Source organism: Sulfitobacter sp. AS92 (assembly GCF_038900015.1).
Classification (GTDB): domain Bacteria; phylum Pseudomonadota; class Alphaproteobacteria; order Rhodobacterales; family Rhodobacteraceae; genus Sulfitobacter.
Map to the genome: position 1 here is coordinate 55320 of NZ_JBBMQL010000002.1, position 230686 is coordinate 286005.

At 59.6% G+C, this 230686-nt stretch carries 217 protein-coding genes, 5 tRNA genes and 2 pseudogenes (2 of these 224 only partly in view); 125 read left to right on the plus strand and 99 right to left on the minus strand.

Annotated elements, in window-relative coordinates:
* The 12 genes from WNY61_RS03440 to WNY61_RS03495 all read left to right on the plus strand — a co-directional run.
* Positions 1-236, plus strand: the 3' portion of a protein-coding gene (locus WNY61_RS03440; RefSeq protein ID WP_342850058.1) for a hypothetical protein. Its footprint begins 127 nt before the window's first position; only the last 236 of its 363 coding nucleotides appear in the window; its start codon lies beyond the left edge, outside the window; the stop codon is at positions 234-236.
* Complete coding sequence (locus WNY61_RS03445) at positions 233-1921, plus strand: DEAD/DEAH box helicase (RefSeq protein ID WP_342850059.1); 1689 nt, start codon at positions 233-235, stop codon at positions 1919-1921. Before WNY61_RS03440 ends, WNY61_RS03445 begins: the two co-directional genes overlap by 4 nt.
* Positions 1922-2296: 375 nt before the next feature.
* A complete protein-coding gene (locus WNY61_RS03450; protein WP_342850060.1) occupies positions 2297-2539 on the plus strand; it encodes a hypothetical protein in 243 nt (80 codons plus the stop codon).
* 15 nt (positions 2540-2554) lie between these two features.
* Positions 2555-2824, plus strand: coding sequence for a hypothetical protein (locus tag WNY61_RS03455; RefSeq protein WP_342850061.1), 270 nt, complete (start codon positions 2555-2557; stop codon positions 2822-2824).
* A 2-nt stretch (positions 2825-2826) separates the two neighbouring features.
* Complete coding sequence (locus WNY61_RS03460) at positions 2827-4671, plus strand: ParB N-terminal domain-containing protein (RefSeq protein ID WP_342850062.1); 1845 nt, start codon at positions 2827-2829, stop codon at positions 4669-4671.
* Positions 4672-4768: 97 nt separating this feature from the next.
* Entirely contained in the window at positions 4769-5017 is a 249-nt protein-coding gene (locus WNY61_RS03465; RefSeq protein ID WP_342850063.1) for a hypothetical protein, read from the plus strand.
* Between the two features lie 55 nt (positions 5018-5072).
* A complete protein-coding gene (locus WNY61_RS03470) occupies positions 5073-5276 on the plus strand; it encodes a hypothetical protein (RefSeq protein WP_342850064.1) in 204 nt (67 codons plus the stop codon).
* Entirely contained in the window at positions 5273-5518 is a 246-nt protein-coding gene (locus tag WNY61_RS03475) for a hypothetical protein (protein ID WP_342850065.1), read from the plus strand. Before WNY61_RS03470 ends, WNY61_RS03475 begins: the two co-directional genes overlap by 4 nt.
* 217 nt (positions 5519-5735) lie before the next feature.
* Positions 5736-6800, plus strand: a complete 1065-nt coding sequence (locus WNY61_RS03480; protein ID WP_342850066.1) for a site-specific integrase — start codon at positions 5736-5738, stop codon at positions 6798-6800.
* Positions 6801-7057: 257 nt separating this feature from the next.
* Positions 7058-7756: a hypothetical protein gene (locus WNY61_RS03485; protein ID WP_342850067.1), complete on the plus strand. Its 699-nt coding sequence runs from the start codon at positions 7058-7060 to the stop codon at positions 7754-7756.
* Positions 7757-8974, plus strand: coding sequence for a HAMP domain-containing sensor histidine kinase (locus tag WNY61_RS03490; protein WP_342850068.1), 1218 nt, complete (start codon positions 7757-7759; stop codon positions 8972-8974).
* Positions 8975-9296: 322 nt separating this feature from the next.
* Positions 9297-11348, plus strand: a complete 2052-nt coding sequence (locus WNY61_RS03495) for an ATP-binding protein (protein WP_342850069.1) — start codon at positions 9297-9299, stop codon at positions 11346-11348.
* A gap of 50 nt (positions 11349-11398) precedes the next feature.
* On the opposite strand, the gene WNY61_RS03500 is transcribed toward WNY61_RS03495, so the two are convergent.
* The 4 genes from WNY61_RS03500 to zwf form a co-directional block, all read right to left on the minus strand.
* Positions 11399-13027, minus strand: coding sequence for a long-chain fatty acid--CoA ligase (locus tag WNY61_RS03500; protein ID WP_342850070.1), 1629 nt, complete (start codon positions 13025-13027; stop codon positions 11399-11401).
* A gap of 160 nt (positions 13028-13187) precedes the next feature.
* The gene (gene pgi, locus WNY61_RS03505) at positions 13188-14780 is read right to left on the minus strand and encodes a glucose-6-phosphate isomerase (RefSeq protein WP_342850071.1); all 1593 of its coding nucleotides are present in this window, start codon (positions 14778-14780) and stop codon (positions 13188-13190) included.
* The gene (gene pgl / locus WNY61_RS03510) at positions 14777-15448 is read right to left on the minus strand and encodes a 6-phosphogluconolactonase (protein WP_342850072.1); all 672 of its coding nucleotides are present in this window, start codon (positions 15446-15448) and stop codon (positions 14777-14779) included. The genes pgi and pgl overlap by 4 nt, the downstream gene beginning before the upstream one ends.
* Positions 15445-16908 (minus strand): glucose-6-phosphate dehydrogenase, encoded by a 1464-nt coding sequence (gene zwf, locus WNY61_RS03515; protein WP_342850073.1) that lies wholly within the window; start codon positions 16906-16908, stop codon positions 15445-15447. Before zwf ends, pgl begins: the two co-directional genes overlap by 4 nt.
* 160 nt (positions 16909-17068) lie before the next feature.
* On the opposite strand from zwf, the gene WNY61_RS03520 reads away from it, so the two are divergent.
* Entirely contained in the window at positions 17069-18016 is a 948-nt protein-coding gene (locus WNY61_RS03520) for a radical SAM protein (protein WP_342850074.1), read from the plus strand.
* A 17-nt stretch (positions 18017-18033) separates the two neighbouring features.
* Here WNY61_RS03520 and WNY61_RS03525 read toward each other — a convergent pair whose 3' ends face one another.
* Positions 18034-18303, minus strand: a complete 270-nt coding sequence (locus tag WNY61_RS03525) for an usg protein (RefSeq protein WP_007119558.1) — start codon at positions 18301-18303, stop codon at positions 18034-18036.
* Positions 18304-18493: 190 nt separating this feature from the next.
* Here WNY61_RS03525 and gyrA point away from each other — a divergent pair, with 190 nt between their 5' ends.
* On the plus strand, positions 18494-21244 hold the full coding sequence (gene gyrA / locus WNY61_RS03530; protein ID WP_342850075.1) for a DNA gyrase subunit A: 2751 nt from the start codon (positions 18494-18496) through the stop codon (positions 21242-21244).
* A 145-nt stretch (positions 21245-21389) separates the two neighbouring features.
* On the opposite strand, the gene WNY61_RS03535 is transcribed toward gyrA, so the two are convergent.
* The 4 genes from WNY61_RS03535 to WNY61_RS03550 all read right to left on the minus strand — a co-directional run bounded on the left by WNY61_RS03535 (position 21390) and on the right by WNY61_RS03550 (position 25550).
* Positions 21390-21722, minus strand: a complete 333-nt coding sequence (locus WNY61_RS03535; RefSeq protein WP_342850076.1) for a hypothetical protein — start codon at positions 21720-21722, stop codon at positions 21390-21392.
* Between the two features lie 178 nt (positions 21723-21900).
* Positions 21901-23382: a carboxypeptidase M32 gene (locus WNY61_RS03540; RefSeq protein WP_342850077.1), complete on the minus strand. Its 1482-nt coding sequence runs from the start codon at positions 23380-23382 to the stop codon at positions 21901-21903.
* 3 nt (positions 23383-23385) lie between these two features.
* Positions 23386-24531, minus strand: a complete 1146-nt coding sequence (gene ctaA / locus WNY61_RS03545; RefSeq protein WP_342850078.1) for a heme A synthase — start codon at positions 24529-24531, stop codon at positions 23386-23388.
* Positions 24532-24785: 254 nt separating this feature from the next.
* Positions 24786-25550, minus strand: a complete 765-nt coding sequence (locus WNY61_RS03550) for an RNA methyltransferase (protein WP_342850079.1) — start codon at positions 25548-25550, stop codon at positions 24786-24788.
* Between the two features lie 121 nt (positions 25551-25671).
* On the opposite strand from WNY61_RS03550, the gene WNY61_RS03555 reads away from it, so the two are divergent.
* Positions 25672-26295 (plus strand): thiamine phosphate synthase, encoded by a 624-nt coding sequence (locus WNY61_RS03555; RefSeq protein ID WP_342850080.1) that lies wholly within the window; start codon positions 25672-25674, stop codon positions 26293-26295.
* Positions 26296-26335: 40 nt separating this feature from the next.
* Here WNY61_RS03555 and WNY61_RS03560 read toward each other — a convergent pair whose 3' ends face one another.
* The gene (locus tag WNY61_RS03560) at positions 26336-27481 is read right to left on the minus strand and encodes a HupE/UreJ family protein (protein WP_342850081.1); all 1146 of its coding nucleotides are present in this window, start codon (positions 27479-27481) and stop codon (positions 26336-26338) included.
* On the opposite strand from WNY61_RS03560, the gene WNY61_RS03565 reads away from it, so the two are divergent.
* The 4 genes from WNY61_RS03565 to WNY61_RS03580 all read left to right on the plus strand — a co-directional run bounded on the left by WNY61_RS03565 (position 27480) and on the right by WNY61_RS03580 (position 30999).
* Complete coding sequence (locus WNY61_RS03565; RefSeq protein ID WP_342850082.1) at positions 27480-28307, plus strand: DUF4198 domain-containing protein; 828 nt, start codon at positions 27480-27482, stop codon at positions 28305-28307. The genes WNY61_RS03560 and WNY61_RS03565 overlap by 2 nt on opposite strands.
* Positions 28308-28349: 42 nt before the next feature.
* Positions 28350-29234: a PfkB family carbohydrate kinase gene (locus WNY61_RS03570; protein WP_342850083.1), complete on the plus strand. Its 885-nt coding sequence runs from the start codon at positions 28350-28352 to the stop codon at positions 29232-29234.
* Positions 29231-30163, plus strand: coding sequence for a pseudouridine-5'-phosphate glycosidase (locus WNY61_RS03575; RefSeq protein WP_342850084.1), 933 nt, complete (start codon positions 29231-29233; stop codon positions 30161-30163). Before WNY61_RS03570 ends, WNY61_RS03575 begins: the two co-directional genes overlap by 4 nt.
* Before the next feature lie 83 nt (positions 30164-30246).
* On the plus strand, positions 30247-30999 hold the full coding sequence (locus WNY61_RS03580; protein ID WP_342850085.1) for a DUF502 domain-containing protein: 753 nt from the start codon (positions 30247-30249) through the stop codon (positions 30997-30999).
* Here the strand turns inward: WNY61_RS03580 and WNY61_RS03585 are convergent.
* Positions 30979-32010: a patatin-like phospholipase family protein gene (locus WNY61_RS03585; RefSeq protein WP_342850086.1), complete on the minus strand. Its 1032-nt coding sequence runs from the start codon at positions 32008-32010 to the stop codon at positions 30979-30981. The genes WNY61_RS03580 and WNY61_RS03585 overlap by 21 nt on opposite strands.
* A gap of 8 nt (positions 32011-32018) precedes the next feature.
* The gene (locus WNY61_RS03590) at positions 32019-32804 is read right to left on the minus strand and encodes a 3-hydroxybutyrate dehydrogenase (protein WP_342850087.1); all 786 of its coding nucleotides are present in this window, start codon (positions 32802-32804) and stop codon (positions 32019-32021) included.
* A gap of 402 nt (positions 32805-33206) precedes the next feature.
* Here WNY61_RS03590 and WNY61_RS03595 point away from each other — a divergent pair, with 402 nt between their 5' ends.
* Positions 33207-34937 (plus strand): extracellular solute-binding protein, encoded by a 1731-nt coding sequence (locus tag WNY61_RS03595; protein WP_342850088.1) that lies wholly within the window; start codon positions 33207-33209, stop codon positions 34935-34937.
* On the opposite strand, the gene WNY61_RS03600 is transcribed toward WNY61_RS03595, so the two are convergent.
* Entirely contained in the window at positions 34926-35549 is a 624-nt protein-coding gene (locus tag WNY61_RS03600; RefSeq protein WP_007119543.1) for an XRE family transcriptional regulator, read from the minus strand. The two genes, WNY61_RS03595 and WNY61_RS03600, sit on opposite strands and share 12 nt — an antisense overlap.
* A gap of 104 nt (positions 35550-35653) precedes the next feature.
* Between WNY61_RS03600 and WNY61_RS03605 the strand changes: the two genes are divergently transcribed.
* Together WNY61_RS03605 and WNY61_RS03610 are read left to right on the plus strand one after the other, a co-directional pair.
* Positions 35654-36298: a DsbA family oxidoreductase gene (locus WNY61_RS03605; RefSeq protein WP_342850089.1), complete on the plus strand. Its 645-nt coding sequence runs from the start codon at positions 35654-35656 to the stop codon at positions 36296-36298.
* 145 nt (positions 36299-36443) lie between these two features.
* Entirely contained in the window at positions 36444-37649 is a 1206-nt protein-coding gene (locus WNY61_RS03610; RefSeq protein ID WP_342850572.1) for a multidrug effflux MFS transporter, read from the plus strand.
* A gap of 18 nt (positions 37650-37667) precedes the next feature.
* Here WNY61_RS03610 and mfd read toward each other — a convergent pair whose 3' ends face one another.
* The gene (mfd, locus tag WNY61_RS03615) at positions 37668-41138 is read right to left on the minus strand and encodes a transcription-repair coupling factor (protein WP_342850090.1); all 3471 of its coding nucleotides are present in this window, start codon (positions 41136-41138) and stop codon (positions 37668-37670) included.
* A gap of 31 nt (positions 41139-41169) precedes the next feature.
* On the minus strand, positions 41170-41697 hold the full coding sequence (locus tag WNY61_RS03620; protein ID WP_342850092.1) for a component of SufBCD complex: 528 nt from the start codon (positions 41695-41697) through the stop codon (positions 41170-41172).
* A 119-nt stretch (positions 41698-41816) separates the two neighbouring features.
* On the opposite strand from WNY61_RS03620, the gene hemB reads away from it, so the two are divergent.
* Entirely contained in the window at positions 41817-42821 is a 1005-nt protein-coding gene (gene hemB, locus WNY61_RS03625) for a porphobilinogen synthase (protein WP_342850093.1), read from the plus strand.
* Positions 42822-42948: 127 nt separating this feature from the next.
* Positions 42949-43515, plus strand: coding sequence for a YSC84-related protein (locus WNY61_RS03630; protein WP_342850094.1), 567 nt, complete (start codon positions 42949-42951; stop codon positions 43513-43515).
* Positions 43516-43591: 76 nt separating this feature from the next.
* Here the strand turns inward: WNY61_RS03630 and WNY61_RS03635 are convergent, their stop codons facing one another.
* Positions 43592-44464, minus strand: a complete 873-nt coding sequence (locus WNY61_RS03635) for an NAD(P)-dependent oxidoreductase (RefSeq protein WP_342850095.1) — start codon at positions 44462-44464, stop codon at positions 43592-43594.
* A gap of 96 nt (positions 44465-44560) precedes the next feature.
* Here WNY61_RS03635 and WNY61_RS03640 point away from each other — a divergent pair, with 96 nt between their 5' ends.
* Positions 44561-47026, plus strand: coding sequence for a penicillin acylase family protein (locus WNY61_RS03640; protein ID WP_342850096.1), 2466 nt, complete (start codon positions 44561-44563; stop codon positions 47024-47026).
* Positions 47023-47589, plus strand: a complete 567-nt coding sequence (locus tag WNY61_RS03645) for a pseudouridine synthase (RefSeq protein WP_342850097.1) — start codon at positions 47023-47025, stop codon at positions 47587-47589. Before WNY61_RS03640 ends, WNY61_RS03645 begins: the two co-directional genes overlap by 4 nt.
* Here the strand turns inward: WNY61_RS03645 and WNY61_RS03650 are convergent.
* The 5 genes from WNY61_RS03650 to trkA form a co-directional block, all read right to left on the minus strand.
* Positions 47586-47987, minus strand: a complete 402-nt coding sequence (locus tag WNY61_RS03650; RefSeq protein ID WP_342850098.1) for a DUF2177 family protein — start codon at positions 47985-47987, stop codon at positions 47586-47588. The two genes, WNY61_RS03645 and WNY61_RS03650, sit on opposite strands and share 4 nt — an antisense overlap.
* A gap of 98 nt (positions 47988-48085) precedes the next feature.
* Entirely contained in the window at positions 48086-49384 is a 1299-nt protein-coding gene (gene hflX, locus WNY61_RS03655; RefSeq protein WP_342850099.1) for a GTPase HflX, read from the minus strand.
* Positions 49381-49620: an RNA chaperone Hfq gene (hfq, locus tag WNY61_RS03660; protein WP_007119530.1), complete on the minus strand. Its 240-nt coding sequence runs from the start codon at positions 49618-49620 to the stop codon at positions 49381-49383. Before hfq ends, hflX begins: the two co-directional genes overlap by 4 nt.
* Before the next feature lie 130 nt (positions 49621-49750).
* Positions 49751-51319, minus strand: coding sequence for a potassium transporter TrkG (locus WNY61_RS03665; RefSeq protein ID WP_342850100.1), 1569 nt, complete (start codon positions 51317-51319; stop codon positions 49751-49753).
* A 15-nt stretch (positions 51320-51334) separates the two neighbouring features.
* A complete protein-coding gene (trkA, locus tag WNY61_RS03670; RefSeq protein ID WP_342850101.1) occupies positions 51335-52711 on the minus strand; it encodes a Trk system potassium transporter TrkA in 1377 nt (458 codons plus the stop codon).
* Positions 52712-52837: 126 nt separating this feature from the next.
* Between trkA and WNY61_RS03675 the strand changes: the two genes are divergently transcribed.
* Positions 52838-53332: a hypothetical protein gene (locus tag WNY61_RS03675; RefSeq protein ID WP_342850102.1), complete on the plus strand. Its 495-nt coding sequence runs from the start codon at positions 52838-52840 to the stop codon at positions 53330-53332.
* A 45-nt stretch (positions 53333-53377) separates the two neighbouring features.
* Here the strand turns inward: WNY61_RS03675 and WNY61_RS03680 are convergent, their stop codons facing one another.
* From WNY61_RS03680 to dusB, 5 genes are all read right to left on the minus strand, one after another.
* Entirely contained in the window at positions 53378-54790 is a 1413-nt protein-coding gene (locus WNY61_RS03680) for a sigma-54 dependent transcriptional regulator (RefSeq protein ID WP_342850103.1), read from the minus strand.
* Positions 54783-57038, minus strand: coding sequence for a PAS domain-containing sensor histidine kinase (locus WNY61_RS03685; protein ID WP_342850104.1), 2256 nt, complete (start codon positions 57036-57038; stop codon positions 54783-54785). The genes WNY61_RS03680 and WNY61_RS03685 overlap by 8 nt, the downstream gene beginning before the upstream one ends.
* Positions 57039-57133: 95 nt before the next feature.
* Positions 57134-58513, minus strand: coding sequence for a response regulator (locus tag WNY61_RS03690; RefSeq protein WP_342850106.1), 1380 nt, complete (start codon positions 58511-58513; stop codon positions 57134-57136).
* 1 nt (position 58514) lies between these two features.
* Entirely contained in the window at positions 58515-59600 is a 1086-nt protein-coding gene (locus WNY61_RS03695) for an ATP-binding protein (RefSeq protein ID WP_342850107.1), read from the minus strand.
* Positions 59597-60589 (minus strand): tRNA dihydrouridine synthase DusB, encoded by a 993-nt coding sequence (dusB, locus tag WNY61_RS03700; protein ID WP_342850108.1) that lies wholly within the window; start codon positions 60587-60589, stop codon positions 59597-59599. The genes WNY61_RS03695 and dusB overlap by 4 nt, the downstream gene beginning before the upstream one ends.
* A 184-nt stretch (positions 60590-60773) precedes the next feature.
* Between dusB and WNY61_RS03705 the strand changes: the two genes are divergently transcribed.
* The 3 genes from WNY61_RS03705 to WNY61_RS03715 are packed head-to-tail and all read left to right on the plus strand — an operon-like array spanning position 60774 to position 62866.
* On the plus strand, positions 60774-61904 hold the full coding sequence (locus WNY61_RS03705; protein ID WP_342850109.1) for a bifunctional 2-C-methyl-D-erythritol 4-phosphate cytidylyltransferase/2-C-methyl-D-erythritol 2,4-cyclodiphosphate synthase: 1131 nt from the start codon (positions 60774-60776) through the stop codon (positions 61902-61904).
* A complete protein-coding gene (locus tag WNY61_RS03710; protein ID WP_342850110.1) occupies positions 61901-62392 on the plus strand; it encodes a phosphatidylglycerophosphatase A in 492 nt (163 codons plus the stop codon). Before WNY61_RS03705 ends, WNY61_RS03710 begins: the two co-directional genes overlap by 4 nt.
* Positions 62393-62866, plus strand: a complete 474-nt coding sequence (locus WNY61_RS03715; protein WP_342850111.1) for a CinA family protein — start codon at positions 62393-62395, stop codon at positions 62864-62866.
* On the opposite strand, the gene WNY61_RS03720 is transcribed toward WNY61_RS03715, so the two are convergent.
* On the minus strand, positions 62863-63315 hold the full coding sequence (locus WNY61_RS03720; RefSeq protein ID WP_342850112.1) for a type II toxin-antitoxin system RatA family toxin: 453 nt from the start codon (positions 63313-63315) through the stop codon (positions 62863-62865). The two genes, WNY61_RS03715 and WNY61_RS03720, sit on opposite strands and share 4 nt — an antisense overlap.
* Before the next feature lie 68 nt (positions 63316-63383).
* Here WNY61_RS03720 and hpt point away from each other — a divergent pair, with 68 nt between their 5' ends.
* The 4 genes from hpt to WNY61_RS03740 all read left to right on the plus strand — a co-directional run bounded on the left by hpt (position 63384) and on the right by WNY61_RS03740 (position 65557).
* Positions 63384-63920 (plus strand): hypoxanthine phosphoribosyltransferase, encoded by a 537-nt coding sequence (hpt, locus tag WNY61_RS03725; protein WP_342850113.1) that lies wholly within the window; start codon positions 63384-63386, stop codon positions 63918-63920.
* On the plus strand, positions 63917-64093 hold the full coding sequence (locus tag WNY61_RS03730) for a hypothetical protein (RefSeq protein WP_342850114.1): 177 nt from the start codon (positions 63917-63919) through the stop codon (positions 64091-64093). The genes hpt and WNY61_RS03730 overlap by 4 nt, the downstream gene beginning before the upstream one ends.
* Before the next feature lie 93 nt (positions 64094-64186).
* Entirely contained in the window at positions 64187-64666 is a 480-nt protein-coding gene (locus tag WNY61_RS03735) for a cytochrome c (RefSeq protein WP_342850115.1), read from the plus strand.
* 3 nt (positions 64667-64669) lie between these two features.
* On the plus strand, positions 64670-65557 hold the full coding sequence (locus WNY61_RS03740) for a cytochrome c (RefSeq protein WP_342850116.1): 888 nt from the start codon (positions 64670-64672) through the stop codon (positions 65555-65557).
* Between the two features lie 23 nt (positions 65558-65580).
* On the opposite strand, the gene lipA is transcribed toward WNY61_RS03740, so the two are convergent.
* A complete protein-coding gene (gene lipA, locus WNY61_RS03745) occupies positions 65581-66534 on the minus strand; it encodes a lipoyl synthase (RefSeq protein ID WP_342850117.1) in 954 nt (317 codons plus the stop codon).
* Positions 66535-66776: 242 nt separating this feature from the next.
* Here lipA and WNY61_RS03750 point away from each other — a divergent pair, with 242 nt between their 5' ends.
* On the plus strand, positions 66777-67325 hold the full coding sequence (locus WNY61_RS03750) for a peroxiredoxin (RefSeq protein ID WP_342850118.1): 549 nt from the start codon (positions 66777-66779) through the stop codon (positions 67323-67325).
* Between the two features lie 58 nt (positions 67326-67383).
* Here the strand turns inward: WNY61_RS03750 and WNY61_RS03755 are convergent, their stop codons facing one another.
* Positions 67384-68301: a LysR substrate-binding domain-containing protein gene (locus WNY61_RS03755; RefSeq protein WP_342850119.1), complete on the minus strand. Its 918-nt coding sequence runs from the start codon at positions 68299-68301 to the stop codon at positions 67384-67386.
* 95 nt (positions 68302-68396) lie between these two features.
* Here WNY61_RS03755 and WNY61_RS03760 point away from each other — a divergent pair, with 95 nt between their 5' ends.
* Positions 68397-69893 (plus strand): catalase, encoded by a 1497-nt coding sequence (locus WNY61_RS03760; protein ID WP_342850120.1) that lies wholly within the window; start codon positions 68397-68399, stop codon positions 69891-69893.
* 40 nt (positions 69894-69933) lie between these two features.
* Here WNY61_RS03760 and WNY61_RS03765 read toward each other — a convergent pair whose 3' ends face one another.
* Positions 69934-70785, minus strand: a complete 852-nt coding sequence (locus WNY61_RS03765) for a DUF6456 domain-containing protein (RefSeq protein ID WP_342850121.1) — start codon at positions 70783-70785, stop codon at positions 69934-69936.
* A complete protein-coding gene (locus tag WNY61_RS03770) occupies positions 70785-71021 on the minus strand; it encodes a hypothetical protein (RefSeq protein ID WP_342850122.1) in 237 nt (78 codons plus the stop codon). The genes WNY61_RS03765 and WNY61_RS03770 overlap by 1 nt, the downstream gene beginning before the upstream one ends.
* A 278-nt stretch (positions 71022-71299) precedes the next feature.
* On the opposite strand from WNY61_RS03770, the gene WNY61_RS03775 reads away from it, so the two are divergent.
* Complete coding sequence (locus WNY61_RS03775) at positions 71300-71596, plus strand: DUF6477 family protein (RefSeq protein ID WP_342850123.1); 297 nt, start codon at positions 71300-71302, stop codon at positions 71594-71596.
* 37 nt (positions 71597-71633) lie between these two features.
* On the opposite strand, the gene WNY61_RS03780 is transcribed toward WNY61_RS03775, so the two are convergent.
* The gene (locus WNY61_RS03780; protein WP_342850124.1) at positions 71634-73172 is read right to left on the minus strand and encodes a trimethylamine methyltransferase family protein; all 1539 of its coding nucleotides are present in this window, start codon (positions 73170-73172) and stop codon (positions 71634-71636) included.
* A gap of 198 nt (positions 73173-73370) precedes the next feature.
* Here WNY61_RS03780 and guaA point away from each other — a divergent pair, with 198 nt between their 5' ends.
* The 10 genes from guaA (at position 73371) to WNY61_RS03830 (ending at position 82669) form a co-directional block, all read left to right on the plus strand.
* A complete protein-coding gene (guaA, locus tag WNY61_RS03785; protein WP_007120461.1) occupies positions 73371-74933 on the plus strand; it encodes a glutamine-hydrolyzing GMP synthase in 1563 nt (520 codons plus the stop codon).
* A 2-nt stretch (positions 74934-74935) separates the two neighbouring features.
* A complete protein-coding gene (locus WNY61_RS03790) occupies positions 74936-75214 on the plus strand; it encodes a putative quinol monooxygenase (RefSeq protein WP_342850125.1) in 279 nt (92 codons plus the stop codon).
* Complete coding sequence (locus WNY61_RS03795) at positions 75211-76080, plus strand: DMT family transporter (protein WP_342850126.1); 870 nt, start codon at positions 75211-75213, stop codon at positions 76078-76080. Before WNY61_RS03790 ends, WNY61_RS03795 begins: the two co-directional genes overlap by 4 nt.
* A 117-nt stretch (positions 76081-76197) precedes the next feature.
* Positions 76198-77286 carry an outer membrane protein transport protein gene (locus WNY61_RS03800; protein WP_342850127.1) on the plus strand — a complete coding sequence of 363 codons (1089 nt, stop codon included), beginning with the start codon at positions 76198-76200 and terminating at the stop codon, positions 77284-77286.
* A gap of 111 nt (positions 77287-77397) precedes the next feature.
* Complete coding sequence (locus tag WNY61_RS03805) at positions 77398-78330, plus strand: DMT family transporter (protein ID WP_342850128.1); 933 nt, start codon at positions 77398-77400, stop codon at positions 78328-78330.
* A 12-nt stretch (positions 78331-78342) separates the two neighbouring features.
* Positions 78343-79203 carry an ATPase gene (locus tag WNY61_RS03810; protein WP_342850129.1) on the plus strand — a complete coding sequence of 287 codons (861 nt, stop codon included), beginning with the start codon at positions 78343-78345 and terminating at the stop codon, positions 79201-79203.
* 56 nt (positions 79204-79259) lie between these two features.
* On the plus strand, positions 79260-80177 hold the full coding sequence (metA, locus tag WNY61_RS03815; protein WP_120351192.1) for a homoserine O-succinyltransferase: 918 nt from the start codon (positions 79260-79262) through the stop codon (positions 80175-80177).
* The gene (locus WNY61_RS03820) at positions 80167-81141 is read left to right on the plus strand and encodes an alpha/beta hydrolase (RefSeq protein ID WP_342850130.1); all 975 of its coding nucleotides are present in this window, start codon (positions 80167-80169) and stop codon (positions 81139-81141) included. Before metA ends, WNY61_RS03820 begins: the two co-directional genes overlap by 11 nt.
* Positions 81142-81189: 48 nt before the next feature.
* On the plus strand, positions 81190-82059 hold the full coding sequence (gene ppk2, locus WNY61_RS03825; protein WP_342850131.1) for a polyphosphate kinase 2: 870 nt from the start codon (positions 81190-81192) through the stop codon (positions 82057-82059).
* Complete coding sequence (locus WNY61_RS03830) at positions 82052-82669, plus strand: TetR/AcrR family transcriptional regulator (protein ID WP_342850132.1); 618 nt, start codon at positions 82052-82054, stop codon at positions 82667-82669. The genes ppk2 and WNY61_RS03830 overlap by 8 nt, the downstream gene beginning before the upstream one ends.
* A 14-nt stretch (positions 82670-82683) precedes the next feature.
* Here the strand turns inward: WNY61_RS03830 and WNY61_RS03835 are convergent, their stop codons facing one another.
* A complete protein-coding gene (locus WNY61_RS03835; protein WP_342850133.1) occupies positions 82684-83679 on the minus strand; it encodes an LLM class flavin-dependent oxidoreductase in 996 nt (331 codons plus the stop codon).
* A 238-nt stretch (positions 83680-83917) separates the two neighbouring features.
* Between WNY61_RS03835 and WNY61_RS03840 the strand changes: the two genes are divergently transcribed.
* Complete coding sequence (locus tag WNY61_RS03840) at positions 83918-84607, plus strand: hypothetical protein (RefSeq protein WP_342850134.1); 690 nt, start codon at positions 83918-83920, stop codon at positions 84605-84607.
* Between the two features lie 149 nt (positions 84608-84756).
* Here the strand turns inward: WNY61_RS03840 and rpsI are convergent, their stop codons facing one another.
* The 3 genes from rpsI to WNY61_RS03855 all read right to left on the minus strand — a co-directional run bounded on the left by rpsI (position 84757) and on the right by WNY61_RS03855 (position 87297).
* Positions 84757-85257, minus strand: a complete 501-nt coding sequence (gene rpsI, locus WNY61_RS03845; protein WP_040701529.1) for a 30S ribosomal protein S9 — start codon at positions 85255-85257, stop codon at positions 84757-84759.
* Between the two features lie 2 nt (positions 85258-85259).
* Positions 85260-85721, minus strand: coding sequence for a 50S ribosomal protein L13 (rplM, locus tag WNY61_RS03850; protein WP_007120448.1), 462 nt, complete (start codon positions 85719-85721; stop codon positions 85260-85262).
* A gap of 160 nt (positions 85722-85881) precedes the next feature.
* Entirely contained in the window at positions 85882-87297 is a 1416-nt protein-coding gene (locus WNY61_RS03855; RefSeq protein WP_342850135.1) for a PLP-dependent aminotransferase family protein, read from the minus strand.
* Between the two features lie 96 nt (positions 87298-87393).
* Here WNY61_RS03855 and WNY61_RS03860 point away from each other — a divergent pair, with 96 nt between their 5' ends.
* Positions 87394-87624 (plus strand): DUF1127 domain-containing protein, encoded by a 231-nt coding sequence (locus tag WNY61_RS03860; protein ID WP_342850136.1) that lies wholly within the window; start codon positions 87394-87396, stop codon positions 87622-87624.
* A gap of 241 nt (positions 87625-87865) precedes the next feature.
* Here the strand turns inward: WNY61_RS03860 and WNY61_RS03865 are convergent, their stop codons facing one another.
* Positions 87866-88291: a PaaI family thioesterase gene (locus tag WNY61_RS03865; protein WP_259985216.1), complete on the minus strand. Its 426-nt coding sequence runs from the start codon at positions 88289-88291 to the stop codon at positions 87866-87868.
* 58 nt (positions 88292-88349) lie between these two features.
* On the opposite strand from WNY61_RS03865, the gene WNY61_RS03870 reads away from it, so the two are divergent.
* The 4 genes from WNY61_RS03870 (at position 88350) to gluQRS (ending at position 92275) form a co-directional block, all read left to right on the plus strand.
* On the plus strand, positions 88350-89135 hold the full coding sequence (locus WNY61_RS03870; protein WP_342850137.1) for an enoyl-CoA hydratase: 786 nt from the start codon (positions 88350-88352) through the stop codon (positions 89133-89135).
* Between the two features lie 277 nt (positions 89136-89412).
* On the plus strand, positions 89413-90753 hold the full coding sequence (gene trmFO, locus WNY61_RS03875; RefSeq protein ID WP_342850138.1) for a methylenetetrahydrofolate--tRNA-(uracil(54)-C(5))-methyltransferase (FADH(2)-oxidizing) TrmFO: 1341 nt from the start codon (positions 89413-89415) through the stop codon (positions 90751-90753).
* Between the two features lie 53 nt (positions 90754-90806).
* On the plus strand, positions 90807-91421 hold the full coding sequence (locus WNY61_RS03880; RefSeq protein ID WP_342850139.1) for a methyltransferase domain-containing protein: 615 nt from the start codon (positions 90807-90809) through the stop codon (positions 91419-91421).
* Complete coding sequence (gene gluQRS / locus WNY61_RS03885) at positions 91418-92275, plus strand: tRNA glutamyl-Q(34) synthetase GluQRS (RefSeq protein ID WP_342850140.1); 858 nt, start codon at positions 91418-91420, stop codon at positions 92273-92275. The genes WNY61_RS03880 and gluQRS overlap by 4 nt, the downstream gene beginning before the upstream one ends.
* 9 nt (positions 92276-92284) lie before the next feature.
* On the opposite strand, the gene hisI is transcribed toward gluQRS, so the two are convergent.
* Positions 92285-92644 (minus strand): phosphoribosyl-AMP cyclohydrolase, encoded by a 360-nt coding sequence (hisI, locus tag WNY61_RS03890; RefSeq protein ID WP_342850141.1) that lies wholly within the window; start codon positions 92642-92644, stop codon positions 92285-92287.
* A 74-nt stretch (positions 92645-92718) separates the two neighbouring features.
* On the opposite strand from hisI, the gene WNY61_RS03895 reads away from it, so the two are divergent.
* Complete coding sequence (locus tag WNY61_RS03895) at positions 92719-93180, plus strand: iron-sulfur cluster assembly scaffold protein (RefSeq protein ID WP_342850142.1); 462 nt, start codon at positions 92719-92721, stop codon at positions 93178-93180.
* Between the two features lie 198 nt (positions 93181-93378).
* Here the strand turns inward: WNY61_RS03895 and WNY61_RS03900 are convergent, their stop codons facing one another.
* The 5 genes from WNY61_RS03900 to WNY61_RS03920 form a co-directional block, all read right to left on the minus strand.
* Positions 93379-93507 carry a hypothetical protein gene (locus WNY61_RS03900; protein WP_342850143.1) on the minus strand — a complete coding sequence of 43 codons (129 nt, stop codon included), beginning with the start codon at positions 93505-93507 and terminating at the stop codon, positions 93379-93381.
* Positions 93508-93606: 99 nt separating this feature from the next.
* The gene (gene recG / locus WNY61_RS03905; protein ID WP_342850144.1) at positions 93607-95697 is read right to left on the minus strand and encodes an ATP-dependent DNA helicase RecG; all 2091 of its coding nucleotides are present in this window, start codon (positions 95695-95697) and stop codon (positions 93607-93609) included.
* A complete protein-coding gene (gene ligA, locus WNY61_RS03910) occupies positions 95694-97814 on the minus strand; it encodes an NAD-dependent DNA ligase LigA (protein WP_342850145.1) in 2121 nt (706 codons plus the stop codon). Before ligA ends, recG begins: the two co-directional genes overlap by 4 nt.
* 85 nt (positions 97815-97899) lie before the next feature.
* Positions 97900-98607 carry a response regulator transcription factor gene (locus WNY61_RS03915; RefSeq protein WP_342850147.1) on the minus strand — a complete coding sequence of 236 codons (708 nt, stop codon included), beginning with the start codon at positions 98605-98607 and terminating at the stop codon, positions 97900-97902.
* A gap of 93 nt (positions 98608-98700) precedes the next feature.
* Positions 98701-98979, minus strand: a complete 279-nt coding sequence (locus tag WNY61_RS03920) for a DUF1153 domain-containing protein (protein WP_342850148.1) — start codon at positions 98977-98979, stop codon at positions 98701-98703.
* A gap of 120 nt (positions 98980-99099) precedes the next feature.
* On the opposite strand from WNY61_RS03920, the gene mnmA reads away from it, so the two are divergent.
* Positions 99100-100242, plus strand: a complete 1143-nt coding sequence (gene mnmA / locus WNY61_RS03925; protein ID WP_342850149.1) for a tRNA 2-thiouridine(34) synthase MnmA — start codon at positions 99100-99102, stop codon at positions 100240-100242.
* A 6-nt stretch (positions 100243-100248) separates the two neighbouring features.
* Here mnmA and lpxB read toward each other — a convergent pair whose 3' ends face one another.
* The 13 genes from lpxB to pyrH form a co-directional block, all read right to left on the minus strand.
* On the minus strand, positions 100249-101400 hold the full coding sequence (gene lpxB / locus WNY61_RS03930; protein ID WP_342850150.1) for a lipid-A-disaccharide synthase: 1152 nt from the start codon (positions 101398-101400) through the stop codon (positions 100249-100251).
* Positions 101397-102197, minus strand: a complete 801-nt coding sequence (gene lpxI, locus WNY61_RS03935; protein ID WP_342850152.1) for a UDP-2,3-diacylglucosamine diphosphatase LpxI — start codon at positions 102195-102197, stop codon at positions 101397-101399. Before lpxI ends, lpxB begins: the two co-directional genes overlap by 4 nt.
* Entirely contained in the window at positions 102194-102976 is a 783-nt protein-coding gene (gene lpxA, locus WNY61_RS03940) for an acyl-ACP--UDP-N-acetylglucosamine O-acyltransferase (RefSeq protein ID WP_342850153.1), read from the minus strand. The genes lpxI and lpxA overlap by 4 nt, the downstream gene beginning before the upstream one ends.
* Complete coding sequence (gene fabZ / locus WNY61_RS03945) at positions 102973-103443, minus strand: 3-hydroxyacyl-ACP dehydratase FabZ (RefSeq protein WP_007120429.1); 471 nt, start codon at positions 103441-103443, stop codon at positions 102973-102975. Before fabZ ends, lpxA begins: the two co-directional genes overlap by 4 nt.
* Positions 103444-103525: 82 nt before the next feature.
* Complete coding sequence (locus WNY61_RS03950; RefSeq protein ID WP_342850154.1) at positions 103526-104107, minus strand: OmpH family outer membrane protein; 582 nt, start codon at positions 104105-104107, stop codon at positions 103526-103528.
* Between the two features lie 4 nt (positions 104108-104111).
* Positions 104112-106445 (minus strand): outer membrane protein assembly factor BamA, encoded by a 2334-nt coding sequence (bamA, locus tag WNY61_RS03955; protein WP_342850155.1) that lies wholly within the window; start codon positions 106443-106445, stop codon positions 104112-104114.
* A gap of 195 nt (positions 106446-106640) precedes the next feature.
* Positions 106641-106766 carry a hypothetical protein gene (locus tag WNY61_RS03960; protein WP_259985197.1) on the minus strand — a complete coding sequence of 42 codons (126 nt, stop codon included), beginning with the start codon at positions 106764-106766 and terminating at the stop codon, positions 106641-106643.
* Between the two features lie 129 nt (positions 106767-106895).
* A complete protein-coding gene (gene rseP, locus WNY61_RS03965; protein WP_342850156.1) occupies positions 106896-108248 on the minus strand; it encodes an RIP metalloprotease RseP in 1353 nt (450 codons plus the stop codon).
* A 4-nt stretch (positions 108249-108252) separates the two neighbouring features.
* On the minus strand, positions 108253-109434 hold the full coding sequence (gene dxr, locus WNY61_RS03970) for a 1-deoxy-D-xylulose-5-phosphate reductoisomerase (RefSeq protein ID WP_342850157.1): 1182 nt from the start codon (positions 109432-109434) through the stop codon (positions 108253-108255).
* Between the two features lie 6 nt (positions 109435-109440).
* Positions 109441-110232 (minus strand): phosphatidate cytidylyltransferase, encoded by a 792-nt coding sequence (locus WNY61_RS03975; protein ID WP_342850158.1) that lies wholly within the window; start codon positions 110230-110232, stop codon positions 109441-109443.
* Positions 110233-110243: 11 nt separating this feature from the next.
* Complete coding sequence (uppS, locus tag WNY61_RS03980; RefSeq protein WP_342850159.1) at positions 110244-110981, minus strand: polyprenyl diphosphate synthase; 738 nt, start codon at positions 110979-110981, stop codon at positions 110244-110246.
* Between the two features lie 48 nt (positions 110982-111029).
* On the minus strand, positions 111030-111596 hold the full coding sequence (gene frr / locus WNY61_RS03985; protein WP_007120421.1) for a ribosome recycling factor: 567 nt from the start codon (positions 111594-111596) through the stop codon (positions 111030-111032).
* A gap of 171 nt (positions 111597-111767) precedes the next feature.
* Positions 111768-112493, minus strand: a complete 726-nt coding sequence (gene pyrH / locus WNY61_RS03990; RefSeq protein WP_120351215.1) for a UMP kinase — start codon at positions 112491-112493, stop codon at positions 111768-111770.
* A gap of 130 nt (positions 112494-112623) precedes the next feature.
* On the opposite strand from pyrH, the gene miaA reads away from it, so the two are divergent.
* From miaA to WNY61_RS04015, 5 genes are all read left to right on the plus strand, one after another.
* The gene (gene miaA / locus WNY61_RS03995) at positions 112624-113514 is read left to right on the plus strand and encodes a tRNA (adenosine(37)-N6)-dimethylallyltransferase MiaA (RefSeq protein ID WP_342850160.1); all 891 of its coding nucleotides are present in this window, start codon (positions 112624-112626) and stop codon (positions 113512-113514) included.
* 98 nt (positions 113515-113612) lie between these two features.
* Positions 113613-114389, plus strand: coding sequence for a helix-turn-helix transcriptional regulator (locus tag WNY61_RS04000; RefSeq protein WP_342850161.1), 777 nt, complete (start codon positions 113613-113615; stop codon positions 114387-114389).
* 310 nt (positions 114390-114699) lie between these two features.
* On the plus strand, positions 114700-115788 hold the full coding sequence (locus WNY61_RS04005; RefSeq protein WP_339638040.1) for an ABC transporter permease: 1089 nt from the start codon (positions 114700-114702) through the stop codon (positions 115786-115788).
* A gap of 12 nt (positions 115789-115800) precedes the next feature.
* Positions 115801-117267, plus strand: a complete 1467-nt coding sequence (locus tag WNY61_RS04010) for an ABC transporter permease (RefSeq protein ID WP_342850162.1) — start codon at positions 115801-115803, stop codon at positions 117265-117267.
* Between the two features lie 63 nt (positions 117268-117330).
* Positions 117331-119421 carry an ABC transporter ATP-binding protein gene (locus tag WNY61_RS04015; protein ID WP_342850163.1) on the plus strand — a complete coding sequence of 697 codons (2091 nt, stop codon included), beginning with the start codon at positions 117331-117333 and terminating at the stop codon, positions 119419-119421.
* Between the two features lie 99 nt (positions 119422-119520).
* Here the strand turns inward: WNY61_RS04015 and WNY61_RS04020 are convergent, their stop codons facing one another.
* Complete coding sequence (locus WNY61_RS04020) at positions 119521-120048, minus strand: hypothetical protein (RefSeq protein WP_342850164.1); 528 nt, start codon at positions 120046-120048, stop codon at positions 119521-119523.
* A gap of 169 nt (positions 120049-120217) precedes the next feature.
* Positions 120218-120763, minus strand: coding sequence for a lytic transglycosylase domain-containing protein (locus WNY61_RS04025; RefSeq protein ID WP_342850573.1), 546 nt, complete (start codon positions 120761-120763; stop codon positions 120218-120220).
* Between the two features lie 282 nt (positions 120764-121045).
* On the opposite strand from WNY61_RS04025, the gene ssb reads away from it, so the two are divergent.
* Complete coding sequence (ssb, locus tag WNY61_RS04030; protein WP_342850165.1) at positions 121046-121582, plus strand: single-stranded DNA-binding protein; 537 nt, start codon at positions 121046-121048, stop codon at positions 121580-121582.
* A 298-nt stretch (positions 121583-121880) separates the two neighbouring features.
* On the opposite strand, the gene aroB is transcribed toward ssb, so the two are convergent.
* Positions 121881-122996: a 3-dehydroquinate synthase gene (gene aroB / locus WNY61_RS04035; protein WP_342850166.1), complete on the minus strand. Its 1116-nt coding sequence runs from the start codon at positions 122994-122996 to the stop codon at positions 121881-121883.
* Positions 122989-123585, minus strand: coding sequence for a shikimate kinase (locus tag WNY61_RS04040; RefSeq protein ID WP_342850167.1), 597 nt, complete (start codon positions 123583-123585; stop codon positions 122989-122991). Before WNY61_RS04040 ends, aroB begins: the two co-directional genes overlap by 8 nt.
* A gap of 80 nt (positions 123586-123665) precedes the next feature.
* Here WNY61_RS04040 and WNY61_RS04045 point away from each other — a divergent pair, with 80 nt between their 5' ends.
* Genes WNY61_RS04045 through WNY61_RS04055 form a run of 3 tightly spaced genes read left to right on the plus strand, consistent with a single transcriptional unit; the run spans position 123666 to position 126447 of the window.
* Positions 123666-123815, plus strand: a complete 150-nt coding sequence (locus WNY61_RS04045; RefSeq protein ID WP_342850168.1) for a hypothetical protein — start codon at positions 123666-123668, stop codon at positions 123813-123815.
* 5 nt (positions 123816-123820) lie between these two features.
* On the plus strand, positions 123821-125467 hold the full coding sequence (locus WNY61_RS04050; RefSeq protein WP_342850170.1) for a hypothetical protein: 1647 nt from the start codon (positions 123821-123823) through the stop codon (positions 125465-125467).
* Positions 125464-126447, plus strand: coding sequence for a tyrosine recombinase (locus WNY61_RS04055; protein ID WP_342850172.1), 984 nt, complete (start codon positions 125464-125466; stop codon positions 126445-126447). The genes WNY61_RS04050 and WNY61_RS04055 overlap by 4 nt, the downstream gene beginning before the upstream one ends.
* Here WNY61_RS04055 and WNY61_RS04060 read toward each other — a convergent pair.
* Positions 126384-127214, minus strand: coding sequence for a metallophosphoesterase family protein (locus WNY61_RS04060; protein ID WP_342850173.1), 831 nt, complete (start codon positions 127212-127214; stop codon positions 126384-126386). The genes WNY61_RS04055 and WNY61_RS04060 overlap by 64 nt on opposite strands.
* Before the next feature lie 87 nt (positions 127215-127301).
* Between WNY61_RS04060 and WNY61_RS04065 the strand changes: the two genes are divergently transcribed.
* On the plus strand, positions 127302-128609 hold the full coding sequence (locus tag WNY61_RS04065) for an HlyC/CorC family transporter (protein ID WP_040701516.1): 1308 nt from the start codon (positions 127302-127304) through the stop codon (positions 128607-128609).
* Between the two features lie 7 nt (positions 128610-128616).
* Here WNY61_RS04065 and WNY61_RS04070 read toward each other — a convergent pair whose 3' ends face one another.
* A complete protein-coding gene (locus WNY61_RS04070; RefSeq protein WP_342850174.1) occupies positions 128617-129927 on the minus strand; it encodes a DUF2254 domain-containing protein in 1311 nt (436 codons plus the stop codon).
* A 143-nt stretch (positions 129928-130070) separates the two neighbouring features.
* On the opposite strand from WNY61_RS04070, the gene WNY61_RS04075 reads away from it, so the two are divergent.
* Complete coding sequence (locus WNY61_RS04075; protein WP_342850175.1) at positions 130071-130673, plus strand: nucleotidyltransferase family protein; 603 nt, start codon at positions 130071-130073, stop codon at positions 130671-130673.
* A 219-nt stretch (positions 130674-130892) separates the two neighbouring features.
* Here the strand turns inward: WNY61_RS04075 and WNY61_RS04080 are convergent, their stop codons facing one another.
* Positions 130893-133808: a Hint domain-containing protein gene (locus tag WNY61_RS04080; protein WP_342850176.1), complete on the minus strand. Its 2916-nt coding sequence runs from the start codon at positions 133806-133808 to the stop codon at positions 130893-130895.
* A gap of 1307 nt (positions 133809-135115) precedes the next feature.
* Between WNY61_RS04080 and WNY61_RS04085 the strand changes: the two genes are divergently transcribed.
* From WNY61_RS04085 to WNY61_RS04130, 10 genes are all read left to right on the plus strand, one after another.
* Complete coding sequence (locus tag WNY61_RS04085; protein ID WP_342850177.1) at positions 135116-135478, plus strand: DUF1127 domain-containing protein; 363 nt, start codon at positions 135116-135118, stop codon at positions 135476-135478.
* Positions 135479-135779: 301 nt separating this feature from the next.
* A complete protein-coding gene (locus WNY61_RS04090; RefSeq protein WP_342850178.1) occupies positions 135780-136748 on the plus strand; it encodes an ABC transporter substrate-binding protein in 969 nt (322 codons plus the stop codon).
* Between the two features lie 248 nt (positions 136749-136996).
* Entirely contained in the window at positions 136997-138022 is a 1026-nt protein-coding gene (locus WNY61_RS04095) for an ABC transporter permease subunit (protein WP_342850179.1), read from the plus strand.
* Between the two features lie 8 nt (positions 138023-138030).
* Positions 138031-139077 carry an ATP-binding cassette domain-containing protein gene (locus WNY61_RS04100; RefSeq protein WP_342850181.1) on the plus strand — a complete coding sequence of 349 codons (1047 nt, stop codon included), beginning with the start codon at positions 138031-138033 and terminating at the stop codon, positions 139075-139077.
* A gap of 240 nt (positions 139078-139317) precedes the next feature.
* Positions 139318-140193, plus strand: a complete 876-nt coding sequence (locus tag WNY61_RS04105) for an STAS domain-containing protein (protein WP_342850182.1) — start codon at positions 139318-139320, stop codon at positions 140191-140193.
* A gap of 1 nt (position 140194) precedes the next feature.
* Positions 140195-140548 carry an STAS domain-containing protein gene (locus tag WNY61_RS04110; protein WP_342850183.1) on the plus strand — a complete coding sequence of 118 codons (354 nt, stop codon included), beginning with the start codon at positions 140195-140197 and terminating at the stop codon, positions 140546-140548.
* Positions 140520-140960 (plus strand): ATP-binding protein, encoded by a 441-nt coding sequence (locus WNY61_RS04115; protein ID WP_342850184.1) that lies wholly within the window; start codon positions 140520-140522, stop codon positions 140958-140960. Before WNY61_RS04110 ends, WNY61_RS04115 begins: the two co-directional genes overlap by 29 nt.
* On the plus strand, positions 140957-141964 hold the full coding sequence (locus WNY61_RS04120) for a SpoIIE family protein phosphatase (protein WP_342850186.1): 1008 nt from the start codon (positions 140957-140959) through the stop codon (positions 141962-141964). The genes WNY61_RS04115 and WNY61_RS04120 overlap by 4 nt, the downstream gene beginning before the upstream one ends.
* Positions 141965-141972: 8 nt before the next feature.
* A complete protein-coding gene (locus WNY61_RS04125) occupies positions 141973-143100 on the plus strand; it encodes an ATP-binding protein (RefSeq protein WP_342850187.1) in 1128 nt (375 codons plus the stop codon).
* A gap of 171 nt (positions 143101-143271) precedes the next feature.
* The gene (locus tag WNY61_RS04130) at positions 143272-144711 is read left to right on the plus strand and encodes an aldehyde dehydrogenase family protein (RefSeq protein ID WP_342850188.1); all 1440 of its coding nucleotides are present in this window, start codon (positions 143272-143274) and stop codon (positions 144709-144711) included.
* Positions 144712-144783: 72 nt separating this feature from the next.
* Here the strand turns inward: WNY61_RS04130 and WNY61_RS04135 are convergent, their stop codons facing one another.
* The gene (locus WNY61_RS04135; protein ID WP_342850189.1) at positions 144784-145356 is read right to left on the minus strand and encodes a TetR/AcrR family transcriptional regulator; all 573 of its coding nucleotides are present in this window, start codon (positions 145354-145356) and stop codon (positions 144784-144786) included.
* 99 nt (positions 145357-145455) lie between these two features.
* Between WNY61_RS04135 and WNY61_RS04140 the strand changes: the two genes are divergently transcribed.
* Both WNY61_RS04140 and WNY61_RS04145 read left to right on the plus strand, forming a co-directional pair.
* On the plus strand, positions 145456-146022 hold the full coding sequence (locus WNY61_RS04140; protein ID WP_342850190.1) for a carboxymuconolactone decarboxylase family protein: 567 nt from the start codon (positions 145456-145458) through the stop codon (positions 146020-146022).
* A gap of 154 nt (positions 146023-146176) precedes the next feature.
* A complete protein-coding gene (locus tag WNY61_RS04145) occupies positions 146177-146623 on the plus strand; it encodes a hypothetical protein (RefSeq protein WP_342850191.1) in 447 nt (148 codons plus the stop codon).
* A 48-nt stretch (positions 146624-146671) separates the two neighbouring features.
* On the opposite strand, the gene WNY61_RS04150 is transcribed toward WNY61_RS04145, so the two are convergent.
* Positions 146672-147217 (minus strand): YaeQ family protein, encoded by a 546-nt coding sequence (locus tag WNY61_RS04150; protein ID WP_342850192.1) that lies wholly within the window; start codon positions 147215-147217, stop codon positions 146672-146674.
* Positions 147218-147598: 381 nt separating this feature from the next.
* On the opposite strand from WNY61_RS04150, the gene WNY61_RS04155 reads away from it, so the two are divergent.
* Positions 147599-148210 carry a HutD family protein gene (locus WNY61_RS04155; protein WP_342850193.1) on the plus strand — a complete coding sequence of 204 codons (612 nt, stop codon included), beginning with the start codon at positions 147599-147601 and terminating at the stop codon, positions 148208-148210.
* Here WNY61_RS04155 and WNY61_RS04160 read toward each other — a convergent pair.
* Positions 148171-149529 (minus strand): formimidoylglutamate deiminase, encoded by a 1359-nt coding sequence (locus tag WNY61_RS04160; protein ID WP_342850195.1) that lies wholly within the window; start codon positions 149527-149529, stop codon positions 148171-148173. The genes WNY61_RS04155 and WNY61_RS04160 overlap by 40 nt on opposite strands.
* Before the next feature lie 80 nt (positions 149530-149609).
* On the opposite strand from WNY61_RS04160, the gene hutI reads away from it, so the two are divergent.
* Genes hutI through hutU form a run of 4 tightly spaced genes read left to right on the plus strand, consistent with a single transcriptional unit; the run spans position 149610 to position 154838 of the window.
* Positions 149610-150830: an imidazolonepropionase gene (hutI, locus tag WNY61_RS04165; protein WP_342850196.1), complete on the plus strand. Its 1221-nt coding sequence runs from the start codon at positions 149610-149612 to the stop codon at positions 150828-150830.
* Positions 150827-152365 (plus strand): histidine ammonia-lyase, encoded by a 1539-nt coding sequence (gene hutH, locus WNY61_RS04170; protein ID WP_342850197.1) that lies wholly within the window; start codon positions 150827-150829, stop codon positions 152363-152365. Before hutI ends, hutH begins: the two co-directional genes overlap by 4 nt.
* Entirely contained in the window at positions 152362-153174 is an 813-nt protein-coding gene (gene hutG / locus WNY61_RS04175) for an N-formylglutamate deformylase (protein WP_342850198.1), read from the plus strand. Before hutH ends, hutG begins: the two co-directional genes overlap by 4 nt.
* Positions 153171-154838, plus strand: a complete 1668-nt coding sequence (gene hutU / locus WNY61_RS04180) for a urocanate hydratase (RefSeq protein ID WP_342850199.1) — start codon at positions 153171-153173, stop codon at positions 154836-154838. The genes hutG and hutU overlap by 4 nt, the downstream gene beginning before the upstream one ends.
* Before the next feature lie 44 nt (positions 154839-154882).
* Here hutU and WNY61_RS04185 read toward each other — a convergent pair whose 3' ends face one another.
* The 7 genes from WNY61_RS04185 to WNY61_RS04215 form a co-directional block, all read right to left on the minus strand.
* Positions 154883-155572: a UTRA domain-containing protein gene (locus WNY61_RS04185; RefSeq protein WP_342850200.1), complete on the minus strand. Its 690-nt coding sequence runs from the start codon at positions 155570-155572 to the stop codon at positions 154883-154885.
* A gap of 752 nt (positions 155573-156324) precedes the next feature.
* The gene (locus WNY61_RS04190) at positions 156325-158286 is read right to left on the minus strand and encodes a hydantoinase B/oxoprolinase family protein (protein ID WP_342850201.1); all 1962 of its coding nucleotides are present in this window, start codon (positions 158284-158286) and stop codon (positions 156325-156327) included.
* A gap of 3 nt (positions 158287-158289) precedes the next feature.
* Positions 158290-160317, minus strand: a complete 2028-nt coding sequence (locus WNY61_RS04195) for a hydantoinase/oxoprolinase family protein (RefSeq protein ID WP_342850202.1) — start codon at positions 160315-160317, stop codon at positions 158290-158292.
* Positions 160318-160418: 101 nt separating this feature from the next.
* Entirely contained in the window at positions 160419-161384 is a 966-nt protein-coding gene (locus WNY61_RS04200) for a helix-turn-helix domain-containing protein (RefSeq protein ID WP_342850203.1), read from the minus strand.
* Positions 161385-161498: 114 nt separating this feature from the next.
* Positions 161499-161816: a cupin domain-containing protein gene (locus WNY61_RS04205; protein ID WP_342850204.1), complete on the minus strand. Its 318-nt coding sequence runs from the start codon at positions 161814-161816 to the stop codon at positions 161499-161501.
* 125 nt (positions 161817-161941) lie between these two features.
* Positions 161942-162856 (minus strand): AEC family transporter, encoded by a 915-nt coding sequence (locus tag WNY61_RS04210; protein ID WP_342850206.1) that lies wholly within the window; start codon positions 162854-162856, stop codon positions 161942-161944.
* A 107-nt stretch (positions 162857-162963) separates the two neighbouring features.
* On the minus strand, positions 162964-163866 hold the full coding sequence (locus tag WNY61_RS04215) for a LysR family transcriptional regulator (RefSeq protein ID WP_342850207.1): 903 nt from the start codon (positions 163864-163866) through the stop codon (positions 162964-162966).
* 127 nt (positions 163867-163993) lie between these two features.
* On the opposite strand from WNY61_RS04215, the gene WNY61_RS04220 reads away from it, so the two are divergent.
* From WNY61_RS04220 to WNY61_RS04315, 20 genes and pseudogenes are all read left to right on the plus strand, one after another.
* Entirely contained in the window at positions 163994-164773 is a 780-nt protein-coding gene (locus WNY61_RS04220; RefSeq protein ID WP_342850208.1) for a 5-oxoprolinase subunit PxpA, read from the plus strand.
* Positions 164774-164799: 26 nt separating this feature from the next.
* The gene (locus WNY61_RS04225; RefSeq protein ID WP_342850209.1) at positions 164800-165036 is read left to right on the plus strand and encodes an acetyl-CoA carboxylase; all 237 of its coding nucleotides are present in this window, start codon (positions 164800-164802) and stop codon (positions 165034-165036) included.
* Between the two features lie 3 nt (positions 165037-165039).
* Positions 165040-166407 carry an acetyl-CoA carboxylase biotin carboxylase subunit gene (locus WNY61_RS04230; protein WP_342850211.1) on the plus strand — a complete coding sequence of 456 codons (1368 nt, stop codon included), beginning with the start codon at positions 165040-165042 and terminating at the stop codon, positions 166405-166407.
* A 16-nt stretch (positions 166408-166423) separates the two neighbouring features.
* Positions 166424-167299, plus strand: a complete 876-nt coding sequence (locus WNY61_RS04235) for a carboxyltransferase domain-containing protein (protein WP_342850213.1) — start codon at positions 166424-166426, stop codon at positions 167297-167299.
* Complete coding sequence (locus tag WNY61_RS04240) at positions 167289-168260, plus strand: biotin-dependent carboxyltransferase family protein (RefSeq protein ID WP_342850214.1); 972 nt, start codon at positions 167289-167291, stop codon at positions 168258-168260. The genes WNY61_RS04235 and WNY61_RS04240 overlap by 11 nt, the downstream gene beginning before the upstream one ends.
* Before the next feature lie 164 nt (positions 168261-168424).
* Entirely contained in the window at positions 168425-169660 is a 1236-nt protein-coding gene (locus tag WNY61_RS04245) for a signal peptide prediction (protein ID WP_342850215.1), read from the plus strand.
* Positions 169657-170640: a GntR family transcriptional regulator gene (locus tag WNY61_RS04250; protein WP_342850216.1), complete on the plus strand. Its 984-nt coding sequence runs from the start codon at positions 169657-169659 to the stop codon at positions 170638-170640. The genes WNY61_RS04245 and WNY61_RS04250 overlap by 4 nt, the downstream gene beginning before the upstream one ends.
* A gap of 236 nt (positions 170641-170876) precedes the next feature.
* Entirely contained in the window at positions 170877-171962 is a 1086-nt protein-coding gene (locus tag WNY61_RS04255) for an ABC transporter ATP-binding protein (RefSeq protein ID WP_342850217.1), read from the plus strand.
* Positions 171959-172825, plus strand: coding sequence for an ABC transporter permease (locus WNY61_RS04260; protein ID WP_342850218.1), 867 nt, complete (start codon positions 171959-171961; stop codon positions 172823-172825). The genes WNY61_RS04255 and WNY61_RS04260 overlap by 4 nt, the downstream gene beginning before the upstream one ends.
* Before the next feature lie 3 nt (positions 172826-172828).
* Positions 172829-173680, plus strand: coding sequence for an ABC transporter permease (locus WNY61_RS04265; RefSeq protein ID WP_342850219.1), 852 nt, complete (start codon positions 172829-172831; stop codon positions 173678-173680).
* The gene (locus tag WNY61_RS04270) at positions 173677-174393 is read left to right on the plus strand and encodes an SDR family oxidoreductase (protein ID WP_342850221.1); all 717 of its coding nucleotides are present in this window, start codon (positions 173677-173679) and stop codon (positions 174391-174393) included. The genes WNY61_RS04265 and WNY61_RS04270 overlap by 4 nt, the downstream gene beginning before the upstream one ends.
* A complete protein-coding gene (locus WNY61_RS04275) occupies positions 174390-175145 on the plus strand; it encodes an SDR family NAD(P)-dependent oxidoreductase (protein WP_342850222.1) in 756 nt (251 codons plus the stop codon). Before WNY61_RS04270 ends, WNY61_RS04275 begins: the two co-directional genes overlap by 4 nt.
* 67 nt (positions 175146-175212) lie before the next feature.
* The gene (locus WNY61_RS04280) at positions 175213-176436 is read left to right on the plus strand and encodes a twin-arginine translocation signal domain-containing protein (protein ID WP_342850223.1); all 1224 of its coding nucleotides are present in this window, start codon (positions 175213-175215) and stop codon (positions 176434-176436) included.
* Positions 176437-176508: 72 nt separating this feature from the next.
* Complete coding sequence (locus tag WNY61_RS04285; RefSeq protein ID WP_342850224.1) at positions 176509-177615, plus strand: ABC transporter ATP-binding protein; 1107 nt, start codon at positions 176509-176511, stop codon at positions 177613-177615.
* A 10-nt stretch (positions 177616-177625) separates the two neighbouring features.
* Entirely contained in the window at positions 177626-178978 is a 1353-nt protein-coding gene (locus WNY61_RS04290) for an amidase (protein WP_342850226.1), read from the plus strand.
* Between the two features lie 43 nt (positions 178979-179021).
* Complete coding sequence (locus WNY61_RS04295) at positions 179022-179924, plus strand: polysaccharide deacetylase (protein WP_342850227.1); 903 nt, start codon at positions 179022-179024, stop codon at positions 179922-179924.
* 57 nt (positions 179925-179981) lie between these two features.
* The gene (locus WNY61_RS04300; RefSeq protein WP_342850228.1) at positions 179982-180284 is read left to right on the plus strand and encodes a hypothetical protein; all 303 of its coding nucleotides are present in this window, start codon (positions 179982-179984) and stop codon (positions 180282-180284) included.
* A complete protein-coding gene (locus WNY61_RS04305; RefSeq protein ID WP_342850229.1) occupies positions 180281-181237 on the plus strand; it encodes a CobW family GTP-binding protein in 957 nt (318 codons plus the stop codon). The genes WNY61_RS04300 and WNY61_RS04305 overlap by 4 nt, the downstream gene beginning before the upstream one ends.
* A 352-nt stretch (positions 181238-181589) precedes the next feature.
* Positions 181590-181838, plus strand: a pseudogene (locus WNY61_RS04310) (transposase); the annotation flags it as partial.
* Between the two features lie 129 nt (positions 181839-181967).
* Positions 181968-183539, plus strand: a complete 1572-nt coding sequence (locus WNY61_RS04315) for a hypothetical protein (protein ID WP_342850230.1) — start codon at positions 181968-181970, stop codon at positions 183537-183539.
* A gap of 198 nt (positions 183540-183737) precedes the next feature.
* On the opposite strand, the gene WNY61_RS04320 is transcribed toward WNY61_RS04315, so the two are convergent.
* From WNY61_RS04320 to WNY61_RS04335, 4 genes and pseudogenes are all read right to left on the minus strand, one after another.
* Entirely contained in the window at positions 183738-184757 is a 1020-nt protein-coding gene (locus tag WNY61_RS04320) for a PHB depolymerase family esterase (RefSeq protein ID WP_342850231.1), read from the minus strand.
* A 129-nt stretch (positions 184758-184886) separates the two neighbouring features.
* A complete protein-coding gene (locus tag WNY61_RS04325; RefSeq protein WP_342850232.1) occupies positions 184887-185447 on the minus strand; it encodes a GNAT family N-acetyltransferase in 561 nt (186 codons plus the stop codon).
* Positions 185448-185839: 392 nt separating this feature from the next.
* Positions 185840-186598 (minus strand): annotated as a pseudogene (locus tag WNY61_RS04330) (IS5 family transposase).
* A gap of 292 nt (positions 186599-186890) precedes the next feature.
* Positions 186891-186974 (minus strand) — tRNA-Leu (locus WNY61_RS04335).
* A 123-nt stretch (positions 186975-187097) separates the two neighbouring features.
* On the opposite strand from WNY61_RS04335, the gene WNY61_RS04340 reads away from it, so the two are divergent.
* The 5 genes from WNY61_RS04340 to WNY61_RS04360 all read left to right on the plus strand — a co-directional run bounded on the left by WNY61_RS04340 (position 187098) and on the right by WNY61_RS04360 (position 191171).
* Positions 187098-187676, plus strand: coding sequence for a YqaA family protein (locus WNY61_RS04340; protein ID WP_342850233.1), 579 nt, complete (start codon positions 187098-187100; stop codon positions 187674-187676).
* Complete coding sequence (locus WNY61_RS04345; protein ID WP_342850234.1) at positions 187673-188140, plus strand: disulfide bond formation protein B; 468 nt, start codon at positions 187673-187675, stop codon at positions 188138-188140. Before WNY61_RS04340 ends, WNY61_RS04345 begins: the two co-directional genes overlap by 4 nt.
* Positions 188141-188273: 133 nt before the next feature.
* Entirely contained in the window at positions 188274-189197 is a 924-nt protein-coding gene (gene rocF / locus WNY61_RS04350) for an arginase (RefSeq protein WP_342850235.1), read from the plus strand.
* A complete protein-coding gene (locus tag WNY61_RS04355) occupies positions 189197-190108 on the plus strand; it encodes an arginine deiminase-related protein (RefSeq protein WP_342850574.1) in 912 nt (303 codons plus the stop codon). Before rocF ends, WNY61_RS04355 begins: the two co-directional genes overlap by 1 nt.
* Before the next feature lie 13 nt (positions 190109-190121).
* Positions 190122-191171, plus strand: a complete 1050-nt coding sequence (locus WNY61_RS04360) for an ornithine cyclodeaminase (protein WP_342850236.1) — start codon at positions 190122-190124, stop codon at positions 191169-191171.
* Between the two features lie 32 nt (positions 191172-191203).
* On the opposite strand, the gene WNY61_RS04365 is transcribed toward WNY61_RS04360, so the two are convergent.
* Positions 191204-192370, minus strand: a complete 1167-nt coding sequence (locus tag WNY61_RS04365) for an FAD-dependent monooxygenase (protein ID WP_342850237.1) — start codon at positions 192368-192370, stop codon at positions 191204-191206.
* A gap of 96 nt (positions 192371-192466) precedes the next feature.
* Complete coding sequence (gene dksA, locus WNY61_RS04370; RefSeq protein WP_093927218.1) at positions 192467-192889, minus strand: RNA polymerase-binding protein DksA; 423 nt, start codon at positions 192887-192889, stop codon at positions 192467-192469.
* Between the two features lie 167 nt (positions 192890-193056).
* Between dksA and WNY61_RS04375 the strand changes: the two genes are divergently transcribed.
* The 6 genes from WNY61_RS04375 to WNY61_RS04400 all read left to right on the plus strand — a co-directional run bounded on the left by WNY61_RS04375 (position 193057) and on the right by WNY61_RS04400 (position 198125).
* Positions 193057-193896 carry a MoxR family ATPase gene (locus tag WNY61_RS04375; protein WP_007120356.1) on the plus strand — a complete coding sequence of 280 codons (840 nt, stop codon included), beginning with the start codon at positions 193057-193059 and terminating at the stop codon, positions 193894-193896.
* Positions 193897-194104: 208 nt separating this feature from the next.
* Complete coding sequence (locus WNY61_RS04380) at positions 194105-195475, plus strand: DUF2927 domain-containing protein (RefSeq protein WP_342850239.1); 1371 nt, start codon at positions 194105-194107, stop codon at positions 195473-195475.
* Positions 195476-195502: 27 nt separating this feature from the next.
* Positions 195503-195673 carry a hypothetical protein gene (locus WNY61_RS04385; RefSeq protein ID WP_007120354.1) on the plus strand — a complete coding sequence of 57 codons (171 nt, stop codon included), beginning with the start codon at positions 195503-195505 and terminating at the stop codon, positions 195671-195673.
* The gene (locus WNY61_RS04390; protein WP_342850240.1) at positions 195673-196863 is read left to right on the plus strand and encodes a VWA domain-containing protein; all 1191 of its coding nucleotides are present in this window, start codon (positions 195673-195675) and stop codon (positions 196861-196863) included. The genes WNY61_RS04385 and WNY61_RS04390 overlap by 1 nt, the downstream gene beginning before the upstream one ends.
* 74 nt (positions 196864-196937) lie before the next feature.
* Positions 196938-197369: an OsmC family protein gene (locus WNY61_RS04395; protein ID WP_342850241.1), complete on the plus strand. Its 432-nt coding sequence runs from the start codon at positions 196938-196940 to the stop codon at positions 197367-197369.
* Positions 197370-197441: 72 nt separating this feature from the next.
* Positions 197442-198125: a M48 family metalloprotease gene (locus WNY61_RS04400; RefSeq protein ID WP_342850242.1), complete on the plus strand. Its 684-nt coding sequence runs from the start codon at positions 197442-197444 to the stop codon at positions 198123-198125.
* 3 nt (positions 198126-198128) lie between these two features.
* On the opposite strand, the gene WNY61_RS04405 is transcribed toward WNY61_RS04400, so the two are convergent.
* The 4 genes from WNY61_RS04405 to WNY61_RS04420 form a co-directional block, all read right to left on the minus strand.
* On the minus strand, positions 198129-198680 hold the full coding sequence (locus WNY61_RS04405) for a PIN domain-containing protein (protein WP_342850243.1): 552 nt from the start codon (positions 198678-198680) through the stop codon (positions 198129-198131).
* The gene (locus WNY61_RS04410; RefSeq protein ID WP_342850244.1) at positions 198680-199906 is read right to left on the minus strand and encodes a class I SAM-dependent rRNA methyltransferase; all 1227 of its coding nucleotides are present in this window, start codon (positions 199904-199906) and stop codon (positions 198680-198682) included. The genes WNY61_RS04405 and WNY61_RS04410 overlap by 1 nt, the downstream gene beginning before the upstream one ends.
* A 62-nt stretch (positions 199907-199968) precedes the next feature.
* On the minus strand, positions 199969-200241 hold the full coding sequence (locus WNY61_RS04415) for a hypothetical protein (protein WP_342850245.1): 273 nt from the start codon (positions 200239-200241) through the stop codon (positions 199969-199971).
* Positions 200238-203039, minus strand: coding sequence for a glutamine-synthetase adenylyltransferase (locus WNY61_RS04420; RefSeq protein ID WP_342850246.1), 2802 nt, complete (start codon positions 203037-203039; stop codon positions 200238-200240). Before WNY61_RS04420 ends, WNY61_RS04415 begins: the two co-directional genes overlap by 4 nt.
* Before the next feature lie 117 nt (positions 203040-203156).
* Between WNY61_RS04420 and WNY61_RS04425 the strand changes: the two genes are divergently transcribed.
* From WNY61_RS04425 to ilvN, 6 genes are all read left to right on the plus strand, one after another.
* A complete protein-coding gene (locus WNY61_RS04425; protein ID WP_342850247.1) occupies positions 203157-203630 on the plus strand; it encodes a YbaK/EbsC family protein in 474 nt (157 codons plus the stop codon).
* Positions 203631-203764: 134 nt separating this feature from the next.
* Positions 203765-204172: a DUF2852 domain-containing protein gene (locus WNY61_RS04430; RefSeq protein WP_342850248.1), complete on the plus strand. Its 408-nt coding sequence runs from the start codon at positions 203765-203767 to the stop codon at positions 204170-204172.
* 57 nt (positions 204173-204229) lie between these two features.
* Positions 204230-204667: an RDD family protein gene (locus tag WNY61_RS04435; RefSeq protein ID WP_342850249.1), complete on the plus strand. Its 438-nt coding sequence runs from the start codon at positions 204230-204232 to the stop codon at positions 204665-204667.
* A 72-nt stretch (positions 204668-204739) separates the two neighbouring features.
* A complete protein-coding gene (locus WNY61_RS04440; protein WP_342850250.1) occupies positions 204740-205558 on the plus strand; it encodes an arginyltransferase in 819 nt (272 codons plus the stop codon).
* Between the two features lie 389 nt (positions 205559-205947).
* Entirely contained in the window at positions 205948-207702 is a 1755-nt protein-coding gene (locus tag WNY61_RS04445) for an acetolactate synthase 3 large subunit (RefSeq protein WP_342850251.1), read from the plus strand.
* 71 nt (positions 207703-207773) lie between these two features.
* Positions 207774-208334, plus strand: coding sequence for an acetolactate synthase small subunit (gene ilvN / locus WNY61_RS04450; protein WP_007120341.1), 561 nt, complete (start codon positions 207774-207776; stop codon positions 208332-208334).
* 14 nt (positions 208335-208348) lie between these two features.
* On the opposite strand, the gene WNY61_RS04455 is transcribed toward ilvN, so the two are convergent.
* On the minus strand, positions 208349-208711 hold the full coding sequence (locus WNY61_RS04455) for a hypothetical protein (RefSeq protein WP_342850253.1): 363 nt from the start codon (positions 208709-208711) through the stop codon (positions 208349-208351).
* Between the two features lie 256 nt (positions 208712-208967).
* On the opposite strand from WNY61_RS04455, the gene WNY61_RS04460 reads away from it, so the two are divergent.
* A complete protein-coding gene (locus WNY61_RS04460; RefSeq protein WP_342850254.1) occupies positions 208968-209726 on the plus strand; it encodes a helix-turn-helix transcriptional regulator in 759 nt (252 codons plus the stop codon).
* Positions 209727-209732: 6 nt separating this feature from the next.
* Here WNY61_RS04460 and WNY61_RS04465 read toward each other — a convergent pair whose 3' ends face one another.
* The 5 genes from WNY61_RS04465 to WNY61_RS04485 form a co-directional block, all read right to left on the minus strand.
* Positions 209733-211142, minus strand: coding sequence for an amidase (locus WNY61_RS04465; protein WP_342850255.1), 1410 nt, complete (start codon positions 211140-211142; stop codon positions 209733-209735).
* Between the two features lie 47 nt (positions 211143-211189).
* Positions 211190-212314: a peptide chain release factor 2 gene (gene prfB, locus WNY61_RS04470; protein ID WP_342850256.1), complete on the minus strand. Its 1125-nt coding sequence runs from the start codon at positions 212312-212314 to the stop codon at positions 211190-211192.
* Between the two features lie 113 nt (positions 212315-212427).
* A complete protein-coding gene (locus tag WNY61_RS04475) occupies positions 212428-214992 on the minus strand; it encodes a penicillin-binding protein 1A (protein ID WP_342850257.1) in 2565 nt (854 codons plus the stop codon).
* Positions 214993-215121: 129 nt separating this feature from the next.
* Positions 215122-216342 carry an N-acetylmuramoyl-L-alanine amidase gene (locus WNY61_RS04480; RefSeq protein ID WP_342850575.1) on the minus strand — a complete coding sequence of 407 codons (1221 nt, stop codon included), beginning with the start codon at positions 216340-216342 and terminating at the stop codon, positions 215122-215124.
* Positions 216343-216400: 58 nt separating this feature from the next.
* Positions 216401-217543 carry an aminotransferase class I/II-fold pyridoxal phosphate-dependent enzyme gene (locus tag WNY61_RS04485; RefSeq protein ID WP_342850258.1) on the minus strand — a complete coding sequence of 381 codons (1143 nt, stop codon included), beginning with the start codon at positions 217541-217543 and terminating at the stop codon, positions 216401-216403.
* 96 nt (positions 217544-217639) lie between these two features.
* On the opposite strand from WNY61_RS04485, the gene WNY61_RS04490 reads away from it, so the two are divergent.
* Together WNY61_RS04490 and WNY61_RS04495 are read left to right on the plus strand one after the other, a co-directional pair.
* Positions 217640-218389: a DsbA family protein gene (locus WNY61_RS04490; RefSeq protein ID WP_342850259.1), complete on the plus strand. Its 750-nt coding sequence runs from the start codon at positions 217640-217642 to the stop codon at positions 218387-218389.
* Position 218390: 1 nt separating this feature from the next.
* The gene (locus tag WNY61_RS04495; RefSeq protein WP_342850260.1) at positions 218391-218876 is read left to right on the plus strand and encodes a disulfide bond formation protein DsbA; all 486 of its coding nucleotides are present in this window, start codon (positions 218391-218393) and stop codon (positions 218874-218876) included.
* A 35-nt stretch (positions 218877-218911) separates the two neighbouring features.
* On the opposite strand, the gene ispG is transcribed toward WNY61_RS04495, so the two are convergent.
* The 3 genes from ispG to hemA all read right to left on the minus strand — a co-directional run bounded on the left by ispG (position 218912) and on the right by hemA (position 222760).
* Positions 218912-220039 carry a flavodoxin-dependent (E)-4-hydroxy-3-methylbut-2-enyl-diphosphate synthase gene (gene ispG / locus WNY61_RS04500; protein WP_342850261.1) on the minus strand — a complete coding sequence of 376 codons (1128 nt, stop codon included), beginning with the start codon at positions 220037-220039 and terminating at the stop codon, positions 218912-218914.
* A gap of 86 nt (positions 220040-220125) precedes the next feature.
* Complete coding sequence (locus WNY61_RS04505) at positions 220126-221415, minus strand: RodZ domain-containing protein (RefSeq protein WP_342850262.1); 1290 nt, start codon at positions 221413-221415, stop codon at positions 220126-220128.
* A gap of 121 nt (positions 221416-221536) precedes the next feature.
* Positions 221537-222760, minus strand: a complete 1224-nt coding sequence (gene hemA / locus WNY61_RS04510) for a 5-aminolevulinate synthase (RefSeq protein ID WP_342850263.1) — start codon at positions 222758-222760, stop codon at positions 221537-221539.
* 222 nt (positions 222761-222982) lie between these two features.
* Here hemA and WNY61_RS04515 point away from each other — a divergent pair, with 222 nt between their 5' ends.
* Positions 222983-224059: a histidine kinase dimerization/phosphoacceptor domain -containing protein gene (locus WNY61_RS04515; protein ID WP_342850264.1), complete on the plus strand. Its 1077-nt coding sequence runs from the start codon at positions 222983-222985 to the stop codon at positions 224057-224059.
* Positions 224060-224140: 81 nt separating this feature from the next.
* A complete protein-coding gene (locus tag WNY61_RS04520) occupies positions 224141-225511 on the plus strand; it encodes a M20/M25/M40 family metallo-hydrolase (RefSeq protein WP_342850265.1) in 1371 nt (456 codons plus the stop codon).
* A gap of 126 nt (positions 225512-225637) precedes the next feature.
* On the opposite strand, the gene WNY61_RS04525 is transcribed toward WNY61_RS04520, so the two are convergent.
* The 7 genes from WNY61_RS04525 to WNY61_RS04555 form a co-directional block, all read right to left on the minus strand.
* Positions 225638-225714 (minus strand) — tRNA-Asp (locus WNY61_RS04525).
* Between the two features lie 151 nt (positions 225715-225865).
* Positions 225866-225942 (minus strand) — tRNA-Asp (locus WNY61_RS04530).
* A gap of 611 nt (positions 225943-226553) precedes the next feature.
* Positions 226554-226629: transfer RNA gene (locus WNY61_RS04535), tRNA-Val, on the minus strand.
* Between the two features lie 41 nt (positions 226630-226670).
* Positions 226671-227240, minus strand: coding sequence for a histidine phosphatase family protein (locus WNY61_RS04540; protein ID WP_342850266.1), 570 nt, complete (start codon positions 227238-227240; stop codon positions 226671-226673).
* A 196-nt stretch (positions 227241-227436) separates the two neighbouring features.
* Positions 227437-227511: transfer RNA gene (locus WNY61_RS04545), tRNA-Val, on the minus strand.
* A gap of 152 nt (positions 227512-227663) precedes the next feature.
* Positions 227664-230075: an endopeptidase La gene (gene lon / locus WNY61_RS04550; RefSeq protein WP_342850267.1), complete on the minus strand. Its 2412-nt coding sequence runs from the start codon at positions 230073-230075 to the stop codon at positions 227664-227666.
* Positions 230076-230308: 233 nt separating this feature from the next.
* Positions 230309-230686: the end of an alkene reductase gene (locus WNY61_RS04555; protein ID WP_342850268.1), read on the minus strand. It continues 717 nt past the right edge of the window; only the last 378 of its 1095 coding nucleotides appear in the window; its start codon lies beyond the right edge, outside the window; its stop codon occupies positions 230309-230311.

Consider the following 230686-nt stretch of genomic DNA (forward strand, 5'->3'; position numbering starts at 1 on the left):
ACGTGAATGAAGCGCGCATCACACCGTCTGAGCGGATCGACATACTGAGCGGAAAGGTCGGCGTTGAGGTCAAAGTCGGCCATCGGCGACGAGACATCTGGCGCCAATTGGAGCGCTACGCTGCCCTGCCCGAAATCGCAGCCTTGGTGTTGGCCACTGGGATAGCATTTCCCGATGTCTCTGAAGTTGGCGGCAAGCCCCTGATCATCGCTGATCTTTCGAAAGGATGGCTATGACCAACGGTCGCCTACACAGGGTCGAAACCGGGTGGGTCGTGACAGACCTTCAGCCCCACGTTTCTATTCGGTTCAAGGATGTCTTTAAAGGCATCCCCACCGGAACTGTTCCGCCGTTTCACCTAAAGGATCGGCCCGATATAGCCGCCGACCTCGACTGGTTTATGCAGCGCTTTCCGCTGGAAATGGATCAAGAGACGGAGTGCAGTCTTTCGACAGGCGTGCGCAATTACACGCAGGGACAATCCCAGATGGACGCGTTGCGTGATGTGGCCTACGTCGCCCCAGAGCGGCCCGGCTTTAAAGATGGCGAGGCTGCGATGCCTTACCAGCGCCGAGCCGCTGAAATGCTACGCGCCACAGGCCGGTTGCTGCTTCTGGATGATGTAGGTCTAGGTAAAACGGTATCAGCGCTTGCATCAATCTCCGACGGCTGGGGCCTCCCAGCCGCAGTCGTCGTGCAGCCCCACCTCTCAGCCCAATGGGTGATCGACTACATCCAGCGCTTCACTCATCTACGAGCTATTGAGGTAAAGGATCGCAAGGTTCGTGCTTTGCCACCCGCTGATATCTACGTTTTCCGCTACAGCAACATCAGTGCTTGGGTGGACATGTTTGACCCCTTGGGAATCAAGACCGTTATCTTCGATGAAATCCAAGAGCTGCGCCATGGGACTGCCACGGACAAAGGGCGGGCAGCAGCTGCCATCTGCAACGCGGTAAAAAACCGCATGGGGCTCACTGCTACGCCGATCTACAACTATGGCTCAGAAATCTTCAACTTGGTTGAGTGCATAGCACCCGGTGCGCTTGGGTCTTGGATGGAATTTCAGATCAACTGGTGCACCACGCATGGGGCCCATTGGATCGTTAAGGAACCAGAAGCGCTAGGGGCATACCTTCAAGAGGAGGGTATCGCCCTGCGTCGTACCCATGAGGACGCTGAAGTCGCGTCTACCCTGCCGCGACTTTCAAAGACAGTAATCGAGGTGGACTGGGATGACGGAGCAGTCACATCAGACCGTGACCTCCAACGCCTCCTAGCACACCGCGTCCTATCGGGCAGCTTCCATGATCGGGGTCAAGCCGCTCGTGAGCTGGACATGCTTATGCGACAGGAGACTGGTATCGCCAAGGCCCGCTCTGTTGCCGCCTACGTCCGCACGCTGGCCGAGGCTGGAGAAGCGGTTCTAGTGGGAGCATGGCACCGCGAGGTGTACCGTATTCTGAACGAACGCCTCGCCGACCTTAACCCAGTCATGTTCACCGGAAGCGAAAGTGCGGCGGCAAAGAAACAGTCTAAAGCGGCTTTCGTCAGCGGCGAAACTAATATCATGTTGATGTCGCTGCGGGCGGGGGCTGGATTAGATGGCCTTCAGCTTCGCGCAACGCACGTCGTCTACGCGGAGCTGGATTGGTCACCCCAAGTGCACACCCAGTTCACAGGTCGCCTACACCGGCGCGGCCAGCAGCACCCCGTCACAGCCCACTATCTGCACACGGATGGCGGGTCAGACCCCGCCATCATGTCCACGCTTGGCCTCAAGGCATCTCAAAGTCACGGCATCCTCAATCCGTTTGGCGGGATGGGCGCGGCCACCCCAGTCAATGAAGGCCGGATCAAAGAACTCGCGCGCCTCGTGTTGACGCAAGAAACCAAGCTCGCAGGAAGGGCGACACAATGATCTGGAGTAGAATTGAGATTGAAGAGTGGACGGTGGGATTGACCTTGTCTCACATTTTCACGCTGCACATCGGCCCATGGAAACTGTCGTGCGTACCACGCGGATCGCAACTCTACAGAGACTTCCAGCGCATCCGCGCATCCAAACCCAGCCAATATGGGAGGCACCATGAATAGAGCGATGCGAGGACTGCCGAAGAAAGAACAGGCCGCCCTCTTGGCGTGCGAGAGAAAGCGCCGCCGAAGCGGCGAATGGGGCCCATGGGAAACGCTTACCCTCATGCCAGGACAGGCCGGGAGCGGTTGGGCGGCCTTCATCACCACTGCCCACTGTAACAAGGTGTTTAGCGTCCTCGACCGACCGGCTGAGGGAGGCGTGAGGCATCTCGCCGTCAGCAGCCTTTCAGGCAAGCGCCTAACATGGCCAGAGATGCAGCGCATCAAGGATGAACTGGCTGGGCTCGATGCGACCGCGATCGAGGTCTACCCACCGCGCGATCATGTGATCGATGGGGCCGACATGTTCCACATTTGGGTGCTGCGCGGACGGCTTCCGTTCGGATTGCACCTCGACACCATCCCGCCCGCCGCAACTGAGTTGCGGGCGCAATCCATCTAACCGAGGAGGCCAGCCGTGTCTGATCCAGTGCACATCGACGATCGGTATTCCCACATTCAGAATGATGGTCCGAATTGGCGCATCCAGGACCGCGAGTTTGCTGGAGAAGAATTCGACATCCCCAAGCGCTTTGCTGCCACCCCGGGCATCGCGGTGAAGCTCTTGGAGCACATCACCGAAAAGCAGCAGCAGGCCATCGAGGCCGGATTTCGAAGCGGCCGAAAATTCATGCAGCACGATCTACGAAACCTTCTCGGCCTTAACCGCAACACCGCTGGAGAATGAACATGACCGACCAGACCCCGATGTCGACCACTCGCACCGCGCCACTGGATGAGCTCACGCTGCATGCCTTCAACCCTCGCCAGGTTCACGACCCCGAGGACATCGCTGCGCTCGCGATCTCGTTATCGTTGAACGGCCTGATGCAGAACCTCAACGCGCTGGAGGAGGACGGGAGACTGGGAGTCGTTGCTGGCGGTCGGCGACTGCGCGCCCTCGAGCATTTGCGCTCCCAAGGAAGCGATTTCGCGAACAGCGCCGATATCGATTTTTACGCGATACCGGTGCATGTGACTACTGATCCAGCATTGGCCCGCAGCTGGGCAGGCTCCGAAGGCGCGACGCAGCGCCCATTGCACCCTGCCGATGAAATACGTGCCTATGCCGCCATGGTAGACCACGGCAGCGATGCCGATCAGATCGCGGCCGCCTTTGGTCAGTCTAAAGCGCACGTGCAGCGCCGGCTAAAATTAGCAGGCCTGTCCCCGGCGACACTCGATGCCTTGCGGTCGGGATCAATCACCCTCGATGTCGCCCAGGTACTAACTGTCACCGGCGGCAATGAACGTGAGGCTGAAGCATTAAAGCTGGCCACAGACCACCGCTATTCAGCCGATCGGTTGCGACATCAGTTAATGGAAGGCAACCTGCCCTCCTCCGATCGCCGTGTGCGATATATTGGGCTGGACTTATACCGGGCTGAAGGCGGAACGCTGGATGAGGACCTCTTCAGTGATCAGTCGCGTCTGCACAATGTCGAGCTCGTGGATCGGCTATTCCAAATTAAACTCCAGAAAGCCGCGGAGGATCTTCAGGCGGCCGGAGGTTTTGCCCGCGTCATTCCGATCTTTGATACATGGGTAGGCTACCAGCACACCGAAGGCATGAGCCGGATATACCGGCATTCGGTCGAGCTGCCTGAAGCAGATGCCAAGCGGCATGCTGAGCTTTGCGAAATGGGCGAGACCCAGACCTTCACCGCGGAAGAGAAAGCGGAGTTTGACACCCTCGAACAACGAATGCTGGGCGACTACGACGATGAGGAGCGCGAAGCCGCAACCGTTTTTGCAATGGTAGATCGCAATGGCGAGTTGGAGGTCAGCTCAGCGTATCTACCCGCCAGCCGGGGCAATGGCTCAAGTGCGGGCTCAAATGACAATGAGGCAGAAAGGGTAGCTCCGAAACCACCTATTACCCAAAGCGGGATCGAGGACCTTCGGCGTATCGAACGGTTGGCATTGCAGGCGCGGATGATTTCTCAGCCGGAACTTGCGCTCGATCTTCTGGCATTTCAACTCTGGACCGAGATGCCAAGTTTTGCAGGGCCATTCAACATCCGCGCTGAAGAGCAGCTGAGCCTGCCTGAAGTGGCCAACAGCCTCACCGTCGATAAGCGGGTCACAGGCGAAGACGATGAACAGGCCTCAGCGTCCCACGAGAATTTCGACGAGGAGTTCGATGCCTTTATGGCTAAGGGCAAAAAGCACCGTAATCAGGTGCTGACCACCCTACTCGCCCGGACCATGAACGCACCATTTGCAAGCCCCGCCAACCGCGCACTGCTACGCAGGTTGGACATTACCCCGCGCAGCATTTGGACTCCAACGGCGGAAAGCCTTTTCAATGCCTGCCGATCAGAGGCCCTCGACAGCATTTGGCGTGAGCTCGTGGTGACCGATGAGCGGGAAGATCAGATGGACCGGTTCGCCAAGCTGAAGGTGGGCGAAAAACGCAAAGAACTGGAGAAGCTATTCAACGACGCCAGCACGCAGGAGGCCTTGGGTTTGAGCCGCGCCGAGGTTGCGGCGATCGACAGTTGGCTTCCAGACATCATGAAGAAGGGGCTGTAATGCACCTGATTGATCATGCATTCCATCTTGCCACACCCATGTTAACTGGAGTGCTGAAATCCGCAGCCCTCGCCGGCCTGTTGTGGAGGGCCGTCGCATGACGCAGGTTACCATCGGCAGCCCCAAACTGAAGTCGAACTACGAAGGCGTTCCGAAGAACCGTGTGCGCTTCAGAAATCCTAACACAAATGAATATCTTCATCTGTCCGGTTCCGGTCGGACCCAGGGCACTGATTATGCCTGGGTTGGTACCCGCGCTCAGGCGCGAGCCTTGCGCGATCGAGCGCTATCCGAGGACAAGCACTGGCCGTTCACCGCAGTGAAAGCGAACGGAGGTAATCAATGAGTTTCGCGCGCCCTTCGGCCACTAATTTCAAAATCGCTCTCGAAGGAGCACGATGATGGAAAACCTGTTGAACTTTGCATTGGTTGCGTTCTCAGCCAGCGGCCTCTTCGCCGGTTCCGGAGCGCTTTTTGCCTGCGGCCTGCGCATGTGGATCAACGCGAAGGACCGATACCGTCTGATTATGGACGCCTATGCCGCAGGCTTCGAAGATGGCGCCCAGCTTTTCCCAAGAGTCGCTGAAAGGAAGGGCCGCCAATGACTGAACCCCGCTTCGGCAAAGTAAAATACGCCACGATCCGTCGTGACTTTGACGAGCTGCGCTCAGCCATTCGCAAGCACAACAGCTTTGCGACAGAAGCGGCATGGGAAAAATGCGAGCGTTGGATGGAGGCGATTTCGCCCGCCGCGTTGCAGGCCTTTGATGAGCGCGAGGACGAGGACGCGCTAAACTCCAAACCGCAGGACGCTAGACCCGGCCAGAAAAGGTTTGGTCATGACTGAAGAAAAAGACCGGGCCATTCGTGCCGTCCCTACAGATGAGGAAATCTAAAATGCCTCAGCCACTACTCAAGCCGATAGAAGCCGCAAGCTATTTAGGGGTCTGCACAAAGACCTTGCAAGAATGCCGCCGTCACGGGCTAAAGTACGTGAAGGTCGCCAAGGGGGCGATCCGCTATCGCGCAGACGATTTGGAAGAGTACATCGAGGCCAAAACAGAATGCCATTCAGAACCAAAAAGACCCGCATCTATCAGTACGACATCGTCGTCAGGGGTGATCGCCTTCGAGGCTCTTGTGGGACGGAAGTCTATGAGGAAGCCAAAGCGATAGAGGCAGCCATCCGGGCTGACGCCAGGCGAAATGCTGCCCGGGGTACCGACTACACGCTGTCTGAAGCGCTAGGCACCTACATCAATGACAAGATCGTCGGCCTGCCCTCTGAAAGCACCACAAAAAGCCAAGCTCGCATCATTCTCTCGCACATGGACGGCAAGAAGCGCATCTCCAAGCTGACCGATGCCGACATCATCCAGTACGCCGCAAAGCATCGCGCCACTTGCGCCAATAGCACCGTGAACCGCCACCTGCAGATGCTGGGCCGCGCGATCCGGTACATGGGCAAGATCTACAAATGCGATGTTCCGCAGATCGATTTCAAAGTGGCCGAGACGAAAGAACCGCGGGAACGCGTGCGCGAGCTGACGACAGATGAACAGACCAGACTGTTCGCCGCCCTGCCCCAGGAGTTTCACCCGATGGTCGCTTTCGCGCTGATGACCGGCGCTCGTATCAGCACAATCACTGGCTTGCTATGGCGGGACGTAGACATGACTCACCGTGAGATCACGTTTCGCCTGAAGGGCGATGAGCTGATGATCTTCCCGATCAACGGCGAGCTAGCCGCATTGCTCTCTGCCCTCCCCAAATCAAACGTGATGGAGAGCCGTCGCTACGTGTTCACCCGTGTCGACGGCCACTCGGCCGAGCGGATCCAGATCGTCGCTAGCGGTGGTGTATTCGGGACCGTCTGGCGCAAGGCGCTGCTGGATGCCGAGATCGATAACTTCAGATTTCACGACCTACGGCACACCTTCGCGACCAGGATGCTGCGGAAAACGCAGAACATTAGCTTAGTCTCCAAGCTGCTGGGGCACACCAACATCGAAACGACCAGCCGCTATGCGCATGTTTTGACAAGTGATCTGCGGGATGCACTGGATGGGTTTTCGGTCATGCCATCAACTTGCTCCCTAGGGCCGCAATTAGGGAGGAATTTGCCCTAGTTCCCGTAGCTACAAGTCTATCCCGATGCGACGGACAATTTGATCAGTATACCCCATTGGAAAAAATTTCACGCAAGACAACCTAGCGCCTCCAATGGCTCAAATCGCTAGCCGCCCGACCAAAAACTTAAGAGTTCGCAACACCAAGCAAGTTGAAAGCCAAATGATCCAAAAGGGTTGCCAATGATGCTAAATGCACAGTATCCCTTCAGTAACAAGCAAAAACCCGCCCCTCACAAAAAGACGATGACATTGAGATGATAGAAGCAGTGCGCCGGATGGCATTAAATAGCTATAAAGTCTGCGGTGACATAGATGTTCGTACATACCATGGTTTTAAGCCGCCGATCCAGCAGAACAAGCGTCAGAAAGTCAAGATTGCTGTCATAGACGATCAGTCATTTGAGGCCGGTGCAAACCTTCGGAATTATGGCTACGACATCAAAGAAGTGGGCGACGTTAAGAAGCTGGACGAAATTGAGAGCTTTCCGATTATCTTATGTGACCTCATGAACGTAGGAATGTTCTTTGATACCGACGCTCAAGGTGCATCCTTAATAAAGGAAATACGTCGCAATTACCCGTCAAAGTATATAGCAGCCTATTCTGGCTCGAGCGCAACTTCCACCCAAGCGCAAAAAGCTAAGCAGCATGCAGATACCTTTATTAAGAAAGACTCCGAAATTGAGAGTTGGGTGGAAAAACTAGATAGCTTAATATCACATGCAACTGACCCAAAAACCGTCTGGTTGAGAACAAGAGCAGCTTTGATTGCCGAAGACGTCGACACCAGATCAATTTTGGTGCTTGAAGACGCCTATGTAAACTCAATTACCGCACAATCACCGAACTTAAATTTGCTTCGTCATGTAATCAATGAAGAACACTTCCCTGCTTCCGCAAAAACGATCATCCTCAACCTCGCTTCATCTGCAATATTCGCAGCGCTGTCCTAAATGATTGACCATGCTATTTTTCCGTGCATCCAGGGCTCTCCTGACCACTATGTTTTTTCTGACGGACAACTGTTTAAGCTTCCGACCGATCTAGGCGGGCTTGCGAAGATCAAAGCTTATGCAAAGCAGACAAGGCCAGGCTGGCATCCAATCGACTTTGGTTACTGGATGTTTGTTCACAAGAGTGAAGAAATCGGGCTGATACGCTTCCTCGCTATTTTACCGACGGGTTCGAACGCAAGGCGGACCGGCAGCTCCGCGCAGCCATTTTCCAAACCGGACTTTGAGAAGTATATTGAAAGCCTTGTGGAAGATGAGCAGAAGAATAGAGATCGTATACGAGACGAAATATCTCTTTTGATCCATGATCTAAGGAGGTTTTCCAATTCAATTTATCAGAATGCAGTAGCAACAAAAAAGGCCATTTTTGATGGCGACAGCGGCGAGGCTGCTACGAAAATAGACAACACTTTGGCTGCGCAGGCCATGCTAAGTATGCGGACCGACATTCTAGATCTTGCCGAAAGTAAGGACGTATTGCTGGAAGAAGACCGAGTCCCTATTTATCGCAAGTTTGACAAAGTTGTAAAAAGTTTCCAACCCGGTTGCAAATCTAGGAATATAGATCTTGCTATTACTGGATCGTCACACAGCCTAACCATTGGGCCTGACTGCGCGGAGATCATTGCATACATTGTTGTAGACAACGCACTCAAATATTCACCTTCAAACCATCAAATTTCGGTCTCTTTGCATGAGAGCGATGACACTATTCTAGCCACGATAACTTCGCTCGGCCCAATTATCGATAGAGATGAACTTGAAGCAATTTTTGAGAAGGGTTTCCGTAGCGTAGCGGCAAAGCGGCTTGAAAGTAATGGTACTGGCTTTGGTCTATTTCTGGCAAAATCACTTACTCGACGATTTAAGGGTTCGATTACTTGCGAGCAATTTGGGGAAGTTGTCACTACAAACCGGGGTGATTTCCGAGATACAAGATTCACTGTAACGTTTCCTATTTGGGAGAAACGCACAGAGCCAATTTATAACCATCAAGACCGAAAAGGACCGCCCACACCGCTTCAACCTATCTCAACCAGAAAGAAAAAAACACGTCCCCGCCACATCGCGAAGGCAGAAGACACTTCGCCCCTCCCGCGGAAAAAGAAGAGAAGATCCAGCAAGCGAAACAAGCGACCTCCGTCGGAACCGATATAAGTCATAATTGCAAGCGCAGCCCCAGAAAATCTCCCAGAATTGCTATTGAATCCCCTTTTTTCTTTAGGTTTGCAGGTTTCTTCCCAAGCTTTAGTTACGAGTTCGATTCTCGTTACCCGCTCCACGCCGATTTACAGCCCCAGCAATGGCGATGGGTCGGACCTCGCGAGGTCCGATGGCTTCCCTTAGGTCATCCGTATAAAAAGTCTACTGATGTCCGAATTTTGCCATGATTCCCTAGAAAGGTAGCGCTCAACAGGGAAGTAACTTACGCGCAGCTGGCCCAACGATGTTAGATGCGCCCGAGGCAAAGGATAAAAGCGTGGCAAACACGTTTCGGGACTACGCGACATCGAAGGCGTATATCATCGTCAATTTCATCGTGCTGTGCTGCGTCGCCGGAATCAGCTATTCGATTGTTAAACTCGATTACGAGCAACATATCGCAAGCATCCGTCAGGATGCGCGGCAAGCGCTGCATGAAGTCAGCAATCAGGTACAACATCAGTTCCAAGAAACCATATTAGTTACCAAGAACATCGAGAATATCTTGCTGTCCGGCGAGGCATTCAAAGACAAAAAAATCGAATTGTTGGTGAAAGAGTTACGCGGGCGTAATCCCGGCATTCAGGCTTTTGCCCTCGCCCCGGATTTGAAGATCACGCAAAGCTACCCCAAAGCCCCGAATGGCGAAATTATTGGGCTAGAATACAAGAATATTCCAGCCCAGTTGTCGGGTGTCGCCAATGCCTATCGACGCCAAAGCCCGACCATCGAAGGCCCGCTTGATCTGGTTCAAGGGGGTAAGGGCTACATCATGCACTATCCGGTGTTTGAACGCCCTATCGGCCTTGGCGCGCCGCACTTTTGGGGGGTGATGTCGATCGTGTTTCAGCCTGACCGGCTGTTTGAACCGCATCAAAACCCGCATCAGGCTGCTGACTACATCTACAGCCTCCAAGCCTTTCCGACCGGCATATTGCCCCCTGAGATTAAGCCCGAAGCAACAGACCCCGGCTCGCCGGTCCGCACGCGGTTTGAACTTTTGGGCAAGACATGGGAAGCCACCGCAAGCCCGGTCAACGGCCTGCCCCCCTATGCCCCGCAAAGTCCTTACCTCGTCGCCTTCGCGCTGGTTGCCACCATCGCGCTGATGGCAGGCCTTTGGGCGTTCCGCCGGGTGACGCTGAAAAAGCAGGAAGCGCACGCGCTTTTGGCTGAGGGCATCGGCTCGATCCAAGAAGGATTTATCGCCTTTGATGAAAAGGAGCGGCTGGTCACTGTGAACAGCAAATTCCTTGAGTACCATCCCGAGATTGCCGATCTTCTTGTCCCCGGCAAGACCATCGAAGAGCTATTGCGCCATTGGGTCGCGCGCCATCAGCACCCTGAAAACATCGAAGAACGCGAGAAATGGATCGCCAAGCGCCTCGCGCGGTTCCGCAACCCGACGGGCACCTTTAACCTAGAGGTTTCCGACAACTTCTGGCTTAAGGTGACTGAATCGCGCACACCGCACGGCTATACCGTTGGCATTTGGACCGATGTGACCACCGAAAAACGCGCGCTGGACGCGGCCAAAGCGGCAGATCGAGAAAAGACTGAGTTCCTCAACAACGTCAGCCACGAGCTACGCACACCGCTTACGGTAATTTCAGGCCGGGCGTCCTTTCTCCAGCATTCAGAAAAACTACCGCAGGCGCGGCGCATGCAGACCGCCCTGACCAACAGCCCGAATGCAACGCCAGACATTCGTTCAAGCGTTAATGAATTTCAGGATTTCGTCTCTGATCAGGCGGGCGGCATTGCGGGATCGTCAAAGCATATGCTGCGTCTCGTCGAAGACTTGCTCGATTGGACCAAGGTTGCGCGTGGCAAGATGGAATTGGACCTGCAAGAGATTGAGGCCAGCGACATCGCCCGATCCGTCGCCGATGATCTGCGTCCCGATGCCGAGGCAAAGGGGCTGACCCTCACCTACGACGACAACGGCACCGCCACAGCCAACGCCGACCCGGTTCGCCTGCGGCAGATCCTCTACAACCTGATTTCAAATGCGATCAAGTTCACCCGCAGCGGCAATATTCACCTTAAAATGCATCAAACCGCCGAAGAGATCACCTTTTCCGTGACCGATACAGGCTGCGGTATTTCCACAGAAAACATCAAACGGGTTTTCTTACGTTTCCAACAGGTTGACGGCTCCATGTCGCGAGAGAATGGCGGCCTGGGTTTAGGACTGGCGATTGCCGAACAACTGGCGACGCTGCACGGTGGCGGGCTTTCGCTTGAGAGCGAAGTCGATGTCGGCAGCACTTTCCGGCTCACCCTGCCGCGGCCTCTGGCGAACAGCGAGCTGCGCCGCTCGGCATAATCGACAGCCTAGAAAAAACGCCCCGGTCCGAAGACCGGGGCCGCTCTGCCTCAGCTTTCGCCTTGCAGTAGCACATCGCCAAATTGATCCCTGAGATCGCGCTTAAGGACTTTGCCCGTTGCATTGCGTGGCAGCGCCTCTGCAAAGATCACCCGGTCGGGCACCTGCCATTTTGCGACCTGATCCTCGAATACTTCGAGAATGTCGGCCTCGGACGGATCCGCCCCTTCGGCTTTGACCGCGATCAAAACCGGGCGCTCGTCCCATTTGGGATGGGTCGCGCCGATGACGGCGGCATCGGCCAAATCGGGATGGGCAATTGCGATATTTTCCAGCTCAACAGAGCTGATCCACTCGCCACCAGACTTGATGATGTCCTTCGCCCGGTCGCAGATGGTGACGTATCCGTCCTTGTCCATCGTCGCGATATCACCGGTATCGAACCAACCATCGCGCAGGGTGCTATCGCGGTCAGATCGGTAATAGGCGTCCAAAATCCAGTGCCCGCGTGTGACCAGCGCGCCTTGCGTTTTCCCGTCCTGCGGCAACGGGTTGCCCTTATCGTCCCAGATCTCAAGCTCTACGCCAAAGACCGGGCGGCCTTGGTTCTCACGCAGTTTGTGCTGCTGCGCCTCGGGCAGATCGCCATGTTTTGCCAGCGGTTTGTTCACCGTGCCGACAGGCGACATCTCGGTCATGCCCCATGCGTGGATCGTTTCAACACCATAATCTTCGCGGAAGGTTTTGATCATCGATGGCGGACAGGCCGAGCCACCCACGACGGTGCGTTCCAGGCTCGTCAGTTCGCTGCCCGACTTCTTGGCCGCCGCCAATAGCCCTTGCCAGATCGTCGGCACACCAAGCGCGAGGGACACTTTGTACTTGTCAATCAGCCCCACCAGCGAAGCGCCATCAAGGTTCGGCCCCGGCAGCACCATCCGCGCGCCGGTCATGGCGCTGGCATAGGGCGACCCCCAAGCATTGACATGGAACATCGGCACCACGGCCATCACGATATCCCGCGCGGAAATGGCGATACTGTCGGCCATGTTGATGCCGAAGGAGTGCAGCACGGTCGAGCGGTGGGAATAGAGCACACCCTTGGGGTTGCCCGTTGTGCCCGAGGTGTAGCACAGGCTCGACGCCGTATTCTCATCCAGATCTGGCCAGGCGAAACCCGCGTCACCTGACGCGACCAATTCATCATAAAACAACAGCCCCGGCAGCGCCTTAGCGGCTTCTGCGTCGGGGCCAGACATCAGCACGAGGTGCTTAAGGTGCTCCATCTTATCGCGGATCGCTGCGACCAGCGGCACAAAGGTCTTGTCGATGAACAACACCTCATCAGCAGCATGATTGAGGATATAGACCAGTTGATCGGGAAAGAGCCTTGGGTTGATCGTATGGCAGATGAACCCCGCGCCAGAAGTGCCGAAGTAGATTTCCAAATGCCGCCGATTGTTCCACGCGATTGTCCCGCAGCGCGCTTGAGGCGACAGCCCCAGACCCGTCAGTGCCGACCCCAAGCGCCGGGCGTTCTTGGCCACTTCTCCCCAGCTGGTTTCCTCAACCCCGCCGGTGGTAGAAACCGAGATGATCTCGCCTTCAGGATGATAGCGTTCGGCATGGGCAATCAGGCTCGAGATCAGCAGCGGCTGCGTCATCATCTGGCCAAGCATAATGGGATCCTCCAATCATTTCTCTTCAGACTGTCCAATGGGCGCAGCAGTTGCAAGCCTTCCCCACGGACAAGTGAGGATCGGCGCTGATGGACATGAAAACAGGCTGCGCGGGCGGCCTTTGCCTGCGCAGCCTATTGACCCAGTTTTAGTGAAAACCCTAGTCGCGGTGCTGATGAATATAGCCGATCAGACTGGCAGTAGAGCCATCCTTACCTTCGGCAGAGACCTCCCCCTCGATCAGCGGCTGCAGCGACTTGGCCAGTTCCTTGCCCAGCTCCACGCCCCATTGATCAAAAGAGTTAATGCCAAGGATGATACCTTCGACGAAAACGCGATGCTCATACAGTGCGATGATCTGGCCCAGAGTAAAGGGATCCAGCGTTTCATAGACCAGCGTGGTTGAGGGGCGATTGCCGGGAAAAACCCGGTGGCGCGCTTGGCGTTCAAGCTCATCGCCCGATAGCCCGGCATCGCGCATGATCGCCCGTGCCTCGTCCAAAGACCGCCCGCGCATCAACGCTTCGGACTGGGCAAGACAGTTAGCGATCAGCAAGTCGTGGTGATGCCGCAGGTCGGGCTCATGCCCCTTGGCTGCCACCAAAAACTCGCAAGGGATCACGCGGGTGCCTTGGTGGATCAACTGATAGAATGCATGCTGGCCGTTGGTGCCCGCGGCCCCCCAAACCACTGGCCCGGTGTGGCGCGGACTGTCAGAGCCGTCCATCTGCACACTCTTGCCGTTCGATTCCATCTCAAGCTGTTGCAGGTAGTCGGGCAGCATCTCAAGCCGTTGATCATAGGGCAACACGGCGCGGGTGGCATGGCCGCAGATCTGGTTGTGCCAAATTCCCACCAGCGCCAGAAGGATCGGCATGTTCTCAGCCGGATCGGCGGCACAAAAGTGGCGGTCCATCTCCTGCGCGCCGCGCAGGAAACTGTCGAAGGCCTTGGGGCCAATGGCGATCATCAGCGAAAGGCCAATCGGGCCCCAAACGGAATAGCGTCCGCCGACCCAATCCTCAAACCCAAAGACCTGCGCAGAGTCGATCCCAAACTCTGCGGTTTTATCCTCGGCGGTGCTGAGTGCTGCAAATTGCGTGGCCGGATCGCCGCCATGATCTTGCATCCACGCCCGCGCAGTGCGCGCATTGGTCATGGTTTCAATGGTGGTGAACGTCTTAGAGGCGACGATCACCAAAGTCGTCTTGGCATCCAAGCCGCGCAACGTATCCGCAATATGCGCGCCATCGACATTCGAGACGAAATGGCAACGCGGCCCATCGTGATAAGGTGTCAGAGCGCGCGCAGCCATCGCAGGGCCAAGGTCGGACCCGCCAATGCCAATATTGACCACATCGGTAATCGCGCTGTCCCTGATCTGATCCGCAAAGCTGCGCATCCGCGCCAGCGTGTCGCGGACCTGAGGCATGACATCCGCGCCTTCGACCTCAATCGGCCCGCCATCAAGATTGCGTAGGGCCGTATGCAGCACAGCGCGGCCTTCGGTCTCATTGATCGGCGCACCCGCAAACATCGCATCGCGGCGGCGGGGCACCTCTGCGGCGTCCACCAGACGCAGCAAAGCTGCACGGGTATCGGCGTCGATATTCGTTTTGGCATAGTCAAACAGCATGAACTGTGTGCGCAACGAGAAGTCTTCGGCGCGGTCGGGGGCGTCAAACAGCGCTGTAATCTTGCGATCTGCGGTCCCGCGTTGCTGTTCTTGAAGGTCTTGCCAAATGTTCATCATGCTGCCCAGTAAACTTCAGTTTCATCAAGCACCGCTGATATGGGTGCCTCCTCCGGTGAAAGCGTCTCCGCGCGCTCCAAAGCAGCGCGTTTCTCTTCGCCGAAGATAACGAGGTGTTTGTTCAATGCCCCATCCAACGCATGTGCCGGAAGGGTGACACGCGCAGTCGGCTGACCCTGAGGATAGACCGGACACAGAAGCGGCGCATCTGCGGCCAGCGCGTCATGCAGGCTTGGGTCGCCGGGAAAGAGCGAAGCGGTGTGCATGTCATCTCCCATCCCCAGCAGCATAACAGAGATCGGCATATGGGCGGCCAAACTGGGCGCCACAGCCTCTGCCCCCTCGCCCGGTGTCAGACCGGCGCGGAAGAACGGGATGAACCGCGCCGCGGCGGCGCGGTCGTTCAGCAGATGCTCCCGCACCAGCCGCGCGTTGGACAGCGGATCATTCTCATCAACCCAGCGTTCGTCGGTCAGCAACACGTCTACCCGGTCCCAATCAAGATCGGTCGCGCTGAGCATCTCAAAGATCGGCCCGGGGGTGGAGCCGCCGGGCACGGCAAAAGACACCCGGTCATTGCCCGAAAGCGCCGATTTCAATTTGCCCGCCAGCTTGTTGGCGACATTCATGACCAGCATTTCGCGGTCTGCATATTCGATGAAGTTCATGGGGATACCTTTCGCCATTCACGGCCATCGCGCCGCATCATTTCGCCTGCATCCGTCGGCCCGGTAGAGCCGCTATCATAGGGCTTTGGCACATCATTGCGCGCCTCCCAGCCTTGGATGATCGGATCGGTCCAAGCCCATGCGGCTTCAACCTCGTCGTCGCGCATGAACAATGTCTGGTTGCCCCGGATCACGTCCATGATCAGCCGCTCATAGGCATCGACCTGATCGCCACCATCAGGGCCAAGCGCTTCGGCAAATGTCATATCAAGCGGCACATCAACAAGACGCATGCCCCCCGGCCCCGGTTCCTTGATCGTCACGCCAAGGGTTATGCCCTCATTCGGTTGCAGCCGGATCGACAGTACATTGCGGTGACGGCCCGCGTCTTCGGCAAAGATCGAATGCGGCGTGTCTTTAAACACCACGGTGATCTCGCTTGACCGGGCGACCATGCGTTTGCCGGTGCGCAGATAGAAGGGCGTGCCATGCCAGCGCCAATTGCTGATATGCGCCTTCAGTGCCACAAAGCTTTCGGTGCGCGAACGCGGGTTCTCTACGGCATCGCGATAGCTGGGCGCCTTCTCCTCATTCCCCGCCTCGGCCTCATACTGACCACGGACAAGGTGATGCGGCAGCACGGGGTCAAGCGCGCGGATCACTTTGAGTTTCTCATCGCGCACCGCATCCGGGTCAAAGCGCGCTGGCGGCTCCATCGCGATCAGGCACAAAAGCTGCATCAGGTGATTTTGCACCATGTCCCGCATGGCACCGGATTTGTCGTAATATTCGCCACGCCCCCCGACACCCACCGTTTCGGCCACGGTGATCTGGATGTGATCGACGTATTGCCGGTTCCATAGCGGCTCAAACAGCATATTGCCAAAGCGCACCGCCATAAGGTTTTGCACCGTCTCTTTGCCAAGGTAGTGGTCGATGCGGTAAATCTGCTGTTCTTTGAAATAAGTCGCCAGCGTTGCGTTCAGCGCCCGCGCACTTTCCAGATCACGGCCAAAGGGCTTTTCTACGACAATGCGGCTGTCTTCGCCCGCCATGCCCCACTGCTGCAAACGCTCTGCCAAATCACCAAACAGGCTGGGCGCAACGGAGAAGTAGTAAACCTCAATCCGATCCTTCCCGGCCATTATCTCCTGCAGCTCGGCCCAGCCGGTCTCTCCCCGTGCATCAATCGCAATGTAATCAAGCTTGGCCAGAAATGCGTCAAGGTTGTCGCAAGCATCTTTGCCGCCAAACTCACTGATCGCTTCAGACACCATTTCGCGGTAGCCTGCGACGTCCATCTCTGTGCGCGCGGCGCCGATGATCCGGGCCTCTTCTGGCATCTGACCCGCGCAATAACGCCGGTAGAGGCCGGGCAAAATTTTGCGCCGAGCCAAGTCGCCCGTCCCACCAAAAATGACCAAATCAAAGGGGTCGACAGGAATAACGCGCGAAACCATCAATTAATCCTTGTCTGTGAGAGCTAGCAAAGTTAGCGCAAACATACTCATTTTCACCCAGTTCACAAGACTGTGCACCCCGCGCCTTGGACTTTTAGGCAGGGCCGCAATAGCTTACGACAACTGGACAGGAACAAACGGGATCACGCAAGGACCAATCATGAAAGATATCGCGCACGCAAACGAGGGCAAGTTCCAGAACCCGGCGGTGACCGCCAAGGGGGAACCGCGCGCCACCGTGGCTCTGCGCGGGGCAGAGACGCTTTGGTTCAACACCGGCACGCTGTGCAATATTGAATGTGTGAACTGCTACATCGCCTCCAGCCCGAAAAATGACGCGCTGGTCTATATCTCCGCTGATGAGGTGCGCGATTACCTTGACCAGATTGTTGAGCGTGACTGGCCGGTGCGTGAAATCGCGTTTACGGGCGGTGAGCCGTTCATGAACCCGCATATGGTTGAGATCACTGAAGCCTCTTTGATGCGCGGCTATGAGGTGTTGATCCTGACAAACGCTATGCGCCCGATCATGCGCAAATCCGTGCAAGACGGGTTGTTGCGCCTGCGCGATGCGTACCCCGGCAAGATGACTTTCCGCATCTCTGTCGACCACTACCGCCGTGATCTGCACGATGCGGAACGTGGTGAAGGGGCGTTTGATAAGACGCTGATTGGCATGGAATGGCTGCGCGACAACGGGTTTCGGATGGCCGTCGCGGGCCGCTCTATCTTCGCCGACAGCGATGCCGACAGCCGCGCGGGCTATGCCGCATTTTACGCCGAGCATGGCTTTGACATCGACGCGCATGACCCCGGTATGACGGTGCTCTTTCCAGAGATGGACGAAGCCGTCGAGGTGCCGGAGATTACCACCGCCTGCTGGGGCATTTTGGATATTTCGCCCGACGCGGTGATGTGTGCCTCATCACGTATGGTGGTCAAACGCAAAGGCGCTGCGAGGCCTGCTGTACTGGCCTGTACCTTGCTGCCCTATGACCCAGAGTTCGAACTTGGCACGACCTTGGCCGAAGCCGAGCGTGACGTGGCCCTGAACCATCCCCATTGTGCAAAGTTCTGCGTGCTGGGCGGGGCGAGCTGTTCTGCCTGACGCCCCTGCCCACTAGGTTAATGTAGCGTGAACTCACCAACTTGATTTTGCCACTCGCCTGGGCTGATCATCTTTCGGTGGGTAAAGCGCACCGAATGCAATGGGCCGTCTAACTCGGCTTGCCAGAACTCTACGAATTTAAATAGCCGCGGATGGTCTGGCGCGATGTCATACTCCTGCCAGATGTAGCTGTTGAGCACATGGGCGTAGTCGGGCATATGATAAAAGAACTCTGCCGTGGTCAGCCCATAGCCTTTCAGCATCATTTCGGTTTCACTGCGGGGCATATTGCGCCTCCTTTGCTGCCTCTGTATGCCAACTGTGCGCGGTGAGAATTACTTTTCAATGAAAACAGCATGTTGGCACTCAGCATGGAGTGCTGCCAGTGCGTTTTGGCCACAGCCATTGCACCTGATATGCCCCGTCTGCTATAGAAAACCCCAAGATATAGAACCATAAAAATGGTGGGCAAGACACGTGAACGATACGCCGGAAACTCCTGATAACGCAGACGAAAAGCCTATTTTCCACGGGCCGTCGGTGACAATCGAACACGAGATGCGCACGTCCTATTTGGACTATGCGATGTCGGTGATCGTCAGCCGGGCAATCCCCGATCTGCGCGACGGGCTAAAACCGGTGCACCGCCGCATCCTTTTTGCCATGCATGAGACGGGCAACACCCACGAAAAGTCCTATCGCAAATCTGCCCGCCCAGTGGGCGATGTTATGGGCCAGTATCACCCGCATGGTGACTCTGCGATCTATGACGCTTTGGTGCGTATGGCTCAGGATTTCTCCATGTCGCTGCCGCTGCTCGACGGTCAAGGCAACTTTGGCTCGATGGACGGCGATAACCCGGCGGCGATGCGCTATACCGAAGTGCGTATGGACAAGCCAGCCGCTTTTTTGCTGGCAGACATCGACAAAGACACCGTCGACTATCAAGATAACTATGACGGCAAGCAGAAAGAGCCGACGGTTCTGCCGGCGCGCTTCCCCAACATGCTGGTCAATGGCGCGGGCGGTATTGCCGTCGGCATGGCAACCAACATTCCGCCACATAACTTAGGCGAAGTCATCGATGCCTGCCTTGCGCTGATCGACGACCCTGACCTGACTTCTGAGCAGCTCATCGATTACGTCCCCGGCCCCGATTTCCCGACGGGCGGGATCATGCTCGGCCGTTCCGGCGCGCGCAAAGCCTATCTCGAGGGGCGCGGCAGTGTCGTGATCCGCGCCAAAACGCGGGTCGAAGAGATCCGCAAAGACCGCTGGGCCATTGTGATCGACGAGATCCCCTATCAGGTTAACAAAGCCTCGATGATCGAAAAGATCGCCGAGCAGGTCCGCGACAAAAAGATCGAAGGCATCTCCCACGTCCAGGACGAAAGCGACCGTAACGGCGTGCGCGTGGTGGTCGAGCTAAAACGCGACGCAACTGCCGAAGTCGTGATGAACCAACTTTACCGCTTTACGCCGATGCAAACCTATTTCGGTTGCAACATGCTGGCGCTCAACGGTGGCCGCCCTGAACAGCTCACCTTGCGCAAATTCCTCAGCTACTTCATCGACTTCCGCGAAGATGTTGTCGCCCGCCGCACCGCTTACCTGCTGCGCAAAGCCCGCGAGCGGAGCCATATCCTCTGTGGTCTGGCTGTGGCCGTCACCAACATCGACGAAGTTGTCGCCACCATCCGCTCCTCCGCCGATGCGGCTGAGGCGCGCGAAAAGCTGATGACGCGCCGTTGGCCTGCCGAAGACATCCTACCCTATATCGCGCTGATCGACGATCCGACCCACACAGCGAACGACGATGGCACCTATAACCTGTCCGAGGCACAGGCCCGCGCGATTCTGGAACTGCGTTTGCAGCGTTTGACCCAGATCGGCGTTAAGGAAGTCACTGATGAGCTGGAAGAGCTGGCGAGCAAGATCAAGGAATACCTTGAAATTCTCGGTTCTCGCGAACGTATCCTTGGCATCATCTCGGACGAGCTGCGCGAAGTGCGTGAACTTTTTGCCGTGCCGCGTCGTACCGAGATTGTCGACTGGTCCGGTGACATGGATGACGAAGACCTGATCGCCCGCGAAGATATGGTCGTGACCGTGACTTCTGGCGGCTACATCAAACGCACGCCCCTGGTCGACTTCCGCGCGCAGCGCCGTGGCGGCAAGGGTGTTTCGGGCATGCAGACGAAAGAAGAGGATGTCGTTACCAACCTTTTCGTCGCTAATACCCATACGCAGTTGTTGTTCTTCACCACCGACGGCATGGTCTATAAACTGAAGACATGGCGCCTGCCTCAAGGCGCACGGACTGCCAAGGGCAAGGCCATCGTTAACATCCTGCCCATCCCCACCGGCGTCTCTGTTGCTGCGATCATGCCAGTTGACCGGGATGAGAAGGACTGGGACGATCTGCAAGTGGTTTTCGCCACCTCCGCCGGCACTGTACGCCGCAACAAGCTGTCGGATTTCACCAACGTGAAGTCCAATGGCAAGATCGCCATGAAGTTCGAAGGTGAGCATGAAGGCACCACATTGATCAACGCCCGCATCGCGTCAAACGATGACGACGTGATGCTGGTTACCGACGCGGGCCGGGCCATCCGCTTCCCCGCCACCGACGTGCGGATTTTCAACTCGCGCAACTCGGTCGGCGTACGCGGTATCCGGTTGGGCGAAGGGGACAATCTAGTTTCGATGTCCGTGATCCGCCATTTCGAAGCAACCTCGGAAGAGCGTGTCGCTTACCTCAAACAGCGCCGCTTGATGGCCGGGTTGACGGATGACGACAGCACAGATGACGAGGAAGAACAGGTCCAAGCCGGACAGTTGAGCACCGAACGCTATGCAGAGATGTCGGCCGCCGAAGACCTGATCTTGACGATCACCGCCAAGGGCGCGGGTAAAGTTTCCTCTGCTCACGATTATCCTGTGCGCGGTCGAGGCGGCATGGGGGTCACAGCCTGGACGAAAGCCATGGCGCACGGTCCAATTGTTGCCTGTTTCCCAGTTGAGATGTCGGATCAGGTCATGCTGGCCACGTCAAAAGGCCAATCAATCCGCGTGCCAGTTGAAGGTATCTCTTTCCGATCACGTAGCGCCGGCGGGGTGAAGGTCTTTAGCACCGGCAAGAATGAAGAAGTCGTCAGCGTGGCTTGGATTGCCGATCAAGGGAACGAAGAGGATGACGCTGTCGAGGACGACGGCGCAGCCGAGTAATATGCTGACATCCCGCCCCGAAGTGAAAGCTTCGGGGCGATTTTCTTTCCAAGTCTACGTTTTTTCAATGTCTACGATCGAACAAGAAAAATCCCCCGCGCCAGAGGCACGGGGGATTTTCTGATCTTAACCTTATGTTAAGAAATTAGTTGGTAGTAGTAGTTGTCGAAGAGGACGAGGAGCCCGCTGCGATTGCAACCAGAACCAATGCTGCACCAGCTGCTGCTGCGCCGCCACCAAGGCCAGCACCGGCTGCAAAGAGGCCAGCACCATCTGCGCGTACGCAAACACGTGCAGTGTTGCCGTCAACTGTAACCGGGTTTGGCTTACAGTTGTAGATAACGCCGTTGGCGCCCTGAATCTGAAGCGAATACTCGGCATCGTCAGACGCGCCCAGCACAGCTGCTTGAGTCGTTGTTTGGGCGAAAGCAGCACCCGTGAGAGCGATAGTCGCCGCGACCGTTGCAAGAATTTTCATTGATTAGGTACTCCTATGATATCGTAAAAATCGAAACTCACCGCACCATCGCATATTATCTTTCCTAGCGCAAAGCCGAAATGTTAAAGCATAGTTAAGAATTGCAATGATGCCCGTTGTTTAAGCAACGCCGGCGAAGGCCAGTTGTTCCCTATTTATGAGCTTAAATTTTATGCGCTTAAATTCCATATAAATCGGTAAACTTATCTTCGAGATAGTTTAGCAAGGGTGCCTCATTCGGCGCTTTTCCGCAAGCCCGCGTAATTACCTCGCGGGGCTCATAAAGCCCTCCATGCTGTTGTACGTTTTCGCGGAGCCAGTTGGTTGCCGTGCTCGTGTCTCCTCGCGCGAGTGCATCGTCCAGATTCGGCACCGCGATACGCAGAGCTTCATTGAGGCATCCCGCGTAGACATTACCAAGACTATAGGTCGGAAAATACCCCAGCAGGCCGACTGACCAATGGACGTCCTGCAGCACACCGTTTGAAGGACGATCAACCGGGTACCCGAAATCGGCCTCAAACCGGTCATTCCACGCGGCTTCTAATCCATCGACTTGTAGATCGCCCGACATCAACGCCCGCTCAAGATCAAAGCGGAGCAACACGTGCAGGTTATATTGTAATTCATCGGCTTCGGTACGGATGAACCCGTCTGACACACGGTTAACGATTCTATAAAACGTCTCGGCATTCGCGACGCCAAAGTCTCCGTAAGCAGCGGTCATCTCTTTATAGAGCCAACCGGTGAAGGCGCGGCTGCGGCCAATCTGATTCTCATAGATGCGGCTTTGGCTTTCATGCACACCCATCGATACACCCCGGCCCAAGGGTGTCAGCAGATAGGCGCTATCGATCCCCTGTTCGTAGGCGGCATGGCCAACTTCGTGAACTGTCGAATAAAAGCAGTTAAACGGATCAAGTGCGTTGGTCCGCGTCGTAATCCGAACGTCCAACCCCGAACCGGAGGAAAACGGATGCACGGCCTTGTCTATCCGTCCCGTGGTAAGATCATAGCCAAAGCGCCGCGCCAGTTTGGCGGCGAGGGTCATCTGCGCGGCTTCGTCAAAGTGCCCCTCTAGCACCGGCGGCGCTTCGGCCTCACGCACGGCCGCGCGCAATTCAACCAATTTAGGGCGCAACGCGTCAAACATAGCGCTGAGATCAGTTGCCGTGGTGCCGGGCTCGTAATCCTCCAGCATTGCGTCATAGATGCCGATGCCCCGGCCTTCGGCCAGCGCGGCCCCCTCTTCACGTTTGAGAGAGATCACTTCTTTCAGGGTCGGGGCAAAGGCCGCGAAATCATCGGCGGCGCGGGCTTCGGCCCATGCGCCTTGAGCGGCTGAGGTGACACGCGCAATCCGTGCGGCCAGATCAGCAGGTACGCGAACGGTACGGTCGAAGTCCCGTTTGATATGACGCAGGTTGGCCTGCCCCACTTCATCCAAAGCGGACGGATCAATAGTGCCGAGCCAATCGGCAATGCGCGGATCGATGCGGCGGGCGTGCAGCACGCCTTCCATCGCCGCCATCTCCTCGCCCCGTTGCGGCGCAGCGCCCCGCGGCATGACCGTTTCTTGATCCCAGCCCAAGCGCCCCGCGACCTGCGCCAGCGCTTCGGTTTCGCGCTGGAAAGCCATCAAATTGTCATATGCAGTCATGTCTCAGCCTCTCAGCGATGTGGCGACGGGATAGGCGGCGAGGAAGCGCGCGCGCAGGATGAGCACCCAAAGCAGCACAGCCAGTGCTTGATGTGCCAGTGCCAGATGCACAGGGGCTGCATAGAGAACCGTCGTGATGCCCAGCACGACTTGCAACGCCAGCGTCGCCATCACCGCATTAAAGGCAAAGCGCGTGCGTGCATGGGCCGAACGGCGGCCGCGCAGCCAAACGACCACGCCAAAAGCGAAAAGCAGATAGCCCGCCATCCGGTGCATGAATTGCACAAGGCCGGGGTTCTCAAAGAAATTGCGCCAAGTCGGCGTGATGTCAAAAGCCTCCGGCGGGAAGAACTGGCCTTGCATCAGCGGCCAATCGACGAAGTAGCGACCGGCGTCGATGCCAGCAACAAGGGCGCCCAGCAGGATTTGGAGCGCTGCAAAATGCAAGAGCCCCGTGGCCAGACCGAACTGCTTGCTCTCCTTAGCGCGACGCGACTGGATCAAGTCGCGTTCGCTGCGGCCCAGCAGCAGCACATACCATGTGATGAAGCCAAGGATGACAAAGGCGAGGCCGAGATGGGTCGCCAATCGGTAAGAGGCCACATCCGTCACCCCCTGCCCGCTGGTGACGCCAGAAGCGACCATCCACCAACCAATCGCCCCCTGCGCGCCACCGAGCGCACCGATAAAGAGCAGGCGTTTGGTCCAACCCACCGGGATTTGTCGCCGGGCGAGGAAATAGAGGAATCCCAAGGCCCAGACGAGGCCGATGACCCGGCCAAGCTGCCGATGGCCCCATTCCCACCAATAGATGCTTTTGAAATCAGAGAGTTCCATCCAAGCGTTCTGGACCTGAAACTCGTCGATCTGCTTGTATTTGTCGAATTCCGACTGCCAGTTGGCCTCGTTCATTGGCGGCAAAGCCCCGGTCACGGGACGCCATTCAGTGATGCTAAGCCCGCTGTCAGTAAGGCGCGTAAGGCCGCCCACAGCAATCATAATAAAGACCAGCGCAAAAAGGATCATCAGCCAGATCCGGATCGGGCCACGGGCGCCGCCACGGCCTTTGTCGATGCCGCCGGTCTGCACCGGAGCACGGCTAGGTTGGTCGGTCCCGACCTCTTCGAAAAGTTTGCGTTTTTCCGCCATGGCGCGCCTCATTTTCCGTTTGGATGCAGTGGTATGCGATGGGCGGGGAAAGGTCTAGCGGGGTGGAGGCATAGCTGTTGAGGGCCATCGCCTGACCGAGGGGTGGCGACTTTAGGGTCGCGTCATGCCAATTTATGGTTCAGCCGTGACGCGATCTATGTAAGACGTTGTACCCATTTGCAAAATCTCCTCTCCGTGGGGCGGGCAAGCGATGACCCGGCGCCTGCGGCTTGTTTCCGGGCCAGGGGAAAACTTCAGCCCTTCTCTTTCCAACGGACCATTTGCCGCAGGACGCCATGCAGCATCTGCACATCCGCCCGCGTCAGCGGCATCCGCGACCACATATTGCGCAGGTTCAGCTTCATCGACGCCGTCTTATGCTCTGGATAGAAGAACCCCGCCTCTTCCAACCGATCCTCATAATGCCGCGCCAGATGGTCGACTTCGGCCCCTTTGGCCCAGTCCGTGCCCGCCATTTCGGTCACCTCATGGGTCACCTCACCCTGCGCGCGCATCCATTCGTAGGACATCAAGAGCACACATTGCGCGAGGTTCAGCGAGGCGAATTTCGGGTTCACCGGGACCGAGACGATGGCGTTGGCTTGCGCGATATCCTCATTCTCCAGCCCTGCCCGCTCCGGCCCAAAAAGCACCGCAACCCGTTGCCCTGCCGCGATCTTTTCCGCTGCCAGTTTCATGGCAGCTTCGGGGCTATAGACCGGCTTGGTCAAATCCCGCCCGCGCGCTGTGGTGGCAAAAGTGAAATCACAGTCGCCCAATGCGCTTGGCAGATCGGCAGAGTGCTGCGCCTCATCCAACAGCCGCCCCGCGCCCGAGGCCATCGCCACAGCAGACTGGCTTGGCCAGCCATCGCGCGGTGCCACGACCCGCATATGATCAAGGCCAAAATTCCACATCGCACGCGCAGCCGCGCCGATGTTCTCGCCCATTTGCGGACGTACGAGCACGATTGCCGGGATCGGCGCGGGAAGGACGGGAGATGATGGTGTCTGGGTCATGCGCGCCTCATAGCCCCTGCGCCGCACCACCGCAAGAAAGCCCGCGCCACACACGCATATCCGTTTTCTTTTGCAACGCCTTGCGCTACTCAGACCTTCAGACCCGAGCAAGGACAAGACCATGGACGCGCCAGAACAGCCGCAGATTTACCTTATCACCCCGCCCGAAGTTGAACTCAGCCGTTTTCCGGCGCAACTGGCCGCTGTGCTGGATGCGCATCCCGTGGCCTGCGTGCGGATGGCGCTTTCAACGCGAGACGAAGACCGCCTGTCGCGCGCGGGTGACGCCCTGCGCGAAGTGACCCATGCCCGCGATGTAGCACTAGTGATCTCGGATCATCTGCTGATGGTCGAACGCCTTGGTCTTGACGGGGTTCACCTCAGCGACGCCGCCCGCACTGTGCGCCATGCGCGCAAAGAATTGGGTGAGGACGCGATTGTCGGCAGCTATTGCGGCACCTCGCGGCACGAAGGCATGGCAGCAGGTGAAGCGGGCGCGGATTACGTCAGCTTTGGCCCAGTACAGTCCAGCGCGCTTGGCGATGGCAGCTTTGCCGAGGCCGAATTGTTTCAGTGGTGGTCCGAAGTGATCGAAGTGCCCATCGTTGCCGAAGGCGCGCTCGACATTGACATGATCCGCGCGCTTGCCCCGCGCACCGATTTCTTCGGCATCGGCGCCGAGATTTGGGATAAGGACGATCCGGTAGCAGAACTCGCCACCCTGATCGCCGCAATGCAGGGCTAAGCGGCCCTTAGGGCAGCCCGGTTAAGGGCTGCCCGCTCGCTTACAGAAACACCCGCTCAACGAACCAATAGGCCCCCACCGCCGCGATCATGCAGGAGGCGGGCACCGCAATGGCGCGGCGATACCAGTCGCGTTTCATCGCCCAGCCGACGAGCACAAAGGCGATGGCGATCACCGCAAGCTGGCCCAGTTCCACACCGATGTTAAAGCCGATGAGCGCGGGCACGAACTGCCCCGCGGGCAGGCCGAAATCCCCCAGCACCGAGGCAAAGCCAAGCCCGTGCAGCAGACCGAACCCAAAAATCACTAGCGGGCGCCAGCGGTTCAGACCTGAGTGAAAGATATTCTCAACCGCAACGTAGGTGATCGACGCCGCAATCAGCGGCTCGACGATCGCGCCGGGGACATTCACCCAGCCCATCGCCCCGAGCGCCAGCGTCACCGTATGCGCCAAGGTAAAGGCCGAGACCTGCCAGATCAGCGGTCTCAGGTGTGACGAGAGGAAGAATAGCCCTAAAACAAAGAGGATGTGATCCAGTCCTTTGGGCAGGATGTGGTCAAAGCCGACTGGAATATAGCTGACAAAAGCCTGCAACCCGCTTTGCGCATCGCCCCCGGAAAGAACGATCTCGGGGCTGGCTTCGCCGCCGGCCAAATAACCAGTATAAGGCTCTTCAACCCCCTGTTGGCGCAAGACCAACGCGCCTGCCCCCTCGGGCCATGTGATCTGCACGCGCGCGGCCCCATCAGGCACCTCTGCTTCCAGCCGCCAGATGCTATCGCGCGGCAGCTCTGCGTCGATCCCATTGGGTACGTCGACCGATACGCTCTCCAGCGCCACGGCCTCTCCGTCCACGCTCAGCAACGGAAGGCTGTTCCAGTCGGGCAAAAGCTCGGGCGCGCGGGCGGCGATACGCTCGGCTGGCAGGCTGCGCAGCGCGTCATAATCGCCTGCATTCTCGGCATTGTCGGTGTCTTCAATACTGTCGAGATCAATCCCCGCGAGCAGCGCTTCAAAGTTGATCTGAAGCTCCAATACCGCGCGGCCTTCGGTGACCGTCAGGTCCGCAATCGTGGGTTTGACCTCATGGGCCTGCACCGCAACGCCCATTGAAAAAAGGATCGCGCTTGACAAAAGCCATAGCAACGCCAGCTTGGATCTTAACCAAAAGAAAGTACTTCGCATGAAAATGTCCCAGTTGTCCGCTATTATTTTCAGTGTCTTACCGGTAGCACCGGCATTTGCCCATGAATACTGGCTGTCGCCTCTGAACTATCAAGTGGAAAGCGGCGAAAAGATCGCAGCGCATTTCCGCAATGGCGAAGAGTTTGTCGGCGCGACCTTTCCCTACCTACCCAATCGCCTCACGCGTTTTGAAGTCGTGATGGAGGGACAGGCCTATAACCTCTCCCCGCGTGCCGGAGATAACCCGGCCTTGCAGATCCCCGCGCCGGGCAAGGATGCGCTGGTCGTCGTGGTCGCCGAAACGACGCCCTCCAAAGTGACTTATGAGGAATGGGAGAAGTTCCTTTCCTTTGCAGAACACAAGGATTTCCCGGAAGCAGAGGCCGATCACACCGCCAATGGCTGGTCGCAGGAAAAAATCATTGAGACCTATACGCGCCACGTCAAAACATTGATCGCTACTGGCACAGGCACCGGGCAAGACGCAGCGACCGGCATGGCCACCGAATTTGTCGCCCTGACCAACCCCTATGACGCGAATTTTGACAACCAGATGAAGGTCCGGCTGCTTTATCAGGACGAACCGCGCGCCGATGCGCAGGTCGAAGTCTTTGACCGCGCGCCCGATGACAGTGTTACCATTTCACTGCACAGCACCGATGCGGCTGGCGAAGCGGTGATTCCAGTAACAGCCGGCCATGAATACCTTTTAGACGCAGTGGTGCTGCGTCCGGCGGCCGAAGCGAAGATTGGCGCAGGCTACACTCCCGATCAACCGGTATGGGAGACGCTCTGGGCGGCCTTGACGTTCAAAGTGCCGCAATAAGGCCGCTTGCGCGCGGGGAGGCTTGGCGGCTAGAAGCGCCGCATGACCAGAACACCTGACATCCTGTGCATCGGCTCCGTCCTGTGGGACGTGATTGGCCGCTCTGAAAACGCCATGCGCCAAGGCTCTGACATGCCGGGGCGCATCACCCGCCTGCCGGGCGGTGTGGCGTTGAACATCGGCATGGCGCTGGCGCGCTTTGGGCTGACCCCGGCGCTGCTGTCCGCCGTAGGGCGCGATGCGGAAGGCGACGAGTTGATCGCCGCTTGCACGCTGCGTGGGCTGAATACCGATTATGTCTACCGCTCTGATGATCTGCCGACCGACCGCTATATGGCCGTCGAAGGGTCTAACGGATTGATCGCGGCGATTGCCGATGCCCATTCGCTGGAGGCCGCAGGCGACAAGATTTTGCGCCCGTTGGAGGATGGCAGTCTGCCCGCGCCCTACAAAGGGGCCGTGGCGCTCGATGGGAACCTGACCGTCGAATTGCTCGCCCGCATGGCGCAAAGCCCGCTGTTGGCTGAGGCTGACCTGCGCGTCGCCCCCGCCTCACCCGGGAAGGCACTTCGCCTTAGCCCATTTTTGCAAGCCGGACGTGGCACGCTTTACGTCAACCTCGAAGAAGCCGGGCTGCTCTGTCAGGCGAGTTTTGACGATTCCCCCGCCGCCGCCCGCGCCCTGCTGGCCCGGGGCGCGCGCCGTGCCGTGGTGACAGATGGCGGCAACCCGGCCACCGTCGGCGAAGGCGATGATATCATCACGCTCACCCCGCCATCGGTCCATGTGGCCCGCGTGACGGGCGCAGGCGATACATTCATGGCGGCCCATGTGGCTGCCGAACTTGGCGGTGCCGTTGCGCAATCCGCCCTCAAGGCCGCGCTCGACGCCGCCGCCCTCTATGTTTCCGGAGAGACCAAGATATGACCACCGCGCCCAGCACCCTGCCCCTGACCTTTAGCGCCGAAGTGGCCAAGGCCCGCGCAAGCGGCGCACCTATCGTGGCGCTGGAAAGCACCATCATCACCCATGGCATGCCCTATCCGCAAAACCTCGAAGTGGCGCGGCAGGTCGAGCAGGATATACGTGACGCAGGCGCTGTCCCAGCAACCATCGCCGTGATCCGTGGCGCATTGCACATTGGTCTAGACGATGACCAGTTGAGCGATCTGGCGCAGGCCAAAGACGTTGCGAAACTGTCGCGTGCGGATATGGCCGTCTGCATCGCTTCGGGCGGCACAGGGGCGACCACCGTCGCCGCCACCATGATCGCCGCCAATCTTGCGGGCATCGAAGTCTTTGCCACAGGCGGCATTGGCGGCGTTCACAAAGGCGCGGAAGACAGCTTTGACATCTCCGCCGACCTGATGGAACTGTCGCAAACCCCCGTTACCGTGATCGCCGCGGGCGCCAAAGCCATTCTCGACGTGCCAAAAACGCTGGAAGTGCTCGAAACCCAAGGCGTGCCAGTCATCACCGTGGGCCAAGACAGCTTCCCCGCTTTCTGGAGCGCAGGCTCCGCGCTGCAATCGCCGCTGCGTCTGGATAACGCCGCCGCGATCGCCAAAGCCCACCGCACCCGCGCCGCCATGGGCCTGCCCGGCGGTCAGCTCGTTGCCAATCCGATCCCAGCGGACGAAGAGATCCCAGCCGCCGAACTCGCGCCGATCATCGCACAAGCGCAGTCCGAGGCCGATGCGCAGGGTGTCAGCGGCAAAGGTGTGACCCCCTTTCTGCTCCAGCGCATCTTTGAGTTGACCGAGGGCCGCTCGCTTACTGCCAATATCGCATTGGTGCGCAACAACGCCCGACTGGGGGCCAAGATTGCGGCAAACCTCGTCAACCTGCCGCGTTAAAGGGAAAAACACCGTCGAGCCATTGCCGGGCCGGGGCATACGCCTTAGCTATGTTGCGAATAACTCTTCGGAAAACGGCGCAGATGAACACACCTTTCGATCCCGACCCAACGCAGGTCCGGCGCAGCCTTGTCGCGAGGCTGCGGGCGTCCTTCTTGACCGGGTTGGTCGTGATCGCGCCCGTTGGGCTGACCATTTGGCTGATCTGGAGCGTCGTGGGCTGGATCGACGGCTTCGTGCTGCCACTGGTTCCTAAAGCCTATCACCCTGATCGCCTGATCCAAGACTTCCTTGGCCTCGACCCGTCGATGCAAATTAACATCCGCGGACTCGGTGTGGTGATCTTCTTGATCTTCACAATCATGGTCGGCTGGGCCGCCAAGGGGCTGATCGGCCGCTCGATGATCCGCTTTGCCGAAAGTCTGGTGGAGCGTACGCCCGTGGTGCGAACCATCTACTCCGGTATCAAACAAATTTCCGAGACGATCTTTGCCCAGTCCGAACGTAGTTTTGAGACAGCCTGTCTGATCGAATACCCTCGGCGCGGCATCTGGGCGCTTGGTTTCATCTCGACCGAGGCCAAGGGCGAAGTTTTGGCCCGCACCAATGCGAATGGCGAGATGCTTTCAGTTTTCCTGCCGACCACGCCCAACCCGACCTCGGGGTTCTTGCTGTTCGTCCCCCGTGCCGATGTGATCGAGCTCGATATGAGCGTAGAGGACGCGGCGAAGCTGGTGATCTCCGCCGGGCTGGTCTATCCGCCGCGCCCCGGTGCTGACTTGCCCGAGGCGTTGGCGTTGTCTGACCCCGAAAGCTCAGCTGAACATCGCAGGTAGATCGACGCTGCTGCGCTGGTTCAGGTCGTCAAAGTGATCTGTCAGGAACCTTTCCGCAGCCGCTACACCAGCCTCACGCAGTGCTTTGATGATCGCCGGGTTCGGCAGCATCTTGGTCGCCACCGAAAGCTGCGCCATCAGCGCGTCGTCGGCGATCATATGCATGTGAACCCGCTTCATCCGACCTTCGGGCAAAGTGCCATCCGCAATCAGACGCTGCACGAAATCAATCGCGCGCATCTCGCGTAACAGGCTGGAGTTAAAGCTGATTTCGTTGATCCGGTTCTGGATCTGTTGCGGTGTTGTTGGCAAGTCTTCGCGTTCTAACGGATTGATATTCACCACAACGACGTCTTCGGGCAAGTCATCGCGAAACAGCGGGAACAGCGCCGGATTGCCGGTATAGCCGCCGTCCCAAAACGCCTCGCGCCGGCCGGTCTGAGCATCGTCGATTTCAACGGCCTTAAAGACGGTCGGTAGACAGGCCGAGGCCAAAAGCGCATCGGGCCCAATCTCATCGCCTTCAAACACCCTGATCTTGCCATTGCGAACCCGCGTGGCACAAACAAAGAAGAACGGCGGTGTGTTCGCCCCCACCTTACCATAGTCAAAGCGCGCCACGACATCCTCAAGCGGATTTCGGTAGAATGGCCCATAGGCATAGGGCGAAATCATCCGTGTCAGAGAATCCGAAAACGCCACCGGCAGCGAGTATTCCATCGCTTGACTGAGCTTATCCAAACCAAACGGCGCCAGCCAATGCGAGAGCCGCAGATCAGAGATGCCCGAGACCTGCGTCCACAGCCAATCAAGGTTCTCCCTTGCGCCTTCGCGCCCGCCTGAGATCATGCCAGATTTCAGCGCAGCACCATTCAGCGCCCCGGCAGAGGTGCCAGAGATGCCGCAGATTTCCAGATCATCCTGCTGCAACAGCCGGTCCAACACCCCCCAAGTGAAAGCGCCATGCGCGCCGCCCCCTTGGAGGGCTAGGTTAATGCGTTTTTTGACCACCACAGCGCTTACAACGCCGTCCAGCCGCCATCGACGCTGATCGTCGTGCCGGTGATCTGGGCCGCCGCATCAGAGCACAGGAAAGTGGCTGTGCCGCCCATCTGCTCAACGGTTGCAAACTCGCGCGACGGCTGGCGTGTGAGCATGACCTGCTCAATAACCTCTTCGCGCGACATGTCGTATTCCTTCATCGTGTCGGGAATCTGTTTTTCGACAATCGGGGTCAGTACATAGCCGGGGCAGATCGCGTTGCAGGTAATCGGCTCCTTCGCCGTTTCCAGCGCCGTGGTCTTGCTAAGACCGACAATCCCATGTTTCGCGGCGATATAGGCGGATTTATAGGGCGAAGCCGTCAGACCGTGCGCCGAGGCGATGTTGATGACCCGGCCCCAGCCCGCTTTGCGCATCATCGGCAGCGCTACTGCGGTGGTGTGAAAGGCCGATGAGAGATTAATCGCAATGATCGCGTCCCATTTCTCGGCCGGGAAATCGGGGATTGGGGCCACATGCTGGATGCCTGCGTTGTTCACCAGAATATCGCAAGTCCCGGCTTCGGCGATCAAACGCCGACACTCATCCCCCTTGGACATATCGGCCTTGATGTACCGGGCCGTTACGTTGCATTCCTCCGCCATCTGCTGCGCCAGCGCGTGATCCGCTTCGTCGTCGGTAAATGAGTTCAACACGATATCGGCCCCGGCCCGCGCCAGTTCCCAGGCGATGCCCAGTCCGATTCCAGAATTCGATCCGGTGATGACGGCTGTTTTGCCGGACAGGTCGATGGTGAAAGCCATGGCGCGTCTCCTTGTTCATGCTGCGACTGCATCATGTACTGCGATCGGGCCAAAGGGAAAGGGTTTGCACGCGAAAGCGGCAAGCGAATAAACTGGAGAGGCTCCGGCCAAAAAAAAACGCCCGCACGAGGCGGGCGTAAGTTATTGAGGCAGGTTTCATACAGGCAAGAAACCTATCGAGCAGTGATCTCTGTATACGCCTTCTATGGTCACAATCCAAGCTAAAAGTTTGATAAGGCGGGAATCCGCGGGTATGGATTAACTCCAACAAAATAAGGGCAGAACGTGATTGTTTCAAAATTGAGCAGGGATTTTTTCTCGACAGCACGGGGCGTTGCGGCCCTTTCTTCACTGATTCTGCTCACGGGCACCGCTCTGGCGGCCCCTCAACATGGAATCAGTATGTACGGGGAACCTGATCTGCCCTCGGATTTCAGCGCCCTGCCCTATGTGAACGCCGACGCGCCCAAAGGCGGTGCGATCGTTTTGGGCAATACGGGGGGATTCGACAGCCTCAACCCCTTCGTGCGCAAAGGCACAGCACCTTGGCAGTTGCCGCATTTCACCCATGAGACCTTGATGGGGCGCTCATGGGATGAGCCATTTGCCCTCTACGGCCTGCTGGCCGAAACCATCGAGGTGCCCGACGACCGCTCATGGGTTGAGTTCACCCTGCGCGAAGAAGCGCGGTTCTCCGATGGCAGCCCGGTGACTGTTGAAGATGTCATTTTTTCTTTCGAGCTTTTGGGAAGTGAAGGTCACCCGCGCTACCACGGACTCCGCCAACAGATTGATACCATTGAGAAAACCGGCCCGCGCAGCCTGCGCATGACCTTTAACAGCGATAATCGTGAGCTTGCCCTGCTGGCCGGGATGCGCCCTATTCTCAGCAAAGCGCAATGGGAAGGTCAGGACTTCGCCAACGCCCCCTTGGCCGAGTTCCCGCTGGGCACCGGCCCCTATGTCATCAGCGACTATCAGGCAGGCCGCCACGTCACCCTAACACGCAACCCCGACTACTGGGGCGCTGATGTGCCATTCCGCCAAGGCACGCATAACTACGACGAAGTCAAAATCGACTTCTACGGCGATGCCAATGTGTTGTTCGAAGCGTTCAAGGCGGGCCAAATCTCAGCCGTGCGCGAATTCAATGCCGAGACCTGGGCCACGCAATACAACTTCCCCGCCATCGCGCGTGGCGAGGTGGTGAAATCCACCTTCCCACACAGCAAACCCTCGGGCATGACCGGCTTTGTCATGAACGCCCGCCGCGCGCCTTTTGACGATTGGCGGGTGCGCGACGCACTGATCTCGGCTTTTAACTTTGAGTATATAAACGAGACGCTCACAGGCGGCGCCCTGCCCCGGATTACTTCATATTTCTCGAACTCCGAGCTTGCCATGCGCCCCGGCCCCGCGACGGGCCGCGTCTTTGATCTGCTGGCCGACTACACCGACACACTGCCGCCGGGCACCGTGGATGGCTATACACTGCCCGTGGCCGACGGTTCGGTCCGCAACCGCTCGGGCATTCGTGCGGCGATGCAACAACTTGACGCGGCAGGCTATAAGGCCGAAGGCGGCATGATGCATCGCGCCGATGGCACGCCGCTGACCTTCACCATTCTTCTGTCCAAGGGCAGCCGTGAAAACCTAGCGATTGCAGAGCTTTACACGCAGTCGCTAAAGCGGCTTGGGATCACGGCGCAGATCGAAACGGTCGATGACGCGCAATTCGTAGCGCGGCAAAATGAATACGACTTCGACATGACCTTCTTCCGCCGCTCCCTTTCGCTCAGTCCCGGCACAGAGCAGCGCTTTTATTGGGGGTCAGAGGCCGCAGATCAACCCGGCACGCGCAACCTCATGGGGGTTCGTTCTCCCGCAGTAGATGCGATGATTGATCAGATGTTGCAGGCCCGCGAAAGCGCTGACTTTGTCGCTGCCACACGTGCGCTGGACCGTATCCTGACAGCGGGGCGCTATGTCATTCCCTTTTGGCAATTCGATGAGGGGCTGATCGCCCATGATGCGCGGATGGCCTATCCGGACGAAATTCCGCTCTACGGCGACGGGCCGAACTTCATGCCCGAAGTCTGGTGGTGGAAACCGGCAGAGACCTCAGACCAGTGAGGTCACCCAAAGGATCGTCGCATCCTCGTCGCTAAGCGACACCACATTATGCCCCATGGTAGCGTCGTAATAGGCGCTATCACCGCGGCGCATGTCGACGGGTTCGTAAAACTCGGTAAACAGGCGCACCATGCCGGTCAGCACATAGAGAAATTCTTCGCCGTCATGGCGCACCCAGCCGTCGAATTCTTCCATCCGGCGTGCGCGGATGCGGGCGCGGTAAGGCAGCATCTGCTTTTTGCGCAGCGCATCGGCCAGCAAGACATGTTCATAGGTGCCTGTGGCCTTGGCCGCGCCCTCTTCGGCGCGGGTGACGGCCATGCGGCCGGTAATCTTCTCACCGGCAGGTGGCGTGAACAGCTGCGGCACCGTGATCTCCAACCCCACCGCAAGCTTCTTCAGCGCGTCATAGGTCGGCGACATCAGCCCGTTTTCGATCTTGCTGAGCGTGGAGCGTGCCAGCCCGGCCTGCCGCGCAGCTTGTTCCAACGTCCAGTTTCGCGCTTTACGTAATTCGCGCACCCGTGCGCCAAGGTCGACCGGCGGCGCGGTCTCGCTCGCGCCGCTTTCGCGTGCGATTTGGATCATGGAACGGGGCGGCGTGTCTGTCATGGACCTGCTATAAACGCGCCCCCTAACGCTTGCAACGCCCGCCCGCCTTGCGATACGCGCCACAGCCCGCTATGCCCGACACGCAGCAATAGATGGGATGTATCATGGCCGAAGCGATCAAACTCGATATCATGTCAGACCCGATCTGTCCGTGGTGTTATATCGGCAAGGCGCATCTGGACCGCGCATTGCAGGATCATCCCAATCATCCTTTCGCCATCGAATGGCACCCGTTCCAGCTGAACCCCGACATGCCGCGCGAAGGCATGGATCGCCGTGCGTATCTCGAAGGCAAGTTTGGCGGCAAAGAAGGCGCAGTGAAAGCCTATGCGCCTGTGGTGGAACATGCTGAAAAAGCCGGGCTGAACATCAACTTCGAGGCAATGCAACGCACGCCGAACACGCTGGATGCCCATCGCTTGATCCATTGGGCTGGCATTGAAGGCCGCCAGACCGCTGCCGTTTCTGCGCTGTTCAAAGCCTATTTTGTAGATGCCCGCGACATCGGCGATGCCGAGGTGTTGGCCGACATCGCCGATGGTATCGAGATGGACGCCGCCGTTGTCACCCGTTTGCTGAAATCCGATGTTGATACGCAAGACATCCGCGACCGCGATGCGCACAGCCGGCAGATGGGCGTGAACTCGGTCCCGACTTTCATCATCGCCAATGCCCATGCCGTGCCCGGCGCGCAGCCGCCTGAGCTATGGGCGCAGGTCATTGCTGATCTGACCAAGCAGCAGGGCTAAACCGGGCGGCAATCATTGCCAAGTTAAGCGTTCTCGATTATCGAGAGCGCAACCACTAGTTATTCCCCAAAGCCCCCCGCGTTGACCTGTCCGCGAGGATCAACCGCCGGAGCGCCGTGTGACCACTGAAAACCCAAAATTCGCCATGGGTCGGATCGAATTCATCGGTCTGATCGCGATGATGTTCGCCACGATCGCCTTTTCCATCGACGCGATGCTGCCTGCCTTGCCAGAGATCGCTGCAGAACTTTCCCCAGAGCTCGCGCATCGGGCGCCGTTGATCCTGACGGCCTTCGTGCTGGGCATGGGTCTTGGCACCTTCTTTAGCGGGCCATTGTCCGACGCCTTTGGCCGCCGCAATGTGGTCTTCGGCGGTGCGGCGCTTTATTCGCTATCGGCCTTTTTGGCTTGGATGAGCAATTCGCTCGAAGTCATGCTGGTGGCGCGGGTCTTTCAAGGGCTCGGTGCCTCTGGCCCCCGCGTGGTGGCCGTGGCGATCATCCGCGACCTCTTTGAAGGGCGGGAGATGGCGCGAATTATGTCGATCGTGATGATGGTCTTTGCGCTGGTGCCAGCGCTCGCGCCGATGCTGGGCGCCGGGATCATCCTTACCGCCGGTTGGCGCACTATTTTCATCGCCTTTATGGTTTTCTCTATCATATCTGTGGTTTGGATGGGTCTGCGCCTGCCTGAAACCCTGCCGCGCGAAAACCGCCGTCCATTGCGGGCGCGACTTATCACTGCCGCTGTGCGCGAGTTGTTGACCCACCCTTCGGTGCGCCTGTCGATCATTGTGCAGTCTTTGGCCCTAGCGATGCTGTTTTCGATGCTGATGCTGGTCCAGCCGATCTATGACAGCGTCTATGGCCGGGGCGATAGCTTCCCACTGTGGTTTGGCGGCATTGCCGTGGTGGCGGCCAGCGCCAGCCTGATCAATGCGCTGCTGGTCGTGCGCTATGGCATGCGCCGGCTGGTGACCATCGCACTTGGCGTGCAGATCATCCTGTCGGGGGTGATGTATTTCGCAAACCTCGGCGCCCTGCCCGACCCTTACGGCTTTGCCGCCTTTGTGTTTTTCCAGACCTGCTTGTTTTTCCAGGCGGGCCTGACGCTGGGCAACCTCAACGCCATCGCAATGGAACCGATGGGCCATATTGCGGGCATGGCCGCGTCGGTCGTAGGGGCGATTTCTACCGTTTTGGCCGCCCTCATTGCCTCACCGGTTGGGCTGATGTTTGACGGCACCACCAAACCGCTGGCTTTGGCCATGCTTTGCATGGCGGTCGTGGCCTATGGTTTGATGCTTTACATGGGCCGGGTCGAAAACCGGCTTCCGGCGGCGGCGGAATAACCGCCGCCCCTTAGGGGTTTAGCCCTTGGCTTTGGCCTTCTTCGCAAGCTTTTCCTTGGCGATCACATGTTCGGCAAGATCACGCGCGATGGCAAAGGCGCCTTTGATCTTGTCCGCATCCGACTTCCAATCGCGGCGTACGACGATCTTGTTGTCTTTCACTTTGGCCAGCCCGCGCTGATCCTGAATGAACTGCACCAGCCCCTCCGGCGACGCGAATTTGTCATTGTGGAACTGGATCGTCGCGCCTTTGGGCCCGCCATCAAGTTTAGCGATCCCGGCGCGTTTGCACATCGCCTTGATCCGCACCACCAGCATCAGCGTGTTAACCTCTTTCGGCAGTTTCCCGAACCGGTCGATCAACTCCGCGGCAAAGCCTTCAAGCTCCACCTTGGTCGACAGCTCGCTGAGACGGCGGTAGAGACCCAAGCGCACATCCAGATCAGGCACATAATCCTCGGGGATCAGCACCGGCACGCCAAGGTTGATCTGCGGTGCCCATTGCTCATCGGCCTCGCTGAGGCCCTCCATCTCACCCGCCCGGATCTTGGCAATCGCCTCTTCCAGCATCGACTGGTACAGCTCAAACCCCACGTCGCGCATCTGGCCCGACTGCTCTTCGCCCAAGAGGTTGCCCGCCCCGCGAATATCAAGGTCCTGGGACGCCAGCGTAAAGCCCGCACCGAGCGTGTCGAGGCTGCCCAGCACCCGCAAACGTTTCTGGGCCGTATCCGTCAGCTTGGCGCGCGGCTTGGTCGTGAGGTACGCATAAGCGCGGGTTTTCGAGCGGCCAACGCGGCCCCGGATTTGATAAAGCTGCGCCAGACCGAACATATCGGCACGGTGCACGACCATCGTGTTGGCAGTCGGGATATCGAGCCCTGATTCGACAATCGTCGTCGCCAATAGAACGTCGAATTTGCCATCGTAGAAGGCGTTCATCCGATCATCCAACTCGCCCGGTGCCATCTGCCCGTGGGCGACCACATAGGAAAGCTCTGGCAACTGCGTCTGCAAGAAATCCTCGATCTCGCGCAGGTCGCTGAGACGGGGCACGACGTAGAAACTCTGCCCGCCCCGGTAATGCTCACGCAAAAGCGCCTCGCGGATCGTCACCGCGTCGAACTCGCTCACATAGGTGCGGATCGACAGACGGTCGACGGGCGGCGTGCCGATAACCGACAAATCGCGCACGCCGGTCAGCGACAACTGCAAGGTGCGCGGAATCGGAGTGGCGGTCAGGGTCAGCACATGGATGTCGGTCCGCAGGGACTTAAGCCGTTCCTTGTGGCTCACCCCGAAATGCTGTTCTTCGTCGATCACCAACAGACCAAGATCCTTGAACCGAATGCCCTTTGCCAGCAGCGCATGGGTGCCAATAACGATATCCACCGTGCCTTTGGCCATACCCTCGCGCGTCGCCGTCGCCTCCTTGGCCGAGACGAAACGGCTCAGTTGGCGCACCTCAATCGGAAAACCGCGGAAGCGTTCGGCAAAGCTTTTGTAGTGCTGCCGCGCCAGCAGCGTTGTCGGCGCAATCACCGCCACCTGCACGCCCGACATCGCCGCGACAAATGCCGCGCGCATAGCGACTTCGGTTTTGCCAAAGCCCACATCGCCGCAGATCAGACGGTCCATCGGGTTACCGCTGGTCAGGTCATCCACCACGTCGCCAATGGCGCGCAACTGGTCGTCGGTTTCGGTATAAGGGAAGCGGGCCGAGAATGCGTCCCACATGCCCGGAGGCGGGTCGAGCACCGGCGCTTTGCGCAGCGCGCGTTCGGCGGCAATGCGGATAAGCTTGTCGGCCATCTCGCGGATGCGCTCTTTGAGTTTAGCCTTTTTCGACTGCCACGCGCCACCGCCGAGCTTGTCCAAAAGCCCTTCATCATGGCCGTAACGCGACAGCAGTTCAATGTTCTCTACAGGCAGATAAAGCTTTGACTGTTCGGCATATTCCAGAACGAGGCATTCATGGGCAGCGCCTGCAGCGGTCACCACCTCCATGCCATGATAGCGCCCAATACCGTGGTCCACATGAACCACCAGATCGCCGGGGCTGAGGCTTTGCGCCTCGGTTAAGAAATTCTCGGCCCGGCGCTTGCGTTTCGGCGCGCGGATCAGCCGATCACCCAGCACATCCTGCTCAGAGATCACCGTCATACTCGGCGCTTCAAAGCCGTGCTCCAGCGCCCAGACAGCCAAATGAAGCCCGCGTTTGCCGATCCGCGTGGCATCTGTCACCGGGATTGCTTCGGCCAGACCTTCGTCTTCGATCAGCCCCGTCAGACGTTCCCGCGCGCCGTCAGAATAGCTGGCGATCAGGACCGGACCAACTTCAAGCTTTGCTTTAATATGAGACGCCAAAGCGCCGAAAAGGCTGATAGATTCCTGCTGACGCTCGGGGGCAAAGTTGCGCCCGATCCGTGCCCCTGCGTCTAAGACGCCCGGTCCTGTCGGCTGCGGCAATGGGTTGAATTGGATCACCCGACGCCCAACCAGCGCTGCTTCCCAAGCGTCATCGGTCAGATAGAGCCCTTCGGGCGGCGCAGGTTTATAGACGCTGTCCATCTTAGACCGCGTCTTCATCGCCAGTTGCCGCGTCTCATACTGGTCGGCAATCGTATCCCACCGCGTGAGGCGCATGGGCGTCAATTGATCGTCTAGCGTGATCGTGGCCTTGGGCAGGTAATCAAACAGCGTCTCTAAATTGTCGTGGAAGAACGCCAGCCAATGCTCCGCACCCTGATGTTTGCGCCCGGCGCTGATCGCTTCATACAGCGGATCATCGGTACCTGCCGCGCCAAATTCGATGCGGTAGTTCTGCCGGAAGCGGGTGATTGCCGCGTCGTCCAAAATCACTTCGCTGACCGGGGCCAGTTCGACCAGATCAAGCTTTTCCGTTGTCCGCTGCGTCGCCGGATCAAAGCGCCGCGCCCCGTCGAGCACATCGCCGAAAAGATCGAGCCGTACCGGGCCTAGGTCGCCCGGTGGGTAGATGTCGATGATGCCACCCCGCACGGCATAGTCGCCGGGTTCCATCACCGTGGGGCTTTGCACAAAACCCATCCGCACTAGAAAATGACGCAGGGCTTTTTCATCAATACGGCTACCAACCCGCGCCGCAAAAGCCGCATCGCGCAATGTGTCCCGCGCGGGGATACGCTGGCTCGCAGCATTCAGCGTCGTCAGCAGGACAAACTGATCCGGCATCCCATGCACCAGCGCCGCCAAAGTCGCCATGCGCTGCGCAGAGATATCAGCATTGGGCGATACGCGGTCATAGGGCAGGCAATCCCAACTTGGGAAGGTGAAGACCGGCATATCAGGCGCGTAAAACCGCAGGGCGGCCTGCATCGCGGCCATCCGCTTGTCATCGCGCGCCACATGGGCCACCGGCTGGCCGCCCTTGGCGATTTCATCAAGGATGGCGCGGGCATCAAAGCCTTCGGGAACGCCGGAGAGGGTGATATTGCGCGGATCGTTCATCGGGTCTCAATTGGGCCTGCGGCGTGGCCTGTCAACCCGCGAGCGGGCCAAGGTTTAGATTTTGATACATTCCCCAAAGCGCGGTCACAAAGATCGCGACCATGCCGATGATCTGAGTATAGAGCCGATGCCGCATCAGACGCCGCTGCAACACATCACCGCTGGACCCCTCAATACGGATCAGCCGCGCGGTCGATAGGCTCAGCAGCCCCACCAGCGACATGGGAAAGCCGAGCAGCAGCAAGGCCTGCGCAAATTCGATGTCATAGACAAAGCCCAAAAGCACCAAAGTGGTCAGCGCAAAGAACCCCAGCCCCAACAGCCAAAGCCCTGAAACTTGAGAGATATAGAGCAGCCGGTTCACATTGATCCGCACAATGTCTTCGAGATCGGCCTGCGCCTCCCCCCCGTGACGGCGGGCGCGCAACACCATGTCAAAGGGCACGCCCAGCACCCAATGGCTTGCCGTGGACCACATCACCGCCAGCGCGATCCAGAACCAAAGGTTCGAGAAAGAGCGCATGTCGATCATTTCGAAAAGGGTCTGGTACCAGTCCAAGGCGTGCTCGTCCGAAAATTAAGTTCGCATCTCTTAGCTGTCCGGTGCGGCAATTCATAGGGTTGAGGCGTTCAAAAATACATGGCAAGCCCGTGCCAAGCCATTCTGAGGTAAAATTGATGCAACCCGTCCAAGCCCCCTTCCCCGCCACGCGCCTGCGCCGCACCCGTGCCAATGCAGGCATTCGCGCGCTGGTGCGCGAGAATGACCTGCAACTGGGCGATCTGATCTGGCCGGTGTTCGTGCGCGAAGGTGAAGGCGTGGAAGAGCCGATCCCCTCCATGCCCGGTGTGATGCGCCGTTCTGTGGACAAGCTGGTCGAGGCGGTGCGCGAGGCGGCTGGGCTGGGCATCGGCGCGGTCTGCGTCTTTCCCTATACCGGCCCCGAAGACCGGACCGAAGACTGCGCCCGAGCGTGGGATCCGCAGAATGCCACCAACCGCGCAATCGCCGCAATCAAGCAAGCGCTGCCTGACATGGTGGTGATGACCGATGTGGCGCTGGACACCTATAATATCAACGGCCATGACGGTTTTGTCGAAGACGGCATCATCGTGAATGACCGCACGGTTGAGGCGCTGGTCAAAATGGCGCTGGCCCAAGCCGAAGCGGGGGCGGATATCATCGGCCCGTCGGACATGATGGATGGCCGCATCGGCGCGATCCGTGACGCCCTTGAAAAGGCTGGGCACCACGATGTCATGATCCTGAGCTATGCCGCCAAATACGCCAGTGCCTTCTACGGCCCGTTCCGCGATGCCGTGGGCGCATCCTCGGCACTCACGGGCGACAAGAAGACCTATCAGATGGACCCCGCCAACAGCGATGAAGCGCTGCGCCTAGTGGCGCGCGATCTGTCTGAGGGCGCGGATATGGTCATGGTAAAACCCGGCATGCCCTATTTAGATATCTGCCGCCGCGTGAAAGACGCCTTTGGCGCGCCGACCTTCGCCTATCAGGTATCAGGCGAATATAGCATGATCCGCGCTGCGGCAGATCAAGGCTGGGTCGATGGCGAACGGGTGATGATGGAGAGTCTTTTGGCCTTTAAACGTGCGGGCTGTGATGGGGTGTTGACCTACTTTGCCCCCGATGTTGCCCGGCTTTTGGCCAGAAACGCGTGACCTAGGGGCGTAAATCTGCGCAAAGGGTCCAATCAACATGACAAAGCGCATGATTATGCGTAATCTCACGCTCAAGCTGGGAAAACCGGCAGGCAGGCAAACGATCTCAAATATATAGGCAGAAAATATGAGCAATCGAACATATAATCGGCGCATCGTGACCTTGGGCGCCCTCTCGGCGCTTGGCGTGACGGCCGCATGCGGCAATGGCGTGGGCGGGCGTGGCAGCGCTATGATCGACGCGCGCGTCGACGCGACATTGGCCGAGATGTACCGCGGCTATCCTAACACGCGACAACTGGCCGAAAAGGCCAACGGCATGTTGGTCATGCCGCTGGTCACCGAAGCGGGTCTTGGCTTTGGCGGCGCATACGGGCGCGGCGCGCTGCGCGTGAACAATGTAACGGTGGATTACTATTCGGTAACCAAAGCCTCAGGCGGGTTGCAGATCGGTGCACAGCAATACGCGCATGTTCTGTTTTTCATGACCGAACCCGCGTTGCGCGATTTCCGCACCTCGCCCGGTTGGGCGGCTGGGGCCGGTCTGGAATATGTGATTTCCGACAAAGGTGACAGCGTGAGCGCCGATACCACCACCGTGATGGCCCCCGTTCTGGCAGCGGTCTTCGGCCGCGCAGGCCTGCGCATCGGTGCGACGCTGGAAGGCACGAAATACACGCGAATCATCCCCTAAATCGGGGCCGACCTATGGTTTTTGAAGGGCAGCGCCAGTCTTAGCCGGCGCTGCCCTTTTTCTTTTGCCGTGAGGCTTAGCCCATCGCGCGCAGGCGTTTGATCAGGCTCGACGTATCCCAACGCCCACCGCCCTGCTTTTGCACATCTTTGTAGAACTGATCGACCAGCGCCGTGACCGGCAGGCTCGCCCCCGTCTCATCCGCTGTGTCCAAACAAATGCCAAGATCCTTGCGCATCCAATCCACGGCAAACCCATGCTCAAACTCATCGTCCAGCATCGTCTCGTAGCGGTTCGCCATCTGCCAAGACCCCGCAGCGCCCTGACTGATCACCTCAACCACCGCGCGGCCATCAAGACCAGCCTTCTCGGCAAAATGCAGCGCTTCGGAAAGCCCCTGCACCAGACCGGCAATGGCGATCTGGTTGCACATCTTGGTCATTTGGCCCGCGCCGCTGTCGCCAATGCGGCGGCATATCTTGGAATAGACCTCCATGATCGGCAGCGCGCGGTCGAACGCACCTTTGTCGCCGCCACACATCACCGACAATTGGCCGTTTTCCGCTCCTGCCTGACCGCCTGAGATTGGCGCGTCGACAAAGCTGACCTGCGCGTCATTGGCAGCAGCATAAAGCTCGCGTGTGACCGCCGCCGAAACAGTGGTGTGATCAACAAAGATCGCCCCCGCCGTCATGGCACCAAAAGCGCCATCATCCCCCAGACAGACTGAGCGTAAATCATCGTCATTGCCCACGCAGGCCATGACAAAATCCGCATCCTTTGCCGCCTCGCGCGGGGTCTTGGCCATAGCACCGCCATAGGTTTTTACCCAGTCCTGCGCTTTACTTTCAGTACGGTTATAGACGGTCACATCGTGGCCGGCCTTTTGCAGGTGCCCCGCCATTGGGGCGCCCATGACGCCCAGTCCCAGAAACGCGAGCTTTGCCATGTGCTTTTCCTTATCATTCAGTTGCGTTATTGCCTGTGACTACACCTACCACCCTGCGCGCCCCGGTCAATCTGCGCGCCAGTCGAGGACTTTCCGATGGCATTGATGTTTCGCTGGCTTGTCCGATTGGCGGTGTTTCTCATCACACTGAGCGTCGTGGTGCTGCTGCTGGTCTATTGGTTCGCCGCACGCTCCCTGCCCGACTATGACGATACGGTTCAGGTGCGGGGCGTCAGAGCGCCTGTTGAGGTCGTGCGCGACAACGCCAATGTGCCGCATGTCTTTGGCGAGACGGACGAAGACGTCTTCTTTGGGCTTGGTTTTGCCCATGCACAGGACCGGTTGTGGCAACTCATCACTCTGCGTCGCACCGCGCAGGGACGGCTGTCAGAGGTCTTCGGCACCTCGACGATCACCACCGACAAACTGATGCGGCGCTATGACATCTACCGTCTCGCGACACGCTCAGCCGAGCAATTAGACCCCGAAACCGATGCCGCGCTGGAAGCCTATGCGGCGGGGATCAACGCCCGCCTCGACCAGATCAATACCGAAGCGCTTGGCCGTGGCGCGCCTGAGATGTGGCTCTTTAATGCCCCGATGGCCCCATGGCGCCCGGCGGATTCGTTGGCCATTGCAAAGCTTATGGGGCTGCAAATGTCTGGCCATCTTGAGGCTGAAGTACTGCGCGCCCGGGTGTCTTTGGCATTGACCGACGAAGACAGAGTGAAAGACATTCTGCCCGATGTGCCGGGCTCTGGCGTCGCAGCTCTGCCCGAATATGCATCCCTGTTCCCCGATGCCCGTCACTTTGCCTCTGCAACGCCCAATCCGGGCCATCCGCTTTCCCCCTTCAAACCGCAGGCTTTTGCCGGGGCGTCGAACGCCTGGGCGGCGGCGCCCTCGCGTTCAGCGGCGGGCGGCACACTTCTGGCCAATGATCCACATCTGGGCTTCAGTGCCCCGGCGATCTGGTATTTGGCCCGGCTGGAGCTTGAAACCGGCGGTGTCATCGGCGGCACCATCCCCGGCATGCCGGTGGTCCTGACAGGGCGCAGCGCCGCTCTGGGCTGGGGGCTGACCACCGCCTATGTCGACGACCAAGACGTCTATATCGAAGAGCTGAACCCCGACAACAGCGAGGAATATCGCACCCCGGATGGGTTCAAGAAATTCCGCAAACGCTCCTCAATCATCAACATCAAAGACGCCGACCCCGTTACGGTCACACTGCGCTGGACGGACAATGGCCCGGTGCTTCCCGGCAGCCACTACAACCTTGGCGAAATTACACCGGCGGGCCATGTGGCCTCTCTCGCCTCGACGCTGCTGCGCGACGACGACAACTCGCTCGCTGCCGCAATGAAGGTGATGCGAGCGAAATCAGTGCAGCAGGCCATCAATGCCGCGACCGACTATATCGCCCCCGCACAAAACCTCACACTGGTGGACCGTGACACGATCGCCATGAAAACCATCGGCGCCCTGCCGCGCCGCGATGCGCAGCATCAAAGCCAAGGACGCATGCCCAGCCCCGGCTGGATCGCCGAAAACCGCTGGGACGGCATGATGCCCTATACCGCCAACCCCGAGTTCATCGCCCCGGCGGGCGGCATCTTGGGCAACACCAACAACAAGACCGTCGACCGCCCCTTCCCCAACCACGTCTCCTTCGTCTGGGGCGACACGCAGCGAGTGCAACGCTGGCAACGCTTGATGCAGAACCGCGAGGTCCACACCCGCGACAGTTTCATCGAGGCACAGCTTGATACCGTCAGCCCCACCGCACGTGCTCTCTTGCCCCTAATCGGCGCCGAGCTGTGGTTCACCGGAGAGGCCGCCCCCGACGGCACGCCGGAGCGTCAACGCCAGCGCGCGCTCGACCTGCTGGCGGGCTGGTCAGGAGAGATGAACGAACATCTGCCCGAACCGCTGATCTATGCCGCATGGGTCCGCGCCTTGCAGGACCGTCTGATCCGCGATGAATTGGGCCCCTTGGCCGAGGACTTCACCCACGTTCAGCCGCTCTTTGTCGAACGTGCCTTCCGCGATGTGCAAGGCGCTTCAAAATGGTGCGACGTGCGCCAATCGGCCCCGGTTGAGACCTGCCATGATATGGCGCGACTGGCGCTCGATGACGCGCTTTTGTGGATCAATGAGACATGGGGCACGCAGCTTGAATCCCTCCGCTGGGGCGACGCGCATCAGGCGACACATGATCACCCGGTGTTGGGCGACGTGCCGCTGTTGCGCTATTTTGTGAACATCAGGCAATCGACCTCGGGCGGAGACAACACCCTGCAACGCGGGCTGACCCGCGGCACCGGGAAAGACCCGTTCTATAACGTCCATGGCGCAGGCTACCGCGGGGTTTACGACTTTGCCGATCCCGACAGTTCGGTTTTCGTGACCTCCACCGGGCAATCGGGGCATTTCCTGTCGCGCCATTATGACGACATGGCGCAACTCTGGCGGCGCGGTGAATATATCCCGATGTCGCTGGATGCCGAATTGGCCCGTGCTGCTGCCGTCGGTGTGACCCGTTTGGAGCCTGCACAATGACCGCCCGTGTGATCCTGCTAAACAAACCCTACGGCGTGCTGTCGCAATTCACCGACAAAGGCACTGAGGGTAGCAGCCGCCCGACCCTGTCGACCTATATCGACGAGAAGGGTTTTTACCCCGCAGGACGGCTGGATCGCGACAGCGAAGGATTACTGGTGCTGACCGACCACGGCCCGCTACAGGCCCGCATCGCGCATCCCAAGTACAAACGACCCAAGACCTATCTGGTACAGGTCGAAGGCACGCCGGACGCCGCGGCGCTAGAGGCGCTGCGCAAGGGTGTAGACTTGAAAGACGGCCTTACCATACCCGCCGAGGTGGATCAAATCGACGCGCCCGATACCCTCTGGCCGCGCGACCCGCCGGTGCGTTTTCGCAAGACGGTGCCGGACGCTTGGCTGCGCATCACCATCCGCGAGGGGCGCAACCGCCAAGTGCGGCGCATGACGGCGCATGTGGACCTGCCCACGCTTAGGCTGATCCGCGCCAGCGTAGGCGATTGGGAATTGGCCGGGCTGCAACCCGGCGCTTGGCGCTGGTCGACCGAAAACGGCCGTTAGGTCAGCGCCCGGGTGATCGCAACGCCAGCTGTTGCCGCCGTGCCAGTCAACAGCGACCCCCATGTAAAGTCTCGCGCCACCATGGCCCAAGTCCAATCTTTGAGCGTCGCCAAATTGGTGAACTCATAGGTGCCATAGCCCATCGCGCCGATCAGCAGCGCGTTGCCAAAGACCCAAAGTAGCGAATGGTCTTGCGCCATTGCAGGCCACGATACGAACCAGATCACGACGGCGACAAAGAAAGCATAGAAGATCAGCGCGGGGGCGACACGAAACTCGTCCAAAAGCCAATCGCCGATGTCACGCTCAAACACCGGTTTGATGAGGTAGGTCAAGCCGAGGTAATCGAGCCCGAGAAAGACAACCACGGTGGAAGCATAAAGAATGACGAGGGTCATGGCCGCGCTCCATAAAAGATCGCATCACCATATACGGCGCAGCGGACAAATTTCGATGCCAGTCGGGCAAAAAACTGCCCCGCCGTGCGCCACCGCTCTCAAACCTGCTGGAACTCAGCCTCTTGCCGCGCGGACCAACGGACGGTGATTTCAAACCCGTCTTCGGTCTGACGTTCACCTTCAACCACATCCTGCGCAAACAGCCATGCGCGTTTCTTGCCGTCGGAAAAGCCAAGGTCCAGCACTGCCTCGCGCACCGCACCTTGGAGCGCTTCGGCAATGGTCTCTTGCATCGCCTCTAGCCCCTCGCCCGTGATGGCCGAGATTGCCAGCACATCGTCGTTGCGGGCGGCGCGGGCGCGCATGGCATCGGCGCGGTCTTCGGGCAGCAGGTCGAGCTTGTTCCAAACCTCAAAGCTGCGGGTTTCTTTCGGCACGCCTAGGGATGCAAGGATATCGCGCACGTTCTGGGCCTGCTCTTCGGTCTCGGCGTGGGACACATCGCGCACGTGGCAGATGATATCGGCGGCCAGCACCTCTTCGAGCGTGGCGCGGAAGGAGGCGACAAGCTCGGTCGGCAGGTCAGAGATGAAGCCCACAGTATCGCTCAAAATGATCTCAGGCCCGTCCGGCAGCACAAGGCTGCGCATCGTCGGGTCTAGCGTGGCAAAAAGCATGTCTTTCGCCATGACCTCCGCCCCAGTCAAGCGGTTGAAAAGCGTGGATTTCCCGGCGTTGGTATAGCCCACAAGTGCGACGATCGGGAACGGCACTTTGGCCCGCGCGGCGCGGTGCAAAGCGCGGGTTTTCACGACCTTTTCCAACTGGCGGCGCAAGCGCACCAATTGGTCGTCAATGGCGCGGCGGTCAGCCTCGATCTGGGTCTCCCCCGGACCGCCGACAAAGCCCAAACCGCCCCGCTGACGCTCAAGGTGGGTCCAAGCCCGCACCAGACGTGTGCGCTGATAGTTCAATGCTGCCATTTCGACCTGCAACACACCTTCACGGGTGGCGGCTCGGTCGCTAAAAATTTCGAGAATCAGCCCGGTGCGGTCAAGCAGTTTGACGCCCCAAGCCTTCTCAAGGTTGCGCTGCTGGACAGGCGTGACGGGGCCGTCGACCAACACAAGCTCGACCTCGGCCGCCTTCATGCGCTGCTCAAGCTCTTCGATCTTGCCTTTGCCAAACAACATCCCGGCATGAACGGTGCGCAGGGGCACGACTTCGGATCCCACCACCTCAAGCTCTGGAAGAGCTTCGGCCAATGCCACAGCTTCGGCCAGCGCGGGCTCTGGCGCGCGCCGGTCGTTATCGGTTTTGATATCAGGATGCAGCACCCAAGCGCGTGTTACGCGGGGTCCGTCGCTGTTATCGATCTGAAAAGTTGGACGGCTCAAGAAGCGTCTTCGCCCTCATAAAGGCTGATCGGCTGGCTTGGCATAATGGTCGAAATCGCGTGTTTGTAGACCAGTTGCGATTGGCCATCACGGCGCAGCAGAACGCAAAAATTATCAAACCAGGTAATGACGCCTTGCAGCTTAACCCCATTGATCAGAAAAATGGTTACCGGGACCTTGGTCTTGCGGACGTGGTTTAGGAACGCATCCTGAAGGTTCTGTCTGTCTGACGCCATCGTAGTCTCGCCTTTTGTTCTTGCTGGCGTCCGCGTACCGGACCCCCCCGTTGCGTCAAGTATGGAGTGCGAAAGCGCGAGTTTCCAGCCCCAATATCAGAGGACTAGGTCGGTTCTGGGGCTAAACGTGTCAGGCGCGCCACAAATTTGGGGTCATCAGCGCAATAATCGCCAAAGTTTCGAGCCGCCCCAGTACCATTGCGCCGCTCAGAATGATTTTCGCGGCCAACCCCAGCTCAATCAGGCGAATGGGCGTGTCGGCGGCATGTTCGATCAGCGGCCCGGTGGTGGACAGGGTCGCGACAGACATAACCACGGCCGCATCAAAGGACGTACCGGTCAAGGTCAGCAGCAAGGTGACGCCAGCCAGCGACATGGCGAAAAGCATGAAGAAAATCCACGCGATGAACGCGCCGTTACTTTGCAGCCGCCGCCCCGCCGCACCGGCCCCGCTGACGGAGTTGGGATAGACCAGACGGTCCATCTCGCGCACGCCATTTTGATAGAGCGCAAAGACCCGCAGCAGTTTCACACCGCCCGCCGTGGTGGCCACCCCGCCGCCGATCAGGGCAAGCCCCATGAGCACCAGCCCCGGCGTGCGCAGGCCCGACCAGCTTTGCGCATCGGACCAATGCTCTGATACAAATCCGGTGGTCGTGAGGAAGGATAGCACAGTAAACAGTCCACCCCAAAGTGCTTGAAGCGCGCGGGCACCATCGACCTCAACCTCAACCTCAAACGCACCGATCCAGTGACGGGCGAAAAGCAGCAAAGGCACACCAATGACGACAAGAAGGCCAATGCGGAACTCAGGATCGGTCATCAGCCCGCCTTGGGTCGCCGTGACCGTATCCTTAGAAAAGGTAAGCCGCGACAGGGCAAAAAGCATAAACAGCATCATCACCGCCTCGCCTGAGACCCCAATCTGCGCATTATCGACCCCGCCGATAGGCGAAATGCCCGAAGTCGCCATCACCGACATCGCGTGACAAAGGGCCACCAAGGCCGTCTCTCCACCGATCACCAGCAAGAGCCAAAGCAGCAGTGTCAGCCCGGTGTAGATCGGTAGCAAAGCCTGTGTTGTCCGCAGCAGGCGTTGGCGCGGGGTGATCTTGCCCATCCGGGCGCCCATACGGTCATCGGGCCGACCGGGTTCGGCCTGTGCGGTCACCTCAAACCCGCCCAAGTGCAACGGTGCCAGAATCGCCGACGCCGTAACCCACATAAGCAAGCCGCCCATCCAGCCGACCTGCGCACGCCACAGATGCAGAGTGTCGCTCAGGCGTGCGGGGTTTTCGAACATCGTAGCGCCCGTGGTGGTCAGGGCGCTGACCATCTCGAAATAGACATTCACAAAGCGCGTGGTCGGCAGCGCCTCAAGGAAAGGCACTGCGAAAAAAACTGGCAAAAACACAAAGGCCGAGAGCAGCGACAAGAGCGGCCCAAGTGCGCCGTCCAAGGGCTTGCGCCCGGCATGGGCGATGGCGATGAGCGTAAAGGCCACAAGTCCCAACAGACCAGCATAGAGAAAAGCGCGGCTCGCCAGATGGTCATTCACCACCAGCCCGTGAATTGAGGGCAGGATCATCGAGACAGCAGAGACGCCGAACAATTGCAGGAACAGCGGAAGCTGCACGATCTCGCGGCGGATGCCAGTCGGGCGGTTGCCGGTGGGACGGATGCTGGTCGGTTGCGTCACACGGCGCTCCTGCGCTTAGAAAAAGTCGATCGAAACCTGCAAAAGCTGCTCCACCCGTGGTACGTCTTCGGCCAAAGCAAAGAGTGCTACCACATCGCCTTCGTCGATCCTTGTGCTGCCCAAGGGGCGGATCACCTTACCCTCTTTGCGCAGCATGCCGATCAACACGCCTTCGGGGAAGTCGATATCTGAAACTTTTTTGCCCGCGAGGGGGGAGGTCGACAGGACTTCGGCCTCAATCACCTCGGCCTCGGCATCGCCGATGGAATAGACCGCCCGCACCCGCCCATGACGGATATGGCGCAGGATCGAGCTGACCGTCGTGGCACGCGGGTTGATATAGGCGTCGATCCCAAGGTGGGTCATCAGCGGCACCAGCGTTGGGTCATTGATCAGCGCGATCACATAGGGGCAGCCTTCGGCCTTTGCGCGCACGCAAGACAGCATGTTGGTCTTATCGTCGTCCGTCACCGCAAGCATCGCGTCGGCGCGGCTGATCCCTGCTTCGGCAAGCAAGGCGGCATCAAGGCCATCCCCGTGCAGCACGATGGTCCGCTCTAACGCCTCGGCGGCGCGTTCGGCGGATTTGCGGTTTTTCTCGATCATCTTGGTGCGCACGCGCAGCGGCCCGGCCTCAAGGTGTTGGGCCACGGTCAACCCGACATTGCCGCCACCCACAAGAACAACACGCTCTTGCTTGGTGGTCTGTTTGCCGAAAATCTCCATCGTGCGAGCGATGTCGTCGTGATGCGAAAAGACATAGCAGTCATCGCCAACGAACAGCTGGTCTTTCGCCTCGGGCGCGAAAAGCGTGCCATCGCGGCGCACCCCCACGACCACGGCGCGCAGGGTAGAGAAGAGATCGGTCAACTGACGCAGCGGCGTGTTCACCACCGGGCAATCGCTGTCGATGGTAATGCCCAAAAGCTGCGCCTGCCCGTCCATGAAGATTTCGGTGTCAAAAGCCGCAGGTGCGCTGAGACGCTGGAGCGCTGCGGTGGCGACTTCTTTCTCTGGCGAGATCACCACATCGATCGGCATGTGATCGCGGCGGTAGAGGTCGGAATAAATGGCATCCAGATAGGACTGGCTGCGCAACCGCGCGATCTTGCGGTTGATGCCAAAGACCGAATGCGCCACCTGACAGGTCACCATATTGACCTCATCGGAATGGGTCGCGGCGATGATCATCTCGGCGTCCCGCGCGCCCGCACGGTCCAGCACATCGGGGTAGCTGGCAAAACCGGCGATGCCCTGCACATCCAGCGTGTCGGTGGCGCGGCGGATCAATTCTGCATTGCTGTCGACCACGGTCACATCGTTGCGCTCTCCGCTCAGGTGGCGGGCAATCTGCCAACCCACCTGCCCTGCACCGCAAATGATGATTTTCATGAAGGCTTCCTTACCCTGAGCAAAGATCGTGTGAGGGTTATCTTAGGTCGGTTAGAGGGCATGACAGATGGGTTGGCAAGGGTCAAATCAATTGTCATTCCCCTGCGACAGCGGCATGATGGCGCTATGAAACCGATATCGCTTCGCCCCTCTCGCGCCGCCTTTGCCCTGACGCTCATCGCCTTGGGAGCCGCTGCCTGCGCGCCGCTGAATACCTATTACAAACCGGGCGCGAGTGTCGCGCAGGTCAATCGCGCGACCACCGCTTGCGAGGTGCAGGCGCTGCGCGATGTGCCGATCTCTACCCAAGTGCGCCGCGAACCACCGCGCTATGTGCCCGAGCGGCGCCATTGTAATGCCGAAAATAAGTGCAGGGTTACGGGCGGCTTTTATGTCCCCGGTGAGCTGGTCACCTTTGATCCCAACGAGAACCTGCGCAACCGGGTTGAGGGGCAATGTATGGCCGATCAAGGCTTTGCCCCTGTGTCGATCCCCGCTTGCCCGAACAACATCGCCCGCGCCGCACCACCGCGCGCAACCACGACGCTGCCGGCCCTGAACTCCAATTCCTGCGTGATCCGCAACAAGAACGGGTCTTTCCAGATCGTCACGCGGGGCTAACTGGGGTCGCGAGGGGTGCCGCCCCTCGCGCCTGAGCCTTGCGGCTTAGCCCGCCGCTTCGACCTCTTCGTCCACATGTGCGATGCGCACACCTGCCTTGGCCGAGGTCACAACACCAAGCGATTTCAGCTTGCGGTGCAGGGCGCTCCGCTCCATCCCCACGAAATTCGCAGTGCGGCTGATGTTGCCGCCAAAACGGTTGATCTGGGTCAGCAGATATTCGCGTTCAAACGCCTCACGCGCTTCGCGCAGCGGCAGTGTTGCCAGTGCGCCCGAAAGCACCACACGCCCATCATCGCCGCCGTTCTCATCGTCGCCCGGCAATTCGCGCGCCTCAATCGGGCCAGTGCCATCGCCAAGGATCAACACACGCTCCACAAGGTTCTTGAGTTGCCGCACGTTGCCGGGCCAGACCATCGTCTGCATCAAGGCCACGGCATCTTCGGTCAGCGCCCGCTGCGGCAGACCTTGGGAGGCGTTGAACTCGGCGATGAAATGCTCGGCTAACAGCGGGATATCCTCGCGGCGTTCCTCAAGCGACGGCACGGCAATCGGCACCACGTTCAGACGGTGATACAGCTCTTGGCGGAAAGTATCGGCCTTGATCGCCTGATCAAGATCGCGATTTGTCGATGAGATCACCCGCAGATCGACGCGCACCTTGTCGGTCCCGCCAACGCGGTTGAACTGTTGATCCACCAGCACCCGCAGGATTTTCGATTGGGTGCCAAGGGGCATGTCTGCGACCTCGTCAAAGTAGATCACCCCGCCGTGCGCCTGTTCCAGCAGCCCCGGCTCGATCCCCCGGTCGGGGGTCTCGCGGCCAAAAAGCACCTCTTCCATCCGGTCCGGGGCCACCCCGGCACAATTGACGGTGATAAAGGGCGCAGAGGCCCGGGCGGAATGGGCGTGGATATAACGCGCGGCCACTTCCTTGCCCGATCCGGCGGGGCCGGTCAGCATCACGCGGCCATTGGATTTGGTCACCTTATCAAGCTGGCTTAACAAAGCGCGGTAGGGCGCGGAGGTGCCCAGCATCTCAGCCGACGCCACATCGCGCCGCTTAAGGTTTTGGTTTTCACGGCGCAGACGTGAGGTTTCCATCGCGCGGCGGATCACCACCAACAGCTGGTCAATGTTGAAGGGCTTTTCAATGAAGTCGTAAGCACCCTGTTTGATCGCCGCCACAGCAATCTCGATATTGCCATGGCCCGAGATGATGACCACCGGCACATCCGGGTTGTCGCGCTTGACGGTCTTGAGAATGTCGATCCCGTCCATCCGGCTGTCTTTGAGCCAAATGTCGAGAATGATCAGCGCCGGCGCTTCGGTGTTGATCTCGGCCATCGTCTCGTCTGAATTGCTCGCCAGTCGCGTGGCAAAGCCTTCGTCCTTAAGGATATCCGAGATCAACTCACGGATGTCGCGTTCGTCGTCTACAATTAGGATGTCACTCATCTGCCCTGTCCCCTTGATCTGTCATTGTGTCGATGGCCAGAGGCAGCGCGATGACTGCCATGGCCCCGTGATGGTCTTGCCCGTCAAACGCGGGCGCGGTTTCGAGTGTCAGGCTGCCGCCATGCTCCTCGATGATCTTTTTCACGATTGGCAGGCCCAGCCCGGTGCCTTCGCTGCGCGTGGTAACATAAGGCTCAAACAGCCGCGCGCGGTCTTCGGGCAGGCCGATGCCATTGTCGGCGATGGTCAGCCGCAAAAGCCGGGTGTCAGGCGCAAGCACGACGCGGATTTGCGGAACGTGCCCCTCTGGCGGGCCTTCTTTCTTAAGCGTTTCGATGGCTTCACCGGCGTTCTTGATCAGATTGGTCAGCGCCTGCGAAATCATCGTGCCGTCGATATTGGCCATGACCGGCTGTGTCGGCAGGTCAAGATTGATTGTCACGTCTTCCTGCCTATTTTGCTGTAAGAGCACTGCATCGCGCAGCAGTTGCCGAATGTCCTGACGGCTGGTCTCTGGCTCGGGCATCCGCGCGAATTTCGAGAATTCATCAACAATGCGCCGCAGGTCACCCGTCTGACGGATAATCACGCCAGTCATTTGCTCAAGCGCGTCGTCATCGCCCTCTGCCATTTTAGGGCCGAACTTGCGCCGAATACGCTCGGCGCTCAACTGGATGGGCGTCAGCGGGTTCTTGATCTCATGGGCGATCCGACGCGCCACGTCGCCCCAAGCGGCCATTCGCTGCGCACTGACCAAATCGGTCACATCATCGAAGGCCACCACATAGCCTTCCAGATCGCCATCCTTGGCACGCCGTGTCGCCATGCGGACCAACAGGTTTTCCAACGCCCCTTGCCGAGAGACTTTTACCTCGGCCTGCGCCACCTCATCTGTTGCGGTCTTCACGGTTTCAAACAGTGGTCCGAATTCGGGCACAGCAAGGGTCAACGGCAGGCTTTGCTGATCCTCAGACCAATCAAGCAACCGCATGGCGGAGCGGTTCACAAAGGTCACGCGCCCCTCGGGATCCAGCCCCACAACGCCGGAGGTGACGGAACTCAGCACGGAATCAAACAACCGGCGGCGGCGCTCAATCTGGTCGGTGTTTTCCAGCAGCGTCTCGCGCTGGCCCTTAAGTTGGCGTGTCATTTGGTTAAAGTAGCGGCCCAGCATGGCGATCTCGTCATCGCCATCCTCTTCGCGGACCTGCACGTTCAGATCCCCTGCCCCGACCTGCTGTGCGGCACCGGTAAGCCGACCAACAGGTCCGGAAAGCCGCTCGGCGAACCACAGGCCAAGCCAAACCGCGGCCAAGATCAGGATGACCGCAAAGCCAAGGTAAACCAGCGCGAATTCAAACAGCAGCCGTCCGCGTTCGGACTCAAGCTGTTGGTAGAGGCGCACCGTTTCCTTGGTCTCGTCCAGCAGCGACAAAATATCGCCATCCACCGCGCGGGACACATAGAGGAAACGGTCGACATAGGCGTCCATGGGCACCAAGGCCCGGAATTCATTGTTGGGCCAATCTTCGATGACAAGCAAACCTTGCTCGCTTGCTGCTTCGATCTGCTCTTCCGTGATTGGGTCAAAATCGAATAGGTAAGATCGATCTCCCCGCGCCCGGATCTGTGCAGTGCTGTCGACCAAGAACGCTTCGCGCAGGCCGCGTTGAATTTGCCGCTGGCCTTCGCCTAAAAGCTCACTATCGCTTAAGTTGATGCCCTGCGACCGCGCGCTGTCGATGCTGCGGGCAAGGGTCTGCGCGTCTGAGATTAGGTCCTCGCGCTGCTCGGCCTCATAGGCTTCTGCGGCCGCCAAGGAAGATCCAACCACGCTACTGACCCGGTCAGAAAACCACCCTTCAAGCCCGACATTCACCGTCAACCCTGCAAAGATTGCCACCGTCACGGTCGGGATCAGCGCCATCAAGGCAAAGACACCCGTCAGCCGCAGGTGAAGCCGTGAGCCCGCCGATTTGGCCCGGCGCGCCGAGATCAACCGCCCGACTTGAATAAGGACCAGCGCCGCAACCAGCAGCACATAGACGAGATCGGTAAGAAGAATGAGCCGCAGGTTGAGCGTATCCGCCCCCTGCCCCAAAGGCCCGAGTGCCAGATAGGTGGCCAGCGCCAAAACCGGCCCCAGCACAACAAGCCCAAAGGTGGACCAGTTGCGCAGCCGCTTAACGCGCCTGAGCCGCCCCAAACGCTCGAGCTTGAACCTACGTGCCCGGGTTGCCACCCCCATACCTCACCGATGTTGTGATGCATCGCTGCATCAACCGCCATATTTTGTGGTCCTGAACGGGGTAGTACCCCGATGGCCACTGTTATGTGGCTCTTTTACATCATCTTGCGGCCCCGTGTCACCTCAATATCGAGGTCGGTGATCTTCTTACGCAAAGTATTTCGGTTGATTCCCAACAAGGCGGCACATTTTGCTTGGTTACCCGCGGTTGCGGCCAGTGCGATTTCGATCATCGGCAGCTCAACCTCGCGCAAAATCCGCGCATAAAGTCCCGGAGGCGGCAACATCGAGCCGTGCAGATCAAAGTAGCGTTGCAGGTGACGCTCTACCGAGGCCCCGAGCCGTTCTGTGTCGGCCTCTGTTTGCATCGGGGCCGGGCCGGTCTGCGCGCCAAGCAGCAGCTCCGTCTCGCTGGCTGTAATCTCGGCCGCCTGACTGGCCAGTGCCAGTTGACGCATCGCATGTTCCAACTGGCGCACATTACCGGGCCATGGGAATTTCAGAAGTATCTGTGCGGCTTTGTCCGAAAGTTTGCGCGGCGACGCCGGGCCGGGATTGGCGCGGGCCAAAAAGTGGTCGGCCAAAAGCGGAATATCATCCACCCGGTCACGCAGCGCGGGCACTTCTAATGTAGCACCTGACAGACGGTAATAGAGGTCGCGGCGCAGTTTGCCGTCCTGCATGGCCGCATCAAGATCGTTTTGACTGGTCGCCATGAAGCGCGGCGCGTCCTCACCCGGGGCGTCCATCATGCGGACCAAACGGGCCTGAATTTCTTGCGGAAAATCAGCGATCTCGTCGATCATCAGCGTGCCACCGCGCACCCGCGCGAGCACCCGCGATGGGCCTTCGATATCAGATAGATCCGCATCCGTTACCGTCACAAACGGCAGGCTACGCCGGTCGGAGAAGTCATGAATGGCGCGTGCAATCAATGACTTACCGGAACCGCTTTCGCCCCAAATAAGCACAGGCAGGTCAGTGTTTATGACCCGCGCCACGGTCCGGTAAAGAGCCTGCATCACCGGGGTGCGTCCGATCATCGGCAGATCGTCGCGTTCGGCGTCGATGTCGGCGCTGTCATCAGCGCTTGGCTTCCGGCTCAGCGTCGCGCGCTGCTCAAGTGCGCGGGCCGTGCGTTTCATCAGGTCCGGCAAATCGAACGGCTTGGGCAGATAATCAAAGGCTTCGGCCTCTGCCGCCTTGATCGCCGTCATGATCGTGTTTTGTGCCGAAATGACAATTACTGGCAAACCGGGACGATCCTGCGCAATTTTCGGCAGCATTTCCAAACCGTTGCCATCGGGCATGATCACGTCAGAGATCACCGCGTCGCCCTTGCCTTCGCTCACCCAACGCATTAGCGTGGTCAGGCTCGAGGTGGCGTGCACCTTACAGCCTGCGCGGGTGAGCGCTTGGGTCAGAACGGTTCGGATTGTGCGGTCGTCATCGGCGACGAGGATGGTACCATCCATGTCAATTCTCCTTGATGGCCGCGGCACCAGCGCGCGGCAGCGAAATGCGGAATGCGGTTCGACCGGGGGCAGAACTGACAGAAATCCACCCCCCGTGGTCGGAAATAATCTTGCTTACTAAGGCGAGGCCCAGCCCGGTACCGTTCTCGCGGCCCGAGACAAAAGGATCAAAAACATCCGCGCGGATATGGTCAGGTAAGCCCGGGCCATCGTCGATCACCTCGATCTGCAAGGGCAGCGGTTGGCCGTCCCCATCGGCGCGGCGCAATTGGAAGCCATGTTCATAAAAACTGCGCAATCGGATCGTGCCACCCGCGTCGCCTGCGGCCTCAGACGCATTACGGATGAGATTCAAAAGCACCTGCAAAAGCTGGTCTTTGTCGCCAAGAGCGGGCGGCAATGAAGGGTCGTAATCCTCGCAAATCTTCATCTTCGCGCCGAAGCCCAAAAGCGCCGAGCGCCGTGCCCGGTCGAGCACGTCATGCAGGTTCACCGGCTTGCGCTCGGGCGGCATGAGATTGCCGAACTGCTCGACCTGCTCCAACAGCTTCACGATGCGGCGGCTTTCAGCGACGATTAGATCGGTCAACTCCAGATCATCCTGCGGCAGGTTCATCGACAAAAGCTGAGCCGCGCCGGTGATCCCGGCCAGTGGGTTCTTGATCTCATGAGCCAGCATCTCGGCCATGCCGATGGCGGATTTCGCGGCGGACTTCACGCTGTGATCCTGCGTGATGCGCCCGGCCAACTCTCGCGGTGTGATCATCAAGATCATCTGCTTGGCCCCGCCCACCAGCGGCGCGATTTGCAAGGCACATTGAAGCGGCGCACGCTGCATCGCCCCCACATCCACATCATTAACAAACAGCGGTGTTCCCTGCAGTCGCGCGCGGGCAAAAGCGGCCTCAAGCGGGTGATCCACTGCAATCAGACGCCAAATGGACTGACCGATCGTCGCACGCGCCGACGCATTCAGGAACCCTTCGGCAGAGGGGTTCAGATCATCAACCCGGTCGTCAGCACTGATGATGAAGGCAGGCACCGGCAGCGAGGTCCAGATTTGGCGCTCCGAAGTCTCGGTTCTCATGCTGCGACCGGGGTTTGCAGGGCTGGGGGATCATACTGCATCGCTTCGGCGATCAAATCGAAGGTGGCGTTCACCTCGCGCGCCGTCAGCAAGGCGCGGCGCAGGTCGGCGGGCGTGCCGCAATGGTCCATATACCAGCCCAAATGTTTTCGCGCGACCTTGGCACCCAGTTCGACCCCATAAAAACGCAGCATCTCGTCGTAATGCTCGGCCACCATCTGAGCCATCGCGGGCCCTTTGGGGATCACCGGCGCGGGGCGCCCGTGCAGGTCATGGGCAATTTGCGCCAGCAGCCAAGGTCGCCCTTGCGCGCCGCGCCCGACCATCACACCGTCGGCGCCCGACAGCCGCAGCGCCGTCCGCGCCTCGTCGCTGCCGATGATGTCACCATTGGCGATAACAGGAACATTAACCGTCTCTTTCACCGCTCGGATCGCCGACCAATCGGCGCGACCTTTGTAGAACTGACAGCGGGTGCGGCCATGGATGGTGATCATCTGCACGCCAGCGTCTTCGGCCCGTTTGGCGATTGGCGCCGCATTGAGCATATTGTCGTCCCAGCCGAGCCGGGTTTTGAGTGTCACCGGCACGTTGACCGCGCCGACAACCGCCTCAATCAGCCGCAGCGCGTGGTCTGGCGTCTTCATCAGCGCCGAGCCAGAGGCCCCTTGCGTCACCTTCTTGGCCGGGCAGCCCATGTTGATGTCGATGATCCGCGCGCCCATGGCCTCTACCATGCGGGCAGCCTCGGCCATCGGTTCAGCCTCGCGGCCAGCAAGCTGGACTGAGGTGCCGATGACATCCAGCCCCAGCTCCGCCTTCTCGCGGGTACCGGGGCGGCGGCTGAGCAATTCTTGGCTGGCGACCATCTCGGACACGACCAGTCCTGCCCCGAATCGCGCCACGAGGCTGCGATAGGGCAGATCGGTGATCCCGGCCATCGGGGCAAGGAATACCGGAGGATCGAATGTCAGGGGGTCGGCGGTCACATGCTTAATCCTTGTGCGGTCTCCTGCTGTGTAGCTCTGCCACGGCATGACCTCAATAAAACTAGCCTGAAAAGCAGCTATGCGCCAAGCGAATGCTTAATTTTTAAGCAACACCCCCAGATTGCACCCTGCCCGCGCTTTGCCTAGACAGGGCCATGTTCAATGACTTACCCGGAATGCCGTCATGAGTATCGCAGCCCTGATTGTCGCCGCCGGGCGTGGCAGCCGCGCAGGCGGTCCGCAGCCCAAGCAGTGGCAGGGGTTGGCAGGCGCACGGGTGATTGACCACACGCTCGCTGCCTTTCGCGCCCTGCCCCAGATCACCGAGATCGTGCTGGTGCTGCACGAAGATGACATGGATCAGGCCGAGGCTTTTACCGCGCAAGGCGTCACCGTCACCACCGGCGGGGCGGAGCGCGCGGCCTCTGTTCAGCGCGGTCTTGATGCGATTGGCCAAGCCGACAAGGTGCTGATCCATGACGCCGCGCGGCCCTGCGTTTCGGCTGAGACTATCCTTGGGGTGGTTGAGGCGCTCGATCACTACCAAGCCGCCGCCCCCGGATTGCCTGTCACCGACGCACTTTGGCAGGGCATAGACGGGCACGTCACGGGCACACAAGACCGCAGCACCTTGTTCGCCGCACAGACCCCGCAGGGATTTGATCTTGCCGCGATCTGCGCCGCCCACGCCAGCTACGGCGGCCAAGCGGCAGATGATGTCGAAGTCGCCCGCGCCGCGGGCCTGACCGTTGCCATCACCCAAGGCAGCGCCGATAACCTGAAAATCACCCGGCCCGAGGATTTCGCCCGTGCCGCCCGCATATTGGAGACCCGCATGGACATTCGCACCGGCAACGGATTTGACGTTCACGCCTTTGGCCCCGGAGATCACGTGACCCTCTGCGGCCTCGACATTCCGCATACCCACGGGCTGGTCGGCCATTCCGACGCCGATGTGGCGCTGCATACCATCACTGACGCGATCTATGGCGCGCTGGCACGCGGCGACATCGGCCAGCATTTCCCGCCGAGCGATCCGCAGTGGAAAGGCGCGCGGAGCGATATCTTCCTGCGCCATGCCGCACAGATGGCCCGCGATATGGGGTTTACGTTGACCCATGTCGATTGCACGTTGATCTGCGAAACGCCCAAGATTGGCCCCCATGTGCAACCGATGCGCGCCTCCATGGCCGAGATGTTGGGGATCGAGCTCGACCGCGTATCCGTCAAAGCGACGACGAGCGAGCGCCTCGGCTTTACGGGCCGTGGCGAAGGCATTGCCTGTATGGCCACAGCAACATTGGTGAAAACATGACCCCTGCTCATCTGATCGCGACGCTTCTGGGCGTTGGCCACATCCGCCCCGCGCCGGGCACTTGGGGCTCGCTTGTCGCCCTGCCCTATGCATGGCTCTTGCATGTGATGGGGGGCTTTCCGCTGCTTGCGGTCGGGATCCTCGTGGCGATCCCCTTGGGCTGGTGGGCGACCGCGCGCTATACGGCAGGCGGGCCGGATCATGATCCCGGTGAGGTGGTCATAGACGAATTGGTCGGCCAGTGGATCGCGCTTTTGCCGCTGTCCTATGCTGCTTGGTCCATGCAAATTCCGATCCTTGCCATGTGGCCCGGTTGGATCGCCGCCTTTGCCCTGTTCCGACTTTTCGACATCACCAAGCCACTGATCATTGGCTGGGCAGACCGTCAGGGCGGCCCATTCGGCGTGATGCTGGACGATATCTTTGCCGGCATCTTCGCCGCGCTTGGCGTCATGGCACTCGCGGCGCTTTACCACGGGGTGTTGTGAATGAGCGTCGCGGCGCAACTGCTAGAAAAGGCACGCGAAACCGGCGTAATGGTCGCCTGTGCGGAGAGTTGCACGGGCGGGATGGTGGCTGCCGCATTAACCGACTTGCCGGGGTCTTCGGCGCTGCTTGACCGGGGCTTTGTCACCTATACCAACGCTGCGAAAGTGGCGATGCTCGGGGTGTCAGAGGTCACGCTTGCACAATGGGGCGCGGTGTCTGAGCAGGTCGCTGAGGAGATGGCCACTGGCGCATTGGCGCATTCTGAAGCGCAGATCGCCGTGTCGATTACCGGCATCGCAGGACCGGGCGGGTCAGAGCATAAACCCGAAGGCCGCGTCTGCTTTGGCCTTGCCACAGCGGCGGGCGTTCAAACGGAAACGATTGAGTTCGGCGCACAGGGCCGCGGCACAGTGCGGCTTGCGGCCCGTGACCACGCGCTCGGCCTGTTGCTGCAGGGGTTCGCGGCGCTTTAGCCTTTAGGGCCGTAAAGCTCTTTCGCACGGTTCTCAAAGGCCCGCACGATCCGCTGCATCGCCTCGTTGAAGACCACGCCGATGACCTTTTGCAGGATCATGTTCTTGAACTCAAAATCGACAAAGAAATGCACCTGACAGCCTTCGAGGCTATCCTCAAAATGCCAGTTTGATTTCATGTACTTAAACGGCCCATCCAGGTATTCGGTGTCGATCTTCTTGGCCTCGGGCCAGAGCACAACCCGGCTGGTGAACCGCTCCCGAAACACCTTGAAGGAGATCACGAGATCGGCGTCCATTACACGGTGATCGCCGCGGTCCTCGTCGCTGCGAATGCGCGCAGCAGCGGTCCAAGGCAAAAATTCAGGATAACGGCCTACATCTGCAACCAGATCATACATCTGTTGCGCGCTATAGGGCAGTTGGCGGGTCTCAGAATGGGTGGGCATTGCGTTCCGTTGCGTAGCGAGGTACCCCCTATCTCACTGTTCGATCCCGCAGATTCAAGGGCAAAACCATGGCACAACGGCCTTACGTCATCGATGAAATGATCTCGGCCAAGGCCATCGCCGCCCGGATCGAAACCCTTTGCCGGGAGATACACGAAGAATTTGACGGCACGGACAAGCTGGTCGTCGTCGGCCTGCTGCGTGGCTCATTCGTGTTTATTGCCGATCTGGTGCGTGAGTTAGATCTGCCGATCGAAGTCGATTTTCTTGAGGCCTCCAGCTATGGCGACGGTATGGAGAGCAGCCGGGAAGTGCGCATTTTCAAAGACTTGCGCGGTGCGATCGAAGGGCGTGATGTGCTGGTTGTCGAAGACATCGTCGACACGGGCCACACGCTGCACCATGTCACCAATCTGCTGCGTTCACGCGAACCGGCCCGGTTGAAATCCATCGCCCTGCTCGACAAGCCGACCCGGCGCGAAGTCGACCTCAAGGCAGATTGGACCGGCTTTGAAATTCCCGATGAATTTGTTGTGGGCTATGGCATCGACTTTGCCCAACGCAATCGCAACCTGCCCTTCATCGGCAAAGTTCGCTTTACATGATGGACCCACGGTGGCTGTTGCGCATGTCCCACTGGGCGCGCAATCCACCGTCGACGAAACGGGTGATCGTGGTCTTCGCAATCATCGCGGCGGCCTTGGCCGTCGGCCTGATCGAATGGCTTGGCTACTGGCCTGACTGGGCCACGGCAGAGCGTATCCCCCGCCGGTTCTAAGCCGAACCGCGCCTGTTACCCCGCTGATCACGTTTTTGTTTTTTGTGACCCGCCTCTCCCATGTTACGCTGCGGCAAGAAAAGGGAGATGACTATGTATTTGACCAAAAGCATTACCGCCATCGGCGTCAGCGCCGCATTGATCGCCACCGCCGGCTTCGCAGCCAACCACAGCGACAAAGCCGCAAGTGAAGCGGTGAGCGCGCGTCACGCGCAGATGCAACTGATCGCCTATCACACCGGCATCTTGGGCGGGATGGCCAAGGGCGAGACGGAATATAACGCCGAAATGGCAACCGCCGCCGCCACCAACCTGCATGCCGCCGCAGGTTTTGAGCGGAGCACCCTTTGGCTTGAAGGCACCGAGCAAGGGGCCGTCGAAGGGTCCCGCGCCAAGGCCGAAATCTGGAGCGATTCTGAGGGGTTCAGCGACGCCTTCATGGCGCTGGAGACCGCCAGCGCGGATATGATCGAGGCCGCAGGCACCGATCTTGACGCTCTGAAAGCGGGCATGGGCGCTGTGGGCAAGGCCTGTGGCGCATGCCATGACGATTACCGCGGCCCCAAGAACTGATCCTTGCGACGTATAATTCCCGTACTGCTGGGCTGTGCCGTTCTCGGCGCGGCCCTTGGCTGGGTCGTTACCCGGCCCGATCCCCTTGAGCCGTCCTATGGCGCGGGGCTGACGCCTGATCCCGAGGCTGGCGCGCTCGTCTTTGCCGCCGGGGGCTGCGTGTCGTGCCATGCCGCCCCAGAGAGTGAGGGGGATGAGATGCTGGTTTTGGCCGGTGGCCTGCCCTTCCCCAGCGATTTCGGCACCTTCCACGCGCCCAATATTTCGCCCGATTCAGACCATGGCATCGGCGATTGGACCTTGCCAGAGTTCGCCCGCGCTGTGACGCGCGGCGTCTCGCCCGAAGGCCAGCACTACTACCCCGCCTTTCCCTATACGGCCTACCAACATCTCGCCCCGCAGGATGTGTTGAACCTCTTTGCCTATATTCAAACCCTGCCCGCCGCAGATGTTCCGAGCCTGCCGCATGAGGTGGGTTTTCCCTTCAACATCCGCCGGGGCCTCGGCGCGTGGAAGGTTATGTTCTTTAACGAAGATTTCGTGCTGGCCGATAAGTCAGACCCGCAGGTCGAACGTGGACGCTACCTTGTCGAAGGGCTGGCCCATTGCGGCGAATGCCACACGCCGCGCAATGGCTTGGGCGGGTTGGAGCAGGACGCTTGGCTAACCGGCGCGCCGAACCCTTCGGGCAAAGGGCGCATCCCAGGTATCACGCCTGCGCATCTGGATTGGTCGCAGGCCGATTTGGTGGAATACTTCACTTCCGGCTTCACGCCGGAATACGACAGCGCGGGCGGTGAAATGGCCGAGGTGGTTAGCAACCTTGCACAACTGCCCGAGAGCGACCGCGAAGCGATTGCCGCCTATCTTAAAGCCCTGCCCGGCGGGTAACGCCGGGCGCAGATATTGGTGCTTTACCCCAGCCCGAGCTTACGGTTCCGCGCCTCGCGCAGACGCGCGAAATCGTCACCCGCGTGGTAGCTCGACCGGGTCAGCGGTGTGGCTGAAACCATCAAGAATCCCTTGCCGTAAGCCGCCTTTTCAAAGGACGCAAACTCCTCAGGCGTGACAAAACGGTCCAACGCGTGGTGTTTTGGCGTCGGCTGCAGGTATTGTCCGATGGTCAAGAAGTCGATGTCGGCGGCGCGCATGTCTTCCATCACCTGAATGACCGATTGCCGATCTTCGCCCAAGCCCACCATGATACCCGATTTGGTGAACATTGACGGGTCCAGTTCCTTCACCCGCTGCAGCAGGCGGAGGGAGTGGAAATAACGCGCGCCGGGGCGCACCTCTGGATAGAGGCCCGGTACGGTTTCAAGGTTGTGGTTGAACACATCCGGCCGCGCTTCGACAACCTTTTCAAGGGCTTCGGGGCCGCAACGGATGAAATCCGGCGTGAGAATTTCGATTGTCGTGTCGGGGCTGCGGTGACGCACAGCGCGGATGGTCTGGGCAAAATGCTCGGCCCCGCCATCGTCGATGTCGTCGCGGTCGACCGAAGTAATAACGACGTGGTTCAGCCCCAGTTTGGCAACCGCATCGGCCACGCGGCCCGGCTCAAACACATCCAGATCCTCTGGCGGTTTACCCGTGGCGATGTTGCAGAAGGTACAGGCGCGGGTGCAGACCTCGCCCATGATCATCATGGTGGCGTGCCCTTGAGACCAGCATTCGCCTACATTGGGGCAGCCCGCCTCTTCGCAGACCGTGGTCAACTTGTTGTCACGCATGATGCGCGCGGTCTCGGCATAGCCCTTGCCGCCGGGCGCCTTGACCCTGATCCAGCTCGGTTTTTTCGGCTGGGCGTTGTCGGGCTTGCGCGCCTTTTCGGGGTGGCGCTGTTCGGGAATCTTCAGATCGCGCATCGGGGGCCTCTGATCATTGTGTCGCCGTTTGTTTATCATAGTCCTTGACCCGATGACCACCTACAGCATGCGCCCTCAGAACAAGGCAGCCATGCACCAGCGGCATCGGCCCATCGCCTTGATTTAGCGCGTTGTTTTCTAACCAGAAAGATACAATGCAGTTGCAGCATTGCGAATGTTGATCACGCTTCTTATATCGGCTACCAAGCCACAAAGATTCCAATTCGAGAAAGAGAGACGCGATGAAAAACGGTATTCAAGTTCCCAACGTCACCTTCAAAACGCGCGTGCGCGATGAAAGCATCGAAGGCAACAACCCCTTCCGCTGGGAAGACAAAACCAGCGAAGATTTCTTCAAAGGCAAGCGCGTTGTCCTGTTCTCGCTTCCCGGTGCTTTCACGCCGACATGCAGCACCTACCAACTGCCCGGCTTCGAAAATAACTTCGCCGCATTCCAAGAGCATGGCATCGACGGCATCTACTGCCTGTCGGTCAATGACAGCTTTGTCATGAACAAGTGGAAAGAGATGCAGGGCGTCCAGAACATCGACGTGATCCCAGATGGCTCGGGCGAATTTACCCGCCGCATGGGCATGTTGGTCGCCAAAGACAACCTTGGCTTCGGCGCACGCAGCTGGCGCTATGCCGCGATCGTCAACGACGGTCAGATCGAAGCTTGGTTCGAAGAGCCCGGCATCAGCGACAACCACGGCGATGATCCTTACGGCGTATCCAGCCCCGAAACCGTGCTGGAATACCTTGAAAACCAGAAGAAAACCGAAGCGGCCTAAGCCCCTTCCATGTGATCGGATCGGGCCGCTTGGCCCGGTCCCTTTGACCCGCTTGCGCCTAGTAATTTGCGCGCAGCCGTCCGGTCAGCCCTTCCCCCACCTCTTTCAGCGTTTCGGCCAGTTGCGCCGCCCAACCGCCCCCCGGCGTGCCCGCCCGACGCACGAGCCCAATTTGCCGCGCAGGCTCCGGTGCGCCGAAACGGTGCAGGCGCAGCCCCGGTGCAGCGTCAAGCTCGGTTCGGGCGGCGATTTCAGGCATCAGGGTCATGCCAAACCCCGCCTCCACAAGCCGCGACAGGGTGGCGAGCGACGATGCCCCCGTGTGGATGCCCGCCTGCGTGCGGTCGCGCTGGCAGACTTCTAGCGCTTGATCGGTTAAGCAGTGGCCATCCTCCAACAACATCAAAGGTGTACGCGCCAGATCGGTCGGATGGTTGACCATGGCCCCGGCCATACGCTCCGCCGATCCTGCGAGAAGAAAGCGGTCCTCGAACAGCGCTACCTCGGCCAAACCGGTTTCCCCAGTCGGCACCGCCATGACCGCCGCATCAAGCGCACCTGCGCGCAGATCGGTCAGAAGTTGATCGGTCTGCGCCTCGCGCACTTCGACCCGCAACGAGATGTCCTGCGCCCGGAGCGCTGCCAGCACCCCCGGCAGCAGATAAGGCGCAACGGTGGGGATAAGCCCAAGGTTCAGTGTGCCCGCCAGCCCCACCTGTTCACGGGCCGTCGCCTCCAGCAGTTTCGCGCGGCGCAGGATGTCATCAGCGCGGCTCAAAACCTCGCGGCCCAGAGGCGTCAGTACCGAAGCGCGGCTCTGCCGTTCAACCAGCCGCCCGCCAAGCGACTGTTCCAAACTGCGGATCTGCACTGAAAGGGCTGGTTGCGAGATGTTGCACGCCTCCGCCGCGCGGCCGAAGTTGCCCAATGTCGCCAGTGCACGGAAATATTCCAATTGTTTGAGCGTGAAGTTCATAATTATTTCCTATCGCAAATTTACAAAACTGCAATTGGAAATTATAGGAAACCTCCGCCATTCTCTCCCCAGACAATAACCGAGGGGAACCCAAGATGAGCAAGCGTCTCACCACCACCGCCGGCGCGCCGATGCCGACCAATGAAACCAGCAAAACCGCCGGCAGCCGCGGCCCGGTGCTGTTGGATGACTACCAACTGATCGAAAAACTGGCCCATCAGAACCGCGAGCGGATCCCCGAGCGGGCCGTTCACGCCAAGGGCTGGGGCGCCGAAGGCACCTTTACCGTGACCCATGACATCAGCGAATACAGCTGTGCGGCGATCTTCTCCGAAGTAGGCAAGACCTGCGAAATCCTCTCGCGCTGGTCCACCGTGGCAGGCGAATTGGGTGCCGCCGACAGTGAGCGTGACGTGCGCGGATTCTCTGTGAAATTCTACACCGAAGAAGGCAACTGGGACGTGGTTGGCAACAACACCCCGATCTTCTTTGTCCGCGATGCTTATAAATTCCCGGACTTCATCCGCACTCAGAAACGCCATCCGCGCACCAACTTGCGCTCGCCCGAGGCGATGTTCGATTTCTGGGCCGCACAGCCTGAGTCGGTGCATCAGGTCACCATCCTGATGTCGGACCGCGGCATTCCGGTGAACCCGATGCACATGCACGGCTACGGCAGCCACACCTATTCGATGTGGAACGCCAAGGGCGAGCGGCACTGGGTGAAGTTCCACTTCCGCTGCCAGCAGGAAATCCGCAATCGTTCGAACGAGGACGCGGAGAAGCTGATCGGGTCGACACGTGAGAACTTCCAAGAGGATCTGTTCAACGGCATCGAAGGCGGCGAATTCCCGAAATGGGAGCTGAACATCCAAGTCATGCCCGAGGCAGAGGCCGAAACCTGCGGCTTCAATCCCTTTGACCTGACCAAAGTCTGGCCGCATGCGGATTACCCGCTGATCCCGGTAGGTATGTTGGAGTTCAACCGCAACCCCGATAACTATTTCCAGAGCATCGAAAACGCCGCCTATTCGCCGTCGAACAAAATCCCCGGCATCGGCTTCTCGCCCGATAAGATGTTGCAAGCGCGGGTCTTTTCCTATGCCGATGCACACCGCTACCGTCTTGGCACGCATTACGAGGCTCTGCCCGTCAACGCCCCAAAGGCCGCGCCGATGCATCACTACCACAAGGACGGCTCCATGCGGTTCTTCCCGCAGCAAACCGGCCACCCGGATGCCTATTACGAGCCAAACCAATACGAGGAATCGGCCCGTCCCGATCCATCGGTGCAGGAACCACCGCTGCACATCTCGGGCGATGCAGATCGTTATGTCCAAGAGGAAACGGACGCCGATTACGTCCAGCCGCGCAAGCTTTACCTTGAGGTCTTCGACCAAGGGCAGCGTAACCGTCTGCACGCGAATATGGCCGGTGCCATGGCCCCCTGCTCGCAGCCTGTAAAGGAACGCTGGTACGCTGTGCTTGAGAAAGTGCACCCCGATTACGCCGCCGGTGTACGGGCCGCCTGTGAGAAAGACGCAGTGGCGATCTCGGTGACAGATGAGACACCAACGAAGGTCGCTGAGTAAAGCGATTGGGGCGGCAGGGCTATGACCTTGCCGCCCCTTTTTATCCGATCATTGGGCCACCCGGCCCTACGGTCTCATCGTAATGCCGTTTCAGTCGCATCAACGCGATGCGCAGAACGATCTTGCCTGACCGTGCCGACCACCCCAGCCGTTTTTCTGTGGTTTCAAGCCCTTCCAAATAGCAGCAGCAGCGCAAGACGACATCCGACAGCCCCGGGCCAAGGTCGGCCATCGCATCGGCCACCCGCTTGCGCGCCTCTGCTGCAGCCATCACACCTGACCCATCGCGGCGTCCCGTCGGCTTGGCCCCGGGGGTCAGGAAATGGTCCCAATTCTGGGTAACTTCCCCCCCAATCTGCGCCAGTTCAAAATCTTCGCGCAGCCGTTCGCCCGCATGCACCAGTCCCTCTTCCAAGAAGGGCGCGCCGGCTTTATCGCGCCGCCGGGCCAGCGCGGAAAGTGGGCTTTCTGACAGGCAATAGCGGCTACGGCGGGGGGCCGCGTGGGCATCCGCGCCCTCTTCTGTCCCGTGATCGCCGGGCATGCCCAAAAACGCGGTTTGGTCCTCGGCAAAGCCCTCGGCCCCGGCGCCTTGCGCGTCAATCATCCGCCGCAGTGCAGCGCGCCCCGCGCCGGTAATATGATAGCGCGTCACCCGCCCTGCGCTGCCCGGCGTGATCCAGTCTTTCAGCGCCATCGCCTGTGCCACGGCACTGTCCACCACGGCGGTCCGGGCCCCGGGGCCGGTATCCGTTTCGCGCACGACGACGGCCTTTTCCATACCTTCGGCCACGGCCAAGACCGCGCCGGTTTCATGCAAGCGACGAAGAGCACGCAGCGCTTCGGCAGCAAAAGTGTCTTCATCAAGAAGGGGGGCGGCGGGCTTGTTCATTATCGCTGTCTTTCCTGCTGGGGGGCCAGCAGTACAATCCAAGCCACGCGCACCGCGCCGAGCTTGCGCAGGGCTGCATCCACCAGCGGATCGTCGCGCCGGGTCTCGATACGGCGAATTTGTCGCATGATCGTTGAGGCATGACAGCCAGCTTGGCGTGCCAAAGCCCGGATCGGTGCGCCGGTCTCCGTATGTGCGAGGTAATGCAGGGCCCCATGCGGCACCCATCCCGGCATGACTGTCTGTTGGGTTTGGTGATGCGCCTTCAATTGACTGCCACTTCCATTTTGGCGGGTCCCCAAGCTGGAGAGTTATCCCCAGAGATATTCACAACCTATGGATGTTTTGGTTACCCGTTCGTTAAAATCATCGCGTTTGGCAATGATTGTTTCCAAAAGGTAAACGATGCCGGAATGCGCCGTGCGCCGGGAAAGCACACGACGCAACACCCGCAAAAGTAGTGACACACTTTCCGAGATGGGGTGATTCACCACCCGCTTACCGGAGAGTTGTGATGCAAGATCTACTGACAATGCTGCAAAAGCTTCACCGCCCGCGCCTTTTGATGCGGGCTGCGCGCATCGGGTCTGAGGACTATAGACGTGGCACCCATCTGCCCCGCATCTTGGGCTTTGGGGTGCTGCCACGTCACGGTGCTGCGCTGATCACGCTCGTTGAAATTGAGGCGGAGCTAAACACCCAGTGCAAAGCGGCAGATGCAAGCTATAGCCTGATCCGCCATGTTGATGTGTTGATCGCCATGATTGGCGAAGCGCGTTATCTTAAGGCTGCGCAAACCCCGAGCGTCTGAAAGCCAATGCGGGGGGACCGCCCCCCGCCTGAACGCCTTAAGTAAAGCTGTCGGGCTCCGCCGCTTTGCGCTCCGCGACAAAGGCATCTAGCGCCTCGCGAATGCCGAGGTCCAACGCCGGTTGCTGATAATCCGCCAGCATCTTTTCCACCCGTGCAGTGGCAAGCGCCTGCGTATCGCGCGCGCCTTCGTCCGACCATGTCTCGAAGGGTTTGTAGTCCAACAGGTCCGACTTCCAGAACGCCTCACGAAAGTTGTTCTGTGTATGGGCGCAGCCAAGGTAATGCCCCCCCGGCCCGACTTCGCGGATCGCGTCCATCGCCTGCGCATTCTCGTCAATCTCTATGCCCCGGGCAAGGTGATGCAGCGTGCCCAGTTGGTCAGCATCCATCACAAATTTCTCAAAGGAGGACACAAGCCCCCCTTCCAGCCAACCACAGGCATGCAGCATAAAGTTCACGCCCGACAAAAGCCCCATGTTCAGACTGTTCGAGGTCTCATAGGCCGCCTGCGCGTCGGGCAGTTTCGAGCCGTTGAACGACCCGGCACTGCGGTACGGCAGGTTCATGCGCCGCGCCAATTGCCCAGCGCCATAGGTGATATGCGCGGCCTCTGGCGTGCCAAATGTCGGCGCGCCACTGTTCATGTCGATGGAGGTCACAAAGGCCCCCATGATCACGGGTGCACCGGGGCGCACAAGCTGGCTATAAGCGATCCCTGCCAAAGTCTCGGCCAGCACTTGCGTGAGTGTTCCTGCTACACTCACTGGCGCCATAGCACCCCCCACAATGAAGGGCGAAATGATGCAGGCCTGATTGTTCTCGGCATAGACCTTAAGCGCACCCATCATCACATCGTCAAAGGTCATCGGCGAGTTGATGTTGATGAGCGAGGTCATCACCGTGTTTTCCTGCACGAAGTCCTTACCAAAAAGGATGTCGCACATATCGACACTGTCCTGCGCCCGCGACGGTTCGGTCACCGAGCCCATGAACGGTTTGTCACTGAGCGTCATATGCGCATGCAGCATATCAAGGTGGCGCTTGTTCACCGGGATGTCGGTCGGCTCGCATACCGTCCCCCCCGAGTGATGCAGCCATTTGGACATATAGCCCAGCTTCACGAATTTCTCGAAGTCCGCCATAGTGGCATAACGGCGTCCCCCGGCGGCATCACGGACGAAGGGCGGGCCATATACGGGAGCGAGCACCAGGCTCTTACCGCCGATAACCACATCACGGTCCCGGTTACGCGCCACTTGGGTAATCGTTGAAGGTGCGGTGCCACAAAGCTTGCGGGCCAACCCACGCGGAATGCGCACCCGCTCCCCCTGCACATCTGCCCCGGCGTCACGCCATAGCGCCAGCGCATCAGGATTATCGGGGAAGTTCACGCCGATCTCTTCGAGCACCGTGTCGGCGTTATGCTCAATGATCTGCAGCGCCTCTTCGGTCAGCACTTCGAAGTTCGGGATGTTGCGCTCAATATAGCGCGCTGTCTCGAAGGAAACCGCAGTGCGTGCCGCGCGCCGTGCTGCACCTCCGCCACCGCGTGCCCGTCGTGCTGATTCCGCCATTGCTCTGTCCTTCTCGCAAGTCTTGCTTGTGACTAACCCATTCCCAGCGCCCCCTTCGCGCGGATAACGCCCCTCCGCGGCAAAAAGCGACATCGGGTGCCGTCCCCGCGTCATTGCGGCGCAATAAACGCCTTGGGGCTGCCTCTTCGGCGCCCTTGAGGCTTGCCAGCACGCGCCCACGCGCCTAATCACACCCCCATGACAGATATCACCCATGACCGCCTTCTCATCATCGACTTCGGCAGCCAGGTTACGCAGCTTATCGCGCGCCGCCTGCGGGAGCTGAATGTCTTTTGCGAAATCCACCCGTTCAACGTTGTGGACGATGCTTTCCTTAAGGAATTCGCGCCTAAGGCGGTGATCCTGTCAGGCGGCCCGTCCTCTGTGTTTGCCGAAGGCGCGCCGATGCCGCCACAGGCTGTCTTTGAATTAGGCGTGCCGATCCTTGGCATCTGCTATGGCCAGCAGGTCATGATGCACTGTCTTGGCGGTCATGTAGAGCGTGGCCACGGCACCGCCGAGTTTGGCCGGGCCTTTGTCACCCCCACCGGGCAGCAGCTTGAACTGCTCGAAGGCTGGTTCGCCACCGACCGCGAGCAGGTCTGGATGAGCCACGGCGACCACGTCAGCAAGATCGCTCCGGGGTTTGAGGTCTACGGCACCTCCCCCAATGCGCCTTTTGCCATTACCGGCGACGTATCGCGCAACTTCTACGCGGTGCAGTTCCACCCAGAAGTTCACCACACCCCCAACGGCCCGCGCCTCTATGAGAACTTCGTGCGTCTTGCAGGCTTCAAGGGCGATTGGACGATGCGCGCCTACCGTGACGAGGCGATTGCCGCCATTCGTGAGCAGGTCGGCGACCAGAAGGTGATCTGTGGTCTTTCCGGTGGCGTCGACTCCTCCGTGGCCGCTGTACTGATCCACGAAGCCATCGGTGACCAACTGACCTGCGTCTTCGTTGACCACGGTCTGCTGCGCAAGGGTGAGGCCGAAGAGGTCGTCACCATGTTCCGTGACCATTACAACATGCCGCTGATCCATGCGGATGAGCAGGAACTGTTCCTTGGTGAACTCGACGGTGTCTCGGACCCCGAGACCAAGCGCAAGATCATCGGCAAGCTGTTCATCGACGTGTTCCAGAAACACGCGAAAGACGTGGGCGATGCGACCTTCTTAGCCCAAGGCACGCTCTACCCGGACGTGATCGAAAGCGTCAGCTTCTCCGGTGGCCCTTCGGTTACGATCAAAAGCCACCACAACGTCGGTGGCCTGCCCGAGAAGATGGGCCTCAAACTGGTCGAGCCGCTGCGCGAGTTGTTCAAGGACGAGGTGCGCGAGTTGGGTCGTGAGTTGGGCCTTCCGCCGTCGTTCATTGGTCGGCACCCCTTCCCCGGTCCGGGCCTGGCAATCCGCTGCCCCGGTGAGATCACCCGCGAGAAGCTGGCGATCCTGCGCGAAGCCGATGCCGTCTATATCGACCAGATCCGCCGCCACGGCCTCTATGACGAAATCTGGCAAGCCTTCGTAGCGATCCTGCCCGTGCGCACCGTGGGCGTGATGGGCGATGGCCGCACCTATGACTTCGCCTGCGCTCTGCGTGCGGTGACCTCTGTGGACGGCATGACAGCGGACTACTACCCCTTCACCCATGACTTCCTTGGTGAAACCGCCACGCGGATCATCAACGAAGTGCCGGGCATTAACCGCGTCACCTATGACATCACTTCGAAACCTCCGGGCACCATCGAGTGGGAATAAACATGAGGGTGGCCCTGACCGGCCACCTTCGCTGCGCCACCCCGGCCCAAGCGGACCGGGTGCGCGCGGGGCTTGACGCGCATCTGCGCCTCACCCGCGCCGAGCCGGGATGCTTGCGGTTCGACGTGACCCCCACCGATGATCCACTTGTCTGGCAAGTATCAGAGCTTTTCACCGACCGCGCCGCTTTTCAGGCCCATCAGGCCCGCGCTGCGACATCAGACTGGGCCACACTTACCGCCGGGATCACACGTGACTATCAGATCACGAGCCCTGCATGACCCCGACCTTCCGCGCCGCCCTTTGGATGACCGGTTCCATCGGCTCCTTCTCAACCATGGCGGTGGCGGGGCGTGAGCTTTCGGCGCGGTTCGATACGTTTGAGGTGATGCTCTACCGCAGTGTGATCGGCGTGATCATCGTCGTTACACTTGCCGGGGCCACCGGGGCATGGCGGCAGATCAACACCCGCGACTTTGGCACACAACTGCTGCGCAACCTCGCGCATTTCACCGGGCAAAACCTTTGGTTTCTTGCAGTTTCCCTGATCCCGCTCGCGCAGGTTTTCGCGCTAGAGTTCACCTCACCGCTTTGGGTCATCGTTCTGTCGATCTTCCTGCTCGGCGAACGGTTGACCGCCACGCGGGCGCTGGCGGCCGTTTTGGGGTTCATCGGCATATTGATCGTCGCACGCCCTGATATCGGCAACCTTAACACCGGCATTCTGGCCGCGGCGGGCTGTGCGGTCTTCTTTGCCCTAACCAATGTGCTGACCAAACGGCTGACGCGCACCCAAGGGATCACCACGATCCTGTTCTACCTCACCACGCTGCAACTTATTTTCGGCCTGATCTCTGCTGGCTACGACGGCGATATCGCTTTGCCTACAGCAGACACGGCACCCTTTGTGCTGCTTGTAGGTGCCTGCGGTCTGCTGGCCCATTACTGCCTGACCAACGCGCTTAGCCTTGCACCGGCAACCGTGGTGGTCCCGATTGACTTTGTCCGTCTCCCGGCCATCGCCGTGGTCGGTATGCTGCTCTATGGAGAGGTATTGGATGTCTGGGTGTTCATCGGTGCCGGTATTATCTTTGCGGGCAACTATCTGAACCTTATGTTCGAGACCCGCAAACCACACATTTGGTAATTTTGTCTCAGATTTCAGCCTGACCTTAGGTCAGGAATTGACGCAATTGGCAGCAATCCGCTTAGATCATCTCAACCTGCGCCGGGGAGGTTCGGTGCAGTACCTTGGGAGAGAAACATGAAATCACACTTCTTGGCAATTCCGGCGCTTCTGGCGTCGACCGCCGCCATTCATGCGGGCGGTATTGACCGCTCTGGTCAGTCCATCAACGCTCTGTTTGAAAGCGGGCGTTATGCGGAGTTCAGCTTTGGGCATATCTCGCCTGATACGAGCGGCACTTCGGTTGCTGCGCTCGGCAGTGCCAACTCAGGCAACGCGACCGAAGACTACATGCAGTTCGGTGCTGCCTATAAGGCCGACATCAACGACAAACTGTCCTATGCGATCATCTATGACCAGCCCTTTGGCGCGGACATCGATTATCCCACCGGCACCGGCTACTACGCCGCAGGCGCGCAGGCCGATCTTGACGCGCACGCTCTGACCGGCCTGCTGCGCTACCGGATGAACGACAACTTCAGCGTTCACGGCGGTCTGCGCGTGCAAACCATCGAAGCCACAGCGGCTGTCCCCTTCGTCGGCGGCTATACGGTTGATGGTGAGCGCGACACAGGCGTCGGTTATGTCGCTGGTGTCGCCTATGAACGCCCCGACATCGCCATGCGCGTGGCGCTCACTTATAACTCCAGCATCGACCATGACGTTGACACCACTGAGTTCGGCGCAGTCATGAGCACGACCGAAATCGAAACACCGCAGTCGGTGAACCTCGACTTCCAGACCGGCATCGCGGCTGACACGCTTCTGTTCGGTGGCATCCGCTGGGTTGATTGGTCGTCCTTCGATATTTCTCCGGCTGCCTATGCTGGCGCCACAGGCGGTGCATCTCTCGTGAGCTATGAGAACGATGTTTTCACCTACTCGCTGGGCGTGGGCCGTCGACTGAATGACAACTGGTCGGTCTCTGCCTCCGTCGGCTATGAGAAGTCTGAAGGCGGCTTTGCCTCGAACCTCGGCCCGACCGATGGCAACAAGAGCCTCGCACTGGCCGCCGTCTATACCCGCGACAATATGAAAATCACCACCGGCGTGCGCTACGTCAACATCGGTGACGCAGAGACGGCCATTCCGGGCTTTGCCCCCGCAGCAGAGTTTGAAGACAACGATGCCGTGGCCTTTGGTGTCAAAGTAGGTTTCACCTTCTAATCACCCCGGACATCCGCAGAAATTACGCCGCTCGATCCTGTCGGGCGGCGTTTTTCATGCTTGCGCATCTTTCGGGTCGTCCGAGCCGCGCCAAACGCCTAAACCCGCCCCATGATCACTCAAAAAACCATACCCCCGCGCGCCTGGATCGAAATGGGCTTTCTTGCCCTCCTCTGGGGGGCGTCTTTTGTCGCCGTGCGGGTTGCACTGGATGAGATTGGACCGCTCACCTCGGTCGCGCATCGGGTGTTCTGGGCGATGCTGGTGCTTTGGGCCGCAGTCGCCATCATGCGCCTGCCGTTGCCACGCGACCCGCGCATCTGGGCCGCTTTCCTTCTCATAGGACTTTTGAACAACGTAATCCCCTTCTCGCTCATGGCCTGGGGGCAGTTGCATATTCCCTCCGGACTGACCTCGATCCTCAACGCCGCCACGGCAATCTTTGGCGTACTGGCCGCCGCCATTTTTCTGGCGGATGAACGCATCACCCCACGCAAAGCGATTGGCGTCTGCCTCGGCTTTGCCGGGGTCAGCACCGCCATCGGGCTGGAAAACCTCACGAATTTCGACCTCGGCAGCCTTGCGCAGCTCGCCGTGCTGGGCGGGGCGATGTCCTATGCCATGGCGGGTGTCTGTGCGCGGAAATTCCTGCCGGGCCAGCCGCCGCAACTGGCTGCCGCCGGGATGCTAACCGGGGCCACGCTGATCATGCTGCCGCTGGCATGGGCCGTCGAAGGGCCGCTCACGCTGGACCTTGCCCCGGCGACGCTCATGGCCATTGCCTATTACGCGCTGGCTGCCACGGCGCTGGCCTATCTGCTCTATTATCGCGTGCTGGCCATGGCGGGCAGCAGCAACCTTATGCTGGTGACGCTGTTGGTTGCGCCCATGGCGATACTGCTGGGCGCATGGCTGCGCGATGAAACCCTACGCCCTGCCGCCTACACCGGCTTTGCCCTCTTGGCACTTGGACTTTTGGTGCTTGATGGCCGCATCTGGCGTCTTGTCAGACACTGGGGTAATCAGGGGAAACGAAGCACTTAACCTTGGTGATACATGCTCTACCCCACGGCTGACGACTGGCGCGCGGCGCCGCGCCGCAAAGTTCTGATCTTTGGCATGTCGGGTTTGGGCAAGACCCATCTGTCCAGCCTGCTGCGGACCAGCGGCGATTGGTTTCACTACTCCATCGATTACCGTATCGGCACTCGCTATCTGGGCGAACTGATCGCTGATAACGCCAAAGCCGAGGCGATGAAGGTGCCGTTCCTGCGTGATCTGCTGCTCAGCGATAGCATCTACATCGGCTCAAACATCACCTTCGACAATCTATCGCCCGTGGCCACGTGGCTCGGCAAACCCGGCGATCCGGCGCGCGGTGGGCTGCCCATGGCGGACTATGCAACGCGCCAAGAGGCGTTCCGCCGGGCCGAGATCAATGCGCTGCAAGACACCGCCTATTTCGCCAACCGCGCCGAAGCGCTCTACGGCTATCCGCACTTCATCTGTGACACCGGTGGCTCGATCTGCGAATGGGTCGATCCCGAAGACCCGAACGACCCGCTCTTGCAGCAATTGGCAGACGAATGCCTGCTGGTCTGGATCAAGGGCGATGAGGCCCATACCGAAGAACTGATCCGCCGTTTCGACAAAGCCCCCAAGCCGATGGCCTACCAGCCTGAATTCCTCGCGCGTGCGTGGGCCGACTATCTTGCGGAAAAGAATATCCGCGAAGACGCCGTGAACCCCGATGATTTCATCCGCTGGACCTATGCCGCCGCGCTGTCGCACCGCCAGCCGCGCTATGCTGCCATGTCGAAATGGGGCGTCACGATCACCCCTGCCGACATCGACACACTAAAAGCTCCCGAAGACTTTACCGATCTTATCGTCCGCCACCTACCCTCGGGCGGTTGAACCCACCACGCCCAAGATTACCTGACTGCTCTGGCTACCCCTGAAAGACCTGTCTCATGCCCATCAAGATCCCCTCCCGCCTGCCCGCCTTTGACGTTCTGCGCAACGAAGGGGTCATGGTGCTGGACGAGGAACTGGCGTCCCGACAGGACATTCGCCCGCTGCGCATCGCCCTGCTGAACCTGATGCCCAAGAAAATCCAGACAGAGAACCAGTTTGCCCGTCTGATCGGCGCGACGCCTCTTCAGATTGAACTCAGCCTCATCCGCATGTCAGACCACCAAGCCCGCAACACGGCAGCGGAACATATGGAAAGCTTTTACCGCCCCTTCGAGGAGATGAAAGCCGAGAAATTCGATGGGCTGATCATCACTGGCGCCCCGATTGAGCATCTTGAGTTTAACGAGGTGACCTATTGGGACGAGTTGGGCGAGGTGATGGAATGGACCCAGACCAACATCCACTCCACCTTTGGCGTCTGCTGGGGCGGCATGGCGATGATCAACCATTTCCACGGGGTTAAGAAACACATCCTGCCCGAGAAAGCCTTCGGCTGTTTCCGCCACCGCAACCTCGCGCCCGCCTCGCCCTATCTGCGCGGGTTTTCCGATGATTGCACCGTGCCCGTCTCGCGCTGGACCGAGATGCGCCAAGACGAAGTGAACACGCACGCGGGCCTTACCACGCTACTGGGCAGTGATGAAGTCGGCCCCTGCCTGATCGAAGACCCCGCGCACCGCGCGCTCTATGTCTTTAACCATTTCGAATACGACCGCGACACGCTGAAACAAGAGTATGACCGCGACGTTGAGAACGGCGTGCCGATCAACGTGCCTTGCAACTACTACCCCGAAGATGATCCTTCGCGCACCCCGGTGAACCGCTGGCGCAGCCACGCGCATCTGCTTTATGGCAATTGGATCAACGAGATATACCAAACCACCCCTTTCGACATGAATGAGATTGGCCATTAAACTGATGTTCGCGATCCTATTGGCGCTGGCACTGCTGGTGGCGCTCATTCAATGGCGCGCTGCGCGGCATGAGGCGCGTGCCGAAGCCAGCCATCCGCCTGTGGGTGACATCATTGATGTCGACGGACTGCCAGTCCATGCCAAAGTGATCGGCAGTGGGCCGGACCTTGTGCTGATCCATGGCGCGAGCGGCAATCTGCGCGATTTCACATTCGATTTTGCCGCCCGGCTCAGCGACCGCTACCGCGTCATCATGTTCGACCGCCCCGGCATGGGCTACACCGCCCGCCTGCCCGGCGCCCGCGGCGCGTGGAACCCGCGGGGTGAGTCGCCACAAGAGCAGGCCGCTTTGCTGCAAAAGGCTGCCGATAAACTGGGCGTCGAATCTCCCATCGTATTGGGCCATTCCTTTGGCGGCGCCGTGGCGCTGGCATGGGGGGTGCAGCGCCCAAAGGACACCGCCGCGCTGGTGCTGGTCTCAGCGGTATCAGAGCCTTGGCCGGGTGGACTAGGCTGGATCTATAACCTGAGCGCATCCCGCCTTGGCGGCGCACTCTTTATTCCCACCGTCACGGCCTTTGTCCCCGACAGTGTGGTGCAAAGCAGCATTGAATCCATCTTTGCCCCGCAGCCTGCGCCCGAAGGCTATGCCGATCACATTGGCACCGGGCTGACCCTGCGGCGCAGCGCCAGCCGCGCCAATGCCCAGCAAGTTCACCAACTGCGCCCACATGTGGTTGAAATGTCGGAACTTTACGACCGTCTGACCATGCCGGTCGAGATCATCCATGGCGACGCAGATACCATCGTCCCAATGCATATCCACGCCGAAGAACTGATCAACGACATCCCCAACGGTGCCCTGACCCGGCTGTCCGGCATGGGCCATATGCCCCAACACACCGCCCCGCAGGCGGTGGTGGATGCCATTGACCGCGCCGCCGCCCGTGCGGGTTTGCGTTAATCACCTTAACATCCCATACTGAAACAAGAACACCCGCAAGGAGCGCCCATGGACCTGCCCTTTGACGGCGCGATCAGCGCCTTTTTCGAGAATGACGCCCCCGAGGACATCCGCCAGTCGATTCAGCGGGCAGACAAGGACGACATCCTCTCGCCCAGCTACCCGCACGACGAGCGCCTGTCGCGCAAGAGCTATGAGCGGGACTATGAACGGCTCCAAATCGAAATGGTCAAACTGCAGTCTTGGGTGCGCGAGACCGGCCAGCGGGTGGTCATGGTCTTTGAAGGGCGCGATGCGGCGGGCAAAGGCGGCACGATCCGCCGCATGCGAGAGAACCTCAATCCGCGCGCAGCGCGCGTCGTGGCCCTGTCAAAACCCACCGAGACGGAACAGGGCGAGTGGTATTTCCAACGGTATATTAAACACTTGCCCACTGCGGGCGAGATGGTCTTCTATGACCGCTCTTGGTACAACCGCGGCGTTGTGGAAAAGGTCTTTGGCTTTTGCACCCCCGAACAGCGCGCGCATTTCTTTGAGCAGGTCACCCCGTTTGAACAGATGCTCGCCGAAGACGGCATCCACCTGATTAAATTCTGGCTGAACGTCGGACGTGCCGAGCAGTTGCGCCGCATGCTTTCGCGCGAATCCGATCCGTTGAAGCAGTGGAAACTCAGCCCCATTGACGTGAAAGGCCTCTCGAAATGGGAGGAGTACTCGACCGCCATCAGCGAGACCCTGTCGCGCAGCCATACACCCGAAACCCCTTGGACCGTAATCCGCTCTGACGACAAGCGCCGCGCGCGGCTGGCCGCAATGCGCTATCTGCTGAACCGCTTCGACTATCCCCAGAAAGACGCCAAGGCGATCGGCAAAATCGACGACGACATCTGCGGTGGGCCGGGCATCTGGGATGCCTAAACGCGGCTACCATCACGGCAACCTGCGCCAAGCCTTGATTGATGCAGCACTTGAGTTGATCGAGCAGCGCGGCCCCACGGGCTTCACCCTGTCCGAGGCCGCCAAACGCGCGGGCGTCACCCCTGCCGCCGTTTACCGCCACTTCGAAGGCCGCGAAGACCTGATCGCCGAGGCCGCGCATCAAGGCTATGATATCTTTGCCGAATTGATGGAGTTCGCCTATGAATCCGGCCAGCCTTCGGCCCTGAAAGCCTTCGAGGCCACGGGCCGCGCGTATCTGGCATTCGCGCGCAAATACCCCGGCCATTACATCGCGATGTTCGAATCCGGCATCTCGGTCAACCGTACGCCGGAACTGGCCCATGCCGCCAACCGCGCCAACGGCGTGCTGGAACGCGCGGCATCCGACCTCAGCCAGCATATCCCGGCAGACAAGCGCCCCCCAGCCTCCATGTTCTCGGCCCATATCTGGGCGATGAGCCACGGCGTGGTCGAACTTTTCGCCCGCAACTCGCCCGGTCGGGCGTCGCCCTTCCCAGCAGACGATCTGTTGGAAACCGGGATCGGGATTTACCTGCGCGGGCTGGGGTTGGTCAGGCCCGACGAGTGACGGGGCAGCGGCACTTAAGCCGCCACCTTCATGTCTTGCAACACATCCGCTGCAATCTCAAACGAACGCAACCGCGCCGCGTGATTGTGGATCTGCCCGGTCAGAATCAACTCATCCGGGCGGTGCTGTGCAATCAACGCCTCAAGCTGCCGCTTAACCGTATCGGGGCTGCCCACCGCCGAAATCCGCAGCGCTTGATCCACCCCCTGCCGCATCCCTGCGCCAATCTCGGCGTCGATGTCACGCACCGGGCGTGGCAGCTTGCCGGGGCGGCCTGTGCGCAGACGGGCGAAAGCCTGCTGCATGGTGGTGCGCAGATAGGCACCCTCTTCATCCGTGTCGGCGGCGAATACGTTCACCGCCAGCATGAAGCGCGGCACGGGGCAGGCTTCGGACGGCTTGAAATCCCGGCGGTAGATCGCGGTGGCCTCTTCCAGCGCGTCCGGCGCGAAATGCGAAGCATAAGCGTAAGGAAGCCCAAAATGCGCCGCCAGTTGTGCGCCGTATAGCGAAGAGCCGAGGATCCAGATCGGTACATGCGTCCCCTCGCCCGGATGCGCACGGACCGGCGAGCGCGGTTCGGCGTCGCCCAGATAGGACATCAATTCGGCCACATCATCAGGAAAATGATCGCCGCCGCCCATGCCACGCCGCATGGCCCTCATCACAGCTTGATCGCCGCCCGGCGCGCGGCCAAGGCCCAAATCAATCCGGTCGCCATGGATTGCGGCCAACGTGCCAAACTGCTCTGCAATCGCCAAGGGCGCGTGATTGGGCAGCATGACGCCACCCGCCCCCACGCGGATATGCTGCGTGTGATCCGCCACATGCCCCAGCAGAACCGAGGTCGCCGCGGAGGCGATGCCGGGCATGTTATGATGCTCTGCCATCCAGAACCGGTGGTAGCCCTTGGCTTCGGCCAGTTGCGCCAGCGCGACAGAATTGCGGATCGCCGTTGGTGTGTCTGACCCTTCAGGCACCGGGGCAAGGTCGAGAACTGAATACTGCATGTCTATCTCCTGTGTTGCGCTTGATATAGGCAGGCACCTCCCCGCCTGGAACCGCGAGGGCTGAGAAAAACCAAACACTTGGGCGAAATATCCGCCGATCACGATGTTATGTTCTAACGCATGCCAGATATGCGCGAACGGCGCTTGCAGCTCTCCCATCACGGGCATATCCGAAGGGCCTTCACAACCAGACCTCGCCAGTCGCAGACAAGCCACGGTCCAAAACTAGGCAAAAGCTATGAACATCAAACACCTTATCGGGTTCGGCCTCACCGCCGGGCTGCTCTCCTCCGCGGCCTATGCTCAGGACAATATTACAACCGGGTTCGACCCCGTCATCGAAGACCGCGGCGCTACCTCAATGGTTGGCTGGACCGCTGGTGTCTCTGCCGCCACGCGTTTCAATACCTCGGACGATTTTGACCACCTCGAGAACGAAGTCGAAGGCTTTGTTGAGCTAACTTACGGCGGCTTCCACACCGGCCTGAGCGCGACATCGCTTTACCAAGACCCCACAGACGACGCCGAATTCGAAGCGAACCTTGGCTATGGCGCAGACTTTGGTCAGGGCATGAGCTGGGATCTGAGCTATTCCTACATCTGGCTGGACGATTCCGAAAACCACAGCGAGGAAATCACCGCGACGCTGGGCTTCCCCATCGGTCGTGACGCCTCTGGTGCATTCGCAGTGATCATCGACCCCGACAATGGCGAAAGCGATCAAGAAGTGGCGTTTGAAGCGCCCCTGTCTGAGCGTTGGACCGCCGTTGGCCTGATCGGCAACAGCGACCGCGACGACAACATCTATGCCGAAGCCGGTGCCGTCTATGACTTTGGTGATGGCGTCAGCTTTGAAGCGCTCTACGAAGACACCAACGATGGTGACGGCGTGCTGGGCTTCACTGTGAGCTACGAAATCGGCGGCTAATCCCGCAAGGGATTACACATGATCCGAATCAGAGGCCGTTGCGGGAAACCGCAGCGGCCTTTTTCATGACCAGCGGTCAAACATGCCCAGCCCCCAACGAAAAAGGGCCACCCCGGAGGGCAGCCCTTTCGCAAACTTGATCGGAAAGCTTAACGCTTGGAGAACTGGAAGCTCCGGCGCGCTTTGGCCTTACCGTATTTCTTCCGCTCAACGACGCGGCTGTCACGGGTCAGGAAGCCTGCCGCTTTCAGCGCACCGCGCAGGGAGGGATCATAAAGCTGCAGCGCCTTGGAGACACCGTGCTTAACCGCGCCCGCTTGGCCGGACAGACCGCCGCCTTTGACCGTTGCGAACACGTCGAACTGGCCTTCGGTGTTGGTGATGCCGAAAGGCTGCGCCAGGATCAGCTGCTGCACGGGGCGCGCGAAGTATTCGTTCTGCGGCTTGCCGTTCACGATAACCTTGCCGGAACCGGGCTTGATCCAAACGCGGGCGACCGCGTCTTTACGTTTGCCGGTGGCATAGGCGCGGCCCAGTTCGTCACGAACCGGCTCACGAGGGGTCATTTCGGTTTCGGTGCCCTGCACGCCGCCGATGTTCTCGGTCACAGCGGCTTCGAGCCCTTCGAGTGTTTTGATTTCGTCAGCCATGCTCATGCACTCCGCGTGTTTTTCTTGTTCATGGACTTTACGTCCAGAACTTCGGGGCTCTGGGCCTCATGGGGGTGATCGCTACCTGCATAGACGCGCAGGTTGGTCATGATCTGGCGGCTCAGGCGGTTGCCGGGCAGCATACGCTTGACGGCTTGTGTCACCACACGCTCAGGATGCGCGCCTTCAAGGATTTGCTCCTTGGTGCGCGACTTGATCCCGCCGGGGTGGTTGGTGTGCCAGTAGAAGTTTTCTTCACGCTTCTTGCCCGTCATCTGCACCTTCTCGGCGTTGATGACGATCACGTTGTCGCCGCAATCCATATGCGGTGTGAAGGACGGCTTGTGCTTGCCGCGCAAGCGCGTGGCGATGATCGAGGCGAGACGGCCCAGCACGACGCCTTCGGCGTCGACGATGATCCATTTCTTGTCGATATCTGCCGGTGTCGCAGAAAAGGTTTTCATGGAAGAATTCCCGTTTGAGGTTGGTCGAACGAGGATTCCCCCGTCCGCTATCTGATGAGGGGGTTATAAACACCTGCTTGACCGGGTCAAGCGCAGCAATCATGGATTATCTTAATAAAAACAGCACCTTATTATTTAGGTATAATAATACCCCATGTTTCTACACGCTGATCTGCTCTGGCGGATTGTCCAAAAGACAGCGCAGCCGCTGCATCGCCGCCTCAAACGAGCGCAGGGAGACATGGGCATTCACCGCAATGCGCACCGCATGGGGCGCGCGGCCATCTCGCAGGGCAAACTCATCAGCAGACCGGATTTGCACGCCCTGCGCCTCTGCGGCGCGACAAAACCCCGCCGCCCGCCAGCCGGGGGGCAGGTGCAGCCACAAAAACGGCACATCGCGCGACCACTGCAATTCATGGCCACCCAGATGGTTCACCGCGACTTCTACATATTCACCCAACCGCTCGCGGATGTCGTTGCAGATCCCCTTCATCCGGGGATCGGTTAGCAGAATGCGCGTGGCCTCAGCCAAGGGGCGGGCAAGTCCGAAGTAGCCGTATTCCGCCACCCGCCGCAAATCCGCTGACCTGCCTTTCGGTGCCAGCGCAAACCCCACACGCAGCGCCGGCGTAAGCTCTTTCGAGATCGACGAGACATGCCAAACATGTTCCGGCCAAAGCGACCGATAGCTCGGCGCGCGGGCCGATCCCATGCGATAGCAATCGTCTTCCAATATCTCCAACCCGTGCCGCTTGGCGACCTCTAGCAATGCGCGCCGCCGTTCTAGACTGGTGTGGCTGCCGGTCGGGTTATGCACCTCAGGCGTGGTACAAAACACCTGCCCACCACTGTCGCGCGCGGCTTTGTCCAGCGCCTCGGGCAAGACGCCATCTTTGTCCATCGCCACGCCGACCACTTCTGCGCGCAACACCTCTGCTGCGCGGCGAAACCCAGCATAGGATAGGTCTTCAACCAGCATCACCGGCTTTGGCCCAGTCAGTATCGCCTGAAGCACCAATACAATCCCGCTCTGCCCGCCATGAGAGAGCACCACGTCTTGTTCGCTCAGCGGCCCGAGGGACAGATGCGAGAGCCAATCAACCGCCGCCTGCCGGACCGGCGCATAGGCATCGCGGGTCGGGTAGTTCATCAACTCTTCGCCCGGCACATCCGCCACCTGCCGCAAGGCACTGCGGATCACCGCCACCTGCCCCATATCCGGCAAACGCGGGCTAAAAAGGCTGACCGCATCGGTATCGGCAATCTCTAGCTCTTTGATCCAACTGTCTTGTTCGCGGTTCCAGACATCTTCGCGAATGGCCGCCTGTGGTGGCGCCACAAAAGTGCCCCGGCCCACCTCAGCCTCAAGCAGCCCTTCATCCGTGAGGATCGTATAGGCTCGGGCCACGGTGCCCGGCGTGATCCCCAACTGCCACGCCAACTCTCGCACAGGTGGCAATTTATCCCCAACGTCTAGGGCACCCGATTTGATCCCCTCGCGAATCGTGAGGGCGACGAGCTTGTATTTCGGCCCCTGCCCTTCGGCGAGTTTCGGCTGCCAAATTGTACCCATTACAATATTCCTGTGGTCAAATTGTATCGCGCTTTGTACCCTTATACTTGTAGACTTTCTACACTTTGTGTCAATACAATTTCAAGGAGTTCCCCCATGACACAGGCTCGCCCTATCAGCGCCGATGCAATGACATTGATGACATACCGCGCCCTGCCGGTCCCTGCGATGATCGCGCTGCGCTTTGCGGCGGTCGTGACCACATGGGCGACCCGCCGACGCACCCGCCTCGCGCTTGCAGCGCTAGAGCCGTGGGAGCTTGATGATGCGGGACTTACACCGGAACAAGCCTCAGCCGAGGCTTCCCGCGTGTTCTGGCAAGCGTGACTTCCCTGTGGCGCCAGCCAGACCTCTTCCTTGGGCCGGGTTTTTCCCGGCCCTTTTTTGTAGATAGCCACCAGGTCCGGAATCAAGCCGCAGGCGCCGGGCCATCGCCTGCCCGTCCCGGCGGGCTGGCGATTAGGTGAGGCTGGGCGGAAGTGTTAGAAGTCGCATAAGCGCTGCACCATAAAGTGGGACGGATCACCGTTGTGATCGCCACCCCACGGGCAGCCGATGGCCCTTAGCCCTACGCCTTCACCGGCGGAATCGCATAGGTCAGGCTCGCCCGCGCCACCGGCTTATCCGACCCTTCGGAATAGATCAGCACATCCGTCACCGACAATTGCCGCCCCAGCTTCAGCAGCTTAGCATGGGCAATCAAAGGCACATCCGCCAGCGGCTTGCGCATGAAATCAATCGAGCAATTCGTCGTCACCGCCAGCGCCTTGGGCCCGATCATTGCCAGCGTCACCAGATAGGCCGCCACATCCGCCAGTGCGAACATCGACGGGCCCGAGACCGTCCCGCCGGGCCGCAGATGGCGGCGGCTGGTCAGCAGACGCATGGTGATCTCGTTCTCGGCGACGTGATCCACGGCGAAATCATCCGCCACCTGATCGAACACCTCACGCATGAACGCCTCCAGCGCCTCTGCATCCATCACCACGGCCATACTTGTTCTCCCTGCTTTCCTCGGCGTAACGTTGGCGTGACCAGCTTGGGAGGGCAAGGTGACAATTCTTGACGTTACGGCACATGGGCCGATCACCCATCTGCGCATGAACGCGCCCGAACGGCTGAACGCCCTGTCAGACGAAATGTTGGCCGTCCTGCACCGCAAACTCGACGAACTGGCCGAAGACCGCCAAACACGGGTGATTATCCTGTCGGGCGCAGGAAAAGCCTTCTGCGCCGGCCACGATCTGCGCCAGATGACCGCCATGCGCCAGGCCGAGGACGGCGGAGCCGCCGCCTTCAAAGACCTCTTTGACCGCTGCGCCGCCCTGATGGCCCGCATCCAAAGCCTGCCGCAACCCGTCATCGCACAAGTCCATGGCATCGCCACCGCTGCAGGTTGCCAACTTGTCGCCACCTGCGACCTCGCCATCGCCAGCGAGGACACCCGTTTTGGCGTCAATGGCGTGAACATCGGCCTCTTTTGCTCTACCCCCATGGTCGCGCTGACCCGCAGCATTTCGCGCAAACAGGCGTTTGAGATGCTCACGACAGGCGAGTTCATCACCGCCCCCCGCGCCGCCGAACTGGGTCTGATCAACCGCGCAGTGCCAGCCGACCGACTGGCCGAAGTGACCAACGCGTTGGCCGAAAAAATCGCCAGCAAACTGGGCACCGCCGTCGCCCATGGCAAGGGTGCCTTCTACCAACAAATGCAGCTGCCCACCGACCAAGCCTATGCTTTCACCGGCGAGGTTATGGTGCGCAACATGCTTGAGGCCGACACCCGCGAAGGGATCGACGCCTTCGTGGAAAAACGCGCCCCCGACTGGCAACAGTGATTGTTTCCAAATCCGCGCAACTTTGTTGCCACGCTAGGGCTAGCAAATTGGGCAAAATCGGGGCACTGTTATATTAGGGTGCAGAAGCCCCGATGATTTTGGGTCGCCGCCGGCGGAAGGTCCCTCCAGGTCAGCCTCTCACTGACCGACCATTCCCGCAGCGGCGACCCCAAAACCATACCCCAGCAAAGCGGTCCATCTCGATATTTCAGCGCGCAACGGCCCGCATCCGCGCTTGCCTGTTGCGTGCGGCGCGGCCCTGCCCTACATCGCCCCCATGACAGATACATTGCACATCATCGGCGGCGGCATGGCCGGATCAGAGGCCGCCTGGCAGGCGGCAAACGCGGGCGTCAACGTGGTCATCCACGAAATGCGCCCCAAGGTCGAAACCTTCGCCCACCAAACCGGGCTTTTGGGTGAGATGGTCTGCTCCAACTCCTTCCGCTCGGATGATGACGAGCAAAACGCCGTGGGCCTGCTGCACTGGGAAATGCGCGCCGCGAATGGCTTGATCATGGCCTGCGCCGATAAAAACCGCCTACCCGCGGGCGGCGCTTTGGCCGTGGACCGCGACCCCTTCGCGCAGACTGTCACCGACACGCTTTTGGCGCATCCCAACATCACCGTGGAATATGGCGAGATCACCGAACTGCCGAAAGACGGCAAATGGATCATCGCCACTGGCCCGCTGACCTCAGGCGCGCTGGCCGAAGCCATCGCCGCCGAAACAGGTGCCGAAGCTCTCGCATTTTTCGATGCCATCGCGCCCATCGTCTATTTCGACAGTATCGACATGTCGCGGGCTTGGATGCAGTCGCGCTATGACAAAGGCGAAACCGAGGAAGAGCGCACCGCCTACCTCAACTGCCCAATGGACAAGCAGCAATACGACGACTTCATCGACGCACTGCTGGAGGCCGACAAAACCGAATTCCGTGAAGGCGAGACGGCGGGTTATTTCGACGGCTGCCTGCCCATCGAAGTCATGGCCGAACGCGGTCGTGAGACCCTGCGCCATGGCCCGATGAAGCCAGTTGGCCTGACCAATCCGCACCAGCCCGAAATCAAAGCCCACGCCGTTGTGCAGCTCCGCCGCGACAACAAGCTCGGCACGCTCTACAATATCGTCGGCTTCCAGACCAAGATGAAGTACGGCGCACAAACGGATGTTTTCAAACGCATTCCAGGCCTTGAAAATGCGCGTTTCGCCCGCCTTGGCGGCATCCACCGAAATTCTTTTATCAACTCGCCGACGCTGATTGACGATCAGATGCGCCTGCGCAGCCGCCCGAACATCCGCTTTGCCGGGCAGATCACTGGCGTCGAAGGCTATGTAGAAAGCGCCGCCATGGGGATGCTGGCAGGCCGTATGGCCGCGGCGGAGATCAAGGGCGGGAGCCTCCCCACCCCGCCAGACAGCACCGCCATGGGCGCGCTGGTCACTCACATCACGGGCGGCGCGGATGCCAAAACGTTCCAGCCGATGAATGTGAACTTCGGCCTCTTTCCGCCAGTTGAAGGGCTGAAATCTGGACGCCGTGGGCGCAAAGATCGCTACAAAGCCTATACCGACCGCGCAAAAGCGGATTGGCAGGATTGGCTTAATCAAAGTTAACACTGGCCGGGTTAACACTGGACCCTTCGTGCCATCCCCCATACTCTAGGGGGATGACACAACATTATTTCGACAAGGCCTATGCGGCACGCGACGCCGAGGTCATCCGCAGCCTCTACGACGAATGGGCAAGCAGCTACGACGACGACATTAAGGCGCAGGGCTATGCCACTCCCGAACGCGCCGCTGCGACCCTGGCTGAATTTCTACATGACAAAGACGCTCCGATTTTCGACATAGGTTGTGGTACCGGGTTGTCTGGTGCAGCGCTGAAACAAGTAGGTTTTACCACGATCGACGGCGGTGATGTATCTGCCGCGATGTTGGCTGTGGCGCACAAAAAAGACATTTACCGCAAGCTTTTAGAGCTCGAAGTTGATGCACCCCTTCCCTTCGCACCCGGCGCCTATGCGGCAATCACTGCGATCGGCGTGATCGGTCCGGGCGCCGCCCCGATTAGTTTATTCGACAGCTTGATGCACAGCTTAGGAAAACGCGGAAAGCTATTGTTTTCCCTTAATGAAAAGGCATTGGCAGACCGTGGCGCTTTGGGCATGATCCACGAATGGACCGACTGCGGCGCGGCAATCCTACTCCATGCAGAGGAAGGAGCCCACCTGCCCGGAATTGACCTGAAGTCCACAGTCTATCTGATTGAAAAGAATTGACTCTTACAACTAGGTTTGCCCCATCTCCAACCGGCCCTTTGCACCTTGGCCACGCCTATTCTGCGCTTTTGGCCTATAATTTGGCTCAAGCGGCGGGAGGCACCTTTCTTCTTCGTATTGAAGATATTGATCAATCTCGTGCCCGTCCTCAATGGGAAGCGCAGATTTATCAAGACCTTGCATGGCTCGGGCTCCAGTGGTCAACGCCAGTAATGCGCCAGTCGGATCGGATGGAGAGCTACCGAACCGCATTCGATGTGCTATGGGCCGACGGCCTGCTCTACGCGTGCACCTGCAACCGCCGCGACATCGCCGCCGCCACAACGGCCCCCCAAGAGGGCGCGGAACCGCCCGTCGGCCCCGACGGCCTCATCTATCCCGGAACCTGTCGTGATGCCGGTCACCCGCGCGAGGCCGGCGCATTGCGGCTAGATATGGCTAAGGCCTTGAGAAAGATTGCAGGTACACCGCTTAGATTTACCGAGAACGGGCACGGCCCGACGGGGGAAACCGGCGAGATCACCATCTCCCCCAACCAGCTCATTCGCTCCGTCGGTGACGTGGTCCTTGCCCGGCGGGACATGGGCACGTCCTACCATCTTTCGGTCGTGATTGATGACGCGGCGCAGGGCATCACGCTGGTCACCCGAGGGGCCGATCTCTTTGAAGCGACCTATATTCACATCGTGTTGCAAGCCCTGCTTGAGTTGCCAAAGCCCAGCTATCACCACCATCATTTGATCCGAGATGAAACTGGTAGAAGGCTCGCCAAACGTGACGACGCCCGTGCCATCGCGCTCTACCGGGAAAACGGCGCGACACCCGAAGATATCCGTTCTATGATAGGGCTTTAGCCACCGAGCTTAAACCATCGGCTTCATCAGTTCGACTTCTTCGCCGCCCTGAATGGAAGTGTAAAAGCAATTGCGCCGCCCTGTGTGACAGGCCGGACCGCTCTGCTGAACCAACACCAGCAGACAATCGCGGTCGCAATCAAGGCGCATCTCAACCAGCTTTTGCACATTACCGCTGGTCTCGCCCTTAACCCAGAAGGCCTGCCGCGAACGGCTCCAATAAGTGACTTTGCCAGTTTCCAATGTACGCGCGATGCTTTCGGCGCTCATCCACGCCAGCATCAACACCTCATGGGTCTGGGCATCCTGCGCGATTACCGGAATCAGACCGGCCTCATTAAATTGAAGGCTTGCAGGATCAAAAGTCATCGGGCACCTCGTGGAAATATTTGCATCTTTGTCTGCGGCGCTTATGTAGGGTTTCAGCACGAAAAGGAACAGCCATGTCGGATGAGACGGACCTCATCAAGCTCTACTCTGCGCGCATTTTAGCGCTTGCAGCAGAGATCCCACATCTGGGCCGCATGGAGGATGCGCAGGCCAGCGTCAAACGCCGCTCGCCCCTCTGCGGCTCTACTGTGACGGTGGATGTGCGCGTCGAGGATGGACATCTGGCTGAGATGAAGCAGGACGTAAAAGCCTGCGCCTTGGGTCAGGCTGCCGCCGCCGTTGTGGGCGCCGCCGCCCCCGGAGCTTCGCTCGCGCAGGTCACTACCGCCCGCGATCAACTGCGCGCTATGCTTAAAGGCGAAGGCCCCGTGCCAGACGCCCCGTTTGACGGGTTCGAAGTGCTGACCCCAGCTGCCGCTTATAAAAACCGCCATGCGTCCATTATGCTTAGCATCGAAGCACTGAATGAAGCGATGCAAAATGCCGAAGCCCCTGTTGAGGCACGCGAGCGCTAAGCCTGCTGGGCTTCTGAAGACACCTCTTTCCCCACAGCTCCCAAAAAAAACGCCGCACATCCTGATGGGGATGGCGGCGTCAGTAGGCGTTACTCATGTGGGACCCGCTTGGTCATAGTCCGACGCGGACAGGCAAATCGGTGCATCAAATTGGGACGGATGCAGCAGACAAAGCGGCATGAGAGCCTCAGGCAGAACTCAGATAAAGGCGGGCAAATGCAAACCGACAACCAGCATCACAATCAAAGCTGCGGCCCCTGCTGCATCTTGCAGCAATGTGGCCTGCGACCTTAAAGCGATCGTTTTCAACGTGGTGTAAGTAATCATCGTTACCTCCTCATCTTTGTTGCCTCTTTGTTCTCATTTTCAGGCCCACCTGTAAAGAACTTTATGAGAACATTCGCGAACAAAAATGGCTACCTGATGCTAACCTACTGAAATCAAACGGATCGCCTCATCTTGACGCATCAGCCATAGCAGCAGGCGAACAGCCTTGCCACGCGGCCCTTCAAGGGTCGGATCGTCCGTCAATAGCTTGCGGGCATCTGACTGCGCGACAGCCATCAGCCCCGCTTGGCGTTCCAAATCCGCCACGCGGAAACGTGGCACGCCCGACTGCGCGGTGCCAATGAGATCGCCAGTGCCGCGCATCTTTAGGTCGGTCTCGGCAATGACGAACCCGTCTTCCGATTCGCGTAACACCTCCAGCCGTTGACGGCCTGTCTCACTCAGCGGCGCTTGATACATCAGCAAACAGGTCGAGGCCCCCTCGCCCCGCCCGACACGCCCCCTGAGCTGGTGCAGCTGCGCAAGACCGAAAATCTCGGCCCTCTCTACCACCATGATCGTCGCATTGGGTACGTCCACCCCCACTTCGATCACCGTCGTCGCGACCAGCACCTTTGTTTCGCCGGTCTGAAAGGCGCGCATCGCCGCGTCTTTGTCAGCAGGTGGCATCTGGCCGTGCACCAACCCAACGACACCCTCGCCAAAGGCGGCGCGTAACCGCTTAAACCGATCCTCCGCTGCGGTTAAATCACTGACTTCGCTTTCTTCGACCAGTGGGCAAACCCAATAACACTGCCGCCCCTCGCTGATAGCGTGACGCATCCGTTCGATGACTTCGTCCATCCGCGAAGTCGAGACCAGCGCGGTGCGAATGGCCTGCCGTCCGGGCGGTTTTTCATCTAAGATTGAGACATCCATATCGCCATATTGCGCCAGCGCCAGACTGCGCGGAATTGGCGTTGCGGTCATGACCAGCACGTCGGCCAACCGGCCCTTGCGGCCCAATTCCAACCGCTGGCGCACACCAAAACGATGTTGCTCGTCGACCACCGCAAGGCGCAGATCAGCAAAACTCACATCTGCTTGAAATACCGCATGGGTGCCGACAAGAATTTGGATATCGCCGCGCTCGAGTGCCGCGAGTTTGGCGCGCCGTTCCGCCCCCTTGTCGCGCCCCGTAAGTATTTCTAGCACCACGCCAGCCTGTTCTGCCAGCGGTTGCAGCCCCATAAGGTGCTGCCGTGCAAGGATTTCTGTCGGGGCCATCAGCACCGCTTGGCCGCCCGCCTCTACCGCGCGCAGCAGCGCCATGAAGGCAACCAGCGTCTTGCCCGCACCGACATCGCCTTGCAAAAGCCGGTTCATCCGGGTCTCTTGTCCCATGTCGGCGGTGATCTCTTCGATCGCGCGGCGCTGCGCCCCGGTGGGGCTATAGGGCAACGATTTCAGCACCCGTTGCTCCAAACGACCGTCGCCATGACTCGCCCGGCCCTTTTTGCGCCGCTCTCTCTGCCGCGCGAGCGCCAAGGTCACTTGATGAGCGAGTAATTCATCATAGGCCAGCCGCTCGCGAGCAGGCGCCGTGGCGGTAAGGTCTTGGGCGGTTTGCGGATCATGCGCGGCCTCAGCGGCGGCCGCAAAATCAGGCCAATTGGCCTGTGCCACCTGCCCCGGATCGGCCCATTCGCCGACCACCGGCAGCCGTGCCAATGCGCCCCGCGTGGCCTTATACATCACTTTTTGCGTCAACCCGGCGGTCAGGGGATAAACCGGCTCGAAATCCGGAATGTCGCCCGCCTGATCTTCTGGCACAGCAAAATCGGGGTGGACCATCTGCGCCATCCCATCAAAAAACTCCACCCGGCCCGAGACGATCCGACGGCTGCCTTCGGGCAATTGCCGCTGCCAGTAGTCCCCGCGCGCGTGGAAATAAACCAGCTGAAAACTGGTCTGCGCGTCTTCAACCGTAATGCGGTAAGCGCCGCCCTTGGTGCGCGCTGGACGGTGCGCGCCAATTGTAACCGCCACCGTGATGGTCGCAGGCAAATGCGCGTCCTGCACGCTGTCGCGCAACCGGCGGTCAATGCCGGAATGCGGCAGGGTAAAGATCAGGTCGCGCGGCGCTTGGATGGCCAATTGGTTCAACAATTGCGAGGTTTTCGGCCCCACCCCTTCGAGCGTTTCCAGCCCCGCAAAAAGCGGGAAAAGCTGTTCCGGTCTGCCGCTCATTGCCCCTCAATCAAGGCAAGCCAGCCGTCCTCGTCCAAGGTTTCAATGCCCAAATCAGCGGCCTTCGTGGCCTTGGACCCCGCGCCCGGCCCGGCCACCAAAATGTCGGTTTTGGCACTGACCGACCCGGAAACCTTGGCCCCCAAACGCTCAGCACGCGCTTTGGCCTCGGCTCGGCTCATCTTTTCCAAGGTGCCGGTGAAAACAACGGTTTTGCCCGCCACTGGACTGCCCTCGGTATCGGGACGCTCTGTCGGGACGACGGTCAAATGCGCCACCAAACGGTCGATTGACGCGCGCTCGGCCTCCTGCGCGAAGGCCGAGACCAGCGATCCCGCCATAACGCTGCCGACACCATCGACCCCGATCAGATCGTCCCATGCGGGGCCTTCCAGCCCCCGTGCCTCGGCCATGGCTGTCTCAAAACTGTCCCAATCACCGTAATGCAGCGCGATAAGGTTTGACGCCGCATCCCCCACATGACGGATGCCAAGAGCAAAGATCAGCCGCGACATAGGAATTTTGCGCTTATCCTCAATGGCTTGGAATAGGTTATCCGCCGACTTTGGTCCCCAACCTTCGCGGTTTTTCAACTGTTGAACGCCGTTGCCGAAACGCTCTTTCAAGGTAAAGATATCCGCAGGTTCCGCGATCCACCCATCGTGGTAGAATTGCTCGACCTGTTTGGCACCCAACCCATCGATGTCAAATGCCCCGCGGGCGACAAAATGTTTCAGCTTTTCCACAGCCTGAGCCGGGCAAATCAGCCCGCCTGTGCAACGCCGCACTGCGTCTCCCGGCTCGCGGATTGCGTCAGAGCCGCATTCAGGACAGACGGAGGGAAAAACAAACGGTGCCGCATCCTTGGGGCGTTTCGACAGGTCCACATCCGCCACCTTGGGGATCACATCGCCCGCGCGGTAAATCTGGACCCAGTCGCCGACGCGGATGTCTTTGCCGCCGCGAATTTCGGCGCCTTTGCTGTCGAGCCCCTTGATGTAATCCTCGTTATGCAGCGTCGCGTTGGAAACGACGACTCCGCCCACAGTGACCGGCTGCAACCGCGCCACAGGGGAAAGCGCCCCGGTGCGGCCAACCTGAATGTCGATGCCTTCCAACCGAGTCCAGGCCAGTTCAGCGGCGAATTTATGGGCAATCGCCCACCGCGGCGTGGTGGAGCGAAAGCCGAGCCGTTCCTGCAGTGCCAGGTCATCAACCTTATAGACCACACCGTCGATATCATAGCCAAGCGTGGCACGCTGCGCTTCGATCTCTTCGTAATGGGCGACCATATCGCTCGGTCCGTCGCAAAGTGCCGTGAGAGGGTTGGTGACAAAGCCCAGTTTCGCCAGACGGTCGATGGCGCCCTTTTGCGTTTCGGCCAAAGGTGCCGACAGCGCGCCCCACGCGTAGGCGAAAAAACGCAGCGGACGCGCACGGGTGATTTCCGCATCCAACTGCCGCAGCGATCCCGCGGCCGCGTTGCGCGGATTGGCAAATGTTTTGCCGCCCCTTTCCGCCTGCCGCTCGTTCAACGCCGCGAAATCGGCGTGGCTCATATAGACTTCGCCGCGTACCTCTAGCAGATCAGGAGCCTCATCTATTTGATGCGGTATGTCTTGAATGGTGCGTGCATTGGCGGTGACATTTTCCCCCACCGCGCCATCGCCGCGGGTGGCCGCCTGAACAAGCAAGCCGTTGTCATAGCGCAACGAAAGGGACAGCCCGTCGATTTTGGGCTCCGCTGTATAGGCCAGCGGTGCATCGGCTCCAACCCCAAGGTATTTTCGTATCCGGGCGTCGAACTCGGTTACTTCCTCTGCATCAAAGGCGTTGGCTAGCGACAGCATCGACACGGCGTGGCGAACTTTACCAAACCCTTCTGCCGCCGGCGCGCCGACTTGTTCTGACGGGCTGTCGGCGCGTTTTAGGTCAGGAAAGCGGTTCTCTATTGCCGCGTTCCGGCGCTTGAGCGCGTCATATTCCGCATCCGAAATCTCGGGTGCATCCTCTGAGTGATAGGCCGTATTCGCCACATTCAGCAATCCTGCCAACCGGGCAAGTTCGGTCTCTGCCTGCGCCCTGTCTAGGGCCGCCACTTCGATCTGGGATGTCACGATCTGCCCCCGATATTGTCACCTGTCGCTTAGATAGGTGGCGATCCGGGGCAGGTCTAGCGGTTTTAGGACATGCAGTCGCCTGTCATGCGCTGGCCGCCAGACCCATCGTTGCAGGTTCAGGGTCGCGCAGCACATAGCCACGACCCCAGACCGTTTCGATATAACTTTCACCGCCTGTTGCCTGGCTCAGCTTTTTGCGCAACTTGCAGATGAAGACATCGATGATCTTCAACTCGGGTTCATCCATGCCGCCATAGAGGTGGTTCAGAAACATTTCCTTGGTCAGGGTCGTACCTTTGCGCAGGCTAAGCAGTTCCAGCATTTGATATTCTTTGCCAGTCAGATGCACAGGGCTATCATTCACACTGACAGTTTTCGCGTCTAGGTTAACAGCCACCTGTCCGGTCTCGATCACCGATTGCGCGTGCCCCTTAGAGCGGCGGATGATCGCATGGATACGGGCCACCAGTTCTTCGCGGTGAAACGGTTTCGTCAAATAGTCGTCAGCACCGAACCCAAACCCCCTGATCTTATTCTCTGTGTCATCTGCGCCAGAAAGGATCAGGATCGGGGTATCAATCCGCGCCAGCCGCAATTGGCGCAGCACGTCATGGCCGTTCATATCTGGCAGATCGAGATCGAGCAGAATTAAATCATAGTCATAAAGCTTTGCCAGATCGATCCCCTCTTCGCCGAGGTCGGTGGCGTAGACGTTGAGATTCGCATGGGTCAGCATCAGCTCGATGCTGCGCGAAGTGGTCGGGTCATCTTCAACTAACAATACACGCATTCGGTTTCTCCGGCTCAACTGGGACGATGGTCCAACCCTGAGCATAAAAGGTTAACTACCCGTTACCGATACTAAGTATGCTATCTTAACAACTTAAAGTTGTCTATATTTATATAAGGCGGTGGCCTTTAACGCCCCCTCTCCATGCTCCGTAACCGCTTGTAGCCACTCCATAAACTCATCCTCACTGATGCCATATCGCTCCAACGCTTCGGACTGGGTGATCAGCCCATAGACCACGCCGCGCACCACCGCGGCCTTACGTGACGCGACCCACCTTCGGGTATCGGCACTGGGCAGGTCGGCGCGGGACATCACACTGCCGTCAGCGAGGGTAACAGACCGTGGCCCATCGACTTTTTTCAGGTACATCACATCATCCGCCATTGTTCTGGCGCCCAATAACCCCCATGTGCCTTAACGCGGAGTGAAGCCTGCCCTTGTGACTAGGTAGGATTTTCCTATATTCGCGCACAAACTCCGGAGATACCCATGGCCCTTGATCAGACCCCGCCGCTCAATTCGCTTGGCTTTGCCAAAGCCCCCGCTGACACGCGGGTGGTTGTGGCGATGTCTGGCGGTGTGGACAGTTCGGTGGTTGCCGCCATGCTGGCTAATGAGGGGTATGACGTCGTCGGCGTGACCCTCCAGCTTTACGATCACGGTGCGGCACTGGCCAAAAAAGGTGCCTGCTGCGCGGGCGTCGACATTCAGGATGCGCGCCGTGTGGCCGAAGAAATGGGCTTCCCGCACTATGTGTTAGACTATGAAAACGTCTTCAAGGACGCGGTGATTGATGAGTTTGCCGACAGCTACCTTGGCGGCGCGACACCTGTGCCCTGCATTCGTTGTAACGAGCGGGTGAAGTTCAAGGATTTGTTGGAAACTGCCAAGGACCTTGAAGCCGATTGCATGGCCACGGGTCACTATATCCAGCGCAAAATGGGCACCAACGGGCCGGAACTGCATGCCGCTGCCGATGGCAACCGCGACCAAAGCTATTTTCTATTCTCCACCACCGAAGAACAACTCGACTACCTGCGCTTCCCACTGGGCCATCTGCCGAGCAAGGATGACACCCGCGCGCTGGCGGCGAAATACGGGCTGGTGGTGGCGGACAAACCCGACAGCCAAGACATCTGTTTCGTCCCCAATGGCGACTATGCCGCGGTGATCCGTAAACTGCGGCCCGAGGCTGCCGATCCGGGCAATATCGTTGATATCGAAGGCAATGTGCTGGCAAAACATGAGGGCGTGATCCACTACACCATCGGCCAGCGCCGGGGCTTGGGCATCGGCGGTCTGGCTGATCCGCTTTATGTGGTGAAGCTTGATGCCGATCGAAAAGAGGTCGTTGTCGGCCCGAAATCCATGCTCGCCACCCGCAAGATCCCGGTGCGTGAGATCAACTGGCTGGGAGATGAGCCCCTGACCTCGCGGTCAGAGTGGAACATCACCGTGCGCGTGCGCTCCACCCGTCCGCCACGCGACGCGATCCTGCGTCCGATCAGCGCGACCGAGGCAGAGGTTGAACTGCTGACCGCCGAGGAAGGCGTGTCACCGGGTCAGGCCTGTGTGTTCTATGATCCTGAAAGCACGCGCATCTTCGGCGGCGGCTGGATCCACCGGGGCTGATCCCGCCTACAGCCGGGCCAGCACCGCGCGCGCGGCCCGCAGGCCCGGTGCCTCGCCGCCCTGCCCCAAACGTTGCATCGTCAGCGCCATTGCGTCCTTCTGTGCGCCGGGCGCGCGCAGCACCTGCAAAACGCCCTCAGCAATCGGTCCAGGGCGGCAGTTGGCGCCGATAAATTCCGGCACCACGCGGGTTTCCGAGACAAGGTTGACCAGTGTCACAGTATCCACCCGCAGCATCCGCCCGATGATCTGGCGGCTGATCCAATTCATGTCATAGGCGATGACCATCGGCGTGTTCACCGCCGCAAGCTCCAGTGACACGGTGCCCGAGGCCGCCAGTGCCACATCCGCCGCGCGAAAGGCGGCGCGTTTGGTGGCGGTGAACTCTTCGGTCGTATGGTCGCGCGGATCGAGCACCAGCGGGTTGCCAGACCAATTGCGCGTCACCTGTTTGACCAAAGCCGCCACCGGACCTGCTGCAGGCACCACGACGCGCAAGGAAGGCTCCGCCTCGACCAGTCGCGCGACGACCTGCTGAAACACCGGCGCCAGCCGCGTGACCTCACCCCGGCGCGAGCCGGGCAAGGCCAGCAGCAACGGCGCGTCGGCGAGGCGATGTTCGGCGCGGAAAGCCGCAGCGGCCGCATCATCGGCGATCGGCTCGGCCACCACCGGGTGGCCGACAAAATCACAGGCCATGCCCGCCGCTTGCATATAGGGCGGCTCGAAGGGGAAAAGCGCCAGCACATGATCGACCGAACGGGCCATCTTCTCGGCCCGACCGGGACGCCATGCCCAGACGGTCGGGGCCACGTAATGCACTGTTCTGATGTTAGATTTCTCTTTCACCTTACGCGCCACGCGCAGCGAAAAATCGGGGCTGTCGATGGTGATGAGCACATCTGGCTTGGTCTCAACCACCGCCTGTGCCGTCTCATTGATCCGGGCCATCAGCGCGCGGTATTTGGGCAGGATTTCGGCCAACCCCATGACGCTGAGCTCGTCCATGTCGAACCGGCTTTTCAGCCCCTGCGCCATCATCATTGGCCCGCCGATGCCGTCGAAGGTCACTTCAGGACAAAGCTCTTTCAGCCCCGCCATCAGCGCGCCGCCCAACCGGTCGCCCGAAGGCTCGCCTGCCAGAATGAACACCTTCATGTCGCGTCTTCCTCTCGGACCCAGAGCACCAGACCAAGTTCATCAGCCAGTGCCACGCAGGCGTCACGCTCGAGCAGCATCACGCCGCCTGCCTTGACCACCACGCCCGCGAGTCCCGCCGCATGGGCGGCGCGCAGCGTGTCGGGGCCGATGGTGGGCAGATCAATCTCGCGGATTTGGCCGGTTTTCGGACCTTTGCAGAGCACCGCTCGCGCGCCGCTCACCATCTCTGGCAAGGTCGTCAGCAAATGATCCGTGCCGCCGATGGTCTCAACCCCAAACACCTGTTCGCGCCCGATGATGCAGGCCTGCCCGATGTCGAGCGTGGCCAAGCCATCCAGCACAGCCGCCCCGCGCGCGGCATCTCGGCGCATCTGCTCGTCTGGCAATTCGCGAGAGAGCACGCCACTGTCGGACAACAGGTCCGGCACCAGTTCATCAGCCCCGACAACACGCAGCCCGTGGTCTTCGAAAATCGTCTTGATCACCTCAAGCGCGCCATTGTCGCCCGCTGCCAGCGCCTGTTTGAACTGTGGCACCAAAGGCGCCGTACGCATATCCAGCTTCGCGGGATCGAGCGTGGGCCGGTCGATTGCGCCGCACAGACAAACCTCGCGGATGCCCACGCCCAAAAGATGCGCCAAAAGACTGCCAAGCGTCTCTAACCGGAACGTCAGGTCTGCCTTCAGCCCATCCGGCGCGCAGCCCTCATAGACGCAGACCAAAGGCGGCTCGGCCTGCGCTGCCGCCACCCGTGCGGGCAAGCCGCCGCGTCCGGCGATCAGCGCAAGGCTCATTTCGGCGTCAGGAAATGGCGGCCCGTGTCAGCCATGACAAAATCGACAATCTGCCGAACATAATCGCTTTGGGTTTCATCGCCCAAGCGCCGCGCCCGGTCCGAGAATGTCCCCTCGCCCTGCGCTAACATCTGGAAGGCTGCCCGCAGCGCCGTGATGTCGCTGCGCGCCACGCCTGCGCGCTTCAACCCAACAAGGTTCAACCCATCCAGATCACCGCGCGGTGCTTGCACAAGGCCGTAGGGGATCACGTCGTTGGTCACCATCGTCACCGCGCCGATAATCGCGCCCTGCCCGATGCGGACCCATTGATGGATGCCCGATAGACCGCCGATGATGACGTCATCCTCAAGCACACAATGACCCGCGACGGCGGCAGAGTTCACCACGATCACCCGGTTGCCCACGATGGCATCATGAGCGATGTGACAGCCCGCCATGAACAGCCCGTCGTCGCCCACACGCGTCACGCCGCCACCGCCTTCGGTGCCGCAGTTCATGGTGACATGCTCGCGGATGCGGTTGCGCGCACCGATCACCAGGCGGCTGGCCTCGCCCTTGAACTTCAAATCCTGCGGGATCTCACCAATGACGGCAAATGAGAAAATCACCGTGCCTGCGCCAACCTCGGTCTGGCCGGTGACGATGACATGGGATTTAAGCTCCACATCCGCCTTCAACACGACCTCAGGGCCGACAACGCAGAACGGGCCGATCTTGGCCGAAGGGTCGATCTGCGCCCCCTCTTCGATCACGGCACTGGGGTGGATATTGCTCATGCTGCGTCCTGTGGCAGGTCCATCATCGCCATGAACTCGGCCTCGGCAGCCATTTCGCCTTCAACGGTGGCAACACCGCTGAATTTCCAGATCTTCGCACCGGGCTTGCCGCGCAGGGTTTTCAGGTCCATCCGCAGCACATCGCCGGGGCCGACCTTGCGGCGGAACTTACATTTGTCGATCGACATGAAATAAATCAGCATGTTGCGGTCTTCCATGCCAAGCGCGGCACCGACCATGACGCCCGCCGTCTGGGCCATCGCCTCAACAATGGTGACGCCCGGCATGATTGGCGTGCCGGGGAAATGGCCCTGAAAATGTGGCTCGTTCATGGTAACGTTTTTGTAGCCGACAGCACTTTCCGTGCCGTTGATCTCTTCGACCTTGTCGACCAGCAAAAAGGGGTAGCGGTGCGGCAAAATGCGTTGGATCAATTGGATATCGGCGCGCAGCAGCTCTTCGGTCATGGACTGTCCTTTGTCTCAGAAGGTTGCTGAATGGCTACCAATTTGGACGGCTGGGGGCAAGCATCCCCGCGGGCCGCAGGGCTCAATCGGCCTCGGGCAGCCCGCTTCCGATTGTCTCATCCAACAGCGAAATGGCCTGATCTGTCACCTCAATCGCCGAGGAGGACACAAAGACCCGCCGCCGCTCAAGAATGACCGCCGCATCTGAATTGCGCATCAACTGCTCCAGCACCGGACCCGCGGCCGAGAGGAAACGGTCCCGTTCTAGTTCTAAAGTCTCACTTAACACGCGGTTTTTCGATGCTTGCTCTGCGCGGGTGCGCTGGACCTTTTCGTCAAAGGCATCGGCCAGCACGCGGAACGCTGACGGTGACATCTGGGCGCGCTTTTCGGTAAGCTCACGCTCCTCAGCTTCGAGCGCAGTCTCAATCTCGCGGTTTTCGTTGGCCAGTTGCTCACTTTGCGTTTCGATCTCACGGGTGACCCGCTCGCCAAAAGCGCTATCCCGAAAGAGACGTTCAGAATCAATGGTCAACACCGGGCTGATAACATCCTGCGTGGTGCTGGCCTCGCCCATCTGAAGTGCCGCTTCTGGGGTCTGCTGCGCATGGCCGGGGGTGACCCCGGCCAGCATCATCACAAAAGGGATGAACGCGCGCTGCATTTGCTTAGAACGTTGTCCGCAAAGTGACCTCAAAGCTTTGTTCTTTGTCAAAGCTCTCTTTCTTCAGCGCGTCAGAGACGTTGAACTGAAGCGGTCCCAGCGGTGTATCCCAGAAGAGGGATAGGCCGATCACATGGCGGAACGACCCACTTTCACCGACGATCGTGCCGCCGCTGGTGTCCACATCACTGAGGTCCCAAAGGTTGCCCACATCATAGAAGACGCCGCCGGTGATGCCATATTCCTCAGGCAGCCCCAGCGGGAATTCCGCCTCAAAACGGGCCACGGCGAAAAAGTTACCGCCGAGTGCATCGTCTACGTCATTGCTCTGGTCACGTGGGCCAATGCCGCCCGGCTCAAAGCCGCGCATGATCGACGGGCCAAGAATGAAACGATCCACGGAGCGGTTGGTGCCGCTGCCCCACGACAACGCACCACCTTCAAGCGTGGCCCGGAGGGTCACATCCTCGTTGAAGATAAGCTTCTCGCCGGTGACCTTCGCCGTGGTCTTGATGAACTCGTTGTCGCCGCCAAGACCGGCAAAGTCCTGCCCGAACTCGAACAAGACACCCTGCGTCGGGTCCAATCCGGTGCGGCGGGTGTCATAGGTATAGGTGTAGCCCACCGAAGACGAGAAAAGCGCGCCGGCGTCAATTTCGTTCGCGATCGTTGCGCTGTTGTCTTCGTCATCACGCTCCAGCATCTCGATGCCCTCAAGCGTGTAGCGCGTCGACAGACGGCCATTCTCGCTCACTGGGAAGGTCAGGCTGGGCTGAAACACCAAACGCTCGGTGTCATAGCTGGTGTAAGAGGAACTCGTCTCAGCATAGTCAAGCTTGAGGCCGAAGGACAAATCACGTCCAAGGAAGCGCGGCTCGACAAAGGTCACACCATAACGGGTGGCGTCCTCAGCGGTAGAGATCGACAGGCTCAGACGTTGACCCCGGCCAAGGAAGTTATCCTCCTGGAAGCTAACGGCCACGCCGAAACCGTCGTTGTTGGAAAAGGAGCCGCCAAAGTTCAGCGAGCCGGTAGGTTTCTCTTCGACATCCACATCGATCACGACCTGTTCAGGGCTAGAACCCTGACGCGCGTTGACCTCTGCCGTTTCAAAGTATTGCAGCGCGCGGATACGCTCTGCCGACTGGCGAATTTCGCGCGGATTGAAGGGGTCGCCCTCTACACTATCGAACTCGCGGCGAATGACCCGGTCAAGCGTGGTGGTGTTGCCTTCGATGTCAATTCGTTCAACGAAGACGCGCTCACCCCGGGTCAGCTTGTAGGTCACGTTCAACGACAGATCGCGGTCGTTGCGGTCGATCACCGGCTCGACGCGCAGGAAATCAACACCATCACGGATGGCTTGGCGCTCAATCCGGGCGACATCGGTTTCGATCAGGGTCGGCGAGTAAATCACACCGGGACGGATCTTGAGCAGGTCACGGTAGGCCGCAGCGTTCAGCCCCGGCACTTCGGATTCAAGCGACACTGCACCAAAACGGAACTGCTGCCCTTCGGTGATGTTATAGGCGACAAAGACGCCATCACGCTCTTCGGTCAGTTCAGCATTGACGGCTTCGGTGCGCATATCGACATAGCCGCGCGAAAGATAGAAATCGCGCAGCATTTGCTTGTCTGCCTCGACCCGACCCTCGACATAGGTGTCGCGCTTGACCAAGCGGCGGAACAGACCCGCCTGTTTGGTGCCCAGAACGCGACGCAGTCGGCTGTCGGAGTAGACGCGGTTCCCGACGAAGCTCAGGCGCTCGATCTCGACGTTGTCCCCTTCGAAGATTTCAAACACCAGATCGACACGATTCTGATCGCGGCGGATGATGCGCGGCTGCACACGGGCCGACAAACGGCCCTCGTTGCTATAGGCCTCAGCGATGGCGGCGGCGTCTTGTTCGGCTTGGCTGGGGTTAAACACCCGACGCTCGGTTGAGCCGATCAACTCTGCCAGCATCTCATCCTTGATGCGGCGGTTGCCTTCAAAGCTCACACGGTTCAGCGTTGGCAGTTCGACCACCGTGATGACCAGCGTGCCGCCCTGCGGCTCAATGGAAACGGATTCAAACAGGCCCGAGTTTTGTAGGTTTTGATAGGCATCATTCAATTGCCCGCCCGACACTGCCTGCCCCCGGCCGATCCCGGCCTGACGCAAAATCGCGCTATCGCCGATCCTCTCGTTGCCGTCGATGACCACAGTGTTGAACTGATACTGCTGCGCCATTGTTTGGCTGCCCGGCACCAGCCATGCAACGGACAGCATGACACATAGTGATGCGCCCCGCAGAGACTTGCCGACATTGCTGCGCTGCGCCCACTCGATGGGCATTCTGCCCTCGTTCCTCAGTCCCATTACACCGACCCGTTTTTTTACGACATTAATTGTCAACCTGACTACGCAGGTTAACGGGGTTTGTCAAAAGCAACGGAGGGAAAAATCTACCATATCATGCGGCAGGAAGTGCGAGCATGACAGCATACGCCAATAACGGGCAGAACGGCCCGCCTTGGCAGAGCATTAAGATCAGAGAGAAGCGACAAAGGCGCCGGCAGAGAGGGCGGCAGCAATGGCCGCCGCGAAAAACGCGCGGTCCCAGTTCAGGTCCAGCAGCAGGCTTAGGCCGCGGTATGATCCTTGAATCACATGCATCTTCGGTTCCTTCTCGTTGAGAAGAGATTTTACCCAAAGATTACGGCACGATTTTTGTTCAATTGTGGCGATTTGAAGGCAATTCGCCCTGCCCCCTTTGGGGCAAGGCGGTTGCATAGCGCGGCACGCTTACGGACAGAACAGATCGTTCCCAAGCGCAAAGAGCATCAAGGTCAGCACCAGCGTGATGCCAATGGTCATCAAGACCCGCAGCGCGCCATCGCTGGGCGGTTTGCCGGTCACGGCCTCATAGGCGTAAAACACCAGATGCCCGCCGTCCAAAGCCGGGATCGGGAATAGGTTCAGCAGCCCGACCGCCGTGCTCAGCACCGCGATGAAATAGATAAACGACTGCGCCCCTTGGCTTGCCATCGCGCCCGAGGTCTGGGCGATGCCCACCGGGCCGCTCAGGTTACAGGTGCTGATATTGCCAACGATCATCTCCCGCAGACCCGAGAGAGAGCCTGTGATGATCCGCCATGTGTTCTCCAGACCCACGCCAAGCGCCTCGCCTACGCCGGGCGTATCGGTGGCAGGCACAAAAGCCATACCACCGACAATGCCGATGCGCAGGTTTTGAACAAAGCTGCCATCGGGCTGCGGCTCATCCGTGGCCTTGGGGACAAGGGTGAACTCCAAAGTCTCTCCGTCGCGCCAAACGGTCAACTGCTGCGCTGCACCTTCAGAGGCTTCCACCACTTCTTTCAATTCGCCAAAAGCCACAATTTCTTGGCCATTGACGGCAGTGATGACATCGCCACCACGCAGGCCAGCCTCGTGGGCCGCCGATTGTGGCGCGACATTGCTGACCAGCGGCGGCAACAGATAAGGGCCGGGTACGGTCATTTCCGCATTATCGCGGGTGATATCATAGCTCAGCACCGGCTGCTGCGGCAGGTTCGTCAGAAAATTGCTATATCCTTCGCCCGCGGCCAATGACGGCACCGGCGTACCTTCGACTGCACGCAGCACATCGCCCGACTGCAGCTCAAAGGCTGCATTCGGCAGATCACGCAGCTCGCCTACCGTCAGCGGGTCACGCGCGGTGCCTGCGGTCATCGCCACGGCGAAGAAGATGATGATCGACAGGGCGAAATTGAATACCGGCCCTGCTGCCACGGTCAGCGCACGGGCATAAAGCGGCGCGCCATGCATCGTGTGGCGCAGTGCCTCTGGGTCTTCGGCCAGTGCCTGCATCGCGGTTTCATCCTTACCGGATGCGGCATTGGAATCGCCCGCAAATTTCACATAGCCGCCAAAGGGCAGCAGCGCGAACTGCCAGCGTGTGCCGCGCTTGTCCATGCGCGAAAACAGCACCGGGCCGAAGCCCAGACTGAAAACATCCGCCTTGATCCCGGTCCAGCGGCCCACGATGTAATGGCCGTATTCGTGGATCGCCACGATCACCGAAAGCGCCACGACAAAGGCCAATATCGTCCAGATCAGCCCGCCGAACTCCGGCAATAATCCCATGATGTCCAACGTGCTACCCTGCCCTTTTTTGAATTGCGGCCTTAGCAGCCTTACGTGCGAGATGGTCGGCTTTGCCCACCAGATCAAGTGTCATATCGTCGCTGCCCCGACCCAAAAACGCGTCAGAGGCGCGCGCGTCCAACACCTCTTCGACGATTTCGGCCATTTGGGTAAAGCGCAACTGCCCGGCGATGAAGCCATCCAGCGCAACCTCCTTGGCCGCATTAAAGACCGCGCCCATCAAGCCACCTGCTGCCATAACCTCCCGCGCCAGGCGCAGCGCGGGCCAGCGGGCGTCGTCAGGCGCGGTAAAATCGAACCGTCCGATCTTGGTCAGATCCAGCCGCTCCACCGGTAAAGGAGCCCGCTGCGGGTGGTGCAGCGCATAGCCGATCGCGTGGCGCATATCGGGCGGGCCGACATGGGCCATCAGCCCACCATCGCAAAATCCCACCAACGCATGAATCATCGACTGCGGATGCACCAGCACTTCGATAGCCTCTGGCGAGACGCCGAAAAACTCCCGCGTTTCAATGACTTCCATCGCTTTGTTAAACATCGAGGCCGAGTCGATGGTGATGCGCTGACCCATGTCCCAGTTGGGATGGTTCGAGGCTTGGTCAAGCGTCGCATTGCGCAAATCTTCAAGCGGCCAATCGCGAAACGCCCCGCCGCTGGCGGTGATGATGACGCGCTCGACAGAAGCCATATTCTCGCCCACCAGCGCTTGGAATACAGCGGAATGCTCGCTGTCGACCGGCAAGATCGTCGCGCCGTGACGCTGGGCCTCGCCCATGATCAGGGCCCCGGCGCTGACTAGCGATTCCTTGTTGGCCAGTGCCAGCGTGCCGCCTTGACGCAGCGCGGCTAGGCCGGGCGCAAGCCCCGCGGCACCGATGATGGCCGACATCGTCCAATCCGCCGGACGCGATGCTGCCTCGGTAATCGCCTCTGCCCCAGCGGCGGCTTCAATCCCGCTGCCGCTAAGCGCGTCGCGTAGATCACCCAACAGGTCTTCGCGGGCGGTCACGGCCACATCAGCGTTCAGCGCTTTCGCGTCCGCTGCCAGCTGTGCTACATTGCCCGCGCCGGTCAGCGCCACCACGTCATAGGCGTCAGGCGCGCGCCGGATCAGATCAATCGTGTTCTGACCGATGGACCCAGTGGCCCCCAGTATCGAAATTTTGCGTGGCATATCGGGTTAATTCAGGCCCGGAGGGAAGCCGATCAGCGGCCCGACGATTAGCAAGAATACAGCAGCGCCCAGCATCCCGTCGAAACGGTCCAGCAGACCGCCATGGCCGGGGATCAGGGCCGAGCTGTCTTTGACGCCCATCTTCCGCTTCATCCCCGATTCCGCCATATCGCCCATTTGCGAGGCCATCGACAGCGCGACCGAGATGCCAACGAGCTGGAACCCAAAGCCGGTGTTGAACGAAAAGATCAGCCCAACAACCGCCGCCCCGACCCAGCCAGCAGCGGTGCCGGACCATGTTTTCTTGGGGCTAACCTTGGGCCAGAATTTCGGCCCGCCGATGGCGCGACCGGCGAAATAGCCCACCACATCGGTGACCACGACCACCAGCACCAGCCACATCAGCCAGCCAAAGCCCATGTCATCGCGCAATTGGATCAGACCAAAGCCCGCTAGCAGGATCAGCGCGGTAAAACTCATGTATAACGTGCGGTTGGCGGTCAGGAGGGCAAAACCCAAAAGCGCGGGCGCCAGCAGAAGCGGCAGGCCAAAGCCCACCGGCAGATAGACAGACGCCAATACCGCCACGCCCGTTACCAGCCCAAGCTGCCAAGATTCAGCCTTTCCCGGCCCGCGCAGCATGCCGACCAATTCCCAGACCATCATGCCGCAGATCAAGGCCACCAGCAGATGAAACACCACACCGCCCAGCCAGATGCCCAGCAGACCAATCAGGATCATGGCACTAGCCGACAGCATCCGCGCCCGCAGGTCGGACCATTGTTCAGGTGATTTCATCGCAAGTCTCCTCAGGTCTTGACCGCACCGAACCGCCTGTCACGCCCGCCATAAGCGGCGCAAAGCCGGGCAAATTCCTCACGCGTAAAGTCCGGCCACAGCGTGTCGATAAACTCATATTCCGCATAGGCCGACTGCCACAGCAGAAAGTTCGAAATCCGCGCCTCGCCGCTGGTGCGGATCACCAGATCGGGGTCGGGCAGCACATGGGTATCGAGGTAGCGCGGCAGGGTCTCTTCGTCCACGCTATCGGGGTCAAGCTTGCCGCTGGCGACATCTTGGGCCAAGCGATGCGTGGCGCGGGCCACCTCATCGCGGCCGCCGTAATTCAGTGCAATCGTCAGATTGATGCGGGTGTTATGCGCGGTATGGGCCTCAAGCTCTCCCATCAGCTTGATGAGCTTGTCATCCAGCCGGTCGCGGTCCCCGATGAACCGAACGCGCGCGCCATATTCGCTGAGGCTGCGCATTTCCTTGGAAATATAGCGCCGAAACAGAGACATAAGCCCCGCCACTTCGACCTGCGTGCGCTTCCAATTCTCGGTCGAGAAGGCAAAGATCGTCAGATATTCCACCCCCACGTCGGGGCAGGCCTCAACGATTTCGCGCACCCGCTTGGCACCGGCGTGGTGGCCAAACAGCCGGGGCCGCCCGCGTTGGGTGGCCCAACGGCCATTGCCGTCCATGATGATCGCCACATGGCGTGGCCCGCCGGGAATTGTCTTGGGCTGAATTTCGGCGGTGCTCATGTCTCGACCTTTTCTTTCAAGTTCTATGTCCCTGCGCAAAAGCGCGGGTCAGACTTGCATGATTTCGGCCTGTTTCGTCTCAAGCTGGTCATCGATAAGGGTGATGAAACGGTTGGTCAGGTCCTGCACTTCGCCTTCCCAAATCTTCTGGTCATCTTCGGACATCGCGCCGTCGTTTTTGGCTTTCTTGATCTGATCCATCCCGTCGCGGCGGATGTTGCGGATCGAAACGCGGGCGTGCTCAGCATACTGGCCAGCAACCTTGGTCAACTGGGTGCGGCGCTCTTCGTTCAGCTCAGGGATCGGCAGCATGATGATGGTGCCGTTCAGCTGCGGGTTGATGCCCAGACCGCTTTCACGGATGGCTTTTTCAACCTTACCGACAAGACCTTTGTCCCAAACGTTGATCGTGACCATGCGCGGCTCTGGCACGTTGACGGTGCCCACCTGGTTCACCGGGGTCATCTGGCCGTAGGCCTCAACCATCACCGGCTCAAGCATAGAGGCCGAGCCGCGGCCTGTGCGCAGCGATGCGAACTCGGTCCGAAGCGACGCAATTGCGCCGTTCATCCGCCGTTCAAGATCATCGGTATCGAGCATAAATTCGTCTGACATGGCGAGGCCTGCTTGTTGTTTCCTTGCGTTACGGCTTTCTAACGGTGGCGCGGCGCTTTCACAACTGCCCATTACTTCGCCACCATGCGCCAACCGCGACCCCAAGAGAGCCGCGGCGGCCTTAAGCGGATCGTCCAGCCGTAGGACGATCACCTGCGGTGCATTTCGCGTTTAGCCGACGCGGGTATAGGTGCCCTGCCCGGCCAGAATGCCCTTGAACCCGCCGGGTTCATCCAATGAAAATACGATAATCGGCAGGTTGTTGTCGCGCGCCAGTGCGATGGCAGAGGCATCCATCACGCCAAGCCGCTTTTGCAGCACGTCGTCATAGCTCACCGTGTCATAGCGTTTTGCATCGTCGAATTTCGCCGGGTCTTTGTCGTAAACCCCATCGACCTTGGTGCCCTTAAAGATGGCCTCGCAAGACATCTCATTGGCGCGCAGGGTCGCGGCGGTGTCGGTGGTGAAATAGGGGTTGCCGGTGCCTGCGGCAAAGATGCAAACGCGCTTCTTCTCAAGGTGGCGCACAGCACGGCGGCGGATGTAAGGCTCGGCCACTTCGTTCATCGTGATGGCCGAAATCACCCGTGTATGGATGCCCAGCCCCTCAAGCGCGGACTGCATCGCCAGAGCGTTCATGACGGTGGCAAGCATGCCCATATAATCCGCCGTGGTCCGCTCCATGCCTTGGGCCGAGCCTTGCAGCCCGCGAAAGATATTGCCGCCGCCGATGACCATGCAGATCTCGACGCCGAGCGAATGTACGGTTTGCACTTCGCGGGCAATGCGTTCAACGGTTGGCGGATGCAGGCCATAGCCGAGGTCACCCATCAGCGCCTCCCCGGAAATCTTCAGCATCACGCGGTTAAAGGAGACTTGGGGGGTGTCTTGGGACATCGGGCACACCTTATTATTTCACCAACCGGGGGAGATTTGAGCCTTGCGGCGGTGAAGGGTTTTCATTTCGCGCCAAAATGTCGCAAATACGCCCAAGGTTCAATGCGAGACGTAAGGAAGACGCAAAGAAATGCCGGATATTCCCAAGGCCCAGATGGACGCGCTGCTGCAAGGGCTGCCGCCCGAGCGCCCGGTGCTCATCGCCGGGCCGACCGCCAGCGGTAAATCCGCCCTTGCGCTGGCCATCGCCGAGGCGCAGGGCGGTGTGATCGTCAACGCCGATGCCAGTCAGGTTTATAAGCCGTTGCGCATCATCAGCGCCCGCCCCTCGCCAGAGGAAGAAGCCCGTGCGCCGCATCTGCTTTATGGTCATTTGTCCGAGGATGCGCCCTATTCCACCGGCCATTGGCTGCGTGAGGTTGCCCCCCTGCTCAGCGGCGATCAACGTGTGATCATCACCGGCGGCACCGGGCTTTATTTCTCGGCTCTGACCCAAGGCTTGGCCGAGATACCGGAGACCCCGCCCGAGGTCCGCGCCCAAGGCGACGACATGGCGCTCGAAGACTTGCTGGCGCAGCTAGACCCTGAAACCGCCGCTGGCATCGACCAGCGCAACCGCGCGCGGGTGCAACGCGCCTGGGAGGTGTGGCAAGCGACTGGCCGCGGCCTGTCGGACTGGCAGCGCGATACCGGCGCGCCGCTTTTGCCGCTCGCGAACTGTCTGCCGATTGTCTTCGACGTGGAGCGCGATTGGCTCAACGCCCGCATCGCGCAGCGCTTTGATCTGATGCTCGAGCAAGGCGCACTGGAGGAGGTTGCCGACTTGCGCCCGCGCTACGACCCCTCCCTCCCCGCCCATCGCGCCATCGGCGTGCCGGAACTGATACGCCATCTGGAGGGGGAGTGGCCGCTTCACCGCGCCCGCGAAGCCGCCGTTGTGGCCACCCGCCGCTTTGCAAAACGTCAACGAACGTGGATGCGGAGCAAAATGGCCGACTGGCATCGGGTGACGCCTGAATAGTTTTTTGCCATTCCAAACACTTGCAATATCACGAACATCGAATAGCCTGACGTGTAAGAATGACCCTTCGGGTTCTAAATTCTTAACGAAAGGCCCGCGTGCAACAATCGCAGATACAGCTTCTCACGCTGGCCCAGCTTTCTGCCGGGCAAGACTGGCGGCTGACCCTCGCCCATGACCGCGACCACCATCTGCTGATCTGGATCACCCGTGGCCAAGGGCGGCTTTTGCTTGATGGACAGCGCCGTGGTCTTGGTCCGCACAACGCGCTTTGGATACCGGCACGGTCGCTCTTTGCGATGGAATTAGGCTATCAATGCGTGGGCCACGCGGTGCTGATCCCCGAAGACAGCACATTACATTTGCCCGATGTCCCGCGCCACTTGCGTATCCGCGAGGTGCAGGCGCAATCAGAACTGTCGGCTTTAATCGAGCAGGCACAGCGCGAGATGCAACAAGACCGCCCGCTGCAGCAAGATGCGGTAGAGGCACAGGCGGCACTGATGTCAGTCTGGCTGCGCCGTCAACTCATTCAAGATGAGCACGTCCTTCCCCGGCCCAAAGCAGGCATCAGGCTCAGCGCGCGGTTCTGCGCCTTGGTCGCTAGGCGCCACCCTAAGGGACGCAGCATGGCGGACCACGCAGCGGAACTGGGCGTCACCCCGACCCATCTGACCCGCGCCGTCAAAGCAGCCACGGGCAAGTCCGCTGCCGAGTTACTGAGCGAGCACAGTTGCCACGCCGCCCGGCGACTGCTGGGTGAGACCGATCAAACCGCCGCCCAGATCGCCGCATCACTGGGGTTTGGATCTGCCGCCTATTTCACCCGCTTTATGCAGCAACACAGCGGTCTGCCGCCCAGCAAACTGCGGTAAGAGCGCTGGTGATGTCGTTTTTAGACCCAAACCATGTCGCAAAAACTCGTCCCAGCTCCGCAGCGGAATGTTGACGCGCGGCCAATTTCTATGCCTCATGGCTGAACCGATCTGCCAAGGCGCGGCCAGAACAACGAATAAGCGCCGCTAAACAGGCCTTGCCCTGCGACCGGAGCGACATAGTTCAACATGGCGGCAAAGATCCGCCCAACACAGAACCGGCGCCGTCATGGCGCCGCACAAATTAAAAAGGCCAAAAAGGCCGCATCGTCGGGCCAAGTCACCGCCCGACCCTGCTACAGGGGACCACATGGGACTATTTATTTTGCGCCGGCTGGGTGTGATGTTGCTGACGGCATTGTGCCTGACGTTCATCGTATTCTGGCTGACCAATCTCTATCCGAACCTCGAAAAACTCGCCAAAACCCAAGGCAACTTCCGCATGTCGGACGAAGCCGTGACCAGCTACCTCGAAAGCCGCGGCTATCTGCAACCCACGGTCGACAAGTTCGGCGAATGGCTTGGCGTGTTGCCCGGCTGGGTAACGGAGGGCGAAAACCCGGATGAAACCTTTGGTCGCTGTTTTGCCGCTGGCACCCCGGTAGAGGACCGCCCCACCCGCTGCGGAATTCTGCAAGGCGATTGGGGTTTCTCCACCGTCTTCAAGGAACCCGTGGGCGCAACCGTCCTGACCCGTCTCGCACTGACGGGCAAACTGATGTTCTGGGTGTTGATGCTGATGGTCCCCTCGGCGCTGATCGTCGGCGTTTTGGCCGGGATGCGCGAAGGCAGCAAGCTGGACCGCTCGCTCTCGACCTTCTCCATCGCCACTACGGCGACGCCGGAATATGTCTCGGGGGTGATCTTCATCGCCGTGTTGGCCTCTTCGCGCTTTGGCCTGTCGCCGCTCTTGGCCGAATGGGGCTGGATCGATAGCAAGACGCTCTTTCTGGGCTCCGCGACCTCAGCCATGAAAGACGCCAACTTCTGGAACTTCTTCCTGCCGGTGCTGACGATCTCGCTCTATGGCATGGGCTATATCGCGCGGATGACGCGGGCTTCGATGACCGAGGTGATGACCGCGCAATACATCCGCACCGCGCGGCTAAAGGGGGTCAAGTTCTCGGAAATCGTGCTAAAACACGCGCTGCGCAATGCGCTGATCGCACCTTTTACGGTGATCATGCTGCAAATTCCGTGGCTGCTGAACGGTGTGGTGATCGTGGAGACCCTGTTCAACTATAAGGGCTTCGGCTGGCTTCTGGTACAGGCTGCGGCCAACAATGATATCGAACTGCTGCTCGCGGTCTCGGTCGTATCGGTCATCGTTGTCCTCGTGACGCAGCTGATCTCCGATATCGGCTACGTCTTCCTCAACCCGCGCATTCGCATTTCTTAAGGGAGCATGGACATGGAACAACTGACATGGACCGGGTCTCTTGCAGGGCTCAACATCGTTTTCTTCGGCCTTTGCGTTATGCTGGCCTTGGCTGTCGCGGCGCAGATCGTCGTTTCCTTCCTGCCTGCCAGTGACGCGCAGGAGATCAACCCCGATGGCACCGTCGCGCGACGTGGCGGGCTGGCGGGCGGGTTGAACCGCGCTGTCATCCTGCTTTTTGCGCTGCTGGTGCTGGTGCTGCTGATCTATATCATCGCCGGTGCCTTCATGGGGCCGCGCGCGGGTATCTTCGGCGGCATGTCACAGCAAATGCTGCCGGTCTGGATCGCGCTGATCCTGACCTTTGCCGTCTCTATCCACTTCAAACGCCGCCTCGGCCTCTACGGCAAACTCTTCGACAGCACCGTTGGCATGATCGGCTTTGCCATCGTGATGTTCTGGGTCTTTACCGGCATCTTCGGTGGCCTGTTTGACCTGCTGGTGACCCATGACAGCCTCAGCCAAACCTCGGGAATGAAGAACAAGCTGCCCGGCACCCCACTGCGCAGCCCCGACGAAGGCGAATACCCGTGGTTCCTTTTGGGCGGTGATAACCTTGCACGCGATGTCTTCTCGCGGTTGATCAAAGGCTCATGGGTTGTGGTGCAAATCGCGCCCTTAGCGACGCTCTTTGCCTTTATGGTGGGGATCACGCTGGGCCTGCCGGCGGGCTACTACGGCGGGCGGCTCGATACGCTCCTTAGCTTTCTGGCAAACCTGATCCTCGCCTTCCCGGTAATCTTGCTGTTCTACCTGTTGGTCACGCCCGAGATCGTGCTGACCGGCATCCCGAACTATATGGCCGTGTTCCTGTTTATCTTCCCGCTGATCTTCCTCGCGGTGCTGCTGAACTCACGCTATTACACGCAGCCGTCCTTCCGCACGCCGCTGTTGATCGTGGTGCTCGGTATTGTCGGCTGGCTGTACCTGTCGCTGGTGTCCACCGACGGCGCGATCGTGGCCACAGACACCTACCGCATCCCCGGCTTGCCGAGCATGATTGACCTCTTCGATATCGATGCCGGCGTGCTGGTGGTCTTTGTCTCGGTCGTCTTCGTGAACTCGCCCACGGTGTTCCGCATCGTGCGCGGCCTCGCGCTGGATATCAAGACGCGCGACTATGTGGCCGCCGCTCAGACCCGTGGCGAAGGCCCGTGGTACATCATGCTGTGGGAAATCCTGCCCAACGCGCGTGGTCCGCTGATCGTCGATTTCTGCCTGCGCATCGGCTATACCACGATCCTTCTGGGCACGCTGGGCTTCTTCGGCCTTGGGCTGGAAAGTGAAAGCCCGGATTGGGGCAGCACGATCAACGCAGGCCGCCGCCTACTGTCGCTTTATCCGCATGCGGCCATTGCACCTGCGCTGGCGCTGCTAAGCCTCGTGCTGGGCTTGAACCTGCTGGCTGACGGCCTGCGCGAAGAATCCTTGCGCGACTAAGAAACATCCTCCGGGGGGCGCGACCCTCCCGGACCCTTTTGATCCCCCGACTGGGAGAGACAAATGCCAAAAACTGATTACGACGGCCCAATTCTTGAGATCAACAACCTGTCGATTTCCTTTTTCACGCGGCTGCGAGAGATCCCCGCAGTGATGGATTTCTCCGTGGTCGTGCAACCGGGCGAAGCCGTGGGACTGGTGGGTGAAAGCGGCTGTGGCAAATCCACCGTCGCGCTGGGCGTGATGCAGGATCTGGGCCGTAATGGCCGCATCGTCGGCGGCTCGATCAAATTCAAAGGCCGCGATCTAAGCACGATGAGCGCCGAGGAACTGCGCGACATCCGTGGCAGTGAAATCGCCATGATCTATCAAGAGCCGATGGCGAGCCTGAATCCCGCCATGCGGATCGGCAAACAGCTGATGGAAGTGCCGATGATCCACGCGGGCATGAGCGAGAAAGAAGCCCATGCGCGTGCCTTGCAGGTGGTCACCGATGTCAAACTCCCCGACCCAGAACGCATACTGAAGGCTTATCCGCACCAGCTTTCCGGTGGGCAGCAGCAGCGCATCGTCATCGCTATGGCGCTGATGTCCGAACCCTCGCTTCTCATCCTTGATGAGCCGACCACCGCGCTCGATGTGACCGTCGAAGCGGCGGTTGTGGATCTGGTGAAGGATCTGGGCAAGAAGTACGGCACCTCGATGCTGTTCATCTCTCACAACCTTGGGCTGGTGCTGGAAACCTGCGACCGCATCTGCGTGATGTACTCTGGCGAAGCGGTGGAGAAAGGCTCCATCCACGATGTCTTCGACGAGATGCAGCACCCCTATACGCAGGCGCTGTTCCGATCCATCCCGCTGCCCGGCGCTGACAAGAACGCGCGCCCGCTCGTCGCCATCCCCGGCAACTTCCCCCTGCCCCATGAACGCCCGCCCGGTTGCAACTTCGGCCCCCGCTGCGATTATTTCCTGCCCGGCCGCTGCGATGCCGCGCCTATCCCGATGGAAAGCGTGCCCGGAAATGACCGGCACGAAACCCGCTGCATCCGCTTCCAAGAGATCGACTGGCAGGCACCGCTGGAACTGGCCGAGGTCAAGGAAAAGGGCGACGTGGGTGAAGTCGTCCTCAAAATGGACAAGCTAAAAAAATACTATCAGGTCGCGGCGAACGCCATGTTTGGCGGCGGCAATACCAAGGTGGTGAAAGCCAACGAATCCTTAAGTTTTGAGGCTCACGAGAGTGAGACGCTTGCCATCGTCGGTGAATCGGGCTGTGGCAAATCTACCTTCGCCAAGGTGTTGATGGGACTAGAGACGGCGACCGAAGGGCACATCTATCTCGACGGCAAAGACATCGGGGGCGTGCCCATCGACAAGCGCACCACCAAGAACGTCGCCGATGTGCAGATGGTGTTCCAAAACCCCTTCGACACGCTCAACCCTTCAATGACCGTCGGGCGGCAGATCATCCGGGCGCTGGAAATCTTCCGCATCGGTAAGAACGAGAAAGAGCGCAAGCAGCGCATGCTGGAACTGCTCGATCTGGTGAAACTGCCGCGTGAATTCGCGACCCGTATGCCGCGCCAACTTTCAGGAGGGCAGAAACAACGCGTCGGCATTGCCCGGGCCTTTGCCGGGGATGCGCGGATCGTCGTGGCGGATGAGCCGGTCTCGGCGCTCGATGTCTCGGTACAGGCGGCGGTGACGGACCTGTTAATGGAAATTCAGCGCGAACAGAAAACGACGCTACTGTTCATCAGCCACGACCTGTCGATCGTGCGCTATCTGTCGGACCGGGTGATGGTGATGTATCTGGGCCATGTGGTTGAACTTGGCACCACCGATCAGGTCTTCTCGCCCCCCTATCATCCCTATACCGAAGCGCTGCTGAGCGCCGTGCCAATTGCCGATACCAAGGTGAAGAAAAAGCATATCGTGCTTGAAGGTGACGTACCTTCCGCGATGAACCCGCCTCCCGGTTGCCCCTTCCAGACCCGTTGCCGTTGGAAATCCCAGGTGCCTGGCGATCTGTGCGAGCGTGAGGTGCCGCCGATGGTCACGATGGCCGATGGGCATCAGATCAAATGTCACCTCTCTGCCCAGCAATTCGCTGAAATGGAGCCGGTGATCGAGGTCGACACCGCGGCGGAGTAAACACAAAAAGACGCGGCTCTAAAGAACCGCGCCTTTTTACTCAGGCCGACATAGGGGGGGAACGGCCTGAGGTGGTGCCAGCGTTTGTACTACCCGGATTTATGGGTCGACAGGCGAGCCCGCTGTGTTCACATTTGCCAGACCTTCGGCCACGACATCGGCAAAGGTCGACACAAGCGCCACGTAAAATTCAGTCTCTGTCGGCTGCACGTTGACATAGCCTTCGGGTGCGATTTCATCACCGCTATAGGCCGAAATCATCACAGGAAAGCTCAGGCCGGCACTTTCGCCAGTTGGGCTTGTGATATCAACGACACCTTCCAACTGGTTGAATTCTTTGCTGTCGGGCAGCATGGTCGAACCATTAAGAGCAATCTTACGGATGTCGATTTTGATTTGTGGGTCCGCACCATCGCTGCTCAGTGGCACGCGCTGTGCGACTTCGGCGCGCAGGTCTTCTTCCAGGTCAGGATAGAAATCCATGCCGTTGCTCTCCGTGGAGGCGGCGACAGAGGATTCAACGTCGATCTTCGAGACCATGATCTTCTCGGCCGCAAAAGCAGAACCGCTCAGGGCGATTGCACTTACGCCAGCGGCAAGGGCGATCTTTTTCATATTCGTGAACATATTGTTCTCCTACGATCTTTTCCGTCTCTGCGGCGGGCCAATCCCGCTGCAAGAGGTTCTGATCAGAGAACACCACAAATGCCCCGGTGGTTCCCGAGGGTGTCGTCTATGGCGTGCCAAGATAGGCGCCATCCGGCTTAATAACCGTCAAACGCGCTTATCTTAAGGCCTAGCTGCCAGAGATCACTTTAACGTAATTTCGCGTTTCTTGATAGGGTGGCACGCCGCCGTATTTCTTCACAGCACCCGGACCGGCGTTGTAGGCGGCCAATGCAAGCTCCCAACTGCCAAAGGCACGGTACTGCATCTTCAGATAGCGCGCCCCACCTTCAAGGTTCTGTGCCGGGTCGGTCGGATCAACACGCAGCGCGCGTGCGGTTTGCGGCATCAACTGCGCCAGCCCCATTGCCCCCTTGTGCGACAAAGCTTTGGGGTTCCACCCGCTTTCCTGCTGAACCAGCCTCAAAAACAGATCAACCGGGATACCATGGCGCGTGGCCGCATCGCTGGCCGCGCCAAGGTAGGCGCCCTTGTAGGATCCGTTATACTTTGGCACGTCCCATTTCGTTGGGGTGACAACCTTGGGCGGTTGCAGACGAACAGAGGCCGAATACTGCTTGGACGCGCGGTTATCGAGGATGTTTTTTTGCGAGGCAAATAACCCCGCGCGGTTCTTGGAAGCGAACATATCAGCTGCGGCTGGCGCCGCGCCCATTGCGATCATCCCAACTGAGGCCAAACCTACCGCGGCCAAACTGGCCACAAGTCCTGTCTTTCGCATCTACCTGCCCCCTGCCGTTGCATCGGACGCAGTATACCTAAAACCGCGCCGTGCGCTAGACCCGCATCACCACCAGCTTGGCGGGGCACAAGGATGCGCGCGCAGATGGGAATGCCGGTGTCATCCGGCAGATAACCACGATATAAACAGCCGAATTGGGCGCGGTCGGATTCGCGCCCTGAGCAATGACACAGCAATGATAAACGAGGGGGCAAGATGGCCGGCTCAGTGAACAAAGTGATCCTAATCGGCAACCTCGGGCGCGACCCCGAGGTGCGGTCGTTCCAAAACGGCGGCAAAGTGTGCAACCTGCGCATCGCGACTTCCGAGACATGGAAAGACCGCAACACCGGTGAGCGCAAGGAAAAGACCGAATGGCATTCGGTGGCGATCTTCCAAGAAGGTCTGGTGCGCATCGCCGAGCAGTACCTCAAGAAGGGCTCCAAGGTTTATATTGAGGGCCAGTTGCAGACCCGCAAATGGCAGGACCAGTCCGGTGCAGACCGCTACAGCACCGAAGTTGTGTTGCAAGGCTTTGGCGGAACGCTGACCATGCTCGACGGTCCCGGCGGCGGCTCGGGCGGCGGTGGCGGTGGTGGCGGCTACGGTGGTGGCGGCGGTGGCAATGACTACGGCGGCGGCTATGACAGTGGCCCCTCCTCGCAAGGCGGCGGTGGCAACGACTACGGCGGCGGCAATGGTGGCGGCGGTGGCGGCGGCAGCCGTGACCTCGACGACGAAATCCCGTTCTAAGCCAACAAGCGCAGAACATTCGGCGGGGCGCTGTTGCGCCCTGCCCACCCTCTGCGGCCGCTGGCGTTATCCTCGCTTAACCTTGCCGCAATAGAACCCTCCCCATCGCGATACCCGCCGGGCAGTTATATGTTTGGCACTAGGATCAGAGGCTCCAGCTGGGGGCCATGTCGAGACGTTCAGACATGCAGGGTGACGCCTGTCTCACACATCCGATTTGGCGGCGCCGCCCTTTTTAAACGCCCCCGAAACCAAACAGATCAGACGATGGGAACCGCCGGGCCACGCCCGCTGCGGATCACAGTCGCGCGGCTAATGCGTCGCGCAGCAGGGTCAGCACGTCGGCATTGTCGACCTCAGCCCCGGCAAACGCCTGCCCGATGCCCCGCGCCAGAACAAAGCGCAACCGGCCATCGACCACCTTCTTGTCCTGCCCCATCAGCCGCAGCAATTCTTCGGCGTCCGGCAAATCACCGGGAATGTCGCGCAGGTCGGTCTTCATCCCCATCTGCGCCAGATGCGCACGCAACCGGCTTGGGTCTTCTTGCGGGCACAGCCCCAAACGCGCCGAGAGTTCAAAGGCCAGCGCACAGCCGATCGACACGCCTTCGCCATGCAGCAGACGATCAGAGTAGCCCGTCGCCGCTTCCAGCGCATGGCCGAACGTATGGCCAAGGTTTAACAGCGCGCGGTCGCCTTGCTCTGTCTCGTCGCGCTGAACAATGTCGGCCTTCATTTGCACTGAATGGCGCACCGCCTCGACCCGCGCAGCCATATCGCCTGCCGCCATTGCCGGGCCTTGCGCTTCGAGCCAATCAAAGAAAGCAGCGTCGCCCAGCAGCCCGTATTTGACCACTTCGCCATAGCCCGCCAGAAAATCGCGCTCGGGCATGGTGCCCAGCACCTCGGTATCTGCCAGCACAAGGCTCGGCTGGCGGAAAGCGCCGATCAGATTCTTGCCCTGTCGCGCATTGATGCCGGTCTTGCCGCCCACAGAGCTGTCGACCTGCGCCAGCAGCGACGTGGGGATCTGCACAAACCGCACCCCGCGGCGCAACACGGCGGCGGAAAAACCCACCAGATCGCCGATCACCCCGCCGCCAAAAGCCACGACGATATCGCCCCTCTCAACCTGCGCGTCCAACAGCCAGTCAACGCAGCGTTGCAGGTTTTCCCAATCCTTGGTGCCTTCGCCCGGCGCCAGTTCCAGCGCCGACATCTCAATGCCTTCGGCTGCCAGCCCGTCGCGCAGGGTCTCTAGATGCAGCGCAGCGACACGGCTTTCGGTGATGACCGCCACACGCTTGCGGCGCAGCAAGGGTGCGACGAGCGTACCGGCCTCTGCCAGCAGCCCCGGCCCGATGACCACATCATACTCGCGCCCCGGCAGGGCGACGGAAACCGTCTCACGCATCCAACTTCTCCAAAACGTCAGGTCGGGTCAGCAGCTTGTCGATCACCCGATTGGCCATCGCATCAATCGACAGACGCGGATCGCAGCGCACCGACAGGTCCGCAAGCCGGTAAAGCGGCACCCGGTCGCGATAAAGCGCGCCGAGCGTGGCCTTGGGGTCTGCCGTGCGCAACAGCGGACGGCTGTCTTTATAGCGCACCCGGTTCCACAACAGATCCAGATCCGCATCCAACCAAAGCGCCACACCGTAAGCCGCGATATTGTCGCGGTTCACCTCGGCCAGAAACGCGCCGCCCCCCGTGGAAAGGATGCAACGTTCCTCGGCCAGCAGCCGGGCGATCACCTCGGTCTCACGCTTGCGAAAGAACGGCTCACCATCACGGGTAAAAATTTCCGGCACACTGAGATTGGCGGCCGCCTCAATCTCAGCATCGCTGTCCAAGAAGGGCGCGCTGAGCTTGGCAGAGACCGCACGCCCCACCGCTGTCTTGCCCGCCCCCATCATGCCAACCAGCGCCACCGTCTTGTTCAGACGGTAACGGGGCGGCGTTTCTTCGCCATCGGTCATGCTGTGCTTAATTCCGCTCATTTTCCTTTGAATGACGTGATCTTGCCCAAAAGGCCATATATAGTTTGGCAAAATAGCAGAATTTCGGGCAGGCATGGTTCATGGGTAAACTTTTTAAGCTTTTGATATTTCTATTAATTGTCGGATTTATCGGGCTGGCGGGCTATGCCTATGTCGGTCCTTTCTTTGGTGTGGATTTTTCGCCTGAGCAAATCGAGACTCGCCAGCCTGTTACACTGACCGCGGATTGAACGGGGTGGCAACCGCCCGAACAAAACGCGGCTGGGCCGTCTGCGCTGCGTTGGTCTGCTCAGTCAGTGCCAGCGCCCTGCTTGCTGAATCCGCCGAAGACCGCGATCTGGGCCGCGATTCGCGCAAAGAACGCGCGGCAGAGCAATTGCCCCCCGCTGCCAATGACCAACCACTTTCGGTGATCGACTGGCTCGGCGCGCAATCCCCGCCCGAAAACCGCCCCAAACGCCCGCCAAACCCCGGCCGGGCAGAGGAGCCACCTATCGCCGAAACCGCCCTCGCGCCTAAGGTGCAGGTCACCCCGCTTGGCGATGGTGCGCCGCGCCGGATCGGGTTGGTGCCCGGATCGGTCACCGGGCTGCGCGGGGACATCTGGCTGGGCAGCGACACCGCCGCGCTGATTGACCGCATCCGCGACCTGCCTGACCTGCATCTACCTGCCGCCCAAGCGCTGCTTTACACCGTGCTTCTGGCCGAAGCGCAGGCCCCGCAGGGCGAGGCGCGCAATGGCGATGAACTGGCGCTGGCGCGTGGGCAAAAGCTGATGGAGCTGGGCGCGCTTGATCCGGCGCTGTCGCTGATTGAACAGGCCGGGGTCACCACCTCGACCGCGCATTTTGACCTCTGGATGCAGCTTTCCCTGCTGACCGGCACCGAACACCGCGTTTGCGAACGCCTTGTGAAAGCGCCGCATCTGACCCGCGACTATGGCACGCGCATCTTTTGCAACGCCCGCGCCGGCAATTGGGAGAACGCGGCCCTGACCTTTGGCTCGGCCCAGGCACTTGGCCTGTTGCCGCAAGAGCAGCTTGAACTCTTTGATCGTTTTCTGAACCCTGATTTCTACGAAGGCGCTGAACCGCTGCGTGTGCCGCGCCAGATGGACCCGATGACCTTCCGTCTATTTGAAACCATTGGGGAGCCGCTGCCCTCCAGCATCCTGCCCCGCGCCTATGCGGTGGCCGATCTTCGCGACATCGCCGGGTGGAAAGCCCAGCTTGAAGCCGCCGAACGGCTCACCCGCGCGGGCGCTTTGCCCGACAACCTTTTGCTGGGCCTTTATACCGACAGGCAGCCCGCCGCATCAGGGGGGATATGGGACCGTGTCGCCGCCTTACAGCGGTTTGAAACCGCCCTGCGCAGCAGCAGCGCCGAAGCGGTTGCCAAGACCTTGCCCCCTGCATGGGAAGCCATGCGCGAAGCCTCGTTGGAGGTTGCGTTCGCCACGCTCTTTGCCGAACCCCTGTCGACCATCCCGCTGGCGGGCCATGCCGCCACATTGGCGCGGGATATAGCGCTGCTTTCTCCGAACTACGAGGCCGCCGCCGCGCGGGTCATCGGCAAGACGCCCGAAGACGAATTACTGCGCGCGGTGGCGCGGGGCGACATCCCCGCGGGACCTGCCCCGGATGCCTCTTTGGCCGCCGCGGTCCATGATGCCTTTACCAACCCCGCTCCGCGTGCCGATCTGATGACGCTGGCGCGGGACAAAGAACTGGGCATGGCGATTTTACGCCTGCTCTCGCTCTTGCATGACGGGGCGAGTGGTGACACATCAGCGCTCCGCGACGCCCTAGCCACCCTGCGCGCCCTTGGGCTGGAAGACACCGCCCGCCGTGCCGCCTTGCAGATTGTTTTGCTTCAGCAATGATGATGTCCCACACCCAGACCTTCCACTGGATCTCTAGCTTTCTAGAGGCCGCTGCCGCCGAACAGGGCGCTGCCACCAACACGCAGCTTGCCTATGGCCGAGACCTCAAGGATTTCGACGCCTTTCTGGCGCGTCAAAACCACGATTTCCTCACGGCGAGCCGGGGCGAAGTTGAGGATTACCTCGTTTACTGCGATGCCCAAGGGCTCGCCAAATCCACCCGCGCGCGACGTCTGTCGGCGATCAAACAGCTCTACCGCTTTGCCTTTGAAGAGGGGCTGCGCGAGGATAACCCGGCGGTACAAATTGCCGGGCCGGGACAGGATAAACGCCTGCCAAAGATCCTGTCCGAAGAAGAGGTTGACCGGCTGCTGGATGCCGCTCGTAACTCAGGCCGGGCACTGGCCGATCAGCTGCGCAACACCTGCTTGATGGAGCTGCTTTACGCCACCGGCATGCGGGTCAGCGAATTGGTCAGCTTGCCGGTCAGCGCCGCGCGCGGCGACCCACGCCTGCTACTGATCTCGGGCAAGGGCGGACGGGAGCGGCTGGTGCCCCTGTCGGAACCCGCACGCGATGCACTGGCGGCGTGGCTGGTGATGCGCGACAAGGCGGATGAAGCGGCCCAAGCCAAAGGCAAACCGCCTGCGCGGCACCTCTTCCCCTCACGCGGGGTGATGGGCCATCTGACGCGGCATCGATTTTATCTGCTGATCAAGGAATTCGCCGTGACCGGCGGTGTGCCGCCAGAAAAGGTCACGCCGCACACGCTGCGTCATGCCTTTGCCACGCATCTACTGGCCAATGGGGCCGACCTACGCGCGATCCAGACCATGCTGGGCCACGCCGATGTCGCCACGACCGAGATCTACACCCATGTTCTGGAAGAGCGCCTGTCAGACCTCGTGCTGGAGCGTCACCCTCTGGCCAAGGACGGCACCCGCAAACCGGGCGGCAGCACGTCCTCCGATGGCCAATAACCGCTCTGCAGCGCGTGCGCATAGGCGCGCGGCAGACCGGCCCTCTTCATGTCTGCCACCGCCCCGGCCACGTCATAGCTGAGCCTTTGAAAGGTCACCTCGCCCCCGTCCAACACTGCGAACCGTGATTGCTGCCCCCCGTCATGGGGTGGCATGCCAATCACGCCCGCATTAATCCAGCGCCCGCGCTTGGTGTCACGGATAAAGGGCAATCCCGAATGTCCGGCAATGATGTGATCAACCGGGCCGACGACCTTCTCAAGCGCCTGCCACTCCTCCTCGAACACCGCCTCCGCACTCTCGGACCAGATGAACCGCGCCACATCGCGCACACCGCCATGGATCACGCCATAGCGTTCCCCCTGATGGCCGAAGGTGGCCACATCTGGCAGCGCCCCCATCCACGCCTTCGCATCCGCGTCCAACTGCTGTGCGGCATGGGCGTACCAAGCGCCCGACAGCATGTCGCAACTGCTGCCCGGTGCAAAACCACAGCCGCAGTCCTCGGCCCCGCTGGCCAACTGCAACTCGCAGTTCCCGGCCACCACGGCACAGCCAAGCGCACGGATCGCCGACACGCACTCGCGAGGCGCGCCGCAATAGGCCACAATGTCGCCTGTGCAGATCATCGCGCTGCCCTCGATGCCACGTGCCTTGGCAAAACGCGCCAGCGCCTCCACCGCCTGTAGGTTCGAGTACGGCCCGCCAAACAGCAGTATCGGGCCATCCAGCGTCCCAAGGTCCGCACTCTTGATTTCCGCCTGCATCACACCACCCTGCCCGTTGCGACCCTTGAATGACGCAGCCCCTGCGCCCATAACATTCGCAACACATAATGGATGGAAATAGACCTCATGGAAACGGGCCCCGCCCTTTTTGACACCGCTTTCTGGATCAGTACCGGAATTATCCTTTTTCTGCTCGTCTTGTCGGGCTTTTTCTCGGGCTCTGAAACGGCGCTGACCGCTGCCTCGCGTGGCAAACTGCGCGCACAGGCCGACAAAGGGTCGCGCGGCGCCACACGGGCGCTCAAGATCACCGAGGATAACGAGCGTCTGATCGGGTCGGTCCTTTTGGGCAATAACTTGGTCAACATCCTCGCCGCGTCTATGGCAACGGCGCTGTTTACCCGCATTTTCGGGGAAAGCGGCGTGGCCTTGGCAACGCTGGTGATGACGCTTTTGGTGTTGGTCTTCTCCGAAGTGCTGCCCAAGACCTATGCCATCACCAATGCTGAGACAGCCGCGGCACTTGTTTCGCGCCCCATCAGCGTCGTGGTGCTGCTGTTCTCGCCGATGGTCACGGCGGTGCGCTATTTCGTGCGCGGTGTGCTGCGGCTTTTTGGGGTGCAGATTGACCCCGACAGTAACATCCTTGCCGTGCGCGAAGAGATCGCCGGCGCGCTACAGCTAGGCCATTCCGAAGGGGTTGTCGAAAAAGAGGATCGCGACCGCATCTTGGGCGCGCTTGATCTGCGCGAACGCGCGGTCGAAGAGGTCATGCTGCACCGTTCGGGCATCGAGATGATCGACGCGGCATCTGATCCAACCGACATCATGGAAAAATGCCTCCAATCGAACCACACGCGTCTGCCCGTATTCCGCGATGATCCCGAAAACATCATCGGTGTGATCCACGCCAAAGACCTGTTGCGCGCCATGTATAAGCTGATCGGTGGCCCCAATGGCGACGCAGGCGCGCTGAAGGGGTTCAACGTGGCCGACGTGGTGATGAAACCCTATTTCGTGCCCGAAACCTCAACGCTGGACGAGCAGATGCGCCAATTCTTGCGCCGCCGCACGCATTTTGCGCTGGTGGTGGATGAATATGGATCATTGCAGGGTCTGATCACGCTCGAAGACATTCTCGAAGAGATCGTGGGTGAGATCACTGATGAATTCGACCCCGATGCGGATCACCCGTTAAAACAATCCGAAGACGGCCATCTGATGGTCGAGGGCGCGATGACGATCCGCGACCTGAACCGCGCCACCGATTGGTCGCTGCCCGATGATGAGGCCAATACTGTCGCCGGGTTGGTGATCCATGAGGCGCAGATGATCCCCACCGTGGGGCAGGTGTTCTCCTTCCACGGCTTCCGTTTTGAGGTCATGGACCGGGACGGCAATCGCATCACACAGTTGAAGATCCGCCCGCTTTAAGCGCCGCTTATTCTGGGGTCTCCACCGCCTCGCGCACTTCTTTGCGCGCGGCGGACCAAATGCGCGCCCGGTCCGGACCAAAGGGCACGTCTTCAAATGCGCGGCGCAGGTGGTTCTCTGCCGCGGCTCGCGCTGAGACGGCCAGACCGGGGTCAGGGTGATGCATCAACCCGCCCAGCACCTCCTGCAAGGCCATCTGCACTTCGACCACCGAACTGCCATCACGGGCCAGCGCACCAAATCCGTCTTCAATCAACGCATCAGAGGAGATCGGCGCGATATGCAGGTTTGGCAAATTAACCTTGCCGCCGGGCTTCGCCTCGTCCGAGTAATAGGACAGAATCCGCCCGATGCGGGTGATCACGTCGATCGCCGTGCCGCCGTCGTTGATCCCCGGCGACAGCGCCTTGGACGCAACCTCTCCCAGCACCCGCAGGCCAAAGCGCGGGTCTTGATCAAAGGTGCGCAGATCGCCCAGTTGCACGGTGTCAAAAACCTTTTGCTCAAGACTGTCCCAATCGTGGTCTTCGTCCTGCGGCGCGCCACAGCGTTTTACTTGTACAAGCGGTTCTCCGACAAAGATGAAGTCACCAATGCGCCGGGTAAGATAAATCTCAACCCCATGATCCCGTGCCTGCTGGTCCAACGCTTCGGGGTAGATATGTTTCAGATAGCCGCTTTCGGGTGCAAAGATTGGGCGCGCGTCATCAGGCGCGGGGCCGGTCAGAGGATGGCCGCCCATGCAGGGCGTTTTTAACCGCTCTTTGAACAGCGATGTGGTGACACTCTCAATTTGGCGGGTGGTGTCGATCAGGCTGCCAAAGCTTTGCAGATGCAGCACCCAGCGGATCAGAAAGATCACGATGATCGCCAGCACCATCACTGTCGTCAGGAACAGTACGAAAGACCGCTCATCGACATAGATGCCCAGCTCGCGCATGATGATCGCGACCAGCGCATAGACGTAGGCGCCGATGAATACCGCGAGCGTATTCTGCGTGGTCCGGTCTTGGATAATCAACCGATGCGCGCGCGGCGTGAACTGCGCAGAGGTGGCGCGGTAGACCGTAACCATGATGGTGATGGAAAAGATCGTCACTGCCAGCATGGCATCTGCGATGATCTGCAGCAATCGGTCCGCTGCTTCACCGGTCAGCCGTGTGGCGACCTCTTTGGGGACCAAAGGTTCAAAAAGCTGCGTCATGCCAAGGGCGACAAAGGCCAATAGCCCCATGATGACGACCCGCACCCATAGCTTGCGGGAATATTCACGGGCCTTGCGGAACAGGGTATGCGGGATCAGGTTTTTGATGTTCATGGCCCAAGGGTAGCACGAAAAAGCGCCGTGCCAACGGCAACTTAGCGGGAATTTTGGGTCTTGGGGCCGGTTCTTTTCTCTTTCGTGATGCACCGGGCCAGAAGGGTCTTATCCCCGCGCGCTTCCCCCGTTAGTCTGACTGTATGACACCAAGCCCCCTGCCCGTGATCCTTCTTGCTGCCGGTGCTTCGACCCGGATGCGAGGGCGTGACAAATTGATGGAAGACATCGGCGGCCAGCCCCTGCTGCGACATCAAGCGCGGCTGGCACAAAGCATCGGCCCCGTCACCGTCGCTCTGCCGCCCGCGCCGCACCCGCGCTACACAGCGATCAGTGGGCTGGACGTTACCGCCCTTCCCGTGCCGGGTGCCGCCGAGGGCATGGGCGCCAGCCTGCGCCGCGCTTTTGCAGCGCTGCCGCGGGGCACGGCGGCGGCGATGGTCATGTTGGCCGATATGCCAGAGTTGGAAGCCAGCGACCTTGCCACTCTTGCCGCCTCGGTTGACTTGAACAGCGACACTTTGATCTGGCGCGCAGCGACGGAGGACGGCACGCCGGGGCATCCGATCATTTTCGCTGCGGCCCTGTTTGATCAGCTGAGGCAGCTTAGCGGCGATGATGGTGGCCGCGCGGTGGTACGTGGCGCGGCAAGCCGGATGCAACTGGTGCCCCTGTCCGGCCAGCGCGCCCGGCTGGACCTCGACACGCCCGAAGACTGGGCCGCTTGGCGAGAGCAGCAGAGATAGCAAGCGCGCACCTTTCAACAGGCGCGGCTGAACCTTGACACGCCCGAGGATCGGGCCGCGCGGCGGGTGCAGCAGAGATAGCAAAACACGCATCGGCCAGTGGGCGGGCCTGAACCTCTGGGCCGCGTAGCGCAATCGCTCAAATCAGCCACGCACAAAAGAAAACGGGGCGGTCACCCGCCCCGTTTCTAAGCTGCATCGCTTCCCGCCCCCGCGGGTTTATTTTACCAGCAAGCTGGCTTCGTGCTTTTTCAGCGAACGGCGAGCGGCGGCATAGCCTTCGATACCGTCCTGTGTCGCAAGCTCGGGGAAGAGCTCGAGAATCTCGTTGCGTTGCTCTTCGCCGATACCGGCCAGTGACATGTCACCAGGCTGGAAGCTTTCGGTCCATGTGCCATCTGACAAGATCACCTCATGGCGGTCGAACATCACGTGGATGTAGGTGGTGCCAGAGACTTCGACCACTTCGATGCCGTCCATGCCAGTCAGGTGTTTCGCCGCGACCAGAACTTCACGCTCTTCAAAGTAGAGCGCCGTTTTCTCGTTGGCGACCAAGACGCGGTGGTTGGGGCTGACCATCATGTCACGTTCAGGCAGATCGTTGCCAAGCGCGCCTTTGCGGATCAGCACCGGCTTGAGATGGGCGGCCATTTCGAACTCGGCCCCGGTCATCTCACGTGCGCCGACCCAGCGGATTGTCTGGATGCCGTTGTCGCGGGTGATGACCCGGTCACCAACCTGAAGCTCCTCGACACGGATCTCGCCTTTTGGCGTGGCGATCTTGGTGCCCGGTGTGAAACAGGGGATAATGACGTTCTCGATCTCGACAAAGTTCAGACGCCCGGCATCGCTGCCATCTTCGTTGAAGTAATCAACAAAACCGTCTTCGCGGTCGTCAGAGGTATAGGTAACCTCTAGGCGGCCGCCCTCAGGCGCAGAGCCGCGCAGGTCAAGCGTGTCATAGTCTACGCCCGCACTGCCACCGTCGACATCATCGCCCGCATTCACATTGACGAAGGTATCCTGATCGGCACCGCCGTCCATGATATCAACACCAGCACCACCGTCGAGCAGATCATCGCCTTGGCCGCCTTGGAGCGTATCGTCGCCCTCGCCGCCCATCAGCGTATCGTTCTCGCCGCCGCCGTCGAGCACATCGTCGCCCGCGCCGCCTTCGAGATAGTCGTCGTCACGGTTGCCGCGCAGGGTGTCGTCGCCGGTGCCGCCATAGAGCATATCGTCGCCCTGACCGCCGGAGATGCTGTCGTCGCCTTGACCGCCAAGCAGTGTGTCGTTGCCGGTGTTGCCTTCGATGATATCATCGTCGATCTGACCGTCGATGTAATCGTTGCCCGATCCACCGCGCAACATGTCAGCGTCATCGGCACCATAGATCACGTCGTCGCCGGACCCACCATCAACCGTATCCATACCGTTGTTCGGGACACGGTCGGGGGTGAAGGGGTTCGACGGGTCCATATCATCGGGGATGTCGAGCACGTCGAGGCCCAGATCGGGGTCGTTGCCCGCATAGATCGTGTCATTGCCAGCGCCGCCGAGGATGCTGTCATTGCCTTCGCCGCCGACGATACGGTCATCGCCGTCGCCGCCATCAACGATGTCATCGTCGATGCCTGCGTTGATCACATCATCGCCGGTGCCGCCATAGATGGTGTCGCGGTCGTCGCCGGTGCTGATTGTGTCGTTGCCAGCGCCGCCATCGACATAGTCGCGGTCGTTTTCGGGATCGGCGTCGGGGTCAAAGCTCAGGCTGTCGCTGTCGCTTTCCGGGTAGCCCAGATCGGGTGCGATATCGCCGTTGCCGGTGGTGATCATATCGTCACCCTCGCCGCCATAGACTTCGTCAGAACCTGCGCCGCCTTCGACGATGTCATCGCCGTCGCCCGCAAGGATGGTGTCGTCGCCGTCGCCTGCGCGGACATAGTCGTCATCGCCTTCCGCACCGGGCAGCAGCGCGTCGTCGTTGTCGATCATGTCGCCATCGGGATCGCCGGTATAGCCGGTGTCGATCAGGTCTGCGCCCGCCGTGCCATCCACATAGCCGTCGCGGGTTGAACCGCCGTCACCCACAGAGACAGTCACAACACCTGTATCAGTCAGACCATCTGGATCGGACACAGTGTAGTTGATCGTCGCATCGCCGGTGAAGCCATCGTCGGCGGTGAAAGTGATGGTGCCATCGTCGTTGATGGTTACGGTGCCATCGTCGCTAGAGGCATCCGCAACGCTCAGCGTGTCGCCGTCAACATCGGTGTCGTTATCCAGAACCGGGATCACAACCGCATCGGTGCCGGTGGTGCTGGCCGTGTCGTTGTTTGCCACGGGTGCATCGTTCACCGGGTTCACAGTGACATTCACGGTGCCAGTGTCGGTGCCGCCATTTCCGTCATCCACAGTGTAGGTGATTGTGGTGTCGCCGTTGAAATCCGCGTCCGGTGTGAAGGTCAGCGTGCCATCGTCGTTGATAACGACCTCTCCGAACGGGCAGCTTGCCATGGTGACGGTCAGCGTGTCGCCATTTGCGTCTGTGTCATTGCCCAGCACGTCAACGGTGCCGGATGTGTCTTCATCGACCTCCAGCATATCGTCTTCTGCCACGGGCGCATCGTTGCCGCCGCCTTCTGGCTTGCCATCATCAAAGATAAGGTTGTCGATCGCGCCGGAGCCTTCGAAACGCACTTCAAAGCGCGATACACCTTGGACGTTGAACTGCACGAATTGCTCGCCGCCGTCGCCGGTGGGCCCGACAAAGTGGTTGTCGATCACATCGCCATTTTCGTCGTAGAAGATGACACGGGTGCCTTCGCCGCTGGTCTCTTCGATGTCCTTGAAGGTAATGCCCTTCATGCGCACCATGTCATCAAAGTCAAAGAACAGGCTGCCGCCGGTCGCATTATCGTCTGGATCGCTCTGGTCGCCATCTTCGGAAACGATCAACAGACCTTCAAGCGTGTCGGACGCCAAGTCTTCGTCGCCGCCTGTGGGGTGCGAGCTGTCAAAGATCATCGCCTGACCGGAACCGCCGCTGGCCGAAACCGTGACCCCCATAGCTGCGTATTCGTCGTCAACAATAGTGCCTGCGCTAAACGCGTTGAAATCAAGTGTTCTAATCATTGTGAAGTCTCCTGAGCGGTGTTGCACGCGGCGCGCAACGCGGCCGTCTTGGAAGTGAATGCAGTTTCAATCTGACGAATAGAGCGCCGAACGGCAGAGCGGCTAATTTGGGCATTTCTTGCCACGCAGAAGGCCAGTGGCAGGGCCTGTTGCTTAGGTATCATTTTGTCTCTCCCTCCGTTCACACGCGCCCCGCTGGCTGAAATCCAGATCAGACGGCACGCAGCTTGCTGCAACGAAGGGGAAAAGTCGGCACAAGGCCCATGACCGAGAAGAAGACCTTCCCAGTGACGATGTGTATACGGTCGCAATTTTCGCGGCGTACCCACATTTCCCGCATACTCGATGCGCTCAATGCGGCCGCCCCCGTGACCTACAGACTTCTTATGCCCCCCAGTTGGGCACCTATAGGAATAGCCAAGCTATACGATTGGACAAAGAGAAAAATGTTTGAAAATTGCCGGAACAATATGGAGTTTCGCCGCAATTCAGGTGGCTTAGCGGGTCCAAAGCCATCCATTGTTTCCCACAGGTTTTCGCACCAAACAGCGGATCGCCATAGTATTAAGGGAAATTAACAAGGCACAACGGCAACTCTATGAAAGCGCTTACTGAAACTGTTTCGCTATAAGAGACAGTCCTGCCGTAAAAACGCCCCAAGCGCGCCGCCTTGTTTTCGTCATTCTTTACGGTTGCTTGTTCTCAAGCTGGAACCAATGCCGTCAAAACCGGCGTAACTGGTGACGATAGCCTACATCGAACGCCTTATTCCCGCCGAATCAGTTTGCGCCGGGGATGGGCCTTGGCCACGCGCATAGAATGTGCTGCGCCTCTGCGAGAAGAATACTTGTTCAAGTGTATAGACCGGGCTTCCTTTAGCCAGCCATGCCAGCTTTCGTATCGCGTCCGATACGAATGAGAGACGCTTTGAGGCTTCGGCAACTTTAGAAAAGTCTGCCCGAGCCTGTTTGGATGTGTTGAGCACAAAACGCCGCCTTCCCCCCTCTCAAAACGACCCTTATTCAGTCGCAAACGACACGGTGCAGACGGGGCGCAAACCCCTGCCATAGTGTGCCTTGCGCCCCGCATCTGTGGCAGGTTGTCGCACCCCCGTTTCACCCTATTGCAATAGACGCTTGGGTGAACGAAATGCGCGGCATGTTGATGAATGCTGTTCATAAGAGGCGCCCGCGCAGATCGGGCAATTTGCTGAACCGCCGGTAACCCCGGTCGGACAGGCCGATCCGCCTGCCCGGACCATAGGGGTTCCAACTGACTTTCCGGATCACAGCTAAGATGAGACCCGCATGAGCGACCCGGCCCGGCCTTTTGGCACTGGCCGTCTTGTTTTGCGGATCCCTCGTTCCTCAAACCTTATTCTTATGGAGCATGCCATGCATTTCCGCCTGCTGAAAAACACCAACCAAATCGCCGGTATGCCGGGAACTGCCTTTGCCGGTGGGGCCATGGGTCAAGTGGCCGCCTCGGAAGGTCTGGCCCTTGTTGCCATGCTGCGCCGTGCGCTGCGCGATACCCTGCGCCGATGGGAGCGTAACCGCACCCTGTCGACCCTGAACGCCATGGACGACCGCCTGCTGCAAGACATCGGTCTGAGCCGCAAGGACATTCCCCAGCATATCCGCGACATGGAAAGTTTTTCCCGCCGTTGATCAGTCCAAATCGCGCCTCTGCTGAAAGCGGTGCGAATGGCCTTATAAATATAGCGCTTCGTTTATAGGTGCTGCATGCCTTTTCACCGCGCCCATCTTGGCGCGGTGCCCCGAACTTGCGCCTTGCGCCCGGCAATCGTGTTGCACTTGGGCGACCGACCTGTTCTTTTATCTCCAGCAAACCCGGCCATTCAAGCTGCCGCGTCCTTTGGCGTGACTGGCTTTTTCATGATGCAACGGGCTCAAAGATCAGCGGTGCGCGCCTGCGTTGCACTGTGGATGCAATAAAGGAGAAATCACTATGAAACGCTATTTGCTTGGCACGGTTTTCGCCGTCGCGACCCCCATGGCTGCCGCCGCACAGGACTGCGGCGAAGTCTCGATCGCGGAAATGAACTGGGCCTCGGCACAGATCGTCACCGCCGTCACCGAATTCCTGCTGGTTCAGGGCTACGGCTGCGACGTGACCACCGTGCCGTCTGACACCACGCCCGCCGTGACTTCGCTGTCGGAAAACAACGAGCCGGACATCGTGCCGGAAATGTGGACCAACTCTGCGGGTGATGCCTACAAGAAGCTGAAAGAGAACGGCAAGATTGTTGAGCTGACAAGCGTGCTTGATCCCGGTGGTGTCGAAGGCTGGTGGATCCCCACCTATTTGGCCGAAGCGCACCCTGAGCTGACAACCCTCGACGGCATTCTGGCAAACCCCGAACTGGTCGGCGGCATGTTCAACAACTGTCCCGATGGCTGGGGCTGCCGTTTGGTAAACGACAACCTCGCGCGCGCCTATGACCTCGAAGGCAACGGCATCGAAGTCTTCAACCACGGCTCGGGCGAGACTTTGTCGACGTCCATGGCTTCGGCCTATGAAAGCGAAGAACCATGGTTCGGCTACTACTGGGCCCCCACCACGCCGCTGGGCAAATTCGACATGACCAGCGTCGACATGGGCGCGTATGACGAAGCCGCGCATACCGCAAACCAGAACGCCGACAATCCCGATCCCAAGCCTTCGGCCTTCCCGACCGCGCCGGTTCTGACCGTGATGACCAAGGATTTCCACGACAACAATCCTGAGATTGCGAAATTCATCGGCAACGTCACTTTCAAGACCGACGAGATGAGCAAGCTGCTGGCTTGGCAGGGTGAAAGCAACGCCTCCAACGAGGAAGCGGCTGTTTACTTCTTGCAGAACAACAAAGACGTCTGGGCCGATTGGCTGAGCGACGACGCGCGCGGCAACCTGTCCAAGCTGCTTGAACAGTAAGACCGTATGACAGAATTTCGGGCGGGGACCTTTTTCAGGTTCCCGCCCGATTGTTTCAGAACCGGCGGCAAGACTTACGTCTTTTCACACCCACTGCGCGCGGGCTTCGACCGCGCTCCGCAGTTTCTTTGCAAGGACATAGGTGTAGATTTGCAGCCTCTCGTGAGGGCAGACAGTTCCATGCGCATCGCATGTTGAACGGCGCTCTCATCAAGTAAACGGCCTGATCCGGGCCGGGAAAGCGACAGATGGCAACTTACGACAACTTCTTTGACACGCTCGGCCTGCGCGGCTGGTGCGGCGACGACCAGGGCGGTGGGCTCAGCTCCATGGCCGACCTTATGGGGCAAGCAGGCGGCGACGCGGACACAACGCTTTGGGATACGCCCTTCCCTTCGCTTGATGCATTGCACGACAGCTGCGACGCGATCCCGCAATCGCGCGATCTGACCCAAGGGTTGGAGCAAGGGTTTCTTGCGATCAAAGACAGTTTGAAGGTCGTGGTCGATCCGATAACCCAACCGCTAAGCTGGGCCTTGGAAGACGCACTGTGGATCATGCAAGCGGTGCCGTGGTTCATCATGATCCCGCTCTTGATGCTGATCACCTATGCCGTGGGCCGTTCGCTCAAGCTGGTGGGTCTGGTGGCGCTGGTCTTTGGCTTTCTGGCATTTATCGACTTTTACGACCACACGATGCAGACGCTGGCGATTATTTTTGTCTGCGCCTTTATCTGTGTGCTTTTGGGCGTGCCCATCGGCATCGCCATGGCGCGCAGTGACCGGGTACAACGCAGCATGATCCCGGTGCTGGACATGCTTCAAACGCTACCGCCCTTCGTCTATCTGATCCCGCTGATCTTCTTGTTCTCGGTGACAGAGCCGAAACTCTACGGCATCGCGATCATCCTTTACGCCATCGTCCCGGTGGTGCGTCTAACTGACTTGGGCATTCGTCTGGTTGATCAAGACGTGATTGAGGCCGCTGACGCCTTTGGCATGACCAACCGCCAAAAGCTGTTCAAGGTGCAGATCCCACTGGCCCTGCCCAACATCATGGCCGGTGTGAACCAGACCATCATGATGAGCCTCGCCATGGTTGTCATCGCCTCGCTGGTCTCGGCCCCGGGTCTGGGTGTGCTTGTCCTGCGCGGTATCCGGAGCCTTGAATTGGGCGTCGGTCTTCTGTCGGGTCTGGGGATCGTCCTACTGGCGATCATCCTTGACCGGGTCACCAAAGCCGCGCTCGCGCGGATCAATGCATCGCAGAAGTGAGACCAGCCATGACAGACGATATCAAAATCTGCGTTCGCAACCTGTATAAAATCTTCGGCGACGACCCGCTGGGCGCGTTGGAGAAAGTGCGCGGCGGCATGAGCAAGACCGACCTTCAGGCCGAAACCGGCCATGTGCTCGGCCTCAATAACATCAATGTGGACATGCCTGCGGGCAAGACCACGGTGATCATGGGGCTGTCGGGGTCGGGCAAATCGACGCTGATCCGGCACCTCAACCGGCTCATTGACCCCACGGCGGGCGAAGTGATCATGAACGGTGAGAACATCCTCGACTATAACGAGCGGCGGCTGCGTGAGATGCGCAAGCACGAGATGTCGATGGTGTTTCAGAAGTTCGCGCTGTTGCCGCATCGGACCGTGCTGGAGAACGCCGGAATTTCTTGGGAGATCGAAGGCAAGACACGCACGAAATACGCCGCCGAGGCCACCAAATGGCTCGACCGCGTCGGGCTTGCGGGCCAAGGCGAGCAGTTCCCCGCCCAGCTTTCGGGCGGGATGCAGCAACGTGTGGGCATTGCGCGGGCGCTGACCTCGAACTCTGACGTGATGCTGATGGACGAGGCGTTTTCTGCGCTCGATCCATTGATCCGGACCGACATGCAGGACCTGCTGATCGAGTTGCAGGCGGAGTTGCACAAGACGGTAATCTTCATCACCCACGATCTGGATGAAGCGCTGAAGCTGGCGGACCATCTGGTGATCCTCAAAGACGGCTTCATCGTTCAACAGGGCGAGCCGCAGCACATCCTGCTGAACCCGAACGACCCCTATATCGAAGCCTTCGTCAGCGACATCAACCGCGCGCGGGTGCTGCGGGTCCGCTCGGTCATGGAGAAGACCGATGTGCCGCCGGCAGAGGTGGCGGGTGAGGTCGATTACGACGATACGCTGGAATCGATCATCGCCGTGTCAGAGGGCGACACGACAAACAACTACCGCGTTATGTGTGAGGGCCGTCAAGTCGGCGTGCTGCATATGCGCGATCTGGTGCGGGCGCTCGTGCCACGCCACCCCGGCGAGGCCGCAGAATAGCCCGGCAGCTGCCGAAAGACTGAAAAATATGGGGGGCAGCATCAGGCAAAAGCGCCGGTGCTGCCCTTTTTCCATAGGCTCCGCAGAAAACCCATCGCAAGAGCGCGCGCAAAAACAGCAGCTTATCAGCCGCTTCCCTTTGCAAAACGGCATGTTGCCGCCGATCAAATGCCTTGCATCCTATTGACACTTTGCCCCACGGTTGGCCTATGGGGCTTGAAATAAACACTGGGGTTCAAGATGCCGCAATCTGCTACGGCGAATATACTGACTGTTCTCGACACCGATTTTAAAGGGATCATCGAGGAGTGGCTGGGAACGCAGGTCAAAGAAGGCGTAAAGCGTTCTGACCTCTTCTCAGACGCCGAAAGCCGGAACCAGAACCGCGAACTGCTCAAGGCCTTTTCTAAAGGTGTGCGCGATGGCGTCACGGGCGAAGATTTCGACTTTGACGACAATCAGTGGGACGATCTTCGCGCCGTTCTGGCCGATGTAAGCCGCGAGCGGGTCAACCGCGGTGTGACCCCGACCGAGATGGCAACGTTCATTTTGGCGCTGAAAACCCCGCTTTTCAAACGGTTGGAATCGCTGCTGGACGTTGATCAAGGCGTGCTAATCCGCGATGTGATGCTGGTGACCCGTCTGGTCGATGCCTTCGCGATCTATACCAACGAAATCTTCATCGTCGAGCGTGAGCAGATCATTGATCGCCAGCGCCAAGAGATGCTGGAACTGTCGACCCCTGTGGTCGAACTTTGGGACCGCGTCCTGACGCTGCCGCTGATCGGCACACTGGATTCCGCCCGCGCCCAAGAGGTGATGGAGAATCTGCTTCAGACCATTCTTGAGCGTCAGGCCGAAGTGGTCATCATGGACATCACCGGCGTTGGCACAGTCGATACGCAGGTGGCACAACACCTCTTGCGCGCCGCCGCAGCCGTGCGTCTGATGGGCGCGGAATGTATCATCAGCGGTATCAGCCCGATGATTGCGCAGACCATGGTACAGCTTGGCATTGATGTCGGCACTGTTTCTACCCGGTCCAGCATCCGCACCGCCCTGTCGGACGCGCTGCTGACCGTAGGCTACGTGATCAAGAAGACTGAGGATCAATAAGGTGGCTGGTGTCACGTCGATCAATCTTGTCGAACATGCGCTCCTCGTTTCGATACAGGATGACATCACGGACACCGAGATCTTGGAGCTTCAAGACCGGTTGTCGACCAAAATATCCGAGAACCGCATCGACGGGGTGATCCTCGATATCTCAGCGCTTGAGATCGTGGACACTTTCGTAGGCCGTGTGATCGCGCAGCTGGCGGGGATATCCCGCCTGCTGGCGGCAGATACCTATGTTGTCGGCATGCGCCCCACCGTGGCGGTCACGCTGGTCGAGCTTGGCATGTATCTGCCAGAGATCCGCACCGCGTTAAGCCTGACACATGCCCTTGCCCAGCTACGACGCGTTTGACGAAAAGGACCTTGGGGCGCAGGTTCTTCTCTCTCAGTTCAAGTTAAACACCAGCGGCGATGCGGTGACAGTGCGCCAAGCCGTTGCGCGCTACATGAAAGAACACGGTGCCTCGGCGCTGACAGTGACCCGTTTTGCCACCGCGGTCAGTGAAATCGCACGCAATGCGATCGTTCATGCTGGCGGGGGCGAATTTTCCATCTATGTCGATCCGGGACGCAAGCAGCTAAGCGTGGTCTGTTGGGACAAGGGTCCGGGGATCGAAGACATAGAATTGGCACTGAGCGATGGATATACTTCGGGCGGCGGGCTTGGCCGTGGCTTGGGGGGTGCAAAGCGGCTGGCCAAGAAATTTGAAATCCGCACCGCCGTCGGCGGGGGCACCAGCGTGTTGATGAGTGTAAATCTATGAGACAATGGGTCGAAGTACAGGATCAAAGCGCCATCGCCGTGGTCCGCCGAGCGGCGCGCAGTCTGGCTGCGCGGCACGATTGGCCTAAGCTCAGGATCGATGAACTGGCCATTGTCGCCACTGAGGCCACGACCAATATCCTGCGCTACGCCGAACAGGGTCGGGTTTTGATCGACGCCCCGGCAGAGGGCAAGGGCGACGTTATCTTGATGATCTTTACCGATCGCGGCCCCGGCATCAGCGATATGGATCATATGTTCCAAGACGGCATGAGCAGCGGCGATTCCGCCGGGCTGGGCCTTGGGGCAATCCGCCGCCTGTCGAGCGCGTTTGATATCTTCAGCGGGCCTGAGGTTGGCACCACCATCGTGTGCAGCTTTGCCAAAGACACGCCGCGTCCGACCTACGGGGTTGAGGCCGTGGCGCTGCGGGTTTGCCACCCGAACGAAGATCAATGCGGCGACGACTATCTGTTGCGCCAGACGCCGAATGCCACTGACATCTTGCTTTGCGACGGGTTGGGCCACGGCCCCGAAGCCGCCGCCGCCTCGCTTGAAGTGACAGATGCCGTGTCGCAGTCGCGCAGCTTTAACAGCGAACCCGGCGCGGTCATGTATGAGGTAACAGAACAGCTAATTGGCAAGCGCGGCGCAGTTGCGGCCCTAGTGCATATCGCGCATCCACAGATGGAGCTGCGCTATGCCGCCTTGGGCAATATCGCGACCCTGCGGGTGCGTGACGGAGAGATCAAACGCCTGCCCGTTCGCGACGGGCGCATCGGCGCACGCGCCACCCGCGGCTATGAAGAGAGCTTTGATCTGGAGCCAAATGATCTGCTCATCCTGCACAGCGATGGCCTAAAAACCCTGCGGGACTGCTTTCTGCCGCAGGGCCTGCTTTGGAAATCTCCGCTTTTGATTGCTGGTTTTTTGCTCGACCGGGCCTTTCGTGGGCGTGATGATGCCTCAATCGCGGTGATCCGCGTTGCGCGGGATGCGGACTGATGAAAGCCATGAATCTCGCTTCAGTGAACCTCGACAAGAGCAGCGATATTGCGGCGCTGCGCCAGATTGCGCTGACCTTGACCGAAGCGATGCGCTTTACGTCTTTTGAGCGCACACGCACCGTGACCGCCGCCGTGGAACTGGGGCGCAATGCGATCGAGCACGGCCAGAAAGGCCGGGCGCGGTTTTCACTGACCGAGGTTAACGGCAAGCCCGCCCTTGGGCTGACGGTGATCGACCAGGGGCGCGGGATCGAGAAAGAAAAGCTCGATCCGTCGCGCGATATTGTGTCTGAGACGGGCATGGGGCTGGGTCTACGCGGCGTGCAGCGCATCGCGGCGCGCTTTGATGTGGACTCCGGACAAGAAGGCACGCGGGTCCATGCGGAGTTTTTGCTGCCAGAGCCGCAAGGCGCGGTCGAGCAAATCAAGGCGGACGCTTTGGCAGCGCTTGAGGCCTATAACGCCAAAGACCCCACCGCCGCGCTGACCGAGCAGAACCGCGAGCTCAGCGAAGGCATCGCCGACCGCGACCTTCTGATGCAAGAGCTCCACCACCGCACGGGCAACAACCTTGCGCTGATCGTGGCGCTGATCCGGATGAGCAAGACCCAAGCCAAAGCGGATGAGACGCGCCAAGTGCTGCGCGAGCTGGAAACCCGGGTCGGATCGCTTTCCAAAGCGCATGAGTTGATGCAACGCGCCACCGACAGCACCGACCTTGATCTGGCGGATATGTTGGATGAGGTCACCAAAAACGCCGAACGCGCCTTTACCGGAGAGCGCCAGAGCATCAGCATCAAGCTGATCTGTCCCAGCCTCAAGATGGACAACAAACTGGCGGTCGATATCGGGCTCATCGTTGGGGAGCTGATTACCAACGCCTATAAACACGCCTTTAAAGGGCGCGACAAAGGTGTGATCACTATTGAGGTAAGCCAAAAGGATGGCGAAGGGCTGACGCTTAAGGTCTATGATGACGGGGTTGGCCTGCCCGACGATGCCAAACGGCCCGAACGGTCAGACTCGCTGGGTTGGCGGATGATCCGCACGCTGACCTTCCAGCATGAAGCGACCCTAAAGGTCGAAGGCCAAGACGGGTTCTGTGTTGAGATCAAGTTCCCGGCGCAGGATTAATCCACCCGCGCGCCCGCGGTTTTTCACCGCCGGGCCTGTCTTTTTGATCAAAAACAACCTCTGAACTTTTCCAGCCCGCAAAATTGTCCTAGGCATATCGGGAGCCGGCGATTCCCGGACACATCTAGGCGGCAGCCGAGACGCCCGCCTGGCCAATAACGGAGACAGAGCATGATCGAAAAACGTGATTTTTATATCAACGGCAAATGGGTCGCACCCCTTGAGGGCAGCGAACATAAGGTCATTAACCCTTCGACCGAAGAGCCCTGCACCCTGATCTCGCTCGGCGGGGCCAAAGATGTCGACGCCGCCGTTGCCGCCGCCAAGGCCGCCCTGCCCGGCTGGATGGCCACTGCACCTGAAGAGCGCATCGCGCTGATGGAGAAACTGGCCGAGGTCTATAAATCCCGGACCGAGGATATGGCCCAAGCGATCAGCACCGAGATGGGCGCACCCATCGAGATGGCGCGCAGCTCGCAATGGGGTGCAGGTTACAGCCACCTTAAGAACTTCATCAAAGCCGCCAAAGATTTCAAATTCGTGAAGCCTCTGGGTGATCACGCGCCCAACGACCGTATCATCCACGAAGCGGTTGGCGTCGTGGCGATGATCACGCCGTGGAACTGGCCTATGAATCAAGTGATGCTGAAAGTGGGCGCTGCTGTCGCCGCTGGCTGCACCATGGTGCTGAAACCCTCTGAGGAAAGCCCGCTAAGCGCCGTGGTTTTCGCCGAGATGATGGATGAGGCTGGCTTCCCCGCCGGTGTCTTTAACCTTGTGAACGGTGATGGCATGACCGTTGGCACCGCGCTGACAGGTCATGAAGACGTGGATATGGTGAGCTTCACCGGCTCCACCCGCGCGGGCATTGCGATTTCCAAGAACGCGGCAGATACGCTGAAAAAGGTCCATCTGGAGCTTGGTGGCAAAGGCGCGAACCTTGTCTTCGCTGATGCAGACGACAAGGCGGTGAAACGCGGCGTGCTGCATATGATGAACAACACCGGCCAAAGCTGTAACGCCCCGAGCCGGATGATCGTCGAAGCAAGCGCCTATGACCAAGCGGTTGAGACCGCCGCCGAAGTCGCCAGCAAGGTCGAAGTTGGCCCCGCCAGCGAAGAAGGCCGCCACATCGGCCCGGTCGTGAACGAAGCACAATGGGGCAAGATCCAAGATCTGATCCAAAAAGGCATCGACGAAGGCGCCCGCCTTGTCGCCGGTGGCACCGGACGGCCCGAGCATCTGAACCGCGGCTTTTATGTCAAGCCCACGGTCTTTGCGGACGTGACCCCCGACATGACCATCGCGCGCGAGGAAATCTTTGGCCCGGTCCTGTCGATCATGAAGTTCGAAGACGAAGATCAGGCCATCGAGATGGCCAATGACACGGTCTACGGCCTGACGAACTACGTCCAATCTACCGACGGCGCGCGGCGTAACCGTCTGGCGGCCAAGCTGCGGTCGGGCATGGTTGAGATGAATGGCGAAAGCCGTGGCGCGGGCGCGCCCTTTGGCGGCATGAAACGCTCGGGCAATGGGCGCGAAGGCGGCGTCTGGGGCATCGAGGACTTCTGCGAAGTCAAAGCCGTTTCGGGCTGGTCCAACGATTGATCGCTTTTTAGCGTGACATGATGCGGCAGGGCTATTTGCGTGGCCCTGCCGTTTTTCGTTTTATGGCGCTTTTCAAAGCCGCGTCAGCCCCTCCGCGATTTCGCGCGCGATGGCATGGGCGTCGATCCCCTCCCGCTCAGCCGAGACACGCAGGCCCAGAAGATCGCTTTGATAGCGCCGGGCTAGCGACTTTGGATCGTGATCCGCCGCGATTTGCCCATCCCGCTGCATCTGCGCGAAAAGTGCCGCGAATTGCTCTTCCATACCCATAAGATGCGCGCTCGCCCGTTTCGCCAGCGGATGCCCATGCGCCTGAAGTTCCAGCAAAGTTTTGGACAGCATACAGGCTTTGGCGGGCGCGTCCTCTCGGCAGATGGCCAGTTCGGGATAGCGTTTCAGCGCCTCCATCGGGCCATGAGCCTGTACTAATTCCGCAAGGCGCTCGGCCCCACCTTCGGCATATTTATCCAAAGCGATCTCAAACAGCGCCTCTTTGGAGCCGAAGGCCGCGTAAAAGCTGCCGGGCTTCATCTTTAACACCGCTTCGAGATCTTTGAGCGACGTGCCCGCCCAGCCTTGCCGCCAAAACAGATCTCGCGCGCGGGCGATGAGTTCATTTCGGTCGTGGTTCGGTTTGCGGGGCATGAGATCACCAGATGTTGAACGATCGCTCAAATATATACTTGAGTGATCGCTCAAGAAACCCTAATTAACATCTATCAACGAATTACAAAGGCAAATCACATGACATTCCCTTCCCACGACCAAGACACCGCGCCCGAAGCTTCCAAACCGCTGCTGGCTGAATCGCAAAAAGCTTTTGGCCGTCTGCCCGGTCTTCACAAGGTGCTGGCTGAAAGCCCGCAGGCCTATGAAGGTTATCAGGTGCTGCATAAGCTCTTTACCGAAACCGATTTCGACGCCGAGGAGCTGACCGTTGTTTGGCAGTCGATCAATGTCGAGAACGAATGTCACTACTGCGTGCCTGCGCACACCGGCATCGCCAAGATGATGAAAGTCTCGGACGAGATCAGCGACGCGCTGCGCAATGAGACCGCGCTGCCGACGCCAAAACTCGAAGCATTGCGGACCTTTACCGTAAAAATGGTGCGCAGCCGCGGCAATGTGACCGAAGCCGAGATGAAGACGTTCTTTGACGCAGGTTACAGCCACCGTGCGGTGCTGGACGTGATCCTAGGGATCGCACAAAAGACCATTTCGAACTACGTCAACCACGTGGCCGAAACCCCCGTGGACGAAGTGTTCCAACCGCTGGCATGGAGCCGCGGCGACAACAAGCTCGACGTATAAAACCAAAGGCGCGCCCGTCTGCGGCGCGCCTTTTTCGCACTTGCGCGGGCGTAAATGCCCATTCTTCCCTTCCATGGCCGACAGATATCTGCCCCAAAGCCTGATCGGCGGCTGGGGTCCAAATGTGCTGTCTTGTTTTAAGAGAACCGTCCCCATGCCCCTCACTCAGACCCTTCGCACCCTCGCACTGGCAGGGCTTGCCGGTGAAATCGCTTTTGAGCTTTATGCTTGGCTGCTTTCCCCTCTCCTCTTTGGCGTAGCACTCGCTCCGGCGAACCTTGTCGTTGCGCTTGGAAAACTTATCGGGGTCACCCTGCCCTATTGGCTTGGGTTCGCGCTGCATATCTCCATTGGGATCGCAGGCTTCTCCGCCACTGTCTGGCTGATGCACCGTGTGACGCGGCTGGGGCTCGTGTTGTCGGGGGCGGTGTCGGGCCTTGCGCTTTGGTTCATTGCGCAGGGGCTGCTGGCGCCGCTGATCGGGCGCAGCTTTATGATGGACTTTGGCGCCTACACGCAGTCATCCTTTGTCGGGCATGTCGGGATGGCGATGGTGATCGGCTATGTCATCGCGGTGCTGCAACGCAGGCAAGCGATATAAATTATGCGCGGCAGATGGCGTAGCGCCCTGCCGCGCCCGTCGCCTGTATCAGGCGGCCGTTTTCCATCTGTCGAGCGTCAGGGTGACCAGCGCTTCTTCTAGGTTGACCGTCACCTCACCGTCCTGGATCATCACCTGAAGCTTCATCGCGCGGCCTGCAAGTTCGGCTAGCGCCTTTGTGTCACCTTCGGGCAGGTTCACCACTGCGAGATTGTCAAAGCGGGTGGTGCTGTTTTTGACTTTATCCCACCAGACCTCAGCCGTTCTGCCGCCGTAGGGGTAGACCAGAACCTTGGCCGCTTTGTTGCAGGACTGGCGCAAGATTTTTTCGCTGGGCAAGCCCAGGGTCACCCAAACGTCCAACTCGCCACTTAGGCTCTTTTGCCAGATGTCCGGTTCATCATCCGTGGACAGCCCCTTGGTCATTTCCAAATGCTCATGCGCGTTCAGGGCAAAGGCGACAAGGCGCACCATCAACCGCTCATCGGTTTCCGAAGGGTGTTTCGCGATGGTCAGCTTATGGGTCTCGTAATAGTGGCGGTCCATGTCAGAGACCGACAGCTCAACTTTGTAGATTGTGGCATTCTGCGCCATGATATGTCTCGATTTTACAGGGTTAAGCGCTGCCTACGCCCTCGGGCCGCCCGTGGAAAGCGGATAGAGCATAGCGCCCTGCCGAGAAGGTAAGATCGCGCACGCCTTAAGGCCGGGTGTGGAAGGTGTTGCCGCCTTTCGGCGTTGTTGATTTAGGAGGCGTCTGCTTAGCTTCCCCCGATTGAGATGCGACGTTAATCGCCGATTTTCAAAGCGGTAGCAGCAGCACCCCCCGCCACGTCATGTAAAATTCGAGCGGTTTTCCTGTGGCAACAGCGACGGCGGCACGGGTTCTCATCTGGATGGGAACCTATTTATGTATAGACTTATTATCATTTTGCGCATCAATCAGAGGCCAGATAAGCATTGATCGAGGATCGCATGTTTAGAGAGAGTAAATATTCCATGCAGGTTTTGAAATGTACCGAACTGACAGACCTTCCCTGGAAGAACGGCGGTGGGGTCACCCGGAACATCGCCAAGGGGCTGACAACAGATCAGGTGGCTTGGACCATCAGCCGTGCCGATGTCGCGCAGGACGGACCGTTTTCGGACTTTGCAGGAATGATACGAATTCTAACTGTAGTTTCGGGTGGCAAAATGGCATTGATAACCCCCGAAAAGCCGCTGGAAGCGACACTTTGGACCCCTATCCGCTTTGATGGTGGCTTGCCGGTTTCAGCGCAGTTGGACGACGGCCCGTTGACCGATCTGAATTTGATGTTCAACCCCACGCTCTGCGACGGTCAGGTTAAGGTATTGCGCGGCCCCATGGAAAAAATCATTCGCAGTCCTGCCCGCGGGCTGCGCGCCCTTCATGTGCTGGCGGGTACCCCGCGCATAAATTCAATCCCGCTAGCCATTGGCGACACCGCCTTTGTTGATGATGCTGATCAGACGTTATCAATGGCCAGCGCCGACGCTGCTTTGGAAATTTGCCTGACCTATCTGGATCAGACCGAGGCCATTAAGTTTTGCAGTGCCGTCCGATAGTTTGCGATAATTTCATCGCGTTTGATGTGTCGCCCGTCCCGTACCGCATGGCGTCCCGCGGACCAAACATCAGTCACAACATCGTCTTTCGCGGCAAACACCAGACCGTCCAATAGCTGGTCTTGGCGGAGGGCACATAAAGAGGGTGCTGTGCTGTCAATCGCAACCAGATCCGCCAGCGCGCCGACGGCGATTTCGCCTGCGCCGCGCCCCAATGCCTGCGCCCCACCCTTGGCCGCGCCCGCGTAAATTGTATCGCCAACAGAACCCTCCCCAACAACCAAAACATTGCGCGCAATGTCGCGCAGGCGTTGGGAGTATTCGAGCGTGCGTAATTCTTCGGTTAGAGAGATCAGCACGTTGGAATCCGATCCGACCCCAAATGCGCCCCCCGCAGTCAAGTAGGGGGGGCCATTGAACGGCCCGTCGCCCAAATTTGCTTCTGTGATGGGGCAAAGGCCCGCGACGGCACCGGATTTTGCCAAGCCTCGTGTCTCATCCGCGGTCATGTGGGTCGCATGGATCAGGCACCAGTCCAAGTTGATATCTGCGTTTTCCAGAAGCCATTCAACCGGCCTTGCGCCCAACCAGCTTTCTACGTCGGAAACTTCTTTGGGCTGCTCGGCGATGTGAATATGAATGGGGCCTTGGGTGTTGTGGGCGAGAACGGCCCTTAAATCATCCGGCGACGTCGCCCGGAGTGAATGGGGCGCAATCCCGAGGCCGCAGTCATCGGGCAAATGCCCAACATGCTGACGCGCCCGCGCGACCAAGTCATTGAACTGATCCACCGTATTGCCAAAACGTGCCTGCCCCGGTTGCAGCGCGGCCTGCCCGGCCCCGCCGTACGTATACAATACAGGAAGGTGGGTCAGGCCGATCCCCGTCGCGCAGGCCGCCGCTGCGATCCGCCCCGACAATTCGCCAAGATCATCATACGGCGTTCCGTCCGGCTGATGATGAAGATAGTGGAATTCGCCAACGCTGGCATACCCTGCTTCTTGCATCTCAAGGAACACAAATGCAGCAATCGCTTCGACATGTTCCGGCGTGAGATGGCTGGTGAACCGATACATCAGATCGCGCCATGTCCAAAAGCTGTCTTTGCCCGCCATACGGTACTCGGTCATGCCCGCCATGGCCCGCTGAAAGCTGTGGCTGTGCAGGTTCGCAACTGACGGCAGCAACGTATCAATACAGATATCAGACACCTGCGCAGCCTGTTCAGACGCGATGGCGGTGATCCGCCCGTCAATGACAGTAAGGCGGACATTTTGGGCCCATCCGGCCGCGAGTTTGGCTTGCTTTGCGAAAATCACTTGGCGACTCCTGATTTTTATGTATAGACATATTACATATCATCACATACTAGAAAAGCGAAATAATGAGCGATTGGTGAATGCAAATGCCCCAGAAAAGCACCGTCTTTGTTGATCTAAACGCCGCGACAATGGCTGATTGCGGCGCGCCCTACGGCCTGATTTCCAATGCCGCGATTGCAGTTATCGATGGGTTAATTGACTGGGTCGGCCCGGTCGCCGACCTGCCCGAGAGCTACAATTCCCTGCCGAAAACCAGCCTCGGTGGTCGCCTCGTTACCCCCGGTTTGATCGACTGCCACACTCATATTGTGCATGGCGGCGACCGCGCTGTTGAATTTGAGATGCGCTTGAATGGCGCCTCCTACGAAGAGGTCGCACGCGCCGGTGGTGGTATCGCATCCACCGTCAAAGCAACCCGTGCGGCGAGCGAAGAACAATTGCTGGCCGATGCCTTGCTGCGCGTCGATGTCCTGATTGCCGAGGGCGTGACTGCAATCGAGGTCAAATCCGGCTATGGCCTCGATACCGAGACTGAATTACGGATGCTGCGGGTTGCTCGCGCGATCATGGAAAACCGCCCGCTTATCGTCAAAACCACTTTCCTTGGGGCGCATGCGACACCTGCGGAATATGCTGGCCGCGATGATGCCTATATTGACGAGGTCTGCATTCCCACCCTACGCGCGGCCCATACCGAAGGGCTGGTCGATGCTGTTGATGGGTTCTGCGAAGGCATCGCATTCCAGCCCTCCCAGATTGCCCGCGTGTTCGATGTGGCACGCGGATTGGGCTTGCCGGTAAAACTACACGCCGAACAATTGTCCAATTTGGGCGGCGCGAAGTTGGCCGCGCAATATGGTGCACTTTCAGTCGATCATATCGAATATCTCGACCAGGACGGCGTGATCGCCTTGGCCAAAGCAGGCACCACTGCTGTCATCCTGCCCGGCGCGTTCTACACCCTGCGCGAAACCCAAGCCCCGCCGATAGACTTGCTGCGCAAACACGGTGTGCCGATGGCATTGGCCACGGATATCAACCCCGGTTCATCGCCGCTCAACTCCCTGCTGCTGACGTTGAACATGGGCTGCACCCTATTTCGCATGACGCCCGAAGAAGCGCTGCGCGGCGTTACCCAAAACGCTGCCCGCGCCCTGGGCCTGGACGACATGGGCACAATCGCAGCAGGTATGCGTGCCGACTTGGCTGTCTGGGACATCAAACACCCAGCCGAGTTGGCGTACCGCATCGGATTTAATCCCCTTCATTCTCGCATCTTTTCCGGAGGCATATCGTGACGACACTTACCCTCATTCCTGGCAATGTCACATTGGACGACCTGCACAGCATCTTTTGGAACCAAGATGCCGTACGCCTTGATCCGGCATGTCACCCCGCGATCGAACTGGCCCATTCGCGCATTGCGGCTGCGGTGGCCGGGACGGACGCGGTTTACGGTGTCAACACGGGCTTTGGCAAACTGGCCTCTGTCAAAATTGAAACCAAAGATACCGCGACACTTCAACGCAATCTGATCCTGTCCCATTGCTGTGGCGTTGGCCCCGCGATCCCGCGCGCCCATGCGCGGCTGTTGATGGCGCTGAAATTGCTCAGCCTCGGGCGCGGCGCGTCTGGCGTTCGGCTTGAAGTCGTAACGCTGCTTGAGCAGATGCTCGACAAAGGTGTTACTCCTGTGATCCCCGCCCAGGGTTCTGTGGGCGCGTCGGGTGATCTGGCCCCGCTGGCCCATATGGCCGCCGTTATGATGGGCCACGGCGAGGCAGAATTTGGCGGCACCGTCATGTCTGGTGCTGACGCGCTGAAGGCTGCTGGGCTTACGGCGGTAGAGCTTGGCCCCAAAGAGGGACTTGCCCTGATCAACGGCACGCAGTTTTCCACCGCGTTCGCCTTGGCCGGGTTGTTCGGCGCGTGGCGTGGCGCGCATTCCGCGCTGGTAACATCGGCTTTGTCGACGGATGCGATCATGGGCTCCACGGCTCCGTTACAGCCTGAGATCCACACATTGCGCGGCCATCGGGGCCAGATCGAAGCCGGGGAAACCATGCGCGCGCTGCTGGCAGGGTCCGAAATTCGCGACAGCCATATGGTGAATGATGCCCGCGTCCAAGACCCCTATTGCATCCGCTGCCAACCACAGGTCACGGGCGCTGCGATGGACGTGTTGCGCATGGCTGCGCGCACGCTGGAAATTGAGGCCAACGCCGCGACGGACAATCCACTGGTCCTGATCGACGCCGATGTTATCGTCTCGGGCGGCAATTTTCATGCCGAACCTGTTGGCTTTGCCGCTGATATGATCGCGCTGGCGATTGCCGAAATTGGGGCGATTGCGCAGCGCCGTGTGGCGCTGATCGTGGACCCTGTGCTGAGCTTCAACCTGCCACCGTTCCTGACGCCTAATCCCGGCCTGAACAGTGGATATATGATTGCCGAAGTCACCACCGCCGCATTGATGAGCGAGAACAAACACCTCGCCAATCCCTGCGTGACCGACAGCACACCGACATCTGCAAACCAAGAAGATCACGTATCCATGGCCGCCCACGGCGCGCGCCGTCTGGGCCCAATGATCGACAACCTAAACCGCATCTTGGGCGTTGAATTGCTGTGCGGCGCGCAGGGCATCGATTTCCGCGCGCCCCTGGCGACAAGCGAAATCTTGCAACGGGTCGTCGCGCGGGTCCGCCAAGACGTAGAGACGCTGGCCGACGATCGCTACCTCGCCCCCGATCTGGAACGGGCCGCCACGATGATCGCATCGGGTGAGATCACCCGCGCCGCAGACATCAAAATGCCGGAGCTGGCTCTATGAGCGCGCCAATAAACCCCGTTGAAATTCAGCAAGGCAGCGGCCCCATCGTCTTGGGCTTGCCCCACACAGGGACCTATGTGCCCGAGGATGTGCTGGCAGATTTAAACACAGGTGGGCGCGGCCTCGATGATACCGACTGGCACATTCACCTGCTCTATGACGGGCTTTTGCCAGGTCTGACCACCGTGCGGGCCACGTTCCACCGATACGTGGTGGATGCCAACCGTGACCCGTCTGGCGCCTCGCTTTACCCAGGCCAAAACACCACAGGGCTGGTGCCGCTGACCGATTTTGACGGCCAAGACATTTGGAAAACCAAGCCCACCGACGCCCAAATCGAAAGCCGCCGCGAGACATTTCACGCGCCCTACCATGCGGCCTTAATGGCGGAACTGGACCGTGTACGCAGCATCCACGGCGTCGCTATTTTGTATGATTGCCATTCTATCCGGTCCGACATCCCGTTCTTGTTTGATGGCACCCTGCCGGACTTCAACATTGGCACCAATTTGGGCACCACATGTGCCCCCGAAATTGAAACAACAACGCAGAATATTTGCGCCAATGCTGCTGGATATACCTCCACCACGAATGGCCGGTTCAAGGGCGGCTGGACAACGCGCCACTATGGCCGACCTGGCGACGGGGTTCATGCCATCCAAATGGAATTGGCTCAATCCACTTACCTACAAGATCAAGCGGCGCCCTGGGACTATGACATCGCCGGTGCCACGCGCCTTCGGGTGCACCTAACCGAAATCCTGACGAAGCTGGCCGAATTGGCCCCGACACTGAAAGGCACAATATGAGCGACCCGCGCAAAAATACCCGTGACGTGTTCCCCGCAACTGGAACTGAGCTTACCGCCAAAAGCTGGCTCACCGAAGCCCCGTTGCGGATGTTGATGAACAACCTGCACCCAGATGTGGCAGAAAACCCGCATGAATTGGTGGTTTATGGCGGCATCGGCCGTGCTGCACGCACGTGGAAAGATTACGACATGATCGTAAAATCCCTGCGCGAGTTGGAGGAAGACCAAACCCTGCTGGTGCAATCAGGCAAGCCTGTCGGCGTGTTCCAAACCCACAAGGACGCGCCGCGCGTTCTGATCGCGAACTCAAACCTTGTACCTCATTGGGCCAATTGGGATCACTTCAACGAGCTCGATAAAAAGGGTCTGGCGATGTACGGCCAGATGACCGCGGGCTCATGGATTTATATCGGGAGCCAAGGCATTGTTCAGGGGACCTACGAGACATTTGTTGAAGCGGGTCGGCAACATTATGGTGGTGATTTAACGGGCAAATGGGTTCTGACAGGCGGTTTGGGCGGCATGGGCGGCGCGCAACCCTTGGCCGCTGTTATGGCAGGCGCTTGTTGTTTGGCCGTCGAATGCAACCCAGACAGCATCGATTTTCGCCTACGCACCCGCTATGTGGACGAACGCGCCGACACGCTGGATGAAGCGCTGGAAATGATCGAACGCTGGACTGCCGCGGGCGAGGCGAAGTCCGTCGGCCTGCTGGGCAATGCAGCAGATGTTTTTGCCGAGATCGCCGCGCGCGGTGTGCGCCCCGACATGGTGACCGATCAGACTTCCGCCCACGATCCCATCAACGGCTACTTGCCTCAAGGCTGGACAATGGCCGAGTGGAAGCAGAAACGCGAAAGCGATCCTAAGGCTGTCGAAAAAGCCGCGCGGGCCTCTATGCGCGTCCATGTACAGGCGATGATTGACCTGCAAAAAATGGGCATTCCGACGTTTGATTACGGCAACAACATCCGCCAAGTCGCGCTGGACGAAGGATTGGAAGACGCCTTTGATTTCCCCGGCTTCGTACCCGCCTATATCCGTCCATTGTTCTGCCGGGGCATTGGCCCGTTCCGCTGGGCGGCCCTGTCAGGCGATCCCGAAGATATCTACAAAACCGACGCCAAAGTGAAAGAAATCTTGGCCGAGGACAAACATCTGCACAACTGGCTGGACATGGCAAAAGAGCGGATTGAATTTCAAGGCCTCCCCGCCCGCATCTGCTGGGTTGGCTTGGGCGTGCGCCATAAACTTGGCCTCGCGTTTAATGAGATGGTCCGAAATGGCGAATTGTCAGCGCCCATCGTGATTGGCCGCGATCACCTCGATTCAGGATCCGTTGCGTCGCCAAACCGCGAAACTGAGGCGATGAAAGACGGCTCTGATGCTGTGTCCGATTGGCCGCTTCTCAACGCGCTCTTGAATACCGCATCGGGGGCCACTTGGGTATCCCTGCATCATGGCGGCGGCGTCGGCATGGGCTTTTCGCAGCATTCGGGCATGGTGATTTGCTGTGACGGAACCGAGGACGCAGACCGCCGCATCGCACGCGTGCTGTGGAACGATCCCGCGACTGGCGTGATGCGGCACGCGGATGCCGGCTATGACGAGGCGCTCGATTGCGCCCGCGAGAACGGGTTGAACCTGCCTGGTATTCTTTGAAATTCAACGGGGGGGCTTAACACCGCGCCCCCGTCCCCCAAGAATTAATAACGGGTCGTAAGCCGGTATCCGGGGCGATACGACAACCGCACGTAGGTTACGGCGTCACCTTCCCACCATGTGGACCGTTCAACCGAAAACACCGGATCGCCAATCGAACAGGCCAGATAATCGGATAGCTTTTGATCCGCCAGTTCCGCCGAGAGGTTAATTTCTGCCTTTGAAAATGGTATCGTGGCGAGCAACCACTCGGTCGGACATTCAGTTGAAAAATCTGCGCCCGCGGCATCGGGCAAGGCTGTCAAATTTATCCAGCGATCCTCGTGTTCGTAGGGGACACCGTCAGAATAATGCATGCACACTAAATGCAGAGCGTTGGCATCTACTGGTAATTGCAAACGCGCCCGCAGCCAATCGGGTGCGACAGCAACCGTGCGGCTGACCAGTGAATAACGGTAGTCACCCCCTTTTTCCGTGATCTCGTCGCGAACAACAGAAATGTCAAAGCGGGCCTGACGCACGGGCGTCATACGCACACGCGTTCCTGCCTTGCGCCGACGTTCAATAATCCCGTCATCGGCCAGTTCGCGCATCGCGCGGTTTACAGTTGCGCGTGCGCAACCATAAGTCGTGGCCAGCTCAACTTCGTTTGGAATGAGATCACCCGGCGCCCATTCGCCCTTTGTGATTTTAGACAAAAGGTCGGACTTAACATCTTTGTAGGTGGATTTCATATACCGACCAATCATAAGGCTACGTGACTGTTCTTTGTTGATTTACATCAGTTTTATAAGCGCACCAAGCGAGCAAACCCGGCTGTTTTCAGCTCAGCTAAACGGTCCCTCAATGAGCCTACACAAACGCGATATATCAACATAAATCTAGACATAATAAAATCAATCAAGGGAAAAGTGGTGAATATAGATCCCACCCTGTCTAACGTGGTGAGCGCCTGCTGATTGCTTCTTTACCACTTTAGATTGTCACTATTTTCATCTTTGAAGCGGTCGGATTGCAGCCCGGTGACATTGCCACCGAGATGCTGGACCAAGTCGCCACCGAAGAAGGCTGGCGCTGTCTCGGGCGATTCCGATCTCTCGCGCGCCAGCCAACTCCCCACATCAAAGCCCAGCAGCGCGACCTCTCATCAATCAATAACCAAAGGTTAAAAGCCGGAGATCAGCATAAAACAGCCATAGATATCTAGATGGATTTTTACGGAAAACCTTGCGAAAACAAGGTGGTACCCAAGGCCGGACTCGAACCGGCACGCCTCGCGGCGGGGGGTTTTGAATAAAGTCGAAAATATGTAAAATCAGTAACTTATGATCCAACACTTCCATCGATCTGCGCTAATCTTAGACCGTTGTGTGAGTAAGGTTTTCCCGCCCAACTCCTTGGTCCTCCCCCGGCTGCCGGTGAGAGGTCAGCTGTTTTAGCGTAAGGTAAGCAAGGTCTGGCAGGGAAACCTGCCAGACCGTGTGCCTCAGGTCCAATGCGCGACGGAGCGCCGCTCAAAGCTTTCGCGGAATTGCTGCGTTGATTTGGGCATGAACTCTCCGCTGCCCCAATCGAGGATGACCGCGTATTGTCGCACTGCGTCCATCTCGTTAATTTCGCCTTCGCGGTACATGCGAGAGACATCCTCGGGGTCCATGCGCGCCCAGGCCACGCGGTTTTCGCGGATATGGGCACGGGCCTGTTCCGTCGCGCAGATGTCGACTTCGTAATCCAGCATATCGGCATCGTTAACTTTGATAACCACCCCGTAGTCGATCTTTGCCCGTTCGACAGAAACATATTCGTCGATCACATCTTGGCGTACCCGCTCTGGGTCGCGCTGCACCGGATCGCCGTATCCGCCGCCGCCTGCTGTGGGCCGGGTGAACTTGTCACCGCTTTTGATCTTGTAGTTGGAAAAGACCGAGCCCAGCCAATCCTGCTCCCCGGTGTCGGCGTGTTCGACCATCAGACCGTGCGGCATGGACGGTAGGCCGCCCTCGACGCCCCAGACCACCGCGCGTTCGCGGTCGCAGATATAAGACATCACGGTGTTATCTGCCTCCAGCAGCGTTGAGGCCTTAATGACCCCTGCGCCGCCGCGCCATTTACCGGGGCCGGGGCTGTCCTGCTTGATCTGGAATTCATCCGCCCGCGTCGGGTTTACACGCTCGTTACCCTCAGAAGGCTGCGACATTAGGCCGGTGCCGAAACAGGCGGTGGTGACGTCGCTGCCATCCTTGCCATTTCGCCCCCCCCAGCCGCCAGGGAGCCATTCGTAGAACATGTAGATCGGTTTATCGGGCTTGCGCAGGTCGTTGCCCCCGGCGAGCAGGTATTCAAGGTTAAAAGCACAGGCGATGGCGCGCTCTGGCATGATCTGCGACCACATCTCGAAAATCGCATTCATAATCTTTTCGAACGGCATCAAAAAGCCGGTCACCGCCACGGGCCATTCGGCGCTCACCACACTGTTTTTGGGCGCCTTGATCTCGACCATGCGGTAGAAACCGCTGTTGAGCGGCAGGTCGGGGAAAAAGGTCTTCATCCCCGCCACCACCGCCGAGAATGTCGCCCCATGTGCCGAATTATAGATCGACGAGATCGTTGGGTGGCTGCCCTCAAAATCATAGAGTATTTCATCACCCTTGATCGTCATCTTGATGTGGATCGGAATCATTCCTTCTCCCGCACCGGGATCGCGGTCGATATAGTCTACCGCCTCCCATGTGCCGTCGGGCAGGTCCGAAATGCGCTGGCGCACGGCGCGCTCGACATAGTCCTGCACCTCTTCCATGCCTTGGGTCACTTGATCGCGCCCGTATTTGCCCACAAGGCGCTGGAGTTCGCGTTCAGCGACCTGTGTGGCCTGTGCCTGCGAATGGATATCACCAATGATGGATGCCGGATCGCGTGTGTTGGCCGCGATCATATTGGCCACGTCGGCGCAAAATTTGCCCTTGCGGAACAGCCGGATTGGGGTGATCCGCACGGCCTCACCAAACATCTCGTGAGCCGAGACGTTGAACGATCCGGGGACCGAGCCGCCTAGGTCGGACCAATGCCCGTTGGACTGTGAAAAGCCGATCAGCGTTTCTTCGTCAAAAATGGGGCGGATCAAGCGCACGTCGCTGAAATGCGTCCCGCCTGCGTAGGGGTCGTTGATCGCATAGACATCGCCCGGGTACATATCGCCCTCGAAGGCGCGGATCACATCCTTGCAGGTGTAATGCAGCGTGCCCACATGCACGGCGATGTCCGAGTTGCCCTGCGCCACGCAGTTACCTTGGGCATCATGCAAACCGTTCGAGAAGTCACGGTTGTAGATCACGAAAGAATAACAGGTGCGCAGCATTTGCTCTGCCATCTGGTCAACAGAGGTGATGAAAGAGTTTTTCAGAACTTCGAAGGTGACCGGATCAAGGTCGGGTCTGGTTGGGGTGTTCATGGTTCAATCCTTCACGCGAATAAGAATGTTCATGTATTGATCGACCGACGCCACAGCCTTGGGCGGTATGACCACTGTGGAATCGACTTGCTCAACGATGGCAGGACCGCTGAACTCTGCCCCGGCCTTCATTTTGGCCCGGTCATAGACAGCCGCCTCGCAGGCCTTGCCCTTGAACCAGACGTCGCGCTTGCCGGTTGGTTCGGGGGTGTGCTTGACCACGTCAAACGATGGCAGTTCTGCTTTTTGCACCACGCCGGTGGCCTTAACCCCTACCCTGAATATGCTAACGGGCGATTCCTCGCGCCGGAAATTGTATTCCCGCTCATGCTCGGCGTGGAAACCGTTCACGAGGTACTCAGTGCTGGTAATTTTTGACGGCGCCGAAACCGCAAGGGACCGCCACTGGCCTTGATACATCATCTCAACCGTGCGCTGCAGAACCGTGTCATCGGGCGATACGCCTTCGTGGCGTAACCGCTCGACCGCCTCTTTTTCGATCCGAGCAAAGGCGGTTTCGAGGTCTTCTGGCGTCGTGCTGGCGGCATCGGCCATGAAACTGTCAGAGAAGTCATGTTGGATATCGACCAGCAAGCAGCCCATCGCTGAGGTGACACCGGGGTTCGGTGGCACAATGACAATCGGGATTGAAAGCTCGCGGGCGACCGCCGCACCATGCAGAGCCCCCGCCCCCCCAAAGGCAACCAAGGCGAAATCGCGCGGATCATGGCCGCGGCTGATCGACAGCAGGCGCACGGCATTGGCCATATTTGCATTCGCCACGTCGATGATCGCCTCTGCCGCTGCGTGCAATTCCATCCCAAAGGGTTCCGCCACCGTTTCGCGCACCGCTTTTTCGGCCAGTTCGGGGTCGAGCGTGATGTCACCACCCGCAAGGCTGTGGCCCAGACGGCCAAGGACGACATTGGCGTCGCTGTTTGTGGCGACCTCATTGCCGTTTGAATAACAGGCCGGTCCCGGATGCGCCCCGGCAGATTGCGGCCCGTTACGCAACGATCCTCCTTCGTCCTTCCACGCCAGCGATCCGCCGCCCGCGCCGATGGTCAGCACCTCGATGCTCGGAAAGCGGATCGGGTAGCCGTATTCGATGTACCAATCCTTGGTGACCGTGGATTCACCCCGGTAGGTCAGCGACACATCTGTGCTGGTGCCCCCCATGTCGAAACCGATGGAATTCTCATAGCCGCACAGGTTGCCGATAAACCGGCTCGCGATAGCCCCTGCCGCGATGCCGGACCCGGCCAGACGGGCGGCAAAATCCTTGACGCTCGCCGGTGTCATAACGCCGCCGCCGGTGTGCAGCAGTAGCAAGTCGCGTTTATAGCCGCCCTCCTTTAGCTTGTCGCTAAGGCGAGAGACGTAATCGACCACGACCGGCGAGACGACGGCGTTGACCATCGTGGTCGAGAATCGCTCATGCTCGAATATCTCCGGCATCACCTCGGAGGAAATTGAGATATGCACATCAGGCATCACTTCGCGAAGAATCTCGCGCATCCGAACCTCGTTCTCGCCGTTTATGTAGGAGTTGATGAAACAGACCGCGATTGCCTTTACGTCGCGCTTCTTCAGGATGGCTGCGACACGTCGCGCACCCTCTTCATCCAGCTCTCGAATGATCTTGCCGCCAGCGTCGATGCGTTCCTTGACGGTCAGCCGGTCGCGCCGGGGGATGTAGGGCTTGGCGACGTCCTTGTAGGTGTCCCAAAGGTCTTCTTTATTCGACCGCCGGATTTCAACCACGTCGCGAAAGCCCTCGGTGCAAACCATCGCGGCCCGCGGGAGTTTGCGGGTGATCAGCGCATTTGTGGCCACCGTCGTGCCATGCGAGAACATGGTGACATCCGCCAAGTCCACCTTCGCATCCGTCACACCTGTCATGATCGCGCGCATCGGATCGTCAGGAGTCGAAGGGGTCTTTTCGATCCGGATCTGGCCGGTGTCCTCGTCCATGATGCATACATCAGTAAAGGTCCCTCCGACGTCTACCGCCACTCTCGTCTTGGTCATCTGCTGTTCCTAACTTGTTGCATGCCTGTCGAATGGCCGACCGGCATTGTTCTGCGCCCCGAAGGCTCAGTCATTTGGTTTCGTGGCTATCTTGCTGTCTGTTATTCGGGGCGGTGCTCAGCCTCCGCCCGAGATTTCTTGCGGGTGTCTGACGGCGTGCAGCCAAATCGGCTGCGGTAGTGTTTGCAAAACTGCGCGTGGTCGTAGAAGCCCCATTTGTGGGCGATCTGTGCCATCGTCGAACTGTCATGGGCCATCTTGAGCGTCTCGTGACAGCGGGTCAGCCGCTTATCGCGGATATAGCCCGCAACCGAGCATTCGTTCTCGGCAAACAACCCTTGAAGGTACCGCAGGGAAATACCGCAAGACTCGGCCACAAGCAGCGGTGTGAGGGTCGGGTTTGCGAGGTTATCGCGGATGAATTGCTCTGCACGTTGCAAGTGCGCTGCGCGGATTGTGGAAACGGAACTGTCCAAGATGCGATCGTCGCTGCGCATCGAAAGGCACAGAAGGTCAAGCAGGTGCTGACCTGCCAACTCGCGCGCGGCGTCGTTGATGACCTCGATACTGTCGATGGTATTGCGCACCGCCCCGACAAAGAAGGACCCGACGCCCGATGTCGCGTCAAAGGTCAGCGCACTCAGGCGTTCAGTCGGCCCCAGCCGGGATTGCACGCTGGAGGTCGGGACTTTCAGCACCCAAAGCTTATTGCGCTGCGCATGTGAGAATTCATATGGCATGTCCCCCTGTTCCACCAAAAAGCTGCCAGGCACGCAGCGCGTCTGGCGTGACGCCTGTTCAAAGAGCACATCTCCCGCATGGGGGATCGTGATCAGCAGGCTGTTGTCCTTTTCTTCAGCAAAGTGGCTTTTGTGGCGGCGGTACATGACCCCGTCGCAATGCATCTCCGAAAGACCTAATATGCCCAGCCCCCACGATCTGAGCGAGCCGCTGAACGCTTGTGGATCGCGGCACTGTACCGACAACGGGAAATAGGTCTCAGAGATTGTCCGGGACCACATCGCGCTTTTGTCAGTCGCTACGTTATTGTCGGTCGAAACAAGCATCCTTTCCTCCCGTCCGGCGCTTTAGTTTGAAACGCGGACCTCTTTTCCTTGGTAAACTCTATCTAGAACCCGCGCGCAAAATAGGTGATTTGCGCACAAAAATTTGGATCGGCCCTAGCTGGCGGCGTCTTCAAGGAACTCAATCTCGATAAAGGCAAAGTCCCCGTCGTTTCCGTTCAGCACGTCATGTTCCACACCACGCTTGCGGAAATAGGGCACGCCGACCTTAAGCTCTGATTGACTGATGGCCCCGTCTGCGGTGCGGATATCCAGCACACCGTCCTGGACGGGCACGACCAGATAATCGTATTCGTGGCGGTGCCAGCCAGTGTTGTCACCGTGCCCGGAAAAGCTCCAACGCGTGACGCGAGTGCGATCGTTATCGATCAAAACGGTTGGAATCGCGGTGCCGTGTTTGGCTGTATTGCACATCTAGGCGCCCTCTCCTGATCGAAGACCGGCGCAACAGGCTGCGCTCCGTTTCCGGGATCATGCTAGCCATTCTCATGCGATCCGTCGAATGATTTGGCACAGCCATGCCAGTTGCCGCTGTAGTTTTAGCCGACGAGCGATATGACCAGAGGCAGTGTAATCGCTGAAAATGCTGTGCCGTATAGGACGGTGCGCGCAGAAAGAGGGACGCTAATCCCCTCGGCGCGTGCCATGACATAGACGTTCGCCGCCGGAGGCAAAGCGCCCATGATGATCGCGGTCGCGACCCAGATCGGGTCAAACCCAGAGACGACCATGAATGCCAGCGCCACCGCCAGAGGATGCACAATCAGCTTTACCCCAAGGCAGGCCCCGAGCCTTGCGCCCATTGCGCCACCACGATTGCGCGCCAGCGTGAGGCCCAGCGAAAACAGTGCCGCGGGGGCGGCGGCGTTCTGGAACCCGGTCAGGGGCGTGTCGAGGAAGGTCGGAAGCACCCAGCCCGTGCGCGCAAACACGAGCGCGGCCAGCGTGGCAAGGATAAACGGATGGGTTACGACCTTGCGCAGGGATTGAGCCAAACGGGCAAAGCCGCGCCGCCCTTCCCCGATCATGGCAGGCCAAATGGTAAAGATCAGCAGGACATCGGCGCAAAAGACAAAAGCCGCCGGGGCGCCCGCCGCAGGGCCGAGTACGGCAACGGTCAGCGCGGGTCCCATATAACCGATATTGGAATAGCTCGCCGCAAGGCCAAAGACCGCCGGATGGTCCTGCGTCTTGTTGCCGCGACCGATCAGCCAGCCGATCACAAACATCAGCCCGGTCATCGCCGTTGTCACCGCCAAAAAGCCCAAGAGGCTGGCCGCCCCAGGCGGTACCACCCGCACCGATTGAAACAAAAGCGCAGGGAGGGCGAGGTAGAAGATGAAGGCATCCAACCAGCGCTGTTGTTCCGCCCCGTGCCGAAGCAAAAGCTGGGCCACAACCCCGGCGAGTATGTAGATAAAGAAGGGTGCAATTAGGCCCAGACCGACGATCACAGCACGGCGCTCGTCAACCCAGACACACTATTGTCACATGCGTTGGTTCGGGAAATCATGGCGCAACTCTATGGGTAAAGTCTCTGGTCAGCACAAGGCTGTCGCATCTAAAACTGCAACTTTGGGGATAGGAAAGCAGAGGTGAAATATGACTTCAGCGCCTGTGTGGCGGGCTTGAGCGTCGTGGACCGATTAAGTGCTAGCCCGACGTCCATCGTCGGTATTTCCACATCTGTCGACACTGTTTCGATCCGCCGGCCTTCCAGCGACCAAGGCCGATACACCATATCCGACAGGATCGTGACCCCCTGACCGTTTGCCACCAGCGAGCGCACCGCCTCTACCGAAGAAGTGCGCAGCTTAACGCTGGGGTGCGCGTTGTTGCTGTTCCAGTATTTCATTGTCGAGTGAGCGGCTTCGTCCACGGTCAGCATGACGTAAGGCTCCTTGGCTATGCTATGCAGCGACACCGCCCCGCCCTCGCAAAATCGATGCCCCGCCGGGACCCAGAGCCGCCTTGGGGACTTAAGTAAGGTCAGCGTCTCAATCCCGTCGCGGTGTATGTTCGACGTCAACGCTACAGCCATGTCGATCTGGCTGCGCAGCAGTTGTTCCTCAATACTTTGCCGGTTCAATTCGACGATGCGAATGTCGATTTGGGGATAAAGCTGGGCCAAACGGCCCAAGTGAAAGGGCAAGAAATACCCTAGGACGGTATAGGTCGCGGCGATGGTCAAGCTGCCACTAATGTCGGAGGTGCCGCGATGGATCTGGTGGGCCGCGTCGACTTTCTCCAAAATGTCCCGCGCCACCGGCAGGAATTCCCGCCCTGCCTCTGTCAACTCCATGCCCTGAGCGCGGCGTTGAAACAGCGTAACGGCCAAAAGAGCCTCAAGATCACGGACCGACCCCGTAACCGCAGATTGTGATATTGAAAGCAATTTCGCCGCCCGACTGACTTGCCCGGTTTCTGCCGTTGCAACAAAATACTTTAAGTGTTTGAAATTCAAAGCTTACACCTCTGACCTACCGCATATATTCTTATCTGAATTCCTGATAATGCTTCAATGAAAAAAAGAAATATCAATTTTACATTAAACTGCCATCATTGGTTCAGACCAGTGAAGGGGTGAGATCATGAAAGAGGCCGTCGATCTAAATTGTGACATGGGCGAAGGATTTGGCCAGTGGGTGCTGGGCGAAGCGCCAGACGAAGAGATCATGCAGATCATCAGTTCCGCCAATATCGCCGCGGGCTTTCATGCGGGTGATCCCAACTCGATGGACCGTGTCGTCAAATTAGCCCAAGCGCATGGTGTCGGGCTGGGCGCACATCCAGGCTATGCGGATCTTCAGGGCTTCGGGCGGCGCTATATCAAGACCGACGCGGCAGAGCTGATCAACGACATCGTCTACCAGATCGGCGCGATCCGCGAATTCGGCCGCCGCCACGGCGCGCCTTTACAGCACGTCAAGCTTCACGGTGCCCTCTACATGGAAGCCGCCGGGAACGAGGAATTATCGCAGATGCTGGTCGATACGCTACAGGCCACCAGCCCCGATGCGCTGTTGTTCTGCATGAGCGTGTCCAAGACCTATGCCGCCGCCAAACGGGCGGGCCACCCTGTAATCCGCGAATTCTATGCGGACCGGGAATACGGCAATTCCGGCTCTATCGTCTTTACCCGGCAGGTCGGGCGGCCCGATCCACAACAGATCGCCGAGAAATGCGTCAAGGCCTGCAAGACGGGCATGGTCACCACGGTAGAGGGGGATGAGATCGAAATCCCCTTCGACTCGATCTGTTTTCATTCCGACACGCCCGGTGCGCTGGCCATGGGTCAAGCCATCCGCGCGGGCCTGCAAGAGGCAGGCATCCGTATCGCCACCGCCGCCGAAGTCGCGAAAACCCTTTGAATACATCACTTAAACAGGAGACCAACATGACACAGGTTCTTTCCCCCGTTCCCGGCACATTTTACACCCAGTCCGCCCCAGGCGAGCCGCTTTACAAGCAGTCCGGCGACGCGGTTGCCGCAGGAGACGTCGTCGGTCTCATCGAAGTCATGAAGACCTTCATCGACGTCAAGGCTGAGACCTCGGGCACCTTCAAAAGCTACCTCATTGACGACGGGGCGGCGATTGGCGCGGGCGCACCGCTGGCAGAAATCGAGGACTGATAGATGCCTATCAAACGCTTGCTGATCGCCAATCGAGGCGAAATCGCCGTGCGGATCATCCGCGCTGCCAAAGCAATGGGCATTCACACCATTCAGGCCCATTCCGAAGCCGATGCCGATATGCTGGCAGTCCGGCAGGCGGATGAAGCCGTCTGCATCGGCCCCGCGCAGGCCGCGCAATCCTATCTCAACATTGAGGCGGTGGTCGCAGCGGCCAAGGCAACCAGGGCGGATGCGGTTCACCCCGGCTACGGCTTCATGGCCGAGAACGCATCTTTCGTGCGCGCGCTGGAGGCCGCTGGCATCACCTTTGTCGGCCCCTCGGCGGACACCATTGACCGCATGGGCGACAAGGTGGCCGCAAGACAGGCTGCCGAGGCGGCGGGCGTCCCTGTCGTGCCCGGCTCGAAAGGACGGCTTGATACGGTGGATGATGCGGTGTCAGTCGCTGCCGATCTGGGGTATCCGGTGATGATCAAGGCCGCTGCCGGTGGTGGTGGCAAGGGCATTCGCATTGCCGATAACGAAGCGGATTTGCGCAAGATGGCCCCGCAGGCGCAGGCCGAAGCGAAGGCAGCATTTGGGGACGGCGGGCTCTACCTCGAACGCGCAATTCAGTCGCCCCGCCACATCGAAGTCCAGATCATGGGCGACGGCACCGACGCGGTCCATTATTTCGAGCGTGAATGCTCTATGCAGCGCCGCCGCCAGAAAGTCTGGGAAGAAGCCGGGGCCGCTTGCTTGGATGAGGCCACCCGCGCCCATCTGTGCGACACCGCAGTGTCGTTGGCCAAAGCAGTAAGCTACGTCGGCGCGGGGACATTGGAGTATCTCTACGACAGTGCCACCAAAGAATTCTTCTTTATCGAGATGAACACCCGCATTCAGGTCGAGCATCCGGTGACCGAAATGTTGACCGGGACCGATCTGGTCCAGGAAATGATCCATGTGGCAGGCGGTGGCAAACTGCGCCAGTCTCAAGAGGACATCACCCGCAGCGGCCATGCGATTGAAGTGCGGTTGAACGCCGAGGACCCGATGATGCAGTTCCTCCCCTTTCCGGGTCAGGTCACCAGCCTGCGCCTGCCCGAAGGCGAAGGGATCCGTTTCGATCACTTCCTCTACGAAGGCTATCAGGTGCCGCCGTTTTACGACTCTCTGCTGGGCAAGCTGATTGTCCATGCCAAGGATCGTGACGCCGCCATTGAGCTGATGATTACCGCGCTTGAGGGGCTGGAGATTGGCGGCTTGAAAACCACGAAACCGCTGCACCTTGCACTGGCGCATGACCCTTCGGTGCGGGCGGACGATTTCCATACGCAATGGCTCGAGCCTTGGCTGGCGGCGGGCAATCTCAAACCAACCCCCTAACCACAGGAGGCAAATCGTGAAAACACGCTATACCCACGGCGGCGACGAACACATCTACGTCGAGATGGACGATGAAATGTCGCTGGACGCGTTCTTTAAATCCCTTTCGATGAGTAATGCCGTCCGCGACGCCAAGATCGAGGGCGTCACGGAAATTTGTCCGGCAAACGCGTCTTTTCAGGTCCGTTTCGACCCTGATGTCATCGCGCCCGAAGCGATGATGAAAAAGGTGCAGGAGCTTGAGCACAAGGCCGAGGATGCCGAGAAGCGGTTAAAAACGCGGATCATCGAAATCCCGGTCTACTATCAAGATCCCTGGACTCACGAGACCCTCATGCGGTTCCGCGAGCGCCATCAAGACCCGTCAGGCACCGATCTTGACTATGCCGCGCGGATTAACGGGTTCAACAATGCCGAAGGCTTTATCGAAGCGCACCATTCGCAACCGTGGTTCGTGTCGATGGTGGGCTTCGTCGCAGGGCTGCCGTTCCTCTATCAACTGGTCGAGCGCGAGAAGCAGTTGCAAGTGCCGAAATACCTGCGCCCGCGCACGGACACGCCCAGGCAGACCGTCGGCTATGGTGGCTGTTTCTCTTGCGTCTATTCGGTACGGGGTGCAGGCGGTTACCAGATGTTTGGCGTCACGCCGATGCCAATCTTCGATCCCGAGCAGAAGCAAAGCTACCTGCGCGACTTCATGGTGTTCTTCAAACCGGGCGACATCGTGAAATGGAAGCCGATCGACCGGGAAGAATATGACCGCATTCTGGCCGAGGTGGAAGCCGATACCTATGTGCCGCGCATTGCTGAGGTCGATTTCGATCTTGAAGCCTTCAACGCGGATATGCCCGGCACCAACGCCAAACTGATGGAGGCGCTCAATGTCGCTTAAAGTCATTCAACCGGGCCTCTCGACCTCAATCCAGGATTTGGGCCGCCCGGGCTATTTCCACCTTGGCATTCCCATTGGTGGGGCGATGGACCGTTTCGCGCTGCGCGTCGCGAACATGTTGGTCGGCAACCCCGAAGGCGCCGCAGGGCTCGAAGTGGTGTTCATGGGGCCTGAGATCGTCTTTGAAAAGGACGCGCTCGTCGCTGTGACCGGCGCGGACCTGCCTGCAAAGGTGGACGGCGCGCCACAGGACGGCTGGACAGCCTTTGAGGTAAAGGCCGGTCAAACGCTGAAATTCGATTTCCTCAAATCCGGGGCGCGCGCCTACATCGCGATCAGCGGTGGGATCGATACCCCCCCTGCCCTCGGCAGCCGTTCGACCTATCCGATTGGCGCGCTTGGCGGCATCGAAGGCCGCAATGTGCAGGCCGGCGACGTGATCCCGCTGGGCGAAGCTGAGATGATCGAACCGGGTTTGAACGTACCAACGGACTTGCGCCGCCTGCCGGGCAACCCTGCCGAGCTCCGGGTGCTGCCCGGTCTGTACTGGCACCGCCTGACTTCTGCAGCACAGGAGGGGTTCTTTGACGACGACTGGAGCGTCGCACTTGAGGCGGACCGGATGGGATACCGTTTCAAGGGTGGCAAACCGCTTGAGTTTGTCGACCGCGAACAGCCTTTCGGTGCTGGGGCCGATCCTTCTAACATTGTCGACGGCTGCTATTCCTACGGCTCCATTCAGGTGCCGGGCGGGTTGGAGCCCATCGTCTTGCACCGCGATGCGGTTTCGGGGGGTGGCTATTTCACACTGGGGGCGATCATCTCGGCCGACATGGACCTGATCGGACAGTTGCAACCGCATACGCCGGTCAAGTTCCGCAAAGTGGGTATGGACGAAGCCCTGAAGGCGCGTACCGCCCGCAAAAAGATGCTTGCAGCGGTCCGCACCCACCTCGGCTAAGCCTGCACCAACCCATCGCCCCGGCGCCCTGCTTGTATCAGGCCGCCGGGGCGACACATTGATATGCTCCCTTGAATGCAAATCGCGTTTAAGTTCTGATGTTGCAGGCAAACATCCATGTCGGGGCGGTATCTTCCCCTATTGAAGGGAAAGCAGAGCCCACAATGTCCGCCGATCCAGCCCAGATGAATAAACTTGCCTCACCCCAACACCAAAAGCGACGTCTGCTGCGGGTACGGGGCACGGATGTGACTCTGCTGGAGGAAGTGCGCAAGATGGCCGTGGCGGACCTCGGCTTTGACATTGAGCACGAGTCTCTCGATTTTTTGACCTGTCAGCACCGCGCTGCGGTCGACCCGCAAGGCTACGACATTTACGAGCAGTGCTTTCACAACCTCGATATTGTCTGGTACTGGGGGGCGTTGCAGCCGATCCAGACCCACCGGATTAAGCAGTGGGACGACATCGGCGATCTCGCCAAGGCTGGCGGAATCAGCAAGTACACTTGGCAGGGCCATGGCGATGCCCCGGTACGCAAGCTCTATGTCCAGCCCGACGGCACGCTGGGTCAGCAACCTATGCCGACCATCAGCATGCTGCCAACTACGCATAACGTTGACAGCTTCGGATTTGACCGCCGCCTTTTCGGGGACGAAGGTCCGGAGGGGTCAAGCTGGGCTTGGCTTCTGGACCGACGCGCCCGCGGGCGGATCGCGCTAGTCGACGAGCCCGCAATCGGCATTTTCGACGCGGCTCTTGCGGCAGAGGCCAACGGTGATCTCACGTTCCAAGACATCGGCAACATGACGGTAGACGAGATCGACAGCCTCATGGCGCTGCTCGAAACCTTGCGACAACAGGGTTTTTTCGTCGGCAGTTGGCTGTCGCCCGATGAGGCCGAAGCGCTTATTCAAGCAGACCGCGTCTCGGTGCAGAGCATGTGGTCGCCCTCCTATGGTAACTTGGGGGAGATGGCTGGTGTTTTCCGCGAAAGCGTTCCGCGCGAGGGGTATCGGGCGTGGCATGGTGGTGCATCGCTCGCACGGCACCTCGAAGGCGCAAAATTGGACATGGCCTATGAGTATCTGAACTGGTGGCTGACCGGCCCGGCGGGAGCCCTGATGGCGCGGCAGGGGCACTACATGACGAACCCGAAAGGCGTACGGGAATATCTCAGCCCCGAGGAATGGGGCTATTGGTACGATGGAGATCCTGCCCGTTGCGATCTCAAAGGCCCGGACGGCAAGATCGTCGTACGCACCGGCCAGCGCCGCCCCGGCGGCGCCTACCGTGAGCGGGTCAGCCGGATTGCACTCTGGAACACAGTCATGGACGAATACAATTACGCCGCCCGCGCTTGGAAGCGTTTTATCAGGTCGTTGGGAAGCCCAACCCCATGAGCGCGAACCCCATCGCCCCCGGGCAAGAGCCGCTTTATGAAACCATCAGCAGCGTTTTGCGACACAACATCCGTTCCGGGCGCCTGCCGGACGGGTTTGTCCTGATTGAAGGGCCGATTGCCAAGTTGATGCAGACCAGTCGCGCGCCTGTGCAGGCCTCGTTGCGCATGCTTAATGCCGAAGGGCTAATCCACAGATTTCGCGGGCGCGGCTATTTGGTCGGCAACGGTAAAACCAACTCCACCCCGATCCGCAAACCACTCGAAGAGTTTGGCTTCGAAATTCCAAACGTCTCTCGCTCGGCCCTCGCGGTGCGTGGGACTTGGCAGAGGGTCTATGACAAGGTTGAGGCCGAAATCGCCGCCTGCCAGATTTTCGGCGAGTTCCGGGTGATTGAGACAGAGTTGGCCAACCACCTCGGCGTTAGCCGAACAGTGGCCCGGGACGTACTAAGCCGCCTTAATGAACGCGGGCTGATCCGCAAAGGAGCAACCTCGCATTGGCTCGCCGGGCCGCTGACAGCGAGAACACTGCGCGAAAAATTCGAGTTGCGCAGCATCATGGAGCCAGCCGCCCTGATACAGGCCGCCGACCACATCGACCACGCACAGATCGTGCAAGTCTGCGGACAGATCGAAAGCGGCAAGCTGAAGGACTCGGCAGAGCTTGAAGATGCGCTGATGCGACTTTGCCTTGGGCGCGCGCCCAACAGTGCGCTAGTGGAAATAATCAGCAACAATCGCCTGCTGCTCTCGGCGATGGACAAAGCGCTTAGCGATCTCGGTCTGCCGATAGATCCTGTCGCGTTGGACCAGTACCGAACCCTGTTTGAACTTATCGGATCTCGCCAGATGAGCGCTGCGACGGCGTACCTGAAGGAACACCTGCGCATTCTTTCGTTCAAGAGTCTCGCCCGCCTCAAAATTGTTGCTCTGATCCCGGAAAGCGAGTCGTTGCCGCCATATCTGACCCCCGTCTAAAAAAATGGATATCGGACCCGAAATTCATTTCTATATCGGAATAAAAGTCAATATTCCGCCACTATTTCTACTATAGGTAGCTTTTGAGGGCGATTCTTCCGAAAAGATGGCTCTTGCTATAAAATCCAATTAGCCATTTCATACTTTATACATTTTGCGAAGAGGCGCCGGAAGAGCGACCTTTTGCTGTCCGCATCTGTGTATGAGGGCTGCCTTCGCGAAACAGAGAGGGCTCTATGACGCAAAGCGAACCTATATTCCGACTAGAGGGTGTGACGCGCAGGTACGACGACCTGACTGCGCTCGACGGCATCGATTTTGTTGCCGAAGACAACAGCTACATCGCGCTGCTTGGGCCTTCGGGGTCTGGTAAAACCTGCCTACTGCGCGTGATTGCTGGATTTGAAAAGCCGGATAAGGGACGCATCTGGTTTCAGGGGCGCGACATCACCGACCTGCCCGCCCATGAGCGCGGCATTGGCTTTGTGTTTCAGAACTTCGCCCTCTTTCCACATCTGACCATTTTTGAAAACGTGGCCTTCGGGCTGCGTAATGGCGCTACCAAAGTGGCCGAGAATGACATCACAGATCGGGTGACAAGCGCGATTGACATGGTGGGTCTCACCGGGTTGGAAGACCGCAGCCCGGATCAGATTTCGGGCGGCCAGAAACAACGCGTCGCTCTGGCCCGCTCGCTTGTGTTGCAGCCGAAACTGGTGCTGCTGGATGAACCTCTGGGCGCGTTGGATGCCAACCTGCGCGAACGGATGCAGACCGAGCTACGCGCCATTCGCGAACGGCTCGACGTGACTTTCCTCCATGTGACCGGCAGCGAAACCGAAGCACTAGCGATGGGCGATCAGGTGGCAGTGTTGGATAAGGGCCAGATCGTGCAATACGGCACGCCCGACACGATCTACGACAGCCCTGCCATCTCGGATGTGGCGCTGTTTCTCAACAGATTCAACCTCTTCGACGGCAAACTAAATGAGGGCGTCTTTGACGGTCCTTTCGGCTCAGTGCCCGTATCTGCCGCGCGACCGAACAACAGCGACGTCTATGCAATCCGTTATGACCGCACCGGAATATTCGACGTGGACGCGGTGGATTTGCCCGGCCCTGCTTTGCCGGTTCGCTACCTTGCCAGTGAATACCTCGGATCGTCGATCGTGTTTTTATTCGAAACCGAGGACCGCAAAACCGTCGAGGTCGACCACCACCTCAGCCTTGGTGAACCTCGCGACCTAGCCTTTGGGGAAAATTACATACTGTCATGGGATCCCGCGCAGGCGATCGTATTCGGAAAGGAAACCGCAAGATGAGCGCTGCTACCTCGAACCGGGACAAGTCGAACACTTTCCGCCTGCTCGCCCCCGGCGTTGTCTGGATGATCTTGTTCCTCGTCGCCCCGATCATGATGATCCTTTACGTATCGTTTTGGACGCAGACCACTTTTGCCATCAACTCCACCTTGACTCTCGACAGCTGGAGGAACTTCTTTGCCTCAGAGGCCTACGTCGGGGCGCTGTGGACAACCATCCGCCTGTGGCTGATCGTCCTGTCGCTGACCTTCTTCATCGGCTATCCGGCAGCACTTTTTGTGGGGCTGCTGGTCAAGAGTAAGACACTCTCGACTGTCTTGCTGGTGCTCTGTGTGATCCCCTTCTGGACGTCCTTTCTGATCCGCGTGCTGGCGTGGCGGCCGATGCTGGGTAAAGAGGGCGCGATTAACATCATTCTTCAGAAGATCGGCCTGATCGACAGCCCGATTGAAGTGCTGCTGTTCTCGGAACTGTCAGTCATCATCGGAATGACCCAGATTTACGTGGTCTTCATGGTCGGCCCCATTGCCTTCATGCTGGGCCGTATCGACCGCAACATTATTGAAGCGGCTCGTGACCTTGGCGCTGGCTTTGGGCGCATCTTCTGGAAAATCATTTTCCCGCTCAGCCTTCCCGGTGTCGTCGTCGGCGCCATTTTTGTCAGCGTCATGGTGTTGGGGGAGTTCGCCACATCGGGTGCCCTCTCCGGGCGTAAAGTGAACCTGCTGGGCAATATCATCGTGACGCAGGTCGGGTCGCTGAAATGGGCCATGGCTTCGGTCGTTGGGGTGATCCTGACGATTCTGCTGGGCATCGTGGTTGCAGGCTTCCTGCGCATTGTCGATCTGAAGCGGGAGATTTGAGAGATGGAATCCAAGGTCCTTAAACCAATCCTCGCCGTATATGTCGGCCTGTTCATCCTGTTCCTCTATGGCCCGTTCATTGTGCTGGGCATCCTGTCCTTCCAGCAGGGCCCCGAAGGCGGACCCCAGTTCCCGATCATCTCTTGGTCTACCTACTGGTATCAACACCTCTTCGGCCTGACGCCCCCGTCCCGGATCGCGCCCTTGCCTGTTGGCGAAGCCCTGATCCGCTCGCTTGTGCTCGCCTTTATGACGATGGTCACCGCGACGGTTCTGGGTGTCATGGCGGCACAGGCATTCCGTAAACGGTTCCGTGGCGCGGGCATCGTGTTCTACCTGATCGTGCTGGGCATGATGGTGCCGGGTGTACTGACCGGGCTGGGCACGTCGCTTTTGGCCAACAACGTGATCGGGGTCGAGCGGCACTGGTGGAGCACGGCGTTTCTGGCGCATGTGGTCTATACCTTCCCCTTTGCCTTCCTCGTGATGTTAGCGATCCTCAACCGCTTTGACGGCTCGGTCGAGGAAGCCTCTTGGTCTCTCGGCGTGTCACCCATGACGACCTTCCGCAAGGTGACGTTCCCGCTGATCTTCCCCGGCGTACTGTCGGCGATGCTCTTTGCCTTTACGCTGAGTTTCGATGAATTCCCGCGCACCCTCTTCGCCTCGGGACGGGACCAGACCCTGCCACTGGCGATCTACGGCACATTCTCGGTCGAGATTCACCCGAACATCTTTGCCTTCGGCGTTATGACCACCCTGTTCTCCTTCGCGCTGCTGTCGGTCTACGGCATCCTGATGGCGCTGAGCGTGCGGCGCGCCAAGAAGATGGCCATGCAGGAAGACATCGCATGAGCACCGTCATCATCACAGGCGCAGGCTCGGGGATCGGGCTGGCGGTCGCAAAAAAGCTCGCGGCACTGGAGTACAATGTCGCCGTCAATGATTACGACGCCGATGCCGCAGAGCGTGCTGCCAAAGAAGTCGGTGGCATCGCGGTGCAAGGTGATGTGTCGGATGAGGCCGATGTCGCCCGTATGGTGGCGCGCTGCACCGAAGCCTTTGGCGCACCGACGCATCTGGTCAACAACGCAGGCCATGTTCACCAGTCACGCTTCGTCGATCTGGAGCCTGCCGACTTTGACCGTATGATCGCGGTCCACCTGCGCGGCACGTATCTTTGTACCCGCGCGGTCCTGCCTCAGATGCTGAAAAACAACTCCGGTTGTGTGGTCAACATGGCTTCGCAGTTAGGGCAAATTGGTGGGATCGAACTGGTGCATTATTCTGCTGCGAAAGCGGGGATCATCGGCATGACCAAGGCGCTGGCCCGCGAGGTGTCGACCCAAGGCGTGCGGGTCAATGCCGTGGCGCCCGGGCCGATCAACACACAATTGGTGCGCGCCCTGTCGGACGACTGGCGTGCGGCCAAGGCGGCCGAGCTTCCGCTGGGCCATTTTGGCGAGCCGGAGGATGTGGCAGAAACCGTCGCTTTCCTCTGCTCAGACGCCGCACGGATTTACGTGGGCCAGACCCTGTCACCCAATTCCGGAGACGTAATGCTATGACCTCAATCGCGTTGATCACGGGCGCCGGTATTGGCATCGGACGGGCCACGGCCAAGGCGCTGGCCGCACGCGGAGACCATGTTGTGGTGACCGATGTGCTGGAGGATGAGGGCCGCAATGTCGTGCAGGAGATCCGCAAGGCGGGTGGTGAGGCTGAGTTTCAGCATCTCGATGTTACCGACACCAAGCGCGCTGACGCCGTGGTCAAGGACATCGAAACCCGCTTTGGCAAAATCGACACGATCGTCGCCAATGCAGGCATTGCCCACCGCGTCCCGTTGGAGCAACTGACAGACGAGAAATGGGATCAGACATTCGACATTGATCTCAAAGGGATGCTGCGCGTAATCCGCCCCGCAGCTGCTGGGATGAAGGCGCGCGGCAGTGGGGCGATTGTCTGTCTGTCGTCGATCATGGGCGTTGCCTATGGCTGGGACGAGCATGTCCACTACTCTGCTGCGAAGGCGGGGGTCGTGGGCCTCGTCCGGGGTTTGGCGGTGGAACTGGGTGGCCACGGGGTGCGCGTTAACGGCGTTGCACCGGGCTATATCCGCACCGCGCAGCTTTTATCAGAGAAACATTCACTTGGTCCCGAAGGCGCCAAGACAGTGGGCGAGATCGTCCCGCTGGGCCGGATCGGACAGCCCGACGACATCGCCGATGTCGTGGGTTTCCTTACGTCGGATGCCGCGCGGTATCTGACAGGACAGGTCATTACAGTGGACGGTGGGCTGATGGTCGGGCGCTACTGAACACGCAAGGAAGGTCTGCCTTCCCAATAACAACTAAAATTAAACGACCTCAACAAGGAGTATACAAGTGACACACTCGAATTTCTCTAGACGCAACTTTCTAAAGACCACAGCGGGCACCGCCGCGCTCGCTGCAGGAGGGATGCCGTTCCTTGGGGCCCAGCAGGCATTCGCTGCTGAACTGGGCAACCAGGAATTGCGGACTGTTGGCCTGTCGGTGACAGTTCAGGAACGCATCTTGAACGACTTCAAAGAGCAATCCGGTGTCGGATCGGTCAGTGGCAAGGCTGACATCTTTCCCAACACCCAGACAGAGATCCTCTCCGGGTCGGATGCCTATGATTGCTGGGAAATCATCGGTGAACGTCTTGCTGCAATGGTCGCAACCGACAAGCTGGCGCCGATCCCTGCCGAGAACCTTGAGAACTGGGCCGGTATTCGCGAAACCTTCACCAAACCGTCAGACCGCTGGGACCTGAACCGACAGATCGTCGGTCAAATCTGGGAAGACGAAAGCCAGACCCGCCTCAACATGGTTCCGACTGTCTACAACTACGATTCCATCGGTTACCGCCCGGACATCGTGGATGCGGAAGAGGCCGCCAAGTGGTCGTCCCTGTTCGATCCCAAGTTCAAGGGCAAAACAGGTCTGAACGTCGACCCGCTTATCGCATTTGGTCAGGCGGTTCTGGCTATGAACGAATTGGGTCTGCTGGAAGTGGCCAACCCGGGCAACCCGGACGCTGCTGCGATTGACGAAGCGGCCAAGTTCCTGATTTCCAAGAAGAAGGAAGGCCAGTTCCGTGCGCTTTGGGGTGACTTCGGCGAGTTGGTGAACCTGCTGGCCTCGGGTGAGATGGTCATTGCTGATGCATGGCAACCGGCGGTCATGGCGGTCAAGGCGCAGGGCGTCGAATGCTCCTATGCCACCATGGAAAGCGGCTACCGTGGCTGGGCGATCGGGGTGGCACCCCTTAAGACGTCGTCGAACCTCGAAGCAGTTGCAGCCTATGCTGATTACTGGCTGTCCGGCCCGCCCGCCATTGCGGTGTCCGAACAGGGCTACTACTCGCCCACGACCAACGTCAAAAACGTTATGGACCCCGACAAATATGCCTTCTGGTACGAGGGCAAGCCATGGGTTGGCGAAACCGAGCGCGGGATCAAAGAGGGCGATCTGCGCGATGGCGGCTCGCTCGAAGAACGCGCCTCGAACGTCGCCTACTGGCACCAGTGGCCGGATGAGTACGACCTGCTCATCCAAAAGTGGGACGAATTCCTTTCCGCTTAATGCACGAACGGTTCAGCCGGCCCTCCGGCTGAACCTCCCCCTTCCCTTTTCCCCCGAACAGGACGTTTTCCCTTGGCCTACGATCTTCAGCTCACAAATGTCTACAAGACCTACGACAATGGAACTCCGGCCGTTATCGACTTCAATCTGGATGTCGAAAAAGGGGAATTCATTGCATTCCTTGGCCCGTCGGGATGCGGAAAATCCACGACCCTGCGGATGATTTCGGGGTTTGAGACGGTCACCTCTGGCGATCTGATGATCCGCGGCAAACGCGTGAACGATCAACTGCCCGAGAAACGCCCGACCTCGATGATCTTTCAAAACTACGCGCTCTTTCCGCATATGAATGTTCGCCAGAACGTGCTCTTCGGCCTTGAAGTTAAGAAGATGCCGCGCGACGAAGCGAACCGCAAAGTTGACGAGATACTCGAAAAACTTGGCCTGAGTAGCATCGCCGACATGCCGACTGCCCGCCTGTCGGGTGGCCAGCGCCAGCGTATCGCACTGGCCCGCTCGCTTGTAGTTGAGCCCGACATCCTGCTGCTGGACGAACCGCTCGGCGCGCTTGATGCGAACCTGCGCAAAAGCATCCAGAACGAGTTGAAGCTGCTCCAGCGCGACCTTGGGATTACCTTTGTGTTTGTGACCCACGCGCAGTCCGAAGCACTTGCTCTGTCCGATCGGATCGTAGTGATGAACGCGGGCCGCGTGGAACAGGTCAGCCCTCCACGTGAGCTTTACACCCGCCCCAGCAGCCAGTTCGTGGCCCGCTTTATCGGCTCTAATGCCATCCTGCCCGGAACCGTCAGGGAACAGCAGAATGGCACTGTGATGCTGGACACCGCCTTTGGCACCTTTGGCGGTGCGAACCGCGCGGGTATCGACGCGCACACAGGCCGGGAGATGAGCATCATTCTTCCCGCCGAAGCGGTGGACCTTGTGCCTGCCGATGTGCCCCAAGATGAAATACGCGCCAACTTTGGCTCCAACGCGATCCCCTGCACCATCGACCGTCTACAAATCGTGGGCCACATCATGCATATGATCGTGCGTTTTGCCGACGGCAAATTGATTAATGTCGAAGGCCATGTGGACAAATATCGCGACAGGCTAAAGGCCGGAGGAAGCGCGTTTATCGCGTGGAAATCCGCCAATGCCACCGTAATCGACCACTAAGGGGGCTCGCATGGGTCATCTGACGGCAAGCGAAATCTCAGCAGGGCTGCGTTCCGGCAAACTTGACGCGGTGACCGTGACTGAGCAGGTCTTTGAGCGCCTCTCAGCGCATGGCGACGACGCGATCTATATCGACACCCTGCGCGACCGTGCGTTGGTCGAGGCGCAAGCCGCGCGCTTGCGGTATCGCGCTGGCCTGCCCGCCAGCCCGCTTGACGGGGTGCCGGTGGCTTGGAAGGACTTGTTTGACCTTAAGGGCCGCGTGACCACCGCCGGGGCCGTGGTGACCAAGAACGATCCCCCAGCACAGGCAGACGCGCCGGTCATCGCGGCGGCGCATCGCGCTGGCATCATCAGCACCGGCACTGTGAATATGACCGAGTTCGCCTACTCCGGCATCGGCCTCAACCCGCATTACGGCACCCCGCGCAACGTCCACGCCCCTGCAGGACAGACCCGCAGCCCCGGCGGGTCGTCCTCGGCCTCCGGCGTGGTGGTCTCGGCGGGGATCGTACCGATTTCGATGGGCTCAGACACCGGCGGGTCAGTGCGCATACCGGCCTCTTTTAACGGGGTCGTTGGGTATAAAACGTCGTCCGGGCGCCACCCGATGACGGGGGTCTATCCGCTGGCTAAATCGCTCGACACGATCGGCCCGCTGGCCCACACGGTGGCCGACTGTGCGCTATTCGATGCAGTTCTGCGCGGAAAGGACGCGCCAGAGGCACAGGCGGCAGACTCCGGAACGCTAAACTTCGTTATTCCCGATAATGTGCTGCTCGATGACCTCGCTCCCGCAGTGGCCGCAAACTTCGACGCTACTGTGTCGCGGCTTGAAGCGGCTGGCGCGCGCGTGAGTCGCATGTCTTTGCCCGAACTTTCCGAGTTGACTGACTTGATCGCCCAGCACGGCGTTCTGGCCGGTGCCGAGGCGCTGGTCCTGCATCAAGACCGGATTTGCGGGGCCGAGGCACAGCAGATGGACGCCCGCGTGGTGCGTCGGATCAAGCTGGCCGAAACCATGAGCGCCGTTGACCTGCTGGTGCTTCAACAGGCCCGCGCTCGCACCATGGCCTCGACCGCCGCCGCCATCGGGAACGCCATTGTTTTGTGTCCCACCACCCCCGTAACCGCGATGGAGACCGGCCCCCTTGAAGCGGACCAAGACGCGTTCTTTCGCGCCAATGGCCTGACGTTGCGGAACACTTCGCTGGGCAATTTTCTGGACTGGTGCGGCGTGTCCATTCCCAACGGCACCGATGCCGACGGCATGCCTACCGGGTTCCTGCTCTCGGCGCCTTCCGGACAGGACACGGCCCTGCTGGCCGCAGCTTTGGGCTGCGAGGAGATCATCCGCGGCTGATGCCGCCCTGACAACGACTTACAAAATCAGAGGAGACTGAGACATGAGTAAGAAAATCTATTGTGCCTTTGGCACGGACATCGACTCCGTCGCGGGCCAAATCGGGTCCTATGGCGGGGGCGATTCCCCTAATGACATCCAGCGCGGCATCTTCGCGACCGAAGTCGGCGTGCCCCGCCTGCTGCGCCTGTTCAAGAAATATGAGATGCGGACATCGTTCTTCATCCCCGGCCACTCGCTAGAGACCTTCCCCAAGGAAATGGATATGATCGTCGAAGCCGGTCACGAGATCGGTGCGCATGGCTATCTGCACGAAAACCCCGTCGCGATGACGCCATCGCAAGAAGAAGACGTTCTGGTCAAATCGATCGAGCTTATCAAAGGGCTGACCGGCGAGGCACCCAAAGGCTATGTTGCGCCTTGGTGGGAAATGTCCAAGGTGACCGCGGCCTTGCTGGGAAAATACGGTTTCTCCTACGACCACAGCCAAAGCTACCGTGACTTCCAGCCATTCTATGCCCGCGTCGGCGACGAATGGAATGTGATCGATTACTCCAAGACCGCTGGCGAGTGGATGCACCCGCTCAAGCACGGCAAGGAGATCGACCTCGTCGACATCGGCGCGAACTGGTATGTAGACGACCTGCCCCCGATGATGTTCATCAAGAACGCCCCCAACAGCCACGGTTTCGTCAGCCCACGTGATATCGAGCAGTTGTGGAAAGATCAGTTTGACTGGGTCTACCGCGAGATGGAATACGGCGTATTCCCGATTACCATCCACCCCGATGTCGCAGGCCGTCCGCAGGTCTTGTTGATGCTGGAGCGTCTGATCGAATATATCAACGGTCACTCTGGCGTCGAATGGGTAGACTTCAACACCATCGCTGACGACTTCCGCAAACGCTTCCCCTTCGACAGCGACAAGCGCCCAGAAGTGATCTAAGCCAGCAAGGGGCAGCGCGATCTGCGCTGCCCTATTCCTAAGCAACGAGGTCTCAAGATGTGCAACGCCTGTGGTTTTCCAACACGCCCCGGCCATTGGACCGATGCAGGGGCGGATAATGCCGGCGACCGTTTGCGGCTGCAAATGCGGCGTGCGCAGATATTGAACCGACTGCTCAGCAGCTATGGCTTCACCGCCCGACCGCCCGGTCACGGACCAGGCTTCGCCCTGTCGTCTTTCACTGGCCGTACCGCCCTACTGCCCGACCTTGAAGCCGTCTGGGGCGAAGCCGCGCGACAGATCGGCACCCCGATTGACCCGCTCGACCCTCGCTTCACCGCTCCCCCTTCCGCCCCATGACACCGGACCCGGACGACAGCCGCCTGCGCCTGACAATCCTTGGCGGCTATCTGGGGTCGGGCAAAACGACATGGCTGCGTCATCAGTTGTTCGAAGGCGCCTTTCCGGGTGCGCATATCCTCGTAAACGAAGCGGCCTTGACGCCGGTTGATGACACCTTGCTCGCCGCACAGGCTGCCAGTATGACCTTGCTCGCCGGTGGATGCGCCTGTTGCACGGGCAAAGCGGATTTAATTGCCGCCCTGCGCGCCCTTTGTGACACCCGAAGCCGCCAAAGCGCGGAGATGCGCGGCACCAATCAGATCGTCCTTGAAACCAGCGGCCTTGCCGACCCCGCCGCCATCCTTGCGGCGATTCAGAACGACGGGGTTTTGGTGCATCATATCCGCGTGGCCGAGATTGTTGTGCTGGTCGATGCCCTCCACGCTGCTGAGCAACTGCACAGCGAACACCTGAGCCGCGCCCAGATTGAAGCGGCAGACCGTATTATCTTGACCAAGGTCGACGCGGTGCCTGACGATAGGCTGGCCGCCGTTAAAGCGACCGCGAAACAGCTAAACCCCGCAGCACAGATCGAAGCCGCAGCGAAGGGCCTGCCCCACGCGCTGTCAGACCTGCCGGAGGCCTCAGCCTATGCGCTGCCTTTGCTGTCAGATGGCGCCGATCCCATCCGCCCCACCAAGATAGACGTCCCCGAAGACGTGGACTGGGCCATGTTCTCAGTCTGGTTGTCGGCGCTCCTCTTTGCGCGGGGGGACGATCTGGTGCGGGTCAAGGGGGTGTTCGAAACACCAGCCGGGCCGCTCTTGCTGCAAGCCGTGCGTCGATCCGTCCAACCGCCCGAACTGCTGCCCGTCGCTGAGAAAGACCGCCGAAATCAGATTGTTTTCATAGGACGCGGGTACGAAAGCGACGACCTGCGCCGCTCGCTCGCGTATTTCACCCGCGACTAAGCAGCGCCTCGGCAACAAGAACTACCAAGGTGTGCTGTGGGTTTTCGTAGACACCAAGCTACGGTGTTTGCGGGACTGAAGCTGACCAGACGACGAGCAGTGGGGGGATGCACGTCTGTGTGCCGAGATCAGAATTCGCTCAGACATTGTTCGAAATTACGGCCTCAGATTGATATTTGAAGACCTCTGCCTCCACCAAGGTGGTATCCCTGACGACGTTCTTGCCCAAGCGTTGAGACATAAAACAGTCTTTCGGTGCGGAGGCAGAACACAAGGAGTGCCAGAAGTTTCTGTCTAAGAAAAGGAAGGAAACCGAGCATCTCTCCGCTCGTACAGCGCGCCTACCTTCTAGTCATTCAACGGCAGCCTGCGCGATGAACTGCTGAATGAGGAGATCTTCGACACTTTCGATGATGCGCGGCGGAAGCTGGCCCTCTGGCGCTACGACTACAACACTGTCAGGCCGCACTCATCGCTCGGAAACCGGACGCCAAAGCAAGCGCGGCAGGCGCTTGAGCAATTTGAGGGCTCCGCGCCCACCGCGCTTGCCCGATCCGGAACCCCCAACTATCAAAACCAAACCTGCAAACTCTCGTTATGAGTGAGGGACCAGTGGGGGGGGGGCAGGTCAAGGGCTGGGAAGTACCTTTGCAGTTTCTAAATGCGATCGGGGTGGATAGACTTTTGAAGCAGCACCTCGAGTGGATTGCTTGACGACTGGAGAACCCAAATGACCAAACGTGACAGCCACTGTTTCACCCGTTTGATGCAAGGTCTCGCATTAGGACTGTCTATGCTTGTGATCTACTCAACGGGCGCGCAGGCGCAGGGGCGGTCCATCCGACTGTCCGATGATTTCGATTCCGTCCAAGTATCTCGAGAAGAAGCGCGTATTTTGCAAGGCGCGCTTGCGCTTGAGCGCTCGTATGACGGTTTGTTGGACGGGGCGTGGGGACGGGGCAGCGCAGCCGCGTTGAACCAGTGGGTGCGAAGCGCTAACGGCGGGCAACGCGCGACATGGCGCGACATCCGCGCCTTGATCCGCAACTTCGAGGCAGAGCGATCATCGAATGACTGGGCGCCGGCTTGGCATTCCGAAACGGGCGTCTGGCACATCCGGCCGGAGACCCTTCTACAGGATCAGTCGACTGACGGGGAAGAGCGTCTGGCTTCTCCGGATGGTGGGTTAATTCTGATCGCGCGCCCCGCATTCGAGCGACCGGAGGCACTGCACAACGAATTCGTCCGCGATGCGTTGCAAGGGACCAGCCCCTATCGTTTGAGCCAAAGCGACCGCATCGTTACAGCGGCTGAGATGCGCGGCGGGCGCTTTGCTTACGTTCGTTCCGACCGCGCTGGAACAGCCAATTCCGCGACGCCGTGGATGACACATATTGTCATCGCGAATGAGACAAATCGCGGACGTCTTCAACTGATCGCGTCGAGTTTTGCACGCAGTCGCATGCAGAGTCTCGATCCGGCGCCGACAAACGTGCTGGCCGCCTTGCTGCAGGACGGTTCTGCCTTGCCGGCCCCGCCGCCCAGCCAGTCAGCAGGCCCGAATGCGCCAGGCCGTAGTGGCGACCCGCTAGAGGCAATTCTCGGGCTCATATTGACGGAAGCGCTAGAGCGGCTGACGGAAAAGGATGACACCACCGCTGATCTTCCTTCCGTGTCCGACCGTCGGCTAGAGAAGGATCGCCGCCTTGCAGAGGAGCGCCGCCGTGATGCAGAGCGGCTGGCAAGCGCGTCCACTACTGGGATCTTCGTAAACACCACCGACATCATCGCTCCGGATGAGCTGAATCGTTTTTGCAGCGGTAGCGTCCGCCTTGAGAACGGGCCCGTTCTGACGCAAGTCGCGCGAGATCCCAACTTAAGGCTTGCGGTCTACGCCGCACCTGGTCGGTCAAACAATTGGGTTCCCTTAGTCTCTGGCTTGCCGCGATTGGGCGCGGGCGTAACTTTGGCCGTGCGCTCGGACCGTGACGGGCTTCGCAGCGCCCGCGGCACCGTGGCGTCAAACAGAAGCGACTCTGCGCTGCGAATCGACATTAATGATCGTGAGCTCGGGGGCGATGGCGCGCCGCTTTTGGGCGACGGCGAAGCTCTGATCGGGATGTGGACCGGCGACCGGGATCGACAGGGTCGGCTCGACGCGATCTCTGCAATGGAACTGGTGTCATTCTTTGATCGTGAGCGCGTTCCGTTCGGCACGCCGGCAGAAAATTTTGACCGCAGCGGCGGCCTTGGCGAAAATACAAGACAGGCTATAGTTCGCCTTCGCTGCGCAGTGCGTTGAGGGCGAAGTCGTACCCGTTTAAAGCTTGATGAGACCACGGCCTCGGACCATTGCATTGATGAAGGTGCAAAAATACTGGCGGAGCCGCGCCATTTGGTCGCCGTCCAGCCAGCAAAGATTGCTCATAATTTCCTCTCAGCATGCGGAAATTGAATCATGCAGGCATGACATCATCAAACAGATTAATGGGTCTACAGCCTAATGCGCTCGACGGCGTTTTTTAGTGGTTCGGTGCCGTAAGAAAAACCGAGCTATCTCACGCGAGGCATCCGGTCCTTTGGGATCGGTGTAGCTTCCGGCAGCATGGCCACCCGACCATGCATGCCCAGACCCTTGCACGACCCACAGCTCAACGAGCGGACGTCCCTTGCCAATGCGATGCACTGTACGGATGTATTCGCGGCCATCAGGTATGCGACCAGACTTCTCCGACATGCTCAGGCTGCCGAATGGCTCCACCGCTCGAATGGCGACGAAGCGACCGTTGCGTGGGTTGACGACCTTGTCAGCGTTTCCGTGAAAGATAATGCTGGGCATCGGCGCGTCGTGACGCTGGCCGGGGTCACCAAGTTGCATCGCTCTCGGTGCAGTACCTTTGTTATGGGCAGCACCAACCGCTAGACCAGAATGGACACCGACTGCCGCAAATATATCGGGATATGCAGTTGCCAAAATTAACGCTGCAGCCGCACCTGCCGACAGACCGGCAACGTAGACTTTGGCGGGATCGACTTGCTCGCCAGCGATGATATGTTGCGTTAGGCCAGCAAGCAGGGCGGGCTCTCCAGCACCGCGAGCCTGATCACCCCGTTGATACCAATTCCAACAGCGCCGATGATGTGCGGCACGTGCTTGCGTAGGGTAGAGAACCAGAAAACCGAACTCCTCAGCCAGCGCGTTCATACCTGTGCCGCGCGCGAAGTCTTTCGGGGTCTGCCCACACCCGTGCAGCATCACGATCAGCGGCAACGGGTCATCTGCCACCTTTGCGATCTTTGGCACATAGAGCATGTACGACCGGCTGCCAAACTCACTCTCAAATTTCGCTTCAGAAAACGACGCACCGCGCGGCACGGACACCCTTGATTGAGCAGTTCTCGGAATTTTTTTGGATTCCACAGCGCTCCGGTCACGGCTGGACGCCCCCTTGCGCTTAGGCGCGGAAGACTTCAATTTTTTCTGGACCTTAGGCTTTCCGGGCTTGGTGGGGGCAAGCATTGTGCCCCATGCACTGGCCATAGTCTTAACGGTAGCACGCCGGGCCTTTCCCGCTGCCTTCGAACGCGCACGTTTGAATGGATCAAACATTTGGCCTCACATTCAATGTGCAATTTGCCCTGCAGCGCGTCATGTCGCAACCAATAGACAACGCCGTATACAAGCGTTGGCATCCGCCAACATCTCGCGGGCGAAGGACATAGGTGTTGCCCAAGGCGGCTCCAACGCTGCTTCGATCTGGCCATCGTTTAAGTTGGTTTCGGGATGATACTTCCCGGCGATACTCTGCATCTTTTTGTTCTCGCTTAGAAAAAGTACATGCAGAGATCTGATGCCGCGGTTTTGTGAGGCCTCGATCAATCGGGAAAAAAGCGTGCTGCCGATCCCCTTGCCTTGCCAATCCGGTTCGACCGACAGAGAAAGTTCCGCGTGGCGCGGCCAGGATTGAGGCATGCCTCGCAACTCACCGATTGCACGCAGCTGGCCATCAAAGAACGCTCCAAAAACCACTGTATCGAATGCAATGATGCCTTCGGCGTACTGCTCTATAAAATCGTCTTTGACGACAGCCCCGAACCGCGAACGGCGCGTATGCGGGTCGAGGCGCAAGAGATGCTCGGCAACGTCGGGTGTATCACACCGCCAGAGTTTCCGAATTTCAGGGATAGCAGAAAGAGGGTGTTCGCTCATAGACTTAGGCTCCTTGGCGGCATCGAATTACCGACGCCAAAATGGGCCTCCCGCTGATAATGTAGTGCTGCAGTGCAGCAAAAACTACGTTAATTGTCTTTAATCTGACACTGACCCTGCGTCATTGGAAAACTGCATCTTGATCAGCTTTCTTGAAATTGCATGGCGGCAGTTCCCGTTGGAGATGCGTAGACACCCGCGAAGGCTGACATAATATTCTCGTCACAACCCGATTCAGAGGCGTTGATCTGAGTCCCTCCACCAGCAAATTGGCGTTGCTGCAGGTATCGACCCAAGGCTAATGCCGAGGCGGTCTGTGCTTTTTGGGGTGCTGTAGATGCCGCACAAACTCAGCGCGGCGATCTGACAGTCAGCGGACCTAGGGTCAGGACTCATAACCAGAAAATAATCGTTGTTGGGAGAGTGATTGCTGACAGGAAGACGTTTGGGCAGCGGTCATAACGGGTTGAGACACGTCGCCAGTCTTTGAGCCTGCCGAACATCCTTTCGATGCGGTTGCGGCGTTTGTATCGTCTTTTGTCATACTTGACGGTCTTCTTGCGCGATTTGCGCCCCGGGATGCAGGGTTCGGTGCCCTTATCTGCGAGGGTTTCGCGGAACCAACCAGCATCATACCCTCGATTAGCGAGAAGCCACGCCGCCTCACCCAGGCCGTTCAACAAAGCCGCAGCACCAGTATAATCGCTGACCTGCCCAGCGGTTATGAACAGGCGGACAGGACGGCCGCTGGTGTCTGTTACAGCATGCAGCTTGGTGTTCATGCCGCCTTTAGTTTGCCCAATCAGGCGTCCACGCCCCCCCTTTTTTAACCGCAGGTTGGAAGTCGTGCGATGCGCCTTGAGGTCTATTGCATCAATTCAGATAGTTTTGTTATCAGGGTATTGTTCGGCCAATCCCATTATGATCCGGGCAAACACGCCCATACCACTCCAACGCTTCCAGCGACTATACAACGTCTTTGGTGGGCCATAGTCCGTTGGTGCATCGCACCACGTTAAACCGTTGCGATTGATGAAGATAATGCCACTCAGAACACGCCTGTCATCAACGCGATCACGACCTCGGCTCTTAGGAAAGTAAGGCCGCAGACGCTCCATCTGGGCCTCATTCAGCCAGTATAAGTTGCTCATAATATCCCCCAAAACTGGGGATCGTGAGACATGACAACGCGACAAGCTCAATCGATTAATGGGTCCTGACCCTAGGAAACTTAAATACAAGCCCCCTAAGGCTACCGATCCGAGCGGGACGCGTTCCTTCAATATGGCATCATCGCAAAGATTGAAGTATTAAAAATCAACGGAGAAGAGACAGAACAAATAGAGAATAAAACGAGAAAGGGGGGCATACATGGGGGGGCGAAGTGAACATACCGCTCCAACCCATTACTAGTAATTTACGGAAAACCTTGCGAAAACAAGGTGGTACCCAAGGCCGGACTCGAACCGGCACGCCTCGCGGCGGGGGATTTTGAATCCCCTGCGTCTACCATTCCGCCACTTGGGCACGTGGGGCGATGTAGCCTGCAAAGACGGCGTGAGCAAGAGGATTTTCACAAATTCTAAGTCCTGCTTGCTTGACCTTGGTCACGCGACATGGTGAGGCATATAAAACAGCCGGAGCCCCCGAATGATCCGCCGACTTTATGACTGGACGCTGGGCTTGGCCCAACATCGCCATGCCCTCTGGGCGCTTGCCGTTGTCGCTTTTGTTGAAAGCTCCTTCTTTCCCATCCCCCCTGATATCTTGATGATTCCGATGATCATCGCGCGGCCCAACCGCGCGTGGTTAATTGCCGGCGTGGCGCTGCTGGCGTCGGTTCTGGGCGGGCTTTTGGGCTATGCCATTGGCGCGCTGGCGTTCGAGAGCCTCGGACAGCCGATCCTTGCGAGCCTGGGCAAGGCAGACGCCATGGCGGAATTCTCGACCCGGTTCAACGACATGGGCTTCTGGGCCGTGCTGGTCGCGGGCGTCACGCCCTTCCCCTACAAGGTCATCACAATCATGTCGGGCTGGACGGGGATGCCGCTGGGCATCTTTATTATGACCTCGATCCTTGCCCGCGGGCTGCGGTTCTTTGTGGTGGCAGGGCTGCTGTGGCGCTTTGGCGCACCGATCCGGGATTTCATTGAACGCCGTTTGGGAATGATGTTCACATTGGCCATCGCCTTACTGATTGGCGGCTTTATGGTGGTAAAGGTTCTATGACTGGTAAGACTTTGACTTTGTTGGCAACGCTTGGCTCTGCTGCTCTGCTGCTTGGCGCATTTGGCTTTCAGCATTTGGGCGGCTACGCGCCCTGTCAGATGTGCCTTTGGCAACGCTGGCCCCATGCGGCGGCAGTGCTGATAGGCGCGATTCTGCTGTTTGGTGGCCCCCGCGTTTTAGCCTGGCTTGGTGCCTTGGCGGCGGCAGTGACAGGGTTGATCGGAGCGTATCACGCGGGCGTTGAATGGGGCTGGTGGCCGGGGCCGAGTTCCTGCACCGGTGGCGGCATGGACTTGGGCAGCCTCGATGGGGGGTCGCTTTTGTCGACCGACGGCCCCAGCGGCTTGGTTATGTGTGATGAAATCGTCTGGCAACTGCTTGGCTTGTCGATGGCCGGGTGGAATGCGATTTTTTCCTTTATCTTGGTCGGCCTGTGGGTCGCCGCTGCGCGCCGAACCGTGTAAACGGCAAGGCATTCGACAAACTGGACAGACGGACCTTCTGTTTGTCTAAATCACCATCATATTGAACAGTTTGACGTCTTGCTGTTAGACAGATGCGCGGATTATCTGGGTTCAAACACCAGAGGAGTCCTCCATGTCGAACCAACAGAACTGCATCTTACTGGGTGTCCCGCTGGACAGCGGCAAGCGCCGCCGTGGCTGTCTGATGGGGCCGGACGCCTACCGCACCGCAGGGCTTGAGCGCGCGCTGCGCGACCTTGGCCACAGCGTCACAGACTGGGGCAATGTCGCGCCTGCACCCTTCCACGCGCAGGAGCATGAAAAGCTGCACGCGCTGGAAGAGACCATCGCATGGACCGAGAGCCTCGCCGCTGCCGCCAATGCCGCGATGGACGACGGCTTGCCGATTTTCATGGGCGGCGATCATGCGCTGGCCCTTGGCACCGTGCTGGGTGCCATGCGCCACGCTGAAAGAGCAGGACGCCCGCTCTTCGTGCTGTGGCTTGATGCGCATACGGATTTTCACACGCCTCAGACCAGCGACAGCGGCAACTTGCACGGCACGCCCTTGGGCTATGTCACCGGGCGCGAAGGGTTTGACGGATTTCCGAAGATCGAAACACCCCTGCCCCATGATAATATCGCCATGATCGGCCTGCGCTCGGTCGACGCGCTTGAGCGGGCCGCCTTGCAGGACACCACTGTGACTTACGTCGACATGCGCGAGATCGACGAGAGCGGCATCGCCAAGCCGTTGCAGCGCTTCCTTGATAAAGTCGGAGCGGCGGGCGGGATGCTGCATGTGTCGCTGGATGTCGATTTTCTTGACCCCTCGGTAGCCCCTGCCGTGGGCACCACGGTGCCGGGCGGCGCGACGGTGCGCGAGGGCCATCTGGTGATGGAAATGCTGCATGACAGTGGCCTGATGACCTCGCTCGATCTTGTCGAGTTGAACCCGTTCCTCGACGAGCGTGGCCGCACTGCGCAACTGATGGTGGACCTCACCGCCTCGGCCTTTGGCCGCCGCGTGTTTGACCGCCCAACCCGTGCTTATTGATCATGCAGGCACAGGCACCGCGGGCGGTTGTGATGATCCGCCCACATCATTTCCGCTCCAACCCTGAGACACAGGCCGACAATGCCTTTCAACGCGCCAGCGTTGGGAATGTTGCCGAGGCCGCAAGGGCCGAGTTTGACCACGTCGTCACCGCGCTGCGCGGCGTCGGCATCACCGTGCACGATTTCGACGACACCGGCACCGAGACGCCCGACAGTGTATTTCCGAACAACTGGTTCTCAACCCATGCCGGCGGGCATGTCGCGGTCTATCCGATGTATGCCGCGAACCGCCGCCGAGAGCGCAGGTGGGATGTGATCGACCTGCTCAAGACCCGTTACAGGGTGCAGGACGTGATCGACTATTCCGGCCTTGAACATGACGATCTCGCGCTCGAAGGCACCGGAGCGATGGTGCTCGATCACATCGGGCGCGTTGCCTATGTGGCGCGCTCGCACCGCGCCGATCCAATTCTGCTGGAGCGGTTCTGCACCAACTTCAACTTTGAGCCGATTGCCTTTGATGCCCATGATGCCCAAGGCCGTCCGGTCTATCATACCAATGTTTTGATGGCCGTTGGGACCAAGGTAGCGCTGGTCGGGCTTGATCTGATCAGCGATTCCAAGCGCCGCGAGATGGTCCGAGACAGGCTCGCTGAAACCGGAAGAGATGTGATCGCGCTTACCGCGCATCAGATCGATGAGTTTGCCGGAAATGCCATTGAACTGGACGGTGACGACGGGCTGATCATGGCCATTTCTGCCCGCGCACTGGCCGCTCTAGACCCCGATCAGGTGGCAAGGATCGAGGCCCACGCCCGCATTCTGCCCCTGACCATTCCTACAATTGAGACCGCTGGCGGGTCTGTCCGGTGTATGATCGCCGGCCTGCACCTTGCCCGCCGCAATTAGAAAGACCTGACCCATGACCAATCTCAAACCCTCCGACAAGGCGCTGGTGCCTTTCGTTTCTGTCGACAAGATGATGAAGCTGATTCACCACATCGGCGTCGAAGACATGCTGCGCGGGCTGGCCGAGTATATCGAGGCCGACTTCAAACGCTGGGAGCTGTTCGACAAGACCCCGCGTGTGGCGAGCCATTCCGAGAAGGGCGTGATCGAATTGATGCCGACCTCGGACGGTGACGTTTATGGCTTTAAATACGTCAACGGCCACCCCGACAACACCAAGGACGGGTTTCAAACCGTGACTGCCTTTGGCCTTTTGGCCAACGTCGACAATGGCTATCCCGTGCTGCTCACCGAGATGACGATCCTCACGGCGCTGCGCACGGCAGCGACCTCCGCTGTGGTGGCCCGCCTGCTGGCACCCAAGGGCGCGCACGTCATGGCGATGATCGGCAATGGCGCACAGTCCGAGTTCCAGAGCCTTGCGATGAAGGCGATCTGCGGCGTGGATGAGGTGCGGCTCTATGATATCGACCGCGCGGCGACCGCGAAATGTGCGCGCAATCTGGCAGGCCACGGCATCAAGGTCGTGGAATGTGACACGGCGGAGGACGCGATCCTTGGCGCGCAGATCATCACCACCTGCACCGCAGACAAGCAATATGCCACGATCCTGACCGACAATATGGTCGGCTCTGGCGTGCATATCAACGCGATTGGCGGCGACTGCCCGGGCAAGACGGAGCTGGCCCCAGCGATCCTGCACCGCTCTGATATCTTTGTGGAGTTCCCTGAGCAGACGCGCATTGAAGGTGAAATTCAGCAGTTGGATGCAGATCACGAAGTCACCGAGATTTGGCAGGTGCTGACCGGCCAAGCCGAAGGCCGCCGCAGCGCGGAGCAGATCACGCTTTTCGACTCGGTTGGTTTCGCGATCGAGGATTTCTCGGCCCTGCGCTATGTCCGCGACCAGATCGCCGAGACGGGTCTGTTCCAGCCGCTTGACCTGCTGGCCGATCCCGATGATCCACGAGACCTATTCGGGATGCTGCAACGGGCGGGCTAAGCCCTTGGGCCACCGGCTAAGGTCGGTGGCCTTTACGCTTTGGTAACGTCATGGGCGTAGAGCCAATCAAACGCGCCCAACATCATACCAGGAGCGAGTTTGGAGGCGATGCGCAGCCCGCTGTGGGCCGCGAAACGGATCGGGCCGGGCTGCAGGTGGTAACGTGCGGCGTTGCCCTGTGATGTTTTCACAATGCGCCGGGCGCGGTCGATGCGGGCGGCCTGATAGGCGGCGAGTGCGGCGACGCGGGGTTGGCGGGTCAGGCAATCTGCCAAGACCCAAGCATCTTCCAGCGCCATATTCGCGCCCTGTGCCAGAAAGGGCAGCGTCGGATGGGCCGCATCGCCCAAAAGCGCCACGCCTTCTGCCTGCCAGTTGGCGGCGACGGGGTGGTGATGCAGCCCCCAAAGGGTCACCTCTTCTACAGCGTTGACCATCTGCGCGGCCTCACCACCGAACGCCGCAAAGGCGCGGCGCAGGTTTGCGGGATCGTCCTGATGTTGCCAGCCTTCCGCGGCCCAATCGCGGCGCTCTTCGACGGCGACGAGGTTTATCAGCCGCCCTTCTCGTAGCGGGTAGCTGACCAGATGCCGCCCCGGCCCCATGGTCACCCGCGCTTCTGGCCCATGATCCACATCATTGGGGATCAGCGCACGCCACGCCACCTGCCCTGAGAAGCTGGCCTTGTCCGCACCATTCAACTGCACGCGACCGACCGAGTGTATGCCATCGGCAGCCACGACCAACTCAGCCCGCCGTCGCCCACCGCGCGCCATCTGCACCTGCGGCAAGGCACCGGGGTGGATGGAGGCAACCTGTGCGTCGGTCTCGAAACTCACGTTGGCGCGCTGCGCGGCCTCGCGCAGCAGGTCGACCAGATCGGTACGATGGAGGAAATAATAGCGCTGATCATTTGGCAGACGGGTCAGATCAAGCCGCGCCACCTGCGTGCCCTTAGCATAGTCGCAAAGGCGAACCGCCTGCCCCCGTACGGCACCGCGGGCTTTCAACCCATGTTCCAACCCAAGCGCGCGCAACACGGCAAGGCCATTGGGGCTGATCTGCAGCCCCGCCCCGATATCGGAAAACCGCGCGGCCTGCTCCAACAAGGTGACGGCGACGCCCTTGCGCGCCAGTGCGGCGGCCAAGGCCAGCCCGCCGATCCCGCCGCCCACGACAATCGCATTGGAAGGTTTCATGCCAGCCCCAGATCACGCGCGCCAGACTGAGCTGGCTCCGCGCCCCAATCACAAACGCCGAAGCATGAGCCCCGGCGTGTGATGTTTCAGGTAATGTCAGTCGTCGCGGTGGACTTTCTCGCGTCGCTCGTGACGCTCTTGCGCCTCAAGTGTCATGGTCGCGATAGGCCGTGCGTCCAACCGTTTGAGCGAGATCGGATCGCCGGTTTTCATGCAGTAACCGAACTCCCCCTCATCGATCCGGCGCAGCGCGGCGTCGATTTTTCCGACCAGTTTGCGCGCCCGGTCACGGGTCCGCAATTCCAACGCGCGGTCGGTCTCTTCCGAGGCGCGGTCGGTCACATCCGGAATGTTCCGGGTGCCGTCTTGCAAAGCTTCGATGGTGTCACGGCTGCCTGCCAACAGTTCCGATTTCCAGTTGATCAGCTTGCGACGAAAGTACTCAAGCTGACGGTCATTCATGAATGGCTCGTCCTCAGCCGGACTGTAATCGTCCGGCAGGAAAACTTCCTGCTTCATTTTTTTATCCCCGGCGGTTTTCAACTCAGACATTAAAAAGCCTGTCTCCCGACATCTTCCCTGCCGCAGCGTCTATCTGAGCGGGTAACAATTGTCACTACACAATCCCTTTGATTTTTGGTTAAAGGCCAAGGATCAAGCGCCCGTCACACGAGGTTGAAAACAAGATGAAATTTCAAGGCACCAAAGACTACGTCGCCACCGATGACCTGAAAATTGCCGTGAACGCGGCAGTTACCTTGGAGCGGCCGCTTCTTGTGAAAGGCGAGCCGGGTACTGGCAAAACCGAATTGGCACGGCAGGTCAGCGACGCTTTGGGCCTGCGCATGATCGAATGGAATATCAAATCGACGACGCGCGCACAGCAGGGGCTTTATGAATACGACGCTGTGAGCCGCCTGCGCGACAGCCAACTGGGCGATGAGCGCGTTCATGACGTCAAGAACTACATCCGCAAGGGCAAGCTTTGGCAGGCGTTTGATGCCGATGAAAAGGTCGTGCTGCTGATCGACGAGATCGACAAGGCCGATATCGAATTCCCCAACGACCTGTTGCAGGAACTCGATAAGATGGAGTTCTTTGTCTATGAGACGGGCGAGACGATCCGCGCGCGCCAACGGCCCATCGTGATCATCACCTCCAACAATGAAAAAGAACTGCCCGACGCTTTCCTGCGCCGCTGTTTCTTTCACTACATCCGATTCCCCGAAATGGAGACGCTGAAACAGATCGTCGAAGTGCACCATCCCGGCATTAAACAGCAGCTTTTGACGACCGCGCTCACGCAGTTTTACGAAATTCGCGAACAGCAGGGTCTAAAGAAAAAACCCTCGACATCTGAAGTGCTGGACTGGCTGAAGCTGCTGCTGGCCGAGGACATGGAGGCCGAGGATTTGGCCAAGGATGGCCCCAACGCCCTGCCCAAACTGCACGGGGCGCTGCTGAAGAATGAGCAGGACGTGCACCTGTTTGAACGGCTGGCCTTTATGGCGCGGCGCCAGCGGTAGGGCGGCAACACCTAGACGACTTTACATCAAAAGCGGGTATTTTCCTCGCTTTTGATTTTTTGCCTGCCTAGGCTGAGGTCAATCACGGGCACGAAGACCCGGGTTTAAGCGACCGATGGGGCAGGCAAATGCAAGGACAGACCGCGGCGGCGCCGTACGCAGTTTCTGATAGATCACTCGGAACGTGGCAGCACAAAGGCCCAAGCGCATGAGGCGCGGGGTGAAGGCACGGTTGATCCTGCCGCTGATGATGTTGCTGAACGCCTGCGTGCCCGCCTCCCATTCCGAGGTGGCGACCCGCGCGGTGATCGCCGACAGCACCCTGCCCCCGATGAAGCAATTCTCCCAAGCCCGGCCCGCGACGCCGCATGTGTCGAATGCATCTCTGGCCGAAGATTTCCTTGATCTGTCCTTCCGCATGGAAAGTGGCCGCGCCCTGCCCGTTCTGACCCGCTTTGAAGGGCCGGTCACCCTGCGCGTTCTGGGGCAACCGCCTGCGACGATGGGACCAGATCTTGCGCGTTTGCTCGCCCGTCTGCGGCGCGAAGCCGGGATTGAACTGCGCGAGGTCACGGGCGACAGCGCAAACATCACCATTCAAGCGGTAAGCCGCAGCCAGATCCGGCGGCTTTTGCCGCAGGCGGCCTGTTTCGTGGTCCCGAATGTCAGCACGCTTGAGGAGTATCGCCGCACAAGGCGCTCCGCCGCCACCGATTGGACGCGCCTGACCGAACGGCGCAAGCTGGCGATTTTCCTGCCTAATGACGTGAGCCCGCAAGAAAGCCGCGACTGCCTGCACGAAGAACTGGCACAAGCGCTCGGGCCGCTGAACGATCTCTACCGGCTGCCGGATTCGGTTTTCAACGACGACAACGTGCATACGGTGCTGACCGGTTTCGACATGCTGGTGCTGCGTATCTACTATGACCCGGCGCTGCACTCTGGCATGCGCCGGGAAGAGGTGGCGGCACGGCTGCCGGGCATTTTGGCGCGGTTGAACCCCGGCGGCGGCACCGTCACCCCCCGCCCCGCGCGCGCCACGCCGCAGGTCTGGAGCCACGCCATCCAAACGGCCCTTGGCCGCGAAGTCAGCCGCAACGCGCGCATGTCTGCAGCCCAAGACGCCCTGCGCATCGCCCAAGCGCAGGGTTGGCAGGACAACCGCCACGCCTTTTCGCATTACGCTATGGGTCGTGTGACGCAGATGACCGATGCAGCCGCCGCGCAAGCGCATTACCAGACAGCCGACGCCCTCTATGCCCGCACCCCCGGCACCACGCTGCACCGCGCCTATGTCGCCACGCAGCGTGCGGGCTATGCGGTCACCACCGGCGACGGCGCAGGCGCACTTGCCCTGATTGAGCCGCATCTGCCGATTGCCGAAGCCAGCGAAAACGCCGCCCTTCTGGCCACGCTTTTGCTGCTCAAGGCCGAAGCGCTGGAGATCGAAGGCCGCGGCATTGAGGCGCGCCGCGTCAGGCTGGACAGCATCGGCTGGGCGCGATACGGCTTTGGCCCTGACTGGGCCGTGCGGGCCAAGCTGCGCGAGATCGCGAGCCTGAACCCGCGCAATGGATAGGCCCGCAACATAGACGGGCGATAGACAATGATAGCAATCGGATTGGCGATACTCGGCGCGATAATCGGCGGGCTGACCGCCCGCAAACGCGGCGGCAACCGCAAGGACATCGCACAATATGCAACCGGCTATGGCTTTGCCTTTTTGATCGTCGGCATGATCGCCACGGTTCTTTTGGACCGCGCGCTGAGCCTCTGATGTTTTTGCCGTTCTTCGATCAACTGCGCCGCCACGGTGTTCCGGTCTCGCTGCGCGAGTTTCTGGCCTTTCTCGAAGGCATGAAGGCAGGGCTGGCCACCTATGACGTTGAAGCGTTTTACTACCTCGCCCGCGTGTCGATGGTGAAGGACGAGCGCAACATCGACAAGTTCGACCGCGCCTTTGCCGCGGCCTTCAAGGGGTTAGAGAACATCAGCCTTGATGATGTGCTCGACGCCGTGGACCTGCCCGAAGACTGGCTGCGCAAGATGGCCGAGAAGCATCTTACGCCCGAGGAAAAGGCCGAGATCGAAGCCATGGGCGGTTTCGACAAGCTGATGGAAACGCTGAAAAAGCGGCTTGAGGAACAAAAGGGCCGGCATCAGGGCGGCTCCAAATGGGTTGGCACGGCGGGCACCTCGCCTTTCGGGGCATACGGCTACAACCCCGAAGGCGTGCGGATCGGCCAGAAGGAAAGCCGCCACCAACGCGCGGTCAAGGTCTGGGACAAGCGTGAGTTCCGTAATCTCGATGACAACGTCGAGATTGGCACGCGCAACATCAAACTGGCGCTGAAACGCCTGCGTCGGTGGGCGCGGGACGGCGCGGCAGAAGAGTTCGACCTGAACGGCACCATCCGCGCCACGGCGGAACACGGCTATCTTGATGTGAAAACCCGGCCTGAGCGGCGCAATGCCGTCAAAGTGCTGCTGTTTCTCGACATCGGCGGCTCAATGGACCCGCATGTAAAGGTGGTCGAGGAGTTGTTCAGCGCCGCGCGGGGCGAGTTCAAACATCTTGAGCATTTCTACTTTCACAACTGCCTTTACGAAGGCGTCTGGCGCGACAACCGCCGCCGCTGGGATGCGCAGATCCCCACCCATGAGGTGCTACGAACCTATGGGTCTGATTACAAATGCATTTTTGTCGGTGACGCGTCGATGTCGCCCTATGAGATCGCCTATCCCGGCGGCGCGAATGAGCATTGGAACGCGGAGTCGGGTGCCACATGGCTCGCCCGCGTGCGAGATCACTGGCCAAACCATCTGTGGATCAACCCGGTGCCGGAACGACAGTGGGGCTACACCCAGTCGATCGCGATGATCCAAGAGATTTTCGGCCCCGAGGCCATGGTGCCGATGACCCTCGAAGGGCTAAGCCGGGGCATCAAAACGATGACGCGATCTTGATCGACTGGCCTTGAAACCTTTTGATCGCGCGCCAGTTGAGGGGACGAACGCAAGCTCACTGAAAGGACATTCAAATGGCTTCGATCGTGAAAACCGGCAGTGCAAAATGGGAAGGCTCGCTCAAAAAGGGCAACGGCCACGTCTCCACCGAAAGCGGTGTATTGTCTGACCAACCCTACGGCTTCAACACCCGTTTTGAAGGCAAAAAGGGCACCAACCCCGAAGAGCTGATTGGCGCGGCCCATGCGTCTTGCTTTTCGATGGCGCTGTCGATGATCCTTGGTGAAAGCGATTTAACGCCTGACAGCATCGAGACAAAAGCAGAGGTGCATCTGGAGCAGAAGGACGGTGGTTTCCACGTCCCCAAAGTGCATCTGACCGTTGAGGCCAAAATCCCCGGCGCGAGCCAAGAGGACTTTGACAAGGCCGCCAAGACCGCCAAAGAAAACTGCCCGATCTCCAAGCTGCTGAACGCTGAGATTACGATGGACGCCAAACTCGTCTAATCGCTGCAGATAGCACCGGGGCGCAGGCGTTGGCCGCTTGCCCCCGGCCCCCCCGCTCCCCATATTGAGCGCATGATCCGCATTATCCCCATTCTTCTCGCAATCCTCTATGCGCTGGCGATGTACCGCTTTTCCGCTTGGCGCACGGCGCGGGAGTTGGATGCGAAATCGACACCGTTGGTGGACCCCAAACTCAATAACATGAGCGCGAAGATGGCCAAGGCGCTCGACCTGCCGCGCATCAAGGTGCATCTTTATGAGATCGAGCCAGTCAATGGATTGGCCGCGCCCGACGGGCGGATTTTCATCACGCGGGGATTTTATAACAAGTTCAGGCAAGGTATTGTAACGGCTGAAGAATTGGCCAGTGTGATCGCGCATGAGTTGGGCCATGTCGCCCTCGGCCATTCGCGGCGGCGGATGATTGATTTCTCCGGCCAGAACGCCCTGCGCACGGCGCTGGCCATGGTGCTGGGACGGCTCATTCCTGGCATTGGTGTGCTGATCGCCAGCGGGCTGACCAGCCTGCTCGCGGCGCGGCTGTCGCGCAATGACGAATATGAGGCCGATGCCTATGCCGCGGCGCTGCTGACCAAGGCAGGTATCGGGATCGGCCCACAGATTTCCCTGTTTGAGAAGCTAGACGCGCTGAGCCAATCGGGGGGCAACCGTCCGCCTGCTTGGCTGCTCAGCCACCCCAAAACCGAAGAACGCATCGAAAAGCTGCGCCAGATGCAGCTGCGGTGGGGTGGGTAAGAGTTAGCCCAGAGCCTTTGCCAGACGCGGCAGACGGGCCTTTTTAAGCAAGGCGCGCATCTGCCAGTCTTCACCCGACAGACGCCGCGCCTCTTGCAAGACCGCTTCGGCCACGGGGGCGACCAATTCCGGGGTCGCTTGCCAAATGCCATGCAGATAGCTGTCAGGATCGGCGCGGCTCAGCCCCTCTTCGGCGAGGATCTGGCGTGGGAAGTCTTTGTTATTCAGCGTCAAGATTATATCAGCGCTGCTGGCCACGGCGACGGCCAGCACGTGAATGTCATCCGCGTCTGGCAGCCACAGCCGTGCTTGCAACCCGGGGGCCGCGTCGCGCTCGGCCCCCGACCAGTTGCCGCGCAGCAACGCAATCTCAGCCCGCGCCTGAGCTTCACCCGTCGGGCCAAGCTTGATCGCCGCGCGGGCCCATTCTTCCAAGATACGCGCGGACCAGATCGGCTCAAACGCGCCCCCACGCGCCACACCAAGCACCATCTCGCGCATCACCGTTGGGTAAAGCACGCAGGTGTCGATCAGAACGCGGGGGCGCGTCACCATTACAGGCGGAAGAACAGCGACTTCAGATATCCGCTTTCCGCAAGCTGCGGCAGCTGCGGGTGGTCCGCTCCGGCGAAACCGGTGTGCAGCAGCATCGCACGGCGCCCGGCCCGACCAATGCCGCGCACAGAGGCGGTGCGGAATTGGCCAAGGTCAGCGGCATGCGAGCAGGAACAAAGCCCCAGAACGCCGTTTTCGGCCACCAATTGTGCCGAAAGACGCGCAACACGCTCATAGGCGCGCAGACCCGCCTCGACCGCTTGGCGCGAGGGGGCAAAGGCAGGCGGGTCACAGATCACCACGTCAAAGGTCTCGCCCTCATCGCGCAGGGCGGTAAGCACGTCGAAGGCATCGCCTTGGCGGGTGGCAAAGCGGTCTTGCATGTTCATCGCGGCTGCACCGGCTTCGGCCAGTTCCAACGCAGGCGCGGAGCCGTCGACGGCCAGCGCCGAAGAGGCGCCGTTTGCGAGGGCGGCGAGCGAGAAGCCGCCAACATGGGCAAAGACATCCAGCACCCGTGCGCCGTTGCGCGCGAGGTTGGCGGCAAAGGCATGGTTGGGACGCTGGTCATAGAACAGGCCGGTCTTTTGGCCACCGGTGAGGTCGGCCATATAAGTGGCGCCGTTCATCGGTACGGGAAGCGGGCCTTCGGGGGTGGTGCCAGCCACGGTGGCCGAGACATCGTCCAGCCCTTCGAGCTTGCGGGTCCGGCCTGCGGCGTTTTTCAGCACATTGGTCACGCCGGTCACCGATTGCAGGGCGGCCACTAAAGACGTCAGCAGCGTATCGGCCCAAGCGGCGTTGGGCTGGATCACACAGGTGTCGCCGAAACGGTCGATGATGACGCCGGGCAGACCATCGGCCTCGGCATGGATCAGGCGGTAGTAGGGCTGATCGTAAAGCTGGCTGCGCAGGGCAAGCGCGCGGGCGATGCGGGTCTCGAACCACGCTTGGTCGATCTCGGCTTCCGGGTCTTGGTCAAGCATCCGGGCGATGATCTTGGAGTTCGGATTGACCGCAACCAGCCCCATGGGCGTGCGGTTTTCGTCCTCAAGCCGCGCCAGCGTGCCGGGGGCAAGGCCCCGCGTGCGGCGGTCGGTGACCAGTTCATTAGCATAGACCCAAGGAAAGCCGTGGCGGATGGCGCGGGCGTTGGCCTTGGGCAAAAGGCGCACCACGGGAAGTGTGGCGGGCTGCGGAGCGGAGGGGGTTTGGGGCGTTGTCATAGCGCCCCTCGTACTGCGTTCCTGCCGTTTGGGAAAGGGGTTTTGCGATGCCGTGCGGGCGATCAGTTGCGCGCCCTGCTCCGCCAACCGCCCCGACGGCGCGGCGTGGCCATGGTCGCCTGGCCATCGCGCAGCACCTGCGTCATCGGATGCTCGGGGGCCGCAGCGGCGTAGCGGTCCAGCAAACCGCTGATGGCCGTGCCGCTGTCACGCCCTTCGGGCAGACTTAGCGCCCAATCAAGAAAGATACTGCGGCACTCAGCAGGGCCGATCCCCTCCATTCGGTAGGATTCGCGGATCAGCCCCTTAGGGTCGTCGAGGTCCCGTTCGGTCATGTTCCCTCCTGCGCTGGATCGGGCAACGCAGCGGCGATGATTTCGGCGGCGGTGGCGTAATCGGCCTCTACCTTAGCCTCCAAAGCGGGAAGATCATCACAGGCAAGCACCCGACAAAGGAAACTCGTTCCGGCCTGCCCTAACGCTGTGGCGTCCAATGGTTTGGCCGACAGCAGGCGTTTGGCACAAATCAAGGTCCATGCGTTGGTATAGGCACTTGATAGTGCGGCCTCAGCATCTGCATCAATCACCCCTGCCGCGCGCGCAGCAGCAAGCCCTGCGTCGATCTCGCGCGCGCCGGTGCCGCCGATCAGCGCGCCTGCTTGGGCGAAAAGTTCGATGTCCTGCAAGCGCCCCGCGCCGGTTTTGGCATCAAGCGGCCCGGTTGGGCTGCGCGCAGCGGCGATACGAACGCGCATCTTTGCCACCTCGCCTAGCACCTTGTCGCGCGGTGCGGCGCGGCCCAGTATCTCTTCGCGCAGCGCTTCGACATCTTGGCCCAAATCGTCGGGGCCTGCGATCACCCGCGCGCGGGTTAGGGCCAGATGCTCCCACACCCATGCCTGTTCTTTTTGATAGCTTTCAAAGCTGGCGAGGCTGGTGGCCACCGGCCCCTGATTGCCCGAAGGCCGCAGCCGCATGTCGATGTCATAGAGCTTGCCTTGGGCCATCGGCGCGGTCATCGCGGTGATCATCGCTTGCGTGAGCCGGGCATAATAGGTGCGCGTGGCAAGCGGTCGGTGCCCGTCAGAACTGTCGACCCCATCTGCATCATAGATCACCAACATATCAAGGTCCGAGGTCGGTGTCAGCCGCCCGGCCCCGAGCGAGCCCATACCAAGGATCACCGCGCCGCGCCCCGGCGGCGGGCCGTGGCGGCTGGCGAATTGATCAACCACTACCGGCCAGAGCGCCTGCAAAACGGCTTGGGCTAGTTCAGCATATTGGCGGCTGGCGGTGGCCGCGTCGATCAATCCGCGCAGCATGTGCACGCCGATCCGAAAATGCCACTCCCGCGCCCAACGCCGGGTGCCGTCGAGCCGCAGCTCATAGTCTGCCTCTTGCGCCAGATGGTCTTGCAACATTTCGGTCAGCGTAGCTTGTCCCGGCCAATCTGAGAAGAAATCCCCACCGATCACCGCATCAAACACACCCGAATTGCGCGACAGATGCGCGGCCAGGGCGGGTGATGTGGCAACGATATCAACCAGCAGATCGCCCAGTTGCGGATTGGCTCGGAGTAGCGAGAACAGCTGCACCCCGGCTGGCAAACCCGAGAGGAACCCGTCGAAGGCCAAAAGCCCCTCATCCGGTTTGGCCGATTGCGCCAGACGGTCAAGCAACAGCGGCTTTAACCGCCCAAAGATATCCGCCCCCCGTTCCGAGCGCAGCGCCGGGTAGCTGGGCCAACGGTCGAGCACCGAGGTGTCGAATTGATGCGCCGGGCGCGCGGCCTCGGGTTCTTGGCGGGTGGCGGCAAAGAAGCTTTCGATCAGATCATGCACGGCCTGAAGACGGCTGTGAAGCTCGCCCTGCAAGTCTTTGACATCCATATCCATCATACAGGCGAGACGTTCAAAATCCGCGTCGCTGCGGGGCAGCGTGTGGGTCTGGGCGTCTTGCACCATCTGCAAACGGTGCTCGACCGTGCGGTGCGCGCGGTAGTGATCGCTGAGTGTCTCGGCGATCGCTTCGGGCACCCAGCCCTTCTCGGCCAGTACCTGCAATCCCGCCAGCGTCCCCCGGGGCCGCAGGTCCGGATCGCGGCCCCCGGCAATGAGTTGTCTGGTCTGGGTAAAGAACTCAATCTCGCGGATGCCGCCGCGGCCCAGCTTCATGTCATGGCCCGGCAGGGTGATCGGTCCGCCCAGACCTTTGTGTTCACGGATCGCCAGCCGCATGTCATGGGCATCTTGGATGGCGGCGAAATCCAGATGGCGGCGCCAGACGAAGGGGCGCAGCGATTGTAGGAATTTCTCGCCCGCTGCAATGTCGCCGACGGCGGGACGTGCCTTGATATAGGCGGCACGCTCCCATGTGCGGCCCAAGCTTTCGTAGTAGCGCTCTGCTGCCTCCATCGCGATGCACACGGGGGTGACGGCAGGATCGGGACGCAGGCGCAGATCGGTGCGAAAGACATAGCCTTGGGCGGTGATATCGCTCAGCGTGCCTGACATGGCCCGCGTCGCTTTGACAAAAGCGCTGCGGGCGGCGTGGAAATCATCGGGCTCAAAACGGCTCTCGTCGAAGACGCAGATGAGGTCGATGTCGGATGAGTAATTTAACTCGCGCGCGCCCATCTTGCCCATGGCAAATACGACCATCCCCGCGCAGTCGGCCAGATCGTCCATCGTCATGCCCGGCAGCTTGCCGCGTTTGATCTGGGCGGCAAGCCCCGCGCGAAGTGCCGCGCCGCACGCCGCATCGGCGTAATCGGTCAGCGCGCCAGTCACTTCCTCCAGCGACCAAACCCCACCAAGATCGGCCAAAGCGGTCAACAGCGCCATGCGCCGCTTGCCCTGCCGCAGCCCATCGGACAAACGGTCGGGCGCGAATTCTGCTGCCGCGTCTCGGTTGGCCGCAAGTGCTGCTTCAGGGTTCTCTACAGCTTGGGTAAGCCAATCGGCTTCCTTCTCTAAAAGGGCCATAAGATAGGGCGCGGTAGAAGCGGCAGCCGAGACCATATCGCGCAGGTCGGGTGCGAGATCAGGCAAGAGTGCCGCCGCATCCTGCGCGCGCTCGCGGTGGTAAATGCGGGGGGAACGGGTGATCCGGGCGGCAAGGGATTGGTCTGTCATGGGGCCAGCTTTGCGGGCTGATCCGCTTGGCGTCAATGGGGGTTGCAGCAAGGCGCGGCCTTGGTAGGACGTCGACCAGCGCCCCGCCACGGGGGGCCGAGCAGTCGAGGGTAGGAAATGAGCAAGAGTTTGAAACGGGTCCGCGCGACACTTGAGGCCGCGGGGGTCACGCCCGATATCCGCGAAACGGCACTGGCGCGCACGGCGGTTGATGCGGCAACCGCACTGGATTGCGACGTCGATCAGATCGCGAAATCCATCGTGCTGCGCGGCGAAAACAGTGGCGAGGCGTTGCTATTCATTACCGCAGGTGCGCAGCAGGTTGATCTGGCCCGCGCCGCTGCGCTGGCCGGAGAGCCATTGGGCAAGGCAGATGCCGCTCTGATCCGCGCACAAACCGGTTTTGCCATCGGGGGTGTAGCACCCTTGGGCCATCTCACCCCACCCCGCGCGTGGTTTGACCGCAGCCTCCTAAAATTCCCGCTGGTTTGGGCCGCTGCAGGCACACCGCACCATGTATTCTGCCTTAAGCCCCAAGAAATGGCGCAGCTTTCAGACGCACAAGTGTCTGACTTTATTACTGAAAACTGACCAATGTAAAAAACATTCACATAGACCCTTGCGAAACAGGCCCGGCGTGCCGATCTATTTAATGTGAAAGACATTCACATCATCCGAAACGCCCGGGCCGGCGACAGGCCCGTCACGAACCGAAAGGCTCTAAAATGACGACAGTGACCACCGACCCGACCTATGGCAGCCGCAGCAACTGGTTTGCCCGCACCGAAAGCTGGATGGACGCCCGCGGCAAAGGCGCATGGATCGCCGCCATGGTGCTTGGCTTTATCTTCTTCTGGCCTGTTGGCCTCGCCCTTCTTGCCTATATGATATGGAGCAAACGCATGTTCACTTCGAAATCCTGCGCCCGAAAATCCAGCCGCGTGATGATGACGCGCAGCACCGGCAACAGCGCCTTTGATGCCTACAAGGCTGACACGCTGCGCCGTCTGGAGGAGGAACAGGGCAATTTTGAAGCCTTCCTTGAGCGGCTACGCGAAGCCAAAGACAAGGCAGAGTTTGACCAGTTCATGAACGACCGCGCCAAGCAGGACGATACGCCCACCAGCGCATAACTCCCTCCAGCCCCCGCCTTCCGGCCCCGCGCCGGGAGGCCTTTTGCAGGACATGATATGACCCAGACCCCTGACCCCGATCTGCACCCGCAATTCTATGACGGGATCGCTGGCAAACGCCTGTTGGCTTGGATCGTTGATGTGGTCCTGATCGTCGGCTTTTGCTTGCTTCTTGTGCCGTTCACGGCCTTTACCGCGCTGTTTTTCTTTCCCTTCTTCATGTTGGTGGTTGGCTTTGCTTACCGCGTGGCGACGCTGACCAGCGGCTCGGCCACATGGGGGATGCGATTGATGGCGATGGAGCTGCGCGACCATCGGGACCGGCCCTTTGATTTCATGACCGCGCTGCTACACACCATCGGCTATTCGTTGTCGATGACGGTCACGATCATTCAAGTCGTCTCTGCAGTTTTGATCTGCACCACTGCGCGGCGTCAGAGCCTCACAGATATGGCGCTTGGCACCGTGCCGGTAAACCGCCGCCTTAGCCGCTAGGCGCTCACGCAAATTTGCCCTTGGCGCAGCGGGGGGGGGTTGATAGCATCCCCCCACAAATGCTGGAAACCCATGCGACATACACTGCCTTTGACACCGCAATTTTATGTCACTGCGCCACAGCCCTGCCCCTATCTAGAGGGCCGGATGGAGCGCAAGCTGTTCACAGCCCTGCAGGGGGAGAATGCTGCACGTCTAAATGACAGCCTGTCGAGCCAAGGGTTCCGCCGCTCTCAAAACGTGCTCTACCGCCCCTCTTGCGCCGATTGCGCCGCCTGCCTCTCGGCGCGGATTGATGTCGCAGCGTTCCGCCCCAGCAAAAGCCAGCGCCGCATCATTAACCGCAACGCGAGGCTAGAGCGTCGCGCCACCTCACCTTGGGCCACGGAAGAGCAATATGATCTCTTCCGCAGCTACCTCGACAGTCGCCATGCGGATGGCGGCATGGCCGATATGGATGTCTTTGAATTCGCCGCGATGATCGAAGAAACGCCGATCCGCAGCCGGGTCATCGAATATACCGACCCCGAGGCCGATGACGCGCTGGTGGGTGTTTGCCTGACCGATGTGTTGGGCGACGGGGTGAGCATGGTCTATTCCTTCTATACCCCAGATCGTCCGCGCAATGGCTTGGGCAATTATATCATCCTTGACCATATCGAGATCGCCCGTGCTGCCGGCCTGCCCTATGTCTACCTTGGCTATTGGGTGCCGGGCAGCCAGAAGATGGGCTATAAGGCAAAATTCTCGGGGCTTGAGGTCTATATGGGCGGGCATTGGCAAAAGATGCGCGATCCTGAGCGGTTTGTGCCTGACCAGCATCCGCTGAGCAATGATCCAATCGCCGAGCAGGTCGCCAATATCACCCTGCCGGACGTCAGCCCGCGCTGAAGCTTTCTGATTTCGCAAAGACAACAGCGACGGTCTTTTCGGCCGCGGCCTCTTTGAACGTGCCTTTTCCCCGATCTATTTCGATAAAAATACGCTCAGAGCCAAATTTCTTTCCAAATATGTCTCAAAACCACCCATCCTAGAAATAAAACATCATTTAATACCCTGCCAAGTCCAAGATTTTTGCCATTTCACTGTTGACGCCCCTCTTTAGCCCACATAATCTCACGCCACGCTAAGAGGACCCTGAGATGATAGACCTAGTCATTATTGTAGGACACACGCGCATGGGCCGGTAACGGTTAACCATAATCTCTCCCATGCGCCCCCGTCAGACCGGGGGTTTTTTTATGCCAAACGCTAACAACCTGCCTTACGGAGCACCTAAGATGAAACGCCAGATGACCGGAGCGAAAATGATCGTTCAAGCCCTGATTGACCAGGGTGTGGACACCGTCTTTGGATATCCCGGTGGCGCGGTGCTACCGATTTACGATGAGGTCTTTCAGCAGAACTCGATCAAACACGTTTTGGTGCGCCACGAGCAAGGCGCGGTTCATGCTGCCGAAGGCTATGCCCGCTCAACCGGTAAACCCGGCGTTGTGCTGGTGACCTCCGGCCCCGGTGCGACCAACGCGGTCACCGGACTGACCGACGCATTGCTCGACTCGATCCCGCTGGTGGTGCTGACGGGTCAGGTGCCAACGTTCATGATCGGCTCGGATGCGTTTCAAGAGGCCGACACAGTGGGCATCACCCGCCCCTGCACCAAGCACAACTGGTTGGTGAAAGAGACTGACAACCTCGGCGCGACCCTGCACGAGGCCTTTCACATCGCCACCCACGGCCGCCCCGGCCCGGTGCTGATCGACATTCCAAAAGATGTGCAGTTTGCCACCGGCAGCTACGAGTCCCCCAAACCCTCAACCTCGCGCTATCAGCCGCAGGTGAAGGGCGACATGGAAGAGATCACCGAACTCGTGGCGGCGATGGAAACGGCCAAACGCCCGATCTTCTACACCGGCGGTGGGGTCATCAACTCTGGCCCGGCGGCGAGCCAACTGTTGTGCGAATTGGTGGAGGCCACTGGTTTCCCCATCACGTCGACGCTCATGGGTCTTGGCGCCTACCCCGCGTCGGGCGAAAAATGGCTGGGCATGTTGGGGATGCACGGGCTTTACGAAGCTAACATGGCGATGCATGACTGCGATCTGATGATCAACATCGGCGCGCGTTTTGATGACCGGATCACCGGCGTCATCGACAGTTTCAGCCCCAAATCGACCAAGGCCCATATCGACATCGACCCCTCGTCGATCAACAAGGTGATCCGCATCGACATTCCGATTGTCGGTGACGTGGGCCATGTGTTGGAAGACCTGTTGAAGGTCTGGAAGTCGCGCGGCCGCAAGACCAACAGCGAGGGGCTCGCCAAATGGTGGTCCAAGATCGAAGAGTGGCGCGCCAAGGACTGCCTGAAGTACACCCAATCCGGCAAGGTCATCAAACCACAGCATGCGCTTTCGCGGCTTGAAGCGCTGACCAAGGACCACGACCGCTATATCACGACCGAAGTGGGCCAGCACCAGATGTGGGCCGCGCAGTACCTCAATTTTGAAGAGCCGAACCGCTGGATGACCTCAGGCGGCTTGGGCACCATGGGCTATGGTTTTCCGGCCTCTATCGGTGTGCAGATGGCGCATCCTGAAAGCCTAGTAATCAACGTGGCGGGCGAAGCCTCTTGGCTGATGAACATGCAAGAGATGGGCACGGCGATGCAATTCGGCCTGCCGGTGAAACAGTTCATCCTGAACAACGAACGCCTTGGCATGGTGCGCCAGTGGCAGGAACTCCTCCACGGCGAGCGCTATTCGCAAAGCTGGTCCGAAGCCCTCCCCGACTTCGTGAAATTGGCCGAAGCCTTTGGCGCCAAAGGGATTATCTGCTCCGATCCTGATGACCTCGACGACGCGATCATGGAGATGATCAACTATGACGGGCCGGTGATCTTCGACTGTCTGGTCGAGAAGCACGAAAACTGCTTCCCGATGATCCCCTCAGGCAAAGCGCATAACGAGATGCTGCTGCCGGGTGATCATGAGACCCAAGGTGTGATCGATGCAAAAGGATCAGTGCTGGTGTGACCCGTTTTCTTTCAAAGAAAACGACCGGGAATTTTTGAAAAATTCCCGCAGCTGGATAGAAGGACAAAGACATGGCAGCTCTGAAAATCAAAAAAGGTGCGACCTCGCATTCCGCCTATAACCTACGGCCCAACTTCTCGGATGTGGTCGAAAAACACACGCTGGCGGTGCTGGTCGAAAACGAACCCGGTGCGCTGGCGCGGGTGATCGGCCTGTTCTCGGGTCGTGGCTATAACATCGACAGTCTGACCGTGGCCGAGGTCGATCACACCGGGCATCTGTCGCGCATTACCATCGTCACCAGCGGTACACCGCAGGTGATTGAGCAGATCAAGGCGCAGGTGGGTCGGATCGTGCCGGTGCATGAGGTGCATGACCTCACCGTCGAAGGCCCGAGCGTCGAGCGTGAGTTGGCGATGTTCAAGGTCGTCTGCAAAGGCGAACACCGGGTTGAGGCACTGCGTCTGGCGGATATCTTCCGCGTCAATGTTGTCGATAGCACGCTCGAAAGCTTTGTGTTTGAAATCACCGGAGCACCGGAGAAAATCGATGCCTTTGCAGAGTTGATGCGCCCACTTGGTCTTGTCGACGTGGCGCGCACCGGCGTTGCCGCCCTCGCCCGCGGCATCTGACCCTCGGTTCCGGTTTATTGCTGGGCTGCGCGTAATCGGTGCGGCCCGGCTTTTTTTATGAAGGGAATAATCTGCGCAGTCATGTGCGGCGTGTCCGGCGTGTCCGGCGTATCTCTCGTGTCGGTCGTCTTGCCATCGTTGCGCAGCGCTTCTGGCAGATGCGTGCCCGCGCGTCCTTGAACAAGTTGCGGGGTATCCGCGATGCGCAATTTCCGGTGAACTGAAACATTGAACTGAACCAAATCGCCGGTATCAAATTCGGCGCTGCCCCCAACCCGCGCCGCCGGCACTTCGTAATAAGCCAGATCGCCTTGATCTTCGCACCAGAAGACTGCTTTTCCAGCGCTATTATCGCTCCACAGAACCACACCAATCATAGTACCCCCCGCTTTCGATTACAGACTCTCATTCTGCGACAATCGAAAGCGGTAAAACATAGGTTAAGATGCAACGTGCGCTTGCATTTTGTGACCGTTCCAGTAGGGTGAGACCCAAGTTTGCGTCACAGCTGACGCGCCTTAGCATCAGACTGTTAAGAAACGCACCAGCAACAGCTTTTACACGTGGCTGCGACGAAAATCAGAACGAGGCAGAATGTCCGCACCTAACCGCTCCCCTTCAGAGCTCCGCAGTATGTTTGGCGCTAATCTGCGGCAGCTGGCAGCCGATCACCCCTCGATATCAGAGCTTGCACGCAAGCTTGGGATCAACCGCACACAGTTCAACCGCTACCTATCGGGCGAAAGCTTCCCCCGGCCTGATGTGTTGGCGCGCATTTGTCGTTTTTTTCAGATCGACGCGCGGGTGTTGTTGGAACCGGTCACAGAGATTTCGCTTAACCAAGATCCGATCAACAACAGGTTTTTGCGCGATTTTCTGGGCACCGGGGTTCAAAACGTACCCGAGGCGGACTTTCCCAGCGGTTTCTATCGTTTCGCGCGACGGTCTTTTTTGGATCATGACAGGTTCGTCACCGGCGTGGTTTACGTTGCACGGCATGGTAGCAACACCTTCCTACGCGGATATGAAAGCGCCCGGTCACTGCGTGAGCAGGGGTTGCCCACCAGCCCTGCAGCACGGGAATACCGCGGGATCGTATCACAGCAGGAGAACGGCGTTTCTATTGTGGTTTCGCGCCGCAGGACGCTGACTGGATCGTTCAACTATCTGAACCGTGTGGCCTCTTTCGAGAATAACTTTTGGGTGGGCTATGTGACGCGAACCGCCCCTGAAAGCGCCGCTGGTACACGGGTCACACGTTTGAGTTATGAATATATCGGCAATGATCCCAAGACGGTTCTGCCCGCTGCGCGTCTGGCGGGGTTCATCAGCATCGACGCGCTGATGCCCTATCACCGCCGCCTGCTTCAGCCCGACGCACCGTTTAACTGACTCGCATTATAGTTGCGGCAGTCGCGCCTGCGGATAGCCCGTCGCCTTATGCCAGCCCTGCGCCAATTGCAGCAATTGCGCATCGCTGCCGCGTTTGCCGATCAGTTGCAGCCCCAATGGCAGGCCACGCTGATCAAAACCTGCGGGGATGTTCACCACCGGCAGACCGATAAGGCTTGCTGGCACCACCACCTGCATCCAGCGATGGTAGGTATCCATCGGCTGACCATTGATCTCAGTCGGGTGCACCTGCTCAACATCAAAGGGCCAGACCTGCGCCGAGGGCAGAACCAGAACGTCGACCTTCTCAAACAAGGCATGCGCCGCGCGGAACCAGTCGGACCGGATGCTGCTAGCGCGCTGGATATCGGCAGCAGAAAACCCCTGCCCCCGCGCGACCTCCCATTGCGCTGCGGGTTTCAGGCCTCCACGCCGCGCCGGATCGTCGTAGATTGCCCCCAAGGAAGCCGCCACGGCAAAGGACCGCAACGTGATCCAGCTTTCCCACATCGCATCCGCATCAAAGGGCGCGGTGATGGGCGTGACCTCATGCCCCAGTCCGGTCAAACGGGTCAACGCCGCTTCGCTCAGGTCAATGATCCCCGGCTCGCAAGGGAAAGCACCACCCCAATCGCCCAGCCAGCCCACACGCTGCGCAGGCAGCGCGGCGTCGATTTCTGGCGCCGTATCTGGGCCGGAGTGTGTCAGCGGTTGGCGCGGGTCCGCGCCGCGCATCACATCCAGCAGGGCGGCGAGGTCACGCGGGCTGCGCGCCATCGGCCCCAAGGTTGAGAGCTGGTGCAAAAACAGATCGCCGCCATCGTCCGACGGCACGGTGCCCCATGTGGGCCGCATCCCGTAGACGTTGTTCCAGCCCGCCGGGTTGCGCAGCGAGCCCATCATGTCGGAACCGTCCGCCACCGCGACCAACCGCGCCGCCAGCGCCGCCGCCGCCCCGCCTGAGGATCCGCCTGCCGAGCGGCTCAGGTCATAAGGATTGCGCGTCGCGCCATGGACCGGGTTGAAGGTATGGCTGCCAAGGCCAAACTCGGGAGTATTGGTTTTGCCAATGAAAATTGCCCCCGCCGCGCGAAGCCGCGCAACGGCGGGATGATCTCGCGTGGCTGGTTCTAAGCCAAAAAGGGGCGACCCTTGAGAAGTTGGTAGCCCTTCAGCATCCGCCAGATCCTTGATCGCCATGGGGATCCCATGCAGCCAGCCTTTACGGGGGCTCGCATCCGCCGCCTGCGCCTCGGCCAAGAGCGTGTCATGGTCGCGCAGCGACACGATCGCGTTCACCTCGCCATTCACCGCCTCGATCCGAGCCAGCGTCGCCTGCATCAGCTCAACCGCAGAAATCCTGCGCGCGGCCAGCGCTTCGGACAGGTCCGAAGCGTCCCAATCTAGCAAATCCATCATGCCCCCTTTTGCTGCGTATCATCCACGAAGGGGGACGGCGCGGCTCAGTCGCCCTGCGCCTCAGCCCGGCTTTTGCCAGCAACGGCCAACGCCAGCGTTGCCCCCATCAGCCCATCAAGATCACCGTCCAGCACGCCTTTGGTGTCGGAGGTCTCGTAATTGGTGCGCAGGTCTTTGACCATCTGGTAGGGTTGCAGCACGTAGGAGCGGATTTGGTTGCCCCAGCCCGCATCGCCCGCGTTCTCATGCGCCTCGTTGACCAGCGCCGAACGCTTGTCCAACTCCATCTGATAGAGCCGCGATTTCAGCGCTTTCATGGCGATGTCGCGGTTCTGGTGCTGCGACTTCTCCGAAGAGGTCACAACAATGCCCGTGGGGTGGTGGGTGATCCGCACAGCCGAGTCGGTGGTGTTGACGTGCTGACCGCCCGCGCCGGAGGAGCGGTATGTGTCGATGCGGATGTCCGATGGGTTCACCTCGATCTCGATATTGTCGTCGACCACCGGGTAGACCTTCACCGAGGTAAAAGATGTGTGCCGCTTGGCCGCCGAGTCGAAGGGCGAGATGCGCACCAGACGATGCACGCCGCTTTCGGATTTCAGCCAGCCATAGGCGTTATGCCCTTCGATCTTATAGGTCGCGGATTTGATCCCCGCCTCTTCGCCCGCGCTTTCAGCCTGAAGATCGACCTTATAGCCCTTCTTCTCGGCCCAGCGGACGTACATCCGCGCCAGCATGCTGGCCCAATCGCAGCTTTCCGTACCGCCCGCGCCAGAGTTGATCTCTAGGAAGGTGTCATTGCTGTCGGCCTCGCCGTTCAGCAGCGCTTCGAGTTCCTTTTGCGCAGCCGTTGCGGCCAGGGATTTCAGCGCGACTTCGGCCTCTTTGATGACCTCTTCATCGCCTTCCATCTCGCCCAATTCAATCAGCTCAACATTGTCCGCAAGCTCTTGTTTGATGCCTTCATAGGTGTCGATGGCATCCACCAGCGACTGCCGTTCGCGCATCAGTTTTTGCGCGGCATCGGGGTTGTCCCATAGGTTCGGGTCTTCAACGCGGGCGTTGAATTCTTCCAGCCGGTAAGGCGCGGTCTCCACATCCAGTCGCTGGGCCAGCAATTCCAGCGATTTGCTGATCTGGTCCGCGGTATTCTGTGCCTCTGCGCGCATGTGTGCCTGCCTTTGATAAGTAATGCGGCCCCGAATACCGGAGCCGCATGAGAGATAGACCAGCGCGCCCGCGGCGACAAGTAGGCTGCCGCTGCGGCGCGCAGGATGAAAGGTTAGTAAAGACCGCCCGAGCTCAGCGTACCAAAGCTCGCTTTAGGACCAACGGTCGCCTTCTTGCCGGTCGAAGTGGTGACCTGACGCGAAGATGATGCTGCAGCGCCGCCCAGTTCCTCGACCAGTGGTAGGTCCGTGCCCATCGCAAAGCCGCCATCGAAGGAGATGCCGAACAGGGGCTCTTCCCCATCGCGGAAACATTCCGATACGACGTTGCCGCCCGAGGCGCTATCGCTCAGACGTGCGCCGGTGAAACGGTCGATCTTGATAAAGCGGCATTGCTCGGGGACTTTGAAGTCACCCCCACCGTATTTCTTAATCGCTTGGCTCATGAAGTTTTGAAAGACCGGCGCACAAAGCCTGCCACCGCCTGCACCCCGACCCATCGGGCGCGGCGTGTCGTAGCCAATGTAGCAGCCCGCCACGACATTCGACGAAAAGCCTACAAACCAAGCGTCTTTTTCGTCATTTGTGGTGCCGGTTTTGCCGGCGATCGGTACGGGTAGATTGATGGCGTTACGCGCCGTGCCGCGCTCAACCACGCCCCGCATCATGGAGGTCAGCTGGTACGCCGTTACCGGATCCATGACCCGCTCACGATTGGAAATAATCCGTGGTGCTTCGCCGGGCGCGAGGTTCATTTGCTCGCAGTCGTAGCACTTGCGCTGGTCATGTTGATAAACGGTGCGGCCATAGCGGTCCTGCACCCGGTCTACCAGAGTTGGCTGCACCCGCTCACCACCATTTGCGAACATCGCATAGGCCGACACCATTTGATAAAGCGTGGTTTCCTGACTGCCAAGCGCATTGGACAGCAAAGGCGCCAGATCGTCATAGACACCGAAACGCTCCGCGTAGCTGCCGACGACATCCATGCCGACCTCTTGGGCCAAACGGATCGTCATCAGGTTGCGCGACTGTTCAATCCCGGTGCGCAGCGGCGTGGGGCCGTAAAACTTATGCGATGCGTTCTGGGGCCGCCAAACACCCTGCGGCGTGTCAATTTCAATCGGCGCGTCCACCACGATGGTCGCGGGGCTGTAGCCACTGTCGAGCGCTGAGGCATAGACAAAGGGCTTAAAGCTCGACCCCGGCTGGCGTTTCGCTTGGGTCGAGCGGTTGAAAACACTCGCCTGATAGGAGAACCCGCCCTGCATCGCGATCACACGTCCGGTGTGCACATCCATCGCAACGAAGCCACCCTGCACCTCTGGCACCTGTCGCAGGGTCCAGCGGATGAACGACCCGTCGCTATCAGCGGTCATGCGGCGCACCAGCACCACTTCGCCCACCTCAAGCAGATCACCGGCCACCTGCGCATTGCGGCCGAGTTTGCCATCGTCCAAGCGCTTGCGCGCCCATTGCACGTCTTTGGCGGGGATCCAGTGGCCGTCTTCGTCTTCGTCGACCCCTTCGATGCCGATCCGGGCGTCGCTCGCCCCGACCTCAAGCACCACTGCCGGATACCATTGGTTTTCCAGATCGATGTCGCGCGGCACCCGCAGGTCCGCGAGAGCAGCGCGCCATTTCTCTTCGCTGGTCAACTGCTCAGCTGGGATGTCAAACCGCGTGCCGCGCCAGATGCCCTGCCCGCGGTCATATTGCTCTAATTGCCCGCGCAGCGCGTTGGCGGCGATGGGCTGCATTTCGTTGTCGATGGTCGCCCGTACGGTCAGACCGCCGGTAAAGAACTCACCCTCGCCGAAATCCTCGCTCAGCTGGCGGCGGATTTCATCAGTGAAGTAATCGCGCGGCGGCAGTTCGGCTTTAAAGCTTCCGAAGTCGCCATTCTGGACCGAGCGCAGCGGCAGTGCGACTTCGGTTTCATAGGCCGCCTCAGTGATATAGCCGTTTTCTTTCATCTCGCGCAGCACGAAGTTCCGCCGGGCCAGCAGCCGATCCTTACGGCGCACCGGGTGATAATCCGACGGCGCCTTGGGCAGCGAGGCAAGGAAGGCCGCCTCATGCGGGTCCAATTCGCTCAGCGTTTTGTTGAAATAGGTCTGGCTGGCGGCGGCCACGCCATAAGAGTTCTGCCCGAGGAAAATCTCATTCAGGTAAAGCTCAAGGATCTTCTCTTTGCTCAGCGTCTCTTCGATCCGGGTGGCAAGGATGATCTCTTTGATTTTACGCTCTGCCCGCCGATCGCCGGACAGCAGGAAGTTCTTCATCACCTGCTGGGTGATGGTCGACGCACCGCGCACGTCGCGCCCACGGGATTTCACCGCATCCACCGCAGCTGCGCCAATGCCGCGCAAATCGTAACCTTCGTGGGTGTAGAAATTTTTGTCTTCCGCCGAAATGAACGCCTGTTTCACCAAATCGGGGATGGTGTTCGCTGGCGCGAAAAGGCGGCGTTCTTTAGCGAATTCATCAATCAAACGGCCCTGACCCGAATAGATCCGGCTGATCGTCGGCGGCGTATATTGCGCCAGCGACTCGTGGCTGGGCAGATCCCGGCCATACATCCAGAACACCGCGCCGATGGTCAAAGCCACCATGCCGACGCTCAGGGTCAGGGTGGTAAAAATACCCCCGAAAAAGGACATGACAAATCGAAACACGCGCGCGGACCACCATTGGCTAGGGACAGGTCCGAGCCTATACAGGAAGCACCGGCTCGGGTCAAAACACATGGCCGCCAGCGGGGGGCGAATGTCCGCCCATCGCCAAACCGGCCACGTCTGGAGATTTTATTTGCGGATCAAAGGCTTGAGCGCCGCATCCTGATCGCGCCACGTTGCAATCGCATCTGCCATGGCGCTTACCATCGACGCGCGCCAAACCGGATCGCGCAGATTGGTTAAATCCCGCGTGGAGCTCAGAAACCCTACCTCGACCAGAACCGAGGGAATATCCGCAGATTTCAGCACAGAGAACCCGGCGCGCCGCAGCGGTCGACCGTTCATCGGCCCACCTGCCCCACGCATCCCCTCGACCAACACTTTGGCCAAGGCTTCTGAGCGTGGTTCCGTTTCTTGGCGCGCAAGATCGAGCAGGATCCCCGCCACTTGATCGTCAGACCCCGTCAGATCAGCGCCCGCGATAATGTCCGACCGGTCATGCCGCGCGGCGAGGTGTTCGGTGGCCACGTCGCTGGCATCGTCTGAGAGGGTATAGACCGTGGCCCCGCTTGCCCCGCCCTGCGACAGGCTATCCGCGTGGAGCGAGATGAAGAGATCGGCCTCGGCCTGATGGGCGATGGCAACCCGATGTTCCAGCGCGACAAAGAGGTCATCGTCACGGGTCAGCATCACGTCCACGCCCTTGCGGCGCAGCGCGTCGCGCAGATCGCGGGCGAAATTCAGCATCAGGTCTTTTTCGTCCAGCCCCTCGCGCTGCGCGCCGGGATCAATCCCCCCATGGCCGGGGTCCAGCACGACGGTAAAGGTATCTTTGCCCGCGACCGGGGGTTTCGGCGGCGCGGTGAGTGCGGTTGTCCAATCGGGGTCGATTGGCACGCCCGCGGCTTTGGCAAAGACCTCGGCGTCGACGGATTCAAGCGTGATTTCAAGCCGTGCCTTACCACTGGCGGCGTCCACTGGCATGCCGATCTCAGCAGGCACCATCGGCTCGGCCAAATCGGCGACCAGCCGCGACCAACCGGGTTGAAACGCGCCATAACGCAGGGCAGAGATGCGACCGGGTTTGGCCAATAGATCGCCGCGCGCCACCTCACTCCAGTCCGCCTCACGGAAGTCGACGATTAGTCGCGCGGGGTCGTCCAGCAGGAAGACGCGGAAGGGCACGCCTTGGCTCAGCGCCACGGTCAGGTCAGTCTTGCCGAACCAACCGTCTTTCACGGTGCTCTCCACCGGATCGACCCGTGCCAAGGCGGTCAACTCCTGCGCCGCTAGCCCCCCCGGTGCCGCACAGGCCAGCGCCACCGCCAGACCCTTTAGAACTGCCCGCATGTTCATCACCCTGCTCTTTTTCGGTCTTCTACCAGTTGCCGCGCGTGCAAACCAGCGCTCAGCGTGCGGCCATGAAGGCCTTGAGCCGAGCGATGCCCTCTTCCATATCCGCCGTGCTGCGCGCATAGGAAAAGCGCAGCGTCTTATGCCCCCGCGCCGGGTCAAAATCGAGGCCGGGGGTCACGGCAACGCCCGCCTTGTCGAGGATCTCTGCGGCGAAGGCGCGGCTGTCATCCGTAAAGCGTGATACATCGGCATAGACGTAGAACGCCCCATCCGGCGGCGCTATGTCGGTGAAACCGGCCTCCTTCAGCCCGTCGATCATCAAATCCCGGTTCCGGCGATAGACGGCTAGGTTGGCCTGCAATTCATCATCACAGTCCATTGCCGCCAGCGCGGCGATTTGGCTGGCGTGAGGGGCGCAGATGAACATGTTTTGCGCGATCCGCTCAACCACGCGCACCTGATCTTCGGGCACCACCATCCAGCCGACGCGCCAACCTGTCATCGAGAAATACTTGGAAAAGGAATTAATCACATAGCAGTCGTCGGTGACCTCAAGCGCAGTCACAGCCTTCTTGTCATATTCGATGCCGTGGTAAATCTCGTCCGAGATGAAGGACATGTCATTGGCCGCACAGGCCTCCGTAAGCGCCGATAGCGCCGGGCGGTCGAGCATCGTGCCCGAGGGGTTCGCGGGTGAGGCCACCAACAACCCGCGCAGGTCTTGCCCCGCGAAGTCCGCCGCGACGGGCTGGTAGCGGTTCTCTGGCGCAGCGGGCAGATCGACCGGCTGCATTCCCAAGGCACGCAGAATTTGGCGGTAGCTGGGATAGCCCGGCGCGCCGATGCCGACACGATCGCCGGAATCGAACAGCGCGGTGAACGCCAGCAAGAAACCGCCCGAAGAGCCGGGCGTGATGACCACCCGAGCCGGGTCCAGATCGACGTTGTACCAATCGCCATACATCTGCGCGATGCGCTTGCGCAGCGCGGGCAACCCAAGCGCCACAGTATAGCCAAGCGCGCCCTCTCCCATTGCCTTAGTCAGCGCCTCAGCGGCACCTTTGGGCGCGCCGGTGCCGGGCTGACCGACCTCCATATGGATGATGTGGCGGCCTGCCTCTTCGGCGGCGGTTGCGGCTTGCATCACGTCCATCACGATAAAGGGATCGACGGCGGACCTAGTTGAATTGCGCATGGGCTTGCTCCTACTCTCGGCATGTGCTTTCACCGCGCCTGATGCCGGGCGTCAACCCTTGGCCCCTATTTCGCAGCTTTACCGAAAGGACCGCCCATGTTCACCCGCCTCATCGCCCCCGCCTTTGCCAGCGCGCTGGCCCTCGCCGCCCCTGCTGGCGCGATGGACCTGACCGAGTTGACTGACGCCGAACGCGCACAGTTCCGCGCCGAGGTCCGCGCCTATTTGATGGAAAACCCCGAGGTGATCCTACAAGCGGTTGAGCAGATGCAGAACAATCAGGCCCAAGCGCAAATGCAGGCGGATTTCGACCTTGTTAGCGCCAATGCAGACGCAATTTTTGACGACGGGTATTCTTGGGTTGGTGGCAACCCGGATGGCGATATCACGTTGGTCGAATTCCTTGATTACCGCTGTGGCTATTGCAAACGCGCCCATGGCGAAGTGGCCAAGCTTTTGGAAACTGATGGCAATATCAAGCTGATCGTCAAAGAATTTCCGATCTTGGGTGAGCAATCTATGCTGGCCTCGCGCTTTGCCGTGGCGACCAAACAGGTTGCCGGCGGTGACGCATACAAGCAGCTGAACGATGCGCTGATGGCCTTCAATGGCGAGGTTTCCATGCCCGCCCTGCGCCGCTTGGGCGAAAGCTTTGATCTGGATGTCGCGGCGATTGAGGCCGAAATGGGCAGCGACGAAGTCGCCCAAGAGATCGCCACGACCCGCGCGCTGGCGGAAAAGCTTCAGATCACCGGGACGCCTACATTCGTCATGCAGGATGAAATGCTGCGCGGCTACCTGCCTTACGATCAAATGATGGCACTCGTGGAAGAAAAGCGCGGTTAAAATGCGCGCGATTGGTGTTTTGGCCGCGCTCGCGCTGGCCACGCCCGCCAATGCAAATGACTTCAGCGCGCTTGGCCCAGCCGAGCGCGCTGCATTTGACGCCGAGTTGCGCGCGGCAATATTGGCCAGTGGGGATGTGATTGCAGACGCGCTTGCGGGGCCGCAGCCTGCGCAGTCGGAAATGCAGCAATACATTCAAGATGATCTAAGCTTGCTTGAACGGCTGGCTCCCGACCTGTTGGAGGGCCATGCAGTAGCGCTGTTCACCTCACCCGATTGCAGCACCTGCACCACAGCAATCAGTGAACTAAAAGAACTATCAATGCGTTACGGGGCTACCTTCATCTTGCACGACCTAAGCGCGCCACAGGCAGCTGGATGGGCCGAAGCCCTTGGATTGAGCGAAGCCCCTTTCTATGTCCTGCCTGACATGGTGCTAAGGGGGCATATGCCTGCTGTCGTCTTAGCGCGATACCTGACCCGTTAAGTTAAGGCGCTGCATTAAGAAGAGAGCATAACCCATTATTCTGCATCGGTTTTTGCCTCTTCCGCCTCAAGCACAGCGGCGCGTTCTTCGACCTGTTCAACGATATGGTCGATCATGCCTTCATTGCCGAGTTTATGGCTCTGCTTGCCCGCGAGATAGACCATGCCGGAACCAGCCCCACCGCCGGTGAAGCCCACGTCAGTCATCAGCGCTTCGCCGGGGCCATTCACCACACAGCCAATGATACTGAGGCTCATGGGCGTCTTGATGTGCTCCAGCCGCTTCTCCAACGCCTCGACAGTCTTGATCACGTCAAACCCCTGCCGCGCGCAGGAGGGGCAAGAAATGATGTTCACGCCCCGGTGGCGCAGACCAAGCGATTTGAGAATTTCGTAACCGACCTTCACCTCTTCGACAGGGTCAGCCGACAGGGAAACGCGGATCGTATCGCCGATGCCGCTCCACAGCAGATTACCCAGTCCGATGGCCGACTTGATTGTGCCCGACATCAACCCACCTGCCTCGGTGATACCAAGGTGAATGGGGGCGTCGGTCGCGTCGGCAAGCTGCTGGTAGGCAGCGGCGGCCATAAAAACGTCAGACGCTTTGCAAGAGATTTTGAATTCGTGAAAGTCGTTGTCTTGCAGAATTTTGATGTGATCCAGCCCGCTTTCGACCATCGCGTCGGGACATGGCTCACCGTATTTCTCTAACAGATGCCGTTCTAGCGAGCCGGCATTCACACCTATGCGGATTGAACAGTTGTGGTCACGCGCGGCTTTGATGACCTCGCGCACGCGCTTTTCGTCGCCGATGTTGCCGGGGTTGATTCGCAGACATGCTGCACCTGCCTCGGCGGCTTCGATCCCGCGTTTGTAGTGGAAATGGATGTCTGCCACGATCGGCACAGTGACTTCGCGCACGATCTCGCGCAGCGCCTTTGAAGACGCCTCATCCGGGACGGAAATCCGGACGATGTCCGCACCTGCGTCAGCCGCGGCCTGCACCTGCGCGATGGTTCCTGCCACGTCGGTGGTCAACGTATTGGTCATCGTCTGCACGGTGATCGGCGCGTCGCCCCCAACAGGCACATTGCCCACCATGATCTGCCGGGATTTACGACGCGGAATATCGCGCCAAGGGCGAATGGAATGAAGCGACATGATGACACCTTTCGCGAAATCGAGAGCAGTAGCCCCTACCTAGTCAGGCGGGGTCGCATGTGCAATGGGAAGCGGAAGTTGGGAGGTTATCGCCGCTGGCAGGGCATCGCGGCAAGCACAGACGGATCAAGCGAGCCTTCTAAATCCGCGAACATCCGGCTGAGCGACTGTTCTGCCGTGGGATCGACCGGTTGGTAACGCTCGGCCAGCGCTTGCGCCTGAAGCGCCACATTGGAGGTCACAGCGCCACGCGCGCCAACGGGGCCAAAGCAGCCATCAGCCATAGCAAAATAGAGCGCGCCGGATTCGCCGGTGCGCAGGGTCGGCGGCTCTTCGGTGACCGGGACATCCCAAGTGTCGCCCTTGTTCATCACGCCTTCGAAAATCACAGTCCCGTCCGCTGCGCGCACCCGCACCCATGATGGGTAGGCTGCGACCATCCGGACCTTTTCGCCCAAAGGCTCCACCACCTGTGGTTTAGGCAGGTCGGTGTCAGCATTGGCGAGCATCAAAGCTTCGTCAATGGCGTCATCCATCGTGTCGTTCTCTGCAACCGCAGTGGTTTGACCGCCCGTCTCGGGGCGGTCGGGGGTCGGGAAATTACTGACTGAACGCGGATCGATAGATGCGATAGGCGCATCACGGGCGACCAGAACCGGCACGTCCAGCGCCTGCGGACGGTAAAGCCGGTCGAGCGCATCAGAGCGGGGGCTTTCAACGCTTTGCGGGGCGGCGGAATCATCCTCCGTATCAGGCGCGCGGGCCAGTGCGCCGTCCAGCGGATCAAGGTCAGAAAGAACGATCGGCGTTTGGTCCACCGGCGCGACCTGTACACGCTGCACTTCTTTCAACACGGTCCAGCCGCCAAAACCGATGGCCGAGATCAGCGCGATTAACACCATCGAGGAGCCTACAGCACCCGGCTCAATCCGGCTGAGTAGGCCGTCGCCCGTGGGCACGAAAGGCGTATTGGGCCGCGCGAAAAGGTCGTCTTCTTTCGGGGACTTACGCCGTTCTTCAAAGCTGGGCTTTTTGACAACGGAGGCTTCGGCAGACATGCCATGGGCAACGGCGAAACCGGATTCCTTGCAAAACGCCGCAAACGCGCGGTCGGGATCCATGTTGAGATAGCGCGCATAGGAGCGCACATAGCCCGCGATAAAACCGGGCGTGTCAAAGGCACCGGGATCGCAGTTTTCGATGGCAGCAATATAGGAGGCTTTGATACGCAGCTCGCGCTGTACGTCGAGCAGGGATTTACCAAGCGTCGCGCGTTCGCCGCGCATGACATCCCCCAACCGCAATTCGAATGCATCGAACCCTTTGGGTTCGACTGTTTCGTCCTTAGCGGATTTGGAGGCCCAACGCCCAATCATCAATATGCCCTGTCCCAATTGTGCCCGTAGCTTTCATCCAAACACGCCCCAACGATTCGGATGTAGCCTTTTCTTGACAAAAGCCTAGCACAAGACAACGCAAAACACGAATAGCCCTGCGTTATCCTGCAGCTTCGGCACGATTCAGCGCACAATGTGACCAGAGTGAGTCCATACCACGGACGAGAGCGTCCATTTCCTTGGGTCCATGGACGGGCGACGGGGTAAAGCGCAGCCGCTCTGTTCCGCGCGGCACAGTCGGGAAGTTAATTGGCTGGACATAGATGCCGTGCTCTTCAAGCAGCATGTCCGACAAAAGCTTGGTATGCACCGGGTTGCCCACCATCACAGGAACGATGTGGCTGCCATGGTCGATGATCGGCAGGCCCAACCCCTTTAGCCGCAGCTTCAATGCCTTAGCCTGCTGCTGATGCTTCTCACGCAGCTCAGGTGCGCGTTTGAGATAGGCCACCGAGGCCGCCGCTCCTGCCGCAACCGCAGGCGGCAATGAAGTGGTAAAGATGAAGCCCGGCGCATAGGAGCGGATCGCGTCACACATCTTGGCCGAGGCTGCGATATAGCCGCCCATGACGCCGTAGGCTTTGGCCAGTGTGCCGTTGATAATGTCGAGACGGTGCATCAGGCGGTCCCGTTCGGCCACCCCTGCGCCGCGCGGACCGTACATGCCCACCGCGTGCACTTCGTCGATATAGGTGAGCGCGCCAAATTCATCGGCCAGATCGCATATCTGCTCAATCGGGCTGAAATCACCATCCATGGAATAGATCGATTCAAAAGCGATAAGCTTGGGTGCAGCCGGATCGTCGGCCTCCATCAACTCACGCAAGTGGTCCAGATCATTGTGGCGGAAAATGCGTTTGGCGCCGCCATTGCGGCGCACACCTTCGATCATCGACGCGTGGTTCAGCGCGTCGGAATAGATGATCAGACCGGGGAAAAGTTTGGGCAGGGTCGAAAGCGTGGCGTCATTGGCGATATAAGCCGAGGTGAACAGCAATGCCGCTTCCTTGCCGTGCAGATCGGCCAATTCAGCCTCAAGCTGCTTGTGATAGACGGTGGTGCCCGAAATGTTGCGCGTGCCGCCCGAGCCTGCGCCGGTTGCGCGCAACGCTTCTTCCATCGCCTCTAACACGACAGGGTTCTGCCCCATGCCGAGGTAATCATTCCCGCACCAAACGGTGATGTCTTGCTGGCTGCCGTCCGGCTTGGTCCAGACAGCATGGGGAAATTGACCGTTGCGGCGCTCAATGTCGATGAAAGTCCGGTAGCGGCCTTCGTCGTGCAGGCGCGCAATCGCCGCGTCGAGCTTCTCGTTATAGTCCATTGCGCGTCTCCATCTTCTTGGCGCGAACAGGAGGCGACCCCTCCATATTCAGCTTTTAGAATGGTTACAGATTTGAGACCAAAGCTTCAATCTTTTATCCGGTGCTCCCTGCGGGGCGAACTGTCGCAGGCAAATGAGCGTATTGATGGCCATTGTGGTTTGTCTGCTTGTCTTTTCAGGCGCTTTCATGTCTTCAAGGGGAAACCCAGAAAGGGGCCTGATTTGCGCGCCAATCCACATCCACAGCAGGACCAGCGGCTCCGGACGCTCTATAGCTATGACATTCTTGATACCCCGCGCGAGGAAGAGTTTAACGAGATCGTTGAGCTGGCGGCCGAGATCTGCGACGCGCCGATTTCAGTGATCAACCTGATCGACAAGGACCGCCAATGGTTCAAGGCCGAGGTTGGCTTGAACGCACGGGAAACGCCGCTTGATACCTCGCTTTGCTCTCATGCCATTCTAGAAGCCCCCTTTGTAGAAATCCCCGACACGCTGCAAGACCCCCGTATGGCCGATAACCCGCTTTGCACCGACGGCGATGGGCTGCGTTTTTATGCAGGTGCCTTACTGGTGGCCCCCGACGGGCTGCCGCTCGGCACACTTTGCATTCTGGACAACAAACCGCGACAGCTGACTGCATTGCAACGCAAGACCGTCGCAGTGCTGGCCCGTCAGGTGATGAAGCAGTTGGACCTGCGTCTTGCCCTGCGCCAACAAGACGTATTGATGAGCGAGGCCGATCACCGCATCAAAAACTCGCTTCAGACATTATCGGCCATGGTTCGGCTGCATGCCCGGCAATTGGATGACAAGGCTACGGTCAATGTACTTGACGGCATCCAGCGCCGCGTCAACGCCATGGCGACGCTTCATGGCGAGCTGCAATCCGGCGGGGGCCGTGATGAGGTCAACGCAGGCAAGTACCTTGGTAAAGTCGTGAACCTTTTGCAAGAAACCGCGCCGGGTCATGTGCAAATTAGCTATAGCGCCGATCAAGCCACGCTGCGCTCTAACATGGCCTCGTCTTTGGGGCTCATCATCAGTGAGTTTGCCGCCAATTCGATCAAACACGGCTTCCCCGACGCGACCCATGGCCATATCGAAATCGGCTTAACGCTGCGCGATGGGCATTTCCATCTGGCCTGTAAAGATGATGGCATCGGCTCAAAAAACGAAGGCAAGCGGCGCCCAGACAGCATTGGCCAGACCTTGATGGCGGCGGCGGCCTCGCAGTTGGATGCGCAGGTGGATCACAGGCTCACGCCCGAAGGCAGCCGCCTCTCGCTCACGTTTTAAGCCCCCTGCCTGCGGCCTCTGGACACGCCCTGCCCGCCTGATACCTTCGCGCCAAACTCACAAGCGCAAGGAATTTAAGCCATGTCCCTCGACGATGTTCTCGCCCGGATCGACAACGATCTGCCCGCCGCGACAGACCGCCTGCTAGAGCTGCTGCGCATCCCGTCGATCTCAACCGATCCGGCCTTTAAGGCGGATTGCGACCGCGCCGCCGATTGGCTGGTGGGTGACCTTAAATCCATGGGTGTGGAGGCCGAAAAGCGGGCCACGCCGGGCCATCCGATGGTTGTGGGCCATGTCGGCGAAGGCAAGCCGCATCTGCTGTTTTACGGCCACTACGACGTGCAGCCGGTTGATCCGCTGAACCTGTGGGACCGTGACCCGTTCGATCCCGCCATAGAAGACACCGACAAAGGCCGCGTGATCCGGGGCCGTGGGGCCGCCGACGACAAAGGCCAGTTGATGACCATCATCGAGGCTCTGCGCGCGTGGAAAGAAGTGAAAGGCGACTGGCCTTGCCGCATCACCTTTTTCCTTGAAGGCGAAGAGGAATCCGGCTCGCCGTCGCTCGTCCCTTTCATGGAGGAGAATGCCGAGGAATTGAAAGCCGATGTGGCGATGATCTGCGACACCGGACTGTTCGAATCCAAAACGCCCGCCATCGTCACCATGCTGCGCGGGCTTTTGGGCGAAGAGTTGACCGTCACGGCCCCCTCCAAAGACCTGCATTCCGGCATGTACGGCGGCATCGCGATGAACCCGATCCGCGCGCTTAGCAAGGTGATCGCCGCGCTGCATGACGAGGAGGGCCGCATCACCATCCCCGGCTTTTATGACGGCGTGCCGGACCTGCCCGAGGATTTGGAAGCGCAGTGGCAGGGGCTGGCCTTTGACCATGCCGCTTTTCTGGGCGACGTGGGCCTCAGCAAGCCCGCAGGCGAGCAGGACCGCACGCCGCTCGAGATGATCTGGTCCCGCCCGACTTGCGAGGTCAATGGCATTTGGGGCGGCTATACTGGCGATGGTTTCAAAACGGTCCTACCGTCCGAGGCGCACGCCAAGATCAGCTTCCGTCTTGTCGGCACGCAAGACCCGCACGCCATCCGCGAAAACTTCCGCAAGATGGTGACCGAGATGCTGCCTGAGGATTGCACCGTCGACTTCTCAGGCCACGGCGCCAGCCAAGCGTCAGGTGTAGAGATTGGTCATCCGATGTTCGAACCCGCCCGCCAAGCGCTCAGCGATGAGTGGCAGGTGCCAGCGGCCTACATCGGCTGCGGCGGCTCGATCCCAATTGCGGGGCATTTTCAAAAGATTCTCGGCACTGAGCCGATGTTGATTGGCTTTGGTAAGGATGACGACCAAATCCATTCCCCGAACGAGAAATACGACATGGAGAGCTTTCACAAAGGCATCCGGTCTTGGGCGCGCATCCTTGATGCACTGACCTGAACCGATTGGCGATCGGGCCTGCCCGGTCGCCAAACCGTCTGCCCTAAGAAACGCCAAAGCCCAGACGCATAGCATCGCTGCGAGTGCTCTGGTCACAGTGTATATCTACTATGAAAACGGAGAAAGTGGCGCGGTTGACGGGGCTCGAACCCGCGACCCCCGGCGTGACAGGCCGGTACTCTAACCAGCTGAGCTACAACCGCGCGATGTGGGCGGAATAGGCCAAGGGGCGGGGGGCGTCAAGCGTATTTGAGCGAGAAAATTCGTCTTTGTGAAAAGAAGTTCTACGGCAGATTTTCCAGGGGTTAGAAACGAAAAAAGGGACCTCGAAGAGGTCCCCTTTTCAGGCAGCGGTGGCGCGGTTGACGGGGCTCGAACCCGCGACCCCCGGCGTGACAGGCCGGTACTCTAACCAACTGAGCTACAACCGCCCGCTGCACTCTCCGGGTCGCCCCGAAGTGTTTGGGTGTTCTATGGTGGGGGCGCTCTGCCGTCAAGCGCGGTTTGCGCGAAAATGCGAAATTTTCGTATTGCCTGTTTGTAGCGTTTAATGCGCTGGTTGGGCCCTACTTTCGGGTAAGACCAACGCCAAACCACACGGCAAGAACAAAGGCTCACCACCACTCCTTCCCTTAGCGTCTACGGCACCCGCATCGGCAAAGATGGCCAGCGGATCACTTAAGGTTCCTAGCCACCACATACGTAGCGGATTAGGGCGTAATAGCCGCATCACAGAGCGCGAATGATACGTTCCGGCTACAGACTGAGCACAACCTCAGAGACTTTGCGACGAGCGCATTTAGCGAGAGGATATATTGGGTCGTGAGAGGCTCGAACTCCCGACCTAGACTGACCGCAAAGCGGGCGGGCGTTGGTCGGGCCACCCCCCGTGTGGCAGCCGATCAAATGGAGAGTAGCGAGAGGGAAAATGGTGGGTCGTGAAAGGCTCGAACTTCCGACCCAGACTGACCGCAGAGCGGGCGGGCGTTGGTCGGGACATCCCTGTGGCAGTCAATCAAATGGAACGCAGCGGGAGGGGAAATGGTGGGTCGTGAGAGGCTCGAACTCCCGACATCTTCGGTGTAAACGAAGCGCTCTACCAACTGAGCTAACGACCCGACTTGGTCCTCATAGCGCAAGGTGGGGGCGGGCTTCAACCCTATAATGTCAGCCTTTTTTGCTGACCGCCCTCAAGGTGAAATACAACCCCCTGCCCGCCTTGCATATCACGCAGCACGGCAAGGTCCCGGCCTAATAAAATAAGCCGCAACATGCGCGAGGTGATGCCGTGGGTCACCAGCACATGGGGGCCGGTCAGACTGTCGAGAAAGGCATGGCAACGCTGATAGAGGGCGGCGAATCCTTCCCCTTCGGGGGCATGTTCATAAAGATCATAGGAATCACGCGCAGCGGGGGTTTGCCGGAGTAATACCTCGCGATTTTCGCCTGCCCAAGCTCCGATCCCGATCTCAGCAAGTTGCGCGTCGGTCGCCACATCGATGCCAAGCCCATCAAGCGCGATCTGCGCTGTGATGAGCGCCCGCCCCTGCGGGCTGCTGAGAGCAGAAAAATCGGATAAATTGCACCGCCGCAGGATCGCGTTTTGTGCTGCGGCCTGCGCGCGACCCGTTTCGGTCAAGCGGGAATCGAAATGCCCCTGAAGCCGGTTGGCGAGGTTCCACTCCGTCTCTCCATGCCGCAAAATATAAAGGGTCGGATAGTTGCTCATCGGGCCATGTCGCGCTGACCTTTCAGGCAGAGCGATCTGTTCCAACCATTGCGACCATGGCGCGGAAGCCTGGTTTCAGGGTGTACTGACATGCTCTCTCCGCCGGTTTGGGCTTGATATAGGGCAGTTGGCGGGCCAAGTGCCAGACCCATGTTGCAGCCGCACGGGCCACACATAATCAGATGAGTATAGAAAATGGTGGGTGATAAGAGATTTGAACTCCTGACATCTTCGATGTGAACGAAGCGCTCTACCACTGAGCTAATCACCCTTGCGAGGCGAAGTAGCCAATTGCGGCGAGGCATGCAAGAGGGGTTTGCGCAAAAATCACTCGAGGATATGGGCGCTACCACACCCTTCACTACAACGAAAAACGCGCGCCCCGAAAGGCGCGCGTTTCTGATTTGTCGTAAGGGCCTAACCTCAGTGGGTGGTGGTCGCATCCATGCCGCCAGCGCGGGCTTTTATCGCGGCAGCCTCGGCGGCTTCTTGGGCCGCTTCGTCCCATTCAATCGCCTTTGGCTTGCTCACCAGCGCATGTTCCAACACCTCGGATACGTGGTTCACCGGAATGATGGTCAGCCCTTCTTTCACGTTGTCGGGAATGTCCGGCAGGTCTTTCTCGTTCTCCTGCGGGATCAGCACCGTGGTGATGCCGCCGCGCAGGGCTGCGAGGAGCTTCTCTTTCAACCCGCCGATGGGCATCGCATTGCCGCGCAAGGAAACCTCGCCCGTCATCGCAATGTCGCGGCGTACGGGGATCTGCGTGAGCACCGACACGATAGAGGTCACCATCGCCAAACCGGCCGAGGGGCCGTCCTTGGGTGTGGCACCGTCGGGCACGTGCACGTGGATATCCAGCGTGTCGAACTTCGGCGGTTTCACCCCGATCTGAGGGCTGATCGAGCGGACATAGGAACTTGCCGCGTCGATGCTTTCCTTCATCACATCGCCCAGCTTGCCGGTGGTCTTCATCCGGCCTTTGCCCGGTAAGCGCAGCGCTTCGATCTGAAGCAATTCACCGCCCACGGAGGTATAGGCCAGCCCGGTCACAACACCGATCTGGTCCTTCTCCTCGGCCAGACCGTAGCGATGCTTGCGAACACCAAGGAAGTCTTCGAGGTTGTCACCAGTGACAGTAACACTCTCGGCCTCTTTCTTGACGATCTTGGTCAACGACTTGCGCGCCACCTTGGCAATCTCACGCTCAAGGTTCCGCACACCGGCTTCGCGGGTATAGTAGCGGATCATGCCAGTCAGAGCGGAGTCTTCAATCTTGAACTCCTTCTCTTTCAGACCGTGGTTCTTGATCTGCTTTTGCACCAAATGCTGCTTGGCGATCTCGCGCTTTTCGTCTTCGGTGTAGCCCGAAAGCGGGATGATCTCCATCCGGTCCAACAGCGGCCCGGGCATGTTGTAGCTGTTCGAGGTGGTCAGGAACATCACGTTCGACAGATCGTATTCTACCTCAAGGTAGTGGTCCACGAAGGTGCCGTTCTGTTCCGGATCAAGCACTTCCAGCATCGCCGACGCAGGATCGCCACGGAAGTCCTGCCCCATCTTGTCGATCTCATCGAGCAGGATAAGCGGGTTCGTGGTTTTCGCCTTTTTCAGCGCCTGAATGATCTTGCCGGGCATAGAGCCGATGTAGGTCCGGCGGTGGCCGCGGATCTCAGATTCGTCACGCACGCCACCGAGCGAGATGCGAATGAACTCGCGCCCCGTGGCCTTGGCGACTGACTTGCCCAAAGATGTCTTGCCAACGCCCGGAGGGCCGACGAGGCACATGATCGGGCCTTTCATCTTGGTCGAGCGCTGCTGCACGGCGAGATACTCAACGATCCGCTCTTTGACCTTCTCGAGGCCATAGTGATCGTCATCCAGCACCTTTTGTGCCTTGCCCAGGTCTTTCTTAACGCGGGATTTCACGCCCCATGGGATCGACAGCATCCAATCGAGGTAGTTGCGCACGACAGTGGCTTCGGCAGACATCGGGCTCATGTTCTTGAGCTTTTTGATCTCAGCATCGGCTTTTTCGCGGGCTTCTTTGCTCAGCTTGGTCTCAGCCACACGAGCTTCCAGCTCGGCGACTTCGTTCTTGCCGTCTTCGCCGTCACCCAGCTCCTGCTGAATGGCTTTCATCTGCTCATTCAGATAGTATTCGCGCTGCGTGCGCTCCATCTGGGATTTGACGCGGGTCTTGATCTTTTTCTCAACCTGCAGCACGGACATTTCGCCCTGCATCAGGCCGTAGACCTTCTCAAGCCGCTCAGAAATGCTCAGCGTTTCCAGCAGGTCTTGCTTTTGCTCGACTTCGATACCGAGGTGACCGGCAACGAGGTCCGCCAGACGTGCAGGTTCGGCGCTTTCACCAACGGCGGCGAGCGCTTCTTCGGGCACGTTTTTCTTGACCTTGGCGTAGCGCTCGAACTCATCTGCCACAGTGCGCAGCAGCGCCTGCGTGGTGGCCGCGTCGCCCGGCATCTCGGTCAGATACTCGGCGCGGGCCTCAAAGAAATTATCGTTCTCAAGGTATTCAGTGATGCGCACCCGCGCTTGGCCTTCGACCAGCACTTTGACGGTGCCATCGGGCAATTTCAGCAGTTGCAGCACATTGGCCAGCACGCCCGCTTTGAAGATACCGCCGGTGTCCGGATCATCCTCGGCGGGGTCAATCTGGCTGGAAAGCAGAATCTGTTTGTCGTCCGCCATCACCTCTTCGAGGGCGCGGACGGATTTTTCGCGGCCAACGAAAAGCGGCACGATCATGTGGGGAAACACGACGATGTCGCGCAGCGGAAGCACCGGGTAGGATGCGTTCAGTGGCTCTAACATGCTCAATTCCTTATCTTAGCAAGACATCCGGGCCCCTGTTATAGGCGGCCTCTGATATCCCCTTTTCTGGACAGGATATGTGTGCATCCTATCCGCCTGTTTCAATCCCTTGCGGGCTTTTAAGCCGCCATCATCGCGGTTTGGCGAGGTGGAGGCAAGCGCGGGATTGGCTGTTTTTAAGCCATTCCTCTCGCTGTTTTAACAGGGGCGCCGCACAGGCGCCCCCGGATCGGTCAGGCTTTGGCCTGCTCAAGCGCCGGGTAGTCGGTAAAGCCCTCGCGCCCGCCCCCGTAGTAGGTATCGGTATCGCCCTCGTTAAGCGGCCCGTTCATCTGCCAGCGGCGCGGCAGATCGGGATTGGCGATGAAAGGGCGGCCCACGGCGATCAGATCGGCCTTGTCATTGGCCAAGGCGTCAATCGCCATTTCGCGGTCATAGCCGTTGTTGGCCATGTAGGGCCCTTTGAACAGCGCGCGCAGGGCGGCGATGCTCTCACCGTCGTCCAGCTTGCGCGAGCCGCCTGTCGCACCTTCGACGAGGTGCAGATAGGACAGGTTGTAGCGGTTCAGCCCTTCGACGACATACTCAAAAGTCTCTTGCGGGTTGGCGTC

Excerpts from the sequence above, each read along its gene's own strand:
- WNY61_RS03445 (WP_342850059.1), top strand. The coding sequence starts at position 233 with ATGACCAACGGTCGCCTACACAGGGTCGAAACCGGGTGGGTCGTGACA.
- WNY61_RS03460 (WP_342850062.1), top strand. The coding sequence starts at position 2,827 with ATGACCGACCAGACCCCGATGTCGACCACTCGCACCGCGCCACTGGAT.
- WNY61_RS03465 (WP_342850063.1), top strand. The coding sequence starts at position 4,769 with ATGACGCAGGTTACCATCGGCAGCCCCAAACTGAAGTCGAACTACGAA.
- WNY61_RS03470 (WP_342850064.1), top strand. The coding sequence starts at position 5,073 with ATGGAAAACCTGTTGAACTTTGCATTGGTTGCGTTCTCAGCCAGCGGC.
- WNY61_RS03475 (WP_342850065.1), top strand. The coding sequence starts at position 5,273 with ATGACTGAACCCCGCTTCGGCAAAGTAAAATACGCCACGATCCGTCGT.
- WNY61_RS03480 (WP_342850066.1), top strand. The coding sequence starts at position 5,736 with ATGCCATTCAGAACCAAAAAGACCCGCATCTATCAGTACGACATCGTC.
- WNY61_RS03485 (WP_342850067.1), top strand. The coding sequence starts at position 7,058 with ATGATAGAAGCAGTGCGCCGGATGGCATTAAATAGCTATAAAGTCTGC.
- WNY61_RS03490 (WP_342850068.1), top strand. The coding sequence starts at position 7,757 with ATGATTGACCATGCTATTTTTCCGTGCATCCAGGGCTCTCCTGACCAC.
- WNY61_RS03500 (WP_342850070.1), bottom strand. The coding sequence starts at position 13,027 with ATGCTTGGCCAGATGATGACGCAGCCGCTGCTGATCTCGAGCCTGATT.
- pgi (WP_342850071.1), bottom strand. The coding sequence starts at position 14,780 with ATGATGAACATTTGGCAAGACCTTCAAGAACAGCAACGCGGGACCGCA.
- pgl (WP_342850072.1), bottom strand. The coding sequence starts at position 15,448 with ATGAACTTCATCGAATATGCAGACCGCGAAATGCTGGTCATGAATGTC.
- zwf (WP_342850073.1), bottom strand. The coding sequence starts at position 16,908 with ATGGTTTCGCGCGTTATTCCTGTCGACCCCTTTGATTTGGTCATTTTT.
- WNY61_RS03520 (WP_342850074.1), top strand. The coding sequence starts at position 17,069 with ATGAAAGATATCGCGCACGCAAACGAGGGCAAGTTCCAGAACCCGGCG.
- WNY61_RS03525 (WP_007119558.1), bottom strand. The coding sequence starts at position 18,303 with ATGCCCCGCAGTGAAACCGAAATGATGCTGAAAGGCTATGGGCTGACC.
- WNY61_RS03535 (WP_342850076.1), bottom strand. The coding sequence starts at position 21,722 with ATGAAAATTCTTGCAACGGTCGCGGCGACTATCGCTCTCACGGGTGCT.
- WNY61_RS03540 (WP_342850077.1), bottom strand. The coding sequence starts at position 23,382 with ATGACTGCATATGACAATTTGATGGCTTTCCAGCGCGAAACCGAAGCG.
- ctaA (WP_342850078.1), bottom strand. The coding sequence starts at position 24,531 with ATGGCGGAAAAACGCAAACTTTTCGAAGAGGTCGGGACCGACCAACCT.
- WNY61_RS03550 (WP_342850079.1), bottom strand. The coding sequence starts at position 25,550 with ATGACCCAGACACCATCATCTCCCGTCCTTCCCGCGCCGATCCCGGCA.
- WNY61_RS03555 (WP_342850080.1), top strand. The coding sequence starts at position 25,672 with ATGGACGCGCCAGAACAGCCGCAGATTTACCTTATCACCCCGCCCGAA.
- WNY61_RS03565 (WP_342850082.1), top strand. The coding sequence starts at position 27,480 with ATGAAAATGTCCCAGTTGTCCGCTATTATTTTCAGTGTCTTACCGGTA.
- WNY61_RS03560 (WP_342850081.1), bottom strand. The coding sequence starts at position 27,481 with ATGCGAAGTACTTTCTTTTGGTTAAGATCCAAGCTGGCGTTGCTATGG.
- WNY61_RS03570 (WP_342850083.1), top strand. The coding sequence starts at position 28,350 with ATGACCAGAACACCTGACATCCTGTGCATCGGCTCCGTCCTGTGGGAC.
- WNY61_RS03575 (WP_342850084.1), top strand. The coding sequence starts at position 29,231 with ATGACCACCGCGCCCAGCACCCTGCCCCTGACCTTTAGCGCCGAAGTG.
- WNY61_RS03580 (WP_342850085.1), top strand. The coding sequence starts at position 30,247 with ATGAACACACCTTTCGATCCCGACCCAACGCAGGTCCGGCGCAGCCTT.
- WNY61_RS03590 (WP_342850087.1), bottom strand. The coding sequence starts at position 32,804 with ATGGCTTTCACCATCGACCTGTCCGGCAAAACAGCCGTCATCACCGGA.
- WNY61_RS03595 (WP_342850088.1), top strand. The coding sequence starts at position 33,207 with ATGTACGGGGAACCTGATCTGCCCTCGGATTTCAGCGCCCTGCCCTAT.
- WNY61_RS03600 (WP_007119543.1), bottom strand. The coding sequence starts at position 35,549 with ATGACAGACACGCCGCCCCGTTCCATGATCCAAATCGCACGCGAAAGC.
- WNY61_RS03605 (WP_342850089.1), top strand. The coding sequence starts at position 35,654 with ATGGCCGAAGCGATCAAACTCGATATCATGTCAGACCCGATCTGTCCG.
- WNY61_RS03610 (WP_342850572.1), top strand. The coding sequence starts at position 36,444 with ATGGGTCGGATCGAATTCATCGGTCTGATCGCGATGATGTTCGCCACG.
- mfd (WP_342850090.1), bottom strand. The coding sequence starts at position 41,138 with ATGAACGATCCGCGCAATATCACCCTCTCCGGCGTTCCCGAAGGCTTT.
- hemB (WP_342850093.1), top strand. The coding sequence starts at position 41,817 with ATGCAACCCGTCCAAGCCCCCTTCCCCGCCACGCGCCTGCGCCGCACC.
- WNY61_RS03630 (WP_342850094.1), top strand. The coding sequence starts at position 42,949 with ATGAGCAATCGAACATATAATCGGCGCATCGTGACCTTGGGCGCCCTC.
- WNY61_RS03635 (WP_342850095.1), bottom strand. The coding sequence starts at position 44,464 with ATGGCAAAGCTCGCGTTTCTGGGACTGGGCGTCATGGGCGCCCCAATG.
- WNY61_RS03640 (WP_342850096.1), top strand. The coding sequence starts at position 44,561 with ATGGCATTGATGTTTCGCTGGCTTGTCCGATTGGCGGTGTTTCTCATC.
- WNY61_RS03645 (WP_342850097.1), top strand. The coding sequence starts at position 47,023 with ATGACCGCCCGTGTGATCCTGCTAAACAAACCCTACGGCGTGCTGTCG.
- WNY61_RS03650 (WP_342850098.1), bottom strand. The coding sequence starts at position 47,987 with ATGACCCTCGTCATTCTTTATGCTTCCACCGTGGTTGTCTTTCTCGGG.
- hfq (WP_007119530.1), bottom strand. The coding sequence starts at position 49,620 with ATGGCGTCAGACAGACAGAACCTTCAGGATGCGTTCCTAAACCACGTC.
- trkA (WP_342850101.1), bottom strand. The coding sequence starts at position 52,711 with ATGAAAATCATCATTTGCGGTGCAGGGCAGGTGGGTTGGCAGATTGCC.
- WNY61_RS03675 (WP_342850102.1), top strand. The coding sequence starts at position 52,838 with ATGAAACCGATATCGCTTCGCCCCTCTCGCGCCGCCTTTGCCCTGACG.
- WNY61_RS03680 (WP_342850103.1), bottom strand. The coding sequence starts at position 54,790 with ATGAGTGACATCCTAATTGTAGACGACGAACGCGACATCCGTGAGTTG.
- WNY61_RS03685 (WP_342850104.1), bottom strand. The coding sequence starts at position 57,038 with ATGGGGGTGGCAACCCGGGCACGTAGGTTCAAGCTCGAGCGTTTGGGG.
- WNY61_RS03690 (WP_342850106.1), bottom strand. The coding sequence starts at position 58,513 with ATGGATGGTACCATCCTCGTCGCCGATGACGACCGCACAATCCGAACC.
- WNY61_RS03695 (WP_342850107.1), bottom strand. The coding sequence starts at position 59,600 with ATGAGAACCGAGACTTCGGAGCGCCAAATCTGGACCTCGCTGCCGGTG.
- WNY61_RS03705 (WP_342850109.1), top strand. The coding sequence starts at position 60,774 with ATGAGTATCGCAGCCCTGATTGTCGCCGCCGGGCGTGGCAGCCGCGCA.
- WNY61_RS03710 (WP_342850110.1), top strand. The coding sequence starts at position 61,901 with ATGACCCCTGCTCATCTGATCGCGACGCTTCTGGGCGTTGGCCACATC.
- WNY61_RS03715 (WP_342850111.1), top strand. The coding sequence starts at position 62,393 with ATGAGCGTCGCGGCGCAACTGCTAGAAAAGGCACGCGAAACCGGCGTA.
- WNY61_RS03720 (WP_342850112.1), bottom strand. The coding sequence starts at position 63,315 with ATGCCCACCCATTCTGAGACCCGCCAACTGCCCTATAGCGCGCAACAG.
- hpt (WP_342850113.1), top strand. The coding sequence starts at position 63,384 with ATGGCACAACGGCCTTACGTCATCGATGAAATGATCTCGGCCAAGGCC.
- WNY61_RS03730 (WP_342850114.1), top strand. The coding sequence starts at position 63,917 with ATGATGGACCCACGGTGGCTGTTGCGCATGTCCCACTGGGCGCGCAAT.
- WNY61_RS03735 (WP_342850115.1), top strand. The coding sequence starts at position 64,187 with ATGTATTTGACCAAAAGCATTACCGCCATCGGCGTCAGCGCCGCATTG.
- lipA (WP_342850117.1), bottom strand. The coding sequence starts at position 66,534 with ATGCGCGATCTGAAGATTCCCGAACAGCGCCACCCCGAAAAGGCGCGC.
- WNY61_RS03750 (WP_342850118.1), top strand. The coding sequence starts at position 66,777 with ATGAAAAACGGTATTCAAGTTCCCAACGTCACCTTCAAAACGCGCGTG.
- WNY61_RS03755 (WP_342850119.1), bottom strand. The coding sequence starts at position 68,301 with ATGAACTTCACGCTCAAACAATTGGAATATTTCCGTGCACTGGCGACA.
- WNY61_RS03760 (WP_342850120.1), top strand. The coding sequence starts at position 68,397 with ATGAGCAAGCGTCTCACCACCACCGCCGGCGCGCCGATGCCGACCAAT.
- WNY61_RS03765 (WP_342850121.1), bottom strand. The coding sequence starts at position 70,785 with ATGAACAAGCCCGCCGCCCCCCTTCTTGATGAAGACACTTTTGCTGCC.
- WNY61_RS03770 (WP_342850122.1), bottom strand. The coding sequence starts at position 71,021 with ATGCCGGGATGGGTGCCGCATGGGGCCCTGCATTACCTCGCACATACG.
- WNY61_RS03775 (WP_342850123.1), top strand. The coding sequence starts at position 71,300 with ATGCAAGATCTACTGACAATGCTGCAAAAGCTTCACCGCCCGCGCCTT.
- WNY61_RS03780 (WP_342850124.1), bottom strand. The coding sequence starts at position 73,172 with ATGGCGGAATCAGCACGACGGGCACGCGGTGGCGGAGGTGCAGCACGG.
- guaA (WP_007120461.1), top strand. The coding sequence starts at position 73,371 with ATGACAGATATCACCCATGACCGCCTTCTCATCATCGACTTCGGCAGC.
- WNY61_RS03790 (WP_342850125.1), top strand. The coding sequence starts at position 74,936 with ATGAGGGTGGCCCTGACCGGCCACCTTCGCTGCGCCACCCCGGCCCAA.
- WNY61_RS03795 (WP_342850126.1), top strand. The coding sequence starts at position 75,211 with ATGACCCCGACCTTCCGCGCCGCCCTTTGGATGACCGGTTCCATCGGC.
- WNY61_RS03800 (WP_342850127.1), top strand. The coding sequence starts at position 76,198 with ATGAAATCACACTTCTTGGCAATTCCGGCGCTTCTGGCGTCGACCGCC.
- WNY61_RS03805 (WP_342850128.1), top strand. The coding sequence starts at position 77,398 with ATGATCACTCAAAAAACCATACCCCCGCGCGCCTGGATCGAAATGGGC.
- WNY61_RS03810 (WP_342850129.1), top strand. The coding sequence starts at position 78,343 with ATGCTCTACCCCACGGCTGACGACTGGCGCGCGGCGCCGCGCCGCAAA.
- metA (WP_120351192.1), top strand. The coding sequence starts at position 79,260 with ATGCCCATCAAGATCCCCTCCCGCCTGCCCGCCTTTGACGTTCTGCGC.
- ppk2 (WP_342850131.1), top strand. The coding sequence starts at position 81,190 with ATGGACCTGCCCTTTGACGGCGCGATCAGCGCCTTTTTCGAGAATGAC.
- WNY61_RS03830 (WP_342850132.1), top strand. The coding sequence starts at position 82,052 with ATGCCTAAACGCGGCTACCATCACGGCAACCTGCGCCAAGCCTTGATT.
- WNY61_RS03835 (WP_342850133.1), bottom strand. The coding sequence starts at position 83,679 with ATGCAGTATTCAGTTCTCGACCTTGCCCCGGTGCCTGAAGGGTCAGAC.
- WNY61_RS03840 (WP_342850134.1), top strand. The coding sequence starts at position 83,918 with ATGAACATCAAACACCTTATCGGGTTCGGCCTCACCGCCGGGCTGCTC.
- rpsI (WP_040701529.1), bottom strand. The coding sequence starts at position 85,257 with ATGGCTGACGAAATCAAAACACTCGAAGGGCTCGAAGCCGCTGTGACC.
- rplM (WP_007120448.1), bottom strand. The coding sequence starts at position 85,721 with ATGAAAACCTTTTCTGCGACACCGGCAGATATCGACAAGAAATGGATC.
- WNY61_RS03855 (WP_342850135.1), bottom strand. The coding sequence starts at position 87,297 with ATGGGTACAATTTGGCAGCCGAAACTCGCCGAAGGGCAGGGGCCGAAA.
- WNY61_RS03860 (WP_342850136.1), top strand. The coding sequence starts at position 87,394 with ATGACACAGGCTCGCCCTATCAGCGCCGATGCAATGACATTGATGACA.
- WNY61_RS03865 (WP_259985216.1), bottom strand. The coding sequence starts at position 88,291 with ATGGCCGTGGTGATGGATGCAGAGGCGCTGGAGGCGTTCATGCGTGAG.
- trmFO (WP_342850138.1), top strand. The coding sequence starts at position 89,413 with ATGACAGATACATTGCACATCATCGGCGGCGGCATGGCCGGATCAGAG.
- WNY61_RS03880 (WP_342850139.1), top strand. The coding sequence starts at position 90,807 with ATGACACAACATTATTTCGACAAGGCCTATGCGGCACGCGACGCCGAG.
- hisI (WP_342850141.1), bottom strand. The coding sequence starts at position 92,644 with ATGACTTTTGATCCTGCAAGCCTTCAATTTAATGAGGCCGGTCTGATT.
- WNY61_RS03895 (WP_342850142.1), top strand. The coding sequence starts at position 92,719 with ATGTCGGATGAGACGGACCTCATCAAGCTCTACTCTGCGCGCATTTTA.
- WNY61_RS03900 (WP_342850143.1), bottom strand. The coding sequence starts at position 93,507 with ATGATTACTTACACCACGTTGAAAACGATCGCTTTAAGGTCGCAGGCC.
- recG (WP_342850144.1), bottom strand. The coding sequence starts at position 95,697 with ATGAGCGGCAGACCGGAACAGCTTTTCCCGCTTTTTGCGGGGCTGGAA.
- WNY61_RS03915 (WP_342850147.1), bottom strand. The coding sequence starts at position 98,607 with ATGCGTGTATTGTTAGTTGAAGATGACCCGACCACTTCGCGCAGCATC.
- WNY61_RS03920 (WP_342850148.1), bottom strand. The coding sequence starts at position 98,979 with ATGTACCTGAAAAAAGTCGATGGGCCACGGTCTGTTACCCTCGCTGAC.
- mnmA (WP_342850149.1), top strand. The coding sequence starts at position 99,100 with ATGGCCCTTGATCAGACCCCGCCGCTCAATTCGCTTGGCTTTGCCAAA.
- lpxB (WP_342850150.1), bottom strand. The coding sequence starts at position 101,400 with ATGAAGGTGTTCATTCTGGCAGGCGAGCCTTCGGGCGACCGGTTGGGC.
- lpxI (WP_342850152.1), bottom strand. The coding sequence starts at position 102,197 with ATGAGCCTTGCGCTGATCGCCGGACGCGGCGGCTTGCCCGCACGGGTG.
- lpxA (WP_342850153.1), bottom strand. The coding sequence starts at position 102,976 with ATGAGCAATATCCACCCCAGTGCCGTGATCGAAGAGGGGGCGCAGATC.
- fabZ (WP_007120429.1), bottom strand. The coding sequence starts at position 103,443 with ATGACCGAAGAGCTGCTGCGCGCCGATATCCAATTGATCCAACGCATT.
- WNY61_RS03950 (WP_342850154.1), bottom strand. The coding sequence starts at position 104,107 with ATGCAGCGCGCGTTCATCCCTTTTGTGATGATGCTGGCCGGGGTCACC.
- bamA (WP_342850155.1), bottom strand. The coding sequence starts at position 106,445 with ATGCCCATCGAGTGGGCGCAGCGCAGCAATGTCGGCAAGTCTCTGCGG.
- WNY61_RS03960 (WP_259985197.1), bottom strand. The coding sequence starts at position 106,766 with ATGCATGTGATTCAAGGATCATACCGCGGCCTAAGCCTGCTGCTGGAC.
- dxr (WP_342850157.1), bottom strand. The coding sequence starts at position 109,434 with ATGCCACGCAAAATTTCGATACTGGGGGCCACTGGGTCCATCGGTCAG.
- WNY61_RS03975 (WP_342850158.1), bottom strand. The coding sequence starts at position 110,232 with ATGAAATCACCTGAACAATGGTCCGACCTGCGGGCGCGGATGCTGTCG.
- uppS (WP_342850159.1), bottom strand. The coding sequence starts at position 110,981 with ATGAGCACCGCCGAAATTCAGCCCAAGACAATTCCCGGCGGGCCACGC.
- frr (WP_007120421.1), bottom strand. The coding sequence starts at position 111,596 with ATGTCAGACGAATTTATGCTCGATACCGATGATCTTGAACGGCGGATG.
- pyrH (WP_120351215.1), bottom strand. The coding sequence starts at position 112,493 with ATGTCCCAAGACACCCCCCAAGTCTCCTTTAACCGCGTGATGCTGAAG.
- miaA (WP_342850160.1), top strand. The coding sequence starts at position 112,624 with ATGCCGGATATTCCCAAGGCCCAGATGGACGCGCTGCTGCAAGGGCTG.
- WNY61_RS04005 (WP_339638040.1), top strand. The coding sequence starts at position 114,700 with ATGGGACTATTTATTTTGCGCCGGCTGGGTGTGATGTTGCTGACGGCA.
- WNY61_RS04010 (WP_342850162.1), top strand. The coding sequence starts at position 115,801 with ATGGAACAACTGACATGGACCGGGTCTCTTGCAGGGCTCAACATCGTT.
- WNY61_RS04015 (WP_342850163.1), top strand. The coding sequence starts at position 117,331 with ATGCCAAAAACTGATTACGACGGCCCAATTCTTGAGATCAACAACCTG.
- WNY61_RS04020 (WP_342850164.1), bottom strand. The coding sequence starts at position 120,048 with ATGTTCACGAATATGAAAAAGATCGCCCTTGCCGCTGGCGTAAGTGCA.
- WNY61_RS04025 (WP_342850573.1), bottom strand. The coding sequence starts at position 120,763 with ATGGGCGCGGCGCCAGCCGCAGCTGATATGTTCGCTTCCAAGAACCGC.
- ssb (WP_342850165.1), top strand. The coding sequence starts at position 121,046 with ATGGCCGGCTCAGTGAACAAAGTGATCCTAATCGGCAACCTCGGGCGC.
- aroB (WP_342850166.1), bottom strand. The coding sequence starts at position 122,996 with ATGCGTGAGACGGTTTCCGTCGCCCTGCCGGGGCGCGAGTATGATGTG.
- WNY61_RS04040 (WP_342850167.1), bottom strand. The coding sequence starts at position 123,585 with ATGAGCGGAATTAAGCACAGCATGACCGATGGCGAAGAAACGCCGCCC.
- WNY61_RS04045 (WP_342850168.1), top strand. The coding sequence starts at position 123,666 with ATGGGTAAACTTTTTAAGCTTTTGATATTTCTATTAATTGTCGGATTT.
- WNY61_RS04055 (WP_342850172.1), top strand. The coding sequence starts at position 125,464 with ATGATGATGTCCCACACCCAGACCTTCCACTGGATCTCTAGCTTTCTA.
- WNY61_RS04060 (WP_342850173.1), bottom strand. The coding sequence starts at position 127,214 with ATGCAGGCGGAAATCAAGAGTGCGGACCTTGGGACGCTGGATGGCCCG.
- WNY61_RS04065 (WP_040701516.1), top strand. The coding sequence starts at position 127,302 with ATGGAAACGGGCCCCGCCCTTTTTGACACCGCTTTCTGGATCAGTACC.
- WNY61_RS04070 (WP_342850174.1), bottom strand. The coding sequence starts at position 129,927 with ATGAACATCAAAAACCTGATCCCGCATACCCTGTTCCGCAAGGCCCGT.
- WNY61_RS04075 (WP_342850175.1), top strand. The coding sequence starts at position 130,071 with ATGACACCAAGCCCCCTGCCCGTGATCCTTCTTGCTGCCGGTGCTTCG.
- WNY61_RS04080 (WP_342850176.1), bottom strand. The coding sequence starts at position 133,808 with ATGATTAGAACACTTGATTTCAACGCGTTTAGCGCAGGCACTATTGTT.
- WNY61_RS04085 (WP_342850177.1), top strand. The coding sequence starts at position 135,116 with ATGAGCGACCCGGCCCGGCCTTTTGGCACTGGCCGTCTTGTTTTGCGG.
- WNY61_RS04090 (WP_342850178.1), top strand. The coding sequence starts at position 135,780 with ATGAAACGCTATTTGCTTGGCACGGTTTTCGCCGTCGCGACCCCCATG.
- WNY61_RS04095 (WP_342850179.1), top strand. The coding sequence starts at position 136,997 with ATGGCAACTTACGACAACTTCTTTGACACGCTCGGCCTGCGCGGCTGG.
- WNY61_RS04100 (WP_342850181.1), top strand. The coding sequence starts at position 138,031 with ATGACAGACGATATCAAAATCTGCGTTCGCAACCTGTATAAAATCTTC.
- WNY61_RS04105 (WP_342850182.1), top strand. The coding sequence starts at position 139,318 with ATGCCGCAATCTGCTACGGCGAATATACTGACTGTTCTCGACACCGAT.
- WNY61_RS04115 (WP_342850184.1), top strand. The coding sequence starts at position 140,520 with ATGCCCTTGCCCAGCTACGACGCGTTTGACGAAAAGGACCTTGGGGCG.
- WNY61_RS04120 (WP_342850186.1), top strand. The coding sequence starts at position 140,957 with ATGAGACAATGGGTCGAAGTACAGGATCAAAGCGCCATCGCCGTGGTC.
- WNY61_RS04125 (WP_342850187.1), top strand. The coding sequence starts at position 141,973 with ATGAATCTCGCTTCAGTGAACCTCGACAAGAGCAGCGATATTGCGGCG.
- WNY61_RS04130 (WP_342850188.1), top strand. The coding sequence starts at position 143,272 with ATGATCGAAAAACGTGATTTTTATATCAACGGCAAATGGGTCGCACCC.
- WNY61_RS04135 (WP_342850189.1), bottom strand. The coding sequence starts at position 145,356 with ATGCCCCGCAAACCGAACCACGACCGAAATGAACTCATCGCCCGCGCG.
- WNY61_RS04140 (WP_342850190.1), top strand. The coding sequence starts at position 145,456 with ATGACATTCCCTTCCCACGACCAAGACACCGCGCCCGAAGCTTCCAAA.
- WNY61_RS04145 (WP_342850191.1), top strand. The coding sequence starts at position 146,177 with ATGCCCCTCACTCAGACCCTTCGCACCCTCGCACTGGCAGGGCTTGCC.
- WNY61_RS04150 (WP_342850192.1), bottom strand. The coding sequence starts at position 147,217 with ATGGCGCAGAATGCCACAATCTACAAAGTTGAGCTGTCGGTCTCTGAC.
- WNY61_RS04155 (WP_342850193.1), top strand. The coding sequence starts at position 147,599 with ATGTTTAGAGAGAGTAAATATTCCATGCAGGTTTTGAAATGTACCGAA.
- hutI (WP_342850196.1), top strand. The coding sequence starts at position 149,610 with ATGCAAATGCCCCAGAAAAGCACCGTCTTTGTTGATCTAAACGCCGCG.
- hutG (WP_342850198.1), top strand. The coding sequence starts at position 152,362 with ATGAGCGCGCCAATAAACCCCGTTGAAATTCAGCAAGGCAGCGGCCCC.
- hutU (WP_342850199.1), top strand. The coding sequence starts at position 153,171 with ATGAGCGACCCGCGCAAAAATACCCGTGACGTGTTCCCCGCAACTGGA.
- WNY61_RS04185 (WP_342850200.1), bottom strand. The coding sequence starts at position 155,572 with ATGAAATCCACCTACAAAGATGTTAAGTCCGACCTTTTGTCTAAAATC.
- WNY61_RS04190 (WP_342850201.1), bottom strand. The coding sequence starts at position 158,286 with ATGAACACCCCAACCAGACCCGACCTTGATCCGGTCACCTTCGAAGTT.
- WNY61_RS04195 (WP_342850202.1), bottom strand. The coding sequence starts at position 160,317 with ATGACCAAGACGAGAGTGGCGGTAGACGTCGGAGGGACCTTTACTGAT.
- WNY61_RS04200 (WP_342850203.1), bottom strand. The coding sequence starts at position 161,384 with ATGCTTGTTTCGACCGACAATAACGTAGCGACTGACAAAAGCGCGATG.
- WNY61_RS04205 (WP_342850204.1), bottom strand. The coding sequence starts at position 161,816 with ATGTGCAATACAGCCAAACACGGCACCGCGATTCCAACCGTTTTGATC.
- WNY61_RS04220 (WP_342850208.1), top strand. The coding sequence starts at position 163,994 with ATGAAAGAGGCCGTCGATCTAAATTGTGACATGGGCGAAGGATTTGGC.
- WNY61_RS04225 (WP_342850209.1), top strand. The coding sequence starts at position 164,800 with ATGACACAGGTTCTTTCCCCCGTTCCCGGCACATTTTACACCCAGTCC.
- WNY61_RS04230 (WP_342850211.1), top strand. The coding sequence starts at position 165,040 with ATGCCTATCAAACGCTTGCTGATCGCCAATCGAGGCGAAATCGCCGTG.
- WNY61_RS04240 (WP_342850214.1), top strand. The coding sequence starts at position 167,289 with ATGTCGCTTAAAGTCATTCAACCGGGCCTCTCGACCTCAATCCAGGAT.
- WNY61_RS04245 (WP_342850215.1), top strand. The coding sequence starts at position 168,425 with ATGTCCGCCGATCCAGCCCAGATGAATAAACTTGCCTCACCCCAACAC.
- WNY61_RS04250 (WP_342850216.1), top strand. The coding sequence starts at position 169,657 with ATGAGCGCGAACCCCATCGCCCCCGGGCAAGAGCCGCTTTATGAAACC.
- WNY61_RS04255 (WP_342850217.1), top strand. The coding sequence starts at position 170,877 with ATGACGCAAAGCGAACCTATATTCCGACTAGAGGGTGTGACGCGCAGG.
- WNY61_RS04260 (WP_342850218.1), top strand. The coding sequence starts at position 171,959 with ATGAGCGCTGCTACCTCGAACCGGGACAAGTCGAACACTTTCCGCCTG.
- WNY61_RS04265 (WP_342850219.1), top strand. The coding sequence starts at position 172,829 with ATGGAATCCAAGGTCCTTAAACCAATCCTCGCCGTATATGTCGGCCTG.
- WNY61_RS04270 (WP_342850221.1), top strand. The coding sequence starts at position 173,677 with ATGAGCACCGTCATCATCACAGGCGCAGGCTCGGGGATCGGGCTGGCG.
- WNY61_RS04275 (WP_342850222.1), top strand. The coding sequence starts at position 174,390 with ATGACCTCAATCGCGTTGATCACGGGCGCCGGTATTGGCATCGGACGG.
- WNY61_RS04290 (WP_342850226.1), top strand. The coding sequence starts at position 177,626 with ATGGGTCATCTGACGGCAAGCGAAATCTCAGCAGGGCTGCGTTCCGGC.
- WNY61_RS04295 (WP_342850227.1), top strand. The coding sequence starts at position 179,022 with ATGAGTAAGAAAATCTATTGTGCCTTTGGCACGGACATCGACTCCGTC.
- WNY61_RS04300 (WP_342850228.1), top strand. The coding sequence starts at position 179,982 with ATGTGCAACGCCTGTGGTTTTCCAACACGCCCCGGCCATTGGACCGAT.
- WNY61_RS04305 (WP_342850229.1), top strand. The coding sequence starts at position 180,281 with ATGACACCGGACCCGGACGACAGCCGCCTGCGCCTGACAATCCTTGGC.
- WNY61_RS04315 (WP_342850230.1), top strand. The coding sequence starts at position 181,968 with ATGACCAAACGTGACAGCCACTGTTTCACCCGTTTGATGCAAGGTCTC.
- WNY61_RS04320 (WP_342850231.1), bottom strand. The coding sequence starts at position 184,757 with ATGCTTGCCCCCACCAAGCCCGGAAAGCCTAAGGTCCAGAAAAAATTG.
- WNY61_RS04325 (WP_342850232.1), bottom strand. The coding sequence starts at position 185,447 with ATGAGCGAACACCCTCTTTCTGCTATCCCTGAAATTCGGAAACTCTGG.
- WNY61_RS04340 (WP_342850233.1), top strand. The coding sequence starts at position 187,098 with ATGATCCGCCGACTTTATGACTGGACGCTGGGCTTGGCCCAACATCGC.
- WNY61_RS04345 (WP_342850234.1), top strand. The coding sequence starts at position 187,673 with ATGACTGGTAAGACTTTGACTTTGTTGGCAACGCTTGGCTCTGCTGCT.
- rocF (WP_342850235.1), top strand. The coding sequence starts at position 188,274 with ATGTCGAACCAACAGAACTGCATCTTACTGGGTGTCCCGCTGGACAGC.
- WNY61_RS04360 (WP_342850236.1), top strand. The coding sequence starts at position 190,122 with ATGACCAATCTCAAACCCTCCGACAAGGCGCTGGTGCCTTTCGTTTCT.
- WNY61_RS04365 (WP_342850237.1), bottom strand. The coding sequence starts at position 192,370 with ATGAAACCTTCCAATGCGATTGTCGTGGGCGGCGGGATCGGCGGGCTG.
- dksA (WP_093927218.1), bottom strand. The coding sequence starts at position 192,889 with ATGAAGCAGGAAGTTTTCCTGCCGGACGATTACAGTCCGGCTGAGGAC.
- WNY61_RS04375 (WP_007120356.1), top strand. The coding sequence starts at position 193,057 with ATGAAATTTCAAGGCACCAAAGACTACGTCGCCACCGATGACCTGAAA.
- WNY61_RS04380 (WP_342850239.1), top strand. The coding sequence starts at position 194,105 with ATGAGGCGCGGGGTGAAGGCACGGTTGATCCTGCCGCTGATGATGTTG.
- WNY61_RS04385 (WP_007120354.1), top strand. The coding sequence starts at position 195,503 with ATGATAGCAATCGGATTGGCGATACTCGGCGCGATAATCGGCGGGCTG.
- WNY61_RS04390 (WP_342850240.1), top strand. The coding sequence starts at position 195,673 with ATGTTTTTGCCGTTCTTCGATCAACTGCGCCGCCACGGTGTTCCGGTC.
- WNY61_RS04395 (WP_342850241.1), top strand. The coding sequence starts at position 196,938 with ATGGCTTCGATCGTGAAAACCGGCAGTGCAAAATGGGAAGGCTCGCTC.
- WNY61_RS04400 (WP_342850242.1), top strand. The coding sequence starts at position 197,442 with ATGATCCGCATTATCCCCATTCTTCTCGCAATCCTCTATGCGCTGGCG.
- WNY61_RS04405 (WP_342850243.1), bottom strand. The coding sequence starts at position 198,680 with ATGGTGACGCGCCCCCGCGTTCTGATCGACACCTGCGTGCTTTACCCA.
- WNY61_RS04410 (WP_342850244.1), bottom strand. The coding sequence starts at position 199,906 with ATGACAACGCCCCAAACCCCCTCCGCTCCGCAGCCCGCCACACTTCCC.
- WNY61_RS04415 (WP_342850245.1), bottom strand. The coding sequence starts at position 200,241 with ATGACCGAACGGGACCTCGACGACCCTAAGGGGCTGATCCGCGAATCC.
- WNY61_RS04420 (WP_342850246.1), bottom strand. The coding sequence starts at position 203,039 with ATGACAGACCAATCCCTTGCCGCCCGGATCACCCGTTCCCCCCGCATT.
- WNY61_RS04425 (WP_342850247.1), top strand. The coding sequence starts at position 203,157 with ATGAGCAAGAGTTTGAAACGGGTCCGCGCGACACTTGAGGCCGCGGGG.
- WNY61_RS04430 (WP_342850248.1), top strand. The coding sequence starts at position 203,765 with ATGACGACAGTGACCACCGACCCGACCTATGGCAGCCGCAGCAACTGG.
- WNY61_RS04435 (WP_342850249.1), top strand. The coding sequence starts at position 204,230 with ATGACCCAGACCCCTGACCCCGATCTGCACCCGCAATTCTATGACGGG.
- WNY61_RS04440 (WP_342850250.1), top strand. The coding sequence starts at position 204,740 with ATGCGACATACACTGCCTTTGACACCGCAATTTTATGTCACTGCGCCA.
- WNY61_RS04445 (WP_342850251.1), top strand. The coding sequence starts at position 205,948 with ATGAAACGCCAGATGACCGGAGCGAAAATGATCGTTCAAGCCCTGATT.
- ilvN (WP_007120341.1), top strand. The coding sequence starts at position 207,774 with ATGGCAGCTCTGAAAATCAAAAAAGGTGCGACCTCGCATTCCGCCTAT.
- WNY61_RS04455 (WP_342850253.1), bottom strand. The coding sequence starts at position 208,711 with ATGATTGGTGTGGTTCTGTGGAGCGATAATAGCGCTGGAAAAGCAGTC.
- WNY61_RS04460 (WP_342850254.1), top strand. The coding sequence starts at position 208,968 with ATGTTTGGCGCTAATCTGCGGCAGCTGGCAGCCGATCACCCCTCGATA.
- WNY61_RS04465 (WP_342850255.1), bottom strand. The coding sequence starts at position 211,142 with ATGGATTTGCTAGATTGGGACGCTTCGGACCTGTCCGAAGCGCTGGCC.
- prfB (WP_342850256.1), bottom strand. The coding sequence starts at position 212,314 with ATGCGCGCAGAGGCACAGAATACCGCGGACCAGATCAGCAAATCGCTG.
- WNY61_RS04480 (WP_342850575.1), bottom strand. The coding sequence starts at position 216,342 with ATGCGGGCAGTTCTAAAGGGTCTGGCGGTGGCGCTGGCCTGTGCGGCA.
- WNY61_RS04485 (WP_342850258.1), bottom strand. The coding sequence starts at position 217,543 with ATGCGCAATTCAACTAGGTCCGCCGTCGATCCCTTTATCGTGATGGAC.
- WNY61_RS04490 (WP_342850259.1), top strand. The coding sequence starts at position 217,640 with ATGTTCACCCGCCTCATCGCCCCCGCCTTTGCCAGCGCGCTGGCCCTC.
- WNY61_RS04495 (WP_342850260.1), top strand. The coding sequence starts at position 218,391 with ATGCGCGCGATTGGTGTTTTGGCCGCGCTCGCGCTGGCCACGCCCGCC.
- ispG (WP_342850261.1), bottom strand. The coding sequence starts at position 220,039 with ATGTCGCTTCATTCCATTCGCCCTTGGCGCGATATTCCGCGTCGTAAA.
- WNY61_RS04505 (WP_342850262.1), bottom strand. The coding sequence starts at position 221,415 with ATGATTGGGCGTTGGGCCTCCAAATCCGCTAAGGACGAAACAGTCGAA.
- hemA (WP_342850263.1), bottom strand. The coding sequence starts at position 222,760 with ATGGACTATAACGAGAAGCTCGACGCGGCGATTGCGCGCCTGCACGAC.
- WNY61_RS04520 (WP_342850265.1), top strand. The coding sequence starts at position 224,141 with ATGTCCCTCGACGATGTTCTCGCCCGGATCGACAACGATCTGCCCGCC.
- WNY61_RS04540 (WP_342850266.1), bottom strand. The coding sequence starts at position 227,240 with ATGAGCAACTATCCGACCCTTTATATTTTGCGGCATGGAGAGACGGAG.
- lon (WP_342850267.1), bottom strand. The coding sequence starts at position 230,075 with ATGTTAGAGCCACTGAACGCATCCTACCCGGTGCTTCCGCTGCGCGAC.